The sequence below is a fragment of the Neobacillus sp. SAB-20_R2A genome (assembly GCF_049568635.1).
Classification (GTDB): Bacteria; Bacillota; Bacilli; order Bacillales; family Cytobacillaceae; genus Neobacillus; species Neobacillus citreus.
In genome coordinates this window covers 1,805,564-2,036,249 of the sequence record NZ_CP145895.1, presented here as the reverse complement: position 1 = coordinate 2,036,249, position 230,686 = coordinate 1,805,564, and the positions used below count along the sequence as shown (strand labels likewise).

The following is a 230,686-nucleotide window of genomic DNA, read 5'->3' as shown; positions in this document are numbered from 1 at the left end:
TTTTTTATCTTTCCCACTCTCGAACGAAAAAATAGCAAAAAACCCCTAACGCCTAGCGTCAGGGGTTTTCATCATATTAATACATGCTCATATATTGTTCGCGTTCCCAAGGGTGAACGACGGTGCGGAACATATCCCATTCAATCTCTTTAGCTTCCACAAAGTGTTCGAAGATATGCTCACCTAAGCCAGAAACGATAACTTCATTTGATTTCAATAGCTCAAGTGCTGCTGCCAATGTTGCTGGAAGATCGATGATGCCTTCTTCGATTCTTTCTTCCTTCGTCATCACATAGATGTTACGGTCAACTGGTGCTGGAGGAGTTAAATTGTTTTTGATTCCATCTAGACCTGCTTTTAAAATGACAGCCAAGGCTAGGTATGGGTTTGCTGCAGGGTCCACGCTGCGAACCTCAATCCGTGTGCTCAAGCCGCGGGAAGCAGGGATACGAACAAGCGGTGAACGGTTTTGTGCAGACCACGCTACATAACAAGGTGCCTCGTAACCTGGAACCAAACGCTTATAAGAGTTAACAGTTGGGTTGGTAACTGCTGTGAAATATGGTGCATGCTTTAGTACACCAGCGATAAATTGACGTGCAGTATCGCTCATTTGCAGGTCACCTGTTGGCTCAAAGAATGCATTTTGACCATTATTGAATAAGGAAACGTTACAGTGCATTCCGGAACCGTTCACGCCGAATAATGGCTTTGGCATGAAGGTTGCATGCAAGCCGTGCTTGCGGGCAATTGTTTTTACAACTAGCTTGAAAGTCTGGATTTGGTCACATGCTGTAAGAGCATCTGCATATTTAAAGTCGATTTCGTGCTGGCCAGGTGCTACTTCGTGGTGGGATGCTTCGATTTCGAAGCCCATTTCTTCAAGCTCAAGCACGATATCACGGCGGCAGTTTTCACCAAGATCTGTTGGAGCTAAGTCAAAGTATCCGCCTTGGTCGTTCAATTCCAAAGTTGGCTCGCCTTTTTGGTCTAATTTAAATAAGAAGAATTCTGGCTCAGGCCCAAGGTTGAAGTCAGTGAAGCCAAGCTCTTCCATTTCCTTTAATACACGCTTTAAGTTATTGCGCGGGTCTCCGGCAAATGGTGTTCCGTTTGAATTGTAAATATCACAGATTAAGCGGGCTACTTTTCCTTTTTCAGCAGTCCAAGGGAATACTACCCAAGTGTTTAAATCTGGATATAGGTACATATCAGATTCTTCAATACGTACGAATCCTTCAATAGAGGAGCCGTCAAACATCATTTTGTTATCAAGCGCCTTTTCTAATTGACTGATTGGAATTTCCACGTTTTTAATGGTTCCAAGAATGTCAGTAAACTGAAGGCGGATAAATTTAACGTTTTCTTCTTTAGCCAAGCGTTGAATATCTTCTCTTGTGTACTTCGGCATTTGCAATTCCTCCAATTTTATTAAAAATTAATGAAAAAAGCGTGAAAGATCTCCTTGTCTCAATGACGAACGATTCAGTCTGTTTGAATGCATCAGTTCATTGCGAAGAAGTTTCCTCAGCTCATCATCGGTAACCTCGCGCTTCGCACTTTTCGCTTGCTGTTCAAGCAGCGACTCTTGCTGTTCTTTAACCAATAATAACTGCTTAATGCCAGCCATATTGATTCCCTGGTCAATTAAGTCTTTTATTTCCAACAGCCTGTCAATGTCATTTAGGCTGTAAAGTCGCCTGTTTCCCTCCGTACGTGCCGGAGATATCAATTGGTGTTCTTCATAGTAGCGAATTTGCCTGGCGGTAAGTTCGGTCAGCTGCATGACTGTACCGATGGGAAACAACGGCATTGATCGGCGAATTTCTTTTCCACTCACCAATTTTCTCCTCCCTTTTGCTAATTTATATTTGTATTATATTTGCTGTTAGGAAATATGTCAATGATATGTAAGATAATCTAACATGGTTTTTTAATAGTTTCTTATAATCGTAATTTTTGACTGTAAAACCTGGCAAGAGGAGTGATGATTCATTGATAACGACCGAACCTCCTTGGATTTCTCTGGTAGAGGAGTTATGGAGCGGTCATAACGACTGAATTGGGATTTCCATCTTTGCTTCGGGCGTTATGAAGCCTCCATAACGACTGAATTAGTATTTTCCTCTTTGCTTCGGGCGTTGTGAGGCCGCTCATAACGACTGAATTAGTATTTTCCTCTTTCCTTCGGGCGTTATGAAGCCGCTCATAACGACTGAATTGGGATTTCCCTCTTTGCTTCGGGCGTTATAAAGCCTCCATAACGACTGAATTAGTATTTTCCTCTTTGCTTTGGGCGTTATGAAGCCGCTCATAACGACTGAACTGGTATTATCTTCTTTGTTTCGGGCGTTATGAGGCCTCCATAACGACTGAATTAGTATTTTCCTCTTTGCTTCGGGCGTTATGAAGCGTTCATAACGACTGAATTGGTAATATCTTCTTTGTTTCGGGTGTTATGAAGCCTCCTAATTCGCAAACCTGCCCATAGATAAGGCTATATCCTTCCCAACCAATCACTCCTTCAAGCATTCGGGCTCATAGAAGTCCTATATGCTTCCCAACCAACCACTACTTCAAGTGTTCGGGCTCATATAAGCCCCATATGCTACCGTTCCAGCCATTTTTCAAAAGTTCGGGCTCATATAAGCCCCATATACTACCGTTCCAACCATTCTTTCAAAAGTTCGGGGTCATATAAGCCCCATATGCTACCCAACCAGCCACCCTACCAAGAGTTCGGGCTCATATAAGTCCTATATGCTACCCAACCAGCCATCCTTTTAAGAGTTCGGGCTCATATAAGTCCTATATGCTACTCAACCAGCCATCCTTTCAAGCGTTCGGGCTCATAGAAGTCCTATATGCTACTCAACCAGCCATCCTTTTAAGAGTTCGGGCTCATAGAAGTCCATACAAATTTCCCCTATTTCAAATCCAGTAACCCTTTCTCAACCAAATGATCCAAAGCTAAACATACAGCCATTTTCACGTGGGCATAGGTTAAGCCGCCTTGCACATAAGCGACATATGGCGGTCGGATTGGGCCGTCTGCAGTCAACTCGATGCTTGCACCCTGAATAAATGTACCTGCTGCCATTATGACATCATCCTCATAGCCAGGCATGTAGCTTGGGTGCGGAGTCACATAAGAATTCACCGGGGAAGCGAACTGGATAGCCTGGCAAAAGGCGACCATTTTATCTCGGTCATCAAATTGAACGGATTGGATCAGATCTGTCCGGCGCACATCCCAACGCGGAGAAGAATTCATCCCCAGCCGCTCTAGCATGGCAGCGGTAAAGACCGCACCCTTCAGTGCCTGCCCGACCACATGCGGCGCCAAGAAAAATCCCTGATACATTTCCTGCAAACTATAAAGAGAAGCGCCAGCCTCGGCACCGATTCCCGGAGAAGTCATCCGATAAGAACAGGCTTCTACCCACTGTTTTTTCCCAACGATATAGCCGCCGGTTTTAGCAAGGCCGCCGCCTGGATTCTTAATCAAGGAGCCTGCCATTAAATCGGCTCCGACATGGCAAGGCTCCACCTCTTCTACAAATTCCCCGTAGCAGTTATCAACAAATACGACGACATCCTGCTTGATTTCCTTGACGAAACTAATCATTTCACCAATTTCATCAACCGTAAACGATGGACGGACCGCGTAGCCTTTGGAACGCTGGATGCCAATCATTTTCGTATTTGGTTTGATTTTTCGAGCGATTCCTTCCCAATCAATCCCGCCTTCATCGGTCAATGCAACGCTGTCATAGGAAATTCCAAATTCCTTTAAGGAACCTACTCCATTCCCGCGGATTCCGACGATTTCCTCAAGGGTATCATACGGTTTTCCGGTAATGTACAATAGCTCATCGCCGGGGCGAAGCACACCAAACAACGCAATTGAAATGGCATGAGTCCCCGAAATAATCTGCGGGCGAACTAAACCCGCCTCTCCACCAAAGACATCCGCATACACTAATTCCAACGTATCGCGGCCGATATCGTCGTAACCATACCCAGTAGAAGGAATAAAGTGAGAATCACTTACCCGGTGCTTTTGAAAGCTTTGTAAAACTCGGAACTGATTGGATTCAATGCGTTCCTCTATACTCTTATGGACTTCAGCAATTTGTTTTTCGACTTCCTTTACAATCGGCTGAAGCTTTTCCCCATTTTTCAAGTGTTGAAACATGCTGTTAACTCCCTTTAATCATTGAATTTCTGTAATTGACCTGTTATTTGATGATCCTTTAGGGAATACCCTTTGCAGCGGTAGTCTTGAGTTTCTTCATCAAAGGTAAGTTCCCTGAGAATCGTATCATTTTTTAATTGCGACAAGAGCTTTCCTTCTGTAGAAGGCACCATTACTTCATATGGTTCCATCATGCCCACGACAAGCTGCTCGATTTTCACCTTTAACGCATGACGGTCTTCTTCGTTATAAGCGCTGATGAACACTGTCGGCGTGTCAGCGGTCGGAACAAAATCAGGATGCTTGATATCCCGTTTATTATAAACGGTCAATTGCGGGATATCTTTGACATCCAAGTCTTCAAGAAGTTTATTAACCGTTTTTTCATGCTGGAAATAATCCGGATTCGACATATCGACAACATGAAGCAGCAGGTCGGCTTCCTTTACCTCTTCAAGAGTTGAGCGGAATGCCGCGATCAGCGCGGTCGGCAAGTCCTGGATGAATCCAACGGTGTCAGTAATTAAAGACAAGAAGCCGCTTGGCAAAATCAGCTTTCGCGTCATCGGGTCGAGGGTGGCGAACAACTGGTTTTCTTCATATGAATCCGCCTCGGAAAGCCGATTAAAAAGAGTCGATTTCCCGGCATTCGTGTAACCGACAATCGCAACCTGAAAAGCTTTATTTTTCTTCCTGCGTTCGCGGTAACGCTCGCGATGCTGCACGACCACCGAAAGCTGGCCTTTGATGTCATCGATACGGCGGCGGATGTGACGGCGGTCTGACTCCAGTTTCGTTTCCCCCGGGCCTCTTGTTCCGATTCCCCCGCCAAGACGTGACAATGCCGTACCCTGTCCAGCCAAACGCGGCAGAATATATTGTAACTGGGCAAGCTCTACCTGAAGCTTACCTTCCTTTGAACGGGCTCTTTGTGCAAAAATATCTAAAATCAGCTGGGTCCGGTCAATGATGCGCGCCTCAATTGCGGAAGCTAAATTCCGTTTCTGGCTTGGAGAAAGCTCATCATTAAAAATGACCAGGTCAGCCTCCAATTCGGCCACAAGCGCCGATAATTCTTCCACTTTTCCTTTACCTATGTACGTTGCTGGATGGAGACGGTCCCTCTTTTGGACAAGCGAAGCCAATACTTCTCCTTGCGCCGTTTCCGTTAAGGACCCTAACTCATCCATTGAATATTGAAACCTTAGGTCGTCATCATCGATTTGGCAGCCGACCAGAATGGCTTTTTCCTTTGTTTCTTTTTGTTCCAAACGGCATCCTCCCTTTCCGTTAAAGCTCTAATTTCCATCTTAACAAAAAACACTCCGATACTCTAATTTTCCCAATACTTTTTTATTGTAATTTTGGAGTATCGTGATAAAATTTTTATTGTTTATAAAAAGAAATTTACATCGGAGAGAAGCGGAACGAAATGACATGGGAAGTATTAAGCATGATTGGCACGATCGCTTTTGCGGTCAGCGGCGCGATTGTGGCCATGGAAGAAAAATATGATATTTTAGGAGTTTATATTTTGGGGATTGTCACCGCTTTTGGCGGTGGGGCGATTCGCAATCTTTTAATAGGTGTACCGGTTTCAGCTATTTGGGAACAGGGGTTATTTTTTCAGGTTGCTATATTATCGATCACGGCCGTATTCTTATTTCCAACTAATCTTTTAAAACACTGGCAAAAGTGGGGGAATTTCACCGATGCCATCGGGCTGTCGGCATTTGCTATCCAAGGTGCCATTTACGCAGCAAATATGAATCATCCGCTAAGCGCGGTGATTGTTGCAGCCGTTTTAACAGGAAGCGGCGGCGGTATCATCCGAGATTTATTGGCAAGAAGAAAGCCGATTGTGCTGCGTTCTGAGATCTATGCAGTCTGGGCGATACTTGCCGGGCTCCTCATCGGGCTTAAAATAGCCACACAATCTTGGGAATTGTATACATTGTTCATTATCGTAACAGCGCTTCGTGTCCTTTCTTACACATACGACTGGAAGCTGCCGACACACGGCTTGCAGCGGATGAACTAAGAAAAGCTGCAGCGCCTTGACCAGGCGCTCCTCCTAAAAGCTATCGCTTTTAGTCGTGCGTAGTTTATGCTCTCGAAGCTTTACTTTTGCAGCTAGACAATAAAAAAATCGACGGGGATAGCCCTCGTCGATTTTTTTCATTTAAGCATCCTCATCAAACACCAAGTCATTACTGCGAATCGTCATCAACTCGTGCCGGTCATAACTGTTTTGCAATAACAGCCTCATCGCCTGGGCCCGAATCGATTTTTCAATGATGTTGCGGACGTATCTCCCGTTGGAAAAATGATTGGGACTTAAGACAGACTTCACCCATATTAAATGATCCTTTATTTTCTTTTCTGCCTCATGGCTTAACGAATATTCCCTTTCCACCAGCATTTTCGCCCCGATTTGCATTAATTGTCCAATATTGTAATCCGGGAAATCGATTACTAATGGAAAACGGGAATGGAGCCCTGGATTTAACGATAGAAAATAATCCATTTCTCTTGAATAGCCGGCTAGAATGAGGACAAACTCATGCTGTTTATCCTCCATATGCTTGACGAGAGTATCAATCGCCTCTTTGCCAAAATCCTTTTCACCGCCGCGTCCTAAGGAATAAGCTTCATCAATAAACAATATCCCGCCATGAGCTTTCTTTACCAAATCCCTCGTCTTTTGTGCTGTATGGCCGATATACTCCCCTACGAGGTCAGCCCGCTCCGCTTCGATTAAATGTCCCTTCGTTAGCACGTTCATTTTTTGAAAAAGCTTGCCAATCAGCCGTGCGACTGTGGTTTTCCCCGTTCCCGGATTACCTTTAAACATCATATGAAGAGCTTGCTTTTTTGCTTTGAGACCCATTTCTTCGCGCTTTTTATTGACATAAATCCATGCATAAATTTCCTTTATCGTTCGTTTCATTTCTTCCATGCCAACCAAAGCACCAAGTTCCTCTTCGATTTCCTTTAAGGCGGAATGCTCAGGGGGAATAACCTTTGGAGCAACTTGAAAATCAGTTAACGTTTTCGTTACTGTTTTTCTTTTTTGGGAGTTGAGAGAAACGCTTATTTGGCCATTGCTTTTCATACGAATCGGTTGATCCAAAGCCTTCACCTCTCCTAAACGCAACCAGGATACGTAAATTAGCTTGCAGGAATGTATGCCTTTCTTGTTTGTGGTGAGTTATTTCAAGAAAATCATAATCCTTCATTCTATTTGTATTCACCGTTCGGGAAATTCATTAAAAAAGTTTTCTTTTGGAAAAAAATAAAAAAAGAGCCCAAATTGTATGGGCCCACGGGTGAAGATTTATTGATTTTCCAAGTCCAACTGCACATTTCTTTGCGGTGCAAAGGTTGAAATGGCATGCTTATAAACCAATTGCTGTTTCCCCTCTGATTCAAACAAAACCGTAAAGTTATCGAAGCCCTTGATTTGGCCTCGTAATTGGAATCCGTTTAAAAGGAATACCGTTACGTTGGTATTGTCTTTTCTGCATTGGTTTAAAAATTGGTCCTGAATATTGATGGTTGTTTTCATTTTGTATATCCTCCTCTTTTATCTCTACTAATATGTATTCGATTTTACTTGAAGCTTTCCTTCAACATATTGTGAAATTTCCATGATTTTTTTTGCGAAATTGTTCACATTTGTCACATCAAACCATTCAACCTCCATCTTGTTGCGGAACCATGTCAGCTGCCGTTTGGCATAACGCCGCGAGTTTTGCTTTAGGCTCTCGGCAGCTTGCTCTAATGATATTTTACCATCAAGATAGTCATAAATCTCTTTGTAGCCTATCGCCTGAATGGATTGACAGTCGCGCAAACCCTGTTCGTACAGTCCCTTTACTTCGTCCAATAGCCCTTCCTGCATCATTAAATCGACGCGGGCATTGATTCGCTCATAAAGTTTATCACGGTCCATCGTTAATCCGACAAGGGCGGTTTGGTAAAGCAGGTCCGGCATTTGAGATTTTTGAATTTCCTGTCTGGTTTTTCCTGTAAGATGGAAGATTTCTAGAGCACGAATCACCCTTCTGAGATTATTAGGGTGAATCTCAGCGGCACTTTCCGGGTCAACCTCCATGAGTTCCTTATAGAGAGCCTCATTCCCTTCTCTATTCGCCCGTTCCTCGAGCTGCCTGCGGAATTCGTCATCTCCAGAAGCATCGGAAAATTGATAATCATAGATGACAGATTGAATATAAAGCCCTGTCCCGCCAACAATGATGGGCAGTTTCCCTTTTTCGGCAATCTCCTTTATTTTTGCTCGAACAAGGGTTTGAAATTCAGCAACGGAAAAATTTTCATCCGGATCCTTTATATCAATTAAATGATGCGGAATCCCTTCCATTTCAGCTTTCCTGATTTTCGCCGTTCCAATATCCATGCCGCGGTAAATTTGCATCGAATCCCCACTGATGATTTCGCCATTGAAACATTTAGCCATTTCAATGCTCAGCTTGGTTTTTCCCACAGCGGTCGGTCCGATGATCACTAATAATTTCTGATTTAATTCCAATCTTTTCACACTGCCTTATCCCTTTTTACAATCGACGCCTGAGAGGGGCGTTTCTCCTTTATCGTATCATAATTTTAAAAAGCAGTTGAACATCAAATAAGTATATACAATAATATTCTTTTCTATGCACTTTTTGAAGAGGAATTTATATTTCAATTGTAAGAATTACATTTCGTCTATTTACAAAAAGATAACGGTTATTTTACAAAGCGCTTTCCACCCCCAGATTCATGGTAGGCTAATACGTAGGATATTTTGTAAAAATTAATCGTATTTTGTCATTGGATGAAGAAAAATTAGAAATTAGGTGAATAGAATGTTATCTACTTTTGATATTGGAATTGATTTAGGTACTGCAAATACATTGGTTTATAGCAAAAATAAGGGGATTGCCGTAAATGAGCCTTCCGTTGTGGCGATCGATACCGTTTCGAAAAATATCGTCGCTGTCGGTACAGAAGCGAAAGAAATGATCGGGAAAACGCCTGAGAAAATCGTGGCAGTCCGCCCGTTAAAAGATGGTGTCATTGCTGACTTTGATGTCACAACAGAAATGCTTAAACAAATCATGAAAATGGCATCTAAAAAGATTGGCTTTGCAATGCGGAAGCCAAATGTCGTGGTCTGCATTCCGTCCGGTTCGACAAGTGTTGAGAGAAGGGCAATTCAGGATGCCGTAAGGAACGCCGGAGCCAAGAAGATTACCTTAATTGAAGAGCCGGTCGCTGCTGCAATTGGAGCGGGCATGCCAATCGACGAGCCGGTTGCCAATGTGGTTGTCGATATCGGCGGCGGCAACACAGAGGTTGCGATTATTTCCTTCGGAGGCGTGGTTGCTTTCCATTCCATTAAAATCGGCGGCGACCGTCTTGATGATGATATTATTCAGCATGTTCGTAAGGAATACAATGTGCTAATCGGTGAAAGAACGGCAGAAAATGTGAAAATGGAAATCGGTTTTGCGTTAATCGACCATGAAGAAAAGTTCATGGATGTCCGTGGCCGCGACCTACTGACTGGTCTGCCAAAAACTATTAAACTTTCATCCTACGAAATTCGTAGTGCGATGAAGGAATCCCTCTTGCATATTTTAGAGGTCATCCGCGCCACACTTGAAGACAGCCCGGCCGAGTTGAGCGGAGATATCGTCGATCGTGGTGTAATTATCACGGGCGGCGGTGCGCTTATGAACGGGATGGAGGCATGGCTGAGCAGTGAAATCTTTGTACCTGTCCAGCTGGCACCTAGTCCGCTTGAGTCAGTCGCCATCGGCACCGGGAAGGCACTGCAATATATGAGTAAGATTCAGGTTGCGGTGAAATAGGCGTATTTTGGATTGAAAAACGGTATCGCTGATATATTGCGAAATTCGCTGATATAATCTTGAATTCGCTGATATATTTTAAAATTCGCTGATATAATCTGAAATTCGCCGATATGTTGGAAAAATTTGCTGATATATTTGATACCTCATACTAGAAGTTAGTTTTAAAATGGCAATTTTAGTTTTTTAACAAAAAAAGTCGCATTCACTCCTAAATTCGAGGGAGAATGCGGCTTTTTTTATTAAATATCACTCTGTTTTTTTCTCAAACTATTAAAATATAGAAAAATCGGCAGCGGAATAATGATGAATCCCAAGCTCTTTATGATTTGGTTCTTGGCTTGCTCTCGTGTTTGGTTCTTTTGGTCCTTTACAGCCTGTTCGTAGCTTGCACGAAGTTCCTTTTCTGTCAATTTCTCTCCATTTTCATTCGAAATCTTACCGCTTTCTTTCATCATTTTAAAATCTTCATAGCTTTGATAATAGCCCGGCGGACTAATCAAATCAGCGGCTGCCATAAAAATCGAGATCCCGCCTCCGATGACCATCATCAGGGTTGCAAATAACACCAAATACGTATAAAGATGGCGAATCACAGCCTCTCCCCCCTTGTCTTTGTATTTCACTACAGAAACAACAATAAAAATAAGCAAAACTGCAGGTAAAAATATACTTAATAGACTGAAGGCAATCAAGGCAACACCCCCATTTTTTCAAATGGTCAATCCTTACAATATTATTATTTCACCAATGTTAAATCATTCCAATACGTTTTAAAGTTATTTTGTTGCAATTTTCGCAATCTTTTAGGTAAAAAAAAAGCCCAATTCGTTCGCGAATTGGACTTTCGCTGCCCTCTTAAGCAGACATTCAAAATCTTAAAACATATAATGTAAAAATCAAAAAAGTTGGTGATAGCATGACCCATATCATAACCGGGCCAAACTGGGCAATTTACTCAGGTGTCCACGCACCTATGGTTGGTCCCTGGAACCAACCCATCCACCAGAATCATCATTACATCCACGTTGGACATCACTACTATCATTTGATCCCAACGCTCTACGGATATCCACCGGCGTTTCCGTATCTAGGGCCATATGTCCCGTTTCGCAGCTAAGCTAATTAAGTCTACATCACACGTTTAAACATTTTCTCCATTTCGTACACAGAGTAATGTACGATAATCGGCCTGCCATGCGGGCAGGTGAACGGATCGGACGCCTTTCGCAGATCGTCGAGAAGCGCTTGGATCTCATCATCCCGCAAATGGCGGTTCGCTTTGATGGAGGCTTTACAGCTCATCATGATGGCCGCTTCCTCGCGGAGTTTTTTAATATCCACTTTTTTCATTAATAATAGCTGCTCAACCATTTCCTCAATGATTTCCTTCTCCTGCCCCTTTGGCAGCCATTGAGGGTGGGAGCGGACAATGAAACTATTGATTCCGAACTCTTCGAGGAAAACGCCGACCTTTTCAAGCTCATCCTTATGCTCGGTAATTTTAATATAATCATCAGTTGAATATTCAAAAGTCAACGGGACCAGCATCTCCTGCAGCTCCGGAGCAACCCGACCGACTTTTTCTCGGAAATACTCATACTTAAGCCGTTCTTGCGCAGCATGCTGGTCGATAATATATAAGCCATTCTCATTCTGTGCAAAAATATACGTTCCGTGCATTTGCCCGATCGGATACATCCGTGGGACCCGGCTCTCTGTCTCTACAGCTGGCTCCACTTTAGGGTAATCCTCGGGGTCGTGTTGAGGAATTTCCTCATCTTCAAATGAATCATATTCCCTTTCACTAGCCGGTTTAACTTTTTCCACTTCCCTAAAAAAAGGTAATCTAACTTCAGTTTGCGGGACGAATTCCTCTTTCCTATTCGAAAAGTCAGGTTGCGGAACGGGTTCTTCTTTAATTTTTGTAAAAAATGGCTCAGCAACAGCAGTCGGCCGCTCCCCGCCAAAGCCAGAGGAAGAACGAGCAGGAGAGGTCCCCTCATCTAGCGCTAAAGCCGTTTGCTCCGTTTTAGGTTCCTCTCTTTTCGTATAGGCTGTAGGAATCAGTACCTTCGATTTAAATGCATTTTTTATAATAGAAGTTACTAGTTCGTTCATTTCTGCTTCTTTACTAAAGCGGACCTCCATTTTCGACGGGTGGACGTTCACATCGACGAGCAGCGGATCCATCTCGATATTTAGAAGCACGATTGGATACCGGCCAATCGGCAACAGCGTGTGATACCCTTCGGTAATCGCCTTAGCCAGCGAATAATTTTTAATAAAACGGCCGTTAATCATTGTCGAGATATAGTTCCTTGAAGCCCTGGTCACCTCAGGCATGGATGCAAATCCACTCACTTTATAATCCAGCGATTTTCCCGAAATCGGCACCAGCTGTTTGGCAATGCTCATGCCGTAAATAGAAGCAAGAACCTGGCGGACATCTCCGTTCCCATTCGTTTGCAGCAGCTTCCGCTCATTGTGGATCAAGCGGAACGCCACCTCCGGATGAGAAAGCGCCAAGCGGTTGACAACATCGGTGATATTCCCAAGCTCTGTGTGTATCGTCTTCATGTATTTCAGGCGAGCAGGCGTGTTGAAAAACAAATCGGTGATGGTAATATCCGTTCCCCGTCTGCTTGATGCTTTTTCAAAAATTTCAACCTTGCCGCCCTCAATCACTACGCGATTCCCGGCACCTTCGCCAGTTGAAGTTTTCAGCTCAAGCCTCGAAACAGAGGCAATACTCGGCAGGGCCTCACCGCGGAAACCTAATGTCCGAATCCGGAACAGGTCATTTTCATTTTTTATTTTTGACGTGGCATGGCGCTGAAAAGCCAGCAAAACGTCATCCTCTTCGATTCCATTGCCATTATCGGTGATGCGGATTTTCGCTAGTCCCGCTTCTTCGACCTCAATTTCAACCACCGTACTGCCGGCATCAATGGCGTTTTCAACCAATTCTTTGACAACAGAGGCGGGGCGTTCGACTACTTCACCCGCCGCTATTTTATTAGACAGGGCATCATCTAGCTGGATAATCTTCCCCATGCATTCCGCCTCCTAAAAAAACTACTTTAATTTTTTCTGCAGTTCGAACAACACGTTGATCGCCTGAAGTGGAGTAACATCCAATAAATCCAGTTCCTTAATTTTATCTAGAACCTTCTTTTCTTTAGTAGAAAGCTCTGGTTTCTTCGTTTCCTTCGGTTCATCAAAGAACGAGAGCTGGGTGAGATGATCTGGAACCACTTGGTCAGCCGCCGCTGCTATTGATTCCTGAACTGCAGCGGGTGCAGCCTTGACCACTTGTTGTTCCTTCACTTCCGCAGGACCCCCTGGTTGCTGTTCCAAAGCAGTCAAAATCTCTTTTGCCCTTGCAATTAATTCAGCCGGAAGCTCGGCCAGCTGAGCCACATGAATTCCATAGCTCTTATCTGCTGGACCTTCCTTAATCTTGTGTAAAAAGACAACCTTGCCATGATGCTCAATCGCGCTGACATGGATATTTTTCAGTTTGGAAAGCTCTTCTTCCAATACCGTCAATTCGTGATAGTGTGTAGAAAATAGAGTTTTCGCCCCGATACGAGTATGAATATACTCGATGATCGCCTGGGCTAGTGCCATCCCGTCATAAGTGGATGTCCCGCGGCCGATTTCATCGAATAAAATCAAGCTGTTCTGCGTCGCATTGGCGATGGCATTCTTCGCTTCAAGCATCTCCACCATAAAGGTACTTTGTCCGGAAATCAAATCATCCGCTGCCCCGATGCGGGTAAAGACTTGGTCAAAAATCGGCAGCACTGCTTCGGTCGCTGGGACATAACAACCGATTTGCGCTAAAATCGCGGTCAAGGCAATCTGGCGCATGTACGTACTTTTACCGGACATATTTGGACCGGTAATCAATAGCACTTCACGGTCGCTGTCCATCAAACAGTCGTTCGGCACATATTCCTGTGTATTTAACACCTTTTCAACCACAGGGTGACGGCCGTCCTTCACCACCACACGACGTTCTGATGAAAACTGCGGCTTCACATAGCGGCGATCTTCGCTCACCTGGGCAAAGCATTGCAACACATCCAGCCCACTCACGGATTTCGCCAAAGCTTGCAGACGCGGAATGTATTCCTTCACCGTTTCGCGGATTTCCGTAAACAACTCGTATTCAAGCTCGCCAATTTTCTCTTCCGCTTGTAAAATTAACGCTTCTTTTTCCTTTAATTCAGGTGTAATAAAGCGTTCCGCATTTGTTAAGGTCTGCTTCCGCTCATATCGGCCTTCCTCAAGGAGATGAAGGTTCGCTCTTGTTACTTCTATATAATAGCCAAACACACGGTTGTACCCGACCTTTAAGGATTTGATACCAGTTTTCTCGCGCTCTTCCCGCTCCAACTGGGCAATCCATGTTTTGCCGTTGCGGCTGGCATCACGATACTGGTCAAGCTGGTCATTATAGCCGTCCTGGATGATATTTCCTTCTTTTAACGAAAGCGGCGGGTTCTCGACAATCGCCTGCTCCAATAAATCGGTAACTTCTTCACACGGATCCAATTTTTCAGCGATTTCATTCACTCTGGAATCCTGCATGTTAAGAAGAATTTCTTTTAAAAATGGTACCTGCAGGAGTGAATACTTTAATTGCACCAAATCACGGGCGTTTACATTACCAAAGGCAACACGGCCCGCCAAACGTTCCAAATCATAAACTTCCTTTAGTTTTTCACGAAGCTCCTGGCGCTCAAAATAATGGTTCATGAGAACTTCCACCAATGTGTGGCGATGCTCTATTTGTTCACGGTCAATCAACGGCCGGTCAATCCAATGCTTTAATGTCCTGCCGCCCATCGCTGTCATCGTTTCATCCAACAGCCATAATAAGGAACCTTTCTTCCCTTTCGAGCGAATCGTCTCAGTTAATTCCAAGTTGCGCTTCGAATAGTAATCAATTTTCATAAATTGATGGATTTGATAGGTTGTGACGGGCTGAAGATGGTCAAGGCTTCTCTTTTGCGAGCGGTATAGATAGTGAAACAGCCTTGCTGCCGTCTGCTTCAGTTTATCCTGGTTCAAATCCTCGAGCAGGTTGGCAAAATTCATCTCTATTGAACTATTATCCTCAAAAGAAATGGCCAGTACATCGCGTTCGCGCATCTTCTTCTGAAGTTCGCCGTCAAAATTACTTGCAACCACGACTTCCTTCGCACCTAAAACAGCCAGCTCGTTCAGGACCTCATCAAAATTGATCAGTAGAGTTACTCTGCTTTCACCTGTTGAAATATCGTTATATGCTAGTCCGAATGTGGTGTCGTCGAAAGCGGTAACCGAGGCAATATAGTTATTCTCTTTATCTGTTAACCCTTTGCCGTCCATCACCGTACCCGGAGTGATTAACTGAACCACTTCCCGGCGCACGACCCCTTTGGCCTGTTTCGGATCCTCGGTTTGTTCGCAAATTGCCACCTTGTAGCCCTTTGCAACTAATTGTTCAATATAATTGGCCGCTGAATGGTAAGGAACGCCGCACATCGGAATCCGTTCCTCTGTACCGCCTTCGCGGCTGGTTAAGGTTATCTCTAATTCCTGGGAAGCATTAATGGCATCCTCGAAAAACATTTCATAAAAGTCGCCTAAACGAAAAAATAAAAAGGCATCCTTGTAATCTGCCTTAACTGCTAAATATTGCTGTATCATCGGCGTGTATGCTGTCATAATTTCCTCCACCGTTTAAAAACTTTCGATTATCTTCGACAAACAATTATACCATAATTGAGGGGAATTTTTGTTGGTAGAAAAAACTATCTCTATTGCTGTTAAAAAATTCTTTAGGTTATCGATGGTATATACTTCTAAAAAGATATAATCTATTCAACCAGAGTCAGGATTGCACTGGCAGTTTGGGCATTATGAGTCTTCATAACGACTGGGGACTTGATTCACCGGGCCGTTCGGGCATTATGACTCCTTTATAACGACTGGGGACCTGATTCCTCGAGCCGTTCGGGCGTTATGAGCCCTTCATAACGACCGGCGACTAGTTTCCTCGTCCCGTTCGGGCTTTATGCCCCCCTTCATAACGACTAGGGAATTGATTCCCCAGGCCGTTCGGGCGTTATGACTCCTTTATAACGACTGGGGACCTGATTCCTCGAGCCTTTCGGGCGTTATGAGCCCTTCATAACGACCGGCGACTAGCTTCCTTGTGCTGTTCGGGAGTTATGAGTCCTTCATAACGACCGGCGACTAGTTTCCTCGTCCTGTTCGGGCGTTAAAAATCAATCATTTATATAACAGACTTCTTCTTAGATATTAGAAGAATAATAAAGAAACCTGAGCTATAAAAGCCCAGGTTTCTTTGTTTTTTATTTTGTACCTTCATTCGTACTATAGAAGAACTTCGCGGTAATGGAACCATCACCATTCTCTTTAATATCGGTTACATGGATACCAGAATCGGCTGGTGTTGCACTATTGCTCTTCCAGAAGTAGTAGGAACCTGTGTGAACATTGGACGTAGTTGGGGTAATCTTGGAACCTGTCTTAAAGAAATCCCCTGCATCGCCACGGTTTTTATTTTTCTCTAAGTCATATTTTCCGTCCGCCTGCACGACAGATAATCCGTAGTGAGTAACAACTGTGCCGTCACTGGCTTTCGCTGACTGGTTGTATTGGAAGCGTTTGTTCATCCAGTTTTCCACGTTATTCGGACGGAAACCGGCGGTCTGATAGAGGCTGATGATATTTTCATCAACATGCCATCCTACTAAACCGTACGAATCAGCACCTTGGCGAATTAACCCTTTGTTAAAGCCGTCCTGCTGGACATTTTCAAATAAGAAATATTCTGTTCCATTGGAGCCTGGCACTTCCATTTTAACGATGCCATTAGTCGCCTGGGCGTTATTAATTGCTGGCAACGTTATTTCCTTTACCCCATCCCCCGGTTTAACCTCAATCGGCTCAGCCCATCCTAAGAATATTTTTGAAAAAGGATCAAAGTGTGTCGGTGAGTTTCCTGAATATGCGCCACTGTCCGGATAACGCATCCAAGAACCGCCGGCCATCATCGAGTAGTTCCCAACACCTTCGGATGAATAAGCAGTATCATAGAAATCCGGCAATCCTAAAACGTGGCCGAATTCATGTGCATAAACCCCGGCAGTAGCAGGATATGGACCCGTTTTCGATGCTTCATCGTAACCACCAGTAGCTTCGTTAAATCCAGCGACGTTCCCGCCAATGGCTGGCTGAATGTTGTAGTTATTGACGATAACTCCGTCATAGGTCATGTCTTCCGCAATCGTTTTATTAATCCAAGCCCCTTGGCTCATACCAGCATAAACATCTGCAGGTTTACCAGTTTCATAGTATTTGCCATAGTACAACGCACTTAATAGATTCCACTTATGAGACCAAAACTGAGCAGGGTCTGCACTCCACTCTGCACCGGTTCCTTCATGGATGACGAACACATTCGGAACTTCCCCTTCTACAGCGTACTTTGAAAAATCGATTTGGTCATCGGCAGCCTTTAACAGGTCACGGATAAATTCACCTGTGTGGGCATCACCATTCACATTACCTAAAACATATTTACCATTTTCAGCATACGTGCCTTTTTGGTCTAAATAATAAGAAGCACCTTTGGGCAATTCCACCCAAACCATTTCAGAACCGTCATGGACAAGATTGATTCTATCATTACTGGATTCCTTATAGGCATTTTGCATCGTGCGATCGGTCGGTGCTTTCACACCATTAAATTCGGCATATTGTTTGAAATAATCCAATTCATAAGGGTTATACTCATCACCAAAAATCAAATCCTCATAGTAATGCGCTGGCACCTGTCCTTTCAGGTCCCCAATCGGCTCGTCACCATCTTTATATTTAGCTAAAATAACCAGTACGGGCACATCCCCTGTAGCACTTCGGTACGCAACATGGTTATCACCAGCCTGTTGGAATTTTGTCCCTTGGTTAGCAAGCTTTTCTGCAGGGTCAACCTTTGAAAGATCTTTCCCTAACTCCTTCGCTTTTTCAGCTAGTTCTGGAGCCGCACCTACATAATGGGCCAAACTTAAACCATATGTACTAGAAGCCTGTTTTGCTTCTCCGCCCGGCTGGAATCCCGCCAATGCGATACTTCCTGCCAACGCCAATGTTAGACCCGTTTTCGATAATACTTTTAACAAGAGCATCCCTCCTAATAAAATCGTACTATTCAAACATATCAAAATTTTCCAGTAGTCAAAAGGTACTTAGTTCCCGCAACTTTGGTAACGTTTTCAATTTTCATAAGATGTAAGACCTACGATACAAATTCAGAAATATCATTGTAAATTTTTGTAATAATTTGCAAACCGATAGGTCCTTACATGCAGTATATAAAACGGTCATAATATATTTAGGAGTGTTTAAAATCCAATGGGAAAAGGAGATGGTATCAATGGATTGGTTTGAGGGCAGCTATAAAGACTATAACTTCGAAATGTTCTCAATCAGTCATTGGGTGATCATTGCCATCTTACTTCTAGGATCCACTGCAATTTTTGTAAATCGGGGAAAATTTTTCGACAACAACAAATGGAGAAAAGTAGAGATTGGGGCAGCGGTCTCGTTAATTTTAATAGAACTGACCTATCATTTCTGGATGTATATTAACGGAGACTGGGACGTTAGTCACGCTATTCCATTAGAACTCTGCAGCATCAGCTTAATTTTGACTGTACTTTTGTTATTAACCAGGAAGAAAATCATATATGAAATTTTGTTGTTCACAGCCCTATTAGGAGCGTCACAGGCCATTTTCACACCAGCCTTAAACTTTGACTTCCCGCATTTTCGTTTCTTTCATTTCTTTTACACACATTTAATGGATATTTGGGTCGTGTTCTACTTTACATGGGCGAGGGGCTACCGGCCAACCATTTGGTCTGTCGTAAAGCTTTTTGTTTTCTTAAATGTGCTGATGCCAATCATCATGTGGATCAATAAACTTGTCGGCGGAAATTATATGTATTTAAGCCACAAACCGAAAACAGCAAGTTTATTAGATGTCTTGGGGCCATATCCATACTATATTTTATCGCTTGAAGGGATGTTAATCTCGCTAAGTCTTATCGTCTGGTTAATTTTCCGGGAAAAAGGAAACGGAAACACAAAAAAAATGAAGGAACTGCCAATTCGCTAAATTTCATTATTGACCTTTTTCGATGTTCGAATTATAATAATAAACGTTCCTTAATTTTTTTTATTTGTCCCGATAGCTCAGCAGGATAGAGCAACAGTTTCCTAAACTGTAGGTCGGAGGTTCGAATCCTCTTCGGGACGCTAAATACCCTGAAAACGTTGTTTTGACGCTATTTAACCGTACATTTATGTTGGTTAATACTTAGCGTAAAAACAGCGTTTTTTTGTTGTTTTTTTGCTGCACTGTATGACATGAAATTTTGTGGCTATTGGACAAGAAGCCACCCAGAGGGGCTACCCATAATTGGGACAGTCTCTTTTCTGTTTATAGGAGAAAAAACGGCAAGTACACAGGAATTTCCTATTATTCTGAATATAATGATGATGTTTTAAAAGAATATTTTCGAAAGGAAGTGACTCAATGTCTAAATTGTTCAATCATTTTAAAGTGTGGGCACTAGCTTTCACCATGTTGGCGGGGGTTTTCGGATTTACATCTGCTGCTGCAGCTCAAGGTCCAGCTGTTGTCATCAACAATTTTACATGCGGAGTACCAGAAGCGAATGGTAACATTATATTGACAACAGATAGCCATACGGTTATAACCAATGATGCAAACGGTAATACGATTTTAAAATGTTTCTATAAACAAGATCCGAACTCGAATCCACCTCAGGCGATTGTATCTAAAGGTTTCCTATGTGGCACATTCTTAGGTTTAACAACGGATTCAAAAGCCGTGATAACGCCAAGTGGAAATATTGTATTAACCTGTAAAATTACTCCTAATCCTACTCCTTAATCAGGATTATTAAGGAATAATCGAGGGGGTGTACATTTTCATCCCCTCATAATTATCCTATTTATTTATGGTAGTTCCTGGTATAGTGCCATCTGCCGCTTTCAATATCCGGAAAAATACCCCATTCAGGACGTACATACAAACACCCTTGCCGATGCAAGGGTGTTTTTGATTTGCTCTCTTTGTTTTTCTAAAACACTCAGTAGGTTCCCACCCCTGTGTAGCTTACCATCATTCCGAGCCCCTTCCCCGCTTTCCTTTAAGTAATAAAACTTAGAGCCTAGGCGGTCGATTTGCTCTTGGCTCATCCCGATTCCTTTGTCCAAATGAATCATCTGTACTTTAAGATTCGGTTATATCTTGCTTGCCTTTTAACTTATCTAATATTTTTATTAACCCAATAAACCCTCTAATTGTAAACAGCGTGAAATTAACACTGACAAATGTATGGAGAGGTGACCATTTTTTCCATTTAAATAAACCGGTGTTCTTTTCCATAATCCATTGTCCCACACTCATTGGTACACTAAAAATTAAACTTTTTAACAAAATTTTACCGAAATTATCATTATACGAGATCTTTACCCAGATCACACTTAAAATCGGGAAAAATAACATGTCATAAATAATATTCGTTTTAAAAATTTTTGGAAAAGGACGAACTGGATATTCAAGTTTTTGTTTTCCAACAACATAAGCATCAACTAGAGTAGCAATAACACCTTTTGAGAAAAAAATCAAAAGATTTTCTCTCATTTTTGGTCCCTTGAATAAAAATGGAAAAGAAGCAATACATACTGCTAGTAATAAGTTTAACAACTTTTTCTCCACCTATTAACATCCTCTCATTTTCTGTAATCGTGATAACCTTAAATTGCCCAAAACAAATCTTTAATACAGGTAGTTTTTAGAATTTTTTTAAAAGAAAACTAACAAAACGTTTCTATGGATTAGGTCGGCCTTGAACAATATGGGAATATAAATAGTGAGGATATTTTATTAACAAGAGTAAATCACCCCGTATGGTCTTTATGCATATACTTTGAAGAATTAAATTTTTAGTCCCAAAAACTCTGGAGGAATTAACATGAAACCTGTAGTTTATAGGTGCCCATTTTGTAATAACCATTTTTATGGTATTCCTTCCGGAGTCCCCGGAAGTTCAAAGAGAACCACATCAGGCCGCCAATTTCGGCGTTTGCTTACTCCGACTGACCATATCCTGATGTTAACCGACCATCAACCGCAAATGGTTTTTTCGGTCCAATCACATGATAGTGCACTCCTGCGCAATAATATTGCCGGATTGGCAAAAACCGCGAAATTATTCAGGATCCCTACTATATTGACATCAATAACCGCGGCAACTTTCAGCGGTAAAATTTTATCAGAAATCCAATCAGTCTTTCCTGACCAAATACCTATTGATCGAACAACGATGAATGCATGGGAGGATCCCAGAGTAGTAAGACAAATCAATGAATACAGGAAACGAAAAATAGTAATCGCCGGTCTTTGGACAGAGGTATGTTTACTCGAACCGGTTTTGAGCGCTATCTCTGACGGATATGAAGTGTATTTTGTCTCGGATGCCTCAGGTGGGGTGAGTAAAGAGACCCACGACATGGCCGTCATACGTATGACACAAGCTGGAGCAACCCCAATTACTTGGCTACAATATTTGCTAGAGTTACAACGTGATTGGGCTCATAAAGAAACCTACAATGGGACACTCGATATTGTTAGACAGCACGGAGGTGCTTACGGATTGGGAGTTATTTATGCTAACGAGATGTTTGGACTCATTACGTAAGAAAAGGGATTAGTGATTTTGCCGAAGACCATTATTAGTTTACAATTTTTAAAACTTTTGGATAAAATCAGAAAAACTAATCGGAGGTCCGATTAGTTTTTTATAATAAATTATTAATTTGCTTTTTTTACCCATTCTGCTATGGTAACAGTGCGTTTTGCCTGATGTTTCACGGTATCTTGAATGGCACGGACATCTTCAACCATCTTACCTGACTGATCTACTGTTACGCTGGTTCCCTACGGATTTCCATCGGCCCCGAAAATGACTTTATTTGTATATCCTTGTGTTGCAATAATGGCTCCCCAATGATGCATCGTCGTATATAATGATAATATTGTGGCTTCCTGACCACCGTGTGAATTTTGTGCAGAGCTCATTGCACTTACCACTTTGTTGATAAGTTTTCCATTAAACCAAAGACCACCTGTTGTATCTAAGAACTGTTTCATTTGAGATGGCATATTACCAAATCGGGTTGGTACACTAAAAATAATGGCATCTACCCGCTTTTTGCTGTATGCTGGTAACTTGAGTTTTTATATTTTTTAATCTTCAGGCCTTGGACCTTCATCCATCCCCGAATTTTCAACGGTCATTACTGGTCGCACCTCTAAATCTCCTTCCACACGGATTTGACAGGACAGGCGCAAATGATCATCAAAAATTCCCTTCTCATAAAATGCAACTTTCTCAACATTTGTTAAATCGCAATATTCACCGCCCAAAATTTCTACTCTGCAGGTTGTACATTTTGCCCTCCCACCACATTTGTGCAGTATTTTTACACCGTTGTCTTCTAATGCTAATACCAATTTTTTACCACGTTCAATATCAAAAGTTCCATGTCCCAAAACAGTGATTTTGGGCATTTTTGTACCTCCATATCTATAAATTTGTAATTAATGTTTATGCACATTAAATTCCTCAAGCAGCATTTTTTCTGTTTGAGGCATGGTTAGACCTAAATGCCAGCAGCCCATTCCAGCTAATCCATATTGACGAATAAGACGGAATTTAACAAGCAGGCTTCTTGGGTCCTCAAACCATACTTCATGTAGATTTCCTTTTTTGTCAACATAACGGAACCAGGGGGCAGCAGCATTTTCATCGTAATGAACTTGACTTTGGTATCCAGTATATAAATCAATGGCATGTTGGGTGGAATAAGCTGAACCTGATCGCTTATTCGTTCCGATAACCCAATCATAGGCATATTGAGGAATTCCAAGCATCAACTTGGATTTATCAACAACAGATACGGCATAATCAAGGGTTAATTTTACTTTGTCTATTGGAGCAATCGGACCTGAAGGACCTCCTGGCCAATGCCAATCATACGTCATCAAAAACATTCTATCTAAGTATTTCCCTAGTATTCGGTAATCATAGGCAGAAGAATAAGATGGGTTCTGATCCCCTTCTTTTGGCGGTACCGCCATCATAACTTCCATTCCTGCCGGATGTAGCTTGGCAGCTAATTCCTGAATAAACTGGTTAAGGTTTGCCCGATCTTTTGTCTTAACCTGTTCAAAGTCAATTACGACTCCTTTGTAATCATGGCTATCTAAAAGCGAGTAAATATTTTTGACAAATTTCTGTCTTAACCACGGCGTGCTTATTAACTTATGAGTTAGGTTCGGATCAAACCCCTTTTCACTTAAATTTGTAAGTGTTGCAAACGGAGGGAGGTTCTTATTCCATGCAATCTTATGAGCCTGGTTTTCGGGTGTTTCAATGATGTTTCCTTGTTCATCGGACCTATACTCAAACACGAAGATACTAGTAAGTGTACTTTTATAATTTTCCAACATCCAAGCATTAGAATTCTTATCTTTTGGAACAAAATAGGTGCCAGTCCAAATATTCATTTTTGGCGGACGAGGAATACTCAATTTCTGACCTGGAATAATTACACGGCTTTTTAGGCCATTTTGCCGCATTAATATTTCCTCACTAATAGCGTGTCGATTAGCAATTTCCCACACACTTTCACCGGGTTGAACGACATATGTCTCACCAGGTATTAATAAAGACTGTCCAAGCACAAGTTGAGTATTCTTTGCTAAACCATTTAGCTTAGCAAGATCGTCTTTGTTGATTTGGTATTTTCTTGAAATTTCGGAAAGGCTGTCACCAGATTTCACTTCATGAATTACTTGGGCATAAGTATAAATGGGAGTCATTAAAACCATGAAAACTGTTAAAAGGAAAAATAATATTTTTTTAGTCATAGGGAGCCTCCTGAATAAATTTATTTCAAGTATGTAACCTAACTACCCTACAAATTTAATGGGTTTAGTGGTATTAATTGGATATAGTTTTCCGTTAAGGGCAAATGAAATTCTACCCGTTTCTTCGGAAACAACCAATGCAAGCGCATCGCATTGTTCTGAAATTCCAAGAGCTGCTCGGTGCCGTGTCCCTAGTTTTTTTTCTTCTATTATAGTTGTGGTTAAAGGAAGAACATTTCCTGCCGAAATAAGTTGGTTTCCCCGAATTAAAACAGCCCCATCATGCAAAGGGTTGCCCGGATAAAAAATGGATTCTATTAATTTAGGCGTTACTAATGCTCCAATTGCTGTTCCTATTTGAATATTAGGCTCAACCAAATCACGACGTTCCACAACGATCAGTGCACCATGCCTATGTTTCGAAAGGTGCTGAACAGAGGTGGATAAATCTTTATAAGTGTCCGTAAAAGAGGATAAATAGCAATTCAAATAAAAAGAAGCAGCCATTGATTCAATTTCCATTAGATGTTCTTTAACATCTTCGAGACTTCCCAACAAACAATAATTTTCGTTACCAAGTACATTCAAGTTAGATTGGAGCATAAGAATTAGATGTTGAATTCCATCTTCTAAATGTTGTTTCATAGGTGAGAAGTCACAATTATTGCTGTCCATGAATGATCACTCCATATCCATATTTTGCTGTCGGACTATTGAACATTAAATTCTGTTAGCAATATCTCCTCTGTTTGCGGCATGGATGTTCCTAAATGCCAACAGCCCAATCCTCCTAATCTGTATTCTTTAACTAAATGGAATCGCAAGAAGACTGCGGGGATCTTCAAACCATACTTCATGTAACTTTGGTTTTTATCAACATTTCTAAACCAGGGAGAGGCGGCCGTATCATCATAAAAAATTTTGCTTTCGTGACTAATGTACCGGTCAATCGCACCTTGTGTAGAATAAGAAATCCCTGTCCACTTTTCACCTGTCCTACAACAAGATGTGCATCTTTTTTTAGCCATTTAATTTTGCAATAGTTTCTGGTTTAGTGTTGTATTGATTTGCTATTTGGGTTAAGGTATCTCCATATTTTGTTTCGTGAATGACTTGAGCATATGTTTGGATAGATTGAAAAAAAACAAAAATACATATTAAAAAAAGCGATGCAATTGTTTTAACCACTCTGAATTACCCCTTATTATTTTGCTATAAGGTAGTATTTGTTAGTTGTTTCATTTATATAATGAGGAAAGAAAAACCAATAATTTTATCATTTCCCAGCCCTTCTTCAGCAAAATCAATGGTTAGCTGTTTCATGCGTTGCTTCGTTAATGGATTAAAGACTAATTTAAAATGATTCACTTTTCGATTAAAGGTTCAATTATTATGTTACGTTATGTAATTGTAATAACTTTTTGTAATTAAGTTATCTATTTACATGTGTCAATTTTGTGAATTAACCAGGACAAAACCTTTGTTTTGGTAATTAAAATCCAGTAAATACTTTATTTTATTAACTGACTCTGTTATTATTAAATTATAGTTATTAAAAATAACCTAGGAACCATTAGGGGTGTTTATATATGGATACAGAAAATAAATTATGCAGCAAAGTTGAAGCGTGCTATCATATAATGGGAAAGAAATGGATGGGATTAATTGTCCATACACTAATGGCGGAACCGAAAAGATTTAGTGAAATCCATGCTTTTATACCCGATTTAAGTAAAAGAGTATTAAATGAACGAATGAAAGAGCTTGAGGACAATGGGATTGTGTTAAGAAATGTTATTGCAGACCGTCCTGTACGGACTGAATATTCGCTAACCAAAAAAGGTACAGAACTTGGACGATCGCTCAAAGCTTTAGAGGAATGGGCAGACAAATGGTTATAAAATAAAAATACCTCGATTTTAAATTTAGGAAAAACACACTTCAGTTTGAAGTGTGTTTTTTATTGTTAACTAGTAGTTCCCGTTTTAGTTCTAACTATAAAATTTGAGTTGATTTCTCGTTTCTTTCGCTAAATATAAAGCTTGATCAGCATGATCTATCAACATATCGCTGTTCGATCCATCCATAGGAAAAATAGAAATACCAACACTTGCTGTTGTTTTAATGAGTTGTCCCTTAATTTGGTAAGGCTGTTGAAGTGTTTTATATAGCCTAAAAGCAATCTTTTTAACACTTTGTAAATCCATATTGTCCTTCAACAGGATTAAAAACTCATCGCCGCCTATTCGACTAATAACACTATTTCCTCTTAAACTATTTATTAATCTATTAGCAAACTGTTTAAGAAGCTCATCTCCCATTTCATGACCGAGAGAATCATTTATTTCTTTGAATTTGTCCAAATCCATATACAATAAAGCAAGCTGCTCTCCCTTTTCACTTGCAGACTCAATGGATCGTTCCAGCAACTGAGTAAAGCTCCGCCTGTTCTTAAGTCCTGTCAGCGGATCGTGATAAGCCATATTTTCCAACTCTATTTCGTATATTTTTCTATCTGTGATATCCTTAAATAGAATTTGCATGACCGATTCGCCATTATAAACCATCGGGATTGCAGTGATCTCCACAAAAATTTCCTTTTTGTCAAACCGAACCAATCTTTCTACGATAGGAATTGGTTTTTCACCATCACTGTTTTTAATCATGTCAATTAACAGAAGCTCGATACTTTCTTTATTTTCCGCATCGAAAAACCCCCAAATCGATCGGCCGATAATATACTTCGTATTTTCTTGTCCTAAAAACTTAACTCCAGCTGGATTCGCAAAAACAATATGATGTTTATTTTGAACAATTATCGCCTCTGGTAAAAATTCAACAAGTTTTCGATAACAGACTTCACTTTCCTCTAGCTGCCGCTGTATTTCCATTTGTTCTGTAAAATCTTTATACATGCCCACAGCAAGAATTTCACCCTTGTTTATAGAGCGGTAGGTTGCTAATATATCTAGTATTTCCCCATCTTTACTCCTTCTTTTTATAAGACTATAATTAATATTTTCTCCTTCTCTTAATTTATTTAAAAATGCGTCATGCTGTTCTTTTGTCATGTTATGCAAAGCTGGGGGTGGAGTCAGCCCCCTTATTTCCTGTATTCCCCATCCTAATATATCTGTAAAAGTTGGATTTGCATGAAGAATAGCTCCATCTTGACCAATTAAAAAAATGGCATCATTAGTATTTTCCCAAATGAGTTCAAGTGCTTCTTCTCCAATTTTGGAATGATCTAATAACAGACCAGTCATTTCATTTCCCCATTTCTTCTATTCGTATCAATCCTATAGTTTCTCCATATTAGAAAAAAGAGCCAATCATTTCCTTTGATTAGCTCCCTTTATTTTATATTTATTCCGTTTATTGATTTGCTTTTTTTACCCATTCTGCCACTGTAACAGTACGCTTTGCTTGATGTTTTACAGCTGCTTGAACATCTTCAATCATTTTTCCATCTTGACCAACAGTAACACTTGTTCCATATGGGTTACCACCAGCTCCAAATGTTACTGGATCAGTATAACCAGGAGCAGCCACAATTGCACCCCAGTGATACATCGTTGTATATAGCGATAAAATAGTTGCCTCTTGACCGCCGTGAGCATTTTGTGCTGATGACATTGCGCTTACAACTTTATTTACAAGTTTTCCATTAAACCAAAGTCCACCTGTAGTATCTAGGAATTGTTTCATTTGTGATGGCATATTACCAAATCTAGTTGGTACGCTGAAAATAATTGCATCTGCCCATTCTAAGTCATCTAATTTAACCTCTGGGACATCTTTTGTTTTTTCAACTGTAGCTTTCCAAACCGGATTCCCCTCGATAGCGGATTGCGGAGCAAGTTCAGGTACTTTTAATACTTTTACTTCAGCACCTGCCTCTTTAGCACCTTCTTCTGCCCATCTTGCTAATTGATAGTTTGTTCCACCCATGCTGTAATAAATAACTGCTAGTTTAACATTTGTCATTTTTTCATTCTCCTTTTCTGATGAATTTCCAAATAATTTGGATAGAAAGCCCATATTGATACACCTCCTATTATTTCTTTTTTTAAATTTTACATTCTAAATTTTAGAAAGCATTTGTAGTCTCTTTTGAATCCTTGTTAAATATCAAGTGGCTTATTGCGAATAGCTTGCTTCCATTAATGATAAGATATACCGCAATAGCTAAGAATGCTAAGTCTAATTCATAACCAGCCATTTGACCATTTCCTAATAAGCCAATTGCTAGTTTTACTTTTAATGTTGCTCCAATCATTAATAATGCAAACAAAGCCGCAACTAGTCTTGTTGCCAATCCAACGATTAATAATATCCCTCCAATAATTTCAAGTAAAGCAACTCCATATGCCATTACCCCTGGTAAGCCAAGACTTTCAAACCAGGCTGCCGTATTTTCAATTCCACCTTGAAATTTAACAACTCCATGAATAAAAAATATTACTCCTAATGTAACGCGTAATATAAGTGCCCCAATTTCATTTTTTAACATCTTCGTAAATCCTCCGGTTTGTTATTTTATTTAGTAATAAAATGATCTTGCCCCTTATTGAATATATGTTTCATTAATTATCCCCCTCCAGAACTCGAACCACTACAGGCGGTAAGGTTTCTTCTAATTCTTCCCTTTTTGACTCTAGCCAAGATGGCAGCATAAGTTTCTGGCCGAGTTTCGCAACTGGTTCATCGACTGAAAAACCGGGCGGGTCAGTTGCTATTTCGAAGAGGATTCCTCCCTGTTCATGAAAATAAATTGCCTTAAAGTAATTCCGATCGAGAATTTCTGTCGGATGATAACCATTTTCCTCAAGAAGCGACTTCCATCTGCGATGATCTTCTTCATTCTTTGCTCTCCAAGCAATATGGTGAACCGTGCCTGCCCCCATTAATCCTCGGACAGATGGGGTAAGCTGAATATCAATCGTATTTCCAAGATGTCCTTCAGCCTTAAATCTTAGATAATCTCCATCTTGTCCGATACATTCTAATCCCATCACATTTTCTAGTACATCTGTTGTTTTATGCGGTTGAGCAGAGTTAAGGATAGCTCCGCTAAACCCTTTTATGGCATTATCTGCTTGAACCCCACCAAAGCTCCACTGGTTAGTTGGTCCCTCATCACTTTCGACAAGTTCAAGCAGCAAACCGTCTGGGTCGTTAAATCGGAGATACTTTTCTCCGAAGCGAATGGAAGAAGTAGATTCAATATTGAATTTTTCAAATCGCTTTTTCCAAAATGGAAGCGAGCCCTTTGGGATGATGTAACTCGTTACTCCTACCTGTCCGGTTCCAATTCGCCCTTTTAGCTGTTTTTCCCAGGGGAAAAAGGTAATGACTGTTCCCGGGTTGCCCGTTTCATTTCCAAAGTAAAGGTGATACACCTCAGGACGATCAAAGTTGATTGTTTTCTTAATCAGCCTTAATCCTAGTACACCTGCATAAAAGTCGATATTCCTTTGGGCATCATTTACCATCGCAGAAATATGGTGGATACCTGACGTTTTCTGCATTGTAAGAATCTCCTCGTTTCACCATAGGATTTTTTTGAAGATTTATTTCGGTCTTTCAATGGAAAAGAGAAACACTCCTTTTAAAATTATTGTGTTTATTATTTAATGAAATTATTGACCTCATTTTTAATCAAAGATTCTCTAATTCGAGATATTTTAGAATAAAAAAAATATCTAATTGAAAATCGACATTAATGAACTTCCTCTTGAAAGCTATCGATTTTATCTAGCAGGAATACTCTCATATTACGCGGCAAGAAACTCCGTATTTCTTCTTCATTAAATCCCACTTGTAATTTTTTTTCATCAAGGATTAATGGTCTTCTTAATAACCCAGGATTTTCTTTAATAATATTAAATAATTCTCGAAGTGATAAAGAATCCATATTTACATTCAACTTCTGGAAAGCTTTTGAATTTGTCGAGATAATTTCGTCTGTTCCTTCCTCTGTAAACTGAAGGATGTTCTTAATCTCTTCTATTGTAAGCTTTTCAGAAGAAATGTTTCTTTCCTTAAATGGAATTTGATGATCCTCAAACCAAGCTCTCGCTTTTCGACATGAGGTACAACTTGGTGTTAGAAATAAAGTTACCATTTTAAACACTCTCTCCTTATCAAGTTAAATCAATTATTTATTGATTCTCAATTATCTCGAATTTAATTATCTTTAATTAAGGATATTTTTATTATATTTCTTCTTCCCTATTTGTCAACACTATTATTATAAAAAATTATTAATTGACACTCCTAATAAAATCTCATGCAACTTATATTGATTTATTTCCCTTTGTTTACTATAATGTAATTAGGTTACTTAAAGTAAACATGTTACTTTTTATATAAAATTTAGAAGTGAGGTAGTAAAATATGAATATGTTAGAATCAAAAGTAATTCAAACGAGATTTGAAAAAGAAATTTTTATAGATGAAAAATCAAACATTGAAATTAACGGGTTTCGTTCTCTTGATAAGAACACACCTTTTTATGAATTTATGATTGGCCTTGATCTAATGCGGATTAGGGATAATAAGTATTATGGAAATAAAAAAAGCTATGCTCGTATAAGAATTTCGGAGGATTTACAATCTCTTTTCGTTCTAGAACCCGATATTCAAAGTATCTTTGCCATCAAAAATCAACAAGAAAAAGAAGCAGCAATGGAATTAATTCAATATTTATTAATTGATTCACAAATTTTTAAACAAGTAATAGCAGATATGATAGGTAACCTAAGAAAAACAAATGTAGTTAGCAGCTTGGAAATCAAGGAATTAAAAGTTAAACTGGCTGTACTAGAAGGATTATTAAATGTAACTGAGGAAAATATTCAATTCACAATTAGAATGGAAAATATCGCCTAATTATTTCACAAAGGAGAAAAGCCTCCATCATAATTGGCTTTTCTCCTTGTGTATTTGTAATGTTTCATACTTCACGAAAAAGCAACCTTAATTAAGACAAGGTTGCTTCATTTATTATTATTTAGAAATGCGTTTTTGTAATTGTTCTCTTTCTGCTTCATATCCTGGTTTTCCTAGAAGTGCGAACATGTTCTTCTTGTATGCCTCTACACCCGGCTGGTCAAAAGGATTTACTCCCATTAACAAGCCGCTGATTCCACATGCTTTCTCAAAGAAATACACCATTTCACCGAAGGTATATTCATTTAATTGATCTAGCTCTACAGATAGGTTAGGAACTCCTCCGTCCACATGAGCTAGAACCGTCCCCTGTGCTGCATTCTTATTTACATAGTCCATTGTCTTCCCAGCTAAATAATTTAATCCATCAAGATCTGCCTCTTCCTTCCCTAAAGTAATGTCAACTTTAGGTTCTTTTACAGATACCACGGTTTCAATAAGGTCACGGCGACCTTCTTGGACATATTGTCCCATGGAGTGAAGATCGGTGGTGAAATCGACAGAAGCAGGATAAAGACCTTTTTGGTCCTTTCCTTCACTCTCTCCAAATAGCTGTTTCCACCATTCAGAAACATAATGAAGGGCAGGTTCGAAGTTCACCAAAAGTTCGATTGATTTTCCTTTTCGGTAAAGGGCATTTCTGACTGCCGCATACTGATAACTTTGGTTTTCTGCCAAGTTTGGGTTATTATACTTATCCGCAGCAGCTGCAGCCCCCGCCATCATTTTATTAATATCTAAGCCAGCGGTTGCGATTGGCAATAAACCTACGGCTGTTAACACAGAGTATCTGCCGCCAACATCATCAGGAATGACAAAGGTTTCATATCCTTCTTCATCGGCAAGTGTTTTTAAAGCGCCTTTAGCACGATCGGTTGTTGCATAAATACGTTTTTTTGCTTCTTCTTTTCCATACTTTTTCTCCAAATATTCTCGGAAAATACGAAACGCAATAGCAGGCTCTGTTGTTGTACCTGATTTTGAAATCACATTAACGGAAATATCCTTGTCCTTAAGCACATCAAATAAGTGGGTTAGATAAGTAGCACTGATATTTTGTCCTGCAAAATAAATCTCAGTTGTGCCATCCATTTGATTATGAAACGTATGAGACAATGCTTCAATGGCAGCTCTTGCACCAAGATAAGAGCCTCCAATTCCGATGACAATTAAAGCATCAGAATTACTGCGGATTCTTTCTGCCGCTGCTTTGATACGCGCAAATTCTTCTTTATCATAGTTATGGGGTAAGTCTACCCATCCAAGATAATCAGATCCCGGTCCTTTTTTTTCATGGAGCATCTCATGTGCAGTTTTTACAAATTCACTTAAATAGTCCACTTCATGCTGCTGCATGAAAGATAATGTATTTGAATAATCAAAAGTAATTGACATACGTTTGTTCTCCTCACCGTTTGTTTGGTTATGTAAGGGCGTTAATTCTCCTCTGACTAACGCCCTTAACTTTTAAATTCTTTTATACTGTCTTCCAGTCAGCAGCAAATTTTTCAAGTCCTTGATCGGTCAACGGATGTTTTGACAATTGCTCAATGACCTTGAATGGAATCGTTGCAATATGCGCTCCTGCCATCGCTACACGGGTAACATGGTCTGGATGACGCACGGATGCAGCAATGATTTGCGCATCTAGATTTTGAATTCGGAACATCTCAGCAATTTTTGCAACAAGTTGTACACCATCTTCATTAATATCATCTAAACGTCCTAAGAATGGTGAAACATAAGTAGCACCTGCACGTGCTGCCAACAATGCCTGGTTCACACTAAAAATCAAAGTAACGTTCGTTTTAACACCTTTTTTAGTTAAATAGCGGCAAGCCTCTAGTCCATCAAGGGTCATTGGAAGCTTGATGGTAATATTCTTATCGCCGCCGTTAATTTTAATAAGCTCGTCTGCTTCTGCAATCATTTGGTCAGCAGTTAAAGCATTAGGTGTTACCTCGGCTGAAACGGACTCCACCTCTGGAACGGCATTTAGGATTTCAGCAATTCGGTCTTCAAATTTAACTCCTTCTTTTGCTACCAATGAGGGGTTGGTTGTAACACCTGATAGAACTCCAATTTTATAAGCCTTTTTAATCTCATCTAAGTTTGCAGTATCAATAAAAAATTTCATTATTGTTTTCCTCCTATTGTTAAAGATTCGGTTATTTTAATTTTTTACGACAGCGTGTCCGCCAAATTCATTTCTTAATGCGGCTACAACTTTACCTGTAAACGTATCATTATCTAAAGATCGGTAACGCATTAATAATGACATTGCAATAACTGGCGTAGCCGTTTGTAAATCTAAAGCTGTTTCCACAGTCCATTTTCCCTCACCTGAGGAATGCATGATCCCTTTAATTTCATCTAATTTTGCATCTTTTGAAAAGGCATTCTCAGTCAATTCCATTAACCATGAACGAATAACAGAACCATTATTCCAAACTCTGGCGACCTTTTCATAATCGAAATCGAAATCGCTTTTCTCCAGCACTTCAAAGCCTTCGCCTATTGCAGCCATCATCGCATACTCGATACCATTATGGACCATTTTTAAGAAGTGACCGCTGCCAGCTTTTCCGGCATATAAGAAGCCATTTTCCACTGCTGTATCCTTGAAAAGGGGTTCCACTATCTCCCAAGCATCTGGGTCGCCTCCTATCATATAACAAGCTCCATTTCGGGCCCCTTCCATACCGCCAGAAGTACCGGCATCCATATATCTTACGCCTATTTCCTTTAATTCATTGTAGCGTTGAATTGATTCTTTATAGTGAGAATTACCGGCTTCAACGACAATATCGCCTTTTTCCAAATAGGGTAAGATCTCACCAATAACTATATCAACCACTGCGTGAGGAACCATTATCCAGACAATTCTTGGATGTTCCAAGGTCTGGATAAGTTCTTTATAACTTGATACACCAGTTGCTCCATATTTCTTCATATTTTCTACTGCACTTGGATTAACATCAAATGCTACCACTTCGTGATGGTGATCCATTAAATTTTGCCCTAAGTTTAGTCCCATTTTTCCTAAACCAATAAGTCCTACCTTCATTATGTTCCCCTCCAATGTTGGAAAATAATTTTTCCATTTCTTTAATGGTTCACTCAAGAATGTTTTAAGACACTTTTCGCAATACTTACAACATTTTCAGGAGTAAATCCAAATTGCTTCATGACAGCTGCTCCATCACCTGAGGCACCAAATGTCTCTATGGAAAGAATTTTCCCTTCAAAGCCAACAAACCTCTCCCACCCAAGGGAAATCCCCATTTCTAGGGCAATTCGTTTAGAATTTGAAGAAGGGAGAACCTTTTCTTTATATTCCTTTGATTGATGACTAAACAATTCCCAGCTTGGCATTGCAACAACCCGCACAGAGATATTATCCTTTTCAAGTTCTGTTTTTGCGTTTACAGCCAAGGATACTTCGGAACCGGTAGCAATTAAAATAACATCTGGTGTGGCATTTGTTTCTTCTAATACATAAGCTCCCCTAGAAAGCTTCTCTAGATTTGCTTTTGTTTCATTAAACACCGGTAAATTTTGTCGGCTTAGGATTAATGCAACAGGTCCTTCTGTTTGCTGAAGAGCATATGCCCATGCACTAGCTGTTTCGTTTGCATCTGTTGGTCGAATAACCGTTAACCCTGGTATGGAACGAAGTGCTGCCAGATGTTCAACCGGTTCATGTGTAGGGCCATCTTCACCTACAGCAATCGAATCATGCGTAAATACATAAATCACAGGAAGCTTTGATAGTGCCGCCAAACGGATAGACGGACGAAGATAATCATTAAATACAAAGAATGTACTTACAAAAGGTTTCACTCCCCCGTGATAAGCCATCCCATTCGCTGCTGCACCCATTGCATGTTCACGGACTCCAAAGTAAACATTACGTGCACCATACGATTCAACTGCGTACATTTGTTCACCTTTGATTTCAGTCATGGTGGAATGGGAAAGGTCTGCACTTCCACCAAATATGGCTGGAACAGATTTCACATAATGGTTAATGGCTTCGCCGCTGGCAACCCTTGTGGAAATACTTTTCCCAGATTCAAATGTTAATAAATCTTTTGTATCGATGAGAACTTTTCCATCAATAGCTTTGGTTAATTGATCAGCTAGCTCAGGGTAGGCTTGCTTATATGCATCGAATTGCTGAATCCAAGTTTGTTCAGCATCAATCCCTTTACGCTTTAATTGCGCAAAGTGCTCTTTTACTTCCTCTGGAACATAGAAATCTTCTTCATAGAGCCAGTCATAGGCTTGTTTTGTTGCTTTTCCTTCTTCCGCTCCAAGTGGTGCACCGTGTGCTTTATTGGTACCAGCTACCTTTGGACTGCCATAGCCAATTATCGTTCTGATTTCAATCAAACTTGGCTGATCTATATGATGTTTCGCTGCTTCAATCGCATTCGAAATAGCTTCAAAATCATTTCCATCATCCACTCTGAGATAGTGCCAGTTGGCTGATTCTGCTCTTTTCTCAATGTTTTCAGAGAACGAAGCGTTTAATTCACCATCCAGTGAAATATCATTTGAATCGTATAGCACGACCAACTTCCCAAGTTTCATGTGACCCGCCATTGACATAGCTTCATAGGAAATACCTTCCATTAGGTCGCCATCTCCGACTAACGCATAGGTGTAATGATCAATAATCGGATGACCTTCTTTATTAAACTTCGCTGCTAAATGTGCTTCTGCCATCGCCATCCCAACAGCGTTCGCAATACCTTGACCTAATGGTCCTGTAGTCGCTTCTACACCAGCAGTATGACCGAATTCAGGATGCCCCGGCGTTCTGCTATTTAACTTTCTAAAGTTTTTCAAATCATCAATGGTGACATTATAGCCAGCTAAATGAAGCATGCTATACAGCAAACTGGATCCATGTCCCGCAGATAAAACAAATCGGTCACGGTTGAACCATTTCGGGTTTTCAGGGTTATGATGAAGATGCTTCGCCCATAATGCATACGTCATTGGCGCCGCCCCCATTGGTAGACCGGGATGACCAGAATTCGCAGCGTTGATAGCATCGATAGATAATGTTCTGATGGTAGTAACTGCTAAGTTCTCGATGTTTTGTGTCATTTTAATAAACCTCCTGGATACTTATTTCTGAAGTACTTTCTCTCTATTTTCTTCAACTTTTTCATCTAGCCACCATTTAAACCCATTTTCTAACAAGAGGGTATTTGCAGCATCCGGACCATAAGTACCTGATGAATATTCATGTAGTGGGAGTAGATTTTCCTCGAATGCATCAAGAATTGGTTGAACCCATTCCCACGACAATTCTACTTCTTTCCAATGGGCAAAGAAGGTGGAATTTCCGATTAAAGCATCATAAATCAGCCTTTCATAAGCCTCAGGTACTCCTAAGCCATTGCGTGATGAATCCTCACAAGAAAAATTAATTCTGACAGGTTCGATTTTTCCATTATTCATCGGATTTTTACTGTTTAATTGTAGTGAGACATTTTCGCCTGGGCTAATTTCGATGATTAATAAATTAGGTTCGACTTTTTGGTTATCGTTTATATAGTGTAAATCTAATGAATTTTTAAATTCGATTACGATACGAGTAGATTTTTCCTTCATTCTCTTTCCTGTTCGAATATAAAAAGGAACACCAGACCAAAACGGATTATCGATCCAAATTCGAGCAGCTACAAATGTATCAGTGTTGGAAGAAGGGTCCACTCCAGGTTCATCCTTATACCCTGGAACTTTTTGACCATTAATCTCACCAGAAAGGTACTGACCACGAACGATTTGGGTTTGAACATCTTCTTTTGTTACTGGCCTGAGAGCCTCCATTACCTTCCTTTTTTCATTCCTGATTTCAGAAGCATTGATTTTTTTGGGGAGATTCATGGCCGTCATCATCAGCATTTGCAGCATGTGGTTTTGAACCATATCCCGTATGGCTCCTGCTTGATCGTAATAACCTGCTCTTGTCTCAACCCCTACCGTTTCACTCGCAGTAATTTGAACGTTTGCGATATGTTCTCTATTCCATATTGATTGTAAGACTGGATTTGCAAATTCTAATGCCTCTAAATTCTGAACCATTGGCTTACCCAAGTAGTGGTCAATTCGGAATATCTCTTCTTCTTCAAATGCAGAACTTAATTTTTTATTTAGTTGACGGGCAGTTTGAAGATCACGCCCAAATGGTTTTTCAATCATCAAACGTTTCCAACCATTCGTTGCTCCCAAGCCACTATCTCTGATATTCAAAGCAATAATGTCAAAAAATTTTGGTGCAACAGAAAGATAGAACATTCGATTTTCTTTTATTTGCAATTCCGCTTCTCTTTGCTTAACCAACTGATGTAATTTTTGATAATCTTCTGTATTGTTAACGTCTAAAGTGTTATATCGAAAAGCATCTAGAAAATCTCCCATTTCGCCAGCGTCATGTTCCAAACGGCGTGAAAAGGTTAATATAGATTCTTTTACTTTTTCTTGAAAATCATTATGAGTGAGGGTACCTCTTCCAAGTCCAATAATAGATATTGGTTGTGGTAATTTTTGATCTAAATACAAATTATAAAGGGCGGGGAAAATTTTTCGCTTCGCTAAATCCCCTGTTGCCCCAAATAAGACAAAGGTCATTGATTCCAATTTAATTCCTCCTAGTATTTGAAGAACATTACCCTAATATAAAGTAAAGTTCAGAAGATCACTTTATCAATTCAACCATTGTTTCTTAATTTGCTCTTGTGCGATATGCAAAATCTGTTTTTCAGATGTGTCCCTTTTAACAATTACATTGGTTAAGTAATTTTTCCCTTTGTAACTTAGCTTTACAGTTACTTCTATCATTATTGTCACCCCTATTATTATATTTTTAGGTTATTCTTATTCATCAGGTAACTTTTAATAACTTAAGTTACTTTATGTAATCATGATACATTTCGAATAAATTATCGTCAAGTTAAGTATCTCGAATTTGAGATATTTATTTTTTCAAAAAAAAAAACCTATGGTCATTACGACAATAGGTTTTGGCAGTCTATTATTATGTAACAAGCACTTAGGTTATCTGAGGCAAAAGAATAATAAATTCGGTCCCCACTCCTTTTTCGCTTTTCACTTGAACCTTACCTTTAAACGAATGGATAATTTGATAGCTGACCATCATTCCGAGTCCAGTTCCACTTTCCTTTAAGGAATAATACGGAGATCCAAGGCGGTCGATTTGCTCTTGGCTCATCCCGATTCCTTGATCCTTAATACTAATTTTTAAATAGCCATCTTCATTTGAAGCACACGAAATCCACACTATTCCACCGTTCGTCATCGACTCGATTGCGTTTTTCAAAATATTAATCAAGGACTGGTCTAATTTTTGAGGATTAGCATAAACCCAACCGTTTTCAAAAATATCCGTTTTTATCACAACATTATTGCCAAGGGCGTAACTGTGAATGAGATTAACCACACGATGTAATTGATTCCCAACATCGACTCTTACTTCGTTATGGTTGGATGGTTTTCCAAAAGATAAGAAATCATTAATAATTTCATTGGCTCGATCTAACTCTTCAATGGATAATTGAATGTATTCCTTCTTCTTTTGAGCCAAATCGGGCTCGTCCAGAAGCTGCAGGAAACCACGAGTCACCTGCATCGGATTTCTAATTTCATGAGCGAAAACACTTGTTAACTCACTGATTACTCGCAATTTCTCTGAGTCTTGCATCTCTAGCCGCAACTGGTGGAGCTCCCTGATTTTTTCAATTAACAAAGTGAAGGACCAGGTAAATACGACTGCAAAAACCAAATGAATCATTTGTACTTTTAGATGTTCAAATGTAAAACCTCTTAACATCCCAAAAACAGTAAGGCCAATTAAACAGTAGTAAAAGGCTAGGCCCACTGCAATTTTAACCCTTTTATCTTTTTTCCTATTTTTGAAAGACTTTTGAAAAAACAAGATAATAGGAAGTGTTAACAATAAGACAAGAACGGTATTATAGAAACCTATGCTGATGCCGGAATTAAGCCGATACAGTATGATTAGGCCAGTGAGGAAAATACTTGGCCAAAATCCTCCGTATAGGCTTCCTAATAAAAGAGGGATAATTCTTAACTCTAACCTGGCATTTTGACCAAAATTCACGGGAAAGGACATGCATAGTAATATTGACATTCCCCACAGAATGGTCATCATGACGTGTCTATTTTTTTCACTCTTCACCTTCTCCATAATAAAGGTGGAGTAAATAAATATGGGAATAACCGTAAGTGTTAGCTGCAGTAAAAAATCCTTTATTATACTCATCTTTGTAACCTTTCACAGACCGTCCAAAAATTCTAATAGTAATATTATATATTATACTTTAAATTTACTATATTTTGTCTACATAGTTTTTCAAAATAATGTCATTTTTTAGACTGTAAAAAGCACGGCTTATAATGAAGCCATGCTTTGATAATTCCTCCATAAATTTAAAAATGATGATAAATAAATTCGGCAGAATCCTTAATATCTATATGAACCACATAAAATTGAACATCCAATTCAACTGCCATTTCAAGTATAAAGGCTTATAAAATTTCCATCCAGGTCTTTATTGCGGTAGCTAATATTAAAAGGCCCATAACAATTTGCAAAACTTTCGTATTTACTCTTTTTCCAACATTCGCGCCAATTGGAGAAGCAATTAAACTGGCAACAACCATGATAATGGAAGGCAGAATAGCGACTTGCCCTGTTGTAAGTTTTCCGGTAACAGCTCCAATGGACGAAATAAGTGTAATGGCCAAGGAAGAAGCAATGGTCATTCTAGTCGGGATTTTTAGTACAGTCAGCATGATTGGAACGAGCAGAAATGCGCCCCCCGCACCAACGATACCCGCACCTATTCCGACGACAAAGGCAAAGAATGCTGCAAGCCACTTATTGAATTTTACTTGTTCTAAAGGAACATCATCAATTCCTTTTTTCGGAACAAACATCATGACAACGGCAATTAATGCTAAAATTCCATAAACTATATTAATTCCGCTTTCCGGCATATGAGTGGAGCCAAATCCCCCAATAAAGCTTCCAATTAAAATACTAATTCCCATATAGGCAATCAAGGTTTTATTTAGGTAACCGCCTTTACGGTATACTAGGACACCCCCAATTGTCGCAAAAAACACTTGGATCGCCGTAATCCCTGATACTTCATGGGCTGTAAAATGGCCTACCCCCAGTAAAACTGGAATGTACAATAACATTGGAAAATTGATGATCGCACCGCCAATACCTAACATCCCTGAAATAAATGATCCAACAAATCCAATTAGGAAGATCGTGATGATAAAGCTAATATCCATGGTGTCCTCCTTTTAAAATAAAGGGAACCTATACTAGTTCCCGATATTTTAACGTTTTTAATCCAACTTTATCGAACAGCACAGCGGTTAGGACCAATTTCCATTTCACGTTGCTTGTCGATGTCTGGATTGATTTTTCCCATGTTGGTTTGGCGAATTTCTTGATACGCATTTGGCTGAGGAGGCAGGTTTTCCGTTACCATTTTTCTGAATTCATTTTCGTCTTCAATATTTAGTCCATGATTCTTGGCAAACAATGTTCCTAATTTTTCAGCAACTCTGCCGTTATCGTTTAATTCTTCAATAATCATAAAGTGTGCTGGAAGGACGATGAGCTCTTCTGATAATTCTCTGTAACGTTTATATAGAGTTTCTCTTAAATCTCTAACCCAGTCTTCCGCCAAACCTGCGAGGTCAGGTCTTCCGATGGAATCAATGAATAAGATATCGCCTGACAGCAAAAACTTTTCATCCACTACAAAGGAAGTAGATCCAATCGTGTGACCTGGAGAGTACAATGCGTGAATATTAATAATAGTATTTCCAATTGTTACGTTATTTCCGTCTTCTAATGGTTGGTAATCATATGTTACTTCTGTTGCATCTTTTGGCGGCAGCCAATAAGTGGCACCTGTTTTTTCGGCGATTTGACGCCCTCCTGAAATATGGTCTGCATGGAGGTGCGTATCAAATACGTGTGTAATATTGGCACCGATGTTTTCAGCAAAATCAAGATAGATATCGGTCATACGTGTTGCGTCGATTATAGCTGCTTCGCCGTTTGATACCGCCATGTAGGATAAACAACCTTTTCCGATTCGAACAAATTGATAAATTTCGCCGCCATCATTTAGGTCGCCCACTTTAACAGGTTCTAAATGTTCACTCCACGCTTTCATTCCACCTTCAAGGTATGAAACATTTAACCCGGCATCTGAGAGCATTTCTGCTACCATCACTGATGATCCTTCTTTTGCACAAACCACTAAAACTTCTTTATCAGTTGGAATTTGATCGAGGATTTCTTCCACTCCATCAAGCAATTCAAAATAAGGAATATTTAAATACGCAAAGTTTTCACCTTCGATTTTCCAATCGTTAAAATCACTTTCATTACGTACATCCAAAATAAACATTCCTTCTTTATTAAAAACTCTTTTCGTAACTTCTTGTGAAGTCATCACCTTTACTGCCATTTTCCTTTTACCCCCTATGGTATTATTATGGTTAAAAAAATTTATTCTACTTTTCCTTCCCACGCAAGCATTCCACCAGCCATGTTGATCACGTTAAATCCATAGCTTTCAAGAAACTGTGTAGCACGACCGCTTCGGCCACCTGAACGGCATACCATAATATACTCTTTTGATTTATCTAATTCATGCATACGGAATTCAACTAATCCTAATGGAATGTTTACGACACCTGGAATTTTACCAGCTGCAACCTCATCCACTTCACGTACATCTATAATATTTAATTTCTTTCCTTCGTTTAATAATGTTTCAACTTCTTTTACTGTCATTTGTTTCATTTAATAGTCCTCCTTCAATTTAGTTTAAGTGTTTAAGACCAAGCACTCATGCCGCCTCTGACATTCGTTACTTTATATCCCATATTTTTAAGAATTTTACTAGCCTGCCCACTTCTCATCCCACTTTGGCAAATAACAACAACTTCCTTATCCTTTGAAAGTTCTTTGTCTGCTTTTTGCGCAAGCTGCTGAAGAGGGATATTTTTAAAGCCTTTAATATGATTTCCTTTAAACTCGCCTGGTGTTCGGACATCAACAAATTGTTTGCTTTTGTCATTTAATTCAGCTTTTAATTCAGTTGTAGAAATATTGTTAACACCTTTAGTTGGCAAAAAGCGTTTAATCACAAAGTACAACAGCACCGCAATGATAAGATAATTTACATATTCCATTTTTGTTTCCTCCTTGTATGTTTGGGGAACGTTTTAATTACCCCAGTGGGTATAATCATATTAAAAATAAAAGTGGGTGTCAACCCATTTTTATCGAATTTTTTACTAGCAAATCAACAGCTTCCTTTTACTAATCTTTCATGCTCTTTACCCCGGTTTTATCTCCCCTCTGACTGCATTTTTCTGTTTGGAATTAACAAGCGTTTATTCAAGCATTGACAAGTTATATATTATACCCAATAGGGTATATTGTCAACTGTAATTTTGTTTTTAGATTTAAACCTATTGAAAATTTACGAAAAAAGTTTATAATTCATAGTATAAACATAGGAATTAGAGGAATAGGAGGCTGGGTATGCATTTTTTAAAACGTCTTTTTATTGAACGTTGTCCTAAATGCCATAAAGTGTTGGAAACTCAACATTCAAATATATTAAAATCTGTTGTCATTAAATCGTGTCCTGACAATCATTATAAAAAAGAATTTCATCCCGCTTTTGAAACATATATTGAAAGTAATGCAAGCTAATAAAATTTAAAAAACGAAGGTAGCCGGATTATCGCTACCTTCGTTTTTTTATCCTTTTTTCATCCAAACTTTTAAGGCATCATTATCTTCCTCGTCTTTTAGTAACACCTTGATTAGACTTTTCTGCTCCCTTATCTTACAGCACAACGGTTAGGTCCAATTTCCATTTCCCTCTGCTGCTCGTCATCCGGGGCGATTTTACCCATATTTGTTTGTCGAATTTCTTGATAGGAATTGGGCTGCGGCGGTAAGTTTTCAGTAACGGTCTTTCTAAATTGATTTTCATCTGTAATATTTAATCCATGGTTTTGTTGATATAACACACCAAGTTTTTCAGAAATACTTCCATTATCATTCATTTCGTTAATTCCCATGTAATGAGCCGGCAATACCAATAAATCATCCGCAAGTTCTTTGTACCTTTTATATAATGTATTTCTTAGATCCCCTACCCAATCCTCCGCTTTACCGGCCAAGTCGGGACGGCCAATGGAATCGATAAACAAAATATCCCCTGTTAACAAATACTGGTCATCGATGACAAAGGATGTACTTCCAATCGTATGCCCTGGTGAATACACTGCTTTAATCGTTGTATTGCCGATCTTATACTCGTCTCCATCATGGATTGACTGGTACTCGAAGGTGACTTCTATCGCATCTTTAGGAGGAAGGTAGTAGGCTGCATCCATTTTCTCTGCAAGTTTTCTTCCTCCAGAAATATGGTCGGCATGTAAATGAGTATCTAAAACAAATGTTAATTTAATCTTGTGTTCTTTAATAAAGGTTTCGTATGGTTCGAGCATTCGGTTGGTATCAATCATCGCGCCTTCCCCATTTGAATCAATCAAATAAGACAAACACCCTTTTCCAATCCGAACAAATTGATAAATAACTCCACCATTTTTTAAATCCCCGATTTTTATTGGCTCTAAATGTTCACTCCACGCTTTCATACCACCTTCAATCGAGTAAACATTAGTAAAACCGGCTTCGGCAATTTGCTCAGCGACAAATTCCGAGGATCCGCCTTTCGCACAAATTACATAAATCTCCTTATCCTTAGGCAGTTTATCCTTAATAGGATCGATTCCTTCTAATAATTCGAAATATGGAGCATTAATAATCTCAACGTTCTTGCCCTCAATTTTCCAATCATCAAAATCATCCGTGTTTCGTGCATCGAGAATGAACAAATCTTCATGGTTTATGACCTTGCTCGCGAGCTCTTTTGCCGATATTGTTTTGACAGCTGTTCCGGTAGACATTTTTAACCTCCTTTCCTTTTTTTTGCTTCCTTCTCTAGAAAGTTAGTGTAACGTCCGCATTTTTTGCAAAGGTTAAAAATGTTACAGCTCCGCCTACATCAATACCCTCAATAAAATGTTCTTTTTCGAGGCTCATTACATCCATTGTCATTTGGCAGGCAATCATCTTTACCCCCATCTCGCTAGCCATCGAAACGAGTTGATCAATAGGAGGAACATTGGCTTTCTTAAATCCTTCTTGGAAATGTTCCGTGCCAGGAGGCATCGGCAAATTCTTATATCCTTCCTTATGAATCAGGTTCAATCCTTCAAATGTAAAAAATATTTCCACCTCTGCATCTGTTGCAGCAGCAGCTGTTGCGATATTAAAGACCTTGTAAGCATCAAACATACCTCCATTAGCAGCAATAATTGCGACTTTCATTCCTTTTCCTCCTTATTAATGGCTTTTTTCAATAGGACCGGTCCAATCTTTCATACCAGATACTACATTTTTTATGTTTTTTAATCCTTTTTCCGTCAGTTTTTGTGCAGCAAAATCACTTCGATTTCCTGACCGGCAAATAATGTGAAGATTTTCAGCATCATTTAATTCCTCAAAACGCTGTTCCAACTCTCCAAGAGGTATATTAATGGAACCAGGAATATGTCCAAATGCATATTCAGCGGGTTCTCTTACATCTAAAACGGTAATTTTCTCATTTCCTTCTATTTTTTTCAAAAGGTCATCCAAATTGACCACATCAGGGTGTGTTGTTTCTGGTTTTTCTTCTTCAGCACTGGCCTTTCTGAGGTAATGCTTTAAAACATTTCCCTCTTCAATAGTGCCTAAATACTGATGGCCTGTGTTTTGAGCCCATGCTTTCATATCAGCAGTTGAACCTTTGTCCGTTGCTTGTATTTCCATGACTTGCCCCGGCTCGAGCGTGGTCATTTCTTTTTTCGTTTTGACAATTGGCATTGGACAAGCCAAGCCCTTCGCGTCTAACACTTTATTAACAGTAACCTCCATTACTTCGCCCTCCTTTCAAAGTTATTATTTTTCAAAATAATCATTACATGCCAACATACCTCCTACCATATTTTTCACCTTAAAGCCATTTTGTTTTTAACACTCTTCAGCCGTAATAATTAATTTGCCTGAATACTTGGTTTTTGCCCAACGAACTGAATGACATGAGACAAACCATTATGCAATTCCCCTTCGTGACGAACAGCCTCACCCATAAAAAAGTGAAGAATACGCCAATCAGCAAAGGTTTGCCAAAATTCCTCAGGAGTATATAAAAAGTTTAAATCTCTCGGTCCCCCGCTATTATAGGGAATCTGCTTTTGTGAATATACTTCCGTTATGTAATACCCACCTGGTTTAACGGCTTCTTTTACCCCGAGAAGTGTTTTTTTTCGCAATTCCTCTGGAAAGTGACCAAAGATACATACAATTTCATCCCAATGGTCTTTTTTCCATGTTGCTTCGTTTAAATCGACAAGTTCAGTTTTAATTTTGACTCTTCGTTCTTCAGCGAGGTTTTTCGCTTTTTTCAAACCCGATTCCGCATAGTCCCATGCTGTCACATACATTCCTTGTTCCGCTAGAAAAACCCCATTGCGTCCTTCACCCTCAGCGATGCACAAAGCGTTACCTGACAATTGAAGTTTTTTCTGCATTTCTGCCAAAAATATATTGGGTTCCTTCCCATAAACATAATTTTCGGCTTGAAAACGAGTATTCCATTGATTCATTGTTCAACCTCCTAGTGTTATCTTTTCTATATATCATGCAAAAACCCAATAAAACATTTACAATTTTATTCTTAATCAAACCTTAACAATGCCAAACCATAATGACACTTAAAGGATTAGGATTGGTGCTCGGACTGAGTTCTTTTTTCCTTCATTAATAATTTAAATTTTAGCAGTCCAGCCATCTGCGTTGGTCTAGCCCTATCTTCGATATATTGTAAATTTTATAATTGTAGTATATTTAAATTCCTATAGATTCCCTGGATTAATTTTAATAGACATTAAGTGCTATGTGATTCTTCGCAGAAAAATAAAAAGCTGCCGAAGCAGCTTTTCAGACAATATCATTTTTTAAATTGGGAACAAGTCAGATGATAAATAGCGTTCACCAGTGTCGGGAGCCAGTGCTAAAACATTCGCGTGAGAAGGAAGCTTTTTGGCAATTTCTAAAGCGAAGTAAATGGATGCTGCCCCGGAGGCTCCGACTAAAATTCCTTCTTCGGCAGCTACACGGCGTGCAATGTTCTGGGCGTCTTTATCTTCAATTAATAAAATCTTATCATAAATGGATTGATTTAGAATTTTAGGAATGAATCCAGGACCTGTACCTGGGATTTTATGCGGCCCTGGACAACCTCCCGATAAAACAGGAGACCCGGCAGGTTCAACCACATAAATCTTTAAATTTGGTATTTTTTCTTTTAACACTTCACCAGTGCCAGTAACGGTTCCGCCTGTTCCAGCCGTACAAACAAAGGCATCTAAATTCCCTTGAAATGATTCATAAATTTCAATCGCTGTAGTATCACGATGAGCATCTGAATTGGCAGGGTTTTCAAATTGCATCGGAATAAAGTGGTCAGGAATATTTTCTGCAATTTGATAAGCCTCTTCAATCGCTCCACGCATGCCTTTTTCCGAAGGAGTTAAGTGCACTTCTGCACCATATGCTTTTAAAATTTTAATTCTCTCTTCTGTGGCATTACTTGGCATTGTAATAATACAACGATACTTCCTTGCGGCACACACCATGGCTAAACCGATTCCCGTATTACCAGAGGTCGGCTCAATGATGACGGTTTTGCCAGGAGTAATTTTCCCATCTTTTTCTGCTTGCATAATCATATTAAAAGCAGCACGGTCTTTTACACTTCCTCCTGGGTTAAAGGATTCCAATTTAACATAAACAGAAGCGCCTTCCTGATTGGGTAAATGATTTAACTTTACAATCGGGGTATGACCAATCAGTTCTAAAATAGAATTGTATAATTTCATATCAATACTCCATTTCATTCAGTTTATTTCTATTGGAATTATATGCTTTAATTCTCCAGAACTCAAATTACATATCTCTTAAATAAGTTTGAGATGGATTCTTATTTTGACTCTTTAAAATATTTTTACCAGCCACTTAAATAAAAAAAGGGCTTTTAGCCCTTTTTAAATTGGATATACAGTAAATTGCCCTCCACCAAAGAAAGTCTTGGTGTAATCAATCGTGACATTTTCAAAATAAACCTTGTCTCTTTCATTTACCAAAAACTGTATTCCATTGTATTCTGTAATTGCATCACTTTCTAATTCTGACTCCTCCAGAGCCAGACGGAGCTGTGGCCCCCCTCAACCAATACCCATAGATAATCGGATTAGCGGCCGTATTCCTTCATCAAGAAGATCTGCCATTTGTATCATTTATTACTTTCCCCTAATTTTGGTTTATGGCTCGACCAGATTAAAACTGGAATCAAGACAAGTGAAAGAAGACCTCCCGCAATTGAGAGTGCTGCGTAACTGGAATGTGCTACAACGATTCCTGATAGCATTCCACCCGATGCTCCTGATAAAGCAACCATGACGTCAACAGAACCTTGCGTCTTTGCACGATTAGACAGATTGGTTGCATCAACCAAAAGTGCCGTGCCACTAATCAAGCCAAAGTTCCAGCCAAGCCCTAACAGGATAAGAGCAATGGTTAGCAACAACATGGAATCAACGGGTGCCAAAGCAGCCAAAACACCTGCTGCAAGTAATGTTATACCTGAAGCAATTGCCATAGAAAGGCGGCCAATCTTATCCACGAGGATGCCGGTCAAAAGGGAAGGAAGATACATGGCACCGATGTGGAATCCAATAATCATTCCAACTTCACTTAAACCATGTCCATGTTTCCCCATATGCACTGGCGTCATGGTCATAATGGCAACCATCACAAGTTGGGTTATCACCATCACAATTGCTGCGGCAGCGACTCCTCGCTTGTTTAAGGAAAGTGAATTTAAAGCTTCATTTGAAAAATTACTTTTGTTTTTTCTCTGATCCTCTGCAATCGCTTTGGCAATGATAAGAGGATCTGGGCGCAGGAAAATTAAAAGCACCATTCCGGCAAGAATGTAGGTTGCAGCTGCTAAAATAAAAGGACCAGAGAGTGCAGGGACTCCAACTTTTGTAGCAAATTGACCCATGATTTCAACCAAGTTGGGTCCCGCAACAGCACCAAATGTGGTTGATACCATGGCGATACTGATAGCAGTGGCTCGCTGGCTCGCATTCGCCAAATCGGTACCTGCATAGCGAGCTTGTAGGTTTGTAGCTGTTCCAGCGCCATAAACTAATAAAGAAATAAAAAGAAGGACGATACTATTCATTACTGCTGCAATGACTACTCCGATTGCTCCGATACCGCCAGCAAGGAAACCTGCTGCTAGTCCTGATCTACGGCCAAACCGCTGAGAAAGCCGCCCCACATATAGTGCTGCTCCAGCAGAACCCAAAGTGAATAGTGCAGTCGGAACTCCAGAAAAACTATCCGTTCCAAGCATTTGCTGAGCAAGAAGTGCTCCGACGGTTATACCTGCGGCAAGCCCTGCACCGCCAAAAATTTGTGAAAGGACAACGATAATTAACGTCCGTCTATATAAATTTTGTTGCTTTTCAGTCGATTCAACATAACTCTGTATCCATTCCGGATATCTTGCTAATCCAGAAGAATCATCTGATTTATGAATCATTGCCTTACCCCCTTTCCTTTTGGCATTTACTCAATCCTTTTATACTACCTAATCTTATAAAATATTCATCCATGTCTTCACTGCCGTAGCGAATATCAAGATTCCCATAATGATTTGCAGAACTTTCGTATTGATCCTTTTACCAGCATTCGCTCCTATCGGTGAAGCTATTAAACTGGCAACTACCATGATGAGTGAAGGGAGGATTTCCACTTGACCCGTTGAGATTTTTCCCGAAACGGCTCCGATCGATGAAATGAGCGTAATTGCTAAAGAAGAGGCAATAGTCATTCTTGTAGGAATCTTTAGGACCACAAGCATTATCGGAACTAACAGGAATGCTCCTCCTGCACCTACGATACCTGCACCAATCCCTACGATAAAGGCAAATAATGCAGCCAGCCATTTATTAAATTTAACTTGTTCGAGGGGTATATCGTCAATCCCTTTTTTCGGGACAAACATCATAATTACGGCAATTAGTGCTAAAACTCCATAAACGATATTGATTCCACTTTCGGGCATATGTGTAGAGCCAAATCCTCCAATAAAACTTCCAATTAATATACTAATGCCCATGTAGGCAATCAAAGTTTTATTCAGAAATCCACTTTTACGGTAAGCTAAGACCCCGCCGATGGTGGCGAAGAACACTTGGATTGCGGTGATTCCGGAAACTTCATGTGCTGTAAAATGACCTACTCCTAACATGACCGGAATATATAACAACATCGGAAAGTTGATGATGGCACCGCCTATTCCTAACATTCCAGAAATAAATGAGCCTGCAAATCCAATTAGGAAGATCGTGATTATAAAACCAATATCCATGTTGACCTCCTCCTTAAAAAAAGGAACCAAAACTGGTTCCTCTTATTTTTAACCCTTTATAATCCAAAACTTTAATACACCGTTCTCTTCTTCATGCTTGACTAATTCATGACCGCCAGATTTTGCCCAAGCAGCAAGGTCATTTTTTGCCCCTTTATCAGTTGCATGTATTTCTAACACTTGACCACTTTCAAGCTCGTTCATCGCTTTTTTTGTTTTTACAATTGGCATTGGGCATGCTAACCCTTTTGCATCTAAAACTTTATTCGCATTCATTATTCTATTCCTCCTTGTTATTCTGCATGATGGACCGCACAACGGTATGGTCCGATTTCCAGTTCTTGAGCCTGTATTTTTCAAATAAAAATATTAGAATGTTAGAGTGACATCCGCGTCTTTAGCAAACTCTAAAAACGTTACTGCCCCGCCTACCTCAATTCCATCAACAAAATCTTCGGTCGCTAAACCCATTACATCCATCGTCATTTGGCAGCCAATGAATTTAACACCCATTTCTTGCGCCATAGCAGCTAGTTCAGGAATGGTTGGAACATTCTCCTTTGCAAAACCTTCAGCAAAATGTTCCTTCCCTTCCGGCATTGGAAGTTGTTTGTTTGCTTCCTTATGGATTAAATTTAATCCTTCGAATGTAAAGAAAATAGCTACTTCTTGATCGGTTGCAGCGGCTGCCGTTGCGATATTAAATACTTTATAGGCATCAAATAAACCGCCATTACTTGCAATAATTGCTACTTTTTTATTCATTGTTAATTCCTCCTAATTTTTGATTAAACCAGTTGTTTTTCCATTCCATTGGCTCATTCCTGGAACCACATTAAAAACTTTTGCAAATCCCTTCTCTGCCAACTTTTGTGCTGCCATATCACTGCGGTTTCCTGTTCTGCAGACGATATAGATTTCATCCTCTTTGTTTAAATCTATTAATCTCTCTTCCAATTCACCCAAAGGGATGGAGATAGAGTTTGGAATATGGTTAAAGGCATATTCTGCCGTTTCTCTGACATCTAGTACCACGATGGTTTCATTCTCAAGCTTTGCTTCTAGCTGATCATTGGTAATCACATGCGGATGTTTATGTTCTATTATTTCATCACCAGATGACTTTCTAAGATAATGTTTTAATACTTCTCCTTCTTCCAATGTGCCTAAATATTGATGCCCTGTGCTTTCAGACCAAGCCTTAATATCTGCTTTGGACCCTTTATCTGTTGCCTGAACTTCCAATACTTGACCTGCCTCTAATTCCTGCATTGCTTTCTTGGTTTTAACAATTGGCATGGGACATGCCAAACCTTTAGCGTCCAAGATGATGTTTGCTTTCATGTTCTCCATCTTAAAACCTCCTGATTTATATACCAATACAGGTATTACTATTATTAAAAAAATTTCTCAACTTTCCAGGCCATCATTCTCCCTGTCATATTAAAGGGGAAGATTCCTCCCTTTTTGTTAAATAAACAGATTCACATTGCCTTCTTCAGCGTCCGCTAGGTACGCAGCAACACCTGCATATTCGATTGATTCCAACAATTCCTCTTGTTGAAGACCTAACAAATCCATTGTCATGGTACAAGCCACTAATTTAACGTCCTGCTCTTGGGCCATTTCAATTAACTGAGGAAGCGGCATTGCATTGTGCTTTTTCATGATATCTTTGATCATTTTAGGACCGAAACCAGCAAAATTCATTTTGGATAGTCCCATTTTATCTGCTCCTCTAGGCATCATTTTTCCGAACATTTTTTCCATGAACCCTTTTTTCAATGGAATCTGTTCATCTTTACGAAGAGCATTTAGTCCCCAAAACGTATGGAAAATGGTGACCTCGTGATCATAAGCAGCTGCAGCATTTGCAATAATATAAGCCGCCATTGCTTTATCATAATCTCCACTAAATAGGACAATCGTTGTTTTTTTCATTTCCGTCATGTAGCAACCTCCTGATTGTAAATTTTTTAATTAAACCATTACGTGTACGGGTATTTTAAAGATCAAAAAAATTATCCTTTTTTAATCCAAAACTTTAATACCTCATTTTCTTCCTCATGTTTCAATAATTCATGTCCAGTCGATTTAGCCCAGGCTGCTAGGTCATTTTTTGCGCCCTTATCAGTTGTATGAATTTCTAATACTTGACCAGATTCAAGTTCATTCATAGCTTTCTTTGTTTTTACAATTGGCATTGGACATGCTAATCCTTTTGCATCTAATACTTTATCTATATTCATATGACCACTCCTCTTGTTTTTTTATTACCCCAATGGGTATAATATTAAATAAAGGTAAAGCAGGTGTCAACCCTTTATATTATCCTATTTACAATGAGTTTTCTCCATTATTTATCCTAATATATACCGAAAGGGGTATTTCCCTTAAGAAAATAATATACCCTCCAAGATATTTATTAACACCTTTTTGGGTATGGTATTTTCCTCTTAGGTTAACGGCTTTTTACAAGCAAATCGACAGCTTCTTTTACCATTTCTTCCATACTTCTTTCTCCTTGGTCATTCGCCTTTTGCACACATTCCACTAAATTGGAACTTACAATAACACCAATTGTCCGATCAATGGCCGTTCTCGATGCAGACAACTGAGTGATTACCTCTTTACAATCCTTGTTTTCTTCCATCATTCTCAAAATTCCTCTTAACTGTCCTTCAATACGTTTTACCCTATTTTTAATTTGATCATTATAGTCCATGTTCTTATCTCCTTTAACAACAATTATTTTCTACCTTTAAAGATTTTTCCTCTATTGAAATTTTGTTATTGTCAGAAATGGAATATCCGACAACCCTAAAACCTTTATGTCTAAAAAAACGAACGCCAACATTTTTTTCAAGTGAACTCGATGCGATTATATATAAATCACCATCAGGTATTTCGTTTATATTTCTGTTTAGATAGGCAATCGGGATATTAATTGAACCTTTGATAGGATCGTTATTACATTCATTATAGTCTCTAATATCTATTATCATTATATTATCATCTTTAAGATCCTTCAAATTGATAAAATGAACACCAAGAACCGGAAAATATCTTCTATATAAAATAAATGATACAATTATTGTTAACAAAATTAAAACTATCATTTAAAGCCTCCTTCAATGAAACAAATTCATTGGCAAGGTTTATAATATACCCCGTTAGGTATTAATGTCAATAGAATCTAAAAAAATTTTTTTCAGTATGCAAAAAAAAGACCGCAATGAACATGGCGGTCTAAAGAATGATTTACTATTTACTTTTTTTCAATCCAAAACTTGATCATGTTTTTATCGATTTCCGTTCTCAGGATGGTATGACCTGCATTTTTTGACCAAGTTGGCAGATCGTTTAAGGCTCCCTTATCTGTAACATGCAACTCCAATACTTGTCCGCTTTCCAATGAATCAAGACCTTTTTTTAATTTGATGATTGGCATTGGACAAGTTAGGCCACTTACATCTACAACCGAATCCACTTTTATGATATTTGTATTGTTTACAACTGTTTCCCCAAGGTCGTTTGTGAAGGTTTCAACCTTTTTGTTTATATTGCTTCCAAATACGGAGGAATACGTTTTCCAGCCACCATCCACATTTTTAACCTGATAGCCGTTGTTTTTTAGAATTCTGCTTGCTAAATATCCTCTTAAACCGACCTGGCAACTGACATATATGCTCTGATCTTTAGGAAGCTCTTCTAATCGATTCCTTAAATCATTTAAAGGAATATTGATGGACCCTTCGATAAAACCAAACTCACGCTCCATTGGTTCACGAACGTCGATTAATAACCCTCCGTCTGCCACGATTTTGTCAATTTCATGCCATTGTACCATTTCCAGCTCGCCTTCCATGATGTTGGAAGCCACATAACCAGCCATATTAACTGGGTCTTTTGCAGATGAGTATGGCGGAGCATAGGATAATTCAAGGTTGGTCAAATCTTCTATTGTCAATCCACCTTTAATGGCGGTTGCAATCACGTCGATGCGCTTATCCACACCATCTGCCCCGACTGCTTGGGCGCCGAAAATTTTCCCGTTTTCTTTATCAAAGATTAATTTTAAAGCAATTGGTGCTGCTCCCGGATAGTATCCTGCGTGTGAACTTGGGTGGATATGAACAACTTCATATGATACCCCTAAACGTTTTAATGTTTTCTCATTATTTCCAGTAGCTGCAACTGTTAGATCAAATACTTTAGCAATCGAAGTACCCATTGTTCCTTGATACTTCTCTTTTTTCCCCATCATATTATTTGCTGCAATCCGGCCTTGACGGTTTGCTGGCCCTGCGAGTGGAATCATGGCCTTTGCTCCGCTAATATAATCGACAACTTCAACCGCATCGCCAACGGCATAAATATCCTCATTAGAAGTTTGAAGGTATTCATTGATAATAATACCTCCACGCTCTCCCAGTTCTAACCCTGCAGTCTTGGCTAATTCATTTTCTGGTCTGACTCCGATAGATAGGATCGTCATATCGGTTTCTATTTCTGTTCCATCAGAAAGAATAACCTTCTTCCCTTGATCAGCAAATGATTGCACACCATTTTCTAAAATCAACTTTACGCCTTTTTCTTTTAAATGAGTGTGTAAAATACTTGCCATTTCAAAGTCGATAGGTGCCATAATTTGATTTGCCATTTCAATAATGGTCACTTCGATTCCTCTATCTACCAGGTTTTCTGCCATTTCTATTCCAATAAATCCGCCGCCAACCACAACAGCTTTTTTAGGGTTTTCGGAGTCAACATAATTTTTGATTTTATCGGTATCCGGTATATTTCTTAAGGTAAATAGTGTCTGATTTTCATTTAACCCTGGAATCGGTGGTACAATTGGTCTTGCTCCAGGTGATAATAATAACTTGTCATACGTTTCCTCGTATACTGCTCCAGTTTGCAACCTCTTGATGGTGACTTTTTTGTTTTCTGGATCAATGCTCGTTACTTCACTTAAATTGCGAATATCAAGCCTAAAACGTTCAGACATTCCTTTTACGGTTTGTACTAATAATTTACTTCGGTCCTTGATGGTTTCACCAATGTAGTATGGTAAGCCACAATTTGCAAATGAGATATGTTCCCCACGTTCTACAAGAATTATATCGACGTCTTCACTTACTCTTCTTAATCTGGCAGCTGCAGTAGCTCCGCCAGCAACTCCGCCTACGATGATTACTTTCAGTGTCATATTTGTTCCCTCCAAGTAATATTTATAAATCTTAACAACTAAGAAATAAAATTAAACATTATTAGATATACCCCAGTGGGTTTTATACCTATATGGGTATTATAGAACGTAATTAAAAAATGTGAAGTTTCTTCATGTGATTTTCACATTTTCTTCACATTTAATTTTCACTAATTATTCACATCTAAGGAAAAGGCTCAGTACAATATTTATAGAAATAAAGTTGCAGGCACAGCCAACAACTTCAAAGAACAACATTCGAACAGCAGCTGAATAACCTTTGGTTTGTTATCCATGCAACGTACATTTGTTGAAAAAGAGAAAAAAAAATCCCCCGATAACCTACATACAAGGTATAAAGGAAAAGTCCTCTCTGTTTTTTAAAGGAGAGGACTAAAATATAAAACACATATGCAACCTACAAATATCCCCACTGGATATTTAACAGGAAAAATCGAAGGTCTTACTCATCAAAACTAAAATATTTGCTTTATCTTGAACCTATAAGTGTAGATTTTTATAAATATTCCTGCTTTAACTGCGCTGCAATAATATTTTTTTGAATTTCGGATGTTCCTTCATAAATCTTGGTGATTCTTGCATCACGATAAAAACGTTCAACAGGGAATTCAGCAATATAACCGATTCCTCCGTGAATCTGTACTGCCTTATCTGCTATACGATTATACACTTCGGAACCCAGCAGTTTCACCATTGCCGCTTCTTTAATGACCTTCATACCCTGGTCTACCATCCACGCCACGCGGTATGTCATGCTCCTTAATGTTTCAATATCCAAGGCCATTTCAGCCAAGTAATGTTGAATAACTTGTTGCTCAAAGATTGGTTTGTTAAACTGAATTCTCTCATTGGCATGATGGAGAGACATTTCCAGCAGTTTTTCGCAGGAACCCAGGTTTCTGGCAGCAAGCCCTGCCCGGCCATTTGCTAGAATTTTTAAAGCATTGACATACCCTTGGCCTTCTTGACCGAGTACATTTTCTACAGGGACCTCGCAATCTTCAAAGAAAATCTCTGCAGAATGTGATCCGTGCAGCCCCATTTTCTTTTCCCTTTTCCCAACTGTGAACCCAGGAAAGTCTTTCTCTACGATAAAGGAGGTAATTCCTTTTGCTCCTTTCGATGGATCGGTTACGGCCATAACCGTAAAAACATCTGCGATCGGCGCATTTGTAATGTAATGTTTGCTCCCATTTAATATATATTTGTCCCCTTTTCTCACCGCAGTTGTTTTCAAGTTCGTAGCATGAGAGCCGGCGCTTGGTTCTGTCAAAGCAAACGCACCGATCATTTCACCTGCTGCCATCATCGGCGGTAAATACTTTCGCTTCTGTTCTTCATTCCCCATTTCCACAATCCCAACTGAACCTATCCCAGTATGGGCACCAATAACAGTCGTATAGCCATTATGTGTTCTGCCTATTTCTTCATAGATTGCACACTTGCCGACCATTCCGATTCCCGTTCCACCGTATTCTTCTGGTATACTCAGACCAAACAAGCCCATTTCCTTGGACATGTTCATTATCTTTTCAGGAATTTCATCCTTCTCTTCGATTTCCATCGCAAGAGGATCAACTTCGTTATCAATAAAATCCTGTATACTCTTTTTTAAAAACTTGATATCTTCTGATAATTGAAAATCCATAAAATCCACTTTCCTTCCTACTAAAATTGTAATCGTAAAATCCGCGGCTTGATTTTCTTCCTAACCGTCCTGCTTTTACATATTTCACAAGGATCGGTGATGGACTCATAGCAAAAAAATTTATAACCCGAAAGATTCATAGTCTTTTTAGGAGACATCTCAAGAATCTTGTTATGCTTGTTTTAAAAAAAAGACCACAATTCCTCTATAATGCAACTTTTTCAACGAGCTGTTCTTTTAAAGCCCTTCTTAAAATTTTCCCCGTTCCACTTTTCGGCAGTTCACCGATGATTTCAATGGCCGAAGGAAGTTTATATTTTGCCAGATGTTCCTTGCAGTAGTCATGCAGCTGTTCCGCTGTTATATAAGGGTCTTTGGTGACCACATAAGCTACCACAGCCTCACCGCGGTCAGAATCCGGTACCCCAAAGACCGCGGCCTCCACTATGTCAGGGTGATGATAGAAGACCTCTTCTACTTCCCTCGGATAAACGTTATACCCTCCTACGATAATCAAATCCTTTTTGCGGTCAACAATATAAAAATAGCCATCTCCATCCATTCTTGCCAGATCACCTGTGTAAAGCCAGCCATCTTTTAACACCCTATTTGTCTCTTCAGGCATTTTATAGTAGCCCTTCATGACATTCGGACCGCGGACAATCAGCTCTCCTACTTCCCCGACAGGAACTTCTTCGCCAAACTCATTCACCACTTTGTTTTCCACATGGCTGATGGATGTTCCAATTGAGCCTGGCTTACGTTCACGGTCAAGAGGGTTAAAAGTTGTTGTTGGTGATGCCTCGGATAATCCGTATCCTTCTAAAATCACCACATTAAATTTTTTCTCAAAATTTCTTAACAGGGAAACGGGAAGGGAGGCTCCCCCTGAGAAACAGAGCCTTAGCGATGCTAGATCCTCCGGGTTTCCTTCAGAAAATTGATTGAGGAAGTTAAACATCGTTGGTACGCCAAAAAATATTGTTGGTTGATATTTTTTACCTAAACGGAATATTTCCCTAGGGCTGAACCTTGGTACGATCAGCATCGCTGCCCTGCAAATAATCGCTGAATTCAAGCAATCAGTTAAACAAAAAACATGAAACATTGGCAGTACTGTAATAATGATGTCATCGCTTGTGATTTTTAAGTCATGGCTTACGTCCATGGCATTGCTATACAAATTCTTATGGGTCAGCATCGCACCTTTGGGTTTTCCAGTTGTTCCGGATGTATAAAGAATAACAGCCACATCATCCTCATCCATTTCCGGTTCTTGAAAGTCCAAATTCCCGAAGGCCAGCAGACTAGTAAAGGATTTCAATTTAGGGTAAATAGAAAGGCCTTGCAAATCCTCTGTCTTTTCTTCCGTATCCACATACACATAGTGCCCTACTTTTGGCAGAAATGTTTGCTTTTTCGCAAGGATTGGGATGAGCGATTTCAAGGCAACAACAGCCTTCACATCACCATTATCAAGGATATACCCGATCTCGTCGGCTGTATAAATAGGATTAATCGGAATGACCGTCGCTCCTAATCGGAACGCCCCATGTAAACTAATCACAAACTGAGGAGAGTTATCCAACAATAAGGCAATATGGTCCCCTTTCTTGACCCCTAATTGTTCCAGGCCAGAGGCAAATTGTGTAATCGCTTGATTCAATTCAGCATATGTACTTGATTCATCTTTAAAGTAATAGGCAATCTTGCTGCCATCATATTTTGCTGTTTCATGAAGCTTTGTTGAAAAATTCACCTGGTTTCTCTCCTTTGCCAATCTATCATTTTAAAAATATTCTATATATATATGGAAAGCATTCTGTTCAAGAGACAGAACACTTCCCTGCTTTTTTACCGGCTTTCACTGCGTATTGCTACAGAAACTAATTTCGTTTCAAGATAGTCTTCCAAACCATAGCGGCCGCCTTCTCTTCCTAACCCGCTTTGTTTCACTCCTCCAAATGGCGCTTGAACAGCAAATGGGGCGGGGTCGTTTACTCCTACCATTCCATAGTCAAGCTTTTCTGAAACCCGGTGTGCTCGTGAAAGGTCATTTGTATAGAAATAAGAGGCCAGACCATACTCGGTATGATTTGCTTTTTCAATCACCTCATCTTCTGTACTAAAGCGGATTAATGGTGCCACTGGACCGAACGTTTCTTCATAGGTGATTTTCATCTCTTCGTTCACGTCTGCTAGTACCGTCGGTAAATAAAAATAGCCATTTTCATATCCATTCTCAGTCGGCACTTTACCACCGCAAAGAACTCTAGCCCCTTTACCTGCTGCATCAGTCACATGATCGTGTGCTTTATCAACAGCCTCTTGGTTCACCATTGGACCTACTTGAGTACCTTCATTTAATCCATCACCGACCACCATGGAGGCCACTTTATCTGCAAAACGCTGAGCAAATGCGTCATAAATAGAATCATGTACGTAAATACGATTCGCACAAACACATTGTTGGCCTGTTGAGGCAAATTTACTGGAAATGGTGCCTTGAATGGCAAGATCAATGTCTGCATCTTCAAAAACAATAAATGGAGCGTGTCCGCCAAGCTCCATGGATACACGTTTTACGGTGTCAGCCGATTGGCGAATGAGCTTCTTTCCGACTTCTGTTGAGCCTGTAAAGGAAATTTTTCGAACAGTGTCACTAGCCATTAGTTCTCCCACAATATCAGAAGAATTCCCAATGACAAGGTTCACAACACCTTTTGGAAGGCCAGCTTCATCAAACACTTTGAATAGCTCCAGTGATGATAAAGGTGCCTCACGGGATGGCCGAAATACAACCGTGCAGCCAACTGCCAATGCAGGACCTAGTTTTCTCGCGCCCATTGATAGCGGAAAATTCCATGGCGTAATCGCCCCAACAACCCCAATTGGCTGCTTGATGACAGAAATTCTTTTATTTGGCGCAGAGGCAGGGACGATATCCCCATAGACCCGTCGGGCTTCTTCTGCATACCATTTAAAAAAAGCGATCGTGCTCCCCACTTCATAGCGGGCATTATGAATGGATTTGCCCATCTCCTTCGTAATGGTCTGGGCAAAGTGTTCTTTTTTTGCCTCCAATAGTTCCACGACTTTATGCAAATAAGCCCCCCGCTGTTCACCGGTCAGTCCAGACCATAATGGGAACGCATTTTTTGCTGCTTCTATCGCTCGTTTCGTTTCTTCTTTTCCTACTAAAAACACTCGATCAACCACTACACCATTAGCGGGGTTTTTTACCTCTAATCTTTGTTCAGTTTCCAACCACTTTCCATTAATGTACATTATTCTGCTGATCCCCCTTCTTGATAGAATGGTAAAACCCGATTATAAATTTTTATCACATCATCTATGACAACTTTTCGCGGATTATTTGGAATGGTCCCTTTATCATCCATTGCATCATGGGCTAAACGGTCGACCATTTCCTTTGTAAAATCAATTCCTAAATAACTAAAATCTTTTGGTATATTCAATGATTGGTTAAAATCATTTAGTAAGTCTACTAGTTCTTCAGCAGCAACTTTATCATTCTCAAAAGTTAAGGAAGGTTCAAAGATTCTAGCAATCTCGGCATATTTTTTATAGTTTGAAATTAGATTATGTTTCATAACATAAGGTAATATAATCGCATTCGCCAGACCATGGGGGACATGGTAGATAGCGGACATCGGATGTGAACAGGAGTGAACCAGCCCAACACCGCCAAGACCAAAAGCCATACCAGCAATGGTGCTTGCCAGATGCACTTGTGATCTTGCTTCAAGGTTATTAGGATGTGCATAACTAGCTGGCAGATGATCTTTAAGCATTTTAATTGCTTGTAGTGCTAAGCCATCCGTTATGGGAGTTGAACGTACAGATGTAAATGCTTCTATTGCATGAACCATAGCATCCATTCCTGTAGATGCGACTACGTGGCGTGGAAGTGAAGTGGTTAACAATGGATCAACAAATGCAATATTAGGTGCCAACTTGGGTGAAGCAACAACATATTTCCTGCCTGCCTCATGGTCAGTGACCACTGAAACTGTCGTTACTTCAGAGCCGGTACCAACAGTTGTAGGAATAGCAAATAAGGTAGGAATATCGTTAACTACTGGATTTACTCCGCGGCGATAATCAAGGATATGGCCGGGATGACTAACCACTACGCCAACTGCCTTTGCGAAGTCCATTGCACTTCCTCCGCCAACGGCGAGAATCATGTCACATGATTCAGCTCTATAAACTTTAGCCCCCTTCATGACCGTTACGGCATGAGGATTTGGCTCAATCTCTGAAAATACGGCTGAATCAATCCCGTTTTCTTTTAAAAGGGATTGTATTTTATTTGGAATTCCAGCTTGAACAAGTCCAGGATCAGTCGCTATAAAAACGTTCAATTTATTGAACTCCTTAATTTTTACTACTAAACTTTCCTCGACACTGTTTACTCCAAAAATTACATTGGTAGGTAATGAAGAATTAAAATTTTGCTGACTTAGATACATAATAACCTCCCTATTCCTCTCTATTTATTTTGCGATGGTAAAACAGGGATTGGGAACAATGGGATACATTTTTATTCCCATGATTGTGGCGCCCTAAAGGCTAATTCATTTATGATGCTCATACTAGGTTGGGGTATATAAGAGCCGGGTATGACTGCCCCCGGCTCCGTTAGTAGTACAATTTTATTCCACGTTAGCCATCGCACGGTCGAAAACAAAGCCTTTATAACCGGCCTCTTTCAAGGCTTCTCTATAGCTGCCTAAGCCGGCCATGTAGAAATAGACCGCATTTTTCTTACCAGGGATGTTCGCCCCAAAAATCCACGAATCAGCCTTTGGAAACAGGGTCATATCGGCAATTGTCCGACAGGTTTCAACCCAATCATTCTCGGCATCCACGGTTGGTTCGATCGTGCTGATGCCTTCTTCCACCATGTACTTCACGGTATCGGAAATCCATTCTACTTGCGTTTCAATGCTTGGCGGCAGGTTGGTGAACGGGCCGTTTGGTCCGAGAATCATGAACAAATTAGGGAAATCGGTATTCGTCATGCCAAGATACCCTGTTGGTCCATCCGCCCATTTATCGCGCATCGTGACACCCCCGCGTCCGCGAATGTCGATTTTGGTATAATTGCCATCCACCGCATCAAATCCGGTTGCGTAGATCAGTACGTCCAATTCATACTCGCCATCCGTGGTGCGAACTCCTTTTGGCGTAATTTCCACGATTGGGTTCTCCTTGACATCAACGAGTGAGACATTGTCACGGTTGAATGTATTGTAGTAACCATTGTCACAAAGCGGACGTTTGGCATAATAACCGGTTGGCGTCAACTTTCGTGCAGTTTCAGGATCCTTTACAATCTCTTGGATTTTCTTGCGGATAAAATTGCAGGCAGCCTCATTAGCCTCTGAATTGGTGGCAATGTCGTTGAAGGTACCGAACATGAAGCGGAAGCCGCCTCCTTTATTCCATGCCTCCTCAAATACACGCTCTTGTTCCTCCTTTGAAACCTCAACCGCTGATACTTTACTTTCCTCAAATCCGAAGGCGACGGCGGAGGATTTCACCTGTTTCCAGATTTCCCCGTAATTTTCCTTTATTTCTGATTTCTCAGCATCGGATTGTTGCTTTAATCCGATTGGTACACTGTATTGCGGAGTCCGCTGGAACACAGTCAGATGCTCGACCTCAGGGGCAATCGCAATAATAACTTGAACCCCCGTTGAACCAGTACCAATGACGCCGACTCGTTTGCCTTTCAGGTCGACGCCTGATTTCGGCCATCTAGCAGTGTGATATTGTTCCCCCTTGAAGGTCTCCCTGCCTTTAAAATTAGGTATATTTGTTGCAGATAGCAGACCAAGTCCGGTAACAAGGTACTTTGCTGTGACGGTTTCACCCTTATCGGTGGTGACTTCCCAAACGTTAGCTGAATCGTTGAAATAGGCTTTTGTGACTTTTGAGTTAAACTGGAAGCTGCGCCGCAAGTCGAAACGATCGGCAACGTCGCTTAGATAGGATAGGATTTCCGGCTGAGTCAGGTAATTGTGCTTCCACTTTCCATCCTGAAGCAGCTCTTTGTCAAAAGAGTATCGGTAGACAAAGCTTTCGGTATCTGAAAGCGCTCCTGGGTAGCGATTCCAATACCAAGTACCACCGACATCAGAGCCATTATCATAGGCACGAACGGTTAGTCCTAGTTCATTGCGGAGTTTATGAACAGCGTAAAGGCCGCCAAATCCAGCCCCAACAACAACCGCATCAAAATCGACTTCTATTGACTTATTCTGATTCACCATGGTTTCCCCCTTATTATCTTGCTGTTCTTGTGGCTTTAATTTGATAGCACCTAAATCTATTTATCGTAGGCTCTTTTCTAAAAGATTGTTGCTTTCCAAATGTAAAAACTGCTCCAAGTAAAAAGGAATAACTTATTGACTGGTGTAAGCGACCGAACGCTTAGAAAAATAACTTTTACCGTCGCATATAGCCGATCTATGAGCCCCAATGCTTGAAAAAATCAGTGGACCAGTCGCATATAGCCTTCTTATGTGCCCCTACTCTTCAAAAAATTGGCTGTTCGGTCACATAAAGCCCTTCTAGGAGCCCCTACTCTTTAAAAAATCAGTGGTACGGTCGCATATAGCTCTTCTATGAGCCCCTACTCTTCAAAAAATCGGCGGTTCGGTCGCATATAGCTCTTCTGTGAGCCCCTACTCTTTAAAAAATTAGTGGTACGTTCGCATATAGCTCTTCTATGAGCCCCTACTCTTTAAAAAATCGGCGGTTCGGTCGCATATCCCCCTTCTATGAGCCCCTACTCTTCAATAAGTCGGCGGTTCGGTCGCATATAACCTTTCTATGTGCCCCTACTCTTCAAAAAGCCGGCGGTTCGGTCGCATATACCCCTTCTATGAGCCCCTACTCTTCAAAAAATCGGTGGTCCGGTCGCATACGCGCAAAAACAACAATATTTACGAAACTAGCATTTTTTTATTTTTGCAGAGCCTGATACCAAGCTGCGATTCTACGAATCTCCTCATCCGCTTCAGGAGCGCGGCCGGCTAGGAATGGGAAAACATGCTGCATTCCATCAACAACTGACAATGTAGCTTGTACACCAGCATCAGTGGCGCGAGCATGCAGGCGGCGAGCATCGTCTTGCAGCATTTCGGATCCACCCGCGTTGATATAGAGCGGCGGATAGCCATTGAAATCAGCGTGCAGCGGATTGGCTAATGGATTACGAACCTTCGAACCGTCTTCACCGATAAACATCCCAATCATCCCTTGGAGCAATGGAACGGTGATGAGCGCATCAGTAGCGGCATTGCTCTCCAGTGTGCTGCCAGTTAGTTCCATATCAAGCCACGGCGAGAAAGCAATGACGAAGCCTGGAAGTTCAAGTCCCAATTCACGGAATTTCAACACCGATGATACGGCAAGGTTTCCTCCAGCAGAGTCACCGATAGTGCCGATATCCTTTGCCTTAATGCCGGACGCAAGCAATGCGCTGTAAACAGCGGCAGCATCCTCCAATTGTGCCGGGAAAGGGTTCTCCGGGCTGCGGCGGTAATCCAATACGACAGATGACACGCCCAAAGCCTTGGCCACATGGCCAGCCAGCTTGCGATGGCTTGTGGAGGACCCAACTGCAAACCCGCCGCCGTGTGTGTAGATTAATACTTTCGATTTGTCGCACCCAATTGGATACGCCCAAACCACATCAACTCCGCCGACAGTGTCAGTCTTATACGTTACATCTTCAGGCTCTAACGTAGGTTTTTCCCACTCGTCAAAAAGGCTGCGCAAGTCTGCCAGCGTCATGTTCGGATTGGCCACCATACGGTCGCTCCAATCCTGGTACAATGCCCGTAGATAATCTGCTTCCAGTGATACAGTTGTCGTTTTCTGCTCCATTGATTTCATCATTGTTTTCCTCCTTGTTTGTACGTTCATTTGAATACGGTTTCAGAGATGGGTGTTCTTGGGTGATTCGTTTAATTAATATGCAATTACCGTGCCAACTTAATTTTTTATATTTTCAGCCTTTTCTTTATTGTTTGACTTTTTGTGTGTAGCATTTTTGATACAACTAATTTCAAAAAGAAGGAAATAGCACCTTATATAGTCAACTATTCTTAATTTTGCAACACTCTATTCTCACTTTTGCTACAATGGAAATGAAGAAACAAATAACTCAGAATCATTTAGCAGAAAGTTGATAGTTGACACTCCCCACCGATAGTATGTAAATTAATAATATTCGGAATAATTAAGAGGTGAGTACTATATGTCCCTTGTTCCTTTTTCAGACCCGGTATCAAAAAATGATATTGTTCTATTCAGAAAAAAATATCATGAAAAGTGGGAAAACTTCTTCTTTAATACCTGTCAAATCAGTCAGCATCCTACCGAATTTACTGGATTAAGAGATGTAGTTTTAGAATCTTGGAATCGGAGTAAGCAATATGATGATCTAAATCCGATGATTCAAGGGTCAGTTAAAAATATCTCAGGTGAAGAACTCAAGGAAAAAAAGGAAAACAATGAAGTTTTCCACCTCGCACAGCCAGTACTTAAACAGGCGGGGCAGGAACTTTCTAATGATCAACATGTACTCCTGTTTTGTGACAGTGATGGCATCATTTTAGAGAGTTATGGGAATTCACGGTTAACTCATCAAATTGGAAACTCTGTGAATGCAAATAATGGTGCTCAGTGGTCAGAGCGTTGGGCAGGTACGAACGCAATAGGTACCTCCATCATTTTGAAACAGCCTGTTCAAATTTTTTCTTCCGAACATTTTTCTCAAAGCTGTCATGACTGGGTGTGTTCATCAGCCCCTATTTTGGACCCGCTTACTAGTGAATTATTAGGGATCATAAACCTTTCCACCACCAGTGATAGTTACCATACTCTTAGCATGGTGAAAACCGTCGGAATCGTAAATCAAATAGAACGGATTCTTTTTCACAATTACTACCAGGCACGTGAAATGATACAAAACATTTACATTGAAGCGATTAGCAAATGGAAAAACCAGATTGTTATCTTATGTGACTCAAAGGGGAAAATAGTAAAGGTAAACAATCACGATCATGTCGACGAGAAGCAAGTGCTAATGTCACGTACAATGGAAAAAAATGAATTTACCACGAAAAAGGAATGGGAAGAAGAAGTAACGCTCCATGGCTCTGAATATCGGGCACTATACAAAAAGATATGTTGGTATGATAGATTTATAGGTTTTATTTCTATTTTAGAGAAAAAAAATAGAATGAGTCCTTCACTAACTAACCATAACCACTTTGCAAAATACTCTTTTCAAAGCTTAGTTGGTGAATCGGAGGCATTTAAGCAGACTATTCAATTAGCTCGAGTTGCTGCTTCTAGTGATTCTAACGTTTTGATTACCGGGGATAGCGGCACAGGAAAAGAGTTGGTGGCCAATGCCATTCATCAAGCCGGTCATCGAGCTGATCGTCCTTTTATCGCTCTGAATTGTGCTGCGATACCAAAGGATTTGCTTCCTAGTGAGCTTTTTGGATATGTGGCTGGTGCCTTTACAGGCGCTAATCCGAAAGGCAGCATGGGAAAGTTTGAGTTGGCGAACAAGGGAACTCTTTTCCTCGATGAATTAGGGGATATGCCTCTGGAGTTACAAGTCCAATTGCTTCGGGTCATCCAGGAACAAGAAATTGTCCGCATCGGGGATAAAACACGTATCTCTATAGATGTTCGCGTCATTGCAGCGACCAATAAAGATCTTCCTGTAGAAATTCAAGCGGGGAAATTTCGTAAGGATCTTTTTTACCGTCTCAATGTCATTCATATTGAGATACCTTCTTTACGTGAACGTTCGGAAGATATCCGTTTACTTGCTGAAAATTTTGTTCAAAAGCTGAGTTTAAAAAAACACCACGGTCCTCACTATGTAACTCCAGAAGCGATGGAGATTTTAAAAAAATATTCTTGGCCTGGAAATATTCGCGAGTTGGAGAATGCCATGGAATATGCAGTCAATTTTTCAACCAACGGGATCATTGCCCCTGAAAGTCTACCAAAACATATCCATAAGCAACAGACCTTACCTATGAATCCAGTGAAAACTAATCCCGTCAAACAGGCCGAATTAGACTGGATTATACAAGCATTAAAACGTTCACAGATGAATGTCACGGATGCAGCGAAGGAATTAAACATGAGCCGAAGCACCCTTTATCGAAAATTAAAAAAATTGGGTTACGACATCAAAAGTCTAAATTAACCATTAGCACACGACAAAAAGGAGGCTTTCCATCTAGAGCCTCCTTTTTATAACCGATTTATGAATAAATAAAATTGTTTTCATGATTTAATAGGTAATTGAGCTGAAATATATTGGATAAATTCTCGAACTGCAGGTGAAGCATGTTTCCTTTTTTTTGATATCAATCCTAAATTCCAAGGAAAGCTTGGATTATCGATGGGGATCACTTTGATTAAATCTTGGTCGACTTTTTTGGCTATGGGTTTTGGACAAATCGAAATCCCTAAGTTTTCACCAATCATTCCACTAATAAAACCCCACTCAGAAATTTCATAAGTAATTTTCGGACGAAAACCAGCTCTTAGGCATTCTTGAATAATGAGGTCATGAATATATTCTTGCTTAAATAAAATAAAGTTTTCATTTATTAATTCTTTCATTTTAACTTTTTCCCTCTGCGCTAATGGATGGGAATGATGGACGAAGAGCGACAGTTCTTCATAAACAAAGGGAATAACATCAAACTCCTTTTCATCCACCGGCAGCATAACCACACCAAAATCTATTATTCCTTCTTTGACTTCCTGTTTAACCTTATTTGAATCATCTTCAAAGATATTTATTTTGATATCGGGGTACAAATTATTGAACCCTTTTATAATTTTTGGGAAAAATAAAAAACCAATAATTGGCGGTATACCAATTTTTATTTTTCCTTTTTTTAAGTTTAATAAATCATATAGGTGGAAAGATAAATCATTTAGCGATTCCATAATCATTTGCCCTTCCGTTAAAACAATTTCTCCTGCGTCCGTTAATTCGATTTTCTTTGCGGAACGGTCAATCAGTTCTACATTTAATTCTTCTTCCAAACTTTTGACTACCTTACTTAGTGTAGACTGTGACAAATGCAGGGATTTGGAAGCCCTGGTAAAACTTTTGTATTTTGCTACTTCTATAAAGTAAGTGAGGTGACGTATATCCATAACTGTAATCTCCAATCTATGAAATATATTCATAATTAGTATTCTAACTATTCATTTTACCCATAAATAATTAAGATGTATACTAAATGGGAGCAATGATTGAAATTATAGCGAAATAACATCCGAAGAGGTGACACAATTGTCTAGTAATAATAAGTTAAGTTCGATAGTAGAAATTGATTTTCCTGATTTCACAAAATTACCTGAGCAAGTGAAGCAAAGATATGAAAGCTTACCAACAATAGTGAATTTTTTCCGGATGATGGGATATAGCCCCGGTACCTTTGTGGAAGTGATGGATTTGACCGACGCCATTTTCAAAAAACTCACATTATCCGATTACAACAAAGAGCTTCTCATTCTGCAAGTAGCAGTGCATGGAGGCTGCGAATATGAATGGGAGCAACATGTTTCCATTTCCCAAGCAGCAGGTGTGCGTGAAGATCAATTCATCGCGATCGCTGAACGACGATTTGATGATAGTGAAGCATTCTCAGAACGTGAACGGTCCCTGTTGCGATTTGGGAAGTTTATGCTTGAACAAGGGAAAGTGCCGGGTGTTGTATTCAAACACACGCTTGAGCAATTCTCCATTGAAGAATTGGCAGATGCCATGATTGTCATTGGGTATTACAATATGTTATCAGGCTTCATACAAACCTTTAACATTCCGATTGATGCGCAGGAGAACGGAAACTGGATTAAAGGGTAAGAGAAAAAAATTTTAAAGCACTTTTTATGTGATTGAACTAATATAAAAACAATAATAATGCGGAATAGGAGGAATTCATCATGAGTAAAAAAATTGGATTTGTAGGCTTAGGAACAATGGGCTTCCCTATGGCCGTTAATTTAAAGAAAGCTGGTTTTGAGGTAATCGGTTATGATGCCTTTAAAGGTGTTTATGAGAAGGCAGATGCTGAAGGAATCACAATGGTAGAGACCTTAAGAGAAGTAGCGGAACAAGCTGACGAAGCGATGATCTCCATGGTTCGTGACTATGCCCAAAATGTTGACGTCATTTTTGGTGAAAACGGTCTACTATCTGCTCAGCCTAAAGATAAAACAATCATTGTCATGAGTACACTTGACCCTGATAATATGAATCAATTAGGCAAAAAAGTCGAAGCAGAAAGTGATCTGAAATTAATTAGCGCTGCGGTAAGTGGCGGTGCATCAGGTGCTCAAGCTGGAACATTATCCATTATGACATCCGGTTCGGAAACAATCGTGAAATCATTCCAACCATACTTTGATGCGATTGGTTCCAATATATTCTACTATGGCGATAAGCCGGGCAACAGCCAAGTAGCAAAATTAGTGAATAATATGATTTTAGGTATTAACATGAACGCATTAGCTGAAGGACTTAAATTAGGGAAACACTATAACTTACCTCAAGAAGAGATATTAAACCTATTAAAAGTGAGTACAGGTGATAGCTGGGTAGTTAGAAATTGGAGCGATGTTTCTGAATGGACAGCAGACACTGCCTTGGCTGTTTTACTTAAAGACTTAAAAGCGGCATATAACGAAGGGCTTAAACACAATGTAGCTTTACCTTTCAATGCCTTATCATCTACACAATTATTCAACTCTATGGGAAAAGAGAAACCAGAAGCCTAAAAATAGAAGTTGATATAATCAGCCGAAGTTTTTTTAGACTCATAAAAAAAAACGCAACCAAATATGGTTACGTTTTTTTTCGCTTATCAAATCTCATTCAAGCTTATTCTAAGTAATAAGATTCATAATCCTTTCTCTCAAGCGAAATTTTTGAATTTTTCCACTCGGTGTCCTTGGAAAGTCATCTATAACCTCTAAATGTTCTGGCCAATATTGCTTCGCTACCCCTTTTTGGGTGAGGTATTCTTGTAAATCTTTTAAAGTAAGCGGTTCTTTTCCAGGCCTCATACTGATAAAGGCACACGCTTTCTCCTGCAGCCTCGGGTCAGGCATGGCAATAATTTGCGCATCAAAAATATCTGGATGTTCATACAAAACATTCTCTACATAAGCAACAGGAATATTTTCACCGCCACGAATGATGATATCTTTACTTCGCCCCGAAATTCGAATATAACCATCTTCATCCACTATTGCACGATCACCTGTAATGAACCAACCATCCTTAAATTCATTAAGAGTTTCCTCAATTTGTTTTAAATATCCTACAAAATGTGCAGGCCCTTTACATAATAAATTTCCCTCTTGATATGGAGGACAAGGGTTTCCATCTTCATCGACAATTTTTACTTCCATCCCCGGAAAAGGAAAACCTTCTGACCCCGTTAACTTTTCTTCGGTATCATCTAGTTTCGTCACGGTTACCAATCCGTTTTCAGTTTGACCCCAACCAGCTAATATCGTAAATGGCATTCTTTCCCTTGCTTCTTTAACCAAAGCTCTTGGAATTGGAGCACCAAAAGCACCATAAATTCGGAGCGAACTAAGATTATATTTCTCACTTCCCTCCAATTGAAGTATGTCTTTTAGGAAAGGAGTGGCCCCTGCAGTCAAGGTAATTTTTTCTTTTTCGACTAATTTAAAAAACTCCATCGGATTCCAAACATCTTGAAAAACGGCGGTGCCTCCCATTTGAGTTGGTACTCGAACACCATAGACAAATCCTGTTTGATGAGCAAAAGTGGAAGCCATGAACATAACATCATCAGAGGTTAGTTGTAAGCGGTTTATCCAGTAATCCGCAGCAATACAGAGCGTATTATGTGTATGCATGACCCCTTTCGGATTCCCAGTAGTACCCGATGTATATACAATTTGAGTTATTTCATTTGGGTCTAGGATTATTTCATCTAATAAGGACTTATCTTTTCTTTCTTCCCAAGGAACATCTAGTAATGAAGAAAAAGGGTTCATCCCGTTCGGTATATTATCTCCAACAATAAACATATGCTCCATTGAAGACCATTTATCGCAAAGCCGTTCAATCATTTCCGGATAATTAAAATTACGGAATTGATCTGGAATAACAATCATTTTAGATTCTGCTAGAGATACCATATAACCAATTTCTCGGTCACGATAAATAGGAATCAATGGGTTGATGATGGCACCAATTCTGGTTATCGCATAATGAAGGATAACAAATTCATTCCAGTTTGGCAGTTGAACGGAAATAACATCCCCTTTGCCGATTCCTAACTCTAGTAGACCTAATGCCACTCGATCTACTAGCTTTCCGAGTTCTAAGTAAGTATATCTACTCTTCTTATCAATAATAGCAATCTTGTTAGGATGTTTTTTTATCGCATCATTTAAATAATCCAAAATCGTCTTATTCGGCCATTCAGATTGATACCGATTAATATATTCTGGAGTTAGCAAAGTTTCAAATTTCAATTCCTTTTCCCCCTACTCACCCTTTTGTAGATCTTAATTTATAAGTAATTGAACTTGATGCTAAATACCTAAATATGCCATCTTTACTTTTTCATTTTCTAGTAATTCTTGCGAATTGCCAGAAAGTTCAATCATCCCATTTTGCAGGACATATCCATATTTGGATATAGTCAATGCGGTATGAGCATCTTGCTCCACCAGTAGAACACTCACACCGGTATCATTAATGTTTTTGATAATTTCAGAGATTTTCTGAACAATAATCGGCGCAAGACCAATGGAAGGCTCATCCAATATTAATAATTTTGGCTGAGACATTAAGGCACGCCCAATCGCAACCATTTGTTGTTGTCCTCCGCTTAGGCGGCCAGCTTCTTGGTTTAACTTTTGCTTAAGGTCTGGAAAATAAGTTAGAACCTGTTCTAAACCATTCTTGACTTGGTTCTTATCCCTTATTAAATAAGCTCCAAGCTCCAAGTTTTCCATAACCGTCATCTCTGGAAACAATCTTCGGCCTTCAGGAACAAGTGCAATTCCCTTTTTAACAATTTCAGATGCATGAAGGTGACTGATTTTTTCATTATTAAAACTGACTTCACCGTTATTCGGTTTTATTATTCCGGTAACTGCTTTTAATATTGAGGTTTTTCCCGCACCATTTGCCCCGATTAAGGTTGTAATACTTCCTTGTTTAACCATTAAGTTAACATCTTTAACTGCTTCTGCTTTTCCATAATTCACACATAATCCATGTATTTGTAAAATATCCCTAGCTTCCCCCAAGATATGCTCGAATGACTTCTTCATTGTTTCGCACCTCCTCTGGGGTACCCTCAGCAATTTTTTCTCCATAACTTAATACAACAATTCGGTTGCATAACTCCATAACCGCTTTCATGTTGTGTTCTACAATCACAATGGTTATGTTTTTTTCTCTGTTTAATTTATTCAAAACGTCAACGGCTTCCCTAATCTCCACCATATTCATTCCTGTTAAAGGCTCATCTAGCAGTAATAGTTTGGGCTTTGTCGCTAATGCCACACCAATGCCTAACATCCGCTGCGTTCCATGCGGCAAATTTTTAGAAAGCTCATCTCTCACATAGGAAAGATTTAAGGTTTCTAATATTTCTAAAATTAATGCTTCCCTTTCTTTGTCACTCATTTTACTCAGTACAGTCCCCATGAAAATATTTTCATACACTGTCATTTCATCAAACAGGACATTGTGCTGGAATGTACGAACTAATTGTCTTTTATTTAAATATTCAGGCTTTTTATTCGTCACTTCTTCCCCATCAAAGTAAATTTTTCCGGAAGATAAATTATAAAAGCCTGAAATTAAATTAAATGTTGTACTTTTCCCAGCACCATTTGGCCCGATTAATCCCAAAATATCACCATTATTCACATCAAAGGAGACATTATTTACAGCTGCAATGCCGCCAAAAATACGGGTCATCTTATTTACCTTTAAAAGAGCTGTCAAGTTTTGGCCTCCTCTCGACTAGCTATTTTTGAATTTTTATCCTTAAGTAAACTAATAGAATTTAAGGTACCAACCAATCCGTTCGGCAAAAACAACATGGCAATAATAATCGCTAAACCATATGCAAGGGTTTCAAATGAACCGAAGCCTCTGATATATTCGGTCACGATCGTTAATAAAATAACCCCGATAATTGGCCCTACAAAATTATTTCTCCCCCCAATGATGACAAAACTAAGAATAATGATGGATAAATGGAAGGAAAAATCTTGAGGACTAATGACTAAATTAAAATGAGCTAACATTGATCCGCATATTCCAGCTATAAATGTGGAGATGACCAATGCAAGAACCTTATATTTAAAACTGTTAATGCCAATAGATCTTGATAAATCATCTGAATTCCTAATTGCGATTAGTATTTTTCCAAAGTTTCCTTTCTCAAGACGATACAAAATATACAATACTAGTAGAGTGACCACGGCAATAAAACCATAGTAATAATTCATTGGCATGGTGATTCCCGCTATACCATTTACGCCGCCTAAAACATCCTTCCAAACGTTTTGGAAAAAAAGCCGCACCATTTCTGCAAACGCAAAACTTAATAATAGAAAATAAGCTCCTTTCACCCGAAAGGCAATCAATCCAAATACCACACTTATTACAGCTGCAATTAATCCGCTTAAAATAATCGCTATGATAAAAGGTACACTAAAGGAAATAGTTAACGCCGCAGAGACATACGCTCCTATTCCAAAAAAGCTTGCATGGGCAAGGTTAATTTCCCCAACTAGCATTGTAAAGCGAAAACTTACAGCTAATACCGCATAAACACAAAGGAATGAAAACAAATGGGCATAATATGGATCCTTCACCAAAAATCCAATGGCAGCAACAACCAAAGTAACGATAATCCAACTCCTATTATTTTGAAACATTTCCCATCAGTCCCTGCGGTCGTATTATAAGCATTACCATCACCAAAACAAATGATAAGGTTGTGGCGAAAGCCAAATCAAAATAAAAGGTTCCAAAACTCTCAATCACACCTAAAATAAAACCAGCAATAATACAGCCAGGTATACTTCCCATACCGCCTAAAATAATGATAATGAACGCTTTCATTAAGTAGGCACCTCCAATATAGGGATCAACAATTGAGGCTGGTGAAACCAATACACCAGCTGATGCAGCGAGAATAACCCCCACAACAAATCCCCATCTTGTAATAGATTTGTATTTAATCCCTTGCAGTTCTGCGGCCTCTTTATCTTGAGATATAGCCCTCATGGCCTTACCGAATCTAGTCTTTTTAATTATTAGCGACATTCCAATAGTAAAGAGCAATGCTAAAATAAATATCGCTATACGTTCATTTGAAATTACACCGCCAAACAAATTACTCGTACCTTCAAAAATTGAAGTTACATTTTTAGGGTTGGCGGAGAAAAGCATTAGGTATACTACCTGCAATACCATGGAAAGTCCTAGAGAAATAATTAAGCCTGAAATCATATCACCATGAAATCGCGAAAATATAGCCAATTCTACAAAATAGCCAACAATTCCTACTATTAATATTGAAAAAATAAAGGCTATAAAATAGGCTAAATAACTATTCAAATTTGCCAAAAATCCCCATTGGTCGATAAACAAATAGGTAAGAAATGCACCAGCAGTATAAAATTCACCGTGGGCAAAGTTAACAATTTTCATTACACCAAACACCAAGGTAAGACCCAATGCAAAAATGACGTATATTGCTCCAGTTTGTAACGAGTTAACTAGTAATTGGATAATAGAATCCAATGTGCATTCACCTCTTCCTCAAGATGAGTGATATAAGAGCGGGATGACTTCCTAGCCACCCCTGCTCGTCCTCTATTTAATTCCTTTCTCTTCTAATTCCTTTGGAATGATTCTTTTTACTTCCACTGGTGACCCATTTTGTATTTGAGTAATGGTTATAGGAAGAAGCATTTGTTGAGCGATACCGTAGGTTGCTTTATAACCAAAAGCAGTTGGGCCGTAAGAACTATCTACTTTAACTTCTTGAAGTGCCTTGATTAACTTATCAGGGTCCAAACTTTCTGTCTTATCAATGGCAGCTTTTATCGCCATTAACCCATCATAAGACTGCATGGAAATCGCATTTAGAGTTTGTTTTAATTCTTGATTGGCTTTTTTCGCCAATTCCTTTTGGACATCGGTAGCAATTTTACTATTAAAATCTGGAGCTAACCCTAGGTAAACGTTATTTGCCGCATCTCCTGCAGCAGCAATCAATTGATCAGCACTTGTTCCTGCCCCAATTATTTTCACGCCATCCCATCCCTGCTCTGATAGGGCTTTCAAAATTAATCCTGCATCACCTGGAGGGGTTGCGCCTAAATCAATAATATCTGGTTTTTTGGAAAGAATTTTTGTTACAATTTGTGAAAATTCGGTTGTGCCTCTTTCGTAATAATCCTCAACCACTATTTCAAGTCCCTTTTCATCCCATACTTTAAGCGACACTGCTGAAGTATCCGTTCCTGTTGCATCATTGGGATTTATGACAGCAACTTTTTTTAGATTATGATCTTTTTCAAGAATATAAGTGGAGATTGGTTCAATAACCTCTCTAGGTGTATTCAAGGTTGTGTAAGTATAAGGGAATTTCTTTCCTTTTATGTCTGGAGTCCATGCTGAGGTAAAATGGATTACCTTCGCTTTCTCCGTTAAGGTGTGTAATGCTAGTGTTGGTGCACTGCCAATAGAACCCGCAATAAATTTAACTTTATCTTTATTAATTAGTGTTTGAGCTACTTGTGCTCCTGTAGTTGCATTATATTTATTATCATAGGCTATGACCTGAAAAGTATATTTCTTCCCGTCAACTGTAACTCCACCTTGCTCATTGATCTTATTGGCTGCTTGTTTGGCTGCCCATTCAGAAGTGATTCCCCAGTTAGCGGCTGCCCCTGACAATGGAACACTCAGCCCCACTTTAATGACGTTCTTTGAATCGCCTGAGCTTTCCGAATTGGACGAAGACTGGCTTCCACATGCCGCAAGTAAGAGTAGTAACGAGATCAAAACAATACTTAAAAGTTTTTTCCGCAAATTATTTAAAACTCCCATTAGCATCAAATCTCCCTTCAATTATAGGTGCGGCCAAATGCCACCAGAAACTGGCATGATATGTCCAGTAATATAGCTCGATTCATCACTAGCTAAAAATAATGCTGCATTAGCGACATCTGCTGGCTTCCCCAATCTTCCCAATAACGTTTGTTGACGATATTCTTCTAGAGTTTCACTATCCATGCGATCTAAAATAGAGGTTTGAATTAACCCAGGTGCAATACAATTAACATTAACATTCGGGCTCAATTCCTTTGCGGCGGTTTTTGTAAAAGAAGCTACCCCTGCCTTCGCTGCCCCATAATCTGAGTATCCTTTTTCACCTTCAAAATGGATCGTGGAAATATTGATGATTTTCCCATATCCATTTTGAATCATCTTTGGCGAAACTAATTTGGTACAATTAAACGTACCCTTTAAATTTAGTTCCATCGTTTGATCCCATCGCTCGTCATCAATTTCAAAAATGGATTTAACTAAACTCTTATCCCGAATACCGCCAACAACATTAACAAGAATGTCTATTTTACCGAATTCTTCGTTAACTCCATTTACCACTTCTTTAATCTCATCAAAAACTAGTACGTTTGCCCGTATTGCTAAAATATTTTCATGATCCACAAAGTCTAATAATTTTTCTCTAGTTTCAAACAATCTTTTCTCAGAAATATCTGTTATGGCGATTTTGGCACCCTCTTCAGCAAATCGTAAAGCAATTGCTTGACCCATTGGCCCACCTGCACCTGTAACAAATGCAATCTTATTTCTTAGTCGCAAAATTTCCATCCCCCTAATTTTTTTCCTTTTATTTTTTGTATAATAAAATCAATGATCATTCCTCCTTCTTTTATTTTTACATGCAATTTTTATGCCAATTTTTGTTCTTTTTAAAACCTGGTTTTCTATAATCGTTTTTTACACTTATGCAAAAGATTCGCAAAAATAAGAAACACTTTTGCGAAAGGTACCTTAAATAAATGAAAATTTTTAAATACAAATTAAAAAAATAAAAAACACACAGAACCTGTGTGTTTTAATCTATATCTACTATGTTTAATAATGATAGTTTTAATCTTAGATTGCCGGTAAAGAAAGGATAACCTCTGTACCTTTACCGGGTGAACTATGAATCTTAATTTTGCCATTCATACTTTCCATGATTCTATAAACTACCATCATCCCCAGCCCAGTTCCGTTTCCCGTCATGGTAAAATAGGGCTCGCCTAGCCTTTCAAGCACTTCTCTGCTCATTCCAACACCATTATCCAGTATATGGATGTGACATACCTTGTCCTTGAGATCAGTTTTAATGGTGATATATCCTCCATTCGGTAAGGCTTCAATACTATTTTTTAAGATGTTTCCCAATGCCTGTATCATTTTTGCTGGTTCTCCCATTACATAACATTGGCAGCTAGAGTGATGATTAGAAATCTGGACGTTATTCTGATTTGCAAGTGGTTCCATAATCGAAACCGCTTCCTTTATGGAAACCACTATATCCATTTCTTCCATTTGGTTAGGGTATGGTCTGGCAAAGGTTAAATAGTCTGTTACGACCCGGTCGACGCGATCCATTTCGTCTAGAGCTAATTGAAATAAAGAGTCTCTTTTTTCCTGAGGCATGGTTTGGTCATATTTCAGTAATTGCACCATCCCGCGGGCAGTGGTTAACGGGTTTTTAACCTCATGGTTGACTGCAGCTGCCAAATGACTCACCGTCTCGAGCCTAGCCGCTTGAAATAGCTCCATCCGCTTTCGATAATTCTTCCGTATCGCTTCTTCAGACAAACTTACTAAAATGATCCCTAAAAGGTTCACAATGAGATAATTAATCGAAAAATTTATGGTGTCTGATTGAATAAGGTGGTCAGCTCCATAAAAAAGGACAATAACCGAAAAAAGCATATTAATGCCGGCAGCCAAAAACACTTTATTAAAAGTTTTCAATCGAAAATACATAGGTCTAAAAAAATGACCAATAAAAAACAGTAAAACTGTACTAATAATAGAACCGAGTATACCCGGACCACCTTGAATGATTCTAATGAAAATAGTTTCGCTTGCGAGTAAAAATCCGATGAAAGGGCCGCCATACAAGGTACCCAGCCAAAGAGGGATCCTCCGCAAATCAAAATTCAATCCGTTATCTTTATAGAAGGAAAATACCATACAAAACAATATGGCGGTTCCATAGGTGACGAGAATTCCATACTTTTTTACAAATGGACTTTCAGGCTTACTTTCATTCCAGAATTGATGAACTATCATTGCGATTATAATAACCAATAAGTTAAAAAGCATATTACTGCTTTCATTAATCATTAAAAATTCCCCTTCATCTGCATTTCCTTCTATATATGCTGCATCACTATTTTGTCCTTCGGGATAAATACTGATAACCTAAAAAGATATTATCATAGACCAAATAGAATTCCCATCTCGACTTAATAAAAATGAAAGAATAATTAAACAAAAAAACAAGCCGAAATGAATTCGGCTTGTAATTATAATTATGCTTAATTAACTTGATTCCCCAAGCTTGGCGCCAATAACTTCTCACTTTCAAATACCTTTCCAAGTGCTTCGTCAGCTTTTTCAAAGGTTGCGTCTGCTGCTTCAAAATTGGGGGCTTCTTTTTTCAATTCATCAGCTTTTGCTTGGTAGGATGCTGCAAATTCTTTTATAACGGCTTCAAGCTCTGACTGATGGTCCTTCAACTCTGCTGGAATTTGAATGCCGTTCAGTTCATCGGCAATGGCTGCTGCAGCCGCACTTGCACTTGCCTTATCCTCAACTGTTGGTAGGTCTTCCGGCTTTGCGTCTTCCTTGGATGCCTTCGCTACATATGTATCTAAAGCCACATCTTTTGCGTTAATTTTCTTACCTAGTTCCGTATAGAATTTAACTAATTCCTTCTTTACATCCGTCTTGGGTGCTACTGCTTCCTCCGTTTTTTTCTTTTCCTTCTCTGTCGTTTTTGCCTCGTCATTACTTGAGCATGCAGCAAGACCAATAGTCATGGTTAATGCTGCGAATGGTAATAAAAATTTCTTCATTTAGTTTTCCCCCTATTTCTCTATTGCTTTTTACAGCATTGAATTTGACGAAGGAAAGGTCATTATAGTTTCACAAAATGGGAAATTTTTGTATTTTTTTAATAGAAATAACTTATTCTAATTTGGAGAAAATAATGAAGGATTAGCATGGATATGTTAATAAACCACATTTAGGAAAGGAAGGATGAAACCATGTCGATTCAATCCTTTCAACCGGGACAAATAGTATATGTAATTATTCGCAATCCTCATGCACAGGATGTGGCCAATGTCCAAGAAGCAGCGGTTGTTCAAAATCCCGAGTCACCAGGTGATTTGGCGCTGTTTGTTTATGAAACCTATTATCCATTAAATGATGAAGTAGCGGTTTTTAGCTCTTCTTCCGAGGCGGAAAATGCCTTTCAGGAAGCATTCGGCTACACAGAAATCGAGGGTTATTATGGTTAAACCCTTTGTCCCTCAACTTGTCTACGTAGAACCCGATGCATTGACCTATCCACTTGGAAAAGAGCTTGTGTCCAAATTTGAAAATATGGGGATTGAGATCAGGCAAACCACCTCCCATAATCAAATTCGAAATTTACCCGGAGAGAATGACTTTCAAAGGTATCGTGTCGCCAAATCAACACTCGTGGTCGGAGTAAGAAAAACGCTGAAATTTGATACCTCCAAACCTTCAGCAGAATATGCGATTCCCTTTGTGACTGGCTGCATGGGTCATTGCCATTATTGTTATTTGCAAACGACGATGGGCAGTAAACCCTATATCCGCACCTATGTCAACATTGATGATATTTTTGAAGCAGCCGAGAATTATATGAAGGAACGTGCTCCGGAACCGACACGATTTGAAGCATCCTGTACTTCGGACATCGTCGGTGTGGATCACTTAACCCACACCTTAAAAAAAGCGATTGAGTTTTTTGGTGAATCTGAATATGGAAAGCTTCGGTTTGTCACAAAGTTTGCCCATGTCGACCATTTGCTCGATGCCAAACATAATGGAAAAACCCGCTTTCGGTTTAGCATGAACGATGATTATATCATCAAAAATTTTGAGCCAGGCACCTCCCGCCAACAAGAAAGAATTGAGGCGGCCGGAAAAGTTGCGAATGCAGGATTCCCATTAGGTTTTATAATCGCCCCTATCTATTTACATGACGGTTGGAAGGAAGGCTATAAGGAAATGTTTGAAAAATTAGAGGCCGAACTTCCAAATGCAGCGAAAAAGGACTTAACCTTCGAGCTGATTCAACATCGCTTTACCAAACCGGCAAAAAAGGTCATAGAAAAAAACTATCCAATGACGAAATTGGAATTGGATGAGTCGAAACGGAAATGGAAATGGGGACGCTACGGGATTGGAAAGTACGTGTATACCGACCAAGAGCAAGAGGATATCAAAGATACCTTGGGTTCATATATCCATAATTATTTCCCTGAAGCAAAAATTGAGTACTTCACTTAAAGGAGTAGATTTTCATGACAAATTCAGATTTAAAAGAAAAGGTCCAGAAGGTTATCTCAGACCACAAAACGGGCATTCTATCGACAGTTGAAAATAATAAACCCCATTCCCGGTATATGACTTTTTATAACGACGAATTAACCTTATATACACCAACAAAAAGGGATACTGAAAAAATCGGGGAAATTGAGAAAAATCCGAACGTATCTGTTTTATTAGGCTATGAAAAAAAAGGACAAACTGATTCCTATGTTGAAATATCCGGAACTACCGCTGTTAATGATTCTGCTCAGCTGAAACAACAATATTGGGAAGAGTCATTTAATCAATGGTTCAACGGCCCTGACGATCCGAACTATATTTTTCTGGAGATAAAACCAGAAACCGTTCGTATTATGAATCTTAATGGTGAACCATCACAAGAATTGAATTTGTAAATTCTCCCCCTTAAGGATTCAGTCGTGTAACTGAATCCTTTTTGTCTTCACGAACATATACCACATATTTGTGACAAATTTAAAATATTTTTTGACAATTTTGTGAACAAAGTTTTGACAATTTTGTGAACTCGGTGAATAATATATAGTATAAGAGTTTTGGAAGTGTAAATCATCCCCATCCCAAGGAGGTCGTAATGATGAATACGCGAATGAAAATATTACATGCAACAAAATGGGCCGGCAGTGTTACCTTACTAACAGGTATCATGATTTTTTTATACGGAATTGTAAGCGGTTTAATGCCGGTCACCGGGATTGGGATTGGTACCATTGTGGGAGCGGTGATGTTCTTTCTGATGGGAATGTTTTTTATCGCGACTGAGGAAATGGTAGAAAAGACGGATAAGGGATTAGAAATCCCGACAATGCCAATGAAACCGAGATTATATTTGGTAAAAAGATAAATGAAAACTCGCCGATTGGCGAGTCCGATAGGACGAAGACAGAGGCGTAGTTGAATTTATGCGTTAAGAAAGTATAAAGCTTTCGACAGAAAGTTTATACTTTTTTATTAGCAAAATAAAAACTCGCCGATTGGCGAGTTCGATAGGACAAAGACAGAGTAGTAGTTGAATTTATGCGTTAGGAAAAAGAGAGCGTCTGTAAAAGACGCTCCCTTTCTTCATTTATCTACATATCCCAAAGGAAAATGAGTAATGTTCCAAAAACAGTAATCAGGGCCATGGCAATCATAAAAAATACCTTGCCATAAATTACCCATTTATCTTCTGATTCGCCAGCGTGCATAAACACAACAAGCTGCAGAAGAGCCTGAACAAATGCAGTGGCGACTAGGACAACCATTCCTTGTGCAAAGGAGAGTTTCAAGAAATAGACTGCCAGAGCAGCTGCCGTTAGGACTAAGGAAAAGACAAAACCAATTATTTGTTTTCGTGGGAATAATTCGCTCATCTTACATCATTCCTTTCAAATAGATGAAGCTGAAGATGAAGATCCAGACGACATCCAAGAAATGCCAGTAAAGTGAAAAGATAAAGGATTTATTCGCCGTTTCAGGCTTTATGCCGCGTTTTTTCACTTGCAAAAGGATAGCTGTTCCCCAGAATAATCCAAAGGTAACGTGTAGTCCGTGAGTACCTAATGTAGTCATTAGCATGGCAGTAAATGCGCTAGTCTGCAATGTTGCACCATCATGGATATAGGTGATGAATTCGTCAATTTCAAAACCTAAGAACCCTAGACCAAGAAGAAGTGTAATCACAAAGAAGGTCATCATTGCTTTTTTGCGTCCTAGACGCATTGCGTGAACGCCAAGTCCAATGGTAAAACTACTTGTTAATAACAAAAGTGTTTCTATAATAACCGGAGCTATTTCAAAAATTTCTGTACCACTTGGACCGCTTCCGGTTCTATGCTCTAACGTAAAGTAAGAGGTAAACAGTGTAGCAAACAGCATAATTTCAGCTGCAAGGAAAACCCAAAAGCCAAAAATATTCAGTCCGTTTTGTTTTGTACCATATTCTAATGGCAGCGAGTGATCGACGTTCATTATTTAGCACCTCGCAGTTTTGTTTCAGTTTCTTCTATTTCTTTAACAGAAATATATCGGCCGTGGTCCTGTTCGAATGAGCGTAGAGCCATACATGCCAAAATTCCAATTAGTGCAAGAATTGCCGGAATCCATAAGGAGAAGACCAGCGAAAATCCTAACACAAAGAAGATTGCGCCCATAATAAATGGAACTCCGCTGTTATTTGGCATATGAATTTTTTCCACTTTACCCGGGAACAGCTCATGACCTTTTTTCTTAGAATCCCAGAATGCTTCACTAGAAGCAACCTGAGGCTCGATGGCAAAGTTATATTCCGGTACTGGAGTATGTGTTGCCCATTCAAGCGAACGTGCATCCCATGGATCCGCACCAATGTTTCTTGGTGAATAACGAACACTGTAATAAACATTATAGACAATCAATGCAAAGCTGATGGCCATAACACCTGCACCAACGAATGAAACCATATTTAATGGTCCATAACCTGTTGCTTCGGAATAAGTGTACATACGGCGTGCCTGACCATCTAAACCAGTAATATACATTGGGAAGAACGCTAAGCAGAATCCGATCGTAAGCGTCCAGAATGACCATTTCCCAATTCTTTCATTTAACATAAAGCCAAACATTTTTGGCCAATAATAGGTTAGACCAGCAAGCATAGCAAATACTACACCCGGGATAATTGTGTTATGGAAGTGAGCTACTAAGAACATTGTGTTATGGTACTGATAGTCAGCAGCTGACATCGCTAGCATGACCCCTGTCATCCCGCCGATTACAAATAGCGGAATAAACCCTAGAGAGTATAACATTGGAACGGTAAATCGAATTTTCCCTTTCCATAAAGTGAATAACCAGTTGAAGATCTTAACACCTGTTGGAACGGCAATCATCATTGTTGTGATGGAGAAGAAGCTGTTTGCAACTGCCCCCTGCCCCATCGTAAAGAAATGGTGCGCCCAAACCATACAGGATAGTGCTGAGATAATAACCATGGATGCAACCATTGATTTATAGCCATAAAGGTTCCGGCCGGCAAAGGTTGAGATCACCTCACTGTAAATACCAAATGCAGGTAATATCAGGATATAAACTTCAGGATGTCCCCAAACCCAGAATAGGTTGGCCCAGAGCATATCCATACCGCCATTTGTCGTTGCAAAGAAGTGAGTTCCGAACAATCTGTCCATGGTTCCCATCGCAAGCGCAACTGTAATGACAGGGAAAACCGTTACGATAATAAGGTTTGTTACTAAAACAGACCATGTAAACATCGGCATTTTCATTAAGGTCATGCCAGGTGCTCTCATTTTCATGATTGTTGTAATCATGTTAATACCGGTCATTAGTGATCCAATACCGGATATTTGAATCGCAATCATATAATAGTTCGTTCCGACATGTTGGCTGAAATCATTCCCTGCGAGCGGGAAATAAGAAGTCCATCCTGCATCAGGAGATCCGCCAATAACAAAAGAGATATTAAACAGCATCGCACCAAAGAAGAATAGCCAGAAGCTTATTGCATTTAATCTAGGGAAGGCCACGTCACGTGCGCCAATTTGTAACGGCACAAGGTAGTTCATGAAGGCAAAGATAAATGGCATCGCCATGAACATGACCATAATAACCCCGTGTGTTGAGAAAACTTCATTGTAATGCTGAGGATCAAGCAGTTTATTATCAGGTACAGCCAGCTGGGCACGCAGCATAATCGCGTCCACGCCGCCGCGGAATAACATAATTAAGGCAGAGAGTAAATACATAATCCCAATCCGTTTATGGTCAACTGTTGTTAACCATTCGCGCCATAAATATCCCCATTTTTTGAAATAGGTTAGGCCTGCAATAATGGCAACCACTGTTAGGCCAATCGCTACCATAGATGCATAGATTGCAAGACTTGGATTTGGTATGGCAAAACGTTCAAAGAACTCCATCCTTTATTAACTCCTTTCGAGAGATTAATTTTTTCAATAATTCGTTTCATTAACCTTTTAACAATTACTCATGATTTTGGTGATCTGACATATCCATTTCCATTTCCATTTTTGAGTGGTCAGTTTGACCTTCCTCTGGTTTTGCGGAAGGACTATGATCGTGTTCTGGTGCTGGACTAAATTTTAAATGAGTCCCTGTAAAAGTCATTTGTCCAAGGTGTCCTGGTTTTAATAACTCATCAAATTTTTTCTCTGATAAAGGTTTTGCCGTTTTCTTAACGTCTTTTACCCATTTATCGAAATCTTTTTCAGACATTGCTGTTACATTAAACGTATTTTCAGCAGTACCTTTACCGCTGAAGTTCGCGTTACGGCCCATCATTTCACCCGGTTCATCTGCAGCTAAGTGCAGTGTCGTCACCATATCGGACATAGCGTATTTTTGACCGCCAAGTTGTGGAATCCAGAAGCTGGTGATTGGTCCGTAAGAATAAAGCTTAAATTCGATCGGCCGGTCTGTTGGAATATACAAATAGTTGACCGTTTCAATATTTTGTTCAGGATAACTAAAATGCCATTTCCAGTCAGATGAAGATGCATAAATGACTAAAGGATCTTTATCCTGATATTTTATTGGTTTTGCTTCGACAATATTGTTACTTTGAACAGAAACGATTGAAAAGTAAGTGACAATGATGACAGGAATACCGACGCAAATTAGCTCAACCCATTTATTTCCTTCAATGTGAGGCGGTTCATAATCTGGGCTTGCCTTTGAGGCACGATACTTAATTAGCACATAAATCAAAATAGCGAAAACTACAATTACTATGAACGACATGATCCCAATAGATAACAAAATATCATGGGCTTGCCTTTCGGCTTGCGGCCCTTTAGGATCAAGAACCATAAGTGGTTCACATCCTGTAAGCACTGTGACAATAGTGAGAACAAGCAGTAACAAAGCCGATTTTACTTTCATGCTAGTACCCCTTTCTTTTATTTAAAAAATATCATGTTAAAAAAATTTTTAGTTTGTGATTTACATCACATCATCAGTAACTATCTTAATACCAAACATTATTAAAAGACACCCATTCAGAAGATTTGTCACTAAATGTTCAAAAAGAATTCGACACTTTGTAAAAATAGGGTCTATACATTTGCTTTTTTAATATAGATTTAATATTGGGCAACGGATAGTTGAGAATTATGGAAAAGCACCCTTAAAATTCCTTCACATTTATGTTTTTATTTAAAAAATTCAGATTCACTGTAGTGAAAAAAACAAAGCAAAGAAGCGATCGCCACTGATCGCTTCTTTGCTTTGTTTTTTATTGATTTAGTGCGTTAACCGCATTTATTAATCCAAATCCAGCCTTTTCATCATAACCTGGTTTGAACACATCTTCTGCCGAAGATTGGATGATATGTTTAACCTGTGCTGGTGTGAGTTTGTCTTTTCCGTACTTGGCAATGATCACTCCTGCTAAAGCTGCTGTTTTTGGCGCTGCCATGGAAGTGCCGGCTTTATATCCATATCCACCGCCAGGAATTGTACTTAGGCACAGATAAAAATTTTCTCTTCCTGCTCCAGTGGCAGGATCATAATTTGGTCCCAAATCCCCGCCAGGTGCCATCACATCAATTTTTCCTACTCCATAATTTGAATAGAATGCTAGATTTTTTTGAGCCCCGCCGGCTGAAACCCGAATCATCGTTTGACTGCTCGGGCTTCGGTGTGTTGCGCCTTTATCATCTCCCGACAGTTGGCCTGGACTGCTTAAATCAAGCCCATTATTACCTGCGGAACCAACTACAGTTACTCCTTTTTGAATAGCATATTGAATAGCACGATTAAATAAGCGAACATCTGCTACAACATCTTTAGTTACATACTCAGGGTCTTGAAACCAGTCGTAACCGCCAAGGGACATATTGACAACATCAACATTGTCATCTGCAGCTGTCATTAGGGCCTCTGCAATATGGGAAGTTTCAGCACCGCCAGTTGGTCCAAAGACACGGTAGGCTGCCACTTTCAGGTCTGGTCCAACACCTAAAACTCTTCCTTTCCCGGCAATCGAACCAGCCACGTGCGTGCCGTGTCCATTTTCATCCATCGCATTCGAATATCCCGGCACAAATGATTTTCCATAAATATAGTTCGCTTTTAAATCTGGATGGTTATAATCAATACCTGTATCAATTACACCAACCACAATCTCTTCTCCTGAAACTGGCTTTCCAGTTCCTCCTGGTAAATTCCATGACTCCCCATTATTGGTTACCTGTTTAATATCCCATTGAAGATGTTCATATAAATCAGCTGTATCAGAAGTCCCTCCAACTTCCGCGGCTTCTTGTATAGCAGCACCCTCTGGGTAAACTATATTTTCTTCACCTGCATCCAAAACAAGACTCGATTTTTTCACCTTGTCCAAAAAAGCAGTATTTGTTGAACTTACTTCAACAGCCCCCAACTTATCCAGTTTCCCTGTCACTTTTCCGCCGGCGTCCTTGATCATTTTTTCATATCCTGCCGGAAGCTGGGATTGATCCTTAAAAATTACTATGTACTCCTTGTTCACAGGTGCAGCACTGCTTTTTGAAATCCCTCCGCTAAATATAACGGATGCTCCCAAAGTAACAGATAAAACGCTTCCAAAAATCTTCTTCTTCATCGTTTCAACCTCTCCCTTTCTCTTTTTCTCAATTTTCATTATATTATTTTAAAGGGACTGTAGACATTCTACTAAAGTCCTTATTACAATCTTTTTACACACCACTTTCTTCCTGTTTTTGGATAATCGCCCACTTTAATTTCCATCGATACCCAAATTCGTCCAATTGTTTGGATAACCCATGCAGGACAACCACTTTCCCAATAAAATAAATTACAAAACTTTTTAATGCTCCATATTTTAGGGAGTGGTCAAATGGGAGCAATTAACGGAAAAGAATTTATCGAACGTATGGATTGTTTAAACAAGGAAATTTGGCTGGATGGAGAACGGTTGGAAGGGAAAATTTCTGAACATCCTGCATTTAGAGGTCTTCTTCAAAGCAAAGCATCTTTATATGATTTGCAGTTTGATTCGCCCCTGAAAGAAAAGCTAACCTTTTTATCCGATAAGACAGAAGAGCGGATTGGGCTATCTTATTTACAGCCACGGACGAAAGAGGATTTAAAAAGAAGGCGGATCATGATCGAAATTTGGGCCAGGCATACCAACGGGCTGATGGGTAGAAGTCCGGATTATATGAATTCAGTCGTTATGGCCTTTGCCTCCTCCGCCTTATTTTTAAAAGGGAGTGAGAATTGCTTTCCGGAGAATATTATTTCCCTATATGAAAGGGCAAGGAATCAAGATCTCTCGTTTACCCACACCTTTATAACTCCCCAGGTTAACCGGTCGCAAATCAACTTTGAAAAATCGAAAGAACCAATTGCCGCCAAAATTGTCGGGAAAAACGAAAAGGGAATTATTATCAAGGGGGCTCGCCTGTTAGCGACCCAAGGCGGTTTAACGGATGAAGTTCTAGTTTATTCAGCCGGCGGAGTGACAAATGACGCGGATGCCTATGCATTTTCCATCCCTTCTGATACGAATGGACTTAAATTTCTTTGCAGAGAGTCGTTTGTAAGCGGTGAGTCAGTCTTTGATTATCCGCTCAGCTCGCGTTACGAAGAAATGGATACGATTTTAGTCTTTGATAACGTGGTGGTTCCGTGGGAAAGAGTCTTTTTTTACGAAAATGTCGATGCAGCAAATGAATTCATGGAGAAAAGCTCATTCTACCATCACGCCTACCACCAGGCCATCACTAGACAGGTTGTGAAAACAGAATTTCTATTGGGACTTGCCGAGTCCCTTTCGGATACAATCAATGTTTGCGGATATCAGCATATTCAAGAAAAACTTTCAGAAATCATCATCGGACTTGAAACGATGAGGGCGCTGCTGCTCAAATCTGAGGAAGAGGCGGAATTGGATGAGTGGGGTTATATGAGACCAAGCCTCATTCCTCTTAAAGTCGCTAGCAATGTCTTTCCAAAAATTTATCCTAGATTCAGCGAAATCATTCAATTAATTGGCGCGAGTGGAATGGTTACCTTGCCGACTGAAAAGGACTTTAATTCCCCTATAAAACAGGATTTGGAATCCTATCTGCAAGGCTCTAGAAAAAATGCTGAGGACCGTGTCAAGCTTTTTCGATTAGCCTGGGACCTGACGATGAGCTCATTTGGCACAAGGCAAACCCAGTATGAACGGTACTTCTTCGGCGACCCTGTCCGCTTGTCGAGCGGCTTGTATCATACCTATCCAAAAGAGGAATATTGCAAGCGAATAACCGACTTTTTAAATTAAACTATTTGCGTTTATATCAGCAGCCTCACACAAAACATGTCCAATCCATCTTTAGTTTCCCTCATATAAATAAAATAAGTTCGGTCTTTATGATTTTATTATTGGGAGGGAACTAATCTATGAAGCTAACTCTTCATGAACGTTCTGAAATATTACTGCAACGAAGAATCCAAGGATTAAATTCCAGAGAAACCATTAATTTTATTTTTATGGGCGATAGTAGAGGTAGGGGACCAGAGGATAATTGTTTTACAATGAGCGGCGAATTTGAGAATGTTCTAAAAAAGGCTGTTGAACTAGACCCATTGTTTATTATTCACGGGGGAGATACAGTTTTCACAGGTGAAATTGCTTACTTACAGCACTTTGTCGATGTAGTTGAAAGAATTGCTCCACATATTCCAATGTTTGTTTGTGTGGGCAATCATGATGAGCTTTTTTTACTAGAAAGTAACCTAAAAAATTTCCAATCCACTATCGGAGAGGTGCATTGGGTAATTGATATTCCTCAAGTGGATTTTCGTTGTATTGCATTGAATAATGTTCACAGTCCAGTAAATGCAACATACGGATTTACCGATGCAGAATTAAATTATCTCGAAAGGCGATTGAGAAAAAGTCCACGTAATACCACTTTGGCTATGCATGCACAACCAAACATCGGTGACTGGACAGGTGGATTTCCGGTGGATTCGCCTGACGGTCAAAGGTTTTTCGATTTAATTCAAAAGTACTGTGTGAAGAAAGTTCTTGTTAGTCATTTGCATGGATATGATGAACAGTTTATTAGAAAAAACAATGACGGAACATTTACTCTTGGTAGAGGTACAGATTTTGTGTTAACAGGTGGTGCCGGTGCAGAGCTGGATTTTGAGCACAAACTTATTTTAAATGATTTTAATTTTGTTGAGTTTTTTGTAAACCAACATCATATTTCAGGTCCTATTCTTTGGAAGGACTTCGGCACTCCAAGACGGGCTTGCTTGTAAAAACAACACAGGAGTGGGAAATCCCCCATGACTATTATTAAAAGGTAAAAAAGAAGGTCATCAAACGTAATGACCTTCTTACTTTTTGTTATAAAGGATCCTCATAGCATATTCGTTAATTAGTATCTAAATTTTGGATCAGTTTGTTTATAATAGCCGCTTCTTACCTCACATGCCCAGTTCTTTAATACCTCTTTCCACTGGTTGCTATTGAAAAACTCATCCAATGGTCTAGCAGGATTCCATTCCAAAAAGATTAAAAAAGGTGCAATCCCGGGGCTCCATAATCCTGTTTGTTGAACTCCCGTTTCTCTTATAAGGAGAAGCGGCAGCCCTCGCTGATACGCCATGCTTGGCTCTATTTGTAAGAATTCCGATCCTAGCCATTCCCGAATCGGAGTAGGGAACCTGCCCGTATTGGTTCCCAAAACATCGACTTCCAATTGTTTTAAATCTGTCGCAATTAAGCCGTAACTCGAGTTAATCACACGCCTGATATTTTCCAAAACAGTTTCCGGATATTGTTCATTTCTTGGCAATGTCCTTGGAAACAGCAGTTCCTTTCTTATTTCAAAGATTAACCGTCTCATAAACGCTTCTTGGGCAGCATTTAAAGTATTGGGTCTACTTAAAAACACAGGAATACGAAACAAACGATCTTGCGTCTGCCTCATCATTTCTTCTATTTCAGGATTGTCCTCTTCTGACTCACCCTGAGGACTGTTAGAATCATCATACTCATCACTATCAGCATCGGATTCATTGGATTCATACCACTCTTCAGTGGATTCCTCCAATTGACAAATTTCATCAGATTGTTGAAAATCCCAACGGCTAGCATAAGATTTCCTAAAATCATTATCTCTACACTCATAATCTTCTGATTCGATTTCTTTACTATCATGGCTTACACAATCATAATTTCTAGAATCAACACTTTTTCTAGAATCATTTTTGTCCGATTTATTTGATTTTTTCATTTTTGAAATCCCCTCCCTTATTTCCTTATTTTAAAATATGAAAATGGTTGTCCAAGGTGTGGGATTCTTGAGACTTTAATCGAAAAATGAGACATAAAATGATTGAACATACTAAGTTATGCTTTATTAAATTAGCAAACCCAAAGCCGATTTTCTCCAAATTTAAAAATAAAAAACCTTATTAGATTTACTAATAAGGTCATCTTTTCATGTTTGTGGTAAACCGATTTTTGGGGGATAGGCTTGTAATTTTGATAACATTGGCCTTTGATTCTCCCATGTAACTTGAACATCAAGATTAAAAAAGTTGGTGAGACGTTCACTTGATAACATCTCGCTTGTCCACCCAGATGCAAAAACTTGCCCTTCCTTCAGCAATAACGTTTTATTGAATAAAGGTAGAATCTCCTCAACATGATGCGTTACGTAAATAATCGCTGGTGCACCTGGGTTTTTGGCAATTGTCTCGATTGATTCCAATAGTTTTTCACGGGCAATAAAGTCCAGACCGTTCGTTGGCTCATCGAGAATCAGCAAAGACGGGTCAGCCATTAACGCGCGGGCAATTAACACCCGCTGTTTCTCCCCTTGCGATAAAGTTTCATAATTTCTGTTAGCATAATCGATGCAGCCAAGCTCCTCAAGTAAGGAAATGGCTTTTCTTCGTATTTCGTCTGTGGGAGCTTCATAGAGACCAATGGAAGCGAATTCTCCGCTTAGTACCACTTCAAAGGCATTATCGCCCGGGTGAAATTTTTCCTGAAGTGAGGAAGAAACAAAGCCAATTTGCTTGCGCAGCTTTTCAGCAAGATAGGTTTTCCCAAACTCCATTCCTAAAACATTAATTTTTCCCTTTGTCGGGAAATTATAGGCGTTCAGCAGATTTAGGATGGCCGTTTTACCAGAACCGTTTAAACCGAATAAAACCCAATGCTCCCCTTTTTCTATTTGCCAATTAACATTTTTTAAAATCCATTTGTCGCTCCGTTTGAGCGAAACATCCTCTAGTTGCAGAATCATTAATTTACTCCCCTCTTATGATTGACTTTATACATTATATAGTATCAAAATTTTCCAAAAATAAAAATATTGAGAGTTTTCCACTTCAAAAATAGCAATTATGAACATTCTTTGAAACTATTCTATTTATAAGTGTTTCCCCAACTTTCGCCGCATAATTCTACAAATTTCTTGGTTTACGATTGCTATATTTTGAACGTAAGGAAAATATTAATTTCCTATTGTTCAACATTTCACAATAATGATTTTAGGGAGGAACAATCAATGGCAGTGGAAGAAAAAATGTTACAGCAAAAGCAAACAGTCTCGGGTGTTGACCGATTAGCAGCTAATGCAGCTCAGGCAGCTACGGAGTTTCGCAGCTTTACGCAGGAAATGGTCGATGAAATTGTCAAGCAGTTGGCACTTGTTGCACTCGAGAACCACGATAAATTTGCCAGAATGGCTGTTGAGGAAACGAATCGAGGCCTTTACGAAGATAAAATCACGAAAAATATGTTTGCAACAGAGATGATTTATCACACCCTTCGAAATCTGAAAACGGTCGGCATTATCAGTGAAAACGAGCATGAGGGCAGCTATGAAATTGCCGAACCTGTCGGGGTCATCGCCGCGCTGGTGCCTGTGACAAATCCCACATCCACTGTCATTTATAAATCTCTTATTTCTATGAAAACAAGAAATCCGATTATTTTTTCCTTTCACCCCGTTTCACAGAATTCGGGAAGGTTCACAGCTGAACTTCTGAGAGAAGCCGCTGTCCGTGCAGGCGCTCCTGAAAATTGTATTCAATGGATGGAAACTACCACTCTAGATGGTATCAATATGTTAATGAAGCATCCAAAAGTATCGCTAATTCTTGCGACGGGAGGTTCTAGCATGGTGAAAGCCGCATATAGTTCCGGCAAACCGGCAATTGGTGTCGGACCAGGCAACGTACCTTGTTATTTCGAAAAAACTGCCAATATCAAGAGCTCTGTCCAAGACCTGATTATGTCAAAAACCTATGATAATGGAATGATTTGTGCCTCTGAGCAAGCATTAATCATCGATAAAGAAATCTATACTGAAGTCATTACGGAAATGATTGCCAATAACTGTTACTTTTTAAATGAGGAGGAAAGGAAACAGTTAGAAAAATTAGCGATAAAAGAAGAAACCGGCTTCCTCAATCCGATGATTGTCGGCCTTCCAGCCTTTAAAATTGCCCAAATGGTCGGAATCGAAGTTCCATTTGATACCAAGGTTTTAGTAGTCGAGTTGGAAGGAGTCGGACCGAAATATCCGCTTTCCTGCGAAAAACTAAGCCCTGTCCTTGTCTGCTATAAGGCAAATAGTACGGAGGAAGCCTTTAACCTGGCAGAAGCCATATTAGAATACGGTGGACTCGGCCACACCGCTTCCATTCATACGGCTAATGACCAGATTGTTGAACAGTACGCGATGAGAATGAGAGCAGGACGGATCCTAATCAATACTCCATCCGCCCAAGGGGCAACTGGAAACGTTTATAACGATTTACTGCCGACACTAACCCTTGGCACGGGCACATATGGAGGAAACTCGGTTTCAGTGAATGTCGGGGCCATGCATTTACTTAATATTAAAAAGGTCGCCAAACGCAATAATAACGCCCAAATCTTAAGGACACCGCCACAAATTTATTATCGTAAGAATTCTGTTCAGGCATTGGAAATCATCCCGGATATTAAAAGGGCATTTATTGTCACAAGCCCAAGTTCGGTGAAAAACGGTTATGTCGATAAAGTGCTCCATTTTCTAACGAAACGACCTGATTTTGTCCACTATGAGGTGTTTTCTGAGGTGGAGCCTGACCCTAGCATCGAAACGGTCATGGCGGGTGCTGAATTGATGAGACACGCTAAACCGAATATGATCATTGCCTTAGGAGGCGGTTCTGTCCTTGATGCAGCAAAAGCGATGTGGTTATTTTACGAGGATTCTCAGGCAAACTTTAACACTTTGAAACTTAAGACTCTTAATCCGAGAAAACGAGTTGTGACTTATCCGAAGCTTCGGGAGAAGGCTAAGTTTATCGCGATTCCGACTACTTCCGGAACAGGTTCGGAGGTTACCTCCTTTGCTGTCATCACCGATAAAAAAGCGAATATTAAATACCCGCTTTCCGACCCTGAACTTTTACCAGATGTGGCGATCATCGATCCACAGTTCTCGATGACTGTTCCGAAGGAAATCACGGCAGACACCGGAATGGATGTCTTAACACATGCTCTTGAAGCTTTTGTTTCAGTCGTTGCCAATGATTTTACAGATGGACAGATTATTAAGGCCATTCAGCTAGTATTTGAGTATTTGCCAAGGGCATACCGTAACGGTTCTGATGAGCTGGCACGCGAGAAAATGCATTACGCTTCCACGATTGCGGGCCTTGCATTTAATAACGCCTATTTAGGAATTAATCACAGCCTTGCCCATGCGGTTGGCGCCGAGTTCAATATTGCTCACGGCCGCGCAAACGCGATTTTCTTGCCGCTTGTTATTCGCTTTAACGCGGTGAAGCCGACGAAATTTACGCCATTTGCCGGTTATGAGTATTATAAGGCTGATAAACGTTATGCTGAGCTGGCAAAAATGCTGGGGCTTCCGGCACGGACAACAGAAGAAGGTATTGAAAGCTTGGTTGAAGCGGTAATTAGTTTGGCAAGAGAGCTCGATATGCCTTTAAGCGTCGAGGAATGCGGTGTGAGCCAGCCTGTATACGAAAGTAAGATTGCCGAGATGGCCTTACATGCCTTTCATGATCCTGATACAAACGTCAATCCGAAGCGTCCATTAACTAGAGAACTGATGGAAATCCTGCGTCAAGCTTATAAAGGGGTATAGTTTTAATATACGGGAGGTGCCTCAATCGGGGATTTGAGGCACTTTTTTTGTATGGGTTTATCCAATAATAACGATTCGCAGATAAATTCAGGAATTCGCAGATATAATTGGAAATTCGCAGATATATTTCAAAATTCGCAGATATCCCTTAAAAATCCGCAGATATATTTCGGAAGCCGAATCCGAGAATTGGGAATTTACCTATTTTTAATAAAAAATTTAAATTTCTCATAGATTTAATAATATCTTTCCAGTCTCTTCCCCAATATTAGCCCTACTTGATTAAAGAAAACCACTAAGATGACGCCAACTGGGATGCTGATCCATATCATTGGCCAATCAATGGCCTCAATCTCTAAGGCAAATTGGTAGAAATATAGACAAAACGGGATCAATATAAGAACGGCAGTGACTACACCAGGAGTATATCTTCTAAGAATGATAGCCTGGCCAATGTGGGTAAAGGAATGGATAAACAAAATGGAAACGACCGAAAGAATTCCTATCAAAGTCCAATCCTTTGCTTCCCCGCTCATCGCAACAATAACCACTATCAAAATACCAATATACTCAATTAATACAGCCAAAGCAAAACCGGCTGTATGCCTTGGAAACACCCGGATGAAGTAGTTGTGGAACCTTTGCGGAAGGACCTTTAGGATATCCTTCTCATTCCGCTTTAGCCAGCCTTCCATAACAATAATTTCTTCAAAGTCGTGCACGATAAAAGCACTTGCCACCGCCCAGATCAGAATGGTTAATGTCATCTTCCTCCTCCTCTCACAATAATAAATTATTATGCTAAAACCATGATATCAAATTGGGTAAATTATCCAAAGAAAAAAAGCCGCCTAATCAAACAGTTTTGATTTAGGCTGGCTTAATCCATTTTTTTATATCCTATTCTGCTAGAGACCTGTATTTCCCGCTAAAATAAATAAGCGGTTCGGCGTTGGATTCTTCAATGGAAATTTCAATTACCCTGCCTATAAATAGTGTATGGTCCCCTTCCACATGTGCAGCTGTTACTTCACATGCAACCTGCGCCAGTGCCCCGGCGATAACAGGCACCCCGCCAAGCCGGTCAAATACCACTTCCCGATGCTCCTTCAGCTGCCCCGCGAAAATCATCGACAACTCCTGCTGTTCAGCCGACAGGATATTGACCGAGAATGTATTGGACTTTTTTATTTTTTCAAGCATAGATGCTTTTTCCGCAATTGATACGACAACAAGTTTTGGGTTGAGCGAAACAGACATAAACGCATTTGCCGTCATCCCGTGAGCCTTGCCATCCACCTCTGTTGCCACCACTGTTACCCCTGTTGCAAACTTCCCCATTGCATTTCGAAATAAACGATCATCCATTAGCAGTCCCTCCCAGCTTTCCACATTAATTTATAACTATGTTGCAAAACCAATATAAATGAATGGTAAAAGCAGGTACCTTATAAAAAGCACCTGCTTTTACCATTCTATAAACCACCCATCCCGGAAATCAGGATCCCAAAACAAGCTGTAAATAATAGAATATTAATCCCGAGACCAATCAATGCCCCCTGGCCCATCCGCTTCCTTCCCTTTGTAAAACAAATGATTGGAATCACAATCAAGGCAATGGCGGCTATACATAGATAAGCAAAAAACATCGGGGAGAAAACTAACAAAACCAATAACCCTAGAAGATAAATACCGATGGTGATGCCAATCCCAATCCATAGGTCTTTTAAACTCCCATCCTTTGAATTGTTCCCTTGATTTTGATTCATGCCTATTCCCCCCTTAAATGATCAAAACTACTATTTTATGAATGTTCGTTCTTCCAGTTCCTGTTGGATTTTCTTCAATTCTTGTTCCTTTTCATCCCGATAAAATAAATTGTACGTATCAAACGGAATAATCCGGCCATCCGGATGGGCGATATGGACACAGGATTTTTTTACGGAGCGGACATCAAAGTTATGTGCATCTAAGAACTGCATAATAATCACCCGGAAGACGTTGTCATAGCCGATTTCTCCCGGCATTGCCACCTTTGGCAGGCAGCATAACAAGTCCTTCAAGGACAAGGCCGAGGAATCCGGAGAATGGTTCAAGGAGAACAATTTAAATATCATATTTTTAATATTATCGTCCTGTTCAAAAACGATGGTGTTGCGCTCGCCTTCCAGCAAAATATTAGGATCGATTAATCCTGTTAGCGGCGTCACATCCCCATTAAGCTTTAAGGCATAGCCCATTGCCAGGCAATCAGGATGGCATGGGACGGGGATTATATCCTTTGATCCAAAAACGTTCGATTGGTCAATAATCATTTGTCGCACTTCACTCGGCGTTAAGCGGTTAACAGAAGGGTCATATTCCTCCAATCTACCTGCTGCTTGAATAGGCTGAAAGGTCACCCCGCGGACACACTTCTGCTGCAGACCGTATTGAATAATTTTTCCTACTTCATGGTCGTTTAATCCCTTTTTCAAGGTGACAACAAGTGTAGTAGATATATTAAATTCATTTAAATGGTCAATCGCCTTTTGACGAATCTCTCGTAAATCTACTCCCCTTAATTCCTCCAATGCTCCTTTTTCAAAGCTGTCAAATTGAAGATAGATTTCAAAGCCAGGAGAATACGAGGCTAAGCGCTTGACGAATTCCTTGTCATTGGCAATTCGGAGCCCATTTGTATTCACCATTATATGCCGGATCGGCCGTGATTTTGCCATGTCCAGGATGTCAAAGAACTGCGGATGAATCGTTGGTTCGCCACCGCTGATTTGGACAATATCAGGCTCACGCTCATTTTTAATAATGCTATCTAGCATAAATTCTATTTTTTCTATGCTGCGGAAGGTCCCTTTATGCGGCGAGGAATCCGCATAGCAGATCGGGCATTTCAGGTTGCATCGCTCGGTAATCTCCAATAATGTCAAACAGCTATGCTGTTCATGGTCCGGACATAGGCCACAATCATAAGGGCAGCCGTATTTAATTGGAGTATTCCAGCGATATGGCATTTCCGAGGACTTAATAAATTCACGGCACCACTTATAATAATCGACGTCTGTTGAAATCAAAACCTTTTCCCTGCCGTGCTGCATACAATGCTTAACCAAATAAACCTTTTCATTTTCAATGATGACCTTGGCTTCCACTTTACGAAGACAGGTTGAGCAAATGCTGTTTGTTAATTCATAAAATAAATACGGCCGGTTAGGCATGGATTTCTCTCCTCTTCTCTGTTTGTTTTTTATTAATGAGCCATATGTAATACAAGATCCCCAGCAAGCTTGCCACTTGAATATTGTTTAAAAGCCAATATGGGTGCGGGGTTGGTTTAATAAAATCAATCATTAACCGAAACGTTAAATAACCAAGCATGTACAGCTGAAATAGCAAGCCTTCCCAGCCGATACTATTTCTCTTTAGCTGAAAAAGTGCGAAGGCAAGAGCACCCAAAAAAGCTATTTCATAAAGCTGTGTGGGGTGCCGCTTTATTCCGTCCCCAAAGTCCACCCCGGTGATCCAGGTCGTGGCGGTCCCATATGTGTGGTCATCCAGGCCTGTTAAAAAACAGCCAATTCGTCCAATCATCATTCCAACGGCCAATGGCAAAACAAAGTCATCACCGGTCGAGCGCGTCCAGCCAATGCATTTTTTGGCTGTTTCAACACCAATCAGCCCGCCTAGTAATCCGCCGACGATTGTTTTTCCTTCCATTAAATAAATAAGATTATGCCAATTTTCCAACGTTTTCTTTGGATCTTCAAGCCAATAGAGAAATTTGGAGCCGAAAGCAGCGCCTAAGATTGCCCCAACAATGACCCAAAGGGCTTTATCCATTGGGATTCTATCTTTATTTCGTGTATATAAATAAACGCGGAAGCCGATAAAATAGGCTAATGATTCTAATAATAGATGGGGGTGAATACCAAAAATATAGAAAGGGAAGTTCACTAAAACGTTATCCTCCTTTCAAAGAATACTCCATGTTTTCTTCTTTATCTTATCAGAATCATAGGAAAAAATTATCATATTTTTAAAAATTTTCTAAACGTTATTGTATTTCTTTCTTTTTTTCGATCCTCGATATAAACTGATAGATGAACAAGTTTTATCCGAGGTGAATCTGTGAACTTTCCAATCCTTGAAACCAAAAGATTACAATTAATCAAACTCACCCATCGCCATGTCGACAGTTTGTTTGAAATATTTTCGCAAGATGAAGTAACGAGGTTCTATGGAACCGAACGATTTACCCTGCCAGCCGAGGCCATGAAATTAATTGATTTGTTTCAAAAGAATTATCAAGATAAACGGGGAATCCGCTGGGGAATTAAGCTGAAGGAGAATCAAAAGATTATTGGGACCATCGGTCTTAATAACCTGCAACTGAAAAACAAACGGGCCGAAATTGGCTATGAACTGCATCCTGCCTATTGGAGAAAAGGGTATGCGACTGAAGCCAATAGAGAAGTATTACAGTTTAGTTTTACGCAAATGAATCTTTATCGGATCGGGGCCATCGTCTATCCGGAAAACGAAGCCTCGGTCAACCTGCTTCAAAAAATGGGCTTTACGAAAGAGGGCATTCTACGGGGCTATATGCATCAGAACAATCATATTCATGATACATATGTATTATCGATACTAAAGCCAGAATGGGAAAAGAGCCAGGTAAATAAGTAACCTGGCTCTTTTCATTCTTCAAAGTAGTCTTTAAACTCCTTCGGATCGTTAGCCTTTTCATTATGATAATAAGGATTATTTTCGGTAACGTTCTTTGGGTCCAAATTTGTTTTAATTACTAACATGGGTCCGGTTGGACTTTCCGCAATGATTCGGTCATTTAACTTATCAAAATCAGTCATATTTCCATTTCCCGGTTGTTTTGGTTCCAAGTGATTACCACCTCCTAGAAATTAGCATGCTGATTTTAACTGGTAAACATGCATTCAAACATTTCTCGAAAAAAGAAAAACTAGGAAGCAAAAACCTCCTAGTTAAAGTTATTCTTCTTCGCCACCTACTAAGAAATCCGGACTTAATTCTTCGAATTCCTCGTCGTCAACATCCATGCCCCATTCATCATCATTATCTCTGCATCCTTCAGGATTTACGCGGACACAAACCTTGGTTTCGCCAATGACTTCAACCAAGAACTCCCTTTCGACATGAACGATGATTTTGTTGCCATTTGGGGAAATGACGGCTTCACAAGTGTTTGGCTGCTGCAGTACTTTTGCTACAATTTCGCTGTCGTCCATGCAGTCATGGTCACGGTATTTTAACTTAATGACATCTGTGTATTGGACCCGTTCTGTAACAACTTCTGTTCTTGTGTTATCGTTAAAGGAGTACCAAGTATTGATGTCATAATGTCCGTGTATCTCAACCGTTTTACCAACTTTTTTCGCGTTATATTTATGGTTGATAACCCAACAGCCGAGAACGCTGGATGGATTGTGTGCCGGGCTAATCGTATGATTGGACTTTGTAAACTTCCGTCCCTTCGCTACTACGGCCTTCGCAAATATCTCTCTATATTCTCCCATTTTGCGCGAACCCTCCTCATTCAGTTTCATTTCATCCTATGCGAATGTCTATACTAGTGTGATATCAAAATCTGCGAATACTGGATAAAAGTTTAGTCATGATTCATCTTATGCGGGATGTCTAGGTGTGTGCCTTAAGGGGGTAGTCTTTTGCGGAGGAATCCATAGGAAAAAATAAGCCAGACTTCAGAAAGTCTGGCTTACATTTTTAATGCTCGTGATCGCAATCATCGTGTCCTTCACAGGCTCCGCCGCCATTTTTCATGCTGGCGCCGGTTTCCCCAAGCAGCACATCGCCGCCTGTTGAAATAATGATTTCATCTGTGACAGTATTTGAAATGGTTGTCGCAATTAACTGAAGCAATTCATTTACTTCAATTTGCGATTCCTTGAAATCTTGAACAACTGGAATGTCATCCAGCTCTTGTTCGATTGAAGCGATTTTTTCTTCCACCTTTTTCAATGCTTCCGGTTTGCCATAATGCTGCAGGTTTACAGCTTGCTTTTGCAATCCCTTAATATCAGCAATTAATGTTTTTACCTTTTGATTATCATGAATTTGCGCTTCTGCCCGTTTAAAGAAATCCACTTCCTGAGTATCTGCAATCATGCGAGCCAATTCTTTTGCACGAGCGACGATATCGTCTTTTGTATACTTCGTCACTTTAGTTCACCTCTGCTGGTTCTAGTTCTTCCACCATTTCTCCGTTTAATGACCATGTTTTTGCTTCATTAATTCTTACTTTTACAATTTTGCCAATCGCTGACTTAGGACCAACAAAATTGACTAATTTGTTCTTGCTTGTATAGCCGGCAAGGACATCCGGATTGTTTTTACTTTCCCCATCCACTAGTACCTCGACAATTTGGCCCTGATATTTTTTCATAGCCTCAGCAGAAAGCTCATTTACAAGGTTGTTTAAACGCTGTAAACGTTCTTTTTTTACTTTCATTGGGACGTTATCCTCCATCTTGGCCGCTGGAGTGCCTTCACGTGGAGAGTAAATAAATGTATAGGCAATTTCAAAACCTACTTCACGGTAAAGTGACATTGTTTCTTCGAATTGTTCGTCGGTCTCGTTTGGATAGCCGACAATAATATCCGTTGACAATGCGACATCCGGAATGGCGGTTTTGATTTTTCTAACTAGCTCTAAATATTGTTCTCTTGTGTACTTACGAGCCATAATTTTCAGTACATCCGTTGAGCCTGATTGTACTGGCAAGTGAATATGATTCATTAAATTGCCCCCCTTTGCTAGGACTTCAATTAAATGGTCATCAAAGTCGCGCGGGTGGCTTGTTGTGAAACGAACTCTTGGAATATCAATTTTACGGATTTCATCCATCAGATCTCCAAGTCCATATTTCAAATCCTCAAAGTCTTTTCCGTAAGCATTCACGTTTTGACCAAGTAAAGTGATTTCCTTATAGCCCTGTGCTGCTAACTGGCGCACTTCCTGGATGATTTCTTCAGGACGACGGCTGCGTTCTTTACCGCGTGTAAATGGAACGATACAATACGTACAGAATTTATCACAGCCGTACATAATATTTACCCATGCCTTGATATTGCCGCGGCGTTCCTTTGGAAGGTTTTCAATTACGTCGCCTTCCTTGGACCATACTTCTACTACCATTTCCTTAGACATGTATGCTTCATGAAGGATATTAGGCAGTCTGTGAATATTATGAGTACCAAAAATCATATCAACTTGCTGATATGTTTTTAAAATTTTATTAACGACTGACTCTTCCTGCGACATACAGCCGCAGACGCCAAGAAGCAGGTCCGGCTTTTCCATTTTTAATGCTTTCAGGTGGCCAAGCTCACCGAATACTTTATTCTCCGCATTTTCGCGAATCGCACAAGTATTCAATAGAATAACATTGGCATCCTCAGTACGGTCAGTCGGCTCATAACCTAAAGCTAAAAAGATTCCTGACATTACTTCTGTATCGTGTTCGTTCATCTGGCAACCGTAAGTGCGAATATAAAACTTACGGCCTTTACCCATTCCGCGAAATTCTTCTGGAATAGCAAAATCATTTTGGTACTTTACTTCTTCTTTACCACGCTTTTTGGCATCTTTTAAGGAAGGCCCAGTAATTACTTGTTCGAAGTATTTGCTGTAATCCTTGGCGGATTTTTTGTCCGAAGAATTAGCAGCGTTTACTTGCTGACCTTCTAATCGTTGCTTTTCGTTCATGTGGGTTAATCCCCTTTCTTTAAAAAATTACTTCTATTATTATAAAGAATGCTAATTTTTTACTGTGCATAGAATTAACGGTTAATCTGCACATTATAATAGTATAAAGGTTTACGAACCTGAAAACAATAGAAAATCTAAGCTGCTTTCGACAATCACACTCTATAAAAAAAATCCCGAGGGAGTGCCTCGGGATTTTCTTCACCATTACATGAATTCAGCAACTAATTTATCAAAATAATTTTGATCAAGCTCAAGGTCTGCTTGAGTTAATGGAGTTTCTTTGTACCCATGAACTAATTCTTGGTAAGATTTTTGCTCCGTATTTTGATAAATAAGACCAGTTACTAAACCTTTATGCTTCATTAATGTTTGCATCGCTGCTTCGCGGTTATGTGGATCATAACCCTCGATATCGCTAAGCTTAGTAAGATTTTCTTTGAACCAGTCATAAGTGTTTACTTTATTATAAGTTACACATGGGCTGAATACGTTGATTAAAGAGAAGCCCTTGTGATTAATACCAGCTTCGATTAACGCAGTTAAATCTTTCAAATCTGTTGAGAAGCTTTGAGCAACAAAAGTTGCGCCCACAGTCAGTGCCATTTCCATTGGGGAAATCGCTTGTTCGATGGAACCTGCTGGTGTTGACTTTGTTTTAAAGCCAGCAGCTGAGCGCGGAGAAGTTTGACCTTTTGTTAAACCGTAAATTTGGTTGTCCATAACGATATAAGTAACGTCAATGTTACGACGGATTGCATGAATCGTATGACCCATACCAATCGCAAAGCCGTCACCGTCACCGCCGGAAGCGATAACTGTTAAATCGCGGTTAGCCATCTTAACGCCTTGTGCAATTGGCAGTGAACGGCCATGGATTCCGTGGAATCCGTATGAATTGATATAACCAGAAATACGACCAGAACAGCCGATACCGGAAATAACTGCTAAATTTTCAGGTTCTAAACCAACGTTTGCAGCAGCACGTTGAATTGCCGCTTGTACAGAGAAGTCGCCACAGCCAGGGCACCAGTTCGGTTTTACATCATTTCTAAAGTCTTTAAAAGTGGCCATTTAGAACAACTCCTTTGCTTTTGTATAAACTTCGTGAGGTAAGAATGGATTACCATCATATTTCACATGCTTAACAATCTTGTCTGCATGTCCAACGTTCATTTTGATAATATTAGCCAATTGACCAGTCGCATTATTTTCTAACACGACAACCTTCTTCGCTGATTGAATAAGCGGAAGAACCTCATTAGTCGGGAACGGATGGATTAAGCGAATATGAGCATGGTTCACTTTTAAGCCATCATTTTCAAGACGTCCCATTGCTTCTTCAATAACACCGCGAGTCGAGTTAAAACCAACGAATAAAACGTCAGCTTCTTCATGCTTCGCATTTTTATACACAGGTGTATTAAAGCGAATATTATCTAATTTACGCATACGCTTATCCATCTGGGCTAGACGGTTTGCAGCTGATTCAGATGGTTTACCAGTTTCAGCATGCTCAACACCTGTTACGTGGTGAATACCGTTTTTCATACCAGGGATAACACGAGGTGAAACACCATCTTCTGTTACTTCATAACGTTTGAAATATGCTTTTGCATCGATCTCTGGAAGATCGCCAGATAACAGCTTACCACGACGAATTTCAACTTTCTCAACGTTTAATGGTTCAACAGTTTGTTTACCCAGGGATAATTGCAAGTCAGATAAGATAATTACCGGAACTTGATATTCTTCAGCAAGGTTGAAAGCTTCTGCTGTATCATAGAAAGCTTCTTCTACTGTACTTGGAGCCATAACTATTTTTGGAATCTCTCCATGTGTTCCGTAAATCATAGCCATAAGGTCTGATTGTTCTTGTTTTGTTGGTAATCCTGTTGAAGGACCACCACGCTGTGTATCAACGATAACTAACGGAACTTCAGTCATACCCGCAAGACCGATTGCTTCCATTTTCAATGATAAACCAGGGCCTGCAGAGGCAGTAATAGTACGAACTCCAGCATAGTTAGCACCAATAGCCATTGTAGCTGCAGCAATTTCGTCTTCAGTTTGAATAACTGTTCCGCCAAGTGCAGGAAGCTTCTTAATTAAGTATTCCATAATCTCGGAAGCAGGTGTAATAGGGTAAGCAGCCATAAAACGACATCCGCCTGCAATAGCACCAAGGGCAATCGCATCGTTACCAATCATAAACATGCGCTGTTTGCCGTCAGCTTTTTCAAGATGCATTGGCTCGACGCCTTGTCCAAGCTTATCTTTCATATTGTCAAAGCCAGCTTTAATGGCTTCCATATTCTTTGCAACTACCTGGTCGCCCTTTTTGCCAAAAATTTCACGTACAACTACCTCAAATACTTGGATATCCAAATCTAAAACGGCCGCGGTAGCGCCGATTGCAACCATGTTCTTCATTAATGAAGTACCAAGCTCTGTTGCAATTTCCGTAAATGGAACTACAAATAAAGAAGCTTCTGTATCTTCAGGCTTAGTTGGACCAAATTTAGCATCAGCAAGGATTAGTCCTTTGCTGTGAAGTTCTTTGTAGTTTAAATCAATTGTTTCTTGGTCAAAAGCGACTAGGATATCAAGATCATCGGAAATAGAACGAACTTCTGTCGTGCTTACTCTGATTTTATTATTCGTATGGCCGCCCTTAATACGTGATGAAAAGTGACGATAACCATACAGGTAATAACCTAAGCGATTCAGTGCGATTGCAAAGATTTCACCGGTACTCTCAATACCTTCACCTTGTTGCCCGCCAACTTTCCATGAAAGTTGCTTAATCATGACTTACACCCCTTTGGATATGTAAAAGATAATTAAATAAACATGTAGATTATAGCACATTTCCGAGTAAACCACTAGAAATTGTGATTTTTAATGCTTTAAAGCCCAAAAACTAGAGTCACGGAGATATACTAAACGCTTACAATTCTAGACCTATAAAGTAAAAAATGCAACCCTTTGGCTCGAAATAATGTCTAAAATATGAATATTTTTTTATTATTTTAAATTACTTGATTTACCTACTAAAAATATCAAGAATAAATGGGCAATTACAGTATTTTTAAACAGTTTTGCCAATTCTTCTGCCTTTACGGTTATGTCCCAGTATTCCATTTTCGAAATATTCTATCATATATCAGAATAGTATTCTTTAATTATGGTAAGCAAACAATGCATTCACAACGAGAACACAAAAATACCTGCTTGTATAAAACAACCAGGCACATAAAACTTTGAATTTTTTATACCCACGGCTTTTTTCTACCGCGGTTCTACAATTAACTTTATAGCTGTGCGTTCTTCCCCATCGATTAAAATATCGGTAAACGCAGGGACACAAATCAAGTCAACTCCGCTAGGCGCTACAAATCCTCTTGCAATGGCTACTGCCTTAACGGCTTGATTTAATGCACCCGCACCTATTGCCTGTATTTCTGCTGCACCTCTTTCACGCAGAACTCCGGCAAGTGCACCAGCTACAGAATTAGGATTAGATTTTGCTGAAACTTTTAATATTTCCATTCCTAGCTCCCCCTTGTAATAATCCCGATCCCGCATGAGCAGTTTCATGAATCAATCAGGTATAAAACATTCCACTGCTACTATATTCACGAATCAAATAACATATTCCAGCTTGGACAAAAATAAGGCATATAAAAAGAGCAAACGAGAGTGTTTGCTCCTATGAATACCAAGGATGGTCATCATTGATTAAGATTGGTTCAATTTTTTTGGCAAGGCCTGTTTTTTGATCCAGAACCATATGCACTGCGCTTAATTGATTTCTTCCTCCTGTTGGGACTTCAAATCGTACCGGCAAACTTGTAAGAAATCGTTTCAAGACCGCTTCCCTTTCCACGCCAAGAATGCCGTCATACGGGCCCGTCATGCCCACATCAGTTAAATAGGCTGTTCCCCCTGGAAGGATGCGGTTATCGGCTGTTTGGACATGTGTGTGGGTCCCTACAACAGCCGATACCCTTCCGTCCAAATACCAGCCCATTGCCTGCTTTTCGCTCGTCACTTCAGCGTGGAAGTCAACGAAAATGAATGGTGTTCGTGTCCGCGCCAATGCAACGAGCTCATCGGCCTTTTGAAACGGGCAATCAATTGGATTCATAAATGTCCTTCCCTGTAAATTGATGACTGCCACTTCAAAGCTGTTTATTTTTAGAAAAATAATTCCTTTACCAGGCGTGTCCTTTGGAAAATTGGCCGGGCGGACTAAATATTTGGCTTGATCGATAAATTCAAATATTTCGCGATTATCCCAGGCATGATTGCCTAATGTTACAGCCTGTGCACCCTGCTCTAAAAATTGCCGGTAAATTTTTTCCGTAATTCCTTTACCGCCTGCGGCATTTTCACCATTAATAATCGTTATTTGCGGACGATATTTTTCTTTTAATCTTGGCAGATATTCTTTTACCATATCCCTGCCTGGAGAACCGACGACATCGCCGATAAAAAGTATGTTCATGTTTTTGCCCTTTCGTAAATAAAATGTGTTAATTAGAAGTTTAGCATATTTTTTTATGCAAAAAAATAAAGCGATGCAAAAGCACCGCTTTATTTCGCGTATTCAACAGCCCGAGTTTCACGGATAACTGTTACTTTAATATGACCTGGATAGTCAAGCTCTTCCTCAATTCGCTTCCGGATATCCCGTGCCAGACGGTGTGCAGCCAAATCATCAATTGCTTCCGGTCTGACCATAATCCGAACCTCACGGCCTGCTTGGATAGCGAAGGATTTCTCAACACCCTCATAGGATTCGGAAATCTCCTCAAGCTTTTCAAGGCGGCGGATGTAGTTTTCGAGAGTTTCACTTCGTGCACCTGGTCTTGCTGCTGACAAGGCATCAGCTGCTGCAACAAGGACCGCAATAATCGATGTTGGTGCGGTATCACCGTGGTGTGAAGCAATACTGTTGATGACTACTGGATGTTCCTTGTATTTGGTCGCAAGCTCAACACCAATTTCGACATGGCTTCCTTCCACTTCATGGTCAATTGCTTTCCCGATATCGTGGAGAAGTCCGGCCCGTCTTGCCAGTGTTTCATCCTGTCCAAGCTCTGCGGCTAATAATCCCGAAAGCTGTGCTACTTCCATTGAGTGTTTTAACACGTTTTGACCGTAGCTTGTACGGAACTTCAGGCGGCCAAGGATTTTGATCAGATCTGGATGGAGTCCATGAACACCGACTTCAAAGGTGGTCTGTTCGCCAACCTCACGGATATATTCATCCACTTCACGGCGTGATTTTTCCACCATTTCCTCAATCCGGGCTGGATGGATGCGGCCGTCTTGAACAAGCTTTTCAAGCGCCAAGCGAGCGGTTTCCCGACGAATAGGATCAAAGCCTGATAGAATGACAGCTTCAGGAGTATCATCAATGATTAAATCAATACCTGTTAACGTTTCAAGGGTACGGATGTTTCGTCCTTCACGTCCAATGATACGGCCCTTCATTTCGTCGTTTGGAAGGTTTACGACTGAGACAGTTGTTTCCGCTACATGGTCAGCTGCGCAACGCTGGATAGCCAAGGAAAGTATTTCTTTCGCTTTCTTGTCAGCTTCCTCTTTTGCACGATTTTCGCTTTCCTTAATCATCATCGCGGTTTCATAAGCGAGTTCATTCTCAGTCCGATCTATAATGATCGACTTCGCTTCCTCACGAGTTAAGCCCGAAATTCGTTCGAGTTCTAATTGTTGTGTACGTACCAACTCGTCCACTTTGCTTTCCATCTCTTCAATATGCTGTTGTCTTTGATTTAGAGAATCATCCTTCTTTTCTAGAAGAATTTCACGCTTGTTTAACGTTTCATCCTTCCTGTCTAAATTCTCTTCTCTTTGCAGTAAACGGTTTTCTTGTTTTTGCAGTTCATTTCTTCGTTCACGAACCTCACGTTCTGCTTCGGTACGAAGCTTGTGAATTTCATCCTTTGCCTCTAACAGGGCTTCCTTCTTTAAGGATTCTGCATCGCGTTTTGCATCTTCTAAGATTTGCTCTGCAGCATTTCTAGCTCCTGCTATTTTTGCTTCAGCAATGGATTTACGAATAAAATAGCCAACAACGGCACCGACGATAAGGCCAAGCAAAATGGAGATGATAGTAATTAAATCCAATCGTTACACCTCCTCTTGCTATGAACTTTTCTTACATTTTTTAAGTGTCGGCATGTACATTGTTTAGACTCAACATACAGCAAGCACTACGGCTTTTTCGCAATGTAATATTTCCAAAAATGTAAAATATACATGTTAATTGTAAATGTGGTGCCAATCATTGTCAAGGTTTAGTCCAATTGGCATTTTGAAATATTTCGAATTTAGTATGACGAGACTGGGCATGGGCAGTTTTTACAGAAGTATTTTTCATGTATATTACTGAATAAAAATACATACCGTTTCAAAAAGAGCAAAACCTTAGAGAAAAGGCTTTGCTCTTTAAAATTAATCTAGTAACTCAATTTGATCATCGTCATCCACTTCGGTGACAGTTTTTTCACCATCCAACCCGTAGTGTTCACGGATTTTTGTTTGGATATCAAGGCGGATATCAGGGTTTTCCTTTAGGAACAATTTTGCATTTTCCCGGCCCTGTCCGATTCTTTGATCGCTATAGGAATACCAGGAACCACTTTTTTGAACAATTTCTAGTTCCGATCCCATATCGACGATTTCGCCTTCTTTTGAGATGCCTTCTCCATACATAATATCGACTTCAGCTGTACGGAATGGAGGTGCAACTTTGTTCTTAACAACCTTAATTTTTGTTTTGTTACCGACCATTTCAGTGCCTTGCTTAAGGGTTTCAGCACGGCGGACTTCAAGACGGATTGTCGAGTAGAACTTCAGCGCGCGTCCGCCAGGTGTCGTCTCGGGGTTCCCGAACATGACACCCACCTTTTCACGAATTTGGTTTATGAAGACAGCGATTGTTTTAGATTTATTGATTGCACCTGATAGTTTACGAAGTGCTTGGGACATCAAACGAGCTTGTAAGCCTACGTGGGCGTCTCCCATTTCACCTTCGATTTCAGCTTTTGGAACTAGAGCAGCTACTGAGTCGATTACGATGATATCAACTGCACCGCTTCGTACCAGAGCTTCAGCGATTTCAAGTGCTTGTTCACCAGTATCTGGCTGGGATAATAATAGTTCATCAATGTTTACGCCTAGTTTTTGGGCATAAGTAGGGTCCAAGGCATGCTCAGCGTCAATAAACGCCGCTTGTCCGCCTTTTGCCTGCACTTCTGCGATTGCATGCAGGGCTACTGTGGTTTTACCGGAGCTTTCCGGTCCATATATTTCAATTATTCGTCCCCTAGGATATCCGCCAACACCAAGTGCTACGTCCAGTGCTAGGGAGCCGCTTGGTACTGTGGAAATTCTTGTTTCCTGCTGCTCTCCCATTTTCATGATGGAACCTTTACCGAATTGTTTCTCTATTTGTTTTAGCGCCATTTCTAAGGCGGCCTTTCGGTCACTCACAAATAGTTCCTCCTTTTATATATAAAATAATATTATTGCTGGAATCTATTAAACGAAACCTATTATTAATATAACCTCTTTTTGAGTTTTTGTCGAGAAAAAACACGAACATTTATTCTGCCTTTTTCTGAGTAATTAAAGCAGGGAAAATTACAAAAAAACTCATGGAATTGTATTTTTCTTGAGAGTTTCTGAATAAAAAAAGGGAATTCTCTTGTTGTCAGAAAACTAAAAAATACTAGAAATCACTATTTTTTACCAATGCATGCTTTCAACCAACTTAACTAGGTAATATTACCTTTCTATTTTTTCCGTTGCCCTTCTCCTTCACGTCCAAAGGGTAAAATAACCGCTCTATTTTTACCACTAGTGATACTCTTCCTTCCCATCTATTGCCCCCATGATATTCCCGCTCTTCCCATACCTTCAAAAACAAAAAAAACCACAAAACACCTAAACGGTATCTTGTGGTTCAGCTTTTAATAACTTTAATAAAAAATAACATCCAAATTTAACAGCCCTCACCCTGTTGGCGGCCCTTCCACCTGCAAGAGTTAATTTTTCAACGACCGTCGGCTTACCAGCAGCAGCGATTCCAATATAAACGGTCCCTACCGGTTTCCCTTCCAGTTCATCCGGTCCGGCCACGCCGGTAAAACTAATTCCGATATCAGTTCCAAACATCCGAGCCGCATTTTCCGCTAGTTCACGAGCACACTCTTCACTTACAGCCCCATGCTGATCAAGCGTTTCCTGCCTAACCCCGACAACATCCCGCTTAATTTCATTGGCATAACATACAACGCCGCCTTTGAATACAGAGCTTGCTCCGGAAATCGAGGTAATCTCCTGCTGGAATAGCCCGCCTGTTAAACTCTCAGCTGCCGTAATGGTTAATTGCCCAGCCTTTAATGTCTTCGTCAGTTCCTCTAACAATGAGGAGCTGCCATACCCATAAATAAACTGCCCGACACGCCCCCGAATCTTCGACTCCACTTCATCCAGCATAGCCTCTGCAGCCGCAGTATCCACGTGCTTAGCGGTCAGACGCAACGTCACTTCCCCATCACCGGCAAGCGGCGCAATCGTCGGGTTGCTTTGAGCATCAATCAAATCAATAATTTCCGTTTCAAGGGCGGCTTCGCCAATCCCAAAAAAGCGCAGTACCCGGGAGACAATTTGTTCCGTCGAGCCAGTTGCCGAAGCAAGGGCCTGTCTGCCATAGCGGGAAAACATCGGCTCCATTTCCTTTGGCGGTCCTGGCAGGAGCATATAAATATGACCGCCCGTTTTCATCACCATACCCGGAGCCATGCCAAAGTCATTCGGCAAAACTTCAGATCCCTTCAAAACCAATGCCTGTTTCCTGTTATTTTCCGTCATTACTCGGTTAGTTCGTTTAAAATAATCCTCAATCGATTCTAATGCTGTTTCATCATGCACAAGGTCTGTACCAATATGGCGGGCAATTGTTTCCTTCGTTAAATCATCCTTGGTCGGTCCCAGTCCGCCGGTAAAAATAATGATTTCCGAACGCTTCTCGGCAATGTCAATCGCTGCCTTAAGCCTCTCAGGATTGTCGCCAACCACCGTATGAAAATATACATCCACTCCCAGCTCAGCTAATTGCTGAGATAGAAACCGTGCATTCGTATTCACAATCTGCCCGAGTAAAAGCTCTGAGCCAACTGCAATAATCTCAGCATTCACATCTATCGCCCCTTACAAATCAAATTACTTAGAATTCTTCAGCACATGGCTATTTTTCGCAAAATAATCCCATCCTGACCAAATCGTGAAGAACATCGCGACCCACAATGCCAGAATATCAAAGCGAAAAGGGATCAGCGCAAAAATAATGTTATGTAATAGTAACGCAGAAATCGCAATAATTTGTGTCCAGGTTTTAATTTTTCCAAGCATATTGGCTGCGACAACCTCTCCTTCGCCTGCAAGCAGGAGGCGGAGGCCTGTGACAGCAAATTCCCGGCTGATGATGATGATGACAATCCAGGACGGGGCATACCCAAGTTCCACAAGAACAATCAAAGCCGCTGAAACAAGCAACTTATCGGCAAGCGGATCGAGAAATTTGCCCATGTTGGTTACAAGATTATATTTACGGGCATAATGGCCGTCTACCCAGTCAGTCGTGGAGGCTAATATAAAAATCAACGCCCCAACGAAATGCGTAACAGGCATGTCCGCCCCAAGTAAGGACATTTGTCCCCAATCAAAAGGAACCAACATAACAATCATAAATATAGGGATTAAAAATATTCTTGAAACAGTAATTCTATTTGGTATGTTCATCAAAATTTCCTCCTAAAAAACCAGCGTGCTTTCATGAGCACTATAAAATACACGCCAACAATAGCCATCGAAAGGATGACTATTGTTGGACCTTCGGAACATATTGGATCGTAATGTCCTGACGAACCTTCTCAGTTGGTGCGACTGCATACTCAAGCTTTTGATCATTGACATAAATGTCCGCATCTACCGTTTTTCCAACGATAATAACAGCTTCAGTTTCTGCTGATAAATCAATAGTCTGGGTATCAACACCGCCCGCTTGCAGTGTTCCGGAATAGAAAGATTTTCCTTTGCCATTCTTTACACTGACCCAGGATACACCCCTAGAAACAATCTTTACCACGAATTTATCAGCATCACTTAAGGAATAAGTCGAATTTCTTCCACTGGTTTGTACTACTGATAAAACTTGCTTCGGAGTTTCCTCAACAGGTGTTGTAGTTTCTTCCTTTTTTGGTTCTTCCTCAACAGTTTCTTTTTTCTTTTTATCTTCCTTTGCCTTTTCCTCGGCTTGTGCTTTTTCAAGCTTCTCGTTCTTGACTAATTTAACCTGCTCATTATCCTTGTTCGTTGATTGATTTGAATCTGTACCCGCATTCGTTGCGAAAAAATAATATAAAAGACTAGCAATACCAATGACAAAAACACCAATTAACACCTTTGGCAGCACATCAAAAATTTTCGAATTTCCTTGTGAAATCTTCTTGTGCGTCGTTACTCTTGATAATTGCTGAGGCAGTTCATCGCTATAGGAAGCCGGGATTTCACTTTTATACGTTTCAAATAGCTCTTCGGGATTTAGATGTAAGGCTTCTGCATACTGCTTAATAAATGCCCGCACATAGAAATTTCCGGGCATGGCTGAATAGTTGCCTTCCTCAATTCCAACTAAATAACGCTTTTGGATTTTTGTCATAGACTGCAAATCATCAAGACTCAAACCTTTGGCTAAACGGGCTTCTTTTAATCGATTCCCTAATTCAGTCACCGTTAACACCTTCCAATTTTTTAAAAATCAAAATCTCCAAAATCCGATCCGGAGAACATATTGTGTTGATCAACTACCTCATATGTAATTTCTTCGTCAGCGTGATTCCTTAACTCAATAATATAATCAAAATCATCAAGCGTATACTCGGAGTTTTGGACGAAAATATCCGGATGCTCAATCACCTTTACAGAAGGGAGACGCATAATTTCACGGACTAGCTGCCAATGCCGCTCATTTGCCCTGCGGGTCGATACAATGCCATCAAGAATAAACAGATTATTCGCATTGTATTCGTCTTCGATTAGCTGATTGCGGATCGTTTGCTTAAGCAGGGTTGAAGAGACGAACAGCCAGCGCTTATTAGCACAAACGCTTGCGGCAACTAGTGATTCCGTTTTACCGACACGAGGCATGCCGCGAATGCCAATCAGCTTGTGGCCTTCCTCCTTAAATAATTCTGCCATAAAATCCACTAAAACCCCAAGCTCACTTCTGATGAATCGGAACGTTTTTTTATCATCTGCATCCCGTTGTATATAGCGGCCATGTCTAACAGCAAGACGGTCCCGCAGTTTTGGTTCTCTTAATTTTATTAGTTTTATTGTGTCCATTGTATTTAAAATTGACTCAAGACGTTTAATTTGATCATCATCTTTTGCCAGTATGAGCAAGCCGCGTCTTCCTTCATCGACACCATTAATAGTTACAATATTAATAGCAAGCATTCCTAAGAGGGATGAAATATCACCTAACAAACCCGGACGGTTTTTTGTAATTTCATATTCTAGATACCATTCTTTCTTCATGCTTTAACCCCCATTTAGGATATCAATCATTTTCTATTTCAAAAACGCCCTAAACCTTATCATAAATGATTTTGATAGAAGATGAAAGAAAAAACATGTCCAAATAGTAATTAATATCTATCAAAAAAGAGAGGAGATTTCTCCTCTCTTTACACATTATTGTTTTACAAGCTTAACCATTACATTGGCAATGGCTTGCTGCTCCTGTGGATCGGCAACTGACCACATATCGGAAAGAACTCTTTCTTGCTCATTCTTTGGATCAACGTTCCTTGCCAGATAGTCGCCAATTTGGTAAGCAATGGTGTTGATTGCTCCTTCACTCATTCCTTGAGATTGTGCGTTGTTTAGGCGATCCCCAAGGAAGTCCTGCCATTGTTTCCAGTTATCTAAAACAGACATAATTTTGCCTCCTTTTAAGATGGTACAAGTATATTTTGCAAAACGGAGGCAGTTTCTATACATCCTGAAAATATGAATTTTTAGGTATACCAGCCGCCATTGATGGCAAGCACCTGTCCAGTAATATAACTGGAATCATCAGATAAAAGGAAGGCTGTACCCTTAGCAATTTCTTCGGCCTGCCCCAGCCTGCCCATTGGAATTTCAAAGGCGATTCTTTCGGTTTCTTCCTCCGTAAATCCGGCCATCATCGGCGTTTCAATCGCCCCAGGGGCAATGGCATTCACACGAATCCCATTTAATGCAACTTCCTTGCTTAAGGCCTTCACAAAGGAAATCTGCGCCCCTTTAGCGGCAGAATAGGCCACTTCACAGGCGGCACCAGCCTGCCCCCAAATGGATGTGATCACGACAATATTTCCTGATTTTTTACTGATTAGTTTTGGCAAAAGTTCTTTTGTCAGCATTAAGGGACTTAATACATGGACATTCATGAGTGCCATCGCTTCGTCAAGCTTTAAATCCATTAACAATCCATATTGCCCCATTCCTCCGCAATGGACAATCGCATCCAGCGAAAAGATTTGCGAGCTAACCTTTAAATATCCTTCAGGCTCAGCCAAATCGGCATGAATCGGTATGTACTCCCCCTTAAAGGGGGAAAGCTTGTTCAGCAACTCTTTAATCGATTCTTCATTTTGATTGTAATGCAAGTAAAGATGATAGCCTTTTTCTGCCAAATGGTAAGCAACCGCCTGGCCGATTCCTCCGCTCGCTCCCGTAATAAGAACATATTTATGCATATTGTTCACTCTCTCTTTATATAAGGAGGCCTGATCCCTAGGGGGCAGGCCTCTGGATTTCTATTGTTTATTTTTAGGCACGACCTGGCATACTGAAATCCGCTCGTCGGCAATTACTTCCGAAGCCAGTGACTGAACGTCAGCCAGAGTGATTTTTTCTAGTGTTGGCACGACATCAAATAGGTTCATGTCGTTAAAGGCGTAGCGGGTAAATTGGTTTGCAATATATTCAGGAGAGTTCACCGCCCTCAAGAATGCACCAATTTTCTTTTTCTTAGCCCTTTCCAGCTGTTCTTCGGTAAATGTTTGGGCACCCTTTGCATCCAACAGGATTTTTTGGATTCTGTCCGCTAGCTGGTCCGGATTATTCGTATCGCCGCCGATCATCGCAAAGCCAAAGCCCTGCTCCTGCGTGTAATCGAAGGAGAAGGATTCATCGACCAATCCGTCATTATATAGCTCGTAATAGTTTTCAGAGCTCTTCCCAAATAGTAAATCAAGGAGAACATTCATGGTTAACTCGTTTTTTAACATTTCCGGGCCTTGCTGATCCACATGCAGCGCTTTCATGCCGACCAAGCATTTCGAGGTTTGCACATTCATTTGCAATACCTGTTTTTTCTCAGCAGCCTTCAAGGGCTCCTCTTCGAACTTCCGCTTTATTTCAGGCATTTCCTTATAGTCCTTTTTAGCCTGATTTTCTTTTACCTGTTTCATGATTTTGTCCGGGTCAACCGCTCCGACAATAAACAAAAGCATGTTGCTTGGGTGATAAAAAGTATTATAGCACTCATACAGCCATTCTTTTGTGATTTCGGAGATGGACTCAATTGTTCCCGCAATGTCAATTTTAACAGGATGGTTTTGGAATAGATTTTCGATGATCCCAAAATATAAGCGCCAATCTGGGTTATCGTCATACATCGTGATTTCTTGCCCAATGATGCCTTTCTCTTTTTCCACTGTTTTGTCAGAGAAATATGGGTCCTGAACAAAATCCACCAATGTTTCTAAGTTTTTTTCAACATCTGAAGTGCTTGAAAACAAATAGGCAGTCCGTGTAAATGATGTAAAGGCGTTGGCCGATGCACCCTGTTTGCTGAATTGCTGAAAGACATCGCCATCTTCCTTTTCAAATAGCTTATGCTCCAAAAAATGGGCAATTCCATCAGGAACCTTGACAAAATTGTCTTTTCCCAAAGGTACAAATGTATTATCAACTGAACCATACTTAGTTGTAAAGGTTGCATAAGTTTTATTAAAACCTTTTTTCGGTAAGATATAGACATGTAAGCCGTTTGACATTTTCTCGTGATAAAGCTCTTCTTGAAGCTGGTCAAAGCTGATTTTCTCCATTACCTGCCCGCCTCCGTTCCTGTTAAGAAATAAATGGTATCAAGGTTGATCTTATTAGCAACTGCGATAATTTCTTCTTTGGTTATTTTCTGCATATCTGTAATCCATGATTCGAGCTTAATATCTTGACCTGCAATGACGTTATGATATAGAAGCTCGAGCAATCCCCGTGATGTATCAATGGTTTCAAGAATTTGGTTGCGAATGACGGCTTTTGTTTGAACTAGCTCATCGTCCGTGAAGTCACCCTTTTGCATCGCTTCCATTTGCTCGCGGATGATTTTGACAGCCTGATCATAATTTTTATTATCGATTCCCGACATGACCATCATCAAGCCCTTATGGCTTTCAAGCCGGCTGGCTGCATAATAGGCTAGACTTGCTTTTTCCCGAACATTGATAAACAGTTTCGAATGGGCAAAGCCGCCAAAAATGCCGTTAAAAACCTGCAATGCAAAATAATCGGGATTGCCAAAGACGATATTTGTCCGGTAACCCATATTTAATTTTCCCTGTTTGACATCTTGAACTTCCTTAACTTCATTTACTTCTGTTCTGTTTTGAACCTCAGCAGCGGAAGACTTTTGTGGAGTGCGATTTTCAAATTGCAGAAGCCCTTCTGCAATAGTCTTCACTTCTTCTTCCTTTACATCGCCAATCACGTAAAGATCCATCTCATCCTCTTTAAAGGCTCTCTGGAAATATTCGAATAAATTTTCTGGAGTAATTGCATCGACTGCTTCAGCCTCGCCATTAACCTCTAAAGCATACGGCTCTCCTTTGCACATTTCCTGGAGAAGGCGAACATTTGAGTAGCGCATTTTATCATCATACACTGATTGAATTCTTTGCTTTTGTGTGCGTTTTTCTTTTTCAACTGTATCCTTATCAAATGCCTGCCCGGAGACGTTGGGCTTCGTTAAAATTTCAGCCAATAATTCAAATCCCTTTTTCAATAAAGGACTAGGGTCGGTCAAGAATTTCTCATTTGAAATTTCTATCAAAAAGCTGACAATATGATACTCGCCCTTTTTTCCTAAATCAACGTAAAGAGTAGCTCCGTATAGGTCATCCAAATAGGAACGGAGCTGTGTCGTCGTTGGATATTTGGCAGAACTGGACTGCAGGACATAAGGAAGAAGCGCTCTTTTCGTGACATCCTCTTTTGATAAAGGCGCCTTCATTCTCCATACCAAGGTATTCGTTTTATATTTATCAGTTTCAACAACATGGAGTTTATAGCCTTGCATTTGCGTTATTTTTTCAACGACTGCTTCCATTTATTTTCCTCCTGTCTGTTAAAGGGTCTTAACATATGATATGAAAACATTTTTCTTTATATTTTTTCCTTTCAAATAAAACCTATACTATAGAACCTGTACAATTCAAGCAAAAAAAGCCCTCAGTTCAAAAACTGAGAGCTTTTTATCATTAATATTAACGGCTTCCCTTGATGTAATGTGTACCGGAAGCTTTTGGTGCATCGGCGCGGCCGATAAAACCTGTTAACGCCAATACGGTTAATACATAAGGAGCGATTAATAGATACACATTCGGAATTTCTTTTAAGAACGGCAAGCTAGATCCGATAATACTAATACTTTGGGCAAGGCCAAAGAAGATACCGGCACCAAGCGCTCCAAGCGGATGCCATTTACCAAAGATCATCGCAGCCAACGCCATGAAGCCCTGGCCGCTGATGGTCGCATGGCTGAAGTTTGAAGTAATCGACTGTGCGTAAACAGCACCGCCAATCCCGCCAAGTGCTCCTGAAATAATAACCCCTAGATAGCGCATTTTTGTCACATTGATACCCATTGTATCGGCTGCCATTGGGTGCTCACCCACCGAGCGAAGCCGAAGACCAAATGGAGTTTTAAACACCACGTACCAAGCGATAACTGCCACAATAATTGCTACAAAGGAGGTCCAATACGTATTTTGGAACAGGATTTTTCCAATGACCGGAATGTCCTTAAGAACCGGCACGTCAATTTTGCTAAAGCCCTTGGAAATAATCCCAGTTTCACCTTTTCCATAAATTTGTTTCACTAAGAACATCGTTAAACCAACTGCTAGCAGGTTTATAGCTACACCAGAAACCGTGTGGTCAGCCCGGAAGGTAATTGCCGCAACTGCATGCAGGATTGAGAAGACAGCGCCTGCAGCCATCGCAACAATTAAAGCAATCCAAGGTGTTGCAGCCCCAAACGTATCGTAAAAAGTCAAGTTAAACACGATGGCTGAAAATGCGCCTATGACCATTAAACCTTCAAGACCGATATTTACTACTCCAGATCGCTCTGAAAAAATACCGCCTAACGCAGTGAAGATAAGTGGAGCAGCCCATAAAAGTGTAGATGGAACAACAATTGTTAAAATGTCCATTAAGCTCACTTACTTCACCCCCTTCTTACCGATTCGATCAAGAAATGCTCTGATTATATAGCTGGATGCAACAAAGAAAACAATAAGTGCGATAATAATATCAACTAGTTCATTTGGCACACCCGCTTCAAGCGGCATGTTTAAAGCCCCTACTTTTAAGGCACCGAATAAAATCGCTGAGAAGAATACCCCTAATGCCGTGTTAGAACCAAGCAAGGCAATCGCGATTCCGTCAAACCCTACACCGGTAAATCCGCCTTTAACAGCCGCATATCCGAAGGTTCCAAGTCCCTCCATTGCACCGGCCAATCCAGCAAAAGCGCCGGAAATCACCATCGAAAGGATGATATTTTTATTTACATTCATCCCTGCATAGTGCGCTGCATGCTGGTTAAAACCAACTGCCCGCAATTCGAATCCTCTTGTTGTTTTTTCCAATAAGAACCACATGATAAAACAGCAGGCAATTGCAAGGATAATCCCCCAGTGAAGACGGGAATAATCTGTCAGGCTTTGGAGCCATTCTGAACGCAAGCTTGCAGATTCATGAATCATTTCTGTCTTATCACCGCTCTTAGCAGCTAAAACATTTCTTATAATATAGTTAGTCACATGCAAAGCAACATAGTTCAACATAATGGTGACAATAACTTCATGGACGCGAAAACGCGCCTTCAAAAAGCCAGGGATAAAGGCCCACAGGGCACCTGCAACAATAGCTGCCAAGATGGCAAGCGGCAGATGAATGACTTTTGGAAGGTCAAAAGCAACCCCTACCCAGACCGATGCCAGCCAACCGACAATAAATTGTCCCTCTACCCCGATGTTAAATAGCCCAACACGGAAAGCAAACGCTACCGCTAAACCAGCCAAAATATACGGTGTAAACTGGCGAATAACTTCCCCAACATAGTATACTTCCCCAAAAGCCCCGTTCCAAAGTGCTGTATAAGCGGCAACCGGGTCATATCCGCTGATTAACATAATAATGGTTCCCACGATGATTCCTAATAACACCGAAATGATCGGTGTTAAGATACCTGTTAAGCGCTTAGACATTTGCACCCGCTTCCTTTCTGTTCGATCCTGCCATTAACAATCCGAGTTCTTGTTCGTCTGTATCTTTTGGATTGACAACAGCAACAATCTTCCCCTCATAAATAACAGCAATCCGGTCGCTGACATTCATAATCTCATCTAACTCAAAAGAAACAAGCAAGACTGCCTTGCCATGATCGCGCTGCTCAATGAGGCGTTTGTGGATAAATTCAATCGCACCCACATCCAAACCACGAGTCGGCTGAGCGGCAATCAACAAATCAGGATTCCTGTCCACTTCTCGGCCGATGATTGCCTTTTGCTGGTTACCTCCAGAAAGAGCGCGTGCCAACGTATATTCACTTGGTGTGCGGACATCGAATTCACTGATTAACTTCCTTGCCTTATTATAAATTTCTTTAAAGTTTAAGATTCCACTTTTAGAAAAAGGCTTCTGATAATAGGTTTGTAAAACCATATTTTCGGCAATTGGATAATTCAAAACAAGTCCATGTTTATGACGGTCTTGCGGAATGTGGGCTACTCCAGATTCCGTAATTTTTCTAGGGGTGTGGTTAATTAATTCTTTGCCATTTAATTGAATGCTGCCGCTATCAGATTTACGCAATCCTGTAAGCGCTTCAATTAACTCAGACTGTCCATTACCATCAACCCCGGCAATCCCGACTATTTCACCGGCACGAACTGTTAAATCCAATCCATTAACAACCGTGACACCACGTGAATCCTTCACCACTAAATCTTTAACTAGCAATACGTCTTGCTTTGGTTCAGCAGGCTTCTTTTCTGTTTTAAAGACAACTTCCCGTCCAACCATCAGACTTGCAAGTTCATTTGGATTCGTTTCACTGACATTTACCGTACCAATCCCTTTTCCTTTGCGAATGACAGTACAGCGGTCGGCGACCTCCATAATTTCTTTTAACTTGTGGGTAATAAGAATAATAGATTTACCCTCTTTAATGAGTGTTTTCATAATTTGAATTAACTCTTTAATCTCTTGCGGTGTCAGCACTGCAGTCGGTTCGTCAAAAATTAAAATCTCCGCTCCGCGGTATAATGTTTTTAAAATTTCAACCCTTTGCTGCATACCTACAGAGATATCGGAAATTTTCGCCTGTGGGTCAACTGACAATCCGTAACGTTCGGAAATTTGCCGGACTTCCTGTTCTGCCTTTTTAATGTCAATCCGGCCAGCAGATGTAATCTCTCTGCCAAGGATAATGTTTTCCGTTACAGTGAAGGTATCTACTAGCATAAAGTGCTGATGGACCATCCCAATTCCAAGGTCATTGGCAACGTTAGGATCGGTAATTTTAACAGGTTTTCCCTTTACTCTAATTTCTCCAGCTTCTGGTTGGTACAAACCAAAAAGCACGTTCATCAAAGTTGATTTGCCTGCTCCGTTTTCGCCAAGCAAGGCATGAATTTCTCCCTTTTTCAATTGGAGAGTAATGTTATCATTTGCAACAAAGCTGCCGAATTCTTTCCGAATGTTTAGCATCTCGATTACATAATCCATTTTTTCTCACTCCCTGTAATGAAGGTGATGGAAATTCCGACCAATAAAAGTAAGAGGTCAGACCTTTCCAAGATTTAAAAAACAGGGATATCTCCCCATTAAAACCTTAATTGAAAGGCGGAAAATCATTTCTGCACTTCAATTAAGATTCATTAAGAAGGAATAAGCGGATTATCTTGATAATATCCGCTTATTCCCTGTTAGTAGTTTTATTTTGCACTAAAGTTTTTCAATTCATCACGAGTTTGAGGAACTTTTAAATCACCAGATTTGATTTTTTCAATGTAGTCTTTAACCGCTTTATCAATCGCATCTTTGTTTGGAGCCTTTGCGTTAATTGGTGCTAGACCTACGCCATCTTCATGTAAGCCGTATAATACCACTTCTCCGCCAGGGAAGTTGCCATCCATTGCCTTTTTGGACAAGTCTTGAACTGCTACGTCAACACGCTTTAATGCAGATGTTAAGACTACATCTGGACCCATGTCAGCTTGGTCACGGTCAACCCCGATTGCCCAGAAGTCTTTGCTTGGTTCTTTCGCTTTACGGTCAACAGCCTCTTTGAAAAGACCATTACCAGTAGCACCAGCAGCGTGGAAGACAACGTCTGCACCAGAAGAGTACATTTTAGAAGCGATGGATTGCCCTAACTCTGCTTTGTCAAATGCACCAGAATATTGAACGTCAACCTGTACATCCGGTTTAGCAGCCTTTACACCAGCAAGGAAGCCAGACTCAAAGCGCTCGATAACTGGAATTTCCATACCGCCAATGAAACCGATATGGTTTGTTTTAGTTGTTAAAGCAGCCGCAACACCCGCAAGGAACGCTGCTTCCTGCTCTTTAAAGAGGATGCTTGCTACGTTTGGCTGTTTTACTTCAGCGTCAACGATTGCAAAATGATGGTCTTTTTGTTGTTTTGCAATTTCTTCAACGGCTGCCTGCATTAAGAAGCCGATCCCATATACTAAGTCAAAATCTTGGCGAGCAAGAGTATTTAAGTTTGTTGCATAGTCAGCATCTGATTTGGACTGAAGGTAAGAGTAACCGCCTTTTCCTTCTTTCATGCCATTATCTTTACCGAACTTTTGAAGGCCTTCCCACGCTGATTGGTTAAAGGATTTGTCATCTACACCGCCGACGTCAGTAACCATTGCTACAGAGAATGATTTTCCTTTTTCTCCGCCTTTTGATGTTTCAGTTCCTTTGTTGTCATCACTTTTTCCACAAGCACCTAATAGTGTTCCAGCAGCAAGAACAAGTGATAGCGCCATTCCAACTTTACGCTTTTTCAAGGTATCTTCCCCCTAAGAATGTTGTTTGATAGTAGAAATGGTATAAAACTGGACTGATTGCGTTTTCATTACCATTAAAAATTTTTATACTCGTTTCCTAAGTACATGAAAACTAAATTTGTCCGCCTTAAAATAGTTTACCGAAAAAAGGACAGGTTCATCCTGTTCATCGAAATGCATTTGTTTTAAAACCAATAATGCAGTTTCCGGGTCACATTCTAAGATTGGGGAAATTTTTTCATGATAGCCAATCGGCTCGATTTGGGCAACCGCGTATGTAATCCTTCTGTTTGCCTCGTCTCCTAATATGTTGAAGATCGATTCTTCACCATGAGAAAAGGTTTCTGGTAATATGTGTGCTGGAACCTTGTCAATACAATAAACGACTGGTTCTCCATTGGCGGTTCTTACTCTCTCAATCACGACCATTTCCTCATCAGCAGAACATGAGAAACGACGAATATCCTCTTCCGATGGGCTTTGAGTTGATGACCTTAAGAAAATAGTTCCTGGTTTCATGCCAGCTTGTTTGATCATGTCAGTAACACTGCTTAACTGTTCAATCCCCGATGTGAACAATGGCTTTGCGTTAACAAACGTACCAACCCCATGGCGTCTGATAATCACATTTTCCTCTTCAAGAATTCTTAATGCTTCTCGAAGTGTAGCCCTGCTGACACCAAGCTGTTTGGCAAGATCGAATTCTGATGGCAGTTTCTCTTTTTCTTTGTATACACCATCTTCAATATCCTGCTTAAGCCGATCGATTACTTGTAAATATAAATGCCGGTTATCTGACTTGATGGACATGCTGCTTTCCTCCAGCCTTTTCCTTAGACATCAGACCTCTGATATCATTCCTACTAATCGCAATAATCTTATCATGTTTTCTGCGAGAAATAAATAGAAATCCATGATTTTGTCGAAAAAAGACGAAAAGATAAAAATCATCTTTAACGCCTATTACTATTTTATCAACTTTCCATAAAAGTAGAATAAAAAAAGAGCCATAAGGCCCTTTTTTTAAGAGCTCTTTTCCTCGTTTGGCTTCGTAATTAAGACCGCACGAGGTTTGCTTCCTTCATATGGTCCTACCACTCCGCGGAGCTCCATTTCATCTATCAGTCTTGCCGCTCTTGTATAGCCAATCCGGAAGCGGCGCTGCAGCATCGAAACTGATGCCGTTTGCATATCAACAATCAATTCAACTGCCTCGTCATATAATTCGTCCTCAACCTCTCCAGCAGCCTCGGGGATATCATCTGGGATCATTTCCTCCTGATATTGAGCCTTTTGCTGGGAGATAACAAATTCAACCGTGTCCTCCACTTCTTGGTCTGAGAGGAAGGCACCTTGGACACGTACCGGTTTTGTCGCACCGACCGGCATAAAGAGCATGTCCCCTCTGCCGAGAAGCTTTTCCGCCCCGCCCATGTCGAGGATTGTCCGTGAGTCTGTTCCGCTTGATACTGCGAAGGCGATGCGGGAAGGAATATTGGCCTTGATGACCCCGGTGATGACATCGACGGATGGACGCTGGGTCGCAATAATAAGATGAATCCCGGCCGCACGGGCCATCTGCGCCAGCCGAGTAATCGAATCCTCTACATCTGAAGAGGCAACCATCATTAAATCCGCCAACTCGTCCACTATGACAACAATATACGGCAATAACGGCTGCTTATCATCTTCTTCGAGATTATGTTTTCGAACATGGTCATTATAGCCTTCAATATTCCTTGTTCCGGTATGGGAGAATAACTCATATCGTCTTTCCATCTCGCTGACAACCTTTTTCAACGCTTGTGAGGCCTTTTTGGGTTCTGTCACTACTGGCGCAAGCAGATGGGGAATTCCATTATAAACATTTAACTCGACCATCTTCGGGTCTATCATCATTAATTTTACTTCATGTGGCTTTGCCCGCATTAAAATGCTCGTAATTATTCCGTTGATACATACACTTTTTCCGCTTCCTGTTGCACCAGCGACAAGAAGGTGGGGCATTTTATTTAATTCTGCCAGCACGGCCTCGCCCGTGATATCCCTGCCAAGTGCAATCATTAGCTTGGCATCCGGCTTATCATTTTGCGTTGCTTCCAAAACCTCTCTTAGTGAAACCATTGCAACTTCGGAATTTGGAACCTCTATCCCGATCGCTGATTTTCCGGGGATTGGGGCTTCCATTCGAATGTCCTTTGCTGCTAGTGCTAATGCGAGATCGTCGCTGAGGCTGACGATTTTGCTGACTTTAACACCGACATCAGGATGGACTTCATATTTTGTCACCGCAGGTCCCAGGTGCACTTGTGTAACACGTGCTTTGACTCCAAAGCTTTGGAAGGTTCTTTCCAGTTTGGCTGCATTTTTATTGATCAGCTCATATTCACCGCTTTGGTCGGTTTTCTTTGGAAGTTTCAGAAGCCTGAGCGGCGGCAATTCATAGGATGCATTTTCTACTTCGGCAAATGAGATAGGAGGAGTATTGTCTTCCTCAGGTTCCTCTTGTTTGTTCCGTCTGCTCTTGGCCGGTTCTCGCTGCGGTCTTTCCCTAGGCAGCTCCTCCTGATATGCCCGATCCGCAAAATTGGAGATTAACGGTTCAGGGATGACAGCTTCGTCTATATCAGCCTGTGGTTCGGGAACGTTTGCGGGAGTCTGCTGAATCCGCCTGTTTTCTTGGACCTGCCTTCTTTGATTGCTCCGCTCGGTCCGCCTTTCCTGCTGTTTCTGTTTCCATTCGGCTACATCCGTTTTAAAAGCTTGCCACTGGTTTTTTGAAAAGCCAAAAACCCCCATCAAGATTTTTGCTACAAAATCACCAAATGATTTGCCGGTTAGTAAAATAAACCCTACTAAAATAAAAATAAAAGCAATGATTTTTGTACCGGTTTCTGCAAATAGATAATGAAACAGAGCAAACAATATGGCCCCAAGGATTCCTCCACCGAGATCATGTGTACTGGTTTCCCCCCGGACCTCCATCATGAATAACTCCCATGTATTGTTTATGACACTAGGGTTCTTAAATTTTCCATTATTGCTCAGCAAATCAAACAATGTAACGTGACTCAAAAGAAGAATAGCTGAAACAATAAAATAACTGCCTACAAGCTTAATATGAAAGAAAAATGGAATCTCCCTTTTCCACATTAAATAAATACTTAGTATAACCAGCCCCAGTAAACTAAGCATGTACCATTCACCCATCCAAAAACGGAAGAACAGGACGGTTGCTCTGCCGACGGCCCCAAGCTTTGCAATTGAAATAATCGCTAATGCTAGGATTGCCAGTGCCGATAATTCATATTGGACCGTCCGTTTTAGCTGGGTATCTCGTCTTTTCGGTTGTCGTTTCTTTTTTTTGGCCATGCAATCACCTTTATATTATTGATTTTATTCTAATGATGCCTCGACTTTTTTGTGATAAAGGCAGAAAAGCAGCCTTATTTTGGCTGCTCTTGTCTCTTTACCCTTATTATACCATAATGTGTTAATAGTTTTCCCTTATCCTTAAAAAGAAATTTTTGCACCAGGGCAAATCTGATCATTCAAAAAATGCTGTGGATCACTACTTAATACTCGAATAACTTGATAATTTTGCTGGTCTGTTTGTTCGACCAATAAAGGGATGCCCTGGTAGGAAACCGTTTGCTGATTTTTGAAGGCATCTGCATCATAAGGGAATATTAGCTCCTGCGGCATCATCGTATATAAAATCATTGAATCAGTCCCTTATTTTCATCCTTTTTTAACTCAATCAATTCATTCAGTTTCTTCATCGCATGGCCGAGGCCCCCTACTTCATCTATCAACCCATATTTCACAGCTTCTTCGCCAATCACGTTTGTTCCGATATCCCTCGTTAAATTCCCTTTAGCAAACATTAATTCTTTAAAGGTTTCTTCCGGTATTTTTGAATGCTTGGTTACAAAACTAACAACCCGCTCCTGCATTTTGTCCAGGTATTCAAAGGTTGCAGGGACGCCGATGACCAGTCCTGTCAAGCGGATTGGATGGATTGTCATCGTTGCGGTTTCAGCAATAAAGCTGTACGTGCAGGAAACAGCGATTGGAACTCCAATTGAATGGCCGCCGCCAAGGACAATCGAAACGGTTGGTTTCGATAAAGTGGCCAGCATTTCCGAAATGGCGAGTCCTGCCTCAACATCACCGCCTACTGTATTTAAGATAATCAATAATCCTTCAATATTCGGGTTTTGTTCAATCGCTACAAGCTGGGGAATAATATGTTCATATTTTGTCGTTTTGTTTTGCGGTGGAAGCGCCATATGCCCCTCAATTTGTCCCACGATCGTCAAACAGTGAATTTTTGAATCTGGGGATAATTGCGGGACATTCGTTTGTCCAAGCTGCTGTATTTTTTCTACTAAAGGAGAAGCAGGTTTTTCCTCTTTTTGTGGCTCAGTGCTCCCTGGATTCTCCGCGTCATTTTTAATAAAATTGTTATTCATCCCAATACTCCCTTCAAGCATGATATCTTTTAGTATTCGCCTATGAAATAAATTCATGCTTGAAAAATAAACATCAAAAGGGGCCTGTCCCCCGCTGCGTGGATCATAAGCAGCGGGGGCAGGCCCTATAAGATTATACTTCCATTATAATTGGCAGAATCATCGGCCGTCTTTTTGTTTTTTCAAAGAGGTAACGATTTAAATCATCTCTAATTTCCTGCTTTAAACTTGACCATTCAAAGCTTTCCTTGGCAATATTTCTTTCAACGATATCACGGACTAATTTAGTGGAGTCATCCATTAACTTTTCAGACTCCCGGACGTAAACAAATCCCCTTGAGATAATTTCCGGTCCGGCGGCAATTTTCTTTTCCTTCTTTGTCAGGGTGACGACAACTATTAATATGCCATCCTGAGACAATAATTTACGGTCCCGCAGCACAATGTTCCCTACATCGCCTACGCCAATTCCATCAATCAGGACATTTCCGGATGGCACTTTACCTGTAATGGCAAACTTCCCATCTTTCCACTCCACCACGTCACCGCGATCTGGAATGGAAATCTGCTCATCGCGAAGACCGCATTCTATTGCAATTTTCCGATGGGCTTTCAACATCCGGTATTCGCCGTGAACAGGAATAAAGAATTTAGGCTTCATCAAGTTAATCATAAATTTCAATTCTTCTTGGCTGCCATGGCTTGAAACATGGATGGTCCGTTTCCCGGAGACGACATTAGCGCCCGCTCTAAACAGCATATCAATTGTTTTAAATAAAAATACTTCGCTGCCCTTTAGCGGCGAGGCAGCTATCAAGACAGTATCACCCGGCTGGATATTAATCAGCTTATGTGTCTGCTTGGCCATTTTTTGCAGCGCCTCAATTGGTTCCCCCTGGCTCCCAGTCATCAAGACGGCAATTTCCTTGTCTTGATAATTCTTAATCTCATCAATAGATATGATTAAATCATCCGCCACCTCTAAATAACCCAAATCCATGGCAATGTGGTAAATTCGCTCAAGACTTTTTCCAACTACTGCTACTTTACGTTTGTTCTCCTTGGCTGCATCAAAAATATGCTGAATTCTATTAATATCAGATGCAAAGCAGGCAGCAATAATCCGCCCCGGCGCATTGTAAAAAGCGTTCGATAATTCGCGCTCGACGATTGCTTCAGACGTTGTATAACCCGGTTTTTCCGCTTCGGTACTGTCTGATAGCAAGCATAATACACCCTGTTCACCGATAGCTGCCATTTTTCCAATTTCCGGCTTATAAAGCCTGGTGGCTGCCTGATCAAATTTAAAGTCGCCCGTGTAAACAATGATTCCTTCTGAAGTGTGAATACAAACCCCAACTGAATCTGGAATACTATGATTGGTCCTGAAAAAGCTTACCTGGACAGTATCTAAATCGAGAACCATATTGGAATCTATCTCGATAAAGTCAGCTTTTCCATTAAAGTCCTGCTCCTTTAATTTGGCTCCTGCCAGTGCAAGTGTCAGTTTCATTCCGTAGACAGGCGCATCAATCTGCCGAAGAATGTATGAAAGAGCCCCGATATGATCCTCATGTCCATGCGTTAGAAATATTGCTTTAACCCGGTCCCTATTCTCCTTTAAGTAGGTGATATCAGGTATTACCATATCAATGCCCAGCATTTCTTCCTCGGGGAACATTAGCCCGGCATCAATGACGAATATGTCCTTGTCCACTTCCACCAAATACATATTCTTTCCGATTTCCCCTATTCCACCAAGTCCAATTATCTTGATGGATTGATTTTTTTTCTTTATCAAATCCTTTTCCTCCTAAACCTAAGTTGCTCCGATCGAAATCAGTTAGGTTTATTATACTTGAAATCGGAAAACCTTTACAATGGTAAAAAAGGAAAAAACCAACCGAGCTTTTGGCGGTTGGTTTCTTCGCATTTATTTATGATTTAAAATTTCAATCAAATTAGCACGTTCCTGCTCTGTCAATCCCACTAGCGGCAATCTAACGGATCCAACATCCAAGCCTTTGATTTGCAGAGCTGTTTTCACAGGTGCTGGACTTGGTGCAGCAAATAATCCCTGCATCATCGGGAGCAGACGCTGATGTAATTTGGCTGCCCGTTGATTTTCTCCGTCAAAAAATGCTTTTACCATCTCTTGTAATTCATTGCCAATGACATGTGAGGCGACTGAAACAACCCCTGCACCCCCGATGGACAGCACGGGCAGCGTAACCGCGTCATCGCCGCTGTATAAAGCAAAGTCATCATCGGTATTAGCAATTATGTGGGTCATAGCATTTAAATCCCCACTCGCTTCTTTCACAGCCACAATATTTGGTATTTTTGACAAGCGGATAATCGTATCCGGGTGAATTGTCACAACCGACCTGCTCGGGATATTGTAGACCATTACCGGAAGGGTAGTTGATTCGGCAATTGCTTTAAAATGCTGGTATAGACCCTCTTGATTCGGTTTATTGTAATACGGTGCGACCAGCATAATAGCGTCCACACCGACCTGCTCCGCTTTTTTTGTCATCTCGATTGATGCGTACGTATTATTGCTGCCTGTTCCGGCAATAACAGGGATTCGTTTATTTACGGCTTTCACAACATGGCTGAATAACGCCAGTTTTTCTTCTTTCGATAAGGTTGGTGATTCACCTGTTGTACCTGCCACAACAAGTGAATCTGTACCATTATCAATTAAATAATTGATTAGCTTCGTGGTTTTGCCAAAGTCAATATGCCCTTTATGATCAAAAGGCGTTACCATTGCAGTGGATACTCGCCCGAAATGAACCATTTTATTTCTCCTTTCGAAACTTTCGCTCCCCAAATCTGGTGCTTCTAACATCCTATTCAAAAGGTTTTCTTAAAAATCCAAGCTATTTAATTCTAGTGATTCATCTTCAAGGTGAAAGGCACTATGCAAGGCGTTTACTGATTTTACTAAATCCTCCTGCTTGACGAGGACCCAAATCGTCGTATGGCTGTCTGCCGATTGCAGAATCCGGATTCCTTGATTTGAAAGGGCCGTTACTATCTTTGAAGTAACCCCCGGAACTCCCGCGATCCCGGCACCTACTACGGAAACCTTGGCACAATGACGTTCAACCTCTGGCTCGTGTCCCATTTCATTTAGTACCCGAATTGCTTTATCTGTCATTTCTTCTGTAACCGTATATACAACTCCGCTTGGAGAAATGTTGATAAAATCCACACTAATCTTCTCATTTGCCATCGCTTTAAATACTTCTGCCTGCAGGTAGTACTGTTCCTTTTTGGCAAAAACCTTTATTTGCGAAACGTTCGAAACATGGGCAATTCCCGTTACCAACCGTTCCTTGATGTCACTGCCGCGATTATTTTTATTTAAAGTAGTCACCAATGTTCCCTCGGATTCTGAATAAGTGGAACGAATCCGAATCGGCACTTTTGCTTGCATTGCGATTTCAACTGCCCTAGGGTGTATGACCTTTGCTCCCTGATAGGCCATATTACAAACCTCTGTATAGGTAACAACTGATAACGGCCGGGCATTTTCGGCAATGCGCGGGTCAGCAGTCATAATTCCTTCTACATCGGTAAAAATATCAATCCACTCAGCATTAAGTGCGGCTCCTAAAGCAGCAGCGGATGTATCGCTGCCACCGCGGCCAATCGTCGTCACATCGCCATTTTTGGCTGCTCCCTGGAATCCGGCAACCACGACGACATCATGGCTTTCCAGTTCCCTAAGTAAGCGATCGCACTTCATTTCAACAATTTTGGCATTGGTATGGTCGTTATTGGTTCTAAACCCTGCTTGAGCCCCAGTTAATCCCGTTGCATTAATTCCGCTCTCAAGCAACATATTCGTAAACACAATGCTAGAGATTACTTCTCCACAGGACAGTAATAAATCATGCTCACGTTTAGAAATGTTACTTGTATTGCCGCCAATCAGGGACAGTAACGTATCGGTTGCATATGGATCGCCCTTTCTTCCCATCGCGGATACGACAACGACTACTTTATAGCCCTCAGCCAGCGCTTTTTCGATATGTCCCTGCGCATATTTCCTGCTAGATTCATCTTTGACGGAGGTCCCGCCAAATTTTTGAACAATGATTTTCATGGTAAACACCAAAACCTGCCTTCTCTATTTTACAAGCCCTAATTCCACTAATCTTTGTGCAATTTGGACGGAGTTCCAGGCTGCTCCTTTAAGAAGATTGTCTGAAACTACCCACATGTGAAATCCTTTGCTATTATCTATGTCATTTCTGATTCTTCCGACAAAGACCTCATTCTTGCCAACACAGTCGGCTGGCATCGGGTATACTTGGTTTTCTGGATCGTCTTGCAGAATCACCCCAGGTGCATCTTTAAGAAGCGCTTTAATTTCTGCGGCGCTCACATTATCCTCTTCAATTTCAAAATAAACAGATTCAGAATGTCCTACAGCTACCGGAAGACGAACACAAGTCGCGGAAACCTGAAGCTCCGGAAGATGCATGATCTTTTTCGTTTCATTAATCATTTTCATTTCTTCATAGGTATAGCCATTTTCCTGGAATTTATCAATTTGCGGAATCGCATTAAAAGCAATCTGATAGTGTTTTTTATCAGATTTCACAGGTAAAATTTGTGGTTCATACGATTCTTCATTTAAAATTGCCTTTGTCTGTTGTAGAAGTTCTTCTACCGCTGCAGCACCTGAACCGGAAACAGCTTGGTAGGTGGAAACAATAATTTTTTTCAAGCCAAACTTTTGACGGATTGGTTCTAAAGCAACCACCATCTGGATGGTTGAACAGTTTGGATTAGCAATGATTCCATTATGTTCAAATAAGTCTTTTTCATTAACTTCTGGAACAACTAAAGGAATATCGGTGTCCATACGGAATGCACTGGTGTTGTCAACGCAAACTGCACCGCGTTTTGCTGCCTCAGGGGCCAATTCTTTGGAGACACTTCCGCCCGCACTGAACAATGCGATATCTACACCCTCAAAGCTCTCTGGCTTTGCTTCTTGCACTGTATATTCACGGCCATTTATATCGACCTTTTTTCCTGCCGAACGAGCGGAGGAAAGCAGGGTTAACTCTCTAATTGGAAAATTCTCTTTCATTAAAGTTTGGATCATTTGTTGGCCAACAGCGCCTGTTGCTCCGACAACTGCGACGTGAAATCCATTTTGATGACTCATTCTTGTTCCCCTTCCTATTCACTGGCCGGTTATTCCCTTAAGTTTAAGTTTTCTTGCTGCCAGTATAGTAATATTTTATGATTGTTTTCATCAGCGGATTAACTTATTAACCCACTGATGAAAGATTAATTTATTTTATCATATTATTTGAAAGAAATAACCTTTTTTAATGAAGGGAAAGGAAATTAGTCCTCATCTTTGTATCTTTCAACCAATACCGGCTGAATCTGTCTGCCTTCCATTGCTGCTTCCACTGTTTCCGGAAGCATTGTCATTCTGGCCACCATTGAATTCGGTTTATTTATCGGGTCATCCTGTCCGTAAGGAATAAAGAAAATGTGTTTAGTGGCCATCAGTTTCATCAGGTTTACCCCGTTTAACCCTAAAGCGTCATTCGTGGAAATACCTAAGACAACCGGCTTTAAATTTCGAAGCGTTGCTTTTGCCGCCATTAAAACAGGGCTGTCATTCATGGCATTGGCAAACTTGCTCATCGATACTCCTGTTAAAGGTGCAATTACCATACAATCGAGCGGCATTTTCGGTCCTAACGGTTCTGCTTTTACAATGGAATCAATTAGGTTATTGCCAGTTAAATCGACAATTCGCTGGACCCAATCTTCGCCTTTTCCAAAGCGGGTATCGGTGTTTTTAACCGTAAAGGTTACAATTGGAACCACCTCTGCGCCGGCCTGCACCAGTTTTTCAATTTCCGGAAATACAGCGTCATACGTACAATGTGAACCCGTTAATCCAAAACCAATTCTTTTACCTTTTAAACTCATTTTCCATTCCCCTTTCGATCTGGTTCTGTCTCTGAAAGCAGCTGGGATAGGACATCTGCTAAAATTTGCCCCGCTGTTTTGGGAGCGACAATTCCAGGCAGGCTGGGTGCAAGGAGGGCTTTGATTCCTCTCTTTTCTGCGTAACGAAAATCGGTTCCTCCCGGTTTTGAGGCAATGTCGATTACAATGGTATGTGCGGGTAGTTTGGCAATGACTGATGCATTAACAATTGGCTGCGGGATTGTATTGATTAAAATGTCTGTACCCGACACTTCCGTTTCAATATTGCTTAATTGAAACGGTGTCAGTGCCATTTCCGTAATTCTAGCAAGATGTTCGCTTTTTCTTGCTCCGACTTTTACTTTTGCCCCTAATGCATGGAATGCCCTTGCAATACTCATACCGCACCGTCCCAATCCTAGGACAGTTACATTAGAACCATGAATCGTAAAGTCAGTATGCTGGATGGCCATCATAAGTGTTCCTTCAACAGTCGGAATCGAATTATAAATGGCTACATCATCTCTTGAAAACAACTGGACTAGTTTTTTGTTTGTTTGCTCTGTAATCCCGTTTAAATAGGAATTACTGATACCTGAATAAATGGTACAATGCTCAGGAGTTTTCGAAAGAATATCCTCAGTTAAGACCACTTTCTCGTTGGAGAAAATCGTCTCTACTTGACCTTCTAAATTTGTGCCAGCGACTGGCAGAATAATGGCATCGATATTCGAAAAGTCAACCTCGGAGATTTTCTCCTTGACTGCACCGGTAAAGGCGTGGTCAAGCTGTTCAAATCCAATCAGCGCTAGTTTAGCATCTAATTCCGTTAACTTTCGGATAATTTCCAGCTGCCTGGCATCACCACCAATAACGGCTATCTGCATCCCTGTCAGCATGAAAACATTCACCTTCTTTTTTAAAGAATCCATTCAATTTTTCCTTTGTTCTTTATCACTTCCCCATCTTATGTAAGAAAGTTTCAATCGGTGAGTTTTCCACGCGGGAATATGCAAAAAAGCCCAAGCAAATAAAATTGCTTGGGCTTCAGGCTATCTTTTTTCTACTTATTAAATGTTATTAATATAGAGGCTTTAAATAGGTCTGTTGATTTCCGCTCCAGGAGCTTCGCTTTCCGCGGGCGTGCCGGGGAGCCTCCTCGGCGCTAAAGCGCCTGCGGGGTCTCCCCAGCCCCGTACTCCCGCAGGAGTCTTCGCTCCTTCCGCTCCAATCAACAGGTTTTCAATTAGGACATTTAACTCACAATAAATAATATAAATAAGTGGTGAAATAAATGTTTCAGAAAAAAAAGTATAGCTAAAGTGAATAAATTGCTTTCTATAGATGAATAGTACCACGCGAAAAATCACTAATCGACTGCAGACTGCCAAAATATGAAAAAGATTGCAACACACTTAGAAACGATACAAAATGTGTGTTGCAATCATTTAGGATGATTTGGCTACCCTGTTGATTGGAGCGGAGGGCACTCGACTCCTGCGGGAAATAGAGGTCACTGGAGACCCCGCAGGCGCAAAAAGCGCCGAGGAGGCTTCAGGACCTCCCCGCGGAAAGCGAGTGCCCGGAGCGGAGATCAACAGGCCCAATAGCAGGGGTAATTAATTTTATAAACCTTTACTCTTTTTTAATCTTCTTCCGGAACATCAATGATGATCATATCTGACCCAATCTTTTTAATGTGTTGCCAGGGTACTCTTATTTCATCCCCTTGCTTTCTCAGTCCAAACCATTTGACGGAAGGGATTAAGAGCGCCTGGATTTGACCTGTGCTTTCATTTATTTCTAGATCTGTTTGGCCCAAGACACCTAGGCGCTCTGCTTTTTTTACATCGACAATTTCTTTTCCGCTTAATTCACTCAACCTCATATAAGCCGCCCCCTATTCCTCACTTACTATATATTTATAGAGGGAAGTCCTTATTTAGAATAAAGAAAAAAAACAGTTCACCTAGGCAAACTGTTTTTTTCTTTAATTATGCTAAATTGGTTGGGAATTCTCCGTCAGGGCTGATTAACGACACGGAATACTTATCAGTAAATACATCCCTTGTCATTTTGTCTACGCTTTCTTTTGTTACTGCATCAATTTGTTCAATGATTTCATCAAGCGAGCGATGGCGCTTTAAAAGGAGTTCATTTTTTCCGTTTCGGCTCATCCGGCTGTTCGTACTTTCCAGACTCAACATAAGACTGCCCTTCAGCTGTTCCTTGCTGTTCGTTAATTCCTTTTCCGTTATGCCTGTTTGTTTTAATTTTTCAAGCGTTTCCTGAACAGTATCAAACAATACATTTAATTGCTTTGCCCCGGTACCGCCGTAAATAGTCACAATGCCGCTGTCTTGATAAGCAGAATGATAGGAAAAAACGGAATAAGCCAATCCTCTTTGCTCGCGTACCTCTTGAAATAATCGGGAGCTCATGCTTCCTCCCAAAATATTATTCAAGGTAATCAAGCTATAAATATCTTCATGACCAACCTTTAATCCTTTAAACCCGATACAAAGGTGCGCCTGTTCAGTTTCCTTTTTCCGTGAAATCCGGTTGGCATGGAAAACAGGAACATTTTCTTGTACTGTTGTACTTCCGCCTTGGTAGGAGCCAAAGTAGGCTTCCACTTCTTGAATGAAGCTTTCTGGAACATTACCTGCAATTGAAATCACAACATTTTCAGGTGTGTATCGTTCATGAATATATTCCTTTAACGTACTACCTGTAAAAGAGTTCAATGTTTCTTCAGTTCCTAGAATTGGATAACCAAGCGGATGGTCTTCATAAACAGCCCTGCTCAGCAAATCATGAACAATATCATCAGGTGTATCTTCATACATCTTTATTTCTTCTAAAACCACATTTTTTTCTTTCTTTAATTCCTCTTCAACAAAGGTAGAGTTAAAGAACATATCTGCCAATACGTCTAAAGCAAACTTTGAATGGGTATCGAGTACCTTAGCGTAATAGCATGTGTATTCCTTTGAGGTAAACGCATTTACCTGACCGCCAATGCTATCAAAGGATTCAGCAATTTCTTTAGCAGTTTTGGTAGTGGTTCCTTTAAAAAACATATGTTCAAGGAAATGGGAAATCCCGTTTGTCTCAGGATTTTCATCTCTTGATCCCGTTCCAATCCAGATACCAATGGCAACGGACCTTACGGTAGGGATTTGTTCTAATACAATTCTTGCTCCATTTTGGCACGTGTATTTGTTAATCATCGACTTCCTCCTGTCTATAAACAGCAGATGCTACTTCCCAATTGTTAATTATACCTATAATCACTATATTCTCCAACTTTTAGGTATTTCTTCCCTCAATTTATTTTATGACCCTTTCCTCGCTCATTAATTCAGAAACCGTCCCAATCTGTAAATTCTTTTGTTCGATTAAGGTAATTAATCGATCTAAAGATTTTGCCGTCGATTCGGTTGGGTGCATGAGGATTAACGACCCATTGCCAATCTTGCCCATTACCCGGTTAATTAAGGCATCTGGAGAAGGCTTTCTCCAGTCCACAGTATCTACCGTCCACATGACTGTTTTCATGTTTAATTCATCTGCGATTTTGACTGTTTCGTCGCGATAACTGCCGCTCGGAGGAGCAAACCATTCTGTCTTTTTATCGGTCACGGCTTCGATCACTTCATTGGTTTTCACCATTTGTTCTCTGGTCTGGGCAGCTGTAAGCTTTGCCATATCCGGGTGGGAATACGAATGGTTTCCTACCTCATGCCCGGCACTAACAATCATTTTGGCCAACTCTGGGTTCTTTTTAGCCCAGTTGCCTTCTAGAAAAAAACTTGCCGATACGTTATGATTTTTTAACGTTGCCAGCATATCTGATAAATATTCATTTCCCCAGGCAACGTTAATAATAAAGCTGACCATCGGTTTATCGGGATGCCCCTTATAAATAGGTGAGGGCGGCAGATCATTAAGCTGCACTTTAGGCTTCACCTGTTTAAAGACGAGCTTTTTCTCATCAAAAGTGCCTTTCTTTTTCATATTTTGATAAGAAGCAGCGAGGTCAACTTTAATGCCATTGTATCCCGGTATCGCCTTCCAAACCGGATCGATTTTCGCATCTGAAGGCGGTTTCTCATATTCATGCGCATTTTTTACAATGCTTTGGTATAAGGAATCCGTCTCCTTTACTGCCGGAAGTGCTGATCCCTTTAAGGCGGAAACATAATTATGTACAATTGGACTATTTACAATAAGGAAAGCAGCAAGCACAATTACCGCGATAATTATCTTTTTTTTCATTCTTCCTCTTCCCCCTTCTATACAGATTATGACGAGCAGGGACAAGGTAGAACGATGATAAAGCACGCCAATAGAAAAAGAAAAAGTCAGGAGCGGTCTCCTGACTTTTTAAACGATTATTGATTTTGTTCAGCTTTTTCCTTCTGTTCCTTAAGGACAGCTTTACGCGATAAATTAACGCGGCCTTGTTTATCAATTTCGGTCACTTTTACTAAAATTTCATCGCCGATTTTCACGACATCTTCCACTTTTCCTACCCGCTCTTCGGCAAGCTCAGAAATATGGACTAAGCCGTCTTTGCCGGCAAAGATTTCAACGAAAGCACCGAATTTTTCAATCCGTTTTACTTTACCAAGATACAATTCCCCTACGACAACTTCACGGACAATATCTTCAATAATTTTCTTCGCTTTTTGATTCATTTCTGAATCAGTAGATGCGATAAAAATAGTTCCATCCTGTTCGATGTCAATCTTAACCCCAGTTTCTTCAATAATTTTGTTAATTTGCTTCCCACTAGGTCCAATAACATCGCGGATCTTATCCGGATTAATCGTCATGGTCAGAATCTTTGGTGCAAACCGCGAAAGATCGGGTCTTGGTTCAGCAAGTGTAGCTAGCATTGAATCAAGGATCTGCATTCTTCCGACTTTGGCCTGCTGCAATGCTTCTTCTAAAATTTCACGGGAAAGACCCTCAATTTTAATGTCCATTTGCAGAGCAGTAACACCTTTGGCTGTACCGGCTACTTTAAAGTCCATATCGCCAAGATGGTCTTCCATCCCTTGAATGTCCGTTAAAACGGTATAGTGCTCTCCTGATTTCACAAGACCCATAGCGATACCGGCAACAGGTGCTTTAATTGGTACACCGGCATCCATCATGGCTAATGTGCTGGCACAAATACTTGCCTGCGAAGTAGACCCATTGGATTCAAGCACCTCTGATACAAGTCGAATCGTATATGGGAAATCCTTTTCAGATGGCACAATCGGCTCTAGGGCACGCTCCCCTAGTGCACCATGGCCAATCTCCCGGCGGCCTGGTCCGCGGATCGGTCCCGTTTCCCCAACGCTGAAGGATGGGAAATTATAATGATGCATAAAGCGTTTTTCTTCTTCAATTCCGAGACCATCAAGAATTTGTACATCCCCCATTGCACCAAGGGTACAAATGCTTAACGCTTGGGTTTGTCCCCTTGTAAATAACCCTGAACCATGGGTACGCGGCAGGATCCCTACTTGGGAAGATAAAGGACGAATCTCATCAATTTTCCGACCATCCGGACGGACTTTTTCTACTGTGATTAAGCGGCGGACTTCACCTTTAACCATCTTGTCCAAAATTTGTTTAACCTGTTTTAGCTCATCATCGGCAGCTTCCTGCTCATCAAAATGAGCCAATACTCGATTCTTTACATCAGTGATGGCAGCTTCTCTAGCATGCTTTTCTTGAACTTGAATGGCACTGATCATGTCTGTTTCACACATTTCCCGTACCTTTGCTTCAAGCTCCTTGTCAAGCTCATACAGGTTTATCTGCCTTTTTTCTTTGCCGATTTCAGCAACGATTTTCTCTTGGAATTCAATTAACCGCTTGATTTCTTCATGGCCAAACATGATAGCCTCCAGCATGATTTCTTCAGGTACCTCATCGGCCCCTGCTTCAACCATGTTAATAGCATCCTTTGTACCGGCAACCGTTAGGTGGATGTCACTCTTTTCAGCCTGCTCCACCGTTGGATTAATCACGAATTCATTATTTACACGGCCAACTACAACGCCAGCAATCGGGCCCTCAAACGGGATGTCCGATACCGATAAAGCCAGTGATGACCCGAACATCGCGGCCATTTCTGAAGAACAATCCTGATCCACACTCATGACAATACTGATTACTTGAACATCATTACGAAAACCATCTGCGAAAAGCGGACGGATTGGTCTGTCAATCAATCGGCTTGCCAAAATCGCTTTTTCACTTGGACGTCCTTCCCGTTTAATAAAGCCTCCGGGAATCTTACCGACTGCATATAATCTTTCCTCATAATTCACTGTTAATGGAAAAAAGTCTAGGTTCTTAGGCTCCTTAGACGCTGTGGCCGTACTTAAAACGGCTGTATCTCCATAACGGACCAAGACTGCACCGTTAGCTTGTTTGGCTAATTGCCCAATTTCAACTGTCAGATTGCGGCCGGCCCAATCCATGGAATACTCATGTTTTTGCTGATCCATATTTTTACCCCTCTCTATCTAAATCACTTAGGAGGATGACGCGAAACTTATTCGCTGGTATCATCTTTCTAATGTAACTATAAAAAAGCGAAAACGCTTGTGATTTCAACCAAATTAGTATTAGTATGCACAAAAAATCATGACTTAAAAATTATGTATGAAATATTCAATAACTTTTAAAAGCTAACAAAAAAGCGGGAAAAATCCCGCTTCTGCAAACTAACGACGTAGACCAAGCTTATTGATTAACACGCGGTAACGTTGAACATCTTTGTTACGCAGGTAAGTTAAAAGATTACGACGTTTACCAACCATTTTCAAAAGACCACGACGTGAGTGATGATCTTTCTTGTGAGTACGTAAGTGCTCGTTCAAATTGTTGATTGATTCTGTAAGGACAGCGATTTGAACTTCAGCAGAGCCTGTGTCGTTCTCATGAGTTTTATACTCATTGATGATTTCGTTTTTACGTTCTTGTGTGATTGCCATCCAGGTTCACCTCCTATTTCTCAATCCCCTCATGCCGAGCAAGCGTCGGTGATTCGACTTGCCAAGCAAAGGTTCATTTAGTACGTATTTAAGAATACAATGTTTTGTCGCAAAATGCAAGTTCATTCCATCATATATTATAGGAAAACTTCTCTTCTTCTATACATCAAGCAGCTTGTGTTTTTTCGCAAAATATTCCAAAGCCTTATTTTTATCTTTTTCAATTTGCTTTACAAGTTCTTCTATTCCAGAAAACTTTTGTTCATTTCGCAGGAATAGATGCCACTCAATTACGGCATCCTCCCCATAGATATCCTTATGAAAATCAAATAAATGAACTTCAATCGACAGCTTGACTGCCTCCTTATTAAAGGTAGGCTTATAGCCAACATTACAAACACCATTAAGCATACTGCCGCTAACCATCATCCTTACCGCATAAACACCTGTAGGGGGAATAATGTATTCATCATTTAATTCAATATTTGCCGTCGGAAAACCAATGGTCCGTCCGCGTTTATCACCATGGACGACATACCCTGAAGTTGTGTAATACCTTCCCAAAAGGTGCGAAAGTTCCTCAACAGTCCCCTCTTTAAGAAGTCGGCGAATTCTGGTCGAGCTCACCTTTTCGCTCCCCTCGGTAAATTCCGGTATAACAGAAAAGGTAAATTTCTCTCTTGAGTGAAATGGAATGGTCTCCATCGTCCCTTTGCCCATCCGGCCGTAGGTAAAATCAAAGCCTGCGGTCGCATGCTGCACATTCAGCCCGATAACGTATTGGTCAATAAATTCTTGAGGCAGAAGATTGGCAAATTCTATGGTAAAGTGAACGACAAAAAGATAATCAATACCCATTCCCTCGATAATTTTGATCTTTTCTGCTAATGGGGTAATGGATTTTACATGCTTTTCATTTTTCCCTAAAACCACAGAAGGATGAGGGTCAAAAGTCATGACTGCGCTTGACAGTCCTTGTTCATCAGCTTGCTTCTTTGCTTCAAGTATTACCTGCCTATGCCCGAGATGCACGCCATCGAAATAGCCAAGGGCCATCGATAAAGGAGGCAGCGCCTGCAGATCTGACACATTTAGTGGAAAACTTAATCTTTTTACTTCCAACTGAAACTCACCTTTTCTATACAGGAACCTTTATTCGAGTTCATTTCTTAGAACCTTCACCGGCTTTAAGAGGCCTTGCTTATTGGGATGCTTTGCATAGATAGCAAGCGCCAGCCCTTCAGCCGTTTCGGCAATAATAGGTCCGTCACAAGTTTTTAAATTCTCTGGAATTTCTAAAAGTGCACCGTTTTTCACTTTCTCTGCTACTTTATCATTAATCTGCATTTTCGGCAAATGAGAAAGTGCCGATTCCAATGGTCGTAAAACCTGCGAAATGCTCCCTTCTGCCATTAACCTTTCCACTTCTTCAAGCGTAAGGCAATCAGTAAGTGTGAACGAAGCCGATTGCGTCCTTACCAATTTCGACATATGCGCTGGAAACCCCAAAGCCTCACCAATCATGACAGCTAAGGTTCGAATATAAGTGCCTTTACTGCAGCTAACCTGAAAGCGGAAGCTGATAGTCTCGCCAGCGAATTCAGTCCGTTCATCAAGAAGGTTAATCGAATAAATCATTACTTTCCTTGATGGGCGTTCCACGACAATCCCTTTTCGGGCATATTCATAAAGACGGACCCCATTCACTTTAACGGCGGAATACATTGGCGGTGTTTGCTCAATTTCGCCGGTTAACGACTGTAGTACCTTTAGAATTTCTTCGCGGCTGATGGTCCGGTTAACCATTTCCTTTTCCACCACTTCACCAGAAGCATCTTCCGTTGTCGTGGAAAAACCAATGGTTACTTCACCTTCATACGCTTTGCCTGCATCTGTAATATACTCAGCTATTTTTGTCGCTTTCCCGATACAGATTGGGAGGACTCCGGTTACATCAGGGTCAAGTGTTCCCGTATGACCGATTTTCTTTGTTTTTAAGATCTTCCGCAATTTAAAAACACAATCATGAGAGGTAAGCCCCGCCGGCTTCAATAATGGTAAAATGCCTTCCAATTTTCACAACCTCTTTCCTGTTATCCCCGAAAAAAATGGATAGACTTTTTCGTCTATCCATTTTCCTCATTTGTGAGGATATGCAAACTATTTGGTATAAGATGAGTTATTCTTCTTCATTTTTTTCCATCGGGCTTCCGTCAGAATGTAAATCATGAAGAAGTGTTTCGATGCGATTCCCATAATCAATGGATTCATCGAATTCAAAGATAATTTCGGGAGTTTTGCGAAGGCGAATACGATGGCCGATTTCGCTTCGAATAAATCCTTTTGCTTTTGCAAGGCCTTTAAGCGTATTCTCCCTCTGTTCATCATCACCCAATACCGAAATAAACACCTTAGCTTGCTGCAAATCGCCTGTTACCTGAACGTCTGTAACGGTCACAAAACCAATCCGAGGATCTTTTATCTTGCGTCCGATAATGTCACTCAGTTCTTTCTTCATTTGCTCTCCAACACGATTTGGTCTGTGGCTCATTCAATTCACCTCTTCATTTAAAGCCATTCCATTTCGGTGACTGTTCTTTCTATCTCTGGAAAAGAGTCAATTAGTTTTAATGCATTCTGCAGCTCATGCTCTGTTGACACCCGCGCTGCCGTAACAGCGACAATCGCTATTTTAGTCCGCTGCCAGACATCGTGATAGTCAACCTCTGCTGCTGACACATTAAATTTTTGTTTTAAACGAGTAAGAATTCGCTGTAAAACAGCTCGCTTCTCTTTTAAGGAATGTGCATCGTAAATGATGCATTCACAAACGGCGGCGCCGATTATCATTTCCGCTCGATTTCCTCCATTACATACGCTTCAACGATATCTCCCTCTTTAACATCATTAAAGTTTTTAATGGTGATACCGCATTCGTAACCTTGGGATACTTCCTTGGCATCATCTTTGAAGCGTTTTAAGGCATCAATCTCACCTTCAAAAATAACTACCCCATCGCGAATGACACGGATACCGCTGTCACGAGTAATTTTCCCATCGATTACATATGAACCGGCAATCGTGCCAACCTTTGAAACCTTGAATGTCTGACGGACCTCAGCCTGACCGATCACTTTCTCAGCAAATTCCGGATCAAGCATACCCTTCATAGCTGCTTCCATCTCTTCAATGACTTTATAAATAATGCGGTGCAGACGGACATCTACTTTTTCCGCTTCTGCTGCACGCTTGGCATTTACATCAGGACGAACATTAAAGCCGATAACAATGGCGTTTGAAGCAGCCGCCAGGGTAATATCAGATTCGTTAATGGCCCCTGTTCCATTATGGATAATTCTGATGTTTACACCTTCGACATCAATTTTTTGCAAGGAAGCAGCTAACGCTTCGGCAGAACCTTGAACGTCTGATTTCAAAATGACATTCAGATCCTTCATTTCGCCCTGCTTTAATTGTTCAAATAGATTGTCTAGGCTTACACGGGTTTTCTCACCACGCTGAGCAACCAATGCCGTCTGGGCACGTGTTTCCCCAACTTGACGAGCTGTTTTTTCATCGTCGAATACAACGAAGCGGTCTCCAGCCTGAGGTACATCACTTAGTCCGGTAATTTCAACCGGTGCTGATGGACCGGCATCCTTTACTCTGCGTCCTAAATCATTCACCATAGCCCGCACACGTCCGAACGTATTTCCGACGACAATTGGATCACCGATTTTCAGTGTGCCATTTTGAACGAGTAAAGTCGCCACTGACCCACGGCCCTTATCAAGCCTTGCTTCAATAACCGTTCCGACAGCATTCCGCTTAGGATTTGCTTTATACTCTTCTACCTCACTGACAAGCAGAATCATTTCCAACAGATTATCGATTCCTTCTCCCGTCTTAGCGGAAAGTGGAACAAAAATGGTATCTCCGCCCCAAGCTTCAGCAACTAATCCATGCTCAGTTAATTCCTGCATAACGCGGTCGGCATTGGCTGCCTCTTTATCCATTTTATTAACGGCAACAATAATTGGAACTTCTGCTGCCTTGGCATGGTTTATCGCTTCAACTGTCTGCGGCATGACGCCATCATCGGCTGCGACAACTAGAATGGTGATATCGGTAATCTGAGCACCGCGGGCCCTCATTGTTGTAAAAGCAGCGTGTCCAGGTGTATCAAGGAACGTAATCTTCTTTCCGTTTTCGATTACCTGATAGGCACCAATGTGCTGAGTGATTCCGCCTGCCTCTCCCTCAGTAACTTTTGTATTACGGATCGAGTCAAGCAAGGTTGTTTTACCATGGTCAACGTGACCCATGATTGTCACAACAGCCGGGCGTTCCACAAGGTTTTCCGGTGCATCTTCTGTGAAATAAATTTCCAAATCGGTCGCATCAACTTTAATTTCTTCTTCGACCTCAACACCATACTCACCGGCAATTAATTCAATCGCATCTTTGTCTAAATCCTGATTGATTGTTGCCATGATGCCAAGCAGGAACAGCTTTTTGATTAGTTCAGAAGGCTCTCTGTGCAGCTTCTTAGCCAGTTCTGCAACCGTTAAAGATTCACTGAAGGTAATTTTAGCTGGAAGCTCCTTCTCTTTCTTCTTTTGCGGTGCTTGGGATTGCTGCGTATGGTTTTGTTGATGATTCCGCTTTTTATTTTGTTGATGATTACGATTTTGTTGTTGATTATTATGGGGACGACTTTTGTTTTTCCCAGCTTGAAATGCTTTATTTTCTTTGGATTGATATTCCTGTTCGTGTTTTTTGCCTTCTTTTGCTTTTGGCGCTCCCGGAGCAACCTTTACTTTGGAAGGCACGACAAGTTTTTCATCATCGTCCTCATAAGCCTTTGGCGTCGTTTTAGTCTGCACCTGTGGCTTTGTCTGAACCTTTTGTTGAGTTTGGCGACCATTGTTATTATTATTGTTATTATTGTTATTGCTACGGTTTTGTTCAGCCGTATTTCCAGTCTTTTTCTGCTGCTCTTTATTTTCATTTTTATTGTAGGCAGCATCAAGCTTTTTAATATCTGATGATTCTAGAGTTGCCATATGATTTGAAACCTCTATGTTCATTTCTTTTAATTTTGTAATGATTTCTTTACTAGATAGGTTATGTTTTTTTGCATACTCATAAACACGCATTTTACTCATTATTTTCACCCCCGCAAGATTTAATCGAGCACTTGTTTAAGTTTTTTGGCAAATCCATCATCCAAAACGGCTGCCACAACGCGGGCCTCTTTGCCAATCGCCTGACCAAGAAGATAACGATTTTCAACCATTTTAATTGGAACCTCATACGAATTACATTTGTCGGTAATTTTTTTTGTCGTATTTTGTGAAGCATCTGCGGATAATAAAACGAGCTTCGCATTTCCACTGCGGATTTGCTTAACGGTAAGCTCCTCACCAGATATTACTTTTCGTGCTCGATTGGCCAGTCCAAGCAATGACATCCATTGGTTTTCGTTCATTTAGACGACCCGTTCTCCTTCTCTATCAACTCAAGCAGCTCATCATATAACGATTCGGAAATCGTAACCTCTAAATGGTTTGCCAAAATATTCTTTTTCTTTGCCAAGAGGACGGCATCTTTTTCCTTTGAAAGATATGCACCCCTGCCCGATTTTTTTCCAGTTAAATCGACGGATACATCTCCTTCTTTTGAGCGAACGATGCGAACGAGTTCTTTTTTCGGTTTCATTTCACCAGTGGCCACACATTTCCGCATAGGAACTTTTTTCTTTGTGTTCACCATCATTCACCTCTGATCTAATCTAATTCTTCATCGTTAAAATCGTCAAAATCAGTATCCGCCCCATCATCGAATAGACGAATTGTTTCTTCATGAGGATAAATCCCCATTTCACGAGCCTCAGATTCTGATTTAATATCAATTTTCCAGCCGGTTAATTTAGCCGCTAAACGAGCATTTTGGCCGCGTTTCCCAATTGCTAATGAAAGCTGATAATCCGGCACGACAACCGTTGTCGCTTTTTCATCTTCATTTACTGAAACATCCAGCACTTTCGATGGGCTGAGCGCATTGGCTACAAAAACAACCGGGTCATCAGACCATTTTACAATATCGATTTTTTCGCCCTTTAATTCGTTTACAACTGCTTGGACACGAGCACCTTTCGGACCAACACAAGATCCAACTGGATCTACCTCAGGGTTATCGGAGTGAACTGAAATCTTCGAACGGTCGCCTGCTTCGCGGGCAACGGATTTAATTTCTACCGTCCCATCATAGATTTCCGGCACTTCGATTTCAAATAAACGTTTTAATAATCCCGGATGAGTCCTTGAAACAAATATTTGAGGTCCTTTTGTTGTTTTTTCTACCTTAGTAATAAATACTTTAATTCGATCATGCGGCTTATAACGTTCATTTGGCATCTGCTCATTGATTGGGAGCAGAGCTTCTATTTTACCAAGGCTGACATAAATAAATTTTGAATCGAGTCTTTGGACGATACCAGTCATGATATCTTCTTCACGGTCAATAAATTCAGAATAAATAATTCCTCTTTCCGCTTCTCTGACTCTTTGTGTCACAACCTGTTTAGCAGTTTGGGCAGCAATTCGGCCGAAATCCTTCGGCGTTACTTCCATTTCGACGATATCCTCAACCTGATAGTTTGGATTGATTCTTATCGCATCTTCTAAGGAAATTTCAAGACGTGGATCAAACACTTCGTCCACTACTTCTTTACGTGCAAAAACACGCATTGAACCAGTTTCCAGGTTTAAATCAATTCTGACGTTTTGCGCTTGATTAAAATTGCGGCGGTAAGCCGAGATAAGCGCTGCTTCAATGGCTTCAATTAAAACATCCCTGGAGATACCTTTTTCTCTTTCCAGGACAATAAGAGCATCTATTAGTTCGCTGCTCATTTGAGTATATCCCCCTATTCTATTGTATTTTTCTAAGTTTAAGAAAACGTTACAGCAAGCCTTGCATTTGCCACTTTTTCGTATGGAATTTCAATCGTTTTTTTACGGGTTTTTATTTTCACTTCGATTGTAACAGTTTGACCATCGAAAGCTAAAAGAGTCCCTTCAAAACCTTTTTCACCATCAAGAGGCTCATAAGTTTTAATAAAAACATTTTTCCCGATTGCTTTTTCAAAATCTTTATCCTTCTTTAAAGGGCGCTCTGCACCTGGCGATGATACTTCAAGAAAATAGTTATGAGGAATTGGATCCACTTCATCAAGTTTTTCACTAAGTCGTTCACTGACAATTCCGCAGTCTTCAATATCAACGCCTGTGTCTTTATCGATATATACGCGAAGGAACCAGCTTTTTCCTTCTTTAACGTATTCAATTTCTACTAATTCTAAGCCAAGCTCTTGAAAAATAGGTGCAGCCAGTTCTTCAACAACCTCGGTGACTTTACTCATGCCCTACCTCCTTTTCCAGCAATATCTTCTATGTAGCTATGCAAGTTAAAATACTGATGAAAAACCATCCTAAACAACACGAAAGAGTGGGAGAATCCCCACTCTTGTACACGAGAGTATGTCTTAGTATTTCCAATAAAACTATAACATAACCATGAATTAGTTGCAAATATCAAAAGCGGAAGCGCCTTGCGCAGGGGCTTATGCCCCCGGGCCCCTAGGCACAGGAGCTAGAGTCAGAAAAGCCGAAGGTTTTAAAACAGCGAAAGCTGGTTTTGCTCAGGCAATGCGCTGAGGCAGCCTTGCTTGTCCAGATACTCAAGGATTGTTTTGGAAACCTTCCCTCTTTGCTGGAGATCTTCTTTCGATAGAAATTCTCCAGCACCGCGGGCATTAACAATATTTACGGCAGCATTTGTTCCCAGCCCCGGAATGGAGTTGAAAGGCGGAATTAACGTATCTCCTTCAATGATAAATTCCGATGCAGCCGATTTGTACAAATCATAATTCTGGAAGGAATAGCCGCGTTCAGTCATTTCAAGCGCAAGCTCCAACACCGTCAGCAGGTTTTTCTCCTTGTTCGATGCTTCCAAACCCTTCGCATTGATTTCGCCAATTTTTGCACGGATGGCCTCAGAGCCGCGCGTCATTGTTTCTAAGTCGAAGTCCTCTGCCCTAACAGTGAAATAAGCAGCATAATAAAGAAGGGGAAGATGAACTTTAAAATAGGCAATCCTCACAGCCATCAAGACATATGCAGCCGCGTGGGCTTTCGGGAACATGTACTTAATTTTTTTACAGGAGTCAATGTACCATTCCGGTACCTCGTTCCTTCTCATTTCCGCTTCCATTTCTTCCGATAATCCTTTTCCTTTACGGACGGATTCCATTATTTTGAATGCGAAGGATGGCTCAAGCCCCTGATAAATTAGGTAAACCATGATATCGTCCCGGCAGCCAATTACTTCACTTAGAGTACAAGTCTTGTTCTGAATCAATTCCTGTGCATTTCCCAGCCAAACATCCGTACCATGTGATAAACCAGAAATCTGAACAAGTTCTGAGAAGGTCGTTGGCTTTGTATCTTCAAGCATTTGCCGAACAAACCGGGTACCAAATTCGGGAATGCCTAACGTTCCCGTTTTACACATGATTTGTTCTTCTGTTACCCCAAGGGATTCCGTACCGCTGAATATTTTCATTACTTCAGGGTCATCGGTCGGAATCGTTTTTGGATCGATACCGCTCAAATCCTGCAGCATCCTGATCACCGTCGGGTCATCGTGTCCAAGAATATCAAGCTTTAAAACGTTATCGTGAATCGAATGGAAATCAAAATGGGTCGTTTTCCATTCCGAATTTCGATCATCAGCCGGAAATTGGATTGGCGTAAAATCGTAAACGTCCATATAATCAGGAATAACGATGATACCGCCGGGATGCTGACCAGTTGTTCTTTTTACACCCGTACAGCCGGAAGCAAGCCGTTCCACTTCGGCCCCGCGCATCTGGAGGTTATTGTCCTGCTGATAGGCCTTAACGTAACCAAAGGCCGTTTTATCGGCAACGGTACCAATTGTTCCAGCTCTATAAACGTATTCCTCCCCGAAAAGCACCTTCGTGTAGTTATGGGCCCGGGGCTGATATTCTCCGCTGAAATTCAAATCTATATCGGGAACCTTATCTCCTTTAAAGCCAAGGAAGGTTTCAAACGGGATGTCATGGCCATCTTTTCGATATTTTGTGCCGCAATGCGGGCAATCTTTATCAGGCAAATCGAAGCCTGAACCGACCGAACCGTCATTAAAAAACTCAGAATGCTTGCAGGATGGACAAATATAATGCGGCGGCAATGGGTTAACCTCAGTTATTTCCGTCATTGTTGCGACCAATGAGGAACCGACCGATCCACGCGATCCGACCAGGTACCCATCATCCAAAGACTTTTTAACAAGCTTATGGGAAATCAAATAAATAACGGCAAATCCATGCCCAATGATACTTTTTAATTCTTTTTCCAAACGGGCCTCAACAATTTCCGGAAGCTCGTCGCCATAAATTTTCCGGGCCATGGCATAACTCATTTCCCGCATTTCTTCATCGGCACCTTCAATTCTTGGTGTGTACAAATCATCCTTTATTGGCTTTATGACGTCAATCATATCCGCAATTTTATTTGTATTTGTGACGACGATTTCCTTTGCCTTTTCTTTGCCTAAGAATGAAAAGGCATCAAGCATTTCATTTGTCGTTCTAAAGTGAACATCCGGAAGCTCATGACGGTTCAGCGGGTTAGCACCGCCCTGTGAGCTGATTAATATTTTTCTGTATATCTTATCGTTTTCGTTCAAGTAGTGAACATTACCTGTAGCTACAACCGGTATTCCGAGCTTGTCACCAAGCGCAACGATGTTGCCGATAATTTCCTCAAGCGCCCGTTCATCACGAACCAGTTCCATTTCAAGGAGCGGGGCATACACCGGTTTCGGCATAACCTCGATATAATCATAAAAGCCTACTACGGCCTCCACTTCGTCAGGAGACTTTTGCATCATCCCTTCAAAAACTTCTCCTTTATCACAGGCGGAACCAACAAGTATTCCTTCGCGATATTTTTGCAGCACCGACCGTGGTATACGCGGTACACGATAAAAATATTCAATATGTGCAATAGAAACGAGCTTAAATAAATTTTTCAACCCATGCTCAGTCTGCGCCAAAAGCGTACAGTGATAAGGACGGGCCCTTTGATAGGCATTTCCTTTTCCCATGTGATCATTAAATTCGTCATGGTAAATAATCTCTTTTTCCTGCGCATCCTTCAACATTTTCAATAATAAGTATCCGGTTGCTTCTGCATCATAAATCGCTCTATGGTGCTGGGTCAGTTCGATATCAAATTTTTTCGCCAAGGTATTTAATCGATGGTTTTTTAATTCTGGATATAGGAAACGGCCCAACTCTAGCGTATCGATGACAGGGTTTTTGGCTTTTCCAATACCAATTTTTTTATAACCGACATTCAAGAATCCCATATCAAAGGAAGCATTGTGGGCAACTAAGACAGCATCCCCAGTCCAGTCATAGAATTTCTGTAAAACTTCAGCTACCTCTGGAGCATTTTGGACCATGTCATCGGTGATGCCTGTCAGGTTGATGGTTGTCGCTGATAAGCGATGATGCGGATTAGCGAATGATTCAAACCGATCAATGATTTCGCCGTTCCTTATCTTTACAGCAGCAAGCTCGATGATCGTATCGTATACGGCTGAAAGACCCGTTGTTTCAACGTCAAACACGACATAAGTATCTTCAGCAAGAAGCCTGTGGGCATCGTTAAAGGTAATCGGTACACCATCATCGACCAGATTCACTTCAACACCATAAAGAATCTTTATATCATTCTTTTTCCCGGCACTGTAGGCTTCCGGGAAGGATTGGGCTCCGGCGTGGTCGGTAACAGCTATGGCTTTATGGCCCCATTTTTTTGCTTGGGCAATTAAAGTGGCGACAGGAGTGACGGCATCCATCTGGCTCATCGGGGTATGCAAATGCAGTTCGACCCTTTTTTCGTCATCTGGAGCAGTATCTTTCCGGCCAGCAGGCTTAATCTCGTTAATATCATTACCAATCATGACAAGGTCACGAACGAAAGTATCATTTTGAATGCTGCCGCGGACCTTTACCCACATTCCCTTTTTAACAAGTTGGAAGGCATTTGCGTCCTCTTTGTCGCGGGAGAACATTTTAACCATTATGGAACTGGTGTAGTCGGTAATTTTAAAGGTTAACAAAGAGCGGCCGCTGCGCAGCTCGCGAATTTCCGCATCAAATATATAACCTTCGACGACAACTCGTCTTTCTTCATCGACAATATCAATTAAGCTGCGGAGCTCGTTGTTATCTTTAATTGTCAAACCGATTGAAAGCGGACCTTGCGGCACATCACCGCCTCCCTGCTCTTTCTCGGCATCTTGTTTCTGCATTTCAACCATTGCCATTAAGGCACGTTCTTGATCTTCCTTTTGTTTAGCAATTAAAAATTGTTGATATTCCTCGTTATGTTCTTCACTTTTTATATCAATCTCAAAGGAAAACAGCGGGAACCCGAAGGATTGATAAATTTCACCGATTAATGGCCCATATTTACGTTTCAGGGTTAATCCCTCTGCCTCGTTTCTAACCGAAACGGTAAGCTTATTGCCGCTTACCACAGGCAGCTGTTCATGTAAAAGTTTAATGAGCGGCGGGGAGATTCCATCAATTTGCTGGATGCAATAGCTCCAGTATTCGCTGATTAATTCTGAGGCATTTTCTTGATTGGTAACTTTTATATCGTATGATACTGCTGCAATGTTTGAAAAAGTTCGCTCAATTTGGGCAGTAAACCGCGTGAATACATTGAATGGCAGGACTTTTTCCAATAAAAATTGAAAGTGCCATTTTCTCGCTTTCTTTTCAACCAGTAGCCTTTCGATTTGCGCATTTTGGAAATGCATAACGACTGCATCTTCAGTTAGTTGCAGCTGCTGGAGTAAGAGTTGGAATCGCTCTTTTTTGCCTAAGGCATTTTCGCTCATCCTCTCATCTCTCCCCTCTTTAAAAATCTCTTTTTCTAGTCTATTTCAGAAAGTAATTATACCATATCATCCGAAAAGATTCGGGTTAATTCGACAGAAACCTTTATCCATTTTTAGCAAAAAAATTTTACTCATTTTCTTCATCGATTCGCCACGTTAATTTATTTTAATATTATTTAATATAAGGCTTTTGAACAAGTCTGTTGATTGGCGCTCCAGGCACTTCGCTTTCCGCGGGCGTGACGGGGAGCCTCCTCGTCGCTAAAGCTCCTGCGGGGTCTCCCCTGCCCCGTACTCCCGCAGGAGTCTTCGTGCCTTCCGCGCCAATCAACAGGTGTATGCAAATTAAGTCCTTCATCTCCAATAAAATTAGTAGAGAGTTTAATGTTTTAGCCAAAAGAGTTTAGCCAAGTGTGTATAAAATTGTTTCTATTGAAGAATTGGTTCCAAATGTCCAACTTCTTCGCTTGATTGACAAATATATTTATCTTTCTTTTCTTCTTGGAAAAGTTCGTCCTTTTTATGGTGAGGACAATTATCTTTCAGGATGTTTTTGATGAAATTGTTCTCCTAGCAATGATTCACATAATGGTTAGGGGACGTGTATTATTTAAAGATTCAACTCATTTAAAGGCAAACGCCTATAACACATAAGTTTAATGTGTGTTGCAATACTTAGGTTGAATTGCCTTCCTGTTGATTGGAGCGGAGGGCACTCGACTCCTGCGGGATATAGAGGTCACTGGAGACCCCACAGGCGCCAAGGCGCCGAGGAGGCTTCAGGACCTCCCCGCGGAAAGCGAGTGCCCGTAGCGGAAATCAACAGGCCAGTTAGCAGGGATAAATAAAAGTTGGTAATTTAGGTTCAGTCAAAATAAAAAATTGCCGAGAAAAATACCCTTTCTCGACAATCTGTAGGGGGGCCTCATAAATGCCCCTTTTTTATTATTTTAAGAAAAATCTTTGAATATCGTTCCATGTGACAACGAGCATTAGCAGCATTAGCAAGGCGAATCCGATAAAGTGGACCATTCCTTCTTTTTGACGGTCAATCGGTTTGCCGCGAACGGCCTCTACTGCGAAGAACATCAGCCTTCCCCCGTCTAATGCCGGGATTGGCAGTAAGTTCATAATCCCAAGGTTGATGCTTAAAATTCCAGCCCACTTCATGAGGTAGAAGATCCCCGATTTGGCCACTTCATCCGTGGAAACATAAATTCCGACAGGACCTGATAAGGCATCAATGGAAAATTGTCCGGTTACTAATTTACCGAGCATAACAAAAATCTGCGTTGTCCAGAAATAGGTTTCTTTGGCGCCTGCTGTAACCGCTTGGACTGGCGACTTTTCAACTGGGCTGTAAACACCGATAATCCCCATTTTTTTGCCTTCCACCGTTTTCTCATTAGGTGTAACCGAAATATCCATTTCTTTTCCATTACGTACAACTGAAAAATCAAGCTTTTCGTTTGGATTTTTGCGGATAATTTCAACAACATCAGACCAGCTACTAATTTCAGAACCATCGATACTTTGGACAATATCCCCTTTTTGTAGCCCTGCTGCTTTCGCAGCACCATCCGGGGTAATCTCACCCAGTTTCGGATCGTTAGTCGGTACTCCCTGCAATAAAGCAATGATAATAAATACCACAAATGCCAATACAAAATTCATCATCGGGCCAGCAAAAATGGCCATAAATCTTTGTCCTAACGTTTTAGAAGCAAATTGCCGATCCAATGGTGCGATTTGTGATGCCACGCCATTTTCGACAATGACTGCCTTTGGATGAATCGTAAAGGTTTGCAAATTTTCATCGTCATCCTCAGGGAACCCTTTGATGATTAGGTCCTTTTCAATATCTGCATATTCAACCTCAACAATACGGCAATTTGGGTACTTTTCTTTATTATTCAAGATAAGCTTGGTTGCTTGGCCGTTCTTATCAAATAATAGTCCAATTCGGTAGCCTGGCTTTATTTCAACCATTTCCGGATCTTCGCCAGCCATCCGGACAAATCCGCCGATTGGCAATAGACGAATAGTGTATGTGGTTTCTCCTTTTTTGTGGGAAAAGACCTTCGGACCCATCCCAATCGCAAATTCGCGGCAAAGGATGCCTGCCCGTTTTGCAAAAATAAAATGTCCTAATTCATGAAAAAAAACGAGTGCGCCAAATATCACAATAAAGGCAATGACTGTACTCAATAATAAAACCACCTTTTTATTTGGTTTAGAAAGTACCTTTAGACCTCAATATCTGTCTGTCGCCCTTGGTCAAGGCGCTTATTAACTTTATAGCAGTGAATTTACAAACTGCCGCGTTTCCTTGTCAACCTCTTGGATTACACTTAAGCTCGGATGCCGGGTCGTTTGATGAGCACTTAAGGCCTGCTCAATCAAATCTTCTATTTGCAGAAAGCGAATCTTTCCTTCTAGGAATGCTGCGACTGCCGCTTCATTTGCCGCATTCAAAACAGTTGGCATCGTGCCACCGATTTTCCCAGCCTCATAGGCAAACTTCAAACAGCGAAACCTTTCCATATCCATTTCCTGAAAATGGAGTGTCCCAATTTGCGCCAAATTTAAGCGGTTCCCTGTAGTAAGAGGCAATCGGTCCGGATAGGAAAGTGCGAATTGGATCGGTACCCGCATATCCGGTGTTCCCAGCTGGGCAATCACACTTGTATCATGGAATTCAACCATAGAATGAATAATACTTTCTTTGTGAAGCAATACATCAATTTTTTCATAGCCAAGTGAAAATAGCCAATGTGCTTCAATAACTTCGAGACCCTTATTCATCATCGTTGCCGAATCAATCGTGATTTTCGCACCCATCGACCAGTTCGGATGATTTAATGCTTCCTCAACTGTCACTTCCTCCAGTTCACTACGGGTGCGGTCACGGAAACTGCCGCCAGAGGCAGTTAGAATTAAGCGTTCAATGTTTTTCTCCTTCTCTCCTTGCAGGGCTTGAAAGATGGCCGAATGCTCGCTGTCTACTGGGAGAAGTGCAACATTATTTTTCTTCGCTGCTTCGATCACTAAATGGCCGGCCGTCACCAGCGTTTCTTTATTGGCGATTGCGATTGTTTTCCCGCATTCAATCGCCTGCAGCGTCGGGTTTAACCCTACGCTGCCGAGAACAGCATTGACAAGAATATCAGACTTGTCATAAACCGCTGCTTCAATCAGCCCTTCCTCGCCAAACGTAAACTTAAGCTTAGGGAATTCTGCTTTTAATGTATTATAATCAGCCATCGTTTGTACAGAAACAAGCTCAGGCTGAAATTCCGCAATTATTTTTCGCGTTAAATCGATGTTTTTGCCAACGGAAATGGCAGCTAATTTATACTCTTCAGGGTGCTCCCGAAAAATATCCAGGGTTTGGGTACCGATGGACCCGGTCGCACCCAGTAAACTAATTGTCTTCAAACAAGTCAACTCCTAAAAAGAAAAACCTCTTACCAAAGGTGGAAAAAATGCAATAATGGCAAAACAAATAATAAACTGTCAAACCGGTCTAGAATGCCTCCATGTCCCGGTAAAATGGTTCCTGAATCTTTTACATTAAAATGGCGTTTATAGGCAGATTGGACAAGATCTCCGATTTGTCCAAAAACGGATAGAACGATGGTCATGCCTACTATTGTAACAATCCCGGCATTCATATCCCCAAAAATAGCAAACATAATTGCCACTACAGCGGCACAAACAATACCGCCAATTGAGCCTTCAACCGTTTTGTTAGGACTGATTTCCGGCCATAATTTCTTCTTGCCCATCGCCTTGCCAATAAAGTAAGCCCCTGAGTCAGTTGCCCAAATGATGAATAAGGAATAAAAAACATATACAAGACCAGCTTCTCGCGTTTCCATGAGAAAATAAAAACCAATACCTGTATAAATTGCCGAAAGCACCGTAAAAGCGGCATCCTCAAAAGTAAAACGATTTTTTGTAATGACCGTATAGGTCAATAACAATAGAATAAAAGCAATGCCTAGCTCCGTTTTTGAATAGTAAAAGTCCGCCATTATTTCATTATATTGTGCAGGGAATAAAATAACCCAAAGGAAAAGCAGAGAAAGGAACCCGTATGGAGAAAAAATGCTCAAGCCCTTCATTCTTAATAGTTCATATAGCCCAATGGTTGCTAGCAAATAAGTCAATAATACGAACGGAAGCCCGCCGTAAAATACGATTGGCAAAAAAAGTGCCGCTGCTACGACTCCTGTAATAATTCTTTGTTTCATTTACTGTTTCAACACCTTTTTTGACTGCAAATTTATATTCCTCCAAATCGACGCTGGCGCTTTTGAAAGACTTCGATTGCCTCTAACAAATGATCCTCACTGAAATCAGGCCACAACACATCAGTAAACCAAAACTCCGAATAGGCTAACTGCCATAACATAAAATTGCTTAAGCGAATTTCGCCGCTTGTCCGGATTAATAGATCAGGGTCTTTGAAATTGGAAGTCATTAGATAGGAGGAAAATGCCTCCTCATTTAAATCAGTTTCCTTCAGTATGCCACTATTATAATCATTTAAGACTTGCTTGACCGCATCAAGAATCTCAGCCCTGCTTCCATAATTCAAAGCAAAGTTTAACACAAGTCCTGTATTATTCTTTGTTTGTTCCATCGCCTTTTCAATAGCATTTAAAGTATGTTTTGGCAGTTGATGCTTATAGCCCATCATTTTCACTTGAACATTATTGGCCACCAATTCTGGAAGGAAGGTTCCTAGGAATTCCTCTGGAAGCTTCATAATATAATCCACTTCATTTTTTGGCCTTTTCCAATTCTCTGTGGAAAAAGCATACAATGTCAGCACTTTTAGCCCAAGGTCATTGGCCAGCATAGTTGTTTTTCGGACAACCTTCATCCCTTCATGATGACCGGCAATGCGCGGCAGTGCCCGTTTTTTAGCCCATCGGCCATTTCCATCCATAATAATGGCCACATGTTCCGGTACCGGCAATTTTTTAATTTCTTCAATTTTATCTCGGAGTGTGGAAGAGTTATTTTGGTTCTTCCAGATTTTAATTTTATTTAACATGGCAAGCGCTCCTCCATTATTAGCTTTCCTCCGATAATAAACTTCATCGAACTTGTTATAGTATGTAATAGATTTAAATCCAGCATGCCTATATCATACCAAAAAAGAAAAAAGATATCTCATTTCATACTATGTAAAATAGAAAGAATTAAGAATAATGTCAAACAATCCTAACTTATGTATTTTAAAATTTTTCTATTAATAGTGAAAAAACCCCCTAAAAAGAGGGTCATTCATTACTATTTACGTTACACTTCCATAATTTCTTTTTCTTTATCTTTTGTGATTTGATCAATTTTATGGATGTGGTCATCGGTAAGTTTTTGAATATCATCAGAGAATCCGCGCAGGGCGTCTTCTGTAATTTCACCATTTTTTTCAAGCTTTTTCAACTCATCGTTGGCATCGCGGCGAACGTTACGGATCGCGATTTTCGCTTCTTCTGATTCCTTCTTCACCACTTTTACCAATTCTTTACGGCGCTCCTCTGTTAATTGAGGAATGGCAAGCCGAATGATAGAACCATCATTGGAAGGATTTAAGCCTAAATCAGATTTTAGAATCGCTTTTTCAATATCGCCAAGGATTGTTTTATCATATGGCTGGATGACCAATAACCGGGCTTCCGGAGTTGAGATTCCCGCCAGCTGATTAACAGGCGTTGGCGCCCCATAATAATCGACTGTAATTCGATCTAAAAGTGAAGCACTCGCTCTGCCGGCACGAATGCTGGCAAGCTCGCGAGTATAAGCTTGAATTCCTTTTGCCATTCTTTCTTTTGCGGAATTGATGACTTCTTTTGCCATTAGTTTTTCCCCCTAACAATCGTTCCGATTTTTTCACCCATAACGGCCCTTTTGATATTGCCCTGCTCCATGATAGAAAAGACAATAAGTGGAATATCATTATCCATACATAGGGATGATGCAGTTGAATCCATAACTGCCAAGCCTTCCTTTAAAACATCAAGGAATGAAAGATCATCATATTTTACAGCGTTGGCATCAACACGTGGGTCAGCAGAATAAACACCATCGACATTATTCTTCGCCATCAGGATAACTTCCGCATCAATTTCAGCTGCTCTTAAGGCCGCTGTTGTATCTGTCGAGAAATACGGATTTCCTGTTCCTGCTGCAAAAATGACTACCCGCTTCTTCTCCAAGTGTCTGATTGCACGGCGTCTTATGTAAGGTTCTGCAACTTGACGCATTTCAATTGAGGTTTGTACCCGTGATTCAATCCCTAAGTGCTCTAAACTGTCTTGTAACGCAAGAGAGTTCATTACCGTTGCCAACATCCCCATATAATCAGCAGTTGCCCGGTCCATCCCCATTTCACTGCCAATCTTCCCGCGCCAAATATTGCCGCCGCCGACAACAACGGCCACTTCTACACCGAGCTCGGCAATTTCTTTTACTTGAGTGGCAATTGATTTGATGATAGATGGTTTAATTCCAAAGCCCGAATCACCAGCAAGAGCCTCTCCGCTTAATTTTAACACAACGCGTTTGTACTTAGGACCGTTCATATAAACCTCCATAAAAAATTCTAACTTTTTTCATCTTAAAAAATAGGGAACACAGCGTGTCCCCTATTCAAACATCAATTACAAATACTTCAAACCTTTTAGCCCGAGAATAATTGACTATTTTTTATTCACTTGGTTCATTACTTCTTCAGCAAAGTTATCTTCACGCTTTTCGATACCTTCGCCTACTTCGTAGCGAATGAATTCACGGATTGTAGCGCCTTTAGATTCAACAAATTGGCGAACCTTTTGATCAGGATTTTTAACGAAAGCCTGGTCAAGAACACAAACATCTTCAAAGTATTTGCCAAGGCGGCCTTCAACCATTTTAGTCACGATATTTTCAGGCTTGCCTTCGTTAAGGGCCTGCTGAGTTAATACTTGACGCTCATGCTCAACTTCTTCTTGAGAAACTTGGTCACGTGAAACATATTTTGGATTTAACGCAGCGATGTGCATAGAAACATCTTTTGCAGCATCGGCATCTGTAGAACCTTCAAGAACAGTTAATACAGAAATGCGTCCGCCCATATGAAGGTAAGCGCCAAATGCATCACTGTCTGTCTTAGAAACTACTGTAAAGCGGCGAAGAGATAGTTTTTCGCCAATTTTTGCGATTGCCGCATTAATATGTGCATCAACTGTTGCACCGTTTTCCATTGTTTGTGCTAATGCTTCTTCCACTGTAGCAGGCTTGTTCTTAAGTAAATGTTCAGCAAGCTCCTTTACAAGTGTTTGGAAGCCTTCGTTTTTCGCAACGAAGTCAGTTTCGGAGTTTACTTCTAGGATAACAGCATCATTGCCATTTGTTGAAATGGAAGTTAAGCCTTCTGCCGCGATACGGTCTGCTTTCTTAGCAGCTTTTGCGATCCCTTTTTCGCGTAGGTAGTCAATTGCTTTGTCCATGTCACCGTCTGATTCGGTCAACGCCTTTTTGCAATCAAGCATACCTGCGCCAGTTTTTTCACGTAATTCTTTAACCATTTGAGCAGTAATTGCCATAATTTAATATCCTCCTTCAATTAACTATGTATTCATATCTTTACCAATGAGACCCGGGTTAAACTTTCATTCTTTAAAAAAAGGTGATAAAGGGTCTCCCTCTTATCACCTTTTTTAAGATAAGGCTATAAAATTAAGCTTCTACAGCTACTTCTTCGCCTTGTTTAGCTTCTAGGATAGCATCCGCCATTTTACCAGTTAAAAGTTTAACAGCGCGGATTGCGTCATCGTTTGCAGGGATAACAACATCGATTTCATCCGGATCGCAGTTTGTATCAACGATGCCTACGATAGGAATGTTCAATTTCTTAGCTTCTGCTACTGCAATGCGCTCTTTACGAGGGTCGATGATGAACAATGCATCTGGAAGCTGTTTCATATCTTTGATTCCGCCTAAGAATTTCTCAAGACGTTCTTGTTCTTTCTTAAGTTGAACAACTTCTTTCTTAGGTAATACTTCAAAAGTACCGTCTTCTGACATTCTTTCAATATCTTTTAAGCGGCCGATACGCTTTTGAATTGTTTCAAAGTTTGTTAATGTACCACCTAACCAGCGTTGGTTAACATAGTACATACCAGAACGAGCTGCTTCTTCTTTAACAGAATCTTGAGCTTGTTTCTTTGTACCAACGAAAAGGACTGTACCGCCTTCTGCAGCAAGTTCCTTAACCCAGTTATAAGCTTCTTCTACCTTCTTAACTGTCTTTTGAAGGTCGATGATGTAGATGCCGTTACGCTCTGTGAAGATATATTTCTTCATCTTTGGGTTCCAACGGCGAGTTTGGTGTCCGAAATGTACACCAGCTTCAAGCAATTGCTTCATAGAAATTACTGACATGTTTTTTTCCTCCTAATGGTTTGTTTTCCTCCGCTTATCTCATCTTTAAGCAGGACTTAAAGTTAAGCACCCTCTGCCTAAATCAACAAGCGTGTGTAATAACACCATGAAATAATATAGCACATGGCCATTAAACAATCAAGGTTTAGATTCAAAAAAATTCCCGGCTCCTGCCGGGAATCCTTTAAAACATTAATGTGATTTTAACTTTTCAAGCTCGACCAAGAACTTGTCATTAAGAACTTTAATGTATGTTCCTTTCATTCCAAGGGAGCGAGACTCGATAACTCCAGCGCTTTCGAGCTTTCTTAAAGCGTTGACAATAACGGAGCGGGTAATTCCTACACGGTCTGCAATTTTTGAAGCGACTAATAACCCTTCATTACCGTTTAGCTCTTCAAAAATATGTTCAATGGCTTCTAGCTCACTGTAAGATAAGGAGCTGATGGCCATTTGCACAACAGCTTTGCTTCGTGCTTCCTCTTCAATTTCCTCAGATTTTTCACGAAGGATTTCCATTCCGACAACAGTTGCACCATATTCAGCTAAGATTAAATCGTCATCATTGAACTTATCATGCAATCTTGCAAGGATCAAAGTACCCAAACGTTCACCGCCGCCAATAATCGGAACAATTGTTGTTAAACCTTCCTGGAATAAATCTTTATTTTCAACAGGGAAAGCTGTATATTGACTATCCACATCTAAATTCGGGGATGTTTCGGTAATTGAGAACAAATTGTTTGTGTATTCTTCCGGAAATTGACGATCCTCAAACATTTTTTTCATACGTTCGTTTTCAATTTGCTGATAAATCGTAATGCCAAGTAGTTTCCCACGGCGGCTGACGATGTAAACATTTGCTTCAATGGTTTCACTTAATGTTGCTGCCATTTCTTTAAAGTTTACCGGTTTGCCTGCTGCCTTTTGCAGCAAAATATTAATCCTTCTTGTTTTTGTAAGTAAATCCATCTGTTTTTTCCTCCTAAATAACTACAACCATTATTAAATTTTTATTGGTAATACGATTTTTGCAACGTATTAGGTAACAAGATAAGAATTTAAAGAATAAATTGACTCAAATCTTTGTTTTTCGATATAGCGCCTAGCTTCTCGTCAACATACTGAGGTGTTATGGTGATTTTATCCATCGTAATATCCGGCGCTTCGAAGGATAGATCCTCTAATAGTTTTTCGAGGATCGTGTGAAGCCGTCTGGCACCGATATTGTCGGTATTTTGATTCACTTCAAATGCTACTTCAGCTATTCTACGAATAGCATCGTCAGAAAATTCAATTTGTATACCTTCTGTTTCCAATAATGCTTGATATTGCTTTATTAAAGCATTGTCCGGTTCGATTAAAATCCTAAAGAAATCATCGACTGTAAGCTTTGTCAATTCCACCCGGATTGGAAAACGCCCTTGCAATTCCGGGATCAAATCGGAAGGCTTCGCCATATGAAAGGCACCCGCAGCAATAAATAAGACATGGTCGGTTTTAATCGGCCCAAATTTTGTTACCACTGTGGAACCTTCAACTACTGGCAGAATGTCCCTTTGCACACCTTCTCTGGAAACATCTGCCGAGGAGCCGCCATTATTTTTGCTGGCAATCTTATCAATTTCATCAATAAAAATGATTCCGTTTTGTTCAGCGCGATAAATGGCCTCGGATGTTACTTCATCCATATCAATCAGCTTCGCAGCTTCTTCGCTCGTTAATACTTTTCTTGCTTCTCGAACAGTAAGTTTTCTTTTTTTGCGCTTTTTCGGCATGAAGCTGCTTAGGGCATCCTGCATATTCATCCCCATTTGTTCAATACCTGAGCCTTGGAGCATGTCAAACATGGAAGGCGCCTGCTCTTCCACTTCAACCGTGACAATTTCATCCTCCATTTGACCAAGAGCCAATCTTTCTTTGACAATCTTTCTTTTTTCCTGGACAGAATAATCCTCCTGGTGTGTTTCCTGCTCGTTTGCAGTGTTCCCGCCGCCAAATAACATTTCGAGCGGGTTTTTATAGTTAGATGATTTTTTCGCTGATGGAACCAAAAGTTCAACAAGTCTGCTGTTAGCATTTTCTTCGGCCCGTTCTTTCACGCTTAGCATCCGTTCTTCCTTTACCAGACGGACAGATGTTTCTGCCAGATCACGAACCATGGATTCTACATCACGACCGACGTAGCCGACTTCGGTAAACTTCGTTGCTTCCACCTTAACAAATGGTGCACCGACAAGCTTGGCAATTCTCCGGGCAATTTCCGTTTTCCCAACACCGGTCGGGCCAATCATTAAGATATTTTTAGGGATAATTTCATCTCGAAGCTTATCGTCCAGAAGGCCCCTTCTGTATCGGTTTCTTAGGGCTACCGCAACGGCTTTCTTCGCATCCTTTTGGCCAATAATATATTGATCCAGCTTTTCAACAATTTGCCGGGGGGTTAAATTGGTTGTTCTGACCATTATTTTTAGCTCCTTCCCGCTATAGCTCTTCCACGATAATATTATGGTTTGTATAGACGCAGATTTCAGCAGCGATTTCTAACGATGCTTTTGCAATTTCCCTCGCCGATAAATGATCTCCGGCATATTTCTTTAATGAGCGGCCTGCTGATAATGCATAGTTCCCGCCTGATCCAATTGCAAGAATTCCATCATCGGGTTCAATAACTTCACCTGTGCCGGACACAAGCAGCAAACTTTCACGATTCATCACAATCAGCATGGCTTCCAGCTTTCTCAGGACTTTATCACTTCGCCACTCTTTTGCAAGCTCAACTGCTGCTCTTTGAAGATTCCCGTTAAATTCCTCTAACTTTCCTTCAAACAATTCAAAAAGAGTAAAAGCATCTGCTACAGAACCAGCAAAGCCTGCCAATACCTTCCCATTAAATATCTTTCTAACCTTACGAGCTGTATGTTTCATCACAACAGCGTTGCCCATGGTAACTTGGCCATCACCGGACATTGAGCACTCGCCATTATGATGGATGGCAAATATCGTGGTGGCATGAAATTGTTCCATTAAGATATCCTCCTTCATTTTTGGAGTTTTTTCTTTTAGTTCAAAGTAAAATATGTAAAAAAAATCCTTCTACAAGATAATTATGAAAACTGTATTCATTTATACCCCGGGATGTTTTTTTCTATACATTTTTCTTCACCTTTTGCTCAGCCATGAACATAACAAAATCACTATAAAAAAGTTGAATAAGCCCCTTAGTATTTTGCGCAATTCCTGTCCAGTTGTAAATAACGAATCAAAAATGTTAACAAAACATTCACAATTATCAACATTTTATATCACAAGGGCTTCTAAATCGTACCACAATTCAATAGCCCTTGCAATAAACTTTACAAAACTTTCACAAAGTTCTGAATTGTTTCTAACGCTCTATTAGCATGCTGTAAATTCCGTTCTTGCTTTCCTCTTATTTTCACAGGCAGTTCAGGAAACAATCCGAAATTGGCGTTCATCGGCTGAAAACTTTTCGGGTTTGCAGAAGTAATATACCGTGCCATACTGCCGATTGCCGTTTCCGCTGGGAATTCTACAGTTTCCATTCCCGTCGCGAGCCTTGCCGCATTAATTCCCGCGATCAAACCGCTCGCAGCAGATTCCACATACCCTTCAACACCCGTCATTTGTCCAGCGAAAAATAAATTTTCCCGGTTTCTAAATTGGTAAGTTGCTTTTAGCACCTTTGGTGAGTTGATAAAGGTATTGCGATGCATAACTCCGTAGCGAACAATTTCAGCATTTTCAAGTCCCGGTATTAATTGGAGCACTTCCTTCTGCGGGCCCCACTTTAAATGGGTTTGAAAACCAACAATATTATACAGCGTACCTGCTGCATCGTCCTGCCTTAACTGAACAACCGCGAAGGGTCTTTTACCTGTCTTTGGATCCTCTAGCCCAACTGGCTTTAATGGACCGAACAGCATCGTTTTCTTCCCTCTTGCTGCCATTACTTCAATTGGCATGCAGCCTTCGAAAAAGATTTCCTTTTCAAATTCCTTTAAAGGGACGGTTTCAGCTGTGACCAAAGCCTCATAAAAACGATCAAATTCCTCTTCCGTCATCGGACAATTTAAATATGCCGCTTCCCCTTTATCATAGCGGGACTTTAAATAAACTTTATCCATGTCAATGCTGTCTTTTTCGATAATCGGCGCCGCTGCATCATAAAAATATAGATAGTCTTCATTTGTTAAACTTTTCAGTTTGGCCGATAATTCCGGACTTGTTAGTGGCCCGGTTGCGATGACCGTTAGTCCTTCCGGAATATCTATGACCTCTTCATGGATGACTGTCACATTTTCATGGTTTTTCACCATTTCGGTAACTTTCGCCGCAAATTCATGACGGTCAACAGCCAATGCCCCTCCGGCAGGAACACTGCAGGCATCAGCTGCAGAGATAATAACAGAATCAAGTCTTCTCATTTCTTCTTTTAATACACCGACTGCATTTGTTAAGGTATTTGCCCTAAGCGAGTTACTGCAGACCAGTTCGGCAAATTTATCTGTATGATGGGCTGGAGTTTGTTTGACTGGTCTCATTTCGTAAAGACGGACCTTTACACCGCGCTTGGCGAGCTGCCACGCTGCTTCGCTGCCTGCCAAACCGGCACCAACAACGTTTACTGTTATATCCATGTTAATCCTCCTGAAACATTCAAATATTAAATAAGTCCTTACTTTTTACCATTCCCTCGAATTCAGTCCATCTTGCATTTTACTATACGAATGACAAACAAAAAAGTTTTATGTTTAAAAAAAATTAAAAAGAGTGGAATATTTCCCACTCCTTAGCTTTGTGGTTCTTCTTTATAGTCACAGGATACACATTGGACTTGGACACCCTTTTTAAGTTTCTTCTCGACAAGGAGTCCCTCACATTTTGGACAGTTTCTAGGAAGCGGTTTATCCCAAGATAGGAAATCGCACTCTGGGAAGCGGCTGCACCCGTAGAACAATCTCTTTTTCTTACTTTTTCTTTCAACGATTGTTCCCTCTTTACAGGTTGGACAGGTAACGCCGATTTCTTTAACAATCGGTTTTGTGTTTCGGCAGTCCGGGAAATTACTGCAAGCCATGAATTTGCCGTAGCGGCCCATTTTAAACACCATCGGGCTGCCGCAATTTTCACAGTCTTCACCGGCAGGTTCGTCTTTGATTTCAACTTCCTGCATTTCCTTTTCCGCTTTTTTCAGGTGAATTTCAAAATCCTGATAGAATTCATCGATGATCTTTACCCATGGTGTTTTGCCTTCTTCAACATTATCCAAATCCTGTTCCATTTTGGCGGTAAACTCGACATTCACAATCTCCGGAAAAAACTCTACCATTAATTCGTGGACAATTTCTCCAAGCTCCGTCGGAACAAAGCGCTTATTGTCGAGCGCTACATAGCCTCGTTTTTGAATGGTATCGAGCGTTGGGGCATAGGTTGAAGGCCTGCCGATTCCAAGTTCCTCAAGCGTCTTTACAAGCCTTGCCTCCGTATACCGAGGCGGCGGCTGGGTAAAATGCTGTTTCGGCTCAATATCCTTCTGGAACACTTCATCCCCTTCATTGAGGTCAGGAAGCATTTTGTTGGATTCCTCCACTTGATCATCCGTACCTTCAACATATAGCTTCATAAAGCCGGGGAACTTTATTTTCGATCCAGTAGCGCGAAACACCACATTGCCATTTTGTAAATCAACACTCATTGTATCCATTACAGCTTGGGCCATTTGACTGGCTAAGAACCGTTCCCAAATTAATTTATATAAACGCAGTTGATCTCTTGAAAGGAACTCCTTCAAACTGCTCGGATCTCTGAATGTGCTGGTCGGCCGAATCGCTTCATGAGCATCTTGAGCATTTGTCTGTTTCTTCTCTTTCCTTTGCTCTGTTTTTAGAAATTGCTCCCCATATTCAGCCTTGATATAATTAGCCGCTTCTTCCTGAGCTATTTCAGAAATCCTCGTGGAATCTGTTCTCATATAGGTAATCAAACCGACTGTCCCTTCTTTGCCAAGTTCGATTCCTTCGTACAGCTGCTGGGCCAGCATCATTGTCTTTTTGGCCCGAAAGTTTAATTTTCTGGCTGCTTCTTGCTGCAGGGAAGAGGTTATAAATGGCGGGGCAGGATTTCTGCGCCGTTCTTTTTTTGTCACGGCAATGACCGTGAACTTGTTTCCCTCCATTTGCTGCAGAATCTTTTGCACCTCTTCTTCAGAGCTTACTTCTGTTTTATTCAGTCCTACAAGACTATGAAACGAAGCGTTGAATTGATCTTTCCCTTTTAAAAATTCGCCGTCAATCGTCCAATATTCTTCTGGAATGAAGGCTTTAATTTCATTTTCCCGGTCAATGATCAATCTGACAGAAACTGATTGGACTCTTCCCGCACTTAACCCCTTTTTGACCTTTTTCCATAACAGCGGACTGATATTATAGCCCACCAGGCGGTCAAGAATTCTGCGGGCCTGTTGTGCATCTACCAAGTCTTTATTGATTGGCCGTGGATGTTTAAAGGATTCCTGGATGGCATCCTTGGTGATTTCATTAAATACTACCCGGCAGTCTGAGTTAATATCCACATCAAGGCTATGCGCCAAATGCCAAGCGATTGCTTCTCCTTCGCGATCGGGGTCGGCCGCCAGAAAAATTTTCTTGGCTTTTTTGGCTGCTGTCTTTAATTCCTTTAAAACAGGGCCTTTTCCGCGTATCGTAATATATTTCGGTTCAAAGCCGTTGTTTACATCAACCCCCGTTTGACTGCGCGGCAAATCTCTAACGTGTCCCATTGATGCTTTTACTTTATATTTTTTTCCTAAATATCGCTCAATCGTTTTCGCTTTTGCAGGCGATTCAACGATGACAAGAAACTCCGACATGTATGTTCCTCCTTAAGAGGGAAAGTGTGAAAGCGCCCCGAACCTGGCAAAAGCCCGCTTCTAAGATGCTCGATTTTTTTGAGAAGTTTTCTAAATTCTAGTTATGACAACTTTGCTTCAAGAAATACTTTCCAAAACTCCCATATCCCAAATTATTTATATAATACTTTCAATATTATTGTCTCATTCTAGTTTTTGAACTTATGTTGGAAAATGTAATACATATTAGAAATTATTTCAACCTTTTTACCCTAACTTTTCTTCATTTATACAAAAAACCCTGCAAAAATTAAAAATTTATTCAATAAAATACAGTTTTATCTTATTTCCTCTAATATATCCCCGGCTTTTGTGACAAGTTTTGCTCCCTGCTGAATAAGTTCATTTGCCCCGATTGAATAGGGATTAAAAATGCTTCCAGGAAGCGAAAAAACGTCTCTGCCCTCATTAACGGCATAGTTGGCCGTTATTAATGAGCCGCTTTTCCTCTTTGCTTCTATAATAAATGTTCCCCGGGACATTCCACTAATGATTCGGTTTCGCGCCGGAAAATGCCATCTCTGCGGCTGTGTATCCGGGGGGTATTCGGACAGTACAAGCTGTGTTTTCATCATTTCCAATGCCAGATTCATATTTTCCTTTGGATAAATATGGTACAGCCCTCCGGCAATCACAGCAATCGTCTTTCCGCCATTTTTAATAGCGTATTCATGGGCGAGTTTATCAATACCTTTTGCTAAACCGCTGACAATTAGCACTCCATTATCAATTAATTCCGGGAAAATTAAACGGATGGCATTTTTTCCGTACTGGGTCGCTTGCCTAGAACCAACCACAGCTAATTTCGGCTCTTTCTCTAGCAGGGATAAGTCACCTTTTGCGAAGATTGCCCAAGGAGGCTGATAAATCTCTTTTAAATAACGGGGATACAGCGGGTCAAATACGGTGATGACGGAGATATCATTTGTTTTGTATTGGCGGATTTGGTCATAAATGATTTCGGGATAAAAGGGTTCAGTTGCAGGGTATGCAGCAATGGCGGAGGCCGGAGGAGGGAACATGCTCAATTGGGCTGTTGGTTGATAAGATTTTAGAGATTCAAGTCCCGGGTCTCTTTTTAATATTTGATAGATCGTATGCCACGATATATCAGGATAATGAAGCAGGGAGATTAGTTTTTCAGTAAACTCATTCACTGTTAATTTCCTCCAGTTTAAATTTTTTAAACAGAAAGAGCCCCTCATAGTATGAGGGACTATCTGTTTATCATGGTGTATTTTAGTGAGTTTTACACTTTTCGTATAAGCCTTGTTCTTTAAGTACTTCAATTAAAGTTTCACCCATTACGGACGGTGTTGCAGCTACTTTCATGCCGCATTCGTTCATAACGCGGATTTTTTCATCAGCAGTACCTTTTCCGCCGGAAATAATCGCACCAGCATGGCCCATGCGCTTTCCTGGAGGTGCAGTACGTCCGCCGATGAAGCCGACAACAGGCTTAGTCATGTTTGCTTTAACCCACTGAGCCGCTTCCTCTTCTGCTGTTCCACCGATTTCACCAATCATTATAACAGCATATGTTTCAGGGTCTTCATTGAATGCTTTTAATACATCGATGAAGTTTGTTCCGTTAACAGGGTCTCCGCCAATACCAACTGCAGTTGTCTGGCCGATACCTGCTTGAGTTAATTGATGAACAGCTTCATATGTTAATGTACCGGAGCGAGAAACAACGCCGACATGTCCTTTAGTGTGAATGTAGCCAGGCATAATGCCGATTTTACACTCATCAGCTGTAATCACGCCAGGGCAGTTTGGACCCACTAAACGGGTCTTCTTGCCTTCCATGTAACGCTTAACTTTCACCATATCTAATACAGGAATATGCTCTGTAATACAAATAGCAAGATCTAGTTCAGCATCAACCGCTTCGATAATGGAATCTGCAGCAAATGGTGCTGGAACATAAATAACGGAAGCATTTGCTCCTGTTGCTTCAACTGCCTCTTTTACAGTATTGAAAACAGGAACACCTTCCACCTCTTGGCCGCCTTTGCCTGGTGAAGTTCCGCCGACGATTTGAGTGCCGTATTCAATCATCTGCTTTGTATGGAAACGGGCTGTTCCGCCAGTTATACCTTGAACAATTACTTTTGTGTCTTTATTAATAAAAACGCTCACGTTAATTCCCCTTTCTCTTGATCCTATTTCACTAATGAAACGATTTTTTGTGCGCCGTCTGCCATGGATTCAGCAGCTGTGATATTAAGACCTGACTCAGATAGGATCTTCTTACCTAGGTCAACATTTGTTCCCTCTAAACGAACGACAAGCGGAATAGATAGGCCAACTTGTTTCGCTGCTTCTACTACTCCATCAGCAATGACATCACACTTCATGATACCGCCAAAGATATTAACAAAAATACCTTTTACGTTTGGATCGGAAAGGATAATTTTAAATGCTTCTGTTACCTTTTCAGCTGTTGCACCGCCCCCAACATCAAGGAAGTTTGCCGGATCGCCGCCATAGTGCTTAACGATATCCATTGTAGCCATTGCCAGTCCGGCACCGTTAACCATACAGCCGATATTGCCGTCTAACGCGATATAGCTTAAGTCATACTTGGAAGCTTCGATTTCTTTTGGATCTTCTTCTTCAAGGTCACGATACTCTAAAACATCATTTTGACGGTACAGTGCATTGGAATCGAAGTTTAATTTTGCATCTAATGCCATAACGTTACCATCGCCAGTTACAACTAACGGGTTGATTTCGGCAATTGAGCAATCTTTGTCAATATAAGCGTTGTAAAGGGCTGTCATAAACTTAACAGCTTTATTGACTAATTCCTTTGGAATATTGATATTAAATGCCAAACGACGTGCTTGAAATGGCATTAATCCAAGAACTGGATCAATTTCCTCTTTAAAAATTTTCTCAGGTGTATTAGCGGCAACTTCTTCGATTTCTGTTCCGCCCTCTTCAGAACCCATTAATACCACGCGGGAAGTAGCACGATCTAATACTAATCCAATGTAGTATTCTTTTTTAATGTCGCAGCCCTCTTCAATTAGGAGACGCTTAACTTCTTTACCTTCAGGTCCAGTTTGGTGTGTAACCAATGTTTTACCAAGAATTTCGCTGGCATATGTACGAACCTCATCAAGGTTTTTGGCAACCTTAACACCGCCGGCTTTTCCCCGTCCGCCTGCGTGTATTTGCGCTTTTACCACACATACTTGTGTGCCTAATTCTTTCGCAGCTTCAACTGCTTCTTCAACAGTGAAAGCCACTTTTCCATTCGGAACCGCTACCCCATATTTTCTGAGGATTTCTTTCCCCTGATACTCATGGATATTCATTTCCCATCCTCCTAATCAAACTGTTCAAAAAATTTGACTCCGTTTACATTTTATATAATGAAACAAACCTTGTCCACCATTATGCTATAAATAATATTTATATAAAAATCAAGGAAAATAATTAGTAATATAATAAAAAACTATTATTTTCCAAAAATAAAACAGGCTTTATTCAGCCTGTTTTATTATAAATCACTTAAGCTAGATTTATGTACCTAACGAAAACGATAATTGATTTGTCAATGTATCCTTGATGGGTGAGAAGCTCTTACGATGATAAGGAGTGATTCCATACTGGTCAATCGCAAGCAGGTGTTCCTTCGTTCCATAGCCTGCGTTTTCTTGAAAACCATATTGCGGAAACCGCCCCGAAATTTCTTTCATAAGGGAATCTCTTGCTGTTTTAGCGACAATAGATGCTGCTGCAATTGAAATACTTTTGGCGTCCCCTTTAATGATCGATTCTGTCAGGTAAGGAGTGTCAAGTTTCATGGCATCAATGAGCACTACATCCGGGTTTGTTCCAAGACCTGCAATAGCCGATTTCATTGCTTTTTTAGTTGCCTGATAGATATTGATTTCGTCTATTTCTGGAGCATGAACCATGGCCACACTGAATGCAAGCGCCTCTCTCCTAATGATTTCATCAAATTCAAGCCGTTTTTTTTCGGACAGCTTTTTCGAATCATCAATCCCTGGCAGGAAAAAATCCGTCGGCAAAATGACCGCTGCGGACACAACCGGACCAGCCAGCGGCCCCCTGCCTACTTCGTCCACACCTGCGATATACTGAAAACCTTGACCGCGGTATTTACGCTCAAAGGCCGTCATTTCAAAAAATTTCTCAGCAAGGCCTTTTTCTTGAGCTCTCTGCTTCTTCCATCTCGCTAGGCAGGTTTGCACCCCTTTTCGCTCATCTCCTTCAAGACTGATTAGAAAAGGGTCGTTATCTGCTTTAACGTTATTCAGCTGTTCTTCAATTTCTGCAATCGACAAACGTTTCATTCTAATTCACCTTTTAGGTAGCGTTTAATAAAGCTCCCCCAATAGGAGAGCTTTTCGTTATTCTTCATTTTCAGTTTGAAAATCCTTGGGCCTTTCGAATGATAAAGGACCAAACTTCTCGGAACGGGTTTCTCTGATCACCAATTCGGCCACTTTATCGTAGTCTACCATTCCTCCGCCCATCAGGCAGCCGCGGAGCTTGCCGATGTGGTCGAACTTAAGTACAACGTCATCTGGAATGTCGGTAAACTTATAGCGCTCCCTCAAGCGTTCAGGATATTCTCGCTCTAAAAAATCCAGGGCGTAAACGGTCAAGTCCTGCAGATTTAAGAGCGTATCCTTAATGGCCCCAGTGATCGCCAATTTTTTTCCGACCTCTTGATCCTCAAACTTTGGCCATAATATTCCCGGAGTATCTAGCAGCTCCATTTCTTTGCCTACTTTTATCCACTGCTGGGATTTTGTCACACCCGGGGTATTGCCAGTTTTGGCGATATTTTTTTTCGCCAGGCGGTTAATGAGTGTGGATTTACCAGCATTGGGAATGCCGACAATCATGGCCCTGATGGCCCTCGGCTTTACCCCTTTTGCCCGCATGCGGTCAAATTTTTCTTTCAAAATTTCCTGGGCAGCATTGGCAATTTCCTTCATTCCTTCTCCTGCCTGGGAATTAATCGCCAGGGCCTTCACGCCTTTTTTGGCAAAAAAGGCAATCCATTCCTTGGTAACATTCTTATCGGCCATATCCGCTTTATTTAATAACACCAAACGAGGTTTATGTTGAATGATTTCATCAATCATCGGATTTCTTGATGAGTATGGAATTCTGGCATCTACTAATTCAAAAATGATATCAACTAATTTTAATTTTTCCGTGACCTCTCTGCGAGCCTTAGCCATGTGACCGGGAAACCATTGGATCGTCAAAGCAGTCACCTCCTTTTACTATACATTCTGCAAAAATATTATTTATTTCACAGAAACTATATGGGCATCGTTTAGCGGCCAGTAGACGATGCTTGTCTTGCCAATGACTTTACTCATTGGAACGGATCCGATATGACGGGAATCTTTGCTGAAGCGGCGGTTATCACCCATTACAAATAATTCCCCTTTTGGAACTGTTATTTGACCGACCGGTGTTTCTTCCAATGTGAATGAGTCTGTTAAAGGACCGTCCTCCACTTGTTTTTTATATTCATCCAAATATGGCTCTTTATACGCTTTGCCATTCACATATAAAGTGTCATTCTTATATTCGATTCTATCTCCAGGAAGACCGATGACCCGTTTTATGTAATCTTTATGCTCAGGTGCATGAAAAACAATGATGTCAAATCGATGCGGTTCACCTATTTTATAACTCAACTTATTAACAATCATGCGATCCTGATTTTTTAAAGTAGGCATCATTGATAAGCCGTCCACTACTATCGGCGCAAAGAGAAAATAGCGAATTACGGCTGCCAGGATGACAGCAATTAAAAGCGCTTTTGTCCATTCCCAAAATTCATTTTTCTTTTTTGCCATTCTTTTGTCCCCACCAATCCAGTAAAAATGTCTTATAAAGCCTATTTTACATAACTTAGAACTAATTAACACGAGGGGATTAATGTTTTTAATTAAATTTAATAATTTGTTAATAGATATTTTCACTAGGTATAAAAAAAGAGCTTGCAGAGCAAGCTCTCTTTTTCTTATTAGCGAATTTCTTTAATACGAGCTTTTTTACCGCGAAGTTCACGTAAGTAGTAAAGTTTAGCACGGCGAACTTTACCGCGACGGATTACTTCAAGCTTCGCAATTTTTGGTGTATGAACAGGGAAAGTACGCTCAACGCCTACTCCGTAAGAAATTTTACGAACTGTAAAAGTTTCGCTAATTCCACCACCACGACGCTTAATCACAACACCTTCAAATAACTGAATACGCTCGCGAGTACCCTCGACAACTTTAACGTGTACACGTACAGTGTCACCAGGACGGAACGCAGGAAGATCAGAACGAAGTTGTTCTTTTGTGATTTCTTCAATTAATTTATGCATCGTTTTCAACTCCTTCCAACAGACGCTCATGCAAACCAAGAATTTATCAATTGCAGCGGAACATCGTTATAAGACATTAAACTGATAGACTCAGCTCAAGTCACAAGAAATATCATAACATAATCTCAAAGCCCCTGCAATACTACTTGTATTCTTTTTTTACTTCCTCCAGCCACTTTTGTTGTTCTGGTGTTAGTTCTACTTTTTCAAATAGGTCAGGTCTTCTTAATAGAGTTCTTCTTAGGGTTTCTTTATTGCGCCATTCTTCAATTAACTTGTGATTGCCGGATAATAGTGTATCCGGCACCTTCATGCCGCGAAAATCAGCAGGCCTTGTATAGTGAGGGTGTTCAAGCAAACCTGTACTAAACGAATCCTTCATATGGGATTCTTGATTGCCAAGCACCTCGGGGAGCAGACGGACAACACTATCAATCACAACCATGGCACCAAGCTCACCGCCTGTTAAAACATAGTCGCCTATTGATATTTCATCGGTGACCAAATACTCCCTGATTCTTTCATCATAGCCTTCATAATGACCGCAAATAAATATCAAATGTTCCTCACCGGCCAATTCTTCCGCTTTCCTTTGGCTGTATCGCTCCCCTTGAGGGCAAAGCAAAATGATTCTTGGGCGGCTGCTGTTAGCCTGTTCTGTAAGCGAGGCAACCGCATCAAAAATCGGCTGCGGCTTTAAAACCATGCCAGCACCGCCTCCGTATGGATAGTCATCCACAGAGGAATGCTTGTTATCAGAGAATTCACGGAAGTTCACGACATTGTATTGGACAGCTGACTTTTCCGCTGCTTTGCTTAAAATCGAACTCCCAAGTACCCCGGTAAACATCTCAGGAAAAAGGGTAAGAATGTCGATTTGCATCATGACAATAGTCCTTCCATTGGTTCAATAAGGACAACCTTTTCCTTTACATCCACTTTCTTGACAACATCATGGATATACGGGATTAAAACTTCTTTTCCATCTTTTCCTTTGACCACCCAAACATCGTTCGCACCCGGAGTAAGGATTTCAGTAATCTTTCCAAGCTCTTCCCCATCGATTGTGGCCACGAGACAGCCGATAATTTCATGATAATAGAATTCATCTTCCTTGAGTTCACTTAGCTGTGACTCCGGAACCTTTAAAATTCCTTCACGAAACTTCTCCACCAGGTTAATATTTTCATACCCTTCAAACACAAGCAAATCAAAATTTTTATGGCTGCGGTGGCTTTTAACAGTTAATTCAAGCGGTGTGCTTGATCCCTTTTGAAATAAATATAATGTATTCCCCGGTTTATAGCGTTCTTCCGGAAAATCGGTTTTCGAAATGACGCGGACTTCTCCTTTTATACCATGGGTATTAACGATTTTACCAACATTGAACCATCTTTCCATATGTACTCACCTTCTAATTTCCTCAATGATACCATCTTTAATAAGAATCTCAGGCTGTAAATCTTGGTCAATCCAAAGGTCCCCTGCTTTAACCTCAATGAGAGCTTGGACTTCTTTTTCCTTTAATTCGCTGCCTATTGGTAGGATATGTAATTGTTCTATTTGAAAATCAAGTAATTTTATTTTTTCTCGTCTCATTTCAATTTCTTTTTCAAAGTGCTTTTTTAGTGTGCCCTGAGGGTAGCTTTTCGATTTTTCCAAGCGTTTTAATTCGAATTGAAGCTGGTCGCATTCTTTTTCAAACTGCCGTTTCCTTGCATGATACTTGTCAAAAAGCTGTTGTTTGCTTTTTTCGGTTAAGATTTGCTTCACCACAACGGATTGAATAATTTGCATGTTTATTGCCCCCTTAAAAATTTGAACAACTAACAAAAAAGGGAGGACTTTGATCCCTCCCTTTCTTTCTTGATGCAAAAAGCTATTCACCAATTTCCAAGAAAATCTTCTTTTGTTGTGATGATCCTGCTGCGTAGACAACAGTCCTAATGGCCTTTGCAACACGCCCCTGCTTGCCAATCACCTTACCGATGTCCGTTTTATTGACGGTTAAGTGATAGGTGATTCGAGTATCATCCTCAATGGTTTCAACCCGAACTTCCTCAGGAAAATCAACAAGGGGCTTAACAATCGTTTCGATCAATTCTTTCATCGCTTCTCCACGATTACTTGCTTAATTTTGCATTGTGGAATTTTTCCATAATGCCTTGTTTTGAGAACAAGTTACGTACTGTATCAGATGGCTTCGCGCCGTTTTGCAACCACTTAAGAGCTAGTTCTTCGTTGATTTGAACTAAAGCTGGCTCAGCAACTGGATTGTAAGTTCCAACTGTTTCGATGAAACGTCCATCACGTGGTGAACGAGAATCTGCTACTACAATACGATAGAAAGGAGTTTTCTTAGCTCCCATACGCTTTAAACGAATTTTTACTGCCATTTTAAATAAGCACCTCCGAATAGTTTCACACAAGATAGTATAATACCAATTGTTTTTTTATTTGTAAAGTGTTTTTTCTTTACAGTTATTATTTCCAAAAATTACAGAATTAAAACAGAATGCAAACATGAACTTAGACTGGTGTCCAGCTCCAGCGCCTAGGGGCTCGGGGTCATAAGCCAATCCGTCAAGAAGGCTAAAAAACAGCCTTCTCGCCGGCTCGTCTTATGCCTGTCGCCCCTGAACAAGGCGCTTCCGCATTTCGAATTAAAACGGCTTAAAAGGAAATTTAAATCCGCCTTTTTTCTTGGCTTTTTGCTGCATGCCAGACATTTGCTTCATCATTTTCTTCATGTCCTCAAACTGCTTTAACAGACGGTTTACCTCTGCAACGGTACGTCCGCTTCCTGCGGCAATCCGGCGTTTACGGCTTGAGTTCATGATTTCAGGGTGAAGCTTTTCTTGTTTCGTCATCGACCTGATAATGGCCTCAACATGGGCTATTTGCTTTTCATCGATTTGCAGATTGTTCAAACCTTTGATTTTATTAGCGCCAGGCATCATCTTTAACAGTTCGTCAAGCGGACCAAGTTTGCGGACCTGCCCTAACTGGTCGAGAAAATCATCAAGTGTAAACGACGCTGTCCGCATTTTCTGCTCAAGCTCTTTGGCTTTTTCTTCGTCGATATTGGCCTGTGCTTTTTCAATTAAGGTCAGCACATCACCCATGCCCAAAATCCGTGATGCCATTCGCTCCGGATGGAACGGTTCAAGGGCATCCATCTTTTCACCCATCCCAATAAATTTAATCGGTGTCTGAGTGACCGACCGGATTGACAGAGCAGCACCGCCCCTTGTATCACCGTCAAGCTTTGTCAGCACGACCCCAGTCAGGCCAAGCTGTTCATTAAAGCTTTGTGCCACGTTTACAGCATCTTGACCTGTCATCGCATCGACAACGAGAAAGATTTCATCCGGCTTGGTTAGTTCCTTAATGTCCTTTAGTTCGTTCATTAAGGTCTCATCAACATGGAGCCGGCCGGCGGTATCGATCAGAACATAATCATGATGCTCTTCTTTGGCTTTGGCGATGGCTTGTCTGGCAATTTCAACCGGACTTACCTGGTCACCAAGGGAGAAAACAGGCATACTTAATTGCTTGCCTAGTGTTTCAAGCTGTTTGATTGCGGCTGGGCGATAAATATCGGCTGCAACGAGCATCGGCTGTTTGTTATACTTCTTCCGCAGCAAATTAGCCAGCTTTCCTGAGGTCGTTGTTTTACCAGCCCCCTGCAGACCGACCATCATGATGACGGTTGGCGGGCGATTTGACACGGCAATTTTGCTTTGCTCGCCACCCATTAATTCCGTTAATTCTTCGTTAACGATTTTAATGATTTGCTGTCCGGGAGTTAAGCTCTTTAGTACCTCTTGTCCAACGGCGCGTTCGCTTACCTTTTTGACAAAATCTTTGACGACCTTGAAGTTAACGTCCGCCTCAAGCAGGGCGAGACGCACTTCACGCATCATTTCTTTTACATCCGCTTCAGTGACTTTCCCTTTGCCGCGGATTTTTTGGATTGTATTTTGCAGTCGGTCGGCTAATCCTTCAAACGCCATTTATCCCAACTCCTAATCTAAATTCTCCAGCTCAGCGATTGTGGCTTGCATCGCCTGCTTGCTTGGCTGCTCTTCATCGAGCAGTTCTTTCAGAAGCTTGACGAGCCGGTTGCGTTCCTGAAATTTTTCAAATAATAATAGCTTTTCTTCGTACTCCTCGAGCATTGCCTCTGTCCGTTTGATATTATCATAAACGGCCTGACGGCTGACTTCGTATTCTTCGGCGATTTCACCGAGTGAGTAGTCTTCCAAATAATAGAGAGACATATAGCTTTGCTGCTTTGGCGTTAACAGCGAATGATAGAAGTCGTACAGGTAGTTCATTCGTGTTGTCTTTTCAAGCATGCCGCATCCCCCTTTTGTAAAGCGAAAAGCCTTTACGAAGTAGTTTACATGTGCGGATCGTTAGTGTCAAGCAAAACATCTTTACATTATTCTATTCCGACTTTTCAATCTGCTCCGCAAATAGTCCATAGACGTATTTTTCGGCGTCGAATTCTTGCAGGTCGTCCATTTTTTCTCCCAGCCCTACGAATTTAACGGGGATTTTCAATTCGTTGCGGATCGCCAGGACGATTCCGCCTTTGGCGGTTCCGTCGAGTTTGGACAGGACAATTCCGCTTACATTGGTGGCTTCTTTAAAGGTTTTTGCCTGAATGAGTGCGTTTTGACCGGTTGTGGCATCAAGCACCAAGAGAACTTCGTGCGGCGCACCAGGGATCTCCCTTTCAATTACCCGCTTCACCTTTTCAAGCTCTTTCATCAGGTTTACCTTGTTTTGCAATCTGCCTGCTGTATCGCAGATGAGAATATCAGCGTTTCTTGATTTTGCGGCCTGGATGGCATCATACATGACAGCTGCCGGATCTGAGCCCTCAGCCTGCTTAACGGTTTCGACTCCCACCCGGTCTCCCCACACCTCAAGCTGATCAATCGCACCGGCACGGAAGGTGTCTCCAGCCGCTAATATTACTTTTTTGCCCTCGGACTTAAACTTATAGGCAAGCTTGCCGATAGTTGTTGTTTTACCGACACCATTTACTCCGACGAATAGTATTACCGTCAGTCCATCCTTCTGAATATTTAATTGAGATGACTGTTCTTCCCCTGAATTATAAATATCGACCAGCTTTTCAGAGATGACACTTTGGACTTCAACAGGGTCCTGAATATTTTGGCGCTTTACCTCCATTTTCAGCTCATCGATCAGCTCCATAACTGTATCAAAACCGACATCCGCCTGGATTAAGATTTCTTCGAGCTCTTCAAAGAATTCCTCGTCAACTTTTCGGTATCTTGCAATCAGGTCGTTGACCTTGCCGGAAAAGCTGTCCCTTGTTTTGGTGAGTCCTTCCTTAAATTTTTCTGTTACATTATCCGTCGACTTTGTAATCTTTTCTTTTAATTTTTTAAAAAAACTCATTTTCTCACTTCCTGATCTTATGATTCTACTAGTTCTTTGGTATCCTCCAAGCGGACGGATACAAGCTTTGATACGCCGGATTCCTGCATTGTCACCCCGTAAAGGACATCGGCACCCTCCATTGTCCCTTTTCGATGAGTGATAACAATAAACTGGGTTTCCTTACTAAAGCGTTTTAAATATTGACTGAAACGGTGGACATTGGCCTCATCTAAGGCGGCTTCAACCTCATCAAGGATACAGAATGGAACAGGCCGTACCTTTAAAATCGAAAATAACAGAGCAATTGCCGTTAAGGCTCGCTCTCCCCCAGACAAAAGCCCTAGATTTTGCAGTTTTTTACCAGGCGGCTGGGCAACGATTTCAACACCGGTATTCAAGAGATCTTCTGGCTCTGTTAAGATTAGGTCTGCGCGGCCGCCGCCAAATAACGCCCGAAAAACCGGTTCAAAATGTTCCCGGATTCCCTCGAAGGTTTGGCTGAACCGTTTCTTCATCTCTTCATCCATTTCTCCAATGACCTGGAATAGTGTATCCTTTGCTTCTTGAAGATCAGCCTTTTGTTCACTTAGAAATTCATAGCGTTCCGATACCCGCTCATATTCTTCAATCGCACCAAGATTAACATGGCCTAGCTCTTCGATGGCAAGCTTAATCAATTTCACCTTTTTGCGGGCTTCTTCGACCGGAACAGTTAGTGGGAATTGCTCTTTGGCTCCCTCAAAGGATAATAAATACTCCTCTCTAAGGTGCGTCAGCCTGTTTTCAAGCTCTACATCCAAACGGTTCATTTTTACTTCTTCGTCCTTGATGGCGATGGTTAATCCTTTATGAACTCGTTTTAATTCCTTTGTTTCAAGCTCCAAATTCTCCAGGTCGCCTTGCAGCTCTAGGCGTTCCTGTCTCCTGGCCGCAATCAGCTTAAGCGTATTTTCTTTGTCCTGCTGCTTTCGTTTGGCGGCTTCCTCTAGCTGCTCCTCACCGGTTGAACTGTTGGTCATTTCCGCTGTCAGGAAATTCAGGTCCTCGGTGAAAATAGTCAGCTTTTGTTCATTTTCAGCGATATCCCGCTTCATTTGCTCGAGCCGTTCTTTTGCATGTAAAAACTGTTCATTTTTTGAGGCAAATTCAATCTTAAGTTCATTTATCGCAGTGGTGAGCGATTCTTTGGATGTTAAATCCTTTGTCTTTTGATTTGTCAGGATCAGGATTTTCTGATCCAAGTCAGCAATGGTCTTTTTAAATGTTTCGAGTGAGTCGGACACCTTCGTTTTTCTTGCCAAAAGTTCTGAACGGTCTTTGGCTATTTGATTCTTTTCCAAATCATAAATGGCCAGTCGGTCATTAATATTCTTTTCTTCAAGCTCCGCTTCTCGTAAATCCCCTTTAATCGACTGCTCCGATAGTCTTAAATCCTCCCCGGATTTGCGGATTTCCTCAAGCGCAGCATCTGAGGTCTGTACTTCCTCTTTCAGGGATTTAACGGTCTTCTCTAAACCAGCCGTTTTATCTTCCATGATGACAAGTTTTTCTTTTAAACCCTCTAGCTCTGTTTTTCGTGATAATAAAGATGAACTTTTTTGTTTGACGGCACCACCTGTCATTGAACCGCCAGGATTTACGACGTCCCCGTCTAGGGTTACCAGGCGTACCCGATATTGCAGCATCTTTGCCAGTTCATTAGCCCCTTTTAGGTCCTTTGCTATGACTACATTACCAAGGAGATTATTCATAACCTCTGCATATTTCCCGTCAAACTGAACGAGACTGACCGCCGTTCCAATTAAAGATGGATGGTTTTGGATTAAATTCAATTGAGCCGCTGACAATGGTCTCCCTTTAATGACCGTTAATGGTAAAAAGGTAGCGCGGCCAAAAGAATTTTGTTTTAGGTATCCAATTGCCTTGCGGGCGTTTTCCTCAGTATCTACGACGATATGCTGTAGCGCCCCGCCGAAGGCTGTTTCAAGAGCTGTTTCATATTCCTTCGGAACAGTGACGAGTTCAGCAACGGCACCTTCAATGCCGGCAAGCTTTTTTCCACGCTCCTTAAGGATTTCCTTAACCCCTTGAAAAAAGCCTGCAAAATCCTCTTCCATTTCTTCCAGCATCTCTTTTTTTGATTTTGCCTGCTGAAGCAGCTGATATGCTTGGTATAATGTTTTTTCCTGTTTTTGATAATTGGCCCTGAGTGACTCCAGCTTTCGCTGCTGCTCGCGGAAGGTGACGACCTGTGCTTCCAGCTTAGCCTGAATGTCAACTAAAGAAGAATGAACCTGCTGCTTTTTAGTAAGGGCCGTCTCCCGTTCTAACAGGAATTTTTCATTTTCCGCATCAAGCCGCGTACTTTTATGATCCTGCTGCTCAAGCTGTTCGTTGATGTATTTCCACTCATTTTTAGCACCGGCCTGCTCATTTAACAGGTCAATATATTCACTCTTTAAGCTATCAATTTTCTCATCTAAATTTTCCGCAAACAAATGAAGCTTCTCTTGCTTTTCCTTCAGTTGGGCCTGCAAGTCCTTAACCTGTTTCTCCAATGTGTTGAAAGTCTGAATTTGCAAGTCCCGGGCACCTGACAGCTCGGCGATACGATTCGTTAAATCATTAATATTTTGCTTGAGCTGATCTTTATTTTGCGATGCGTTTTTCTTCCGTTCTTTCAGAACCTCTTTACGCCCTTCAAGCTTTTCAAGCTCTTCACTGGCATGAAGGAGGACATTCTGAAGGTCGGTTATCGACTCATCCAACGCAGCAATTTGATCCCTTATTTCAACAATCTTTGCTTCTTTTAGCTGCAAATTCGAAGAAATCCCAAGTTCTTCGTGTTGATGCTCATCAAGCTGTTTCGAAAGGCTTTCCCACTTTTGATGGAGGTCTTCAATTTCATACACCGTCAACGAAACCTCGAATTTTTCAAGCTCTTCCTTTTTCTCCAAATAGTCTTTTGCCATGGATGCCTGAATTTTTAATGGTTCTACCTGGCTTTCCAGTTCAAATAAAATGTCATGAACCCGATTGAGGTTCTCCTGGGTTTCTGAAAGCTTCAATTCTGCCTTTTTTTTGCGGTTTTTATATTTTAATACCCCGGCCGCTTCCTCAAAAATAGTCCTTCGGTCTTCAGCCTTGCTGTTTAAAATTTCTTCTACCTTTCCTTGGCTTATGATTGAGAAGGCTTCCCTGCCAAGCCCAGAATCCATGAATAAATCAATAATATCCTTTAGCCTGCAGTGCTGTTTATTAATATAAAAATCGCTATCCCCTGAGCGAGTAACCCTTCTCGTGACACTTACTTCGTTATAATCAATCGAGAGTCCCTGATCCTGATTATCTAATGTCAAGGTTACTTCGGCAAAATTGACCGCTTTTCGCGTATCGCTGCCGGCAAAGATGATGTCCTCCATTTTGCTGCCTCTTAGTGATTTGGCCGATTGCTCCCCTAACACCCAGCGGATGGCATCGGTAATATTACTTTTGCCGCTCCCATTTGGACCAACCACTGCGGTAATGCCAGGGACAAACTCCACGCCAACTCGCTCCGCAAAGGATTTAAAGCCAATAATGTCCAACCGTTTTAAAAACATTCATTAATCCTCCTAAAATGCCCGGGGATTTCTCCTCAAAAACTTCTTTTGTTAATTCTGGGCTGACTCATTTTTCAACATTTGTAGTGCCATTTGAGCGGCATGCTGTTCTGCTTCCTTTTTCGACCTTCCTGTACCTACGCCAAGCTCAGCGCCGTTTAAGGTCACTTTAGAGACAAACTCCTTATTATGGGCAGGGCCTTTTTCTTGAAGGACACAATATTCTATCATGCCTGATCCATCTCTTTGGATTAGCTCCTGCAATTGGCTTTTAAAATCCATCACATGAGAAAAAGCACCAGCATCAATTTTAGGAAAAACGACCTTTTCAAGAAACTGAATAACCACTTCGATTCCTTTATCCAAATAGAGAGCGCCGATGAACGCTTCAAACACATCGGCCAAAAGAGCAGGGCGCTCCCTGCCGCCGGTCATTTCTTCACCCTTGCCAAGCAAGATTAGTTTGCCAAAATGAAGTTCATTCGCAAATGCTACCAGGGATGGTTCACATACTATTGCAGCTCTAAGCTTGGTCAATTCTCCTTCGGTCATAGTCGGATATTTTTTAAAAAGGAATTGGGAGATCGTCAGTTCCAGCACAGCGTCTCCTAAAAATTCGAGCCTCTCATTATCTTCAAAAGGTTTTCTGCGATGCTCATTCACATATGATGAATGGGTGAAAGCCTGTTTTAGTAATTTTTCGTTTTCAAATATGACACCGATTGAATTTTGCAGTTCCTTAAATTGTTTTTCGTTTGCGCGATTGTTTATTTCTTTTTCCTTCCAGTTCTTGCGCATTAAATTCTCCACCTTGTTTCCAATTTGCATAGCCTAAGTTTAAGTAATTTACGTTTAAAACGCAAAGAAACTTGGCAAATGTTGTGCCAAGTTCTATATTACAGAATAAAGCTCCGTTTGAAAACGGAGCTTTAGGAATTATTCCAAGAAGATTACTTTTGGCCTTCTATGTAGGTCACAGCATCACCAACAGTGCTGATTTTTTCGGCATCTTCGTCGGAAATTTCCATATCGAATTCATCTTCTAATTCCATCACTAGTTCTACAACGTCAAGGGAATCTGCGCCAAGGTCGTCTTTGAAAGACGCTTCAAGTTTAACTTGAGATTCGTCTACTCCTAAACGGTCAACGATGATCTTTGTTACACGCTCTAATACTTCTGCCATCACTTTCACCTCCCCTCAAGTATTATAGTGATTTTCCTGAATGAATACAAATTGTTTTTTTGTCCAGCTGCAGCGCCAAGGCGCTTCCGCTTTTCTATTTACATCACCATGCCGCCGTTGATATGCAGCGTTTGTCCTGTAATGTATGCAGAATCATCGGAAGCAAGAAATGCTGCGGCTTTGGCGATATCCTTTGGTTCGCCAAGTCTAGCTAACGGAATTTGTTTTAACATTTCCGTTTTTACATCCTCAGGCAGTTTATCGGTCATATCTGTTGTAATAAACCCTGGGGCAATCGCATTAACCGTAATATTGCGGGACGCCAGTTCCTTTGCGGTTGTTTTCGTTAAACCAATCACACCGGCTTTCGCTGCCACATAATTAGCCTGACCAGGATTTCCGCTTTCGCCGACAACAGAGGAAATATTAATAATTCTGCCAACCCGCTGTTTCATCATCTGTCTTGTAACAGCCTTTGTGACCAGGAAGACTCCCTTTAGATTAATATTGAGGACATCATCCCATTCTTCTTCCTTCATTCTCATTAACAAATTATCCCTTGTTATTCCAGCATTATTAACAAGGATGTCGAGCCTGCCAAATTGCTCAATAACTGCCTTGACCATTTCACTTACTTCTTCAGTATTTGAAACATTACATTTAATCGCGAAAGCTTCTTGGCCGAGAGCCTTAATCTCGTCGACAACTTCATTTGCCTTAGCTTCACTTCCGGAAAAATTAACCGCTACATTTGCCCCCTGCCTTGCTAATTCAAGAGCAATTTCCCTGCCGATTCCCCGTGATGCACCGGTAACAAGAGCAGCTTTTCCTGCTAAACTCATAGTTTTTCCTCCTTCAACGCGTCGATTACTGCGAGTGAACTTTCCTCATCTGATACAGAATAGATTTTCACCGTTTTATCGATTTTCTTAATCAAGCCGGAAAGAACCTTGCCCGGACCAATTTCAATAAAGGTATCGACACCTAATTCAATCATTTTTTGAACAGAGTCTTCCCATAAAACAGGTGAATACAGCTGTTCAATTAATTTATCCTTAATTTCAGCGGCGGAGGTTACCGGCTTAGCAGATACGTTAGCAACAACCTGTACCACGGCATCTTTCATATCGATTCCATCTAAAACTTCACGCAATTGTCCGGATGCAGGCTTCATCAGCGGTGAATGGAACGGACCACTCACTTCCAATGGCAGTACCCTTTTGGCACCTGCCTCTTTTGCTTTCGCTCCTGCATCTTCTACACCCTTTTTGGATCCGGAAATAACAATCTGCCCAGGGCAATTTAAATTGGCCAGTGCCACCGGATTGCCCTCATTTGTCACTTCTTCGGTTACCGCAGCTAACTTATCCCGATCAAGACCAAGAACTGCCGCCATGGAGCCTTCCCCATTAGGCACGGCATTTTCCATGAACTCGCCTCTTTTTCTAACGGCATATACGCCTTCTTCAAAACTCATCACGTCTGCCGCCACAAGGGCTGTATACTCCCCTAAGCTGTGACCGGCGACAAAGTCTGGTTTAATCCCTGAATTTTGGAAGAAGGATAAAACCGCCAAACTGGTTGTTAAAAGGGCAGGCTGGGTATTAATTGTCAGTGTCAAATCTTCTTTTGGCCCTTCAAAAATCAGCTGACTTAAAGGGACTTTAAGAGTTTCATCAGCCTTTTTGAAATAGGACATTACTTCAGGATATTTTTCTGCCAAATCTTTACCCATCCCAACTGTTTGGGAACCTTGACCAGGAAACACAAAAGCTATTTTACTCAAAATAAAAATCCCCCTAACGTACTATGGTTTCGTTATTTGCTTCGACAGTTTGTTTAATTAAATCGACTACATCGTTTGTAACCATTTCTCTTGTCTGGCGGATGGCACTAAAGACAGCCTGGGCATTTGACGAACCATGGGCCTTAATAACTGGTGCCTTTAAGCCAAATAACCCTGCCCCGCCATATTCTGAATAATCCAGCTTACCTTTTAACTGCATTAAATTCGGTTTTAAAACGGCTGCTGCCAGCTTGCTTGTAAAACTGCTCATCAGCACTGTTTTCAACATCTTAAACATGGAAAGGGCCGTTCCCTCAATCGTTTTCAACACCATATTACCGGTAAAACCATCGGTTACGACGACATCAGCGACGCCATCAAGCAGATCACGGGCCTCGACATTGCCAACAAAATTCAAATCGGCCTGTTTTAAAAGATCAAAGGCATGTCTTGTTAGTTCATTGCCTTTCTTCTCTTCTGTGCCGATATTTAAAAGTCCGACACGCGGACTCTCAATCCCTCTTACTTTTTTACTATAAATGGAGCCCATGATGGCATACTGCACCAGATGTTCCGGTTTGGCATCGGCATTAGCGCCCACATCAAGCAATAAAAATCCTTCCCCACCTATGGTTGGCAGAGTTGGGGATAAGGCAGGCCTGTCAATTCCTTCAATTCTTCCGACCACAAAAAGTCCGGCAGCCATAAGCGCACCTGTATTCCCTGCGGACAAACAGGCATCTGCTGCACCATCGGCAACTTGTTGGGCCGCTAGAACCATAGAGGCCGTTTTTTTGCGGCGGACTGCTCTTACCGGTTCATCTGTTCCAAGAATAACTTCTGTCGTATGTAAAACCGTAATCCGGTCATGTTTCTTTAAAGTTTCGTTAATTTTATTTTCATCCCCGACAAGGGTGATATGTAAGTCTGGAAAGGTTTCTACCGCCTTCATGGCTCCCAAAACGATTTCCTTTGGGGCATTGTCTCCGCCCATTGCATCAATTGCAAGTTTCATATGTCTCATCCTTTAGTTGTTTTTCGAACGGTACATTTGAAAATCACCTGTAAAAACAAGTTCATTATTTACGAAGCTTGATACCTGGACCAACGTCCGGCCCGTTACATCATCAATATTCATGACCCTTGCTTTGGCAATGACCCGTTCATTTAATCTTACGGAGCGCTTAAATTGGATGTTGGCTTTTGCCGTTAATGCTAATTCATCGTTAATGACCGCAACAGCAAGCGAATTTGCCTGGGCAAATAAGTGATGGCCCCGGGCAATTTGGTTTCGTTTAAAAACATGCTCCTCTTTTACATCAAAAATGGAGATGGCGCTCTGGTCTAGTTCCATATCAATGATTTCCCCGATTACCTCTTCAAGCGGAAGGGAACGAACCTCATCATCGAAGCGTTTTTCTGCGACTGTTTTAATTCGTTCGCGAAGCTCGGGTATCGATAATTCCAGGCGGTCTAAGCGAATGGTTTGGACACTTACCTGAAATTTTTCAGCAAGCTCTTCATCGGTTATAAATGGATTATCTTGTATGGTTGAGCTAAGCAGCTGCTGACGTTCTTTTTTGCTTCTTCTCATTTTTCACACCGTCCGAAAACTTATGACTAGGTACTAAGAGTAGTATAAAATTTAAAAAAGCAGATTGCAAGGATTAGTTTTCTCCTGCAGTCTGCTTTTTACTAATAGGATGTTGATTTGCGCTCCAGGGGCTCGCTTTCCGCGGGCGTTGCGGAGAGCCTCCTCGTCGCTAAAGCTCCTGCGGGGTCTCTCCTGCTCCGTACTCCCGCAGGAGTCTCGCCCCTTCCGCTCCAATCAACATGTACTGTTAAATGGACAGCAATAAAAATTCTAATCCAACTTCTCTCCCTCAAGAACACCGGCGTCTTCAAGCTGATTTCTTAACAGTTCATATTCTGGCGATTTCCAGAAGGTTTCGGATTGGATTAGGGTGGCGGCGTCGCTTCTGGCGGTTTCGAGGGCGCGGTAGTCATGAACCATATCGGCTACTTTAAATTCTGGCATGCCGCTTTGTTTTTTGCCAAAAAAGTCTCCCGGTCCCCTTAGCTCCAAATCTTTTTCGCTTAATACAAAACCATCATTGGTTTCCGTCATGATCCGCATTCTTTCCTGGCCTGTCTCTGATTTTGGACTGGCAAGCAAAATGCAATAGGCTTGATCACTTCCCCGGCCGACACGGCCACGGAGCTGATGAAGCTGGGAGAGACCAAATCTTTCTGCATCATAAATAACCATGACTGTTGCATTGGGCACATTCACGCCAACCTCAACTACAGTTGTCGAGACGAGCACTTGAACCTCGTTGGCACTGAACGCCTTCATAACGGAATCCTTTTCCTCAGAGCTTAATCTCCCATGCATCAGCCCTGCTGTAAAGCGATTTTGAAAATAGCTGCTTAATGTTGCATGCACATCAATAGCATTTTGCACATCAAGCTTTTCCGATTCCTCAATTAATGGACAAATGACGTATGCCTGATGGCCCTTCCGTAATTCTTTTTCCACAAATGCCAATACCCGTTCAAGCATTTCTGGTTTGGCCCAATAGGTTTCAATTGTTTTCCTGCCGGCAGGCATTTCGTCAATGATGGATACATCCATCTCGCCAAAAACAGTAATGGCAAGCGTCCGGGGTATCGGGGTGGCCGTCATGAACAGCACATCTGGATTTTCTCCCTTTTCCCTCAAAATACGGCGCTGCTCCACACCGAAGCGATGCTGCTCATCAGTAATAACAAAACCTAATTTCTTAAATGTTACCTCATCCTGAATTAGCGCATGTGTCCCTATTAAGATATCAATATTTCCCTCTGTAAGCTGCTCAAGGATTTCCCGGCGGCGCTTCCCTTTTATGGAACTTGTCAGCAATTCACACTTTATTCCAAATGGTTCCAATAAGGTTTTCAATGATTCTGCATGCTGTTCGGCCAATATTTCTGTCGGTACCATCAGCGCTCCCTGATAGCCTGACGTAACACTTGCGTACAGACCAACCGCTGCCACCACCGTTTTTCCTGATCCAACATCTCCCTGCAGCAGGCGGTTCATTCGATAAGGCGACTTAAGGTCGGATAGTATTTCATTTACAACTCGTTTCTGGGCATTTGTTAATGGGAACGGCAGGCGGGCGATGAATTCCTTCAATTTCCCAAGGTCATAGTTTTGGCTGATTCCGGGTGAATGCTCACGTTCAAACTTCCGAAGCGCCTGCATTTTCAGCTGAAAGATTAGAAATTCTTCGTACACAAAGCGCCGTCTCGCCTGCTTGAGATCCTCCCCGCCGCCAGGAAAATGCATCGCTTTTATGGCATCTCTCCGGTTTAAAAGCCGATATTTTGTTATGAAGTAATCCGGCAGCGTTTCATCAATATACGCTCCAAATTGTTGAAAAGCTAAGTTAATAAATTTACGCATGCCCTTTGTTGTCAGTCTTCCTTTAAGAGAATATACAGGTTCAAAATCTTTACCTTTCGCATTTTCCCCTATTTGGAGTTCACTGGCAGTAATCGTCTGCCGATGGGCATCCCACTTTCCTGTAATTGTTAACGTTTCATTGATGGTGATTTTATTTTTTAAATAGGGCTGGTTAAAGAAAACGACTTTGATTAAGTATTGTCCTGCAAAAAAGCGGAAGGAGAGCTTTGACTTCTTCCTGCCATAATAGACAAGAGAAGGTTCGCTTTGAACCTTCCCTTCGATCGTCACTTTCTCGTCATGTTGTACTTCCATCAAATCGCGAAGGCGGTAATCCTCATAACGATAGGGAAAATATTCCAACAAATCATGAATGCTGAAAATGTTCATTTCTGAAAAAATTTCCGCCGTTTCGTCACCAATGCCCTTTATAACTGTTATTGGCTGGTTTAGATATGGATTCACTTTTCTGTAAGCGGCATTCCGAAAATTTTGGCCTGCAGCGCCCGGCCAGTTGGTGTTGCCGCTAACCCTCCCTGCGCTGTTTCTTTTAAGGCTGTTGGCATTGATTGGCCAATTCTATACATTGCGTCAATCACTTCATCGCATGGAATTCGGCTTTTGATTCCGGCAAGTGCCATATCTGCGGCTACCATGGCATTGGCTGCACCCATGGCATTTCGCTTTACACAAGGCACTTCCACAAGACCGGCAACCGGATCACAAACTAGGCCAAGCATATTTTTTAATGTGATGGCCATTGCTTCGGCACATTGTTCCGGAGTTCCTCCGGCCATTTCGACGATTGCCGCTGCGGCCATTCCTGCTGCCGATCCCACCTCGGCTTGGCAGCCCCCGGCAGCACCGGATATGGAGGCATTGTTTGCAACAACAAAGCCGAACGCTCCGGCGGTAAATAAAAACGAAATCATTTGCTCTCTTGTTGGGTGCAGCTTTTTCTTTACAGCAAACAACGTCCCTGGAACGACACCCGCTGATCCGGCAGTCGGTGTGGCACAAATCGTTCCCATCGCCGCATTTACTTCATTTGTTGCGACAGCTTTGCTAACGGCATCGAGAATCGTTTCGCCGGATAAGAAATTGCCTTTTTCAATATATTTTTGCAATAGTACTGCATCTCCGCCTGTTAAGCCGGTAACGGAAGTAACCCCTTTCAATCCGCGCTCAACTGCTTCTTCCATCACTTTGAGGTTACGGTCCATAAAGCCGATTACTTCTTCCTTGGACCGTCCCGTTACGGTGACTTCCTGTTCAATCATGATTTCGGAAATTTTTTTATTTTGACTGTTGGCCAGTTCTACTAATTCTGCTACATTACGAAACATAAAATGACCCCCTTTCGCTGTGTATGTTTAATCAACAATTTTTGTTACCTTCAAGATGTTTGGCAGCTGTTCGAGTTCCTCGATCAGGGTCTCATCAATATTTTGGTCTACCTCAATTGTCATCAGGGCCATTTTTCCAGCTTCCTTACGGGAAACCTCCATATGGCCGATATTGATTTCATATTTCGCCAGAGTATTGGCTACACTTGCAATGGCACCGAACCGGTCATTATGAACAACTAAGATGGCAGGGTGATTGCCAGAAAGCTTCAATTCAAAACCGTTCAACTCGATGATTTCAATCTTTCCGCCGCCAATGGAAATGCCTACTAATTCAAGCTCCCCATTGTGATCGCCAATTATAATTCTAGCGGTATTGGGGTGGTCTGTAACTGCATCCTCTTCAATGAAGCGAATTTTCATTCCGTGTTCTTCAGCAATCTCAATAGCTTTGATAATTCTTTTATCGTCCGTATCGAAATCCAATAATCCGCCCACAATCGCAACATCCGTTCCGTGACCCTTGTACGTTTGCGCGAAGGATCCGTATAACGAAATATTTGCCCATTTCGGCTCCCTGCCAAATAAACTTCTAGCGACGCGGCCGATTCTCGCAGCACCGGCAGTGTGAGAGCTTGACGGACCAATCATGACCGGGCCAATGATATCAAACACGCTTCTATACTTCATGAATCTATTCCCCCTTGCCTATGTCTTTCTATCTTTATTAAAAAATGGTTAGTATATATTATCCAAAAAAAGAAGGGTGGTCCCTAAGGACCCCCTTCTATTTTAGCCGTTATTTATTCAATTGAAAAGATATAAGAATATAATGGCTGTTTGCCATTATGAACCTCTATTTCCACATCGCTAAATTTTTCTTCAACGAATTGGGTAAGCTGGCTGAGTTCTTCCTCTGTCACATCTTCACCATAAATGATGGTAAGAATTTCAGAATCTTCATCAAGCATGTTTGATAACAGGTCTTCCGCTGCTTTTTCTTTATCTTTATTTTTAACAACAATTTTCCCTTCGGCAATCCCCATGAAATCCCCAGTTTCAATATCCAATCCATCGATTTGTGTATCGCGGACGGCAAAGGTGATTTGTCCTGTTTTCACACGGCTTAGCGCCTCCGTCATAGCAGTAGTGTTTGCCTCTGCATCTGCGGAAGGATTAAAGACAAGCAGAGCGGAAAGCCCTTGCGGAACGGTTTTGGATGGAATCACATAAATTTCTTCATCCGATACATCGCGAGCCTGCTCAGCAGCCATAATGATGTTTTTATTATTCGGCAAAATAAATACTTTTTTTGCATTTACTTCTTTAACAGCCTTGACAATATCCTCTGTACTTGGATTCATCGTCTGGCCGCCTTCAATGACTGTATGGGCCCCGATGCTCTTAAAAAGGTCGGCAACGCCCGAGCCCATCGAAACAGCGACAATTCCATATCCTTGCTTTTCTTTTGGTGTTTCTTTCACCGCAGTGGCAAGCGGAGTATGTGTTTCTCCGACAATATTGGAATGCTGCTGGCGCATATTTTCAATTTTCATATTAATAAGGTTGCCGTAGCGCTGACCGTATGTTAATACTTCACCAGGCTGTTCGGAATGAATATGAACTTTCACAAGATCATCATCAGAGATCACTAACAACGAATCTCCATAATTGCTTAGATCATTGCGGAAAGCAGTCTCATTAAATGGATGCTTTGCTATCTTTTCTGTTTCAAAACGAACCATAAACTCTGTACAGTAGCCAAATTCAATATCTTCAGTGTTAATATGGCCCTGGACGCTTTTATGATGCTCGGCATTAACTAATTCATCCATTGATGGCATGACCTCTGGTGAATCCGGCAGTTTTTCTCCCTTTAATTCAGCAAGAAAGCCTTCATATACACAGACAAGCCCCTGCCCTCCGGAATCCACAACTCCGACTTCCTTTAAAACAGGCAATAGGTCAGGCGTACGCTTTAGGGAAGCTTTAGCCTCCTTTAAAACATCTTCCATAATAACAACAATATCATTTGATTTTTGCGCAGTCTGCACAGCCTTTTTGGCAGCATCTTTGGCAACAGTCAGAATTGTTCCTTCTACCGGCTTCATAACAGCCTTATAAGCAGTTTCAACTCCTGCCTCAAGCGCTCCTGCAAATTCATTTCCATTAATGATCGCTTTTGCTTCGATTGCTTTAGAAAAACCTCGGAACAATTGCGAAAGAATAACACCAGAGTTTCCTCGTGCTCCCATGAGCAGTCCTTTTGAGAGAGAAACCCCTACTTTACCAATATGTTCTTGAACATTATTTTTAACCTCTTTTGCACCGGAGGTCATGGATAAATTCATATTAGTCCCTGTATCGCCATCCGGAACTGGAAAAACGTTCAGAGCATCTACCATTTTAGCATTGGCTGACAGATGATTGGCGCCTTGAATAATCATCTCGGCAAAACGTTTTCCATCTAATGCTGTAATTGACACAAACTTCACTCCTTACTACGGGTTCGTCACACGAACTCCCTGAACGAAAATATTAACCGAATCAACGGCAAGTCCAACTGTCTTATCAAGGGTGTACTTAACCTTTGATTGCACGTTGTGAGCAATTTCAGAAATCTTGGTTCCATAGCTGACAATAATATACATATCAATATGTAACGCTTCATTTTCCTGGCGGACAATGACACCGCGGGTGAAATTTTCTCTTCTAAGAATTTCAGTTATGCCATCTTTGATCTGATTTTTAGAGGCCATGCCGACAATTCCATAGCATTCTACCGCTGCTCCTCCGGCAATGGTTGCGATTACTTCATTTGAAATATCAATTTGTCCGTACTTCGTTTTCAATTCAATGGACATGAATCGTTCCCCCTCCTGAAAAATTGCTCCTTAACTACAGTCATTTTACTATAGTAGCTTAAATATTGAAAGTCATTCCTAGTACGTTTACTATAACAGCATTTATTTCAGGGTAATGTCAAGGTTTTTTTCTTGAAACCATTTAACTAAGCTATTGCATTCATAATGGTTGTGTGATAAATTATTAAGGTATCTCAAGACAGAAAATTTGGCTATGCCATTTTTCTATATGATTAGTATCTTAAAGAATACTGGTTAAGCTTTTCGTGTTAAGGAGGGAAATTTAATGCCGCGCAAATGTGTAGTAACTGGAAAGAAAACCACTACTGGTAACGCCCGTTCTCACGCTATGAACGCTAACAAGCGTACATGGGGTGCTAACCTACAAAAAGTACGTATCCTTGTTGATGGAAAACCAAAGCGTGTTTGGGTTTCTGCAAGAGCGTTAAGATCCGGTAAAGTAGAACGCGTATAATTTTTAGTGAGGCTGTCATGTGACAGCCTCATTTTCTTTTATTTTGTCCTAATTAATGAAAATAAAAAGCACCCATTTTATTCGAATGGGTGCTTTAGGTTTATGAAAGGTAATGAGCCCTTTTTTAGGAATGAGGCCTTTTTCCTATTCTTTTTTATTAAACACGCCAATCATCGCTCGGACAATTCCACCTAAAAATCTCGGCAGTTTAATTGTATAAAATTTCATACTGTCCCTCCTCACAAATCTCACGTCTAACATTTTATTCTTTACCCTAAATCCGTACGCCCTTACCATTTTATTCAAACGAACAAAATCAGTACCGAATTTTCGAGGCTTTTAATCATGGCTTCTTATCACTAATAATATGCCTTCCGAAAATGAAAAAGTACCATAATCGCTAATAAGTTCATTACTTATACATAGTGTGGATCCGAGGGAAATATGACGGTTCTTCAAAGGATATTTGAACCCATCCAGAGTAATCCCGAAAACATCTAGGGTTAATGGCACAAAAGAAATATATTTTTTATCCCATCTTTTCTTGAGTGTATATGTGCCTGGCCCTTTTAAAAAAGCAATATTGTAACGGTCAATCAGAAAAATTTCCGTTTCAGTTTTGGCGTTTAGCGGATGAATTAACAGCTGGACATTCGCCAGTAAATGGTCAAGCCTTCCCCCTGTGGCACCAAACAGTTGGATTTTCTCTGGCTGTTGCTTTAATGCCCAGTTTAAAGCTAACTCCATATCGGTTTCATCTTTTTCAGGAATAAATTTTTTTAATTTAGTAACCTTATCTTCGATAACCGCTAATTCCGCTTTTGTCACGGAATCAAAATCGCCAAAGGCAATTGCTGGTGTAATGCTTCTCGATATCAAATGAAATACGCCGCGGTCAACACCCACCCATATTGCATCCTCTTCGATATATTCCGTTAAATCGGGCAGAAGATCCTCCGGACCTCCGGCGAGTATATTAATAATCATCATCTGAGCTCCTTTTTGATAAACAAAAAGCCGGCGTTAAGCCGACTTTTTTTACCCTCTTATATGCGAAATGGCCTTCGCATAATCCGCTTGATTATAAATGGCCGATCCGGCGACAAGGACATTTGCGCCGGCCTCTATACATAGCTTTGCTGTTTCCGGATTGACACCGCCATCAATTTCAATTTCAATTTCTACTCCTTTTTCCACTGCCATTTGTTTTACTTTCTTGATTTTCGGCAGCACCTCAGGAATAAATTTTTGCCCGCCAAATCCGGGATTTACAGACATTAACAGCACCATATCGATATCCCCGATAATATGTTGGATTGACTCGACAGGTGTGGCAGGATTTAAGACAACCCCGGCCTTTACACCAAAGGATTTAATGTTTTGAATCGTGCGGTGCAGGTGACGGCATGCTTCGACATGGACCGTAATATAATCCGCACCTGCTTTCGCAAAGGCTTCAATATATTGGTCCGGGTTTTCAATCATTAAATGAACATCCAGCGGCAGATTGGTTACCGGACGAATGGCTTCGACGATAAGCGGACCAATTGTGATATTCGGGACAAAATGACCATCCATCACATCTACATGAATGTAATCTGCTCCCCCTTTTTCAACTGCTATGATTTCTTCCCCTAATTTTGCAAAATCAGCTGAAAGAATGGATGGGGCGATTTTTACCATAACTAGTACCTCGGCTTTCTATCTTTAATTTCCTGAAGGAAATCGACATAATGGTCGTAACGATACGTTGGAATCTCCCCAGATTCCACTGCCTGTTTAACACCGCATTTCGGTTCGCTCAGATGAAGGCAGCCGCGAAATTTGCAATTTTCACTTGCCCTTAAGATTTCCGGAAAACAGGAGGTTAAATCCTCTGCTTCGATATCCGTGAAATCCAAAGAGCTAAATCCCGGTGTATCCGCTAATAATCCATTGCCGACTTTTATCAGTTCAACATGTCTTGTTGTATGCTTTCCCCTTCCCAAATGGGTGGAGATATCATTTGTTTTCAATTCCAAGTCTGGTCTTAGTACATTCAACAAAGATGATTTGCCAACCCCTGATTGGCCGGCAAAAACAGATATTTTATCCTCGAGATGTGGATGCAATAATTCAATGCCTGTTTCCGTCTCGGAAGATGTCATAATCACTTCATAACCGGCGGCCTGATAGTGCGCGGCATATTCTGAAATCTTCTGCTGCTCCTCATCATTTGTTAGGTCCATTTTGGTAATACAAATAATCGGCTCAATTTGATTAAATTCGACCAGAACAAGGAAACGATCCAAGAGTACGGTGCTAAATTCAGGTTCGACAGCGGAAAAAACCAAAATCGCCAAGTCGACATTCGCAATTGGCGGGCGAACCAATTCATTTTTGCGTTCCTTCACTTCCAAAATGTACCCTTCTTGGTCATTTTCCGCTTGAAAAACAACTTCATCCCCCACAAGGGGAGTGATTTTATTTTTCCGAAACACTCCTCTTCCGCGGCACTGAATTAAGTTATCATTGTAAAGAACATAATAAAAACCGCTCAATGCTTTTACAATTTTCCCTTCAGGCATAGCAGCCCTCCTTGTAAAAAGATTTAATTTAAAAAGGTTATTCTACGTCGTTGTAATTAATAGTTTCTTCTGCAATGACTTTAGAATCACGAAACACCTGATAGCTGGCTTTTTTACCTTCCACAATAATCAATTTAATTTGCCTAGTTGTTGTTTCTGTAATAGAGAAGACATCCGCAGGTACACTCATATTGTGATTCATATCATCAATATAAATCCTTACCTCTTGTTTTTGTCCAGGCTGGCCTGGTAAAGGAGGTTCGTAATCAATGGTAATTTCTTTCGTTATTTCCCTTGGGGGTTTTTCTTCTTTTCCTTTAGAGACAATCACGCTGACTTTATCACCTTTTTGAAGCTGAGTCCCTTGTTTAGGTTCTTGCGAAATGATCATACCCCTTGGAATGGTTTCATTATATTGTTCCTCAGAAGCATCTAACGTTAAACCGACCGATGCCGCATAATCCTGTGCAGCTTTTACACTATATTGTGTTAGATCCATTAATACAATTTTTTCCGGGCCCTTACTAACTTCAAATTCCAAAACAGTATCCTCTGGAACCACCTTTTCCCCCCCGGAAGGATTTTGGCTGAGAATTGTTCCTGGCTCGCTGTCATCGTATTTCTCAGTCTTCTTTATATCTTTAAAATTCTGATTATCTAACAAACGGACAACATCATCATATTGCCGGCCCACATAATCGGATAGTTCATATTTTTCTTTTCCTGTACTTATATAAAGTGTTACCTTTGATTTTTCTTTAACGACTGTAGCCGCTTCAGGATTCGTTTTAATAACACTGCCTTTTTCGATTTCATCATCAGTTAGTTTAATTCTCTTATCAATAGTCAGTCCCTGTTGTCTTAATTTTGAAATCGCATCATCTTCCTTCATTCCGCTGACATCAGGAATTTTGACATCCTTTGCAGAAATTAATCCCGGAACAAAATAGGCGGATAGTCCAAGCAAAACCAGCAAAACTAAAAGAGAAGTAAGAACGATTGGCCATTTTCTTCGCTTTTTATTTGCCCCTTTTCCTTGTTTCAAATCAGAAGTGCCACCCGAACCGCCAGTGTTTTTTTCACTGGTGTGAACAATTGTCTCATCTAGGTTTTTTAATGGCTTATCATTTGTAATAATCGGGATGGCCTTTGTCGCTTCATCATCAATCGGTATGATGAATTTTGGTTCAAACAGTCGATCCGGATCAAGCGCTGTCCGTAAATCCTCCTCCATTTCATCGACGCTATTATAGCGATGAAATGGATCTTTCGCTGTCGCTTTTAAGACGATATTTTCTACACTCTGCGGAATGTTTGGATTCCATCTTCTGACGGACGGAGTTTCGGATTGCAAATGCTTAAGGGCAATTGATACAGCAGATTCTCCGGAAAAAGGAAGTCTGCCGGTCAATAATTCGAACATAACAATCCCCAGTGAATATATATCTGACTTTCGATTGGCCATACCGCCCCGGGCCTGCTCGGGCGATAAATAATGGACAGACCCAAGAACTGAATTAGTCTGCGTAATACTAGTGGCACTTAAAGCCATGGCAATACCAAAATCCGTAATTTTAACATTCCCATCATGGTCTACCAAAATATTATGCGGTTTAATATCCCGGTGAATGATATGGTTATGATGAGCATGAGAAATCGCCGAGGTCAATTGCTTCATAATTTCAATTGCCTCTTCCACCTTAAGAGGAGAATTTTGCTGTATGTATTGTTTCAGTGTATTTCCATCTACAAATTCCATAACGATATAATATAAATCGTCTTCTTCGCCGACATCAAATATATTGACAATGTTTGGATGTGCAAGGCTTGTAGCAGATTGTGCTTCTCGATGGAACCTCCGAATAAACTCTTCATCATTTGCAAAATCAAGCCGGAGCATTTTAACCGCAACGTCCCGGTCAAGGATCATATCATGGGCAAGGTAAACGTTGGCCATGCCGCCTCCGCCGATCATATCAATGATTTTATAGCGGCCGCTTAGTCTTTTACCAATCAACATTACATACCACCCTCACGGGCTTCCAGAAACTCTACTATAGCCAATGTAATGTTGTCTTCTCCGCCATTTTCATTTGCAAGTGAGATAAGGGTTTTCGCTTTTTCCTCCAGAAGGCCACTGCTTAACAGCGTATCTTTCATCCTTGTTTCACTGACTTTATTGGAAAGACCGTCAGAACATAAAAGGAGTAAATCGCCTTCTTCGAAAGTGATTGTTTTAATATCCATTTCGACTGTTTTTTCAGTCCCCAATGCCCTCAGTAATACATTTTTACGAGGATGATGCTCTGCATCTTCTTTGGAAATTTGCCCGGTTCTGACTAATTCATTAACAAGGGAATGGTCTTCGGTAATTTGCTTAAAACCAGATTCATTCAGAATATAACCGCGGCTGTCGCCTATATTTGCCATTGTTGCAAACAAACTCGTGGCGATAGCAGCGACAATCGTCGTCCCCATCCCGTCACATTCCGTATGGCTTAAGGCATGGTCAAAAAGAATTTCATTTACCTTTTTAATTTGCTCCTCGAGCCACGTTTCGGCCGTCTCGGCATCTTTAATTCCTTTGGTTTTTTCCCATTCTTGTTTTAAATGCGATACGCTCATTTCACTTGCTACATCACCCGCACGGTGGCCGCCCATCCCATCTGCTACAATGGCAAGGCGGTCCCCGTCAAGGTTAATAAAAACTCCCCCGGCATCCTCATTGTGAAGACGCACTTTCCCTCGGTCTGTTTGAAATACTTCTTTCATACCTTTACATCGTCTCCTCTTTTCGCTCCTTTGCACGAAGCTGCCCGCATGCGGCATCAATATCATGGCCGTGCTCCCGGCGAATGGTTACATTTATACCACGCGTTTTTAGCGTCTTCTCAAAAGCAAAAATCTTTTCTCTAGGCGTGCGGACGTAATCTCTTTCCGGAACGTAGTTAACAGGTATCAGATTCACATGGCATTTTAGCCCTTTTATTAGTTCTGCCAATTCCTCGGCATGCTCAACTGAATCGTTAACGCCGCCAAAGAGGCCATACTCAAAACTTATTCTTCTGCCTGTCTTATCGATATAATACCGCACTGCTTTCATTAAGTCATCAAGTTTAAAAGCTTTATTAATCGGCATTAACCTTGACCTTAATTCCGTATTAGGAGCATGCAGGGAAATGGCAAAATTAATTTGCATATTTTCATCAGCAAATTGATAGATTTTCGGGATAATACCGCTTGTTGAAACAGTGATATGACGCGCCCCGATATTTAACGCCTTTTCATGATTGATAATTTTTAGAAACGACAGCATATTATCGTAATTATCAAATGGCTCACCAATCCCCATAATGACAACGGAACTGACGCGTTCATCTGATTCATCAAGAGCTTGCTGGACCTTGACAACCTGCGCAACGATTTCACCAGCTTCTAAATGTCTTTTTAAGCCGCCAAGAGTGGAAGCACAAAAAGTACAGCCAATCCTGCAGCCAACCTGAGTCGTTACACAAACTGAGTTTCCATAATCGTGACGCATTAAAACTGTCTCAATGGAATATCCATCATGAAGCTCAAAGAGAAATTTGATGGTTCCATCCGAGGATGTTTGCTGAATAACCGTATTTAAGGTAGTAATCTGAAACGCGGCGGCCAGTTTCTCTCTTAATTCTTTGGATAAATTGTTCATATCCTCAAAAGTAGTGACCCGTTTTTTATAAAGCCAGTCAAAAATTTGCTCGGCTCTGAATGGTTTTTCGCCATTCTCTTTCAGCCATTCCTTTAAATCTTGAAGCTCAAGTGAGTAAATCGATTTCTTTTTGTCCAATGCTGTATTTTTCTCTGCTGTATTTAGTTGTTCCAATCGTTACACCTTCCTTTTTAAAGCGGCTATATAAAAGCCGTCTGACCCAAAATCTTGTGGGAATATTTGTAAATCAAATCCGGTAATGAGCGGTTGAATCGCTTCTGGCATCCTGTTTTTGAGTGATAAATCTCCCTCAAACTCCGGATTGTTATCTAAAAATGTCTTTACTGTATATTCATTTTCCTCTTTATCTACTGTACAGGTACTATATACAAGGGTGCCGCCTTTTTTCAGTAAAGGTGCAACCGATGTTAATAGACTTTGTTGAATACTGCTTAAACGCTCTAAATCCTTTTCGGTCTTGGTATACTTCATATCAGGCTTTCTTCTCATCACCCCAAGCCCTGAGCATGGTGCATCAAGCAGAATGTGATGAAATGATTCCTGCTTGAACTTTTCCTGCAGCAATCTTGAATCAGAGACATTTGTCTTTATATTTGATAACCCTAATCGGCGGGCATTTTCATTGATTAATCTTACTTTGTGCTGGTGAAGGTCAACGGAAATCACTTCGCCAGTATTTTGCATCTTTTCAGCAATATGCGTGCTTTTACCTCCAGGGGCTGCACAAGCATCAAGGACAAATTCATTTTTTTCAGCGCCTAATGCATAGGCTACAAGCATCGAACTTTCATCTTGGATTGTGAACATTCCATATTTAAAGGCAATGCTATTAGCCAGATTTCCCCTTAACGATCTAATCGCCTCTGGAATAATCGGGCTTTTTTCAATTTCAAACCCCTCTTCTTCCAGCACCTGGGCACATTCATCTCGAGACATCTTGGTGAGATTGACTCTGGCAATTTGCATCGGTGCCGTCAGATTGATCTCACACATTTCTTTTGTTTTATCATAGCCAAATTGGCTGACCCAGCGGCCCACAAGCCATAATGGGTGACTCGTTTCCAGTGATAATCTTTCAATTGGGTCAGAAACGTCATTTAAAGATGGAAGTCCTTCTCTTTGAATGCTTCTAAGTACGCCATTCACCAAACCTGCAATTCCTTTATGCCCGCGTTTTTTGGCAATTTCTACTGCTTCATATATAGCAGCACGATCAGGAATTCGGTCAAGATAAACCATTTGATAAACAGTAAGTCTAAGTAAATGAATAATCCAATCCGCCAATTTTTTATGGTCTTTTATAAAAGGCTTGAGAAAGAAATCTAAGGCCATTCTTCTTTGTAACGTTCCATAGGTTAATTCCGTTAATAAGCCGATATCTTTTTGAGAGATTTGATTATTATTGATTGCATGATTAAGCAGCAGATTGCTGTAGGATTGATTTTTTTCTATTGTAACAAGAAGGTCCATTGCCGCTTCCCGTACATTCGTTCTCGCTTTGGTTGTCATTTTATTCTCCTAATTTACTGCCTGTTGCAATTTTCGAACCCGCTCCCCGTAAAAATTGCTCACTGGCCATTTTTGTTTTTCCGGATGGCTGCAGTTCGATGATTTTAATCGCCGTATCATCTCCGGTGCTGACCGTTAAGCCGTCCGGCTCAATGTTGATGATTGTCCCGGGTACGTTTTGCTTGGCATTTTTAATTTTCTCCGCTTGCCAAATTTTTAGCACCTGGCCATCTAACATCGTAAAAGCAACAGGCCATGGATTTAAGCCGCGAATTTGATTATATATTTCAGCGCCTGTTTTGGCCCAATTGATTTTTTCCTGATCTCGCTTAATATTGGGAGCAAAGGTCGCCTCGCTGTCATTCTGAGGCACTGGGTTTACTTTGCCCTCGAGAAGCCTAGGCAACGTTTCAGAAAGTAGTTTGGCACCTGCCGCACTAAGTTTTTCGTGAAGTGTACCAACGTTATCATCTTCGGCAATTGAAACTTCCACTTTTGATAGCATATCACCGGCATCTAATTTCTCGACCATATACATGATGGTAACGCCTGTTTTCTTTTTTCCCTGCATAATAGCATAGTGGATTGGCGCTCCGCCGCGTAATTCCGGAAGCAAGGAAGCATGGACATTGATACAGCCAAATTTCGGGGCATCCAGCAGCTCCTTTGGTAAAATTTGACCAAAGGCTGCCGTTACAATTAAGTCCGGCTTCAAAGCGAGGATTTTACTGAGTTCTTCTGAATGACGAATTTTTTCGGGCTGCAAGACTGGGATCCCCTGCTTTACCGCTTCTACCTTAACGGGAGGCGGCGTTAAAACCTTTTTTCTACCGACAGGCCTGTCTGGCTGGGTTACCACGCCAATTACCTCGTAACCATCTTCAATGATTTGTCGCAAAATAGGCACTGAAAAATCAGGTGTACCCATAAAAACAATTTTCGTCATTCAGCCTCTTCTCCTTTTAACTCATCTTCCTCAAGATATCGCAATACCTTTGAAGTAAACAATATCCCGTCTAAATGGTCGATTTCATGCTGAATAGCCCGTGCCAGGAACCCTTCAGCCTCCACTATATATTTTCTGCCTTTTCGGTCCAAGGCCTCAATTTTCACGAAATTTGGTCTTGATACTTCCCCAAACAAATTGGGAAAGCTTAAACAGCCCTCGGGTCCTGTTTGTTCTCCGGCTGTTTCGAGAATACGCGGATTTATCATTTCGATTGTTCCTGATTCATCATCAATGTCGACGATCGCCACGCGGGCGTCTACACCAATTTGCGGAGCGGCAAGTCCTACCCCATCAAATTCAATCATGGTGTCATACATATCTTCTAGCATTTTTGCCAGTTTTTTATCAAACCTTACTACCTCTTGGCATTTTGTTTCCAGTATCTCCGCAGGGTAGTTTACAATTTTACGTATCGCCAAAACGGTTCCTCCAATAAGCTTATTAACTTGTTTATTCTCTAGCTGCAGCGCCTAGGCGCTGCAGCTTTTATAATCATTTTCACCCAGATTACATCAGGATAAACGGATTTACGTCAACGGACACAAGAAGTCCGTTTTTCGCTTCATTTTGATGCTGATCAATGATTGTTTTCAATGTTTTTGTCAGGTTCGGTTCCCGCTTGTATTTTATCAGACATTGATAGCGATATCTATTATTAATCCTTGCGATTGGCGAGACTGAGGGGCCAAGAACAACCGCCTGATTAGAAACCTGTGATCTCAAGAAACGGGCAATTTTCTCTGTCGCGGACATGACTGTCATCAACTGCTCATGACTGACCGTAATAAGAGCAAGAAAATAAAAAGGCGGATAATGGTGCATTTTCCGGACAAACATTTCCCGCTGATAAAAAAGGTCATAGTTCTGTGTTCCGGCCAGCTCGATGCTGTAGTGTTCCGGAGTATAGGTTTGAATAATTACCTCTCCGGGGAGCTGATGACGCCCAGCCCGGCCGCTTACCTGTGTTAATAATTGAAAGGTTTTTTCTGATGACCGGAAGTCAGGCAAATGAAGCATCGTATCAGCTGAAAGCACACCTACAAGAGTAATATTAGGGAAGTCCAGCCCTTTTGCAATCATTTGTGTTCCCAATAAAATATCCGCTTTGCCGTCCTGAAACTCCTTCAGCAATCTTTCATGTGAACCTTTACGGCCTGTTGTGTCCACATCCATCCGAATGACCCTGGCCTCGGGCAAAATTTTTCCAAGTTCGTCCTCAACCTTTTGCGTCCCTGTTCCAAAGTAGCGGATATATTCGCTTGAACACTCAGGGCATATCTTCGGAACCGGGCTTTCAAAACCGCAATAGTGACATTTCATTTGAACTCCGGCTCGATGGTAGGTAAGCGAGATGTCACAGTTAGGACAACTGACAACATAGCCGCAATCCCTGCACATGACAAACGAAGAATGTCCGCGTTTATTTAAAAATAAAACGGACTGCTGGTTTTTTTCGAGCCTGTCCTTAAGCATTTCAAAAAGTTTCGTGGAAAACATGGAACGGTTCCCGGCGCGTAGCTCTTCACGCATATCAATAATTTCCACGGACGGCAATGCTTGATTATTCATTCGTGTCGGCAAGGACAAAAGATGGTAAACCTTCTTTTGCGCTCTCGCAAACGATTCTAAAGACGGAGTGGCACTGCCTAACACAACCGGACAAGAATAGGTTTTCGCTCTTTCAATCGCCACATCTTTAGCATGATAGCGCGGCATTTCCTCCTGTTTATAACTTGTCTCATGCTCTTCATCGATAATGATAATGCCGATATTTTCAAACGGGGCAAAGATAGCGGATCTTGCACCAACCGCTACCTTAACTTGTTTCCGCTGGATTTTCCGCCATTCATCGTACTTTTCACCGGCCGATAAACCGCTGTGGAGCACCGCAACCTGGTCACCGAATCTTCCTTTAAACCGATTGACCATCTGCGGTGTAAGAGCAATCTCGGGAACAAGGACAATTGCTTCCTTGCCTTTTGCAATGACCTCCTGAATGGATTGCAGGTAAATTTCTGTTTTACCGCTGCCAGTAACCCCATAAAGCAGAAATACCTCATGTTGATTACCTTCAATCGAATCAAGAATCGGTTTAATGGCGGTGGTTTGGGCCTCTGTTAAGGGCAGCGGGCTGGTTCGTTCAAAGGTGCGGTTTTCATATGGGTCCCGGTAGACTTCTTTTTCCGCTTCCCAAAGCAATTTCTTTTCAACTAGGGCTTTGACTGTGGTCGAGGAGGCTTTAATTTTCTCGGTTAATTGACGCAATTCAATTTCGCTGTCGTGTTCTATAAAATACGCCAGCACTTGCTTCTGCTTTTCTGCATTTCCAGGCAATCTCTCCAGCTCTAGCTTCAAGTCCTGAACACCAAGATTGGGACCAATCACATGGACAAGTTTTCTCCTAACCTTTTCCTTGACTTCATATAAGACCTCAAGAAGCCCTTCGGCCGAAGCCCGCTGCAGATAGGGAACAAGGCCATTTTTTAATGCTATCTCCCAACTGAACGTGTTGCTGTTAGCAAAGTATGGCTGGAGCGGCATTGGCAAATCTACGGCGGCCGCTCCAGGAGCAAGTTTAACCTTTTTTTCGTACTTAGCTTTTAAAGCCGCGGGAAGCATGACCTGAAAGGCAAAAATCTTAAAGCATAGGGTATGGTCTGTCAGCCAAGTTCCAAGCTTTAATAATTCCTGATTCAAAACCGGCTCAAGGTCCATCGGTTCAATAATTTCTCTTAACTGTTTGAATTCGGACTCACGCTTCACCTCAATAACAAACCCTTGAATATGACGCGGGCCAAACGGAACGACGACTCTCATTCCCGGTTGAATCGTCTCCTCCCATTGGGATGGAATTAGATAATCAAATGGTTTATCTGTTTGTTTCGCCGGCACGTCTACAATGACACTGGCAATTTTCATTTTTTCTCCAAATCCTTTAGAAGCACGGCAATTTCTTCAATAATTTTCCCAGCGACGTCCACTTTAGACATTAAAGGCAATTCAACAATTGAGCCGTCACGTTTGTATAGGGTGACGATGTTTGTATCTGTGCCAAATCCTGCTCCCTCGGCCTTCACATTGTTTGCGACAATCATATCGGCATTTTTTGTTAACAATTTTTTTCGGGCATATTCATCGACATTATTTGTTTCCGCCGCAAAACCAATCAGCACCTGATTTTTCTTTCTTTGGCCAAGTTCAAACAATATATCCTTTGTCCGTTCAAGCTCTAACGATGTGCCGCCAGGCTGTTTTTTCACCTTTTCATCATAAGCAATTTTGGGACGGTAATCAGCAACAGCCGCTGTTTTTATCACAATATCCGACTTATCAAAAACTTCTATACAGGCGTTATACATATCTTCCGCGCTCTCCACCTTGACTAGGTCAACACCAGAGGGAGCGGGTATTTGTACCGGACCGGAAATCAATACCACACGGGCCCCTTGCTTCCTGGCTTCTTCTGCGATGGAATAACCCATTTTTCCACTTGAATGATTGGATATAAAACGGACAGGGTCAATTTTTTCCCTTGTCGGTCCAGCCGTAATTACGACTGTTTTCCCTTTAAGTGGTTTATTTTCCTTTTTGGCAAAAAAACCTTGAATTAATTCAACAATTTTCTCAGGTTCTTCTAAGCGTCCTTTGCCAACATAGCCGCAGGCAAGATAGCCTTCGCTTGGTTCGATGAACCGATATCCGTAGTCCGCTAAAATGTCAAGATTCTTTTTAACCGCTGGGTGGTCATACATATGAACGTTCATGGCTGGTGCAATCCAGACAGGTGCCGTTGTTGCGAGCAGCGTAGTCGTGACCATATTATCAGCAATCCCGCCCGCCAGTTTGGCAATCGTATTAGCTGTGGCTGGTGCCACGAGGATCAAATCGGCCCAGTCGGCTAAGTCGATATGGGCAATGACCTGCGGATTTTTTTCATCAAATGTATCTGTATAAACTTCATGGCGTGAAAGTGCTTGGAAGGTTAATGGGGTTACGAATTGGCTGGCTGATTCGGTAATTATAACCTTAACTTGGGCACCGGCTTGAACGAGTTTGCTTGTCAAGGCCGCTGCTTTGTAAACAGCAATTCCACCTGTTACGCATAATAATATTTTTTTATTGGTTAACATACTTTTCCCCCGCTTTACGTAAACACTTTTTCCTCTATTATGATTTAATTTTACTTATTTTTCACCTTTTACTATTTGAATTCGACAAAATTCTATTATAAAAAATAAAAAGGCTGACTGTTATGTCAAGCCTTCATTAAATGGTTTTCTACAATTATTCAGCAGAGTTATCTGCTTTTTTGGAAATGCGGTAGGTTAGCTCGCCACTGTAAATTTCTTCAAGTGCTTTTCCAACATATTTGTAGGAAACGTATTTTGGCAGTCTTTCGTCTTTTGCCTGCGACATGGCACGGGCACGCTTTGCTGCCACGGATACCAACGAATATTTTGAGTCAATTTTTTCCAGCAATGAATCGATAGAAGGGTATAACATCCTAATCAACCTCCAGCAATTTTTTATAACGTTTTTCTACTCGTTCCCTGCGGCAATGCTCCGCAACTACAATCGCTTTAATGCGTTCGCAGGCGAGTTCCACTTGGTCATTCTCAACAACATAATCATATAATTCCATCATTTCAATTTCTTCACGGGCTGTCAGCATCCGATTATGAATAATATCTTCTGTTTCCGTTCCTCTTGTCACAATTCGGTTTTTTAATTCCGATAGACTTGGCGGCATCAGAAAAATAAATAAACCTTCAGGGAATTTTTCACGAACTTGGCGGGCACCCTTGACCTCTATCTCAAGGAAAACATCCTTGCCTTCATCTAGGGTTTGCCGGACGTAATCCACTGGCGTGCCATAATAGTTACCAACAAATTCAGCATACTCAAGCAGCTTGCCGTGCCTGATCATTTCCTCAAACTCTTCGCGGGTTCGGAAAAAATAATCCACTCCATCCACTTCTCCAGCACGAGGCTTTCGGGTTGTAACTGAAATAGAATATTCAAAAGCCGTATCAGGCTGTGAAAAAATCTCTTTTCGTACAGTTCCTTTACCAACCCCTGATGGACCGGAAAGTACAATTAACAATCCTTTTTCTGGCATATTACTAAAATCCTACCCTTCTTCAATAGTATCCTCACGGTCCGTTAAGCGGTGCGCTACTGTCTCAGGCTGAACGGCGGAAAGAATAACATGATCACTATCCATTACAATAACAGCACGAGTCCGTCTTCCATATGTAGCATCGATTAATGACCCGCGGTCCCGGGCATCTTGGATAATTCTTTTTATAGGAGCTGATTCGGGACTTACGATAGAAATAATTCGATTTGCCGATACAATATTACCAAAACCAATATTAATTAATTTAATTGCCATGAAAATCATCCAATCATTAATAATATATTTTGACCGTGTCAATGCATTTCTAAACAAATCCTATTCGATATTTTGAACCTGCTCCTTCAGTTTCTCAAGCAAGCTTTTCATCTCAACTGCCTTCTTGGCAATTTTTGCATCATTTGCTTTTGACCCGATGGTATTGACCTCTCGATTCATCTCCTGAACGATAAAATCAAGTTTTCTCCCAATCGGTTCAGCTTCATTTAATGTTTGCACAAACTGCTCCAGATGGCTTGTCAATCTGGTAATCTCTTCATTTATATCGGCTTTTTCGGCAAAAACAGCCACTTCTGTCAAAAGCCTTGTCTCGTCCACCTGACCGCCGGTAAACTCCTGCATTCTCTTTAAGACTCGGTCCTTGTATAGCTGAACCACTTCAGGCGCATAATTTTGCAGCTCCTTTACATGGGTTTCCAACTGGGCAATAATGGCGAGCAAGTCTTTCTTTAAAACCGCACCTTCCGCGAGCCTCATTTGTTTCAACAGGATGACTGCTTCCTCAGTAGCGGATAGCACTAAATTTTCAAGTTCTTCATTACCGGCTTCATTTTCTTCAATATGTAATAGGTCTGCACGAAGGAGCAAATCCTGAAGGGTTACTTTTCCTTCAAATCCATATCTGCTCTTTGCCTGTTCGATAAACTGATAATATTCATCAATCAATTTCCAATCAACTTGAAGTTTTCGAGTAATTAGACCTGCACCTTCAATGTTGATATATACCTCCGACCGGCCACGGCGGATATACTGATTCAGCTTCTTCTTAATTTTATCTTCTATTTTTAATAGCTGTCTTGGCATTCGAATATTTATTTCAGTAAAGCGATGATTAACCGATTTCACTTCGGCATTCACGATAAAGAAATCCGATTCTGCCCGGCCTCTTCCAAAGCCTGTCATACTTACAACCATCTAGGCGCACATCCATTCTTTGAATTTATGCTATAAGCCAAAAAATCCAAAAGGTAATAGAATGGATTCTATTACCTTTTGGATTATAACACACTTTATTTCGTTTTTCTTAATAAAAATGAGCCTGCTAGTAAAAAAGTTGGGATGGAGGATAATCCGATAATCAACAGCCAATCCTTTGCAGCGATTGGAAGGGTGTGGAAGATCGGCTGCAACGGCGGATAGTAGATTACTACTAACACCATTAGCAATGATGATATAACTGCCCATACAAGGTATTGGTTACCAAAAGGGTTTCTTGACAGGACAGATTTCTCACTGCGGCAATCGAAGACATGGATCAGCTGAGCCATAACAAGGGTGGCAAAAGCAACTGTCTGAGCATATTGCAGCTGTGATGGGTCATTATGATAGACAATCATGAAGGCAAAAAGCGTCACCAGTCCGATTAAAAAGCCGCGGGAGACTACCTTCCAGCCAAGTCCACGTGAGAATACTCCTTCATTAGGACTTCTCGGCCCACGTTTCATAACGTTTTCCTCCGGGCGATCAAGTCCAAGTGCCATCGCCGGCAGTCCATCTGTCACCAGGTTCACCCAAAGAATCTGGATTGGCACGAGCGGCAAAGGAAGACCAAGAAGCATGGCAAACAACATCACCAAAATTTCACCGACGTTTGAAGCTAACAAGTAACGGACGAACTTGCGGATATTTTCATAAATATTTCTGCCCTCTTTGATGGCTGCTTTAATGGTTGCAAAATTATCGTCTAGTAAAACGAGTGCCGATGCCTCTTTAGCTACATCCGTTCCGGTGATACCCATGGCTACCCCAATGTCTGCGGCTTTGATGGCAGGAGCATCATTGACGCCATCCCCTGTCATCGCTACAATATGACCTCTGTTCTGAAGGGCTTTAACAATTTTCAGTTTATGTTCTGGTGATACCCTGGCAAAAACCGAAACATCTTCCACCACATTTTCTAAATCCTCAACCGACATTTCAGATAATTGCTTACCGTCAAGCACCTTGCTTTTACTCGTTAAGATCCCAAGCTGAGCTGCAATTGCTTTAGCAGTGATGGCATGGTCGCCGGTAATCATGACAGTTTTTATGCCTGCCTCTTTACACTCTTTAACGGCTAATTTCACTTCAGGTCTTGGCGGGTCAATCATCCCTTGGACACCAATAAAGGTCAATTTGCTTTCAGCTTCTTTTTCGCTGAAAATGTACGTATTCGCAGGAATTGGCTTAAAGGCAATCGCAATCGTCCTTAATGCCTGTGATGCCAGATTGTCAATTGCGGATTGAACCTTTTGGTTTGTTTCCTTATTTAAATATTGGGTTCTCCCATCCCAAAGAATCGATTCACTGATTCCCAAAATAACATCCGGGGCCCCTTTTGTGATGATAAAATGTCTGCCCTGTTTGTCTTTTACATGGATGCTCATCATTTTTCTTGAGGAATCGAAAGGAAATTCATTCATAATGGTAAATTCCTCAAGTAGCTTCGGACGACTAAAACCTGCCTTCATGGCACTTACCAAAAGCGCGCCTTCCGTTGGATCACCGTCAAGAATATAGTCCTCACCTTTAAGGTTTATCTCAGAATGGTTGCATAGCATCCCAAAAATCAGCATTTGCTGCAAGGCTTTTTCATCCTTAGGGTGAACCTTCTTTTCATTCCGGAAAAAATCACCCTTTGGCTGATAGCCGCCACCGTCAACTGTCCATGTTTGGCCGCCGCTCCAGAGATGGGTTACCGTCATTTTGTTTTGTGTCATGGTTCCCGTTTTATCGGAACAAATGACTGATGCACAGCCGAGGGTTTCAACTGCTGGCAGTTTACGGACAATCGCCTTTTGCTTGATCATTTTTTGGACACCCAAGGATAAAGCTACCGTCACGATTGCCGGCAGACCCTCAGGTATTGCCGCTACTGCTAAGGAAACGCCTGCCAAAAACATTGTATAAATATCATGTCCCTGAATCACACCAACCACTACTACTAGAAAGGTCAGAAGAAGTGCCACTGTAATTAGAATTTTCCCTAACTGTTCGAGCCTCCGCTGCAGCGGTGTTTCTTGGGATTCTGCTGTTTGCAAAAGTCCGGCAATCTGACCCATCGCTGTTTTCATACCGGTAGCAATGGCTACACCCACACCGTTGCCTCTTGTTACCATCGTTCCCATAAAGGCTGTATTTTCCATATCGCCAATGCCCGGATTTTCATTCGTCAGCTTTTCCGTAATTTTCGAAACGGGCACCGATTCACCAGTCAGCGCTGATTCCTCGATTTCCAAACTTTTCGATTCAATCAGACGAACATCCGCACCAATCCGGTCTCCGCTTGTAAATTTTAAAATATCGCCCACGACGATTTCCTTTGACGGAATCTTAATCCATACTCCATCTCTTAGCACTGAGACCTGCGGAGCAGATAACTCCTTTAATGCCTGAAGTGACTTTTCCGCTCTCCGTTCTTGGAAGAAGCCAAGAAATCCATTGATAATGACAATGGCAATGATCGCGATTGCATCGATATATTCACCAAGCAGCCCCGATATTAACGTTGCTGCAAGGAGCACCAATACCATGAAATCTTTAAATTGGCTAAAAAATAAGAGTAAAGCCGATTGCTTCTCCCCTTCTTCTAGCTCATTTAAACCATATTGCTTTACCCTTTTTTTCACTTCCTCTGCTGATAATCCAGATGAAAAGTCGGTTTCTAGAGCCTTTTCAACTTGTTTTATCTCCATCTCATGGAACTTCATCCGACCATCTCACTTCCCCCTTAGCTCTAATTCTAATGACAAGCCTGTGAATCTCTGCATTAAAAAATAGTTGCAGCCAATGCATTTGCACTCTCAAGCAAGAAACTCTATAGACAGCTTATTCAGGGTCGTCCAAAAAAATGCTATGATAAAAGACAGATTCTCAATTGAAAGGTTATACTTATATAGAAAACTATTGTTAATAGAAAAGGATGTTCACCATGTCATTTGATGGTTTATTTACAAACGCGATTAGTCATGAACTTTCCCGTGCCCTAAAAGGCGGGCGGATTAATAAAGTTCATCAGCCTTATAAAAATGAAATTATTTTAACGATTCGTGCTGGAGGGGTTAATCACAGACTGCTTTTATCTGCCCATCCGAGCTATGCCAGGGCACAGCTTACCACCGAAACCCACGAAAACCCTAGTGAGCCGCCAATGTTTTGTATGCTGCTAAGGAAGCATATTGAGGGTCATATTTTAGAGGATTTATATCAAGTTGAAACCGACCGAATGATTATTTTTGAAATCAAAGGCCGGAATGAAATTGGCGATATCAGTTATAAGCAGTTAATTATTGAAATTATGGGCAGGCACAGTAATATCATCTTAGTTGATAAAACCCGGAATATTATTTTGGATAGTATCAAACATGTGTCGTTTGCTGTTAACAGTCATAGGGCCATCCTGCCTGGGCAGCCGTATGTGTTCCCGCCGGAGCAAAACAAGCAAAATCCGTTTCTAGCTAATGAAGAGGATGTTTTAAGGGGAATCGATTTTAATACTGGTCGGCTGGACCGCCAGCTCGTCGAGCATTTCGCCGGCATCTCGCCGCTGTTTGCGAAGGAGGTCATTTTTCAAAGTGGACTTGCCAATCGAACAACAGTTCCCGAGACATTTTTAAGCCTGATTAAACAAATTCAGTCAGGGACGATCTCACCTTCGATCATCACTACTCCCGAAAAGGAAGCCTTTTATCTGTTCCCGCTTGACCACCTAAAAGGTGAAGTGAAGAGTTTTTCCAGCCTTAGCGAATTGTTGGAGCGTTATTATTTTGGCAAGGCGGAAAGGGACAGGGTCAAACAGCAAGGGAATGATATTGAGAAGCTTATTACGAATGAAAAAGAAAAAAATGAAAAGAAAATAGATAAACTGGAAGCAACCCTAAAGGAAGCGGAAAAAGCCGATGAGTATCAGCGTTACGGGGAATTGTTAACAGCCAATCTTTATGCCGCCAAAAAGGGAATGAAAGAAATCGAGGTTCTTGATTATTATGATGAAAATGGCGGAACGGTCGTCATCCCACTTGACCCTCGGAAATCTCCTTCTGATAACGCGCAAAAATATTTCTCCAAGTATCAGAAAGCGAAAAACGCGGTTTCGATTGTCATCGAACAGATTGAAAAGGCGCGCGTTGAAGCAGCTTATTTTGACAGCCTTCTGCAGCAGGTCCAGTCTGCTTCCCCAAGAGATTTGCAGGAGATTCGCGATGAGCTTGTGGAGGGCGGATATATTCGCGACCGTAAGAAACGGAACGGCAAAAAAGTGCAAAACGCCAAGCCGGTTCTTGATTTCTATCAGTCCTCAGATGGAACTGAAATTATCGTTGGAAAAAATAATAAACAAAATGACTATCTGACTAATAAGCTGGCGGCAAGGGATGAAATTTGGCTGCATACAAAGGACATTCCCGGTTCGCATGTCGTTATTCGCAGTAAGGAACCATCTGAAGGGACCATTCACGAAGCCGCAATGCTGGCAGCCTATTTTAGCAAGGCGAAAAATTCCAGTTCAGTTCCGGTTGATTTTACAAAGGTGCGACACGTCAAAAAGCCTAGCGGTGCTAAGCCCGGATTTGTCATTTATGACCATCAGCAGACGGTTTACGTGACGCCGGATGAGGAAATGGTACTGAAATTAAAGAAATAGAGCTATTAATGTGTAAAGCCCCGGGGCGGCCCGGGGCTTTTTTATGATTGATTAACGAAATAGCTTGTTGATAATGGTTATCGACACTTTTCCGTGATATATCGACACAAATTTAAATTATATCGACAAATTTTCAGGTTATATCTACAAATCACAGCAATATATCGACAATTCTTCAAATTCTATATATATTACTCGAACCGCTTGCTCCACTCGCCAGGATTCTTACTCCATGCAAGCAGACTTTCTTGATCATCCTGGCTGATATAACCTTTTTCAATGGCCGTCTCAACTAGTGAAGGAAAATCAGTCAAGGAGTAACTTGTAATTCCTTCCGCTGCAAATGCTTCTTTACCTTTTTCAAGACCGTATGTAAAAATGGATACGACCCCAAGTACTTCACAGCCTGCTTCTCTAAGAGCCTCTACAGCTGTGATGACACTTCCGCCGGTGGAGATTAAATCTTCAACCACAACCACTTTTTGTCCCTGCTCGACTTTTCCTTCAATCTGATTCCCTTTGCCATGGCCCTTTGCTTTAGAGCGGACATAGCACATCGGCAAATCCATCAGCTCGCTGACCCAGGCAGCGTGAGGAATACCGGCAGTTGCTGTTCCCGCCACCACTTCAGTACCAGGAAAATTCTCGGCGATTAGTTTTTGCAGCCCATTGGCAATAGCCCTGCGGACGGCCGGATAGGATAAGGTAAGCCGATTGTCACAATAAATGGGGGAACGAAGCCCTGAAGTCCAAGTAAATGGATTTTGCGGGCTTAATCCCACCGCGTTAATGTCTAGTAATTTTTCAGCAATAGTGTGTTTCATTGATGTACTCCCTTCCATGCTTCCATCCAGTGTTCATAGCTTTTAAGAGGATCAGCCGACCTTGTGATCGAACGCCCGACAACAATTGCACTGACCCCTGCTTGTCTCGCAAATTCTGGTGTTGCTACCCGTTTTTGATCCCCAACAGAATCCGAAGAAAGCCGGATTCCCGGACATACGGACAAAAAGTCAGCGCCAATCTTTTCACGGATGGACGCTGCTTCCCATGCTGAACAAACGACTCCGTCTAGTCCTGCTTTCTTTGTCAGGGAAGCATAGTGCAGTACCGATTCCTCAAGCGAAACCCCAATCAACTGCTCTCTCCTCATTTGCTCTTCCGATGTACTTGTCAGCTGGGTAACGGCAATGCAATACGGCCTTTTCTTTCCGGAAGCAGAACCAGCCTCCAGTCCCTCTAACGCTGCTGCCATCATTTCTTTTCCGCCTGCAGCATGAACATTGACAAGGTCACAGTTCATGCGGGCAAGCCCCTTCATCGCACTGTAAACAGTATTTGGTATATCATGAAGCTTCAAATCTAGGAAAATGCGGTGACCTGATTCCTTTAAACGGTGAATGATCGAAGGCCCTTCTTGGTAAAAAAGCTCCATTCCCACTTTAACAAAAAGCTCTTTGCCGGCAAATGGTTGTAAAAATTGATCTACTTCAGCCGCATTAGCAAAATCAAGCGCGATGATAAGCGAGTTGTTCATCCTATTTCCAGCTCCTTCCCGTACATTCACTAATATGTTCAAATCCTAGTTGATTTAGAAGCACCGGCAGCTGTTCGATAATCTCGGGGCAGACAAACGGGTTCACAAAATTTGCTGTACCTACAGCGACGGCACTTGCTCCTGCATAGAAAAATTCAATGACATCCTCTGCAGATTCGATGCCGCCCATTCCGATAATCGGTATATTTACCGCTTGGCTTACTTCATATACCATTCGAATTGCAACAGGTTTTACAGCAGGGCCAGAAAGGCCGCCAGTTCGGTTCGCCAAAATTGGCTTTCCTGTTTTTAAATTCAGCCGCATCCCTACAAGCGTGTTAATCATTGTAATGCCATCAGCACCGCCATCTTCCACTGCCTTAGCCATCTCGACAATATTGGTGACGTTTGGAGACAGCTTTACATAAACCGGAACTTCGGAAACTTCCTTTACTCTACGTGTTAATTGCTTAGCCACTTCAGGGATGGTTCCAAAGGCAATTCCACCCGTTTTAACGTTAGGACAGGATATATTTAATTCCAGTGCATGGACGTTTGGCGCTTTTGAGATTTCCTGTGCAACCTTTACATAATCCTCTTCAAGCGACCCAGCCACATTGGCAATAATCGGTACATCATATTGGGACAGCCATAGCAGCTCTTCGGAAACAACCTTTTCTAATCCAGGGTTTTGCAGCCCGATTGCATTTAGCATCCCTGCTGAAGTTTCGGCGACCCTTGGAGTCGGGTTTCCAAACCGGGGCTCTGCCGTTGTTGCTTTGATCATGATTGCACCAAGATTGCTTAAATCGTAAAATTGGCTGTACTCGCGGCCAAACCCGAAGCAGCCTGAGGCCGGCATGATTGGATTTTTCAAGCTAAGTCCTGGCAATTCAACATGTAATCGGCTCATATTATCACCTCTCCGGCACGGAATACAGGTCCGTCACTGCATACTTTTTTATAGGAAGCTCCCGTCGGGTCATCCACCTTTTTGCATACACAGGCAAAGCAAGCCCCAACGCCGCAGCCCATCCGTTCCTCTAACGATAAGAACATTTTTTTATGAGAGTACTGCTGTTCAAGTGCTCTTAACATCGGGGTCGGCCCACAAGAATATACACAATCAAACTGTAAATCCTTTATGACATCCGTTACAAACCCTTTAACACCATAAGAACCATCCGCAGTAGCCACATATGTTTCGCCCAGTTCCGAAAATTCCTGTTCGTAGAAAACGGCGGATTCAGCTTGGAAGCCCAGGACATTGATTACTTTTACGCCTTTTGCTGTCAACTGTTTCGCAAGCTCATAGAGTGGAGGGACACCAATTCCTCCACCCACGAGCAAAGCAGTCTCACCAATATTGGCTTCATTAATAGGGAAGCCATTGCCAAGAGGTCCGAGGATATCGAGTTCCATCCCCGGCACCATAGAGGCCAATAGCAAAGTTCCTTTTCCATCTTTTCTATAGATCATCGTAAACTGCTCTTCCGTTACATCATACGAGGAAATACTGATTGGTCTTCGCAAAAGCGGATCCAATCCATTTCCTACTCGAATATGAACAAATTGTCCAGGCTCGGTGATGTCATGAACCATCTCAGCCTTTACGGTAAGCTCATAAATGTTTTCAGCAATTAACTTTTGGCTGATGATTTTACAAATTTCCTTCCGTATCATGCAAAAACAGCCTCCCTGCTTGGTACACTCATCGCTTCAGCGGAAAAGTTCATGGACTCCACCACTTTTAAGATAGCATCAGCAGTATCTAATGAGGTCAAGCATGGAACTCCATTTTCAACAGCATCACGGCGGATTCTAAAACCGTCACGCTCAGGCTGCTTCCCTTTTGTTAATGTATTAACGATTAACTGCGCTTCACCATTTTGGATAATATCCAATAATGTCCTGCCTTCTGCACCAATTTTGCCGACTACCTCAACCGGAAGACCGGCAGATTTTATTATAGCTGCTGTTCCGCTTGTGGCCACCAGACGATAGCCAATGCTGGCAAACCGTTTCGCAAGCTTAAGTGCTTCTTGTTTATCCTTATCAGCGACTGTAAACAAGACCGTCCCAAACGGCTGAATATTCATTCCTGATGCAACTAATCCCTTGTAAAGAGCCTTCTCAAGGGTGATATCCTTGCCCATAACTTCGCCAGTTGATTTCATTTCTGGGCCAAGCGTGATATCAACATCTTTTAATTTGGCAAAAGAGAATACCGGAACTTTCACATATACACCTGATTGTTCTGGCACCAGTCCGGACTGATAGCCCTGATCAACGATTGAGACCCCAAGAATAGCTTTTGTTGCAATCTTGGCCATCGGAACATGGGTGATTTTACTTAAGAACGGCACCGTCCGGCTCGAACGTGGATTCACTTCCAGCACGTAAACCTGACCGCCCGATAACACATATTGAATGTTTAGGAGACCAACAATGTTCAAGCCCCTTGCTAATCTTTCTGTATATTCAACAAGTGTCTTCTTAACATCCTCAGATAATGTTTGCGGCGGATATACAGCGATAGAGTCACCGGAGTGCACCCCTGCCCGCTCAATATGCTCCATAATACCTGGAATCAAGACATTTTGACCATCGCAAATGGCATCTACTTCAATTTCTTTACCGGTTAGATAACGGTCAATTAAGACTGGATGATCTGGATTGATTTTAACGGCATTCTCCATATAATGGAGCAGTTCTTCCTTGCGATATACAATTTCCATCGCCCTGCCCCCAAGCACATAGGAAGGACGGACAAGGACCGGATAGCCGATTTCCTCAGCAATTATGACTGCTTCCGCGACTGAAAGAGCGGTCTTTCCAAGCGGCTGCGGAATGTTCAACAATTCAAGCGCCTGCTCAAATTTATCCCTGTTCTCCGCACGGTCTAAGTCCTCTAAGCTTGTTCCTAAAATGTTAACACCATTTTCCTCAAGCTTCGCAGCAAGGTTAATCGCTGTCTGCCCGCCAAATTGAACGACTACTCCCATCGGATGTTCCAAGTCAATGATGCTCATTACATCTTCAATTGTCAGCGGTTCAAAGTACAGCTTGTCAGAGATACTGAAATCCGTCGAGACTGTTTCCGGATTGTTGTTAATGATAATTGCCTCATAGCCTGCTTCCTTAATGGCTTTTACAGAATGGACAGTCGCATAGTCAAACTCAATCCCCTGGCCAATCCGAATTGGGCCTGATCCGAGCACGATGACACTTTTTCTATCTGACACAAGAGATTCGTTTTCTTCTTCGTAAGTTCCATAGAAATAAGGAGTTTCTGACTCAAACTCCGCAGCGCATGTATCTACCATTTTATAAACCGGGATGAGACCTAAGTCATTCCGAAGCTTGTAAATTTCACCTTCTGTTTTATCCCAAAGCTCAGCAATTTTCTTATCGGTAAAGCCTTTTTGCTTTGCTTCTTTAAGAAGTTCGATATCAAGCTGGTTGTCAGCCAATTTTGCCTCAAGCTTGATAATGCCCTCCATTTTCTTCAAGAAAAATAAGTCAATTTTGCTCCACTCATGAATCGTATCAATCGTAATGCCGCGTTTTAACGCTTCAGCAATGTAAAAGAGGCGCTCATCACCGGCTTTTCTGATTCGTTTTTCAATTAGGTCGTTATCAATTTCAGCGGCACCGTTAAGTTGGAAATGATAGACACCCGCTTCGAGGGAACGAATTGCTTTTAACAAAGATTCTTCAAATGTACGGCCAATTGCCATAACCTCACCAGTTGCCTTCATTTGTGTTCCAAGCGAACGGTTTCCGGACTCAAACTTATCAAATGGCCATCTAGGGATTTTCGTTACAACATAATCAAGGGCCGGCTCGAAGCTAGCATACGTTTTTCCGGTAACAGGGTTCAGCATTTCATCAAGTGTCAATCCAACTGCGATTTTTGCTGCAAGCTTGGCAATCGGATATCCTGTTGCCTTCGATGCTAAGGCCGAAGAACGGCTTACCCTTGGATTTACTTCAATGACGTAATAGTTAAAGCTGTATGGATCTAGGGCAAGCTGAACATTACAGCCTCCTTCAATACCCAGCGCACGGATAATTTTTAAAGACACATTTCTTAATAATTGGTATTCTCTATCACTTAAAGTCTGACTTGGCGCAACAACAATGGAATCACCCGTATGAACACCAACCGGATCGATGTTTTCCATATTGCAGACGACGATGGCATTATCGTTGGCATCGCGCATCACTTCATATTCAATTTCTTTGTAACCAGCGATGCTTTTTTCCAATAAACATTGGTGAACAGGGCTGTTCTTAAGACCACTTGTTACGATTTCCTCAAGTTCGGAGTCATTATGGCAAATGCCGCCGCCAGTTCCACCCAGCGTAAAGGCCGGACGGACAATCACCGGAAAACCTACCCTTTCCACAAAAACTTTGGCTTCGTTAAGTCCATGGATAATTTCGCTGTCAGGTACCGGTTGATTCAGTTCATTCATAAGAGCACGGAACAATTCACGGTCTTCTGCTTGATTAATGGCAGTAAGCTTCGTTCCCAGAATCTCAACGCCACACTCTTCAAGAACGCCTGAATTTGCTAGTTCAACAGTCAAATTCAACCCAGTCTGACCGCCTAATGTTCCTAAAACGGCGTCTGGACGCTCCTTACGGATAATTCTCGAGACAAAATCCAGTGTCAAAGGCTCAATATAAACGGCATCGGCAATTTCTGCGTCTGTCATAATGGTAGCAGGATTGGAGTTGACGAGGATCACCCGGTATCCTTCCTCCTTAAGGGCTAGACAAGCTTGAGTACCTGCGTAATCAAATTCTGCCGCTTGACCGATGACGATTGGCCCTGAGCCAATCACTAGAATGGAGTTGATATCTGTACGTTTAGGCATTTGCTGCTACCTCCTGTTTTTCAGCTTCAATCTTCGCAAGAAACTGTTCAAATAATCCGTTTGCATCTTCTGGACCAGGTGATGCCTCTGGGTGATATTGTACTGTAAAGGCTGGATACTCTAAATGCTTAAGGCCCTCAACAGTTCCATCATTTAAAGCAATGTGGGTCACTTCTAGTTTGGTATTTTTAACTGATTTTTCATCTACTGTATAACCATGATTTTGAGAGGTAATTGACACCTTTCCTGTCGATAGTTCCTTTACCGGATGATTCGCCCCACGGTGACCGAACTTCATTTTAACGGTATCAGCTCCGCATGCTAGGGCAAACAATTGATGGCCAAGACAAATTCCGAAAAGAGGCACTTTTCCCAAGATGTCCTTTATCATTTGGATTCCTTCTGGAACATCCTTTGGATCCCCAGGTCCGTTGGAGAGCATGACTCCATCAGGACGCAGCTTCAAAATCTCATCAGCTGTTGTATGGTATGGAACGACGACGACATCACAGCCGCGTTCATTTAATTCCCGTAAAATTCCATGCTTCATACCAAAATCGACAAGTACAATTCTTTTGCCGCGTCCCGGGCTTGGATAAGGATTCTTTGTGGAAACCCTTCTTACTTGGTCAATTGGCAGGCGTGTCTTCCTTAACTCTCTTAACACCTCTGAAGCATCGTTTTCAATGCTGCAAATCGCACCCTTTAACGTTCCGTGCTGGCGGATAATTCTTGCCAGTTTTCGAGTGTCAATCCCGGCAATTCCAGGGATTTTTTTCATTTTAAAATATTCATCAACAGTAAACTCACTTCTCCAGTTAGACGGAAAGTCGCTGACTTCTTTAACAATAAAGCCTTTTACGGCAGGAGTAATCGATTCAAAATCATCGCGGTTAATTCCGTAGTTTCCGATTAACGGGTATGTGAGCATAACGATTTGTCCGCAATAGGATGGGTCGGATAGAATCTCCTGATAGCCTGTCATTCCTGTATTAAAAACAACTTCACCAATTGTATCTACATGGCTTCCAAAGCCATCACCGATAAAAACAGTTCCATCTTCTAATATTAGCTGAGCCTTCATGCTGTAACACGTCCTTTTTCCCAAACTATTTGGCCTGAAGCAATTGTCAATACCGGCCACCCTTTGCACTTCCATCCGGCAAATGGGGTGTTTTTCCCTTTTGATAAAAACTCATCAGGATTGATTTCTTTTTCTTCGTTTAAGTCTAATAACACGATATCCGCTGCCGCACCCTCTTCAATTCTTCCAAAAGGAAGTTCAAAGCAATCGGCAGGTTTTGTCGTCATATAAGCAATTAGCTGGTCAAGTGTGATGATGTTTTTCAAGACGAAATGGGTATAAAGAAGTGGAAAGGCAGTTTCCAGACCAACAATCCCAAATGGCGCTAGCTGCATTCCTTCAGCTTTTTCTTCGGCAGTATGTGGTGCATGGTCAGTAGCGATAAAATCAATCGTACCATCCAGCAGCCCTTCGATTAACGCCTTTTTATCGTCTTCACCCCGAAGCGGAGGGTTCATCTTAAAGTTAGCATCCAGTCCCGGAATATCATTTTCTGATAATAGAAGATGGTGCGGAGTTACTTCCGCGGTAACTTTAATGCCAGCCCGCTTAGCGTCTCGTACGGTCCTCACCGATTCCTTTGTGCTGATATGGCAGACATGATAATGGCAGCCAGAAGCTTCAGCAAGCAGGACATCCCTGGAAATTTGAACAGATTCACAAATAGAAGGGATCCCGTTTAACCCGTGCTGCTTGGAGAAGGTACCTTCATGGACACAGCCTTTATGAATCAATGTATTTTCCTCACAATGGGCTACAATTGCCATATTTACTTCTTTTGCTTTTTGCATTGCCTGAAGCATCATATCTGCCGATTGGACACCAACACCGTCATCGGTAAAGGCAAATGCTCCAGCCTCTTTCAGTGCCGCAAAATCAGTTAATTCCTGACCAAGCTGTCTTGTTGTAATGGAGGCATAGGGCAAAACGCGTACGCTTGCTGTTTCCTTAATCCTGTCCATCACCCAATCCATCTGCTCCTTGGTGTCTGGTACCGGCCTCGTATTTGGCATGGCCGCTACTGTCGTAAAACCGCCGCGGGCTGCTGCCATCGTACCAGTTGCGATGGTTTCCTTTTTCTCACCGCCAGGTTCCCTGAGATGGACGTGAAGATCAACAAACCCTGGTGATACAAGCAATCCTTGTGCATCTACAGTTCTTTCAGCCGATTCCGTTAAAGTAGGTGCCAGTTTGCTAATAATCCCATTTTCTATTAAAATATCAGATTGTTTCATTTCTCCATTAGATGCTATATATTTTGCGTTCTGAATAAGCAGCTTCATATTGATTTCCTCCTCCTAAGCTTTCAAGTGACCGCTTCAGGGCGGCCATTCTTACATATACTCCGTTTTGCATTTGTTTAAAAATTCTTGACCGTTCACATTCAACAAGGCTGTCTGCGATTTCAACGTTTCGGTTTACCGGGGCCGGATGCATGATAATGCTGTGCGGCTGCATTTGCTTTTGCCGCTCTAGGGTTAGGCCATATTTTTTATGGTACTCAGAGGCAGTAAAGCTTCCCTTTTTCTGATGGCGTTCATGCTGCACACGAAGAAGCATGACAACATCGGCTTCTCTGATAGCCTCATCAATTGGTTTAAAACGCGAAGTACTTAAACTATGATAGTCAAACCATTCTTCCGGCCCTGAAAAAATGACCTCCGCCCCCAGCCTGGTCAATGCATCCGCATTGGAACGCGCTACCCGGCTATGACTGATGTCCCCGATTATCGCAATCTTCAAGCCTGAAAAACTGCCAAACTCCTGTTTTATCGTTAACAAATCAAGAAGGGATTGTGTCGGGTGGTGTCCGCAGCCATCGCCTCCATTTAAAATGGGAATATTAATATTTTCAACCAATTCATCAAAATAGCGATCCTGGCTGTGGCGGATGACTACAGTATCAACACCGATTGATTCCAGCGTTTTTACAGTATCATATAATGTCTCACCTTTTTGTACGCTTGAGGTTTGGACTTCAAAAGGAATGACGCTTAATCCTAACCTTCTTTGAGCCATCTCAAAGCTGCTTTTCGTTCGGGTACTAGCTTCAAAAAAGAGGTTTGCTGTATACATTTGTCTTTCCGGTTTCCAAAACAGTCCTCGTGAAAACCTTTCAGCATCCTCAAGGATTTGATAAATCTCCTCAACCTTTAATTCGTTTGTTGTTAATAGGTGCTGTAACATCCTTTTCCCCACCTTCTCTTTTTGCTATAAAAAACACCCTGACTATGTGGTCAGGGTGCCAAAGTTTACATAAACGCAGGATATGGACAACCAGCCCATAGCAAAGTTTAGTAACACACCCTTCTAAGTCTCAATGTACTTAATTTAAAAGGTATTTTTTATGCTGTTTTTTTGTTAGTTGCTTCTTCTGTTTCAAACATATTTTCACTGACTTTCGGCCTTCCAGGAAGGATCAGGTTTAATAACACACCGCAAATTGCCGCCAGGGCCATTCCTTGGATTTCAATATTGAATGGCAGCTTGACTACCGCGCCACCGATACCAAAAACAAGGATTACCGACGAAATCACCAGGTTGCGTTTGTCTCCAAAATCAATTTTACTGTCAACCAGCATTCTTAAACCTGAGGAAGCGATAATTCCGAACAGGAGGATGGAAACTCCGCCCATTACAGGGGTTGGTATGGTTTGGATTAATGCTGTTATTTTTCCAATAAAGCCGAAGATGATGGCTAGAACCGCGGCACCCGCTAGTACATATACACTGTAGACTCTTGTAATGGCCAAGACTCCAATATTTTCACCATAGGTGGTTTTGGGAGGTCCGCCGACTAGCGCCGAAATGAATGTGGCTGTTCCATCACCAAGGATTGAACGGTGTAAGCCCGGCTCTTTGATGTAATCACGGCCGACAACCTTGCTAAGCACAAGCTGGTGTCCAATATGCTCAGATAGTGTAACAATGGCAACAGGCACCATTAACCAGAAAATATTCCACGTAAACTTGACATCATAGCTGACAAACGGAATTAAGAAATCAGGAGCGGCAAACCACTTTGCCTCTAGTACTGGTTTGAAATCAACAATTCCTACAATCACAGCATATACATAGCCGACAATAATCCCGGCCAAGATAGGGATAATGCTAAGCATTTTTTTAGCGTATATTGAGAAAATAATGGTCGCTGCCAGCGTCACAAGTGCTACTGAGAAGTGAAGCATGCTATACTTTCCTGCTGGGTTGTTCATAGCCATTCCAACCGCAGTTCCGGAAATGGCGAGGCCAATTACAACAATGACCGGTCCAACAACAATTGGGGGGAGTAAGTTCATAATCCAGCGATGCCCCGCTCTGCTTATAATTAAAGCGACAATTCCATAAACAAGGCCAGCTAAAAATGTTCCGACCATCGCCGCTGCAGGTCCGCCAGAGGCTTTTGCAGCAATTACCGGTGCAATATAAGCGAAAGATGAACCAAGATAGGCAGGAACCTGAAATTTCGTAATCAATAGGAATGCCAACGTTCCGAGTCCGCTGGATATTAGTGCTATCGCTGGGTCTAAACCAACCAGGTATGGTACTAGGATTGTTGCCCCGAACATCGCAAATAAATGCTGCAAGCTTAAGGTCAGCCATTGGGCCGGTTTTGGTCTATCTTTAACATCTAGGATTGGTTTATTACTCATTTTCTGTTCTCTCCTAATTTCTATATTGTTTTCTTTATTTTCTTCAATTGTTCAAATAAAAAACCCTCTTTGCCATGTAGTTGACAAAGAGGGGTGAAAGGCGCACCGGAAAATGGACCAGATGTGCGCTTTTCCCTTTGTCAGCCTCACGGGACTGAAATTAAAAGGGCTGCTATTTATTTGTCATATATACTTACTTGATCAACTTTATCTACTTCCAGCAGTTCAACAACAATTTTTTCATTGCTTGAAGTAGGGATATTTTTCCCAACATAGTCTGCTCTGATTGGCAGTTCCCTGTGACCGCGGTCGACCAGTACCGCAAGCTGGATGGAAGCAGGACGTCCAAGGTCCATAAGGGCATCAAGTCCAGCCCTAACTGTTCTTCCTGTATAAAGAACATCGTCCACAAGGACTACCTTTTTGTCACTTATGTCAAACGCTATATCTGACCCTTTTACGAGTGGTTCCTGACTTTCCGTTTTCTTTGTTAGATCATCCCGATAAAGAGTGATATCTAATTCACCGACTTGAATCGGACTTCCCTCAATTTGGGCTATTTTCAAAGCGAGTCGTTTTGCTATGTAAATTCCTCTAGTCCGAATTCCTACAAGTACGCAATCTTCGATTCCTTTGTTTTTTTCGATGATTTGATGGGCAATCCTTGTCAACGCACGCCCGATTGCCTGTTCATCCAGAACAAGTGCTTTTTGGCTCATGGTCTCACCTTCTTATTATACTAAAATAAAAAACCTCTCGCCTGTGGTGGCGAGAGGGAGACAGTTCTTCCTTAGGGAAATAACATCTTAACCGTTCCTTCTCGGCCTCACGGGACCGACTTAAAGGCTTATTAAACTATAGTAAGCATACTTTAATTTATTTATCCTGTCAACGATTATTTCTTAACCGGTCCAGAAGTTCTTCAAAATCCTCCGGCAGCGGGGCTTCGAATTCTAGATACTCATTTGTTCTTGGATGTACGAAACCGAGCAGACCGGCATGCAATGCCTGGCCATTAAGATCGAGTGTCTTTCTTGGTCCATATTTCGGATCACCGGCAAGCGGATAACCGATATATTTCATATGGACACGAATCTGATGGGTCCGGCCTGTCTCCAATTGACATTCCACAAACGTGAAATCATTAAACCGCTCAAGGACACGAAAATGAGTAACAGCATGCTTGCCGTTATCAACAACCGTCATGCTTTGCCGGTCTTTTTGGTCTCTCCCAAGCGGAGCATCTATGGTTCCATATTCGTGAGGGATCACTCCATGGACAATCGCCTTATACTTCCGGGTTACAGACTTTTCCACTAGTTGGTTGACGAGACTTTCGTGGGCCAAATCATTTTTCGCTACCATTAACAGCCCTGATGTATCTTTATCAATGCGATGCACAATCCCGGGTCTTAATACACCATTGATACCGGATAAATCCTTACAATGGGCCATTAACCCATTAACCAGTGTCCCTGTAAGGTGCCCAGGTGCAGGATGGACCACCATACCTTTTGGCTTATTTACGACCAAAACATCCTTATCTTCATAATAAATATCTAAATCCATTTCCTCCGGAACCACGTCCAATTCTTCCGGATCTGGAATGGTAATAACGATAGTATCATTTACACTGCATTTGTAATTTGTTTTTACATTTTTCCCATTCACAAGTACATTGCCTTCTTTTATCCAATCCTGCACCTGTGTTCTAGACCATTCTTCATTCATACGTGAGATTACCTTATCAATCCGGTCTCCTTTTTGTTCCTCAAGAATGGTGTGTTCCATTTTCTCCATATGACTTCTCCTTTGACGCTCTCTCTTCAAGCAGCATTTGAATCATTAATAATCCAACACCAATCACTAATGCTGAATCGGCAATATTAAATACAGGGAAATTATAGCCAAAAATAAAGGTATGAATAAAATCAACAACCTCTTTCCGAACCACTCGGTCGATAAAATTCCCGATTGCACCTCCAAGCATGAAAGCTAGGGATACACCTAACAGCCATTTTCCTTTGGCCGCTTTGTAAAGATAATACATAATCGCAATAATGACAATAACCGTAATGACATAAAAAAGCCACATCTGCCCTTGAAGGATTCCCCATGCGGCCCCGCGATTCCGGTGAGAAGTAATATATAAAAATTTATCAATGATGGGTATACTCTCACCGATATACATATTTTTTTCAATAAGCCATTTAGTAATTTGGTCGAGCACAATAACGAATAGGGCGATTAAGTAATAATACACTAAGAAATACCTCCAACTTAAGCTAGACTTGCTCCCCTAGTTTAGCATACTTAATCGCTATATCACAATGAAACAAAAATTACAGAGTGGGGAAGATCGGTTTCTTGCAATAGCCGCCAAGCAAGCTGGGATCATTGACTGTTCTAATGGTTGGAATCAAATTTAATAAGTCGAGGGGTAATAATTCGCCGGAAAGTTCACAATGTCCGAAATTTCCTTCTTCGATTTTTTTCAGCGCCAAATCAATGTCCGCCATTTCTTCCTCTAAAATAGTTGTAAACCAATTCTCTGTTTGTTTGTTCTTTAATGACATTTCGATTTCTGTTTTTGTTTGACGGAGTTCTTGAAACAGCTTTTCCTGCATTGCATTCATAGTGTTAATACCTCCGTTATGTTATTTGTTTTATTATTACCGATCGTTTTCCATTGACCCGGATAATAATTTGACATCAGCAACAACAATTAACGGAGGTGGAAAATAAATGAAAACTCACCGATTGGCGAGTCCGATAGGACGGTTCATGAGGTCTAGTTGAATTTATACTTTTTTATTAGCAAAATGAAAGAGGCTGACAAGTCAGCCCCTTTCTATTTACGCTAAGTGTGAATAATTTTCTTTTACAACTTGGGCACAGCGCGGACAAAGAGTTGAATGCTCCGCATCTTGACCGACATCAGGCGTCACTACCCAGCAGCGTTCACAGGTTTCACCTTCAGCCTTTGTGACCACAATAGCAGCTGTATCTAATTTCAAGCCATCTTCAGGTGCCTCATCATAAGCACCAGCCACTTCAAAACCGGATACAATAAACAATTGTTTCAAGTTCTCTGAAACAGAATCGAGCAGCGCTTTTGTATTATCATTTACGTACAAGGTTACTTTCGCTGTTAATGACTTACCGATCACCTTTGCATTCCGGGCTTCTTCAAGTGCCTTTAAGACATCATCGCGAAGCTTCATGAATGCAGACCATTTCTCCTCCAACTCTTTAGCACCAGGAAGTTCTTGATATTCTGGAAGATCTGTCAACTGAACACTTTCCTCCTGAACCTTCGGAATATATTTCCATACCTCGTCTGCAGTGTGAGAAAGGATTGGCGAAACCAATTTGGTCAGAGCAAGCAATGATTCATATAAAACGGTTTGAATCGCCCGACGTTCTGGATGATCAACTGCTTCAATGTACAGAACATCCTTTGCAAAATCTAGGTAAAACGCGCTTAAATCAAGCGTACAGAAATTATTGACAGCATGGTAAATACCTGCATAATCGTAATTTTCATAAGATTTGCGAACACTCTTAATCAGCTTATTTAATTTAACCAGCATAAATTGATCTACTTCACGAAGGTTTTCGTAAGAAACCTTATTAACAGCCGGGTCAAAGTCCGCTAAATTCCCCAACAAGAAGCGGAATGTATTGCGGATTTTCCGATATACTTCAGCAACCTGTTTTAAAATTGCATCCGATACCCGGACATCTGATTGATAATCAACCGAAGCCACCCATAGGCGTAAAATATCTGCTCCCAATTGATTCATAACCTTCGCCGGAACGACGACATTACCTAATGATTTACTCATTTTTCGACCTTCACCATCAAGAGCAAATCCATGGCTTAATACTCCCTTATATGGAGCCTTGCCTGTGACAGCAACTGCAGTAGATAAAGACGAGTTAAACCAGCCGCGGTATTGGTCAGAACCTTCAAGATATAGGTCAGCAGGGCGCACCAAGTCTTCTCTTTCAAGCAGTACAGCCTGATGGGAAGAACCGGAGTCGAACCAAACGTCCATAATGTCGGTTTCCTTCGTAAACTTGCCGTTCGGGCTGCCAGGATGCGTAAACCCTTCCGGAAGCAGGTCTTTTGCTTCGCGCTCAAACCAAATGTTTGAGCCATTGTCGCGGAATAAATTAGAAACATGTTCGATTGTTTCGTCAGTAATGATTTCTTCACCATTTTCAGCGTAGAATACCGGAATTGGCACACCCCAGACGCGCTGGCGGGAAATACACCAATCGCCGCGGTCACGGACCATATTAAAAAGCCTTGTTTCGCCCCAAGCCGGCACCCATTTGGTTTCTTTCACAGCTTCGAGCAACTGCTCGCGGAAATCTTTAATGGACGCAAACCACTGTGCAGTTGCCCGGAAAATAACCGGCTTCTTTGTTCTCCAGTCATGTGGATAGGAGTGGGTAATAAATGTAAGCTTTAACAAAGCCCCTTTTTCCTCTAAGGCTTGGGAAATCTGTTTATTGGCCTCGTCGTAAAATAACCCTTCAAATCCCGGTGCTTCATTTGTCATATTTCCTTTATCATCAACCGGACAAAGGACATCCAAGCCGTATTTTTGACCAACATGGAAGTCATCTTCCCCGTGACCAGGAGCAGTGTGAACGCAGCCAGTACCAGCATCCGTTGTCACATGCTCGCCTAACATGACAAGAGAATCACGGTCATAAAGTGGATGACGGGCGACAACATATTCCAGATCAGCCCCTTTGACCTTTTTAAGAACGGCCGCTTCTTCCCAGCCAATTTCATTCGTTACACTTTCCAATAACCTTTCAGCCACAACGTATTTTTTATCATTTACCGCTACAACCACATAAGTTAGCTCAGGATGAACCGAAATTCCCAAGTTGGCAGGAATGGTCCATGGGGTTGTTGTCCAGATGACGATTTCCGTATCCGTATCAAGAACTCCCTTGCCATCCTTCACCGGAAAACCAACATAAATGGACGGTGAACGTTTATCTTTATATTCAATTTCTGCCTCAGCCAAAGCGGATTCACTTGACGGAGACCAATATACTGGCTTCAATCCCTTATAGATATAACCTTTTTTCGCCATTTCTCCGAAAACCTTAATTTGCTGGGCTTCGTATTCAGGCTTTAAAGTGATGTATGGATTCTCCCAATCACCGCGGACACCAAGGCGTTTAAACTGGATTCGTTGATTGTCGATCTGCTCCAGCGCATATTCTGTACAAAGCTGGCGGAATTCAGCTACGGACATTTCTTTCCGTTTAACCCCTTTATTGGTTAAAGCCTGTTCAATCGGCAGACCGTGCGTATCCCAGCCCGGCACATATGGGGCATGATAGCCGCTCATTGACTTATAGCGGACAATAAAATCCTTTAAGATTTTATTTAGGGCGTGGCCCATATGGATGTCACCATTTGCATATGGAGGGCCATCATGCAAAACAAACATCGGACGCCCTTTAGTGCGCTCCTGTACTTTTTGGTAAATATTCATTTCTTCCCATTTTGCCTGCATATCCGGTTCTCTTTGCGGAAGATTACCG

212 protein-coding genes, 1 tRNA gene and 3 pseudogenes (1 of these 216 only partly in view) are annotated in these 230,686 nt (G+C 41.1%); 21 read left to right on the top strand and 195 right to left on the bottom strand.

What is annotated here, in order from left to right:
* Window positions 1-76 precede the first annotated feature (76 nt).
* The 4 genes from glnA to hflX form a co-directional block, all read right to left on the bottom strand.
* On the bottom strand, window positions 77-1,411 hold the full coding sequence (gene glnA, locus V5M37_RS10125; protein ID WP_213140669.1) for a type I glutamate--ammonia ligase: 1,335 nt from the start codon (window positions 1,409-1,411) through the stop codon (window positions 77-79).
* Between the two features lie 27 nt (window positions 1,412-1,438).
* The gene (locus V5M37_RS10120; protein ID WP_213141293.1) at window positions 1,439-1,813 is read right to left on the bottom strand and encodes a MerR family transcriptional regulator; all 375 of its coding nucleotides are present in this window, start codon (window positions 1,811-1,813) and stop codon (window positions 1,439-1,441) included.
* Between the two features lie 1,113 nt (window positions 1,814-2,926).
* A complete protein-coding gene (locus V5M37_RS10115) occupies window positions 2,927-4,198 on the bottom strand; it encodes an aminotransferase class I/II-fold pyridoxal phosphate-dependent enzyme (protein ID WP_423801797.1) in 1,272 nt (423 codons plus the stop codon).
* A 14-nt stretch (window positions 4,199-4,212) separates the two neighbouring features.
* Window positions 4,213-5,469, bottom strand: coding sequence for a GTPase HflX (gene hflX / locus V5M37_RS10110; RefSeq protein WP_423801796.1), 1,257 nt, complete (start codon window positions 5,467-5,469; stop codon window positions 4,213-4,215).
* A gap of 161 nt (window positions 5,470-5,630) precedes the next feature.
* On the opposite strand from hflX, the gene V5M37_RS10105 reads away from it, so the two are divergent.
* On the top strand, window positions 5,631-6,239 hold the full coding sequence (locus V5M37_RS10105; RefSeq protein WP_213140672.1) for a trimeric intracellular cation channel family protein: 609 nt from the start codon (window positions 5,631-5,633) through the stop codon (window positions 6,237-6,239).
* Window positions 6,240-6,380: 141 nt separating this feature from the next.
* Here the strand turns inward: V5M37_RS10105 and spoVK are convergent, their stop codons facing one another.
* The 3 genes from spoVK to miaA form a co-directional block, all read right to left on the bottom strand.
* Window positions 6,381-7,331 (bottom strand): stage V sporulation protein K, encoded by a 951-nt coding sequence (spoVK, locus tag V5M37_RS10100; RefSeq protein WP_423801795.1) that lies wholly within the window; start codon window positions 7,329-7,331, stop codon window positions 6,381-6,383.
* Between the two features lie 204 nt (window positions 7,332-7,535).
* Window positions 7,536-7,766, bottom strand: coding sequence for an RNA chaperone Hfq (gene hfq, locus V5M37_RS10095; protein ID WP_213116235.1), 231 nt, complete (start codon window positions 7,764-7,766; stop codon window positions 7,536-7,538).
* A 27-nt stretch (window positions 7,767-7,793) separates the two neighbouring features.
* Window positions 7,794-8,750, bottom strand: coding sequence for a tRNA (adenosine(37)-N6)-dimethylallyltransferase MiaA (gene miaA / locus V5M37_RS10090; protein ID WP_423802599.1), 957 nt, complete (start codon window positions 8,748-8,750; stop codon window positions 7,794-7,796).
* Window positions 8,751-9,066: 316 nt separating this feature from the next.
* Here miaA and mreBH point away from each other — a divergent pair, with 316 nt between their 5' ends.
* On the top strand, window positions 9,067-10,074 hold the full coding sequence (gene mreBH, locus V5M37_RS10085; RefSeq protein WP_213140674.1) for a rod-share determining protein MreBH: 1,008 nt from the start codon (window positions 9,067-9,069) through the stop codon (window positions 10,072-10,074).
* A 242-nt stretch (window positions 10,075-10,316) separates the two neighbouring features.
* Here mreBH and V5M37_RS10080 read toward each other — a convergent pair whose 3' ends face one another.
* The 4 genes from V5M37_RS10080 to V5M37_RS10065 all read right to left on the bottom strand — a co-directional run bounded on the left by V5M37_RS10080 (window position 10,317) and on the right by V5M37_RS10065 (window position 18,284).
* The gene (locus tag V5M37_RS10080; RefSeq protein ID WP_423801794.1) at window positions 10,317-10,769 is read right to left on the bottom strand and encodes a hypothetical protein; all 453 of its coding nucleotides are present in this window, start codon (window positions 10,767-10,769) and stop codon (window positions 10,317-10,319) included.
* Window positions 10,770-11,205: 436 nt separating this feature from the next.
* Window positions 11,206-13,131 (bottom strand): DNA mismatch repair endonuclease MutL, encoded by a 1,926-nt coding sequence (mutL, locus tag V5M37_RS10075; RefSeq protein ID WP_423801793.1) that lies wholly within the window; start codon window positions 13,129-13,131, stop codon window positions 11,206-11,208.
* Window positions 13,132-13,152: 21 nt separating this feature from the next.
* On the bottom strand, window positions 13,153-15,795 hold the full coding sequence (gene mutS / locus V5M37_RS10070; RefSeq protein ID WP_423801792.1) for a DNA mismatch repair protein MutS: 2,643 nt from the start codon (window positions 15,793-15,795) through the stop codon (window positions 13,153-13,155).
* 650 nt (window positions 15,796-16,445) lie between these two features.
* On the bottom strand, window positions 16,446-18,284 hold the full coding sequence (locus V5M37_RS10065; RefSeq protein ID WP_423802598.1) for a M6 family metalloprotease domain-containing protein: 1,839 nt from the start codon (window positions 18,282-18,284) through the stop codon (window positions 16,446-16,448).
* Between the two features lie 248 nt (window positions 18,285-18,532).
* Between V5M37_RS10065 and V5M37_RS10060 the strand changes: the two genes are divergently transcribed.
* The 3 genes from V5M37_RS10060 (at window position 18,533) to V5M37_RS10050 (ending at window position 20,077) form a co-directional block, all read left to right on the top strand.
* Window positions 18,533-19,276, top strand: coding sequence for a TIGR02206 family membrane protein (locus V5M37_RS10060; RefSeq protein ID WP_423801791.1), 744 nt, complete (start codon window positions 18,533-18,535; stop codon window positions 19,274-19,276).
* Window positions 19,277-19,342: 66 nt separating this feature from the next.
* Window positions 19,343-19,416: transfer RNA gene (locus V5M37_RS10055), tRNA-Arg, on the top strand.
* 280 nt (window positions 19,417-19,696) lie between these two features.
* Window positions 19,697-20,077 carry a hypothetical protein gene (locus tag V5M37_RS10050; RefSeq protein ID WP_423801790.1) on the top strand — a complete coding sequence of 127 codons (381 nt, stop codon included), beginning with the start codon at window positions 19,697-19,699 and terminating at the stop codon, window positions 20,075-20,077.
* A gap of 342 nt (window positions 20,078-20,419) precedes the next feature.
* On the opposite strand, the gene V5M37_RS10045 is transcribed toward V5M37_RS10050, so the two are convergent.
* Entirely contained in the window at window positions 20,420-20,908 is a 489-nt protein-coding gene (locus tag V5M37_RS10045) for a CBO0543 family protein (protein WP_423801789.1), read from the bottom strand.
* 394 nt (window positions 20,909-21,302) lie between these two features.
* Between V5M37_RS10045 and V5M37_RS10040 the strand changes: the two genes are divergently transcribed.
* Window positions 21,303-21,890, top strand: coding sequence for a hydrolase (locus V5M37_RS10040; protein WP_241113833.1), 588 nt, complete (start codon window positions 21,303-21,305; stop codon window positions 21,888-21,890).
* Window positions 21,891-22,003: 113 nt separating this feature from the next.
* Here V5M37_RS10040 and V5M37_RS10035 read toward each other — a convergent pair.
* From V5M37_RS10035 to V5M37_RS10015, 5 genes and pseudogenes are all read right to left on the bottom strand, one after another.
* A pseudogene (locus tag V5M37_RS10035) lies at window positions 22,004-22,393 on the bottom strand (NAD(P)H-dependent oxidoreductase); the annotation flags it as partial.
* A gap of 45 nt (window positions 22,394-22,438) precedes the next feature.
* A complete protein-coding gene (locus V5M37_RS10030) occupies window positions 22,439-22,762 on the bottom strand; it encodes a 2Fe-2S iron-sulfur cluster-binding protein (protein ID WP_213140687.1) in 324 nt (107 codons plus the stop codon).
* Between the two features lie 30 nt (window positions 22,763-22,792).
* Complete coding sequence (locus V5M37_RS10025; RefSeq protein ID WP_423801788.1) at window positions 22,793-24,124, bottom strand: glycosyl hydrolase family 18 protein; 1,332 nt, start codon at window positions 24,122-24,124, stop codon at window positions 22,793-22,795.
* A 42-nt stretch (window positions 24,125-24,166) separates the two neighbouring features.
* Window positions 24,167-24,799 carry a sporulation-specific diadenylate cyclase CdaS gene (gene cdaS / locus V5M37_RS10020; RefSeq protein WP_423801787.1) on the bottom strand — a complete coding sequence of 211 codons (633 nt, stop codon included), beginning with the start codon at window positions 24,797-24,799 and terminating at the stop codon, window positions 24,167-24,169.
* Between the two features lie 345 nt (window positions 24,800-25,144).
* Window positions 25,145-25,312: a LysM peptidoglycan-binding domain-containing protein gene (locus V5M37_RS10015; RefSeq protein WP_423801786.1), complete on the bottom strand. Its 168-nt coding sequence runs from the start codon at window positions 25,310-25,312 to the stop codon at window positions 25,145-25,147.
* 401 nt (window positions 25,313-25,713) lie between these two features.
* Between V5M37_RS10015 and V5M37_RS10010 the strand changes: the two genes are divergently transcribed.
* Complete coding sequence (locus tag V5M37_RS10010; RefSeq protein ID WP_423801785.1) at window positions 25,714-26,025, top strand: winged helix-turn-helix transcriptional regulator; 312 nt, start codon at window positions 25,714-25,716, stop codon at window positions 26,023-26,025.
* 90 nt (window positions 26,026-26,115) lie between these two features.
* Here V5M37_RS10010 and V5M37_RS10005 read toward each other — a convergent pair whose 3' ends face one another.
* The 5 genes from V5M37_RS10005 to spxA form a co-directional block, all read right to left on the bottom strand.
* Window positions 26,116-27,390, bottom strand: a complete 1,275-nt coding sequence (locus V5M37_RS10005; protein WP_423801784.1) for a diguanylate cyclase domain-containing protein — start codon at window positions 27,388-27,390, stop codon at window positions 26,116-26,118.
* Window positions 27,391-27,499: 109 nt separating this feature from the next.
* On the bottom strand, window positions 27,500-28,165 hold the full coding sequence (gene wrbA / locus V5M37_RS10000) for an NAD(P)H:quinone oxidoreductase (protein WP_213140691.1): 666 nt from the start codon (window positions 28,163-28,165) through the stop codon (window positions 27,500-27,502).
* 49 nt (window positions 28,166-28,214) lie between these two features.
* A complete protein-coding gene (locus tag V5M37_RS09995) occupies window positions 28,215-28,637 on the bottom strand; it encodes a DoxX family protein (RefSeq protein ID WP_423801783.1) in 423 nt (140 codons plus the stop codon).
* A 73-nt stretch (window positions 28,638-28,710) separates the two neighbouring features.
* Window positions 28,711-29,655, bottom strand: a complete 945-nt coding sequence (locus V5M37_RS09990) for a ring-cleaving dioxygenase (RefSeq protein ID WP_423801782.1) — start codon at window positions 29,653-29,655, stop codon at window positions 28,711-28,713.
* Between the two features lie 191 nt (window positions 29,656-29,846).
* Window positions 29,847-30,251, bottom strand: a complete 405-nt coding sequence (gene spxA / locus V5M37_RS09985; protein ID WP_423801781.1) for a transcriptional regulator SpxA — start codon at window positions 30,249-30,251, stop codon at window positions 29,847-29,849.
* Window positions 30,252-30,523: 272 nt separating this feature from the next.
* Between spxA and V5M37_RS09980 the strand changes: the two genes are divergently transcribed.
* Window positions 30,524-31,018, top strand: a complete 495-nt coding sequence (locus V5M37_RS09980) for a hypothetical protein (RefSeq protein WP_423801780.1) — start codon at window positions 30,524-30,526, stop codon at window positions 31,016-31,018.
* Window positions 31,019-31,135: 117 nt separating this feature from the next.
* Here V5M37_RS09980 and V5M37_RS09975 read toward each other — a convergent pair whose 3' ends face one another.
* The 33 genes and pseudogenes from V5M37_RS09975 to V5M37_RS09815 form a co-directional block, all read right to left on the bottom strand.
* Window positions 31,136-32,473: a glucose-6-phosphate isomerase gene (locus V5M37_RS09975; protein WP_423801779.1), complete on the bottom strand. Its 1,338-nt coding sequence runs from the start codon at window positions 32,471-32,473 to the stop codon at window positions 31,136-31,138.
* Window positions 32,474-32,555: 82 nt separating this feature from the next.
* The gene (gene fsa, locus V5M37_RS09970; protein WP_213140697.1) at window positions 32,556-33,215 is read right to left on the bottom strand and encodes a fructose-6-phosphate aldolase; all 660 of its coding nucleotides are present in this window, start codon (window positions 33,213-33,215) and stop codon (window positions 32,556-32,558) included.
* A gap of 36 nt (window positions 33,216-33,251) precedes the next feature.
* Window positions 33,252-34,145 (bottom strand): phosphogluconate dehydrogenase (NAD(+)-dependent, decarboxylating), encoded by an 894-nt coding sequence (gene gnd / locus V5M37_RS09965; RefSeq protein WP_423801778.1) that lies wholly within the window; start codon window positions 34,143-34,145, stop codon window positions 33,252-33,254.
* A 53-nt stretch (window positions 34,146-34,198) separates the two neighbouring features.
* Complete coding sequence (gene tkt / locus V5M37_RS09960) at window positions 34,199-36,196, bottom strand: transketolase (RefSeq protein ID WP_423801777.1); 1,998 nt, start codon at window positions 36,194-36,196, stop codon at window positions 34,199-34,201.
* A gap of 21 nt (window positions 36,197-36,217) precedes the next feature.
* A complete protein-coding gene (gene zwf / locus V5M37_RS09955; protein WP_423802597.1) occupies window positions 36,218-37,726 on the bottom strand; it encodes a glucose-6-phosphate dehydrogenase in 1,509 nt (502 codons plus the stop codon).
* 75 nt (window positions 37,727-37,801) lie between these two features.
* Complete coding sequence (locus V5M37_RS09950) at window positions 37,802-37,936, bottom strand: BA3454 family stress response protein (protein WP_378581146.1); 135 nt, start codon at window positions 37,934-37,936, stop codon at window positions 37,802-37,804.
* Between the two features lie 211 nt (window positions 37,937-38,147).
* Window positions 38,148-39,398: an ATP-binding protein gene (locus V5M37_RS09945; RefSeq protein ID WP_423801776.1), complete on the bottom strand. Its 1,251-nt coding sequence runs from the start codon at window positions 39,396-39,398 to the stop codon at window positions 38,148-38,150.
* Between the two features lie 266 nt (window positions 39,399-39,664).
* A complete protein-coding gene (locus tag V5M37_RS09940) occupies window positions 39,665-40,441 on the bottom strand; it encodes a sulfite exporter TauE/SafE family protein (RefSeq protein WP_423801775.1) in 777 nt (258 codons plus the stop codon).
* Between the two features lie 68 nt (window positions 40,442-40,509).
* Window positions 40,510-41,637, bottom strand: a complete 1,128-nt coding sequence (locus V5M37_RS09935) for an MBL fold metallo-hydrolase (RefSeq protein ID WP_423801774.1) — start codon at window positions 41,635-41,637, stop codon at window positions 40,510-40,512.
* Window positions 41,638-41,678: 41 nt separating this feature from the next.
* Window positions 41,679-41,975, bottom strand: a complete 297-nt coding sequence (locus V5M37_RS09930) for a rhodanese-like domain-containing protein (protein WP_423801773.1) — start codon at window positions 41,973-41,975, stop codon at window positions 41,679-41,681.
* Window positions 41,976-42,007: 32 nt separating this feature from the next.
* A complete protein-coding gene (locus V5M37_RS09925) occupies window positions 42,008-42,367 on the bottom strand; it encodes a rhodanese-like domain-containing protein (protein ID WP_423801772.1) in 360 nt (119 codons plus the stop codon).
* A 660-nt stretch (window positions 42,368-43,027) separates the two neighbouring features.
* On the bottom strand, window positions 43,028-44,164 hold the full coding sequence (locus tag V5M37_RS09920; RefSeq protein ID WP_423801771.1) for an MBL fold metallo-hydrolase: 1,137 nt from the start codon (window positions 44,162-44,164) through the stop codon (window positions 43,028-43,030).
* Between the two features lie 34 nt (window positions 44,165-44,198).
* Entirely contained in the window at window positions 44,199-44,588 is a 390-nt protein-coding gene (locus tag V5M37_RS09915; RefSeq protein ID WP_423801770.1) for a DsrE/DsrF/DrsH-like family protein, read from the bottom strand.
* 15 nt (window positions 44,589-44,603) lie between these two features.
* A complete protein-coding gene (locus tag V5M37_RS09910) occupies window positions 44,604-45,176 on the bottom strand; it encodes a sulfurtransferase TusA family protein (protein WP_423801769.1) in 573 nt (190 codons plus the stop codon).
* Window positions 45,177-45,295: 119 nt separating this feature from the next.
* The gene (locus tag V5M37_RS09905) at window positions 45,296-45,907 is read right to left on the bottom strand and encodes a class I SAM-dependent methyltransferase (protein ID WP_423801768.1); all 612 of its coding nucleotides are present in this window, start codon (window positions 45,905-45,907) and stop codon (window positions 45,296-45,298) included.
* 351 nt (window positions 45,908-46,258) lie between these two features.
* Window positions 46,259-47,182 carry a cysteine synthase A gene (gene cysK, locus V5M37_RS09900; protein WP_423801767.1) on the bottom strand — a complete coding sequence of 308 codons (924 nt, stop codon included), beginning with the start codon at window positions 47,180-47,182 and terminating at the stop codon, window positions 46,259-46,261.
* Between the two features lie 413 nt (window positions 47,183-47,595).
* Window positions 47,596-48,915 carry an MFS transporter gene (locus V5M37_RS09895; protein ID WP_423801766.1) on the bottom strand — a complete coding sequence of 440 codons (1,320 nt, stop codon included), beginning with the start codon at window positions 48,913-48,915 and terminating at the stop codon, window positions 47,596-47,598.
* 54 nt (window positions 48,916-48,969) lie between these two features.
* Window positions 48,970-49,746, bottom strand: a complete 777-nt coding sequence (locus tag V5M37_RS09890; RefSeq protein ID WP_423801765.1) for a sulfite exporter TauE/SafE family protein — start codon at window positions 49,744-49,746, stop codon at window positions 48,970-48,972.
* Between the two features lie 48 nt (window positions 49,747-49,794).
* Entirely contained in the window at window positions 49,795-50,022 is a 228-nt protein-coding gene (locus V5M37_RS09885) for a sulfurtransferase TusA family protein (RefSeq protein WP_423801764.1), read from the bottom strand.
* 93 nt (window positions 50,023-50,115) lie between these two features.
* A complete protein-coding gene (locus tag V5M37_RS09880; RefSeq protein WP_423801763.1) occupies window positions 50,116-50,511 on the bottom strand; it encodes a DsrE/DsrF/DrsH-like family protein in 396 nt (131 codons plus the stop codon).
* A gap of 12 nt (window positions 50,512-50,523) precedes the next feature.
* Complete coding sequence (locus tag V5M37_RS09875; protein ID WP_423801762.1) at window positions 50,524-51,099, bottom strand: sulfurtransferase TusA family protein; 576 nt, start codon at window positions 51,097-51,099, stop codon at window positions 50,524-50,526.
* 117 nt (window positions 51,100-51,216) lie between these two features.
* Entirely contained in the window at window positions 51,217-51,696 is a 480-nt protein-coding gene (locus tag V5M37_RS09870) for a DsrE/DsrF/DrsH-like family protein (RefSeq protein WP_423801761.1), read from the bottom strand.
* 71 nt (window positions 51,697-51,767) lie between these two features.
* The gene (locus V5M37_RS09865; RefSeq protein WP_213140707.1) at window positions 51,768-51,995 is read right to left on the bottom strand and encodes a sulfurtransferase TusA family protein; all 228 of its coding nucleotides are present in this window, start codon (window positions 51,993-51,995) and stop codon (window positions 51,768-51,770) included.
* A gap of 212 nt (window positions 51,996-52,207) precedes the next feature.
* A complete protein-coding gene (locus tag V5M37_RS09860) occupies window positions 52,208-52,471 on the bottom strand; it encodes a metal-sensitive transcriptional regulator (protein ID WP_213140708.1) in 264 nt (87 codons plus the stop codon).
* A 13-nt stretch (window positions 52,472-52,484) separates the two neighbouring features.
* Window positions 52,485-52,865 carry a hypothetical protein gene (locus V5M37_RS09855; protein ID WP_213140709.1) on the bottom strand — a complete coding sequence of 127 codons (381 nt, stop codon included), beginning with the start codon at window positions 52,863-52,865 and terminating at the stop codon, window positions 52,485-52,487.
* 149 nt (window positions 52,866-53,014) lie between these two features.
* Window positions 53,015-54,958 carry a CoA-disulfide reductase gene (locus tag V5M37_RS09850; RefSeq protein WP_423801760.1) on the bottom strand — a complete coding sequence of 648 codons (1,944 nt, stop codon included), beginning with the start codon at window positions 54,956-54,958 and terminating at the stop codon, window positions 53,015-53,017.
* 517 nt (window positions 54,959-55,475) lie between these two features.
* Window positions 55,476-56,627 carry an acyl-CoA dehydrogenase family protein gene (locus V5M37_RS09845; RefSeq protein WP_423801759.1) on the bottom strand — a complete coding sequence of 384 codons (1,152 nt, stop codon included), beginning with the start codon at window positions 56,625-56,627 and terminating at the stop codon, window positions 55,476-55,478.
* A gap of 28 nt (window positions 56,628-56,655) precedes the next feature.
* Window positions 56,656-56,730, bottom strand: a pseudogene (locus V5M37_RS09840) (3-hydroxyacyl-CoA dehydrogenase family protein); the annotation flags it as partial.
* 102 nt (window positions 56,731-56,832) lie between these two features.
* Window positions 56,833-58,386 carry a fatty acid--CoA ligase family protein gene (locus V5M37_RS09835; protein ID WP_423801758.1) on the bottom strand — a complete coding sequence of 518 codons (1,554 nt, stop codon included), beginning with the start codon at window positions 58,384-58,386 and terminating at the stop codon, window positions 56,833-56,835.
* A gap of 95 nt (window positions 58,387-58,481) precedes the next feature.
* Complete coding sequence (locus tag V5M37_RS09830; RefSeq protein WP_423801757.1) at window positions 58,482-59,915, bottom strand: NAD-dependent succinate-semialdehyde dehydrogenase; 1,434 nt, start codon at window positions 59,913-59,915, stop codon at window positions 58,482-58,484.
* Window positions 59,915-61,123 carry an iron-containing alcohol dehydrogenase family protein gene (locus tag V5M37_RS09825; protein WP_423801756.1) on the bottom strand — a complete coding sequence of 403 codons (1,209 nt, stop codon included), beginning with the start codon at window positions 61,121-61,123 and terminating at the stop codon, window positions 59,915-59,917. The genes V5M37_RS09830 and V5M37_RS09825 overlap by 1 nt, the downstream gene beginning before the upstream one ends.
* 183 nt (window positions 61,124-61,306) lie before the next feature.
* Entirely contained in the window at window positions 61,307-62,929 is a 1,623-nt protein-coding gene (locus V5M37_RS09820; RefSeq protein WP_423801755.1) for a flavin-containing monooxygenase, read from the bottom strand.
* 694 nt (window positions 62,930-63,623) lie between these two features.
* Window positions 63,624-64,589 (bottom strand): alpha/beta hydrolase, encoded by a 966-nt coding sequence (locus V5M37_RS09815; protein ID WP_423801754.1) that lies wholly within the window; start codon window positions 64,587-64,589, stop codon window positions 63,624-63,626.
* 334 nt (window positions 64,590-64,923) lie between these two features.
* Here V5M37_RS09815 and V5M37_RS09810 point away from each other — a divergent pair, with 334 nt between their 5' ends.
* A complete protein-coding gene (locus tag V5M37_RS09810; RefSeq protein WP_423801753.1) occupies window positions 64,924-66,900 on the top strand; it encodes a sigma-54-dependent Fis family transcriptional regulator in 1,977 nt (658 codons plus the stop codon).
* Between the two features lie 80 nt (window positions 66,901-66,980).
* Here V5M37_RS09810 and V5M37_RS09805 read toward each other — a convergent pair whose 3' ends face one another.
* Window positions 66,981-67,868 carry a LysR family transcriptional regulator gene (locus V5M37_RS09805; protein ID WP_423802596.1) on the bottom strand — a complete coding sequence of 296 codons (888 nt, stop codon included), beginning with the start codon at window positions 67,866-67,868 and terminating at the stop codon, window positions 66,981-66,983.
* 139 nt (window positions 67,869-68,007) lie between these two features.
* On the opposite strand from V5M37_RS09805, the gene V5M37_RS09800 reads away from it, so the two are divergent.
* The gene (locus tag V5M37_RS09800) at window positions 68,008-68,580 is read left to right on the top strand and encodes a carboxymuconolactone decarboxylase family protein (protein WP_423801752.1); all 573 of its coding nucleotides are present in this window, start codon (window positions 68,008-68,010) and stop codon (window positions 68,578-68,580) included.
* A gap of 80 nt (window positions 68,581-68,660) precedes the next feature.
* Entirely contained in the window at window positions 68,661-69,494 is an 834-nt protein-coding gene (locus V5M37_RS09795; RefSeq protein WP_423801751.1) for an NAD(P)-dependent oxidoreductase, read from the top strand.
* 108 nt (window positions 69,495-69,602) lie between these two features.
* Here the strand turns inward: V5M37_RS09795 and V5M37_RS09790 are convergent, their stop codons facing one another.
* The 9 genes from V5M37_RS09790 to V5M37_RS09750 all read right to left on the bottom strand — a co-directional run bounded on the left by V5M37_RS09790 (window position 69,603) and on the right by V5M37_RS09750 (window position 78,908).
* Window positions 69,603-71,231 (bottom strand): AMP-binding protein, encoded by a 1,629-nt coding sequence (locus V5M37_RS09790; RefSeq protein WP_423801750.1) that lies wholly within the window; start codon window positions 71,229-71,231, stop codon window positions 69,603-69,605.
* Window positions 71,232-71,291: 60 nt separating this feature from the next.
* Window positions 71,292-71,996: an ABC transporter ATP-binding protein gene (locus V5M37_RS09785; RefSeq protein WP_423802595.1), complete on the bottom strand. Its 705-nt coding sequence runs from the start codon at window positions 71,994-71,996 to the stop codon at window positions 71,292-71,294.
* 4 nt (window positions 71,997-72,000) lie between these two features.
* Window positions 72,001-72,720 (bottom strand): ABC transporter ATP-binding protein, encoded by a 720-nt coding sequence (locus tag V5M37_RS09780; RefSeq protein WP_423801749.1) that lies wholly within the window; start codon window positions 72,718-72,720, stop codon window positions 72,001-72,003.
* Window positions 72,717-73,661 (bottom strand): branched-chain amino acid ABC transporter permease, encoded by a 945-nt coding sequence (locus V5M37_RS09775; RefSeq protein ID WP_423801748.1) that lies wholly within the window; start codon window positions 73,659-73,661, stop codon window positions 72,717-72,719. The genes V5M37_RS09780 and V5M37_RS09775 overlap by 4 nt, the downstream gene beginning before the upstream one ends.
* Window positions 73,648-74,532, bottom strand: coding sequence for a branched-chain amino acid ABC transporter permease (locus tag V5M37_RS09770; protein WP_423801747.1), 885 nt, complete (start codon window positions 74,530-74,532; stop codon window positions 73,648-73,650). The genes V5M37_RS09775 and V5M37_RS09770 overlap by 14 nt, the downstream gene beginning before the upstream one ends.
* Before the next feature lie 72 nt (window positions 74,533-74,604).
* On the bottom strand, window positions 74,605-75,828 hold the full coding sequence (locus V5M37_RS09765; protein WP_423801746.1) for an ABC transporter substrate-binding protein: 1,224 nt from the start codon (window positions 75,826-75,828) through the stop codon (window positions 74,605-74,607).
* Window positions 75,829-75,867: 39 nt separating this feature from the next.
* Complete coding sequence (locus V5M37_RS09760) at window positions 75,868-76,626, bottom strand: SDR family NAD(P)-dependent oxidoreductase (protein ID WP_423801745.1); 759 nt, start codon at window positions 76,624-76,626, stop codon at window positions 75,868-75,870.
* Between the two features lie 297 nt (window positions 76,627-76,923).
* Complete coding sequence (locus tag V5M37_RS09755; RefSeq protein WP_423801744.1) at window positions 76,924-78,174, bottom strand: ATP-binding protein; 1,251 nt, start codon at window positions 78,172-78,174, stop codon at window positions 76,924-76,926.
* Between the two features lie 194 nt (window positions 78,175-78,368).
* Window positions 78,369-78,908 carry a hypothetical protein gene (locus V5M37_RS09750; RefSeq protein ID WP_423801743.1) on the bottom strand — a complete coding sequence of 180 codons (540 nt, stop codon included), beginning with the start codon at window positions 78,906-78,908 and terminating at the stop codon, window positions 78,369-78,371.
* A gap of 192 nt (window positions 78,909-79,100) precedes the next feature.
* Between V5M37_RS09750 and V5M37_RS09745 the strand changes: the two genes are divergently transcribed.
* From V5M37_RS09745 to V5M37_RS09730, 4 genes are all read left to right on the top strand, one after another.
* Window positions 79,101-79,355, top strand: coding sequence for a transcriptional regulator SplA domain-containing protein (locus tag V5M37_RS09745; RefSeq protein WP_213116252.1), 255 nt, complete (start codon window positions 79,101-79,103; stop codon window positions 79,353-79,355).
* Window positions 79,348-80,376 carry a spore photoproduct lyase gene (splB, locus tag V5M37_RS09740; protein ID WP_213140712.1) on the top strand — a complete coding sequence of 343 codons (1,029 nt, stop codon included), beginning with the start codon at window positions 79,348-79,350 and terminating at the stop codon, window positions 80,374-80,376. The genes V5M37_RS09745 and splB overlap by 8 nt, the downstream gene beginning before the upstream one ends.
* Window positions 80,377-80,390: 14 nt before the next feature.
* Complete coding sequence (locus tag V5M37_RS09735) at window positions 80,391-80,813, top strand: pyridoxamine 5'-phosphate oxidase family protein (protein WP_423801742.1); 423 nt, start codon at window positions 80,391-80,393, stop codon at window positions 80,811-80,813.
* Between the two features lie 200 nt (window positions 80,814-81,013).
* On the top strand, window positions 81,014-81,280 hold the full coding sequence (locus V5M37_RS09730; protein WP_423801741.1) for a hypothetical protein: 267 nt from the start codon (window positions 81,014-81,016) through the stop codon (window positions 81,278-81,280).
* Window positions 81,281-81,506: 226 nt separating this feature from the next.
* On the opposite strand, the gene qoxD is transcribed toward V5M37_RS09730, so the two are convergent.
* The 5 genes from qoxD to V5M37_RS09705 all read right to left on the bottom strand — a co-directional run bounded on the left by qoxD (window position 81,507) and on the right by V5M37_RS09705 (window position 87,016).
* Complete coding sequence (gene qoxD, locus V5M37_RS09725; RefSeq protein ID WP_213140715.1) at window positions 81,507-81,788, bottom strand: cytochrome aa3 quinol oxidase subunit IV; 282 nt, start codon at window positions 81,786-81,788, stop codon at window positions 81,507-81,509.
* 1 nt (window position 81,789) lies between these two features.
* Window positions 81,790-82,386, bottom strand: coding sequence for a cytochrome aa3 quinol oxidase subunit III (gene qoxC, locus V5M37_RS09720; RefSeq protein ID WP_423801740.1), 597 nt, complete (start codon window positions 82,384-82,386; stop codon window positions 81,790-81,792).
* Entirely contained in the window at window positions 82,386-84,332 is a 1,947-nt protein-coding gene (gene qoxB, locus V5M37_RS09715; RefSeq protein WP_423801739.1) for a cytochrome aa3 quinol oxidase subunit I, read from the bottom strand. The genes qoxC and qoxB overlap by 1 nt, the downstream gene beginning before the upstream one ends.
* Before the next feature lie 64 nt (window positions 84,333-84,396).
* Window positions 84,397-85,314, bottom strand: a complete 918-nt coding sequence (gene qoxA, locus V5M37_RS09710) for a cytochrome aa3 quinol oxidase subunit II (RefSeq protein WP_423801738.1) — start codon at window positions 85,312-85,314, stop codon at window positions 84,397-84,399.
* Window positions 85,315-85,666: 352 nt separating this feature from the next.
* A complete protein-coding gene (locus tag V5M37_RS09705; RefSeq protein WP_423801737.1) occupies window positions 85,667-87,016 on the bottom strand; it encodes a S8 family peptidase in 1,350 nt (449 codons plus the stop codon).
* A 255-nt stretch (window positions 87,017-87,271) separates the two neighbouring features.
* Between V5M37_RS09705 and hpaB the strand changes: the two genes are divergently transcribed.
* Together hpaB and V5M37_RS09695 are read left to right on the top strand one after the other, a co-directional pair.
* Window positions 87,272-88,705 (top strand): 4-hydroxyphenylacetate 3-monooxygenase, oxygenase component, encoded by a 1,434-nt coding sequence (hpaB, locus tag V5M37_RS09700; RefSeq protein ID WP_423801736.1) that lies wholly within the window; start codon window positions 87,272-87,274, stop codon window positions 88,703-88,705.
* A 119-nt stretch (window positions 88,706-88,824) separates the two neighbouring features.
* Entirely contained in the window at window positions 88,825-89,694 is an 870-nt protein-coding gene (locus V5M37_RS09695; protein WP_423801735.1) for a metallophosphoesterase family protein, read from the top strand.
* Between the two features lie 119 nt (window positions 89,695-89,813).
* Here the strand turns inward: V5M37_RS09695 and V5M37_RS09690 are convergent, their stop codons facing one another.
* Both V5M37_RS09690 and V5M37_RS09685 read right to left on the bottom strand, forming a co-directional pair.
* On the bottom strand, window positions 89,814-90,674 hold the full coding sequence (locus V5M37_RS09690; RefSeq protein ID WP_423801734.1) for a hypothetical protein: 861 nt from the start codon (window positions 90,672-90,674) through the stop codon (window positions 89,814-89,816).
* A 207-nt stretch (window positions 90,675-90,881) separates the two neighbouring features.
* Entirely contained in the window at window positions 90,882-91,694 is an 813-nt protein-coding gene (locus V5M37_RS09685; RefSeq protein WP_423801733.1) for an ABC transporter ATP-binding protein, read from the bottom strand.
* Between the two features lie 264 nt (window positions 91,695-91,958).
* Between V5M37_RS09685 and adhE the strand changes: the two genes are divergently transcribed.
* Window positions 91,959-94,559, top strand: coding sequence for a bifunctional acetaldehyde-CoA/alcohol dehydrogenase (adhE, locus tag V5M37_RS09680; RefSeq protein WP_423801732.1), 2,601 nt, complete (start codon window positions 91,959-91,961; stop codon window positions 94,557-94,559).
* A 236-nt stretch (window positions 94,560-94,795) separates the two neighbouring features.
* Here the strand turns inward: adhE and V5M37_RS09675 are convergent, their stop codons facing one another.
* From V5M37_RS09675 to V5M37_RS09655, 5 genes are all read right to left on the bottom strand, one after another.
* On the bottom strand, window positions 94,796-95,326 hold the full coding sequence (locus V5M37_RS09675) for an HXXEE domain-containing protein (protein WP_423801731.1): 531 nt from the start codon (window positions 95,324-95,326) through the stop codon (window positions 94,796-94,798).
* 133 nt (window positions 95,327-95,459) lie between these two features.
* The gene (locus V5M37_RS09670; RefSeq protein ID WP_423801730.1) at window positions 95,460-95,927 is read right to left on the bottom strand and encodes a flavin reductase family protein; all 468 of its coding nucleotides are present in this window, start codon (window positions 95,925-95,927) and stop codon (window positions 95,460-95,462) included.
* Window positions 95,928-96,034: 107 nt separating this feature from the next.
* Window positions 96,035-96,328, bottom strand: coding sequence for a hypothetical protein (locus V5M37_RS09665; protein WP_423801729.1), 294 nt, complete (start codon window positions 96,326-96,328; stop codon window positions 96,035-96,037).
* Between the two features lie 30 nt (window positions 96,329-96,358).
* Window positions 96,359-97,774 (bottom strand): radical SAM protein, encoded by a 1,416-nt coding sequence (locus V5M37_RS09660; RefSeq protein ID WP_423801728.1) that lies wholly within the window; start codon window positions 97,772-97,774, stop codon window positions 96,359-96,361.
* A complete protein-coding gene (locus V5M37_RS09655) occupies window positions 97,767-98,510 on the bottom strand; it encodes a prolipoprotein diacylglyceryl transferase (RefSeq protein WP_423801727.1) in 744 nt (247 codons plus the stop codon). Before V5M37_RS09655 ends, V5M37_RS09660 begins: the two co-directional genes overlap by 8 nt.
* 174 nt (window positions 98,511-98,684) lie before the next feature.
* Between V5M37_RS09655 and V5M37_RS09650 the strand changes: the two genes are divergently transcribed.
* Window positions 98,685-99,242: a GNAT family N-acetyltransferase gene (locus tag V5M37_RS09650; protein WP_423801726.1), complete on the top strand. Its 558-nt coding sequence runs from the start codon at window positions 98,685-98,687 to the stop codon at window positions 99,240-99,242.
* Between the two features lie 11 nt (window positions 99,243-99,253).
* Here V5M37_RS09650 and V5M37_RS09645 read toward each other — a convergent pair whose 3' ends face one another.
* The 87 genes from V5M37_RS09645 to V5M37_RS09215 all read right to left on the bottom strand — a co-directional run bounded on the left by V5M37_RS09645 (window position 99,254) and on the right by V5M37_RS09215 (window position 193,641).
* The gene (locus tag V5M37_RS09645) at window positions 99,254-99,454 is read right to left on the bottom strand and encodes a hypothetical protein (protein ID WP_423801725.1); all 201 of its coding nucleotides are present in this window, start codon (window positions 99,452-99,454) and stop codon (window positions 99,254-99,256) included.
* 108 nt (window positions 99,455-99,562) lie between these two features.
* Window positions 99,563-100,108 (bottom strand): outer spore coat protein CotE, encoded by a 546-nt coding sequence (locus V5M37_RS09640; RefSeq protein WP_423801724.1) that lies wholly within the window; start codon window positions 100,106-100,108, stop codon window positions 99,563-99,565.
* 208 nt (window positions 100,109-100,316) lie between these two features.
* The gene (locus V5M37_RS09635; RefSeq protein ID WP_213140730.1) at window positions 100,317-100,772 is read right to left on the bottom strand and encodes a RicAFT regulatory complex protein RicA family protein; all 456 of its coding nucleotides are present in this window, start codon (window positions 100,770-100,772) and stop codon (window positions 100,317-100,319) included.
* Window position 100,773: 1 nt separating this feature from the next.
* Window positions 100,774-102,318 (bottom strand): tRNA (N6-isopentenyl adenosine(37)-C2)-methylthiotransferase MiaB, encoded by a 1,545-nt coding sequence (gene miaB, locus V5M37_RS09630; protein ID WP_423801723.1) that lies wholly within the window; start codon window positions 102,316-102,318, stop codon window positions 100,774-100,776.
* 207 nt (window positions 102,319-102,525) lie between these two features.
* Window positions 102,526-103,392 carry a 2-oxoacid:ferredoxin oxidoreductase subunit beta gene (locus V5M37_RS09625; RefSeq protein ID WP_213140732.1) on the bottom strand — a complete coding sequence of 289 codons (867 nt, stop codon included), beginning with the start codon at window positions 103,390-103,392 and terminating at the stop codon, window positions 102,526-102,528.
* On the bottom strand, window positions 103,393-105,129 hold the full coding sequence (locus V5M37_RS09620) for a 2-oxoacid:acceptor oxidoreductase subunit alpha (RefSeq protein WP_423801722.1): 1,737 nt from the start codon (window positions 105,127-105,129) through the stop codon (window positions 103,393-103,395).
* 480 nt (window positions 105,130-105,609) lie between these two features.
* Window positions 105,610-105,870, bottom strand: a complete 261-nt coding sequence (gene spoVS / locus V5M37_RS09615) for a stage V sporulation protein SpoVS (protein ID WP_038541258.1) — start codon at window positions 105,868-105,870, stop codon at window positions 105,610-105,612.
* Window positions 105,871-106,030: 160 nt separating this feature from the next.
* The gene (locus V5M37_RS09610; RefSeq protein WP_423801721.1) at window positions 106,031-106,828 is read right to left on the bottom strand and encodes a TIGR00282 family metallophosphoesterase; all 798 of its coding nucleotides are present in this window, start codon (window positions 106,826-106,828) and stop codon (window positions 106,031-106,033) included.
* Between the two features lie 89 nt (window positions 106,829-106,917).
* The gene (gene rny / locus V5M37_RS09605; protein ID WP_423801720.1) at window positions 106,918-108,477 is read right to left on the bottom strand and encodes a ribonuclease Y; all 1,560 of its coding nucleotides are present in this window, start codon (window positions 108,475-108,477) and stop codon (window positions 106,918-106,920) included.
* Window positions 108,478-108,804: 327 nt separating this feature from the next.
* Window positions 108,805-109,845 carry a recombinase RecA gene (gene recA, locus V5M37_RS09600; protein ID WP_213140736.1) on the bottom strand — a complete coding sequence of 347 codons (1,041 nt, stop codon included), beginning with the start codon at window positions 109,843-109,845 and terminating at the stop codon, window positions 108,805-108,807.
* A 453-nt stretch (window positions 109,846-110,298) separates the two neighbouring features.
* Window positions 110,299-111,555, bottom strand: coding sequence for a competence/damage-inducible protein A (locus V5M37_RS09595; protein ID WP_423801719.1), 1,257 nt, complete (start codon window positions 111,553-111,555; stop codon window positions 110,299-110,301).
* Window positions 111,556-111,579: 24 nt separating this feature from the next.
* A complete protein-coding gene (gene pgsA / locus V5M37_RS09590; protein ID WP_213140738.1) occupies window positions 111,580-112,158 on the bottom strand; it encodes a CDP-diacylglycerol--glycerol-3-phosphate 3-phosphatidyltransferase in 579 nt (192 codons plus the stop codon).
* A gap of 79 nt (window positions 112,159-112,237) precedes the next feature.
* The gene (locus V5M37_RS09585; RefSeq protein WP_423801718.1) at window positions 112,238-113,149 is read right to left on the bottom strand and encodes a RodZ domain-containing protein; all 912 of its coding nucleotides are present in this window, start codon (window positions 113,147-113,149) and stop codon (window positions 112,238-112,240) included.
* Window positions 113,150-113,169: 20 nt separating this feature from the next.
* Entirely contained in the window at window positions 113,170-113,958 is a 789-nt protein-coding gene (locus tag V5M37_RS09580) for a DUF3388 domain-containing protein (RefSeq protein ID WP_213140740.1), read from the bottom strand.
* Between the two features lie 156 nt (window positions 113,959-114,114).
* Window positions 114,115-114,360 carry a DUF3243 domain-containing protein gene (locus V5M37_RS09575; protein WP_213116299.1) on the bottom strand — a complete coding sequence of 82 codons (246 nt, stop codon included), beginning with the start codon at window positions 114,358-114,360 and terminating at the stop codon, window positions 114,115-114,117.
* A gap of 80 nt (window positions 114,361-114,440) precedes the next feature.
* Window positions 114,441-115,163 carry an elongation factor P 5-aminopentanone reductase gene (ymfI, locus tag V5M37_RS09570; protein WP_423801717.1) on the bottom strand — a complete coding sequence of 241 codons (723 nt, stop codon included), beginning with the start codon at window positions 115,161-115,163 and terminating at the stop codon, window positions 114,441-114,443.
* Between the two features lie 60 nt (window positions 115,164-115,223).
* A complete protein-coding gene (gene yfmH, locus V5M37_RS09565) occupies window positions 115,224-116,519 on the bottom strand; it encodes an EF-P 5-aminopentanol modification-associated protein YfmH (protein WP_423801716.1) in 1,296 nt (431 codons plus the stop codon).
* A complete protein-coding gene (gene yfmF / locus V5M37_RS09560) occupies window positions 116,519-117,799 on the bottom strand; it encodes an EF-P 5-aminopentanol modification-associated protein YfmF (RefSeq protein WP_423801715.1) in 1,281 nt (426 codons plus the stop codon). Before yfmF ends, yfmH begins: the two co-directional genes overlap by 1 nt.
* Window positions 117,800-117,956: 157 nt before the next feature.
* The gene (locus V5M37_RS09555; RefSeq protein ID WP_423801714.1) at window positions 117,957-118,916 is read right to left on the bottom strand and encodes an ABC transporter permease; all 960 of its coding nucleotides are present in this window, start codon (window positions 118,914-118,916) and stop codon (window positions 117,957-117,959) included.
* Entirely contained in the window at window positions 118,917-119,966 is a 1,050-nt protein-coding gene (locus V5M37_RS09550; protein WP_213140745.1) for an ABC transporter permease, read from the bottom strand.
* Window positions 119,959-121,488 (bottom strand): ABC transporter ATP-binding protein, encoded by a 1,530-nt coding sequence (locus V5M37_RS09545; protein ID WP_423801713.1) that lies wholly within the window; start codon window positions 121,486-121,488, stop codon window positions 119,959-119,961. The genes V5M37_RS09550 and V5M37_RS09545 overlap by 8 nt, the downstream gene beginning before the upstream one ends.
* A 209-nt stretch (window positions 121,489-121,697) precedes the next feature.
* On the bottom strand, window positions 121,698-122,783 hold the full coding sequence (locus V5M37_RS09540; RefSeq protein ID WP_423801712.1) for a BMP family lipoprotein: 1,086 nt from the start codon (window positions 122,781-122,783) through the stop codon (window positions 121,698-121,700).
* Window positions 122,784-122,867: 84 nt separating this feature from the next.
* Window positions 122,868-123,593 (bottom strand): GntR family transcriptional regulator, encoded by a 726-nt coding sequence (locus V5M37_RS09535; RefSeq protein ID WP_423801711.1) that lies wholly within the window; start codon window positions 123,591-123,593, stop codon window positions 122,868-122,870.
* Between the two features lie 213 nt (window positions 123,594-123,806).
* Window positions 123,807-126,155 (bottom strand): DNA translocase FtsK, encoded by a 2,349-nt coding sequence (locus V5M37_RS09530; protein ID WP_423801710.1) that lies wholly within the window; start codon window positions 126,153-126,155, stop codon window positions 123,807-123,809.
* Window positions 126,156-126,296: 141 nt separating this feature from the next.
* Window positions 126,297-126,506 (bottom strand): YlzJ-like family protein, encoded by a 210-nt coding sequence (locus V5M37_RS09525; RefSeq protein WP_213140750.1) that lies wholly within the window; start codon window positions 126,504-126,506, stop codon window positions 126,297-126,299.
* On the bottom strand, window positions 126,503-127,258 hold the full coding sequence (locus tag V5M37_RS09520; protein ID WP_213140751.1) for a ClpP family protease: 756 nt from the start codon (window positions 127,256-127,258) through the stop codon (window positions 126,503-126,505). Before V5M37_RS09520 ends, V5M37_RS09525 begins: the two co-directional genes overlap by 4 nt.
* A gap of 133 nt (window positions 127,259-127,391) precedes the next feature.
* Window positions 127,392-129,059 carry a ribonuclease J gene (locus V5M37_RS09515; RefSeq protein WP_423801709.1) on the bottom strand — a complete coding sequence of 556 codons (1,668 nt, stop codon included), beginning with the start codon at window positions 129,057-129,059 and terminating at the stop codon, window positions 127,392-127,394.
* A 132-nt stretch (window positions 129,060-129,191) separates the two neighbouring features.
* On the bottom strand, window positions 129,192-130,064 hold the full coding sequence (gene dapA, locus V5M37_RS09510; protein WP_423801708.1) for a 4-hydroxy-tetrahydrodipicolinate synthase: 873 nt from the start codon (window positions 130,062-130,064) through the stop codon (window positions 129,192-129,194).
* Between the two features lie 69 nt (window positions 130,065-130,133).
* Window positions 130,134-131,378: an aspartate kinase gene (gene dapG / locus V5M37_RS09505; RefSeq protein ID WP_423802594.1), complete on the bottom strand. Its 1,245-nt coding sequence runs from the start codon at window positions 131,376-131,378 to the stop codon at window positions 130,134-130,136.
* A gap of 24 nt (window positions 131,379-131,402) precedes the next feature.
* The gene (asd, locus tag V5M37_RS09500; RefSeq protein ID WP_423801707.1) at window positions 131,403-132,452 is read right to left on the bottom strand and encodes an aspartate-semialdehyde dehydrogenase; all 1,050 of its coding nucleotides are present in this window, start codon (window positions 132,450-132,452) and stop codon (window positions 131,403-131,405) included.
* A 185-nt stretch (window positions 132,453-132,637) separates the two neighbouring features.
* Window positions 132,638-133,237 carry a dipicolinate synthase subunit B gene (dpaB, locus tag V5M37_RS09495; RefSeq protein ID WP_423801706.1) on the bottom strand — a complete coding sequence of 200 codons (600 nt, stop codon included), beginning with the start codon at window positions 133,235-133,237 and terminating at the stop codon, window positions 132,638-132,640.
* On the bottom strand, window positions 133,234-134,136 hold the full coding sequence (dpaA, locus tag V5M37_RS09490; protein ID WP_423802593.1) for a dipicolinic acid synthetase subunit A: 903 nt from the start codon (window positions 134,134-134,136) through the stop codon (window positions 133,234-133,236). The genes dpaB and dpaA overlap by 4 nt, the downstream gene beginning before the upstream one ends.
* Before the next feature lie 746 nt (window positions 134,137-134,882).
* Complete coding sequence (locus V5M37_RS09485) at window positions 134,883-135,125, bottom strand: YlmC/YmxH family sporulation protein (protein ID WP_423801705.1); 243 nt, start codon at window positions 135,123-135,125, stop codon at window positions 134,883-134,885.
* Between the two features lie 106 nt (window positions 135,126-135,231).
* Window positions 135,232-136,470 carry a M16 family metallopeptidase gene (locus V5M37_RS09480; RefSeq protein ID WP_423801704.1) on the bottom strand — a complete coding sequence of 413 codons (1,239 nt, stop codon included), beginning with the start codon at window positions 136,468-136,470 and terminating at the stop codon, window positions 135,232-135,234.
* A 100-nt stretch (window positions 136,471-136,570) separates the two neighbouring features.
* On the bottom strand, window positions 136,571-137,518 hold the full coding sequence (locus V5M37_RS09475; RefSeq protein WP_423801703.1) for a polysaccharide deacetylase family protein: 948 nt from the start codon (window positions 137,516-137,518) through the stop codon (window positions 136,571-136,573).
* Window positions 137,519-137,634: 116 nt separating this feature from the next.
* Window positions 137,635-139,752, bottom strand: coding sequence for a polyribonucleotide nucleotidyltransferase (gene pnp, locus V5M37_RS09470; protein ID WP_423801702.1), 2,118 nt, complete (start codon window positions 139,750-139,752; stop codon window positions 137,635-137,637).
* A gap of 219 nt (window positions 139,753-139,971) precedes the next feature.
* Window positions 139,972-140,241, bottom strand: coding sequence for a 30S ribosomal protein S15 (gene rpsO, locus V5M37_RS09465; RefSeq protein ID WP_213116319.1), 270 nt, complete (start codon window positions 140,239-140,241; stop codon window positions 139,972-139,974).
* Window positions 140,242-140,400: 159 nt separating this feature from the next.
* Window positions 140,401-141,363: a bifunctional riboflavin kinase/FAD synthetase gene (gene ribF, locus V5M37_RS09460; protein WP_423801701.1), complete on the bottom strand. Its 963-nt coding sequence runs from the start codon at window positions 141,361-141,363 to the stop codon at window positions 140,401-140,403.
* A gap of 30 nt (window positions 141,364-141,393) precedes the next feature.
* Window positions 141,394-142,314 (bottom strand): tRNA pseudouridine(55) synthase TruB, encoded by a 921-nt coding sequence (gene truB / locus V5M37_RS09455; RefSeq protein ID WP_423801700.1) that lies wholly within the window; start codon window positions 142,312-142,314, stop codon window positions 141,394-141,396.
* A 106-nt stretch (window positions 142,315-142,420) separates the two neighbouring features.
* Entirely contained in the window at window positions 142,421-142,792 is a 372-nt protein-coding gene (gene rbfA, locus V5M37_RS09450) for a 30S ribosome-binding factor RbfA (protein WP_213140761.1), read from the bottom strand.
* A gap of 17 nt (window positions 142,793-142,809) precedes the next feature.
* Window positions 142,810-143,088, bottom strand: coding sequence for a DUF503 domain-containing protein (locus tag V5M37_RS09445; protein WP_213141302.1), 279 nt, complete (start codon window positions 143,086-143,088; stop codon window positions 142,810-142,812).
* Window positions 143,088-145,409: a translation initiation factor IF-2 gene (infB, locus tag V5M37_RS09440; protein WP_423801699.1), complete on the bottom strand. Its 2,322-nt coding sequence runs from the start codon at window positions 145,407-145,409 to the stop codon at window positions 143,088-143,090. Before infB ends, V5M37_RS09445 begins: the two co-directional genes overlap by 1 nt.
* 20 nt (window positions 145,410-145,429) lie before the next feature.
* Window positions 145,430-145,732, bottom strand: coding sequence for a YlxQ family RNA-binding protein (locus V5M37_RS09435; RefSeq protein ID WP_213116324.1), 303 nt, complete (start codon window positions 145,730-145,732; stop codon window positions 145,430-145,432).
* Complete coding sequence (rnpM, locus tag V5M37_RS09430) at window positions 145,729-146,013, bottom strand: RNase P modulator RnpM (RefSeq protein WP_213141303.1); 285 nt, start codon at window positions 146,011-146,013, stop codon at window positions 145,729-145,731. Before rnpM ends, V5M37_RS09435 begins: the two co-directional genes overlap by 4 nt.
* A gap of 17 nt (window positions 146,014-146,030) precedes the next feature.
* Window positions 146,031-147,158, bottom strand: a complete 1,128-nt coding sequence (nusA, locus tag V5M37_RS09425; protein ID WP_423801698.1) for a transcription termination factor NusA — start codon at window positions 147,156-147,158, stop codon at window positions 146,031-146,033.
* Between the two features lie 38 nt (window positions 147,159-147,196).
* Window positions 147,197-147,667, bottom strand: coding sequence for a ribosome maturation factor RimP (rimP, locus tag V5M37_RS09420; RefSeq protein ID WP_213140765.1), 471 nt, complete (start codon window positions 147,665-147,667; stop codon window positions 147,197-147,199).
* 254 nt (window positions 147,668-147,921) lie between these two features.
* On the bottom strand, window positions 147,922-152,247 hold the full coding sequence (locus V5M37_RS09415) for a PolC-type DNA polymerase III (protein WP_423801697.1): 4,326 nt from the start codon (window positions 152,245-152,247) through the stop codon (window positions 147,922-147,924).
* A gap of 945 nt (window positions 152,248-153,192) precedes the next feature.
* On the bottom strand, window positions 153,193-154,455 hold the full coding sequence (gene rseP, locus V5M37_RS09410; RefSeq protein WP_213140767.1) for an RIP metalloprotease RseP: 1,263 nt from the start codon (window positions 154,453-154,455) through the stop codon (window positions 153,193-153,195).
* 87 nt (window positions 154,456-154,542) lie between these two features.
* Window positions 154,543-155,685 (bottom strand): 1-deoxy-D-xylulose-5-phosphate reductoisomerase, encoded by a 1,143-nt coding sequence (dxr, locus tag V5M37_RS09405; RefSeq protein ID WP_423801696.1) that lies wholly within the window; start codon window positions 155,683-155,685, stop codon window positions 154,543-154,545.
* Window positions 155,686-155,714: 29 nt separating this feature from the next.
* Complete coding sequence (locus V5M37_RS09400; protein WP_423801695.1) at window positions 155,715-156,503, bottom strand: phosphatidate cytidylyltransferase; 789 nt, start codon at window positions 156,501-156,503, stop codon at window positions 155,715-155,717.
* Between the two features lie 32 nt (window positions 156,504-156,535).
* Window positions 156,536-157,312, bottom strand: a complete 777-nt coding sequence (locus V5M37_RS09395; RefSeq protein WP_213140770.1) for an isoprenyl transferase — start codon at window positions 157,310-157,312, stop codon at window positions 156,536-156,538.
* Window positions 157,313-157,560: 248 nt separating this feature from the next.
* Window positions 157,561-158,118: a ribosome recycling factor gene (gene frr, locus V5M37_RS09390; protein ID WP_213140771.1), complete on the bottom strand. Its 558-nt coding sequence runs from the start codon at window positions 158,116-158,118 to the stop codon at window positions 157,561-157,563.
* Window positions 158,118-158,843: a UMP kinase gene (pyrH, locus tag V5M37_RS09385; RefSeq protein ID WP_213140772.1), complete on the bottom strand. Its 726-nt coding sequence runs from the start codon at window positions 158,841-158,843 to the stop codon at window positions 158,118-158,120. The genes frr and pyrH overlap by 1 nt, the downstream gene beginning before the upstream one ends.
* A gap of 117 nt (window positions 158,844-158,960) precedes the next feature.
* Window positions 158,961-159,845 (bottom strand): translation elongation factor Ts, encoded by an 885-nt coding sequence (gene tsf, locus V5M37_RS09380; protein WP_213140773.1) that lies wholly within the window; start codon window positions 159,843-159,845, stop codon window positions 158,961-158,963.
* A gap of 133 nt (window positions 159,846-159,978) precedes the next feature.
* Window positions 159,979-160,683: a 30S ribosomal protein S2 gene (gene rpsB / locus V5M37_RS09375; protein WP_213116336.1), complete on the bottom strand. Its 705-nt coding sequence runs from the start codon at window positions 160,681-160,683 to the stop codon at window positions 159,979-159,981.
* Window positions 160,684-160,875: 192 nt separating this feature from the next.
* Window positions 160,876-161,655: a GTP-sensing pleiotropic transcriptional regulator CodY gene (gene codY / locus V5M37_RS09370; RefSeq protein ID WP_213116337.1), complete on the bottom strand. Its 780-nt coding sequence runs from the start codon at window positions 161,653-161,655 to the stop codon at window positions 160,876-160,878.
* 89 nt (window positions 161,656-161,744) lie between these two features.
* Window positions 161,745-163,148, bottom strand: a complete 1,404-nt coding sequence (gene hslU, locus V5M37_RS09365) for an HslU--HslV peptidase ATPase subunit (protein ID WP_423801694.1) — start codon at window positions 163,146-163,148, stop codon at window positions 161,745-161,747.
* 19 nt (window positions 163,149-163,167) lie between these two features.
* Window positions 163,168-163,710, bottom strand: coding sequence for an ATP-dependent protease subunit HslV (gene hslV / locus V5M37_RS09360; protein WP_213116339.1), 543 nt, complete (start codon window positions 163,708-163,710; stop codon window positions 163,168-163,170).
* A 329-nt stretch (window positions 163,711-164,039) separates the two neighbouring features.
* A complete protein-coding gene (gene trmFO, locus V5M37_RS09355) occupies window positions 164,040-165,344 on the bottom strand; it encodes an FADH(2)-oxidizing methylenetetrahydrofolate--tRNA-(uracil(54)-C(5))-methyltransferase TrmFO (RefSeq protein WP_423801693.1) in 1,305 nt (434 codons plus the stop codon).
* A 152-nt stretch (window positions 165,345-165,496) separates the two neighbouring features.
* Window positions 165,497-167,575 (bottom strand): type I DNA topoisomerase, encoded by a 2,079-nt coding sequence (topA, locus tag V5M37_RS09350; protein ID WP_423801692.1) that lies wholly within the window; start codon window positions 167,573-167,575, stop codon window positions 165,497-165,499.
* A 317-nt stretch (window positions 167,576-167,892) separates the two neighbouring features.
* Entirely contained in the window at window positions 167,893-168,771 is an 879-nt protein-coding gene (dprA, locus tag V5M37_RS09345; RefSeq protein WP_423801691.1) for a DNA-processing protein DprA, read from the bottom strand.
* An 82-nt stretch (window positions 168,772-168,853) separates the two neighbouring features.
* The gene (sucD, locus tag V5M37_RS09340) at window positions 168,854-169,756 is read right to left on the bottom strand and encodes a succinate--CoA ligase subunit alpha (RefSeq protein ID WP_423801690.1); all 903 of its coding nucleotides are present in this window, start codon (window positions 169,754-169,756) and stop codon (window positions 168,854-168,856) included.
* Between the two features lie 23 nt (window positions 169,757-169,779).
* Window positions 169,780-170,940: an ADP-forming succinate--CoA ligase subunit beta gene (sucC, locus tag V5M37_RS09335; protein ID WP_423801689.1), complete on the bottom strand. Its 1,161-nt coding sequence runs from the start codon at window positions 170,938-170,940 to the stop codon at window positions 169,780-169,782.
* A 207-nt stretch (window positions 170,941-171,147) separates the two neighbouring features.
* The gene (locus V5M37_RS09330) at window positions 171,148-171,945 is read right to left on the bottom strand and encodes a ribonuclease HII (protein WP_423801688.1); all 798 of its coding nucleotides are present in this window, start codon (window positions 171,943-171,945) and stop codon (window positions 171,148-171,150) included.
* 57 nt (window positions 171,946-172,002) lie between these two features.
* Entirely contained in the window at window positions 172,003-172,872 is an 870-nt protein-coding gene (gene ylqF, locus V5M37_RS09325; RefSeq protein ID WP_423801687.1) for a ribosome biogenesis GTPase YlqF, read from the bottom strand.
* A gap of 42 nt (window positions 172,873-172,914) precedes the next feature.
* Window positions 172,915-173,475 (bottom strand): signal peptidase I, encoded by a 561-nt coding sequence (gene lepB, locus V5M37_RS09320; RefSeq protein WP_213116347.1) that lies wholly within the window; start codon window positions 173,473-173,475, stop codon window positions 172,915-172,917.
* A 170-nt stretch (window positions 173,476-173,645) separates the two neighbouring features.
* Window positions 173,646-173,990: a 50S ribosomal protein L19 gene (gene rplS / locus V5M37_RS09315; protein WP_213116348.1), complete on the bottom strand. Its 345-nt coding sequence runs from the start codon at window positions 173,988-173,990 to the stop codon at window positions 173,646-173,648.
* Between the two features lie 142 nt (window positions 173,991-174,132).
* Window positions 174,133-174,876 carry a tRNA (guanosine(37)-N1)-methyltransferase TrmD gene (gene trmD, locus V5M37_RS09310; protein ID WP_423801686.1) on the bottom strand — a complete coding sequence of 248 codons (744 nt, stop codon included), beginning with the start codon at window positions 174,874-174,876 and terminating at the stop codon, window positions 174,133-174,135.
* A complete protein-coding gene (gene rimM / locus V5M37_RS09305) occupies window positions 174,873-175,391 on the bottom strand; it encodes a ribosome maturation factor RimM (protein ID WP_423801685.1) in 519 nt (172 codons plus the stop codon). Before rimM ends, trmD begins: the two co-directional genes overlap by 4 nt.
* A 6-nt stretch (window positions 175,392-175,397) precedes the next feature.
* A complete protein-coding gene (locus V5M37_RS09300) occupies window positions 175,398-175,787 on the bottom strand; it encodes a YlqD family protein (protein ID WP_213140785.1) in 390 nt (129 codons plus the stop codon).
* A gap of 82 nt (window positions 175,788-175,869) precedes the next feature.
* Window positions 175,870-176,100 (bottom strand): KH domain-containing protein, encoded by a 231-nt coding sequence (locus V5M37_RS09295; RefSeq protein ID WP_213116351.1) that lies wholly within the window; start codon window positions 176,098-176,100, stop codon window positions 175,870-175,872.
* A 13-nt stretch (window positions 176,101-176,113) separates the two neighbouring features.
* Complete coding sequence (gene rpsP / locus V5M37_RS09290; protein WP_213116352.1) at window positions 176,114-176,386, bottom strand: 30S ribosomal protein S16; 273 nt, start codon at window positions 176,384-176,386, stop codon at window positions 176,114-176,116.
* A gap of 267 nt (window positions 176,387-176,653) precedes the next feature.
* Complete coding sequence (ffh, locus tag V5M37_RS09285) at window positions 176,654-178,006, bottom strand: signal recognition particle protein (protein WP_213140787.1); 1,353 nt, start codon at window positions 178,004-178,006, stop codon at window positions 176,654-176,656.
* A gap of 12 nt (window positions 178,007-178,018) precedes the next feature.
* Entirely contained in the window at window positions 178,019-178,351 is a 333-nt protein-coding gene (locus tag V5M37_RS09280) for a putative DNA-binding protein (protein WP_423801684.1), read from the bottom strand.
* A gap of 91 nt (window positions 178,352-178,442) precedes the next feature.
* Window positions 178,443-179,429: a signal recognition particle-docking protein FtsY gene (ftsY, locus tag V5M37_RS09275; protein ID WP_423801683.1), complete on the bottom strand. Its 987-nt coding sequence runs from the start codon at window positions 179,427-179,429 to the stop codon at window positions 178,443-178,445.
* Window positions 179,430-179,446: 17 nt separating this feature from the next.
* Window positions 179,447-183,013 carry a chromosome segregation protein SMC gene (smc, locus tag V5M37_RS09270; RefSeq protein ID WP_423801682.1) on the bottom strand — a complete coding sequence of 1,189 codons (3,567 nt, stop codon included), beginning with the start codon at window positions 183,011-183,013 and terminating at the stop codon, window positions 179,447-179,449.
* Window positions 183,014-183,064: 51 nt separating this feature from the next.
* The gene (rnc, locus tag V5M37_RS09265; RefSeq protein ID WP_213140791.1) at window positions 183,065-183,811 is read right to left on the bottom strand and encodes a ribonuclease III; all 747 of its coding nucleotides are present in this window, start codon (window positions 183,809-183,811) and stop codon (window positions 183,065-183,067) included.
* A 152-nt stretch (window positions 183,812-183,963) separates the two neighbouring features.
* Window positions 183,964-184,197, bottom strand: a complete 234-nt coding sequence (acpP, locus tag V5M37_RS09260; protein WP_423801681.1) for an acyl carrier protein — start codon at window positions 184,195-184,197, stop codon at window positions 183,964-183,966.
* Between the two features lie 98 nt (window positions 184,198-184,295).
* Window positions 184,296-185,039: a 3-oxoacyl-[acyl-carrier-protein] reductase gene (fabG, locus tag V5M37_RS09255; protein ID WP_423801680.1), complete on the bottom strand. Its 744-nt coding sequence runs from the start codon at window positions 185,037-185,039 to the stop codon at window positions 184,296-184,298.
* Complete coding sequence (gene fabD / locus V5M37_RS09250) at window positions 185,036-185,983, bottom strand: ACP S-malonyltransferase (protein ID WP_423801679.1); 948 nt, start codon at window positions 185,981-185,983, stop codon at window positions 185,036-185,038. The genes fabG and fabD overlap by 4 nt, the downstream gene beginning before the upstream one ends.
* A gap of 13 nt (window positions 185,984-185,996) precedes the next feature.
* The gene (plsX, locus tag V5M37_RS09245; RefSeq protein WP_423801678.1) at window positions 185,997-186,998 is read right to left on the bottom strand and encodes a phosphate acyltransferase PlsX; all 1,002 of its coding nucleotides are present in this window, start codon (window positions 186,996-186,998) and stop codon (window positions 185,997-185,999) included.
* A 12-nt stretch (window positions 186,999-187,010) separates the two neighbouring features.
* Window positions 187,011-187,577 carry a transcription factor FapR gene (fapR, locus tag V5M37_RS09240; RefSeq protein WP_423801677.1) on the bottom strand — a complete coding sequence of 189 codons (567 nt, stop codon included), beginning with the start codon at window positions 187,575-187,577 and terminating at the stop codon, window positions 187,011-187,013.
* A 270-nt stretch (window positions 187,578-187,847) separates the two neighbouring features.
* Window positions 187,848-189,896, bottom strand: a complete 2,049-nt coding sequence (gene recG, locus V5M37_RS09235) for an ATP-dependent DNA helicase RecG (protein WP_423801676.1) — start codon at window positions 189,894-189,896, stop codon at window positions 187,848-187,850.
* A complete protein-coding gene (gene sdaAA, locus V5M37_RS09230) occupies window positions 189,893-190,777 on the bottom strand; it encodes an L-serine ammonia-lyase, iron-sulfur-dependent, subunit alpha (protein ID WP_423801675.1) in 885 nt (294 codons plus the stop codon). The genes recG and sdaAA overlap by 4 nt, the downstream gene beginning before the upstream one ends.
* Window positions 190,778-190,804: 27 nt before the next feature.
* Window positions 190,805-191,467 carry an L-serine ammonia-lyase, iron-sulfur-dependent subunit beta gene (sdaAB, locus tag V5M37_RS09225; RefSeq protein WP_423801674.1) on the bottom strand — a complete coding sequence of 221 codons (663 nt, stop codon included), beginning with the start codon at window positions 191,465-191,467 and terminating at the stop codon, window positions 190,805-190,807.
* Window positions 191,468-191,580: 113 nt separating this feature from the next.
* Window positions 191,581-193,263, bottom strand: coding sequence for a DAK2 domain-containing protein (locus tag V5M37_RS09220; RefSeq protein WP_423801673.1), 1,683 nt, complete (start codon window positions 193,261-193,263; stop codon window positions 191,581-191,583).
* A 15-nt stretch (window positions 193,264-193,278) separates the two neighbouring features.
* Complete coding sequence (locus V5M37_RS09215; RefSeq protein WP_213116367.1) at window positions 193,279-193,641, bottom strand: Asp23/Gls24 family envelope stress response protein; 363 nt, start codon at window positions 193,639-193,641, stop codon at window positions 193,279-193,281.
* Between the two features lie 286 nt (window positions 193,642-193,927).
* Here V5M37_RS09215 and rpmB point away from each other — a divergent pair, with 286 nt between their 5' ends.
* Window positions 193,928-194,116: a 50S ribosomal protein L28 gene (gene rpmB / locus V5M37_RS09210; RefSeq protein ID WP_007087786.1), complete on the top strand. Its 189-nt coding sequence runs from the start codon at window positions 193,928-193,930 to the stop codon at window positions 194,114-194,116.
* A 144-nt stretch (window positions 194,117-194,260) separates the two neighbouring features.
* Here rpmB and spoVM read toward each other — a convergent pair whose 3' ends face one another.
* From spoVM to V5M37_RS09125, 17 genes are all read right to left on the bottom strand, one after another.
* The gene (gene spoVM / locus V5M37_RS09205) at window positions 194,261-194,344 is read right to left on the bottom strand and encodes a stage V sporulation protein SpoVM (RefSeq protein ID WP_042356285.1); all 84 of its coding nucleotides are present in this window, start codon (window positions 194,342-194,344) and stop codon (window positions 194,261-194,263) included.
* Window positions 194,345-194,455: 111 nt separating this feature from the next.
* Window positions 194,456-195,106 (bottom strand): thiamine diphosphokinase, encoded by a 651-nt coding sequence (locus V5M37_RS09200; protein ID WP_423801672.1) that lies wholly within the window; start codon window positions 195,104-195,106, stop codon window positions 194,456-194,458.
* A 48-nt stretch (window positions 195,107-195,154) separates the two neighbouring features.
* A complete protein-coding gene (gene rpe / locus V5M37_RS09195; protein ID WP_423801671.1) occupies window positions 195,155-195,799 on the bottom strand; it encodes a ribulose-phosphate 3-epimerase in 645 nt (214 codons plus the stop codon).
* A 2-nt stretch (window positions 195,800-195,801) separates the two neighbouring features.
* Entirely contained in the window at window positions 195,802-196,683 is an 882-nt protein-coding gene (gene rsgA, locus V5M37_RS09190) for a ribosome small subunit-dependent GTPase A (protein ID WP_423801670.1), read from the bottom strand.
* A gap of 37 nt (window positions 196,684-196,720) precedes the next feature.
* Complete coding sequence (gene pknB, locus V5M37_RS09185) at window positions 196,721-198,703, bottom strand: Stk1 family PASTA domain-containing Ser/Thr kinase (protein ID WP_423801669.1); 1,983 nt, start codon at window positions 198,701-198,703, stop codon at window positions 196,721-196,723.
* On the bottom strand, window positions 198,703-199,455 hold the full coding sequence (locus V5M37_RS09180; RefSeq protein WP_423801668.1) for a Stp1/IreP family PP2C-type Ser/Thr phosphatase: 753 nt from the start codon (window positions 199,453-199,455) through the stop codon (window positions 198,703-198,705). Before V5M37_RS09180 ends, pknB begins: the two co-directional genes overlap by 1 nt.
* Window positions 199,456-199,459: 4 nt before the next feature.
* Entirely contained in the window at window positions 199,460-200,548 is a 1,089-nt protein-coding gene (rlmN, locus tag V5M37_RS09175) for a 23S rRNA (adenine(2503)-C(2))-methyltransferase RlmN (protein ID WP_423801667.1), read from the bottom strand.
* A gap of 3 nt (window positions 200,549-200,551) precedes the next feature.
* Window positions 200,552-201,904, bottom strand: a complete 1,353-nt coding sequence (gene rsmB, locus V5M37_RS09170) for a 16S rRNA (cytosine(967)-C(5))-methyltransferase RsmB (protein WP_423801666.1) — start codon at window positions 201,902-201,904, stop codon at window positions 200,552-200,554.
* Window position 201,905: 1 nt separating this feature from the next.
* On the bottom strand, window positions 201,906-202,850 hold the full coding sequence (gene fmt, locus V5M37_RS09165) for a methionyl-tRNA formyltransferase (RefSeq protein WP_423801665.1): 945 nt from the start codon (window positions 202,848-202,850) through the stop codon (window positions 201,906-201,908).
* Window positions 202,847-203,332: a peptide deformylase gene (gene def / locus V5M37_RS09160; RefSeq protein WP_423801664.1), complete on the bottom strand. Its 486-nt coding sequence runs from the start codon at window positions 203,330-203,332 to the stop codon at window positions 202,847-202,849. The genes fmt and def overlap by 4 nt, the downstream gene beginning before the upstream one ends.
* A gap of 88 nt (window positions 203,333-203,420) precedes the next feature.
* On the bottom strand, window positions 203,421-205,832 hold the full coding sequence (gene priA, locus V5M37_RS09155; RefSeq protein WP_423801663.1) for a primosomal protein N': 2,412 nt from the start codon (window positions 205,830-205,832) through the stop codon (window positions 203,421-203,423).
* Entirely contained in the window at window positions 205,829-207,043 is a 1,215-nt protein-coding gene (gene coaBC, locus V5M37_RS09150) for a bifunctional phosphopantothenoylcysteine decarboxylase/phosphopantothenate--cysteine ligase CoaBC (RefSeq protein WP_423801662.1), read from the bottom strand. Before coaBC ends, priA begins: the two co-directional genes overlap by 4 nt.
* A gap of 154 nt (window positions 207,044-207,197) precedes the next feature.
* Window positions 207,198-207,416: a DNA-directed RNA polymerase subunit omega gene (gene rpoZ, locus V5M37_RS09145; RefSeq protein ID WP_423801661.1), complete on the bottom strand. Its 219-nt coding sequence runs from the start codon at window positions 207,414-207,416 to the stop codon at window positions 207,198-207,200.
* Between the two features lies 1 nt (window position 207,417).
* Window positions 207,418-208,032 (bottom strand): guanylate kinase, encoded by a 615-nt coding sequence (gmk, locus tag V5M37_RS09140; RefSeq protein WP_213140809.1) that lies wholly within the window; start codon window positions 208,030-208,032, stop codon window positions 207,418-207,420.
* Between the two features lie 12 nt (window positions 208,033-208,044).
* Window positions 208,045-208,308, bottom strand: a complete 264-nt coding sequence (gene remA / locus V5M37_RS09135; RefSeq protein WP_213116381.1) for an extracellular matrix/biofilm regulator RemA — start codon at window positions 208,306-208,308, stop codon at window positions 208,045-208,047.
* Between the two features lie 60 nt (window positions 208,309-208,368).
* Window positions 208,369-209,244, bottom strand: a complete 876-nt coding sequence (locus tag V5M37_RS09130) for a YicC/YloC family endoribonuclease (RefSeq protein ID WP_423801660.1) — start codon at window positions 209,242-209,244, stop codon at window positions 208,369-208,371.
* A 95-nt stretch (window positions 209,245-209,339) separates the two neighbouring features.
* A complete protein-coding gene (locus tag V5M37_RS09125) occupies window positions 209,340-212,018 on the bottom strand; it encodes a calcium-translocating P-type ATPase, SERCA-type (RefSeq protein ID WP_423801659.1) in 2,679 nt (892 codons plus the stop codon).
* A 221-nt stretch (window positions 212,019-212,239) separates the two neighbouring features.
* On the opposite strand from V5M37_RS09125, the gene V5M37_RS09120 reads away from it, so the two are divergent.
* Entirely contained in the window at window positions 212,240-213,949 is a 1,710-nt protein-coding gene (locus tag V5M37_RS09120; protein WP_423801658.1) for an Rqc2 family fibronectin-binding protein, read from the top strand.
* 191 nt (window positions 213,950-214,140) lie between these two features.
* Here V5M37_RS09120 and pyrE read toward each other — a convergent pair whose 3' ends face one another.
* The 14 genes and pseudogenes from pyrE to ileS form a co-directional block, all read right to left on the bottom strand.
* Complete coding sequence (gene pyrE / locus V5M37_RS09115) at window positions 214,141-214,773, bottom strand: orotate phosphoribosyltransferase (RefSeq protein ID WP_423801657.1); 633 nt, start codon at window positions 214,771-214,773, stop codon at window positions 214,141-214,143.
* The gene (gene pyrF / locus V5M37_RS09110) at window positions 214,770-215,486 is read right to left on the bottom strand and encodes an orotidine-5'-phosphate decarboxylase (protein WP_423801656.1); all 717 of its coding nucleotides are present in this window, start codon (window positions 215,484-215,486) and stop codon (window positions 214,770-214,772) included. The genes pyrE and pyrF overlap by 4 nt, the downstream gene beginning before the upstream one ends.
* Window position 215,487: 1 nt before the next feature.
* On the bottom strand, window positions 215,488-216,399 hold the full coding sequence (locus V5M37_RS09105; protein ID WP_423801655.1) for a dihydroorotate dehydrogenase: 912 nt from the start codon (window positions 216,397-216,399) through the stop codon (window positions 215,488-215,490).
* Window positions 216,396-217,169 (bottom strand): dihydroorotate dehydrogenase electron transfer subunit, encoded by a 774-nt coding sequence (locus V5M37_RS09100; protein WP_423801654.1) that lies wholly within the window; start codon window positions 217,167-217,169, stop codon window positions 216,396-216,398. Before V5M37_RS09100 ends, V5M37_RS09105 begins: the two co-directional genes overlap by 4 nt.
* On the bottom strand, window positions 217,166-220,372 hold the full coding sequence (carB, locus tag V5M37_RS09095; RefSeq protein ID WP_423801653.1) for a carbamoyl-phosphate synthase large subunit: 3,207 nt from the start codon (window positions 220,370-220,372) through the stop codon (window positions 217,166-217,168). Before carB ends, V5M37_RS09100 begins: the two co-directional genes overlap by 4 nt.
* Window positions 220,339-221,456 (bottom strand): annotated as a pseudogene (locus tag V5M37_RS09090) (carbamoyl phosphate synthase small subunit). The gene carB and the pseudogene V5M37_RS09090 overlap by 34 nt, the downstream one beginning before the upstream one ends.
* Window positions 221,453-222,739, bottom strand: coding sequence for a dihydroorotase (locus V5M37_RS09085; RefSeq protein ID WP_423801652.1), 1,287 nt, complete (start codon window positions 222,737-222,739; stop codon window positions 221,453-221,455). The pseudogene V5M37_RS09090 and the gene V5M37_RS09085 overlap by 4 nt, the downstream one beginning before the upstream one ends.
* On the bottom strand, window positions 222,699-223,643 hold the full coding sequence (locus V5M37_RS09080) for an aspartate carbamoyltransferase catalytic subunit (protein ID WP_423801651.1): 945 nt from the start codon (window positions 223,641-223,643) through the stop codon (window positions 222,699-222,701). The genes V5M37_RS09085 and V5M37_RS09080 overlap by 41 nt, the downstream gene beginning before the upstream one ends.
* 158 nt (window positions 223,644-223,801) lie before the next feature.
* Window positions 223,802-225,109, bottom strand: coding sequence for a solute carrier family 23 protein (locus tag V5M37_RS09075; RefSeq protein ID WP_423801650.1), 1,308 nt, complete (start codon window positions 225,107-225,109; stop codon window positions 223,802-223,804).
* A 176-nt stretch (window positions 225,110-225,285) separates the two neighbouring features.
* The gene (gene pyrR, locus V5M37_RS09070) at window positions 225,286-225,828 is read right to left on the bottom strand and encodes a bifunctional pyr operon transcriptional regulator/uracil phosphoribosyltransferase PyrR (RefSeq protein ID WP_423801649.1); all 543 of its coding nucleotides are present in this window, start codon (window positions 225,826-225,828) and stop codon (window positions 225,286-225,288) included.
* A gap of 169 nt (window positions 225,829-225,997) precedes the next feature.
* Window positions 225,998-226,909: an RluA family pseudouridine synthase gene (locus V5M37_RS09065; protein WP_213140823.1), complete on the bottom strand. Its 912-nt coding sequence runs from the start codon at window positions 226,907-226,909 to the stop codon at window positions 225,998-226,000.
* Window positions 226,881-227,372 (bottom strand): signal peptidase II, encoded by a 492-nt coding sequence (gene lspA, locus V5M37_RS09060; RefSeq protein WP_213140824.1) that lies wholly within the window; start codon window positions 227,370-227,372, stop codon window positions 226,881-226,883. The genes V5M37_RS09065 and lspA overlap by 29 nt, the downstream gene beginning before the upstream one ends.
* Before the next feature lie 79 nt (window positions 227,373-227,451).
* Window positions 227,452-227,745, bottom strand: coding sequence for a hypothetical protein (locus tag V5M37_RS09055; RefSeq protein WP_423801648.1), 294 nt, complete (start codon window positions 227,743-227,745; stop codon window positions 227,452-227,454).
* A gap of 219 nt (window positions 227,746-227,964) precedes the next feature.
* Window positions 227,965-230,686, bottom strand: the 3' portion of a protein-coding gene (ileS, locus tag V5M37_RS09050; RefSeq protein ID WP_423801647.1) for an isoleucine--tRNA ligase. Its footprint extends 50 nt past the window's final position; 2,722 of the gene's 2,772 nt are visible here — the last part of the coding sequence; its start codon lies beyond the right edge, outside the window; it ends in the stop codon at window positions 227,965-227,967.

What these genes read in the sequence shown, in the direction of transcription:
- glnA (WP_213140669.1), bottom strand. Translation starts at nt 1,411, where the DNA reads ATGCCGAAGTACACAAGAGAAGATATTCAACGCTTGGCTAAAGAAGAA.
- V5M37_RS10120 (WP_213141293.1), bottom strand. Translation starts at nt 1,813, where the DNA reads ATGCCGTTGTTTCCCATCGGTACAGTCATGCAGCTGACCGAACTTACC.
- V5M37_RS10115 (WP_423801797.1), bottom strand. Translation starts at nt 4,198, where the DNA reads ATGTTTCAACACTTGAAAAATGGGGAAAAGCTTCAGCCGATTGTAAAG.
- V5M37_RS10105 (WP_213140672.1), top strand. Translation starts at nt 5,631, where the DNA reads ATGACATGGGAAGTATTAAGCATGATTGGCACGATCGCTTTTGCGGTC.
- hfq (WP_213116235.1), bottom strand. Translation starts at nt 7,766, where the DNA reads ATGAAAACAACCATCAATATTCAGGACCAATTTTTAAACCAATGCAGA.
- mreBH (WP_213140674.1), top strand. Translation starts at nt 9,067, where the DNA reads ATGTTATCTACTTTTGATATTGGAATTGATTTAGGTACTGCAAATACA.
- mutL (WP_423801793.1), bottom strand. Translation starts at nt 13,131, where the DNA reads ATGGGGAAGATTATCCAGCTAGATGATGCCCTGTCTAATAAAATAGCG.
- mutS (WP_423801792.1), bottom strand. Translation starts at nt 15,795, where the DNA reads ATGACAGCATACACGCCGATGATACAGCAATATTTAGCAGTTAAGGCA.
- V5M37_RS10065 (WP_423802598.1), bottom strand. Translation starts at nt 18,284, where the DNA reads ATGCTCTTGTTAAAAGTATTATCGAAAACGGGTCTAACATTGGCGTTG.
- V5M37_RS10060 (WP_423801791.1), top strand. Translation starts at nt 18,533, where the DNA reads ATGGATTGGTTTGAGGGCAGCTATAAAGACTATAACTTCGAAATGTTC.
- V5M37_RS10050 (WP_423801790.1), top strand. Translation starts at nt 19,697, where the DNA reads ATGTCTAAATTGTTCAATCATTTTAAAGTGTGGGCACTAGCTTTCACC.
- V5M37_RS10040 (WP_241113833.1), top strand. Translation starts at nt 21,303, where the DNA reads ATGTTAACCGACCATCAACCGCAAATGGTTTTTTCGGTCCAATCACAT.
- V5M37_RS10030 (WP_213140687.1), bottom strand. Translation starts at nt 22,762, where the DNA reads ATGCCCAAAATCACTGTTTTGGGACATGGAACTTTTGATATTGAACGT.
- V5M37_RS10025 (WP_423801788.1), bottom strand. Translation starts at nt 24,124, where the DNA reads ATGACTAAAAAAATATTATTTTTCCTTTTAACAGTTTTCATGGTTTTA.
- cdaS (WP_423801787.1), bottom strand. Translation starts at nt 24,799, where the DNA reads ATGGACAGCAATAATTGTGACTTCTCACCTATGAAACAACATTTAGAA.
- V5M37_RS10010 (WP_423801785.1), top strand. Translation starts at nt 25,714, where the DNA reads ATGGATACAGAAAATAAATTATGCAGCAAAGTTGAAGCGTGCTATCAT.
- V5M37_RS10005 (WP_423801784.1), bottom strand. Translation starts at nt 27,390, where the DNA reads ATGACTGGTCTGTTATTAGATCATTCCAAAATTGGAGAAGAAGCACTT.
- wrbA (WP_213140691.1), bottom strand. Translation starts at nt 28,165, where the DNA reads ATGGGCTTTCTATCCAAATTATTTGGAAATTCATCAGAAAAGGAGAAT.
- V5M37_RS09995 (WP_423801783.1), bottom strand. Translation starts at nt 28,637, where the DNA reads ATGTTAAAAAATGAAATTGGGGCACTTATATTACGCGTTACATTAGGA.
- V5M37_RS09990 (WP_423801782.1), bottom strand. Translation starts at nt 29,655, where the DNA reads ATGCAGAAAACGTCAGGTATCCACCATATTTCTGCGATGGTAAATGAT.
- spxA (WP_423801781.1), bottom strand. Translation starts at nt 30,251, where the DNA reads ATGGTAACTTTATTTCTAACACCAAGTTGTACCTCATGTCGAAAAGCG.
- V5M37_RS09980 (WP_423801780.1), top strand. Translation starts at nt 30,524, where the DNA reads ATGAATATGTTAGAATCAAAAGTAATTCAAACGAGATTTGAAAAAGAA.
- V5M37_RS09975 (WP_423801779.1), bottom strand. Translation starts at nt 32,473, where the DNA reads ATGTCAATTACTTTTGATTATTCAAATACATTATCTTTCATGCAGCAG.
- fsa (WP_213140697.1), bottom strand. Translation starts at nt 33,215, where the DNA reads ATGAAATTTTTTATTGATACTGCAAACTTAGATGAGATTAAAAAGGCT.
- gnd (WP_423801778.1), bottom strand. Translation starts at nt 34,145, where the DNA reads ATGAAGGTAGGACTTATTGGTTTAGGAAAAATGGGACTAAACTTAGGG.
- tkt (WP_423801777.1), bottom strand. Translation starts at nt 36,196, where the DNA reads ATGACACAAAACATCGAGAACTTAGCAGTTACTACCATCAGAACATTA.
- zwf (WP_423802597.1), bottom strand. Translation starts at nt 37,726, where the DNA reads ATGACCTTTGTCTTATTTGGGGCAACAGGGGATTTAGCGAAGCGAAAA.
- V5M37_RS09950 (WP_378581146.1), bottom strand. Translation starts at nt 37,936, where the DNA reads ATGATAGAAGTAACTGTAAAGCTAAGTTACAAAGGGAAAAATTACTTA.
- V5M37_RS09945 (WP_423801776.1), bottom strand. Translation starts at nt 39,398, where the DNA reads ATGAGTATAATAAAGGATTTTTTACTGCAGCTAACACTTACGGTTATT.
- V5M37_RS09940 (WP_423801775.1), bottom strand. Translation starts at nt 40,441, where the DNA reads ATGGATATTAGCTTTATCATCACGATCTTCCTAATTGGATTTGTTGGA.
- V5M37_RS09935 (WP_423801774.1), bottom strand. Translation starts at nt 41,637, where the DNA reads ATGGCAGTAAAGGTGATGACTTCACAAGAAGTTACGAAAAGAGTTTTT.
- V5M37_RS09930 (WP_423801773.1), bottom strand. Translation starts at nt 41,975, where the DNA reads ATGAAACAAATGACAGTAAAAGAAGTTGAAACATTATTAAACGAAGGA.
- V5M37_RS09925 (WP_423801772.1), bottom strand. Translation starts at nt 42,367, where the DNA reads ATGGAATATGTAAATTATCTTATCATTGCGGTGCTGTTGTACTTTGTG.
- V5M37_RS09920 (WP_423801771.1), bottom strand. Translation starts at nt 44,164, where the DNA reads ATGTCTACCGGAACAGCTGTCAAAACAATATCGGCAAAAGAGCTCGCG.
- V5M37_RS09915 (WP_423801770.1), bottom strand. Translation starts at nt 44,588, where the DNA reads ATGAAAGTCGCAATTATTGCTGCTAATGGAGGTATGTTTGATGCTTAC.
- V5M37_RS09910 (WP_423801769.1), bottom strand. Translation starts at nt 45,176, where the DNA reads ATGGAGGTTACTGTTAATAAAGTGTTAGACGCGAAGGGCTTGGCTTGT.
- V5M37_RS09905 (WP_423801768.1), bottom strand. Translation starts at nt 45,907, where the DNA reads ATGAATCAATGGAATACTCGTTTTCAAGCCGAAAATTATGTTTATGGG.
- cysK (WP_423801767.1), bottom strand. Translation starts at nt 47,182, where the DNA reads ATGAAATTATACAATTCTATTTTAGAACTGATTGGTCATACCCCGATT.
- V5M37_RS09895 (WP_423801766.1), bottom strand. Translation starts at nt 48,915, where the DNA reads ATGATTCATAAATCAGATGATTCTTCTGGATTAGCAAGATATCCGGAA.
- V5M37_RS09890 (WP_423801765.1), bottom strand. Translation starts at nt 49,746, where the DNA reads ATGGATATTGGTTTTATAATCACGATCTTCCTAATTGGATTTGCAGGC.
- V5M37_RS09885 (WP_423801764.1), bottom strand. Translation starts at nt 50,022, where the DNA reads ATGAATGCGAATAAAGTTTTAGATGCAAAAGGGTTAGCATGCCCAATG.
- V5M37_RS09880 (WP_423801763.1), bottom strand. Translation starts at nt 50,511, where the DNA reads ATGAATAAAAAAGTAGCAATTATTGCAAGTAATGGCGGTTTATTTGAT.
- V5M37_RS09875 (WP_423801762.1), bottom strand. Translation starts at nt 51,099, where the DNA reads ATGGAGAACATGAAAGCAAACATCATCTTGGACGCTAAAGGTTTGGCA.
- V5M37_RS09870 (WP_423801761.1), bottom strand. Translation starts at nt 51,696, where the DNA reads ATGACGGAAATGAAAAAAACAACGATTGTCCTATTTAGTGGAGATTAT.
- V5M37_RS09865 (WP_213140707.1), bottom strand. Translation starts at nt 51,995, where the DNA reads ATGAATATAGATAAAGTATTAGATGCAAAAGGATTAGCATGTCCAATG.
- V5M37_RS09860 (WP_213140708.1), bottom strand. Translation starts at nt 52,471, where the DNA reads ATGGACTATAATGATCAAATTAAAAATAGGGTAAAACGTATTGAAGGA.
- V5M37_RS09855 (WP_213140709.1), bottom strand. Translation starts at nt 52,865, where the DNA reads ATGATAGTTTTAATTTTGTTAACAATAATTGTATCATTTATTTTATAT.
- V5M37_RS09850 (WP_423801760.1), bottom strand. Translation starts at nt 54,958, where the DNA reads ATGACACTGAAAGTAATCATCGTAGGCGGAGTTGCTGGCGGAGCTACT.
- V5M37_RS09845 (WP_423801759.1), bottom strand. Translation starts at nt 56,627, where the DNA reads ATGGATTTTCAATTATCAGAAGATATCAAGTTTTTAAAAAAGAGTATA.
- V5M37_RS09830 (WP_423801757.1), bottom strand. Translation starts at nt 59,915, where the DNA reads ATGTACATTAATGGAAAGTGGTTGGAAACTGAACAAAGATTAGAGGTA.
- V5M37_RS09825 (WP_423801756.1), bottom strand. Translation starts at nt 61,123, where the DNA reads ATGTATCTAAGTCAGCAAAATTTTAATTCTTCATTACCTACCAATGTA.
- V5M37_RS09820 (WP_423801755.1), bottom strand. Translation starts at nt 62,929, where the DNA reads ATGGTGAATCAGAATAAGTCAATAGAAGTCGATTTTGATGCGGTTGTT.
- V5M37_RS09815 (WP_423801754.1), bottom strand. Translation starts at nt 64,589, where the DNA reads ATGAACGTACAAACAAGGAGGAAAACAATGATGAAATCAATGGAGCAG.
- V5M37_RS09810 (WP_423801753.1), top strand. Translation starts at nt 64,924, where the DNA reads ATGTCCCTTGTTCCTTTTTCAGACCCGGTATCAAAAAATGATATTGTT.
- V5M37_RS09805 (WP_423802596.1), bottom strand. Translation starts at nt 67,868, where the DNA reads ATGGATATACGTCACCTCACTTACTTTATAGAAGTAGCAAAATACAAA.
- V5M37_RS09795 (WP_423801751.1), top strand. Translation starts at nt 68,661, where the DNA reads ATGAGTAAAAAAATTGGATTTGTAGGCTTAGGAACAATGGGCTTCCCT.
- V5M37_RS09775 (WP_423801748.1), bottom strand. Translation starts at nt 73,661, where the DNA reads ATGTTTCAAAATAATAGGAGTTGGATTATCGTTACTTTGGTTGTTGCT.
- V5M37_RS09755 (WP_423801744.1), bottom strand. Translation starts at nt 78,174, where the DNA reads ATGATTAATGAAAGCAGTAATATGCTTTTTAACTTATTGGTTATTATA.
- V5M37_RS09750 (WP_423801743.1), bottom strand. Translation starts at nt 78,908, where the DNA reads ATGAAGAAATTTTTATTACCATTCGCAGCATTAACCATGACTATTGGT.
- V5M37_RS09745 (WP_213116252.1), top strand. Translation starts at nt 79,101, where the DNA reads ATGTCGATTCAATCCTTTCAACCGGGACAAATAGTATATGTAATTATT.
- splB (WP_213140712.1), top strand. Translation starts at nt 79,348, where the DNA reads ATGGTTAAACCCTTTGTCCCTCAACTTGTCTACGTAGAACCCGATGCA.
- V5M37_RS09735 (WP_423801742.1), top strand. Translation starts at nt 80,391, where the DNA reads ATGACAAATTCAGATTTAAAAGAAAAGGTCCAGAAGGTTATCTCAGAC.
- V5M37_RS09730 (WP_423801741.1), top strand. Translation starts at nt 81,014, where the DNA reads ATGAATACGCGAATGAAAATATTACATGCAACAAAATGGGCCGGCAGT.
- qoxD (WP_213140715.1), bottom strand. Translation starts at nt 81,788, where the DNA reads ATGAGCGAATTATTCCCACGAAAACAAATAATTGGTTTTGTCTTTTCC.
- qoxC (WP_423801740.1), bottom strand. Translation starts at nt 82,386, where the DNA reads ATGAACGTCGATCACTCGCTGCCATTAGAATATGGTACAAAACAAAAC.
- qoxB (WP_423801739.1), bottom strand. Translation starts at nt 84,332, where the DNA reads ATGGAGTTCTTTGAACGTTTTGCCATACCAAATCCAAGTCTTGCAATC.
- qoxA (WP_423801738.1), bottom strand. Translation starts at nt 85,314, where the DNA reads ATGAAAGTAAAATCGGCTTTGTTACTGCTTGTTCTCACTATTGTCACA.
- V5M37_RS09705 (WP_423801737.1), bottom strand. Translation starts at nt 87,016, where the DNA reads ATGAAGAAGAAGATTTTTGGAAGCGTTTTATCTGTTACTTTGGGAGCA.
- hpaB (WP_423801736.1), top strand. Translation starts at nt 87,272, where the DNA reads ATGGGAGCAATTAACGGAAAAGAATTTATCGAACGTATGGATTGTTTA.
- V5M37_RS09695 (WP_423801735.1), top strand. Translation starts at nt 88,825, where the DNA reads ATGAAGCTAACTCTTCATGAACGTTCTGAAATATTACTGCAACGAAGA.
- V5M37_RS09690 (WP_423801734.1), bottom strand. Translation starts at nt 90,674, where the DNA reads ATGAAAAAATCAAATAAATCGGACAAAAATGATTCTAGAAAAAGTGTT.
- V5M37_RS09685 (WP_423801733.1), bottom strand. Translation starts at nt 91,694, where the DNA reads ATGATTCTGCAACTAGAGGATGTTTCGCTCAAACGGAGCGACAAATGG.
- adhE (WP_423801732.1), top strand. Translation starts at nt 91,959, where the DNA reads ATGGCAGTGGAAGAAAAAATGTTACAGCAAAAGCAAACAGTCTCGGGT.
- V5M37_RS09675 (WP_423801731.1), bottom strand. Translation starts at nt 95,326, where the DNA reads ATGACATTAACCATTCTGATCTGGGCGGTGGCAAGTGCTTTTATCGTG.
- V5M37_RS09670 (WP_423801730.1), bottom strand. Translation starts at nt 95,927, where the DNA reads ATGGATGATCGTTTATTTCGAAATGCAATGGGGAAGTTTGCAACAGGG.
- V5M37_RS09665 (WP_423801729.1), bottom strand. Translation starts at nt 96,328, where the DNA reads ATGAATCAAAATCAAGGGAACAATTCAAAGGATGGGAGTTTAAAAGAC.
- V5M37_RS09660 (WP_423801728.1), bottom strand. Translation starts at nt 97,774, where the DNA reads ATGCCTAACCGGCCGTATTTATTTTATGAATTAACAAACAGCATTTGC.
- V5M37_RS09640 (WP_423801724.1), bottom strand. Translation starts at nt 100,108, where the DNA reads ATGGGAGAATATAGAGAGATATTTGCGAAGGCCGTAGTAGCGAAGGGA.
- miaB (WP_423801723.1), bottom strand. Translation starts at nt 102,318, where the DNA reads ATGAACGAAAAGCAACGATTAGAAGGTCAGCAAGTAAACGCTGCTAAT.
- V5M37_RS09625 (WP_213140732.1), bottom strand. Translation starts at nt 103,392, where the DNA reads ATGGCCACTTTTAAAGACTTTAGAAATGATGTAAAACCGAACTGGTGC.
- V5M37_RS09620 (WP_423801722.1), bottom strand. Translation starts at nt 105,129, where the DNA reads ATGATTAAGCAACTTTCATGGAAAGTTGGCGGGCAACAAGGTGAAGGT.
- spoVS (WP_038541258.1), bottom strand. Translation starts at nt 105,870, where the DNA reads ATGGAAATATTAAAAGTTTCAGCAAAATCTAATCCTAATTCTGTAGCT.
- V5M37_RS09610 (WP_423801721.1), bottom strand. Translation starts at nt 106,828, where the DNA reads ATGAACATACTTTTTATCGGCGATGTCGTCGGTTCTCCAGGCAGGGAT.
- pgsA (WP_213140738.1), bottom strand. Translation starts at nt 112,158, where the DNA reads ATGAACATACCAAATAGAATTACTGTTTCAAGAATATTTTTAATCCCT.
- V5M37_RS09580 (WP_213140740.1), bottom strand. Translation starts at nt 113,958, where the DNA reads ATGAAGAAAGAATGGTATCTAGAATATGAAATTACAAAAAACCGTCCG.
- V5M37_RS09575 (WP_213116299.1), bottom strand. Translation starts at nt 114,360, where the DNA reads ATGTCTGTTTTAGATAACTGGAAACAATGGCAGGACTTCCTTGGGGAT.
- ymfI (WP_423801717.1), bottom strand. Translation starts at nt 115,163, where the DNA reads ATGCATAAATATGTTCTTATTACGGGAGCGAGCGGAGGAATCGGCCAG.
- yfmH (WP_423801716.1), bottom strand. Translation starts at nt 116,519, where the DNA reads ATGGAGAAAATCAGCTTTGACCAGCTTCAAGAAGAGCTTTATCACGAG.
- yfmF (WP_423801715.1), bottom strand. Translation starts at nt 117,799, where the DNA reads ATGGAAGCAGTCGTTGAAAAAATAACGCAAATGCAAGGCTATAAACTC.
- V5M37_RS09550 (WP_213140745.1), bottom strand. Translation starts at nt 119,966, where the DNA reads ATGTCTAAGCGCTTAACAGGTATCTTAACACCGATCATTTCGGTGTTA.
- V5M37_RS09545 (WP_423801713.1), bottom strand. Translation starts at nt 121,488, where the DNA reads ATGGATTATGTAATCGAGATGCTAAACATTCGGAAAGAATTCGGCAGC.
- V5M37_RS09535 (WP_423801711.1), bottom strand. Translation starts at nt 123,593, where the DNA reads ATGTCCATCAAGTCAGATAACCGGCATTTATATTTACAAGTAATCGAT.
- V5M37_RS09530 (WP_423801710.1), bottom strand. Translation starts at nt 126,155, where the DNA reads ATGGCCAAAAAAAAGAAACGACAACCGAAAAGACGAGATACCCAGCTA.
- V5M37_RS09525 (WP_213140750.1), bottom strand. Translation starts at nt 126,506, where the DNA reads ATGATTTTATATACGATGATGCCGCAGGAGCTAATATTCCCTTATGAT.
- V5M37_RS09520 (WP_213140751.1), bottom strand. Translation starts at nt 127,258, where the DNA reads ATGAATAACAATTTTATTAAAAATGACGCGGAGAATCCAGGGAGCACT.
- dapA (WP_423801708.1), bottom strand. Translation starts at nt 130,064, where the DNA reads ATGGTTCATTTCGGGCGAGTATCCACTGCAATGGTAACGCCTTTTGAT.
- dapG (WP_423802594.1), bottom strand. Translation starts at nt 131,378, where the DNA reads ATGAAAATCATTGTTCAAAAATTTGGCGGGACCTCCGTCAAAGATGAA.
- asd (WP_423801707.1), bottom strand. Translation starts at nt 132,452, where the DNA reads ATGAGTCATCAAAATGGATTTCACGTCGCAGTTGTCGGAGCAACAGGC.
- dpaB (WP_423801706.1), bottom strand. Translation starts at nt 133,237, where the DNA reads ATGAGTTTAAAAGGTAAAAGAATTGGTTTTGGATTAACGGGTTCACAT.
- dpaA (WP_423802593.1), bottom strand. Translation starts at nt 134,136, where the DNA reads ATGCTGACAGGGATGCAGATAGCCGTTATTGGTGGTGATGCCAGGCAG.
- V5M37_RS09485 (WP_423801705.1), bottom strand. Translation starts at nt 135,125, where the DNA reads ATGAGGTTGAGTGAATTAAGCGGAAAAGAAATTGTCGATGTAAAAAAA.
- V5M37_RS09480 (WP_423801704.1), bottom strand. Translation starts at nt 136,470, where the DNA reads ATGATTAACAAATACACGTGCCAAAATGGAGCAAGAATTGTATTAGAA.
- V5M37_RS09475 (WP_423801703.1), bottom strand. Translation starts at nt 137,518, where the DNA reads ATGAAAAAAAAGATAATTATCGCGGTAATTGTGCTTGCTGCTTTCCTT.
- pnp (WP_423801702.1), bottom strand. Translation starts at nt 139,752, where the DNA reads ATGGATCAGCAAAAACATGAGTATTCCATGGATTGGGCCGGCCGCAAT.
- rpsO (WP_213116319.1), bottom strand. Translation starts at nt 140,241, where the DNA reads ATGGCAATCACACAAGAACGTAAAAACGAAATCATCAATGAGTATAAA.
- rbfA (WP_213140761.1), bottom strand. Translation starts at nt 142,792, where the DNA reads ATGAGCCACAGACCAAATCGTGTTGGAGAGCAAATGAAGAAAGAACTG.
- infB (WP_423801699.1), bottom strand. Translation starts at nt 145,409, where the DNA reads ATGAGTAAAATGCGTGTTTATGAGTATGCAAAAAAACATAACCTATCT.
- V5M37_RS09435 (WP_213116324.1), bottom strand. Translation starts at nt 145,732, where the DNA reads ATGAACGAAAACCAATGGATGTCATTGCTTGGACTGGCCAATCGAGCA.
- nusA (WP_423801698.1), bottom strand. Translation starts at nt 147,158, where the DNA reads ATGAGCAGCGAACTAATAGATGCTCTTATTGTCCTGGAAAGAGAAAAA.
- rimP (WP_213140765.1), bottom strand. Translation starts at nt 147,667, where the DNA reads ATGAGTAAAGTCACCGAGGTTGTTGAAGAACTGGCTGCACCTATTTTT.
- V5M37_RS09415 (WP_423801697.1), bottom strand. Translation starts at nt 152,247, where the DNA reads ATGAGCGAAAATGCCTTAGGCAAAAAAGAGCGATTCCAACTCTTACTC.
- V5M37_RS09400 (WP_423801695.1), bottom strand. Translation starts at nt 156,503, where the DNA reads ATGAAACAAAGAATTATTACAGGAGTCGTAGCAGCGGCACTTTTTTTG.
- V5M37_RS09395 (WP_213140770.1), bottom strand. Translation starts at nt 157,312, where the DNA reads ATGTTAAATAAAATTAAAATCTGGAAGAACCAAAATAACTCTTCCACA.
- frr (WP_213140771.1), bottom strand. Translation starts at nt 158,118, where the DNA reads ATGGCAAAAGAAGTCATCAATTCCGCAAAAGAAAGAATGGCAAAAGGA.
- pyrH (WP_213140772.1), bottom strand. Translation starts at nt 158,843, where the DNA reads ATGAACGGTCCTAAGTACAAACGCGTTGTGTTAAAATTAAGCGGAGAG.
- tsf (WP_213140773.1), bottom strand. Translation starts at nt 159,845, where the DNA reads ATGGCAATTACTGCTCAAATGGTTAAAGAATTACGTGAAAAAACTGGC.
- rpsB (WP_213116336.1), bottom strand. Translation starts at nt 160,683, where the DNA reads ATGTCAGTAATTTCTATGAAGCAATTGCTTGAAGCTGGTGTACATTTC.
- codY (WP_213116337.1), bottom strand. Translation starts at nt 161,655, where the DNA reads ATGGATTTACTTACAAAAACAAGAAGGATTAATATTTTGCTGCAAAAG.
- hslU (WP_423801694.1), bottom strand. Translation starts at nt 163,148, where the DNA reads ATGGTCAGAACAACCAATTTAACCCCCCGGCAAATTGTTGAAAAGCTG.
- hslV (WP_213116339.1), bottom strand. Translation starts at nt 163,710, where the DNA reads ATGGAACAATTTCATGCCACCACGATATTTGCCATCCATCATAATGGC.
- trmFO (WP_423801693.1), bottom strand. Translation starts at nt 165,344, where the DNA reads ATGGATATAACAGTAAACGTTGTTGGTGCCGGTTTGGCAGGCAGCGAA.
- topA (WP_423801692.1), bottom strand. Translation starts at nt 167,575, where the DNA reads ATGTCGGAGTTTCTTGTCATCGTTGAATCGCCTGCAAAAGCGAAAACG.
- sucC (WP_423801689.1), bottom strand. Translation starts at nt 170,940, where the DNA reads ATGAATATCCATGAGTATCAGGGGAAAGAAATCCTCAGAAAATATGGG.
- V5M37_RS09330 (WP_423801688.1), bottom strand. Translation starts at nt 171,945, where the DNA reads ATGAAACGTTTGTCGATTGCAGAAATTGAAGAACAGCTGAATAACGTT.
- lepB (WP_213116347.1), bottom strand. Translation starts at nt 173,475, where the DNA reads ATGGCAAAAAAGAAAAATGAATTTTGGGAATGGACAAAAGCGCTTTTA.
- rplS (WP_213116348.1), bottom strand. Translation starts at nt 173,990, where the DNA reads ATGCATAAATTAATTGAAGAAATCACAAAAGAACAACTTCGTTCTGAT.
- trmD (WP_423801686.1), bottom strand. Translation starts at nt 174,876, where the DNA reads ATGATGCAAATCGACATTCTTACCCTTTTTCCTGAGATGTTTACCGGG.
- rimM (WP_423801685.1), bottom strand. Translation starts at nt 175,391, where the DNA reads ATGGAAAGATGGTTCAATGTTGGTAAAATCGTTAATACCCATGGTATA.
- V5M37_RS09300 (WP_213140785.1), bottom strand. Translation starts at nt 175,787, where the DNA reads ATGCAAATTATTCAATCCGTTGTGGTGAAGCAAATCTTAACCGAAAAA.
- V5M37_RS09295 (WP_213116351.1), bottom strand. Translation starts at nt 176,100, where the DNA reads ATGAAAGAATTGATCGAAACGATTGTTAAGCCCCTTGTTGATTTTCCT.
- rpsP (WP_213116352.1), bottom strand. Translation starts at nt 176,386, where the DNA reads ATGGCAGTAAAAATTCGTTTAAAGCGTATGGGAGCTAAGAAAACTCCT.
- ffh (WP_213140787.1), bottom strand. Translation starts at nt 178,006, where the DNA reads ATGGCGTTTGAAGGATTAGCCGACCGACTGCAAAATACAATCCAAAAA.
- V5M37_RS09280 (WP_423801684.1), bottom strand. Translation starts at nt 178,351, where the DNA reads ATGCTTGAAAAGACAACACGAATGAACTACCTGTACGACTTCTATCAT.
- ftsY (WP_423801683.1), bottom strand. Translation starts at nt 179,429, where the DNA reads ATGAGTTTTTTTAAAAAATTAAAAGAAAAGATTACAAAGTCGACGGAT.
- smc (WP_423801682.1), bottom strand. Translation starts at nt 183,013, where the DNA reads ATGTTTTTAAAACGGTTGGACATTATTGGCTTTAAATCCTTTGCGGAG.
- rnc (WP_213140791.1), bottom strand. Translation starts at nt 183,811, where the DNA reads ATGCGCAAGAACTGGAAGGAAAAAGAAATAAACAATCGCGCAAACGAA.
- acpP (WP_423801681.1), bottom strand. Translation starts at nt 184,197, where the DNA reads ATGGCAGAAGTATTAGAGCGTGTAACAAAGATCATCGTTGACCGTTTA.
- fabG (WP_423801680.1), bottom strand. Translation starts at nt 185,039, where the DNA reads ATGAGTTTAGCAGGAAAAGCTGCTCTTGTTACCGGTGCATCACGGGGA.
- plsX (WP_423801678.1), bottom strand. Translation starts at nt 186,998, where the DNA reads ATGAAACTTGCAATTGATGCAATGGGCGGAGACAATGCCCCAAAGGAA.
- fapR (WP_423801677.1), bottom strand. Translation starts at nt 187,577, where the DNA reads ATGAGAAGAAGCAAAAAAGAACGTCAGCAGCTGCTTAGCTCAACCATA.
- sdaAA (WP_423801675.1), bottom strand. Translation starts at nt 190,777, where the DNA reads ATGTTTCGTAATGTAGCAGAATTAGTAGAACTGGCCAACAGTCAAAAT.
- sdaAB (WP_423801674.1), bottom strand. Translation starts at nt 191,467, where the DNA reads ATGAAGTATAGAAGCGTGTTTGATATCATTGGCCCGGTCATGATTGGT.
- V5M37_RS09215 (WP_213116367.1), bottom strand. Translation starts at nt 193,641, where the DNA reads ATGTCCATTGAATTGAAAACGAAGTACGGACAAATTGATATTTCAAAT.
- rpmB (WP_007087786.1), top strand. Translation starts at nt 193,928, where the DNA reads ATGCCGCGCAAATGTGTAGTAACTGGAAAGAAAACCACTACTGGTAAC.
- spoVM (WP_042356285.1), bottom strand. Translation starts at nt 194,344, where the DNA reads ATGAAATTTTATACAATTAAACTGCCGAGATTTTTAGGTGGAATTGTC.
- V5M37_RS09200 (WP_423801672.1), bottom strand. Translation starts at nt 195,106, where the DNA reads ATGATGATTATTAATATACTCGCCGGAGGTCCGGAGGATCTTCTGCCC.
- rpe (WP_423801671.1), bottom strand. Translation starts at nt 195,799, where the DNA reads ATGGTAAAAATCGCCCCATCCATTCTTTCAGCTGATTTTGCAAAATTA.
- rsgA (WP_423801670.1), bottom strand. Translation starts at nt 196,683, where the DNA reads ATGCCTGAAGGGAAAATTGTAAAAGCATTGAGCGGTTTTTATTATGTT.
- pknB (WP_423801669.1), bottom strand. Translation starts at nt 198,703, where the DNA reads ATGTTGATTGGTAAAAGACTAAGCGGCCGCTATAAAATCATTGATATG.
- V5M37_RS09180 (WP_423801668.1), bottom strand. Translation starts at nt 199,455, where the DNA reads ATGAAAGAAGTATTTCAAACAGACCGAGGGAAAGTGCGTCTTCACAAT.
- rsmB (WP_423801666.1), bottom strand. Translation starts at nt 201,904, where the DNA reads ATGACAACCAAAGCGAGAACGAATGTACGGGAAGCGGCAATGGACCTT.
- fmt (WP_423801665.1), bottom strand. Translation starts at nt 202,850, where the DNA reads ATGACGAAAATTGTTTTTATGGGTACACCTGATTTTTCAGTGCCTATT.
- priA (WP_423801663.1), bottom strand. Translation starts at nt 205,832, where the DNA reads ATGAAAATTGCCAGTGTCATTGTAGACGTGCCGGCGAAACAAACAGAT.
- coaBC (WP_423801662.1), bottom strand. Translation starts at nt 207,043, where the DNA reads ATGTTAACCAATAAAAAAATATTATTATGCGTAACAGGTGGAATTGCT.
- rpoZ (WP_423801661.1), bottom strand. Translation starts at nt 207,416, where the DNA reads ATGTTATACCCTTCTATCGATTCATTGCTGGAAAAAATTGACTCAAAA.
- gmk (WP_213140809.1), bottom strand. Translation starts at nt 208,032, where the DNA reads ATGCCAGAAAAAGGATTGTTAATTGTACTTTCCGGTCCATCAGGGGTT.
- remA (WP_213116381.1), bottom strand. Translation starts at nt 208,308, where the DNA reads ATGGCAATTAAATTAATTAATATTGGTTTTGGTAATATTGTATCGGCA.
- V5M37_RS09130 (WP_423801660.1), bottom strand. Translation starts at nt 209,244, where the DNA reads ATGGTTGTAAGTATGACAGGCTTTGGAAGAGGCCGGGCAGAATCGGAT.
- V5M37_RS09125 (WP_423801659.1), bottom strand. Translation starts at nt 212,018, where the DNA reads ATGAAGTTCCATGAGATGGAGATAAAACAAGTTGAAAAGGCTCTAGAA.
- V5M37_RS09120 (WP_423801658.1), top strand. Translation starts at nt 212,240, where the DNA reads ATGTCATTTGATGGTTTATTTACAAACGCGATTAGTCATGAACTTTCC.
- pyrE (WP_423801657.1), bottom strand. Translation starts at nt 214,773, where the DNA reads ATGAAACACACTATTGCTGAAAAATTACTAGACATTAACGCGGTGGGA.
- pyrF (WP_423801656.1), bottom strand. Translation starts at nt 215,486, where the DNA reads ATGAACAACTCGCTTATCATCGCGCTTGATTTTGCTAATGCGGCTGAA.
- V5M37_RS09105 (WP_423801655.1), bottom strand. Translation starts at nt 216,399, where the DNA reads ATGAGCCGATTACATGTTGAATTGCCAGGACTTAGCTTGAAAAATCCA.
- V5M37_RS09100 (WP_423801654.1), bottom strand. Translation starts at nt 217,169, where the DNA reads ATGATACGGAAGGAAATTTGTAAAATCATCAGCCAAAAGTTAATTGCT.
- carB (WP_423801653.1), bottom strand. Translation starts at nt 220,372, where the DNA reads ATGCCTAAACGTACAGATATCAACTCCATTCTAGTGATTGGCTCAGGG.
- V5M37_RS09085 (WP_423801652.1), bottom strand. Translation starts at nt 222,739, where the DNA reads ATGAAGCTGCTTATTCAGAACGCAAAATATATAGCATCTAATGGAGAA.
- V5M37_RS09080 (WP_423801651.1), bottom strand. Translation starts at nt 223,643, where the DNA reads ATGTTACAGCACCTATTAACAACAAACGAATTAAAGGTTGAGGAGATT.
- V5M37_RS09075 (WP_423801650.1), bottom strand. Translation starts at nt 225,109, where the DNA reads ATGAGTAATAAACCAATCCTAGATGTTAAAGATAGACCAAAACCGGCC.
- pyrR (WP_423801649.1), bottom strand. Translation starts at nt 225,828, where the DNA reads ATGAGCCAAAAAGCACTTGTTCTGGATGAACAGGCAATCGGGCGTGCG.
- V5M37_RS09065 (WP_213140823.1), bottom strand. Translation starts at nt 226,909, where the DNA reads ATGGAGAAAATGGAACACACCATTCTTGAGGAACAAAAAGGAGACCGG.
- V5M37_RS09055 (WP_423801648.1), bottom strand. Translation starts at nt 227,745, where the DNA reads ATGAATGCAATGCAGGAAAAGCTGTTTCAAGAACTCCGTCAAACAAAA.